At 63.1% G+C, this 170986-nt stretch carries 158 protein-coding genes and 4 pseudogenes (1 of these 162 only partly in view); 100 read left to right on the forward strand and 62 right to left on the reverse strand.

The features are described 5' to 3' along the window. The 3 genes from topA to dprA all read right to left on the reverse strand — a co-directional run. Positions 1-1055, reverse strand: the start of a protein-coding gene (gene topA / locus BXU06_RS16355; protein WP_077302090.1) for a type I DNA topoisomerase. 1246 nt of this gene lie to the left of the window's left edge; the window shows 1055 of its 2301 coding nt (coding positions 1-1055); the start codon lies at positions 1053-1055; its stop codon lies beyond the left edge, outside the window. A gap of 107 nt (positions 1056-1162) precedes the next feature. Continuing rightward, positions 1163-1618 (reverse strand): DUF494 family protein, encoded by a 456-nt coding sequence (locus tag BXU06_RS16360; RefSeq protein ID WP_171982254.1) that lies wholly within the window; start codon positions 1616-1618, stop codon positions 1163-1165. 215 nt (positions 1619-1833) lie between these two features. After that, the gene (gene dprA, locus BXU06_RS16365) at positions 1834-2937 is read right to left on the reverse strand and encodes a DNA-processing protein DprA (RefSeq protein ID WP_077302095.1); all 1104 of its coding nucleotides are present in this window, start codon (positions 2935-2937) and stop codon (positions 1834-1836) included. A gap of 265 nt (positions 2938-3202) precedes the next feature. On the opposite strand from dprA, the gene hemA reads away from it, so the two are divergent. The 8 genes from hemA (at position 3203) to BXU06_RS16405 (ending at position 10682) form a co-directional block, all read left to right on the forward strand. After that, the gene (hemA, locus tag BXU06_RS16370; RefSeq protein ID WP_077302098.1) at positions 3203-4453 is read left to right on the forward strand and encodes a glutamyl-tRNA reductase; all 1251 of its coding nucleotides are present in this window, start codon (positions 3203-3205) and stop codon (positions 4451-4453) included. A gap of 144 nt (positions 4454-4597) precedes the next feature. Continuing rightward, positions 4598-5674, forward strand: a complete 1077-nt coding sequence (gene prfA / locus BXU06_RS16375; protein ID WP_077302100.1) for a peptide chain release factor 1 — start codon at positions 4598-4600, stop codon at positions 5672-5674. 97 nt (positions 5675-5771) lie between these two features. Continuing rightward, a complete protein-coding gene (locus BXU06_RS16380) occupies positions 5772-5957 on the forward strand; it encodes a DUF2892 domain-containing protein (RefSeq protein ID WP_077302103.1) in 186 nt (61 codons plus the stop codon). Between the two features lie 153 nt (positions 5958-6110). Continuing rightward, the gene (locus BXU06_RS16385) at positions 6111-6674 is read left to right on the forward strand and encodes an alpha/beta hydrolase (protein ID WP_077302106.1); all 564 of its coding nucleotides are present in this window, start codon (positions 6111-6113) and stop codon (positions 6672-6674) included. A gap of 88 nt (positions 6675-6762) precedes the next feature. Next, the gene (locus tag BXU06_RS16390) at positions 6763-7485 is read left to right on the forward strand and encodes a pseudouridine synthase (protein ID WP_077302109.1); all 723 of its coding nucleotides are present in this window, start codon (positions 6763-6765) and stop codon (positions 7483-7485) included. Then, entirely contained in the window at positions 7482-8393 is a 912-nt protein-coding gene (locus tag BXU06_RS16395) for a bestrophin family protein (protein ID WP_077302112.1), read from the forward strand. The genes BXU06_RS16390 and BXU06_RS16395 overlap by 4 nt, the downstream gene beginning before the upstream one ends. Before the next feature lie 100 nt (positions 8394-8493). Next, positions 8494-9348: a DMT family transporter gene (locus BXU06_RS16400; protein WP_077302115.1), complete on the forward strand. Its 855-nt coding sequence runs from the start codon at positions 8494-8496 to the stop codon at positions 9346-9348. A gap of 236 nt (positions 9349-9584) precedes the next feature. Next, positions 9585-10682 (forward strand): ISAs1 family transposase, encoded by a 1098-nt coding sequence (locus tag BXU06_RS16405; RefSeq protein WP_077297751.1) that lies wholly within the window; start codon positions 9585-9587, stop codon positions 10680-10682. A gap of 5 nt (positions 10683-10687) precedes the next feature. Here the strand turns inward: BXU06_RS16405 and BXU06_RS17590 are convergent. Together BXU06_RS17590 and BXU06_RS16415 are read right to left on the reverse strand one after the other, a co-directional pair. Further along, a pseudogene (locus tag BXU06_RS17590) lies at positions 10688-10849 on the reverse strand (integrase core domain-containing protein); the annotation flags it as partial. Between the two features lie 446 nt (positions 10850-11295). Further along, positions 11296-12273, reverse strand: a pseudogene (locus BXU06_RS16415) (IS481 family transposase); the annotation flags it as partial. A gap of 83 nt (positions 12274-12356) precedes the next feature. Here BXU06_RS16415 and BXU06_RS17600 point away from each other — a divergent pair. Next, positions 12357-13145, forward strand: a complete 789-nt coding sequence (locus BXU06_RS17600; protein WP_150125249.1) for a hypothetical protein — start codon at positions 12357-12359, stop codon at positions 13143-13145. Between the two features lie 177 nt (positions 13146-13322). Here the strand turns inward: BXU06_RS17600 and BXU06_RS16420 are convergent, their stop codons facing one another. The 4 genes from BXU06_RS16420 to purE form a co-directional block, all read right to left on the reverse strand. Next, positions 13323-14201: a phosphoribosylaminoimidazolesuccinocarboxamide synthase gene (locus BXU06_RS16420; RefSeq protein WP_077302121.1), complete on the reverse strand. Its 879-nt coding sequence runs from the start codon at positions 14199-14201 to the stop codon at positions 13323-13325. After that, complete coding sequence (locus BXU06_RS16425; protein WP_077302124.1) at positions 14198-14866, reverse strand: NYN domain-containing protein; 669 nt, start codon at positions 14864-14866, stop codon at positions 14198-14200. The genes BXU06_RS16420 and BXU06_RS16425 overlap by 4 nt, the downstream gene beginning before the upstream one ends. Before the next feature lie 107 nt (positions 14867-14973). Then, positions 14974-16104 (reverse strand): 5-(carboxyamino)imidazole ribonucleotide synthase, encoded by a 1131-nt coding sequence (locus BXU06_RS16430; RefSeq protein WP_077302127.1) that lies wholly within the window; start codon positions 16102-16104, stop codon positions 14974-14976. Further along, positions 16104-16592 (reverse strand): 5-(carboxyamino)imidazole ribonucleotide mutase, encoded by a 489-nt coding sequence (purE, locus tag BXU06_RS16435; protein WP_077302130.1) that lies wholly within the window; start codon positions 16590-16592, stop codon positions 16104-16106. The genes BXU06_RS16430 and purE overlap by 1 nt, the downstream gene beginning before the upstream one ends. A gap of 145 nt (positions 16593-16737) precedes the next feature. Here purE and BXU06_RS16440 point away from each other — a divergent pair, with 145 nt between their 5' ends. Further along, the gene (locus BXU06_RS16440; protein ID WP_077302133.1) at positions 16738-17322 is read left to right on the forward strand and encodes a YqiA/YcfP family alpha/beta fold hydrolase; all 585 of its coding nucleotides are present in this window, start codon (positions 16738-16740) and stop codon (positions 17320-17322) included. A gap of 199 nt (positions 17323-17521) precedes the next feature. On the opposite strand, the gene BXU06_RS16445 is transcribed toward BXU06_RS16440, so the two are convergent. The 5 genes from BXU06_RS16445 to BXU06_RS16465 all read right to left on the reverse strand — a co-directional run bounded on the left by BXU06_RS16445 (position 17522) and on the right by BXU06_RS16465 (position 24146). Next, the gene (locus BXU06_RS16445; RefSeq protein WP_077302136.1) at positions 17522-18718 is read right to left on the reverse strand and encodes an amino acid aminotransferase; all 1197 of its coding nucleotides are present in this window, start codon (positions 18716-18718) and stop codon (positions 17522-17524) included. A gap of 260 nt (positions 18719-18978) precedes the next feature. Beyond that, the gene (locus tag BXU06_RS16450) at positions 18979-19665 is read right to left on the reverse strand and encodes a bifunctional 2-polyprenyl-6-hydroxyphenol methylase/3-demethylubiquinol 3-O-methyltransferase UbiG (RefSeq protein ID WP_077302139.1); all 687 of its coding nucleotides are present in this window, start codon (positions 19663-19665) and stop codon (positions 18979-18981) included. A gap of 447 nt (positions 19666-20112) precedes the next feature. Continuing rightward, the gene (ccsB, locus tag BXU06_RS16455; RefSeq protein ID WP_077302995.1) at positions 20113-21255 is read right to left on the reverse strand and encodes a c-type cytochrome biogenesis protein CcsB; all 1143 of its coding nucleotides are present in this window, start codon (positions 21253-21255) and stop codon (positions 20113-20115) included. Further along, positions 21255-23279, reverse strand: coding sequence for a cytochrome c biogenesis protein ResB (locus BXU06_RS16460; RefSeq protein ID WP_077302142.1), 2025 nt, complete (start codon positions 23277-23279; stop codon positions 21255-21257). The genes ccsB and BXU06_RS16460 overlap by 1 nt, the downstream gene beginning before the upstream one ends. Positions 23280-23522: 243 nt before the next feature. Beyond that, positions 23523-24146 carry a cytochrome c gene (locus tag BXU06_RS16465; RefSeq protein ID WP_077302145.1) on the reverse strand — a complete coding sequence of 208 codons (624 nt, stop codon included), beginning with the start codon at positions 24144-24146 and terminating at the stop codon, positions 23523-23525. Between the two features lie 311 nt (positions 24147-24457). Here BXU06_RS16465 and yihA point away from each other — a divergent pair, with 311 nt between their 5' ends. Both yihA and BXU06_RS16475 read left to right on the forward strand, forming a co-directional pair. Further along, positions 24458-25129 carry a ribosome biogenesis GTP-binding protein YihA/YsxC gene (yihA, locus tag BXU06_RS16470; protein WP_077302149.1) on the forward strand — a complete coding sequence of 224 codons (672 nt, stop codon included), beginning with the start codon at positions 24458-24460 and terminating at the stop codon, positions 25127-25129. A 155-nt stretch (positions 25130-25284) separates the two neighbouring features. Then, complete coding sequence (locus BXU06_RS16475) at positions 25285-30135, forward strand: hypothetical protein (protein ID WP_077302152.1); 4851 nt, start codon at positions 25285-25287, stop codon at positions 30133-30135. A gap of 87 nt (positions 30136-30222) precedes the next feature. On the opposite strand, the gene BXU06_RS18530 is transcribed toward BXU06_RS16475, so the two are convergent. The 3 genes from BXU06_RS18530 to BXU06_RS16490 all read right to left on the reverse strand — a co-directional run bounded on the left by BXU06_RS18530 (position 30223) and on the right by BXU06_RS16490 (position 32520). Continuing rightward, a complete protein-coding gene (locus tag BXU06_RS18530) occupies positions 30223-31191 on the reverse strand; it encodes a septal ring lytic transglycosylase RlpA family protein (protein ID WP_077302155.1) in 969 nt (322 codons plus the stop codon). A gap of 108 nt (positions 31192-31299) precedes the next feature. Continuing rightward, positions 31300-31764, reverse strand: coding sequence for a tRNA (cytidine(34)-2'-O)-methyltransferase (locus tag BXU06_RS16485; RefSeq protein ID WP_077302158.1), 465 nt, complete (start codon positions 31762-31764; stop codon positions 31300-31302). A gap of 51 nt (positions 31765-31815) precedes the next feature. After that, positions 31816-32520 carry a ComF family protein gene (locus BXU06_RS16490; protein WP_077302161.1) on the reverse strand — a complete coding sequence of 235 codons (705 nt, stop codon included), beginning with the start codon at positions 32518-32520 and terminating at the stop codon, positions 31816-31818. 51 nt (positions 32521-32571) lie between these two features. Here BXU06_RS16490 and bioB point away from each other — a divergent pair, with 51 nt between their 5' ends. From bioB to BXU06_RS16505, 3 genes are all read left to right on the forward strand, one after another. Beyond that, positions 32572-33558, forward strand: a complete 987-nt coding sequence (bioB, locus tag BXU06_RS16495; protein ID WP_077302164.1) for a biotin synthase BioB — start codon at positions 32572-32574, stop codon at positions 33556-33558. A 22-nt stretch (positions 33559-33580) separates the two neighbouring features. Beyond that, positions 33581-34750, forward strand: coding sequence for an 8-amino-7-oxononanoate synthase (bioF, locus tag BXU06_RS16500; protein WP_077302167.1), 1170 nt, complete (start codon positions 33581-33583; stop codon positions 34748-34750). Positions 34751-34833: 83 nt separating this feature from the next. Then, positions 34834-35022 (forward strand): Lar family restriction alleviation protein, encoded by a 189-nt coding sequence (locus tag BXU06_RS16505; RefSeq protein WP_077302997.1) that lies wholly within the window; start codon positions 34834-34836, stop codon positions 35020-35022. Between the two features lie 8 nt (positions 35023-35030). On the opposite strand, the gene BXU06_RS16510 is transcribed toward BXU06_RS16505, so the two are convergent. Beyond that, entirely contained in the window at positions 35031-36074 is a 1044-nt protein-coding gene (locus tag BXU06_RS16510; RefSeq protein WP_077302170.1) for a type IV pilus twitching motility protein PilT, read from the reverse strand. Positions 36075-36153: 79 nt separating this feature from the next. On the opposite strand from BXU06_RS16510, the gene BXU06_RS16515 reads away from it, so the two are divergent. From BXU06_RS16515 to BXU06_RS16545, 7 genes are all read left to right on the forward strand, one after another. Beyond that, entirely contained in the window at positions 36154-36858 is a 705-nt protein-coding gene (locus BXU06_RS16515; protein WP_077302173.1) for a YggS family pyridoxal phosphate-dependent enzyme, read from the forward strand. A gap of 22 nt (positions 36859-36880) precedes the next feature. Next, positions 36881-37687, forward strand: coding sequence for a pyrroline-5-carboxylate reductase (gene proC / locus BXU06_RS16520; RefSeq protein WP_077302999.1), 807 nt, complete (start codon positions 36881-36883; stop codon positions 37685-37687). Between the two features lie 5 nt (positions 37688-37692). After that, positions 37693-38274 carry a YggT family protein gene (locus tag BXU06_RS16525; protein WP_077302176.1) on the forward strand — a complete coding sequence of 194 codons (582 nt, stop codon included), beginning with the start codon at positions 37693-37695 and terminating at the stop codon, positions 38272-38274. A gap of 97 nt (positions 38275-38371) precedes the next feature. After that, complete coding sequence (locus tag BXU06_RS16530; RefSeq protein ID WP_077302179.1) at positions 38372-38677, forward strand: c-type cytochrome; 306 nt, start codon at positions 38372-38374, stop codon at positions 38675-38677. 315 nt (positions 38678-38992) lie between these two features. Next, positions 38993-39403 carry an RNA polymerase-binding protein DksA gene (gene dksA / locus BXU06_RS16535; RefSeq protein ID WP_077302182.1) on the forward strand — a complete coding sequence of 137 codons (411 nt, stop codon included), beginning with the start codon at positions 38993-38995 and terminating at the stop codon, positions 39401-39403. 213 nt (positions 39404-39616) lie between these two features. Then, entirely contained in the window at positions 39617-40705 is a 1089-nt protein-coding gene (gene aroG, locus BXU06_RS16540; protein ID WP_077302185.1) for a 3-deoxy-7-phosphoheptulonate synthase AroG, read from the forward strand. A 334-nt stretch (positions 40706-41039) separates the two neighbouring features. Further along, positions 41040-41762, forward strand: coding sequence for a HEPN domain-containing protein (locus BXU06_RS16545; RefSeq protein ID WP_077302216.1), 723 nt, complete (start codon positions 41040-41042; stop codon positions 41760-41762). Here BXU06_RS16545 and BXU06_RS16550 read toward each other — a convergent pair. The 8 genes from BXU06_RS16550 to BXU06_RS16580 form a co-directional block, all read right to left on the reverse strand. Beyond that, entirely contained in the window at positions 41747-42073 is a 327-nt protein-coding gene (locus BXU06_RS16550; protein WP_077302218.1) for a helix-turn-helix domain-containing protein, read from the reverse strand. The two genes, BXU06_RS16545 and BXU06_RS16550, sit on opposite strands and share 16 nt — an antisense overlap. 97 nt (positions 42074-42170) lie before the next feature. After that, positions 42171-42920 (reverse strand): TIGR00266 family protein, encoded by a 750-nt coding sequence (locus BXU06_RS16555; RefSeq protein WP_077302220.1) that lies wholly within the window; start codon positions 42918-42920, stop codon positions 42171-42173. A 57-nt stretch (positions 42921-42977) separates the two neighbouring features. After that, positions 42978-43568: a molybdenum cofactor guanylyltransferase MobA gene (mobA, locus tag BXU06_RS16560; protein ID WP_077302222.1), complete on the reverse strand. Its 591-nt coding sequence runs from the start codon at positions 43566-43568 to the stop codon at positions 42978-42980. Beyond that, on the reverse strand, positions 43559-44020 hold the full coding sequence (locus tag BXU06_RS16565) for a molybdenum cofactor biosynthesis protein MoaE (protein WP_077302224.1): 462 nt from the start codon (positions 44018-44020) through the stop codon (positions 43559-43561). Before BXU06_RS16565 ends, mobA begins: the two co-directional genes overlap by 10 nt. 5 nt (positions 44021-44025) lie before the next feature. Further along, positions 44026-44277 (reverse strand): molybdopterin converting factor subunit 1, encoded by a 252-nt coding sequence (moaD, locus tag BXU06_RS16570; protein ID WP_077302226.1) that lies wholly within the window; start codon positions 44275-44277, stop codon positions 44026-44028. Positions 44278-44280: 3 nt separating this feature from the next. Beyond that, positions 44281-44409 carry a hypothetical protein gene (locus BXU06_RS18425; protein ID WP_256364053.1) on the reverse strand — a complete coding sequence of 43 codons (129 nt, stop codon included), beginning with the start codon at positions 44407-44409 and terminating at the stop codon, positions 44281-44283. 409 nt (positions 44410-44818) lie between these two features. After that, a complete protein-coding gene (locus tag BXU06_RS16575; RefSeq protein ID WP_077302228.1) occupies positions 44819-45208 on the reverse strand; it encodes a hypothetical protein in 390 nt (129 codons plus the stop codon). A 105-nt stretch (positions 45209-45313) separates the two neighbouring features. After that, positions 45314-46114, reverse strand: a complete 801-nt coding sequence (locus BXU06_RS16580; protein WP_077302230.1) for a TetR/AcrR family transcriptional regulator — start codon at positions 46112-46114, stop codon at positions 45314-45316. Between the two features lie 115 nt (positions 46115-46229). Between BXU06_RS16580 and BXU06_RS16585 the strand changes: the two genes are divergently transcribed. From BXU06_RS16585 to BXU06_RS16605, 5 genes are all read left to right on the forward strand, one after another. Beyond that, positions 46230-47378, forward strand: a complete 1149-nt coding sequence (locus tag BXU06_RS16585) for an ABC transporter permease (protein ID WP_077302232.1) — start codon at positions 46230-46232, stop codon at positions 47376-47378. Between the two features lie 5 nt (positions 47379-47383). Beyond that, the gene (locus tag BXU06_RS16590; RefSeq protein WP_077302234.1) at positions 47384-48100 is read left to right on the forward strand and encodes an ABC transporter ATP-binding protein; all 717 of its coding nucleotides are present in this window, start codon (positions 47384-47386) and stop codon (positions 48098-48100) included. After that, on the forward strand, positions 48097-49065 hold the full coding sequence (locus tag BXU06_RS16595; protein ID WP_216352503.1) for an efflux RND transporter periplasmic adaptor subunit: 969 nt from the start codon (positions 48097-48099) through the stop codon (positions 49063-49065). The genes BXU06_RS16590 and BXU06_RS16595 overlap by 4 nt, the downstream gene beginning before the upstream one ends. Then, positions 49062-50495: an efflux transporter outer membrane subunit gene (locus tag BXU06_RS16600; protein ID WP_171982256.1), complete on the forward strand. Its 1434-nt coding sequence runs from the start codon at positions 49062-49064 to the stop codon at positions 50493-50495. Before BXU06_RS16595 ends, BXU06_RS16600 begins: the two co-directional genes overlap by 4 nt. Before the next feature lie 346 nt (positions 50496-50841). Further along, on the forward strand, positions 50842-52437 hold the full coding sequence (locus BXU06_RS16605) for a PAS domain-containing methyl-accepting chemotaxis protein (RefSeq protein WP_171982257.1): 1596 nt from the start codon (positions 50842-50844) through the stop codon (positions 52435-52437). 118 nt (positions 52438-52555) lie between these two features. Here BXU06_RS16605 and BXU06_RS16610 read toward each other — a convergent pair whose 3' ends face one another. Continuing rightward, a complete protein-coding gene (locus BXU06_RS16610) occupies positions 52556-54007 on the reverse strand; it encodes a PLP-dependent aminotransferase family protein (RefSeq protein WP_077302240.1) in 1452 nt (483 codons plus the stop codon). Positions 54008-54109: 102 nt separating this feature from the next. Here BXU06_RS16610 and BXU06_RS16615 point away from each other — a divergent pair, with 102 nt between their 5' ends. Continuing rightward, positions 54110-54772 carry a pyridoxamine 5'-phosphate oxidase family protein gene (locus BXU06_RS16615; protein ID WP_077302242.1) on the forward strand — a complete coding sequence of 221 codons (663 nt, stop codon included), beginning with the start codon at positions 54110-54112 and terminating at the stop codon, positions 54770-54772. Between the two features lie 383 nt (positions 54773-55155). Here the strand turns inward: BXU06_RS16615 and BXU06_RS16620 are convergent, their stop codons facing one another. After that, positions 55156-56313 (reverse strand): glycerophosphodiester phosphodiesterase, encoded by a 1158-nt coding sequence (locus tag BXU06_RS16620; protein ID WP_077302244.1) that lies wholly within the window; start codon positions 56311-56313, stop codon positions 55156-55158. A gap of 199 nt (positions 56314-56512) precedes the next feature. On the opposite strand from BXU06_RS16620, the gene BXU06_RS16625 reads away from it, so the two are divergent. From BXU06_RS16625 to pqqE, 7 genes are all read left to right on the forward strand, one after another. Further along, on the forward strand, positions 56513-57388 hold the full coding sequence (locus tag BXU06_RS16625) for a tRNA nucleotidyltransferase (protein ID WP_077302246.1): 876 nt from the start codon (positions 56513-56515) through the stop codon (positions 57386-57388). A 122-nt stretch (positions 57389-57510) separates the two neighbouring features. After that, positions 57511-58890 (forward strand): histidine kinase dimerization/phospho-acceptor domain-containing protein, encoded by a 1380-nt coding sequence (locus BXU06_RS16630; RefSeq protein ID WP_171982258.1) that lies wholly within the window; start codon positions 57511-57513, stop codon positions 58888-58890. A gap of 332 nt (positions 58891-59222) precedes the next feature. Then, complete coding sequence (pqqA, locus tag BXU06_RS18690) at positions 59223-59303, forward strand: pyrroloquinoline quinone precursor peptide PqqA (protein WP_077302250.1); 81 nt, start codon at positions 59223-59225, stop codon at positions 59301-59303. Positions 59304-59313: 10 nt separating this feature from the next. Further along, entirely contained in the window at positions 59314-60237 is a 924-nt protein-coding gene (pqqB, locus tag BXU06_RS16640; RefSeq protein WP_077303003.1) for a pyrroloquinoline quinone biosynthesis protein PqqB, read from the forward strand. Then, on the forward strand, positions 60237-60983 hold the full coding sequence (gene pqqC, locus BXU06_RS16645) for a pyrroloquinoline-quinone synthase PqqC (protein WP_077302252.1): 747 nt from the start codon (positions 60237-60239) through the stop codon (positions 60981-60983). The genes pqqB and pqqC overlap by 1 nt, the downstream gene beginning before the upstream one ends. Next, positions 60980-61252 carry a pyrroloquinoline quinone biosynthesis peptide chaperone PqqD gene (gene pqqD / locus BXU06_RS16650; protein WP_077302254.1) on the forward strand — a complete coding sequence of 91 codons (273 nt, stop codon included), beginning with the start codon at positions 60980-60982 and terminating at the stop codon, positions 61250-61252. Before pqqC ends, pqqD begins: the two co-directional genes overlap by 4 nt. Further along, positions 61245-62342: a pyrroloquinoline quinone biosynthesis protein PqqE gene (gene pqqE, locus BXU06_RS16655; RefSeq protein ID WP_077302256.1), complete on the forward strand. Its 1098-nt coding sequence runs from the start codon at positions 61245-61247 to the stop codon at positions 62340-62342. Before pqqD ends, pqqE begins: the two co-directional genes overlap by 8 nt. 5 nt (positions 62343-62347) lie before the next feature. Here pqqE and BXU06_RS17605 read toward each other — a convergent pair whose 3' ends face one another. Genes BXU06_RS17605 through BXU06_RS16665 form a run of 3 tightly spaced genes read right to left on the reverse strand, consistent with a single transcriptional unit; the run spans position 62348 to position 64590 of the window. Continuing rightward, entirely contained in the window at positions 62348-62608 is a 261-nt protein-coding gene (locus tag BXU06_RS17605; protein ID WP_150125251.1) for a hypothetical protein, read from the reverse strand. 55 nt (positions 62609-62663) lie between these two features. Beyond that, positions 62664-63296 (reverse strand): response regulator transcription factor, encoded by a 633-nt coding sequence (locus BXU06_RS16660; RefSeq protein WP_171982260.1) that lies wholly within the window; start codon positions 63294-63296, stop codon positions 62664-62666. Between the two features lie 28 nt (positions 63297-63324). Beyond that, entirely contained in the window at positions 63325-64590 is a 1266-nt protein-coding gene (locus tag BXU06_RS16665; RefSeq protein WP_077302258.1) for a sensor histidine kinase, read from the reverse strand. 201 nt (positions 64591-64791) lie between these two features. Here BXU06_RS16665 and BXU06_RS16670 point away from each other — a divergent pair, with 201 nt between their 5' ends. From BXU06_RS16670 to BXU06_RS16690, 5 genes are all read left to right on the forward strand, one after another. Then, entirely contained in the window at positions 64792-66666 is a 1875-nt protein-coding gene (locus BXU06_RS16670) for a methanol/ethanol family PQQ-dependent dehydrogenase (protein WP_077302262.1), read from the forward strand. A 77-nt stretch (positions 66667-66743) separates the two neighbouring features. Further along, positions 66744-67343 carry a pentapeptide repeat-containing protein gene (locus tag BXU06_RS16675; protein ID WP_077302265.1) on the forward strand — a complete coding sequence of 200 codons (600 nt, stop codon included), beginning with the start codon at positions 66744-66746 and terminating at the stop codon, positions 67341-67343. A 127-nt stretch (positions 67344-67470) separates the two neighbouring features. Next, complete coding sequence (locus tag BXU06_RS16680) at positions 67471-69246, forward strand: PQQ-dependent methanol/ethanol family dehydrogenase (protein ID WP_150125252.1); 1776 nt, start codon at positions 67471-67473, stop codon at positions 69244-69246. 218 nt (positions 69247-69464) lie between these two features. After that, positions 69465-69782, forward strand: coding sequence for a c-type cytochrome (locus BXU06_RS16685; protein ID WP_077302268.1), 318 nt, complete (start codon positions 69465-69467; stop codon positions 69780-69782). A 103-nt stretch (positions 69783-69885) separates the two neighbouring features. After that, on the forward strand, positions 69886-70539 hold the full coding sequence (locus tag BXU06_RS16690; RefSeq protein ID WP_077302271.1) for a response regulator transcription factor: 654 nt from the start codon (positions 69886-69888) through the stop codon (positions 70537-70539). A gap of 59 nt (positions 70540-70598) precedes the next feature. On the opposite strand, the gene BXU06_RS16695 is transcribed toward BXU06_RS16690, so the two are convergent. Then, positions 70599-70793, reverse strand: coding sequence for a DUF4351 domain-containing protein (locus BXU06_RS16695; protein ID WP_216352505.1), 195 nt, complete (start codon positions 70791-70793; stop codon positions 70599-70601). Between the two features lie 32 nt (positions 70794-70825). Between BXU06_RS16695 and BXU06_RS18310 the strand changes: the two are divergent. Next, positions 70826-70987: pseudogene (locus BXU06_RS18310) on the forward strand (IS481 family transposase); the annotation flags it as partial. Here the strand turns inward: BXU06_RS18310 and yjjJ are convergent. Continuing rightward, entirely contained in the window at positions 70965-72218 is a 1254-nt protein-coding gene (yjjJ, locus tag BXU06_RS16700; RefSeq protein WP_150125253.1) for a type II toxin-antitoxin system HipA family toxin YjjJ, read from the reverse strand. The pseudogene BXU06_RS18310 and the gene yjjJ overlap by 23 nt on opposite strands. 187 nt (positions 72219-72405) lie before the next feature. Further along, positions 72406-74085: a sigma-54-dependent Fis family transcriptional regulator gene (locus BXU06_RS16705; protein ID WP_077302277.1), complete on the reverse strand. Its 1680-nt coding sequence runs from the start codon at positions 74083-74085 to the stop codon at positions 72406-72408. Positions 74086-74351: 266 nt separating this feature from the next. Here BXU06_RS16705 and BXU06_RS16710 point away from each other — a divergent pair, with 266 nt between their 5' ends. The 6 genes from BXU06_RS16710 to BXU06_RS16735 all read left to right on the forward strand — a co-directional run bounded on the left by BXU06_RS16710 (position 74352) and on the right by BXU06_RS16735 (position 79050). Beyond that, positions 74352-74645, forward strand: a complete 294-nt coding sequence (locus BXU06_RS16710) for a phenol hydroxylase subunit (protein WP_216352506.1) — start codon at positions 74352-74354, stop codon at positions 74643-74645. 14 nt (positions 74646-74659) lie between these two features. Beyond that, the gene (locus tag BXU06_RS16715) at positions 74660-75655 is read left to right on the forward strand and encodes an aromatic/alkene monooxygenase hydroxylase subunit beta (RefSeq protein WP_077302282.1); all 996 of its coding nucleotides are present in this window, start codon (positions 74660-74662) and stop codon (positions 75653-75655) included. Positions 75656-75658: 3 nt separating this feature from the next. Further along, a complete protein-coding gene (locus tag BXU06_RS16720) occupies positions 75659-75928 on the forward strand; it encodes an MmoB/DmpM family protein (RefSeq protein ID WP_077302285.1) in 270 nt (89 codons plus the stop codon). Positions 75929-75942: 14 nt separating this feature from the next. Next, positions 75943-77490: an aromatic/alkene/methane monooxygenase hydroxylase/oxygenase subunit alpha gene (locus tag BXU06_RS16725; protein WP_077302288.1), complete on the forward strand. Its 1548-nt coding sequence runs from the start codon at positions 75943-75945 to the stop codon at positions 77488-77490. Between the two features lie 67 nt (positions 77491-77557). After that, a complete protein-coding gene (locus BXU06_RS16730) occupies positions 77558-77917 on the forward strand; it encodes a phenol hydroxylase subunit P4 (RefSeq protein ID WP_077302291.1) in 360 nt (119 codons plus the stop codon). Positions 77918-77991: 74 nt separating this feature from the next. Continuing rightward, positions 77992-79050: an NADH:ubiquinone reductase (Na(+)-transporting) subunit F gene (locus tag BXU06_RS16735; RefSeq protein ID WP_077302294.1), complete on the forward strand. Its 1059-nt coding sequence runs from the start codon at positions 77992-77994 to the stop codon at positions 79048-79050. 32 nt (positions 79051-79082) lie between these two features. Here BXU06_RS16735 and BXU06_RS16740 read toward each other — a convergent pair whose 3' ends face one another. After that, on the reverse strand, positions 79083-79799 hold the full coding sequence (locus tag BXU06_RS16740) for a GntR family transcriptional regulator (protein WP_077302297.1): 717 nt from the start codon (positions 79797-79799) through the stop codon (positions 79083-79085). Positions 79800-79940: 141 nt separating this feature from the next. Here BXU06_RS16740 and BXU06_RS16745 point away from each other — a divergent pair, with 141 nt between their 5' ends. The 12 genes from BXU06_RS16745 to BXU06_RS17950 all read left to right on the forward strand — a co-directional run bounded on the left by BXU06_RS16745 (position 79941) and on the right by BXU06_RS17950 (position 90538). Beyond that, positions 79941-80288, forward strand: a complete 348-nt coding sequence (locus tag BXU06_RS16745; protein WP_077302300.1) for a 2Fe-2S iron-sulfur cluster binding domain-containing protein — start codon at positions 79941-79943, stop codon at positions 80286-80288. A 56-nt stretch (positions 80289-80344) separates the two neighbouring features. After that, positions 80345-81265, forward strand: coding sequence for a catechol 2,3-dioxygenase (locus tag BXU06_RS16750; RefSeq protein ID WP_216352621.1), 921 nt, complete (start codon positions 80345-80347; stop codon positions 81263-81265). A gap of 2 nt (positions 81266-81267) precedes the next feature. Then, a complete protein-coding gene (locus BXU06_RS16755; RefSeq protein ID WP_077302307.1) occupies positions 81268-81711 on the forward strand; it encodes a heme-binding protein in 444 nt (147 codons plus the stop codon). Positions 81712-81788: 77 nt separating this feature from the next. Then, positions 81789-83243, forward strand: coding sequence for an aldehyde dehydrogenase (locus BXU06_RS16760; protein ID WP_077302310.1), 1455 nt, complete (start codon positions 81789-81791; stop codon positions 83241-83243). Positions 83244-83263: 20 nt separating this feature from the next. Continuing rightward, entirely contained in the window at positions 83264-84112 is an 849-nt protein-coding gene (locus tag BXU06_RS16765) for an alpha/beta fold hydrolase (protein ID WP_077302313.1), read from the forward strand. A gap of 24 nt (positions 84113-84136) precedes the next feature. Continuing rightward, positions 84137-84919, forward strand: coding sequence for a 2-oxopent-4-enoate hydratase (dmpE, locus tag BXU06_RS16770; RefSeq protein WP_077302316.1), 783 nt, complete (start codon positions 84137-84139; stop codon positions 84917-84919). Positions 84920-84940: 21 nt separating this feature from the next. Then, a complete protein-coding gene (locus BXU06_RS16775; protein ID WP_077302319.1) occupies positions 84941-85891 on the forward strand; it encodes an acetaldehyde dehydrogenase (acetylating) in 951 nt (316 codons plus the stop codon). Between the two features lie 20 nt (positions 85892-85911). Continuing rightward, positions 85912-86943, forward strand: a complete 1032-nt coding sequence (gene dmpG / locus BXU06_RS16780) for a 4-hydroxy-2-oxovalerate aldolase (protein WP_077302322.1) — start codon at positions 85912-85914, stop codon at positions 86941-86943. After that, on the forward strand, positions 86940-87728 hold the full coding sequence (gene dmpH, locus BXU06_RS16785) for a 2-oxo-3-hexenedioate decarboxylase (protein ID WP_077302325.1): 789 nt from the start codon (positions 86940-86942) through the stop codon (positions 87726-87728). The genes dmpG (BXU06_RS16780) and dmpH overlap by 4 nt, the downstream gene beginning before the upstream one ends. Before the next feature lie 47 nt (positions 87729-87775). Beyond that, entirely contained in the window at positions 87776-87967 is a 192-nt protein-coding gene (locus BXU06_RS16790) for a 2-hydroxymuconate tautomerase (protein WP_077302328.1), read from the forward strand. 79 nt (positions 87968-88046) lie between these two features. After that, positions 88047-88940 carry a transporter gene (locus tag BXU06_RS16795; protein WP_077302331.1) on the forward strand — a complete coding sequence of 298 codons (894 nt, stop codon included), beginning with the start codon at positions 88047-88049 and terminating at the stop codon, positions 88938-88940. 140 nt (positions 88941-89080) lie between these two features. Beyond that, complete coding sequence (locus tag BXU06_RS17950) at positions 89081-90538, forward strand: methyl-accepting chemotaxis protein (RefSeq protein ID WP_077302334.1); 1458 nt, start codon at positions 89081-89083, stop codon at positions 90536-90538. Positions 90539-90621: 83 nt separating this feature from the next. Here BXU06_RS17950 and BXU06_RS16805 read toward each other — a convergent pair whose 3' ends face one another. From BXU06_RS16805 to BXU06_RS16835, 7 genes are all read right to left on the reverse strand, one after another. Beyond that, the gene (locus BXU06_RS16805) at positions 90622-92148 is read right to left on the reverse strand and encodes a M48 family metalloprotease (protein ID WP_077303009.1); all 1527 of its coding nucleotides are present in this window, start codon (positions 92146-92148) and stop codon (positions 90622-90624) included. Positions 92149-92250: 102 nt separating this feature from the next. After that, positions 92251-94083 carry a phospholipase gene (locus BXU06_RS16810; protein WP_077302337.1) on the reverse strand — a complete coding sequence of 611 codons (1833 nt, stop codon included), beginning with the start codon at positions 94081-94083 and terminating at the stop codon, positions 92251-92253. A 78-nt stretch (positions 94084-94161) separates the two neighbouring features. Continuing rightward, the gene (locus tag BXU06_RS16815) at positions 94162-95382 is read right to left on the reverse strand and encodes a Tat pathway signal protein (RefSeq protein WP_077302340.1); all 1221 of its coding nucleotides are present in this window, start codon (positions 95380-95382) and stop codon (positions 94162-94164) included. Between the two features lie 88 nt (positions 95383-95470). Next, complete coding sequence (locus tag BXU06_RS16820; protein ID WP_077302343.1) at positions 95471-95896, reverse strand: DUF6691 family protein; 426 nt, start codon at positions 95894-95896, stop codon at positions 95471-95473. A 3-nt stretch (positions 95897-95899) separates the two neighbouring features. Then, positions 95900-96331 carry a YeeE/YedE family protein gene (locus BXU06_RS16825; protein WP_077302346.1) on the reverse strand — a complete coding sequence of 144 codons (432 nt, stop codon included), beginning with the start codon at positions 96329-96331 and terminating at the stop codon, positions 95900-95902. Between the two features lie 77 nt (positions 96332-96408). Further along, positions 96409-96702, reverse strand: a complete 294-nt coding sequence (locus tag BXU06_RS16830) for a metalloregulator ArsR/SmtB family transcription factor (RefSeq protein WP_077302348.1) — start codon at positions 96700-96702, stop codon at positions 96409-96411. A gap of 170 nt (positions 96703-96872) precedes the next feature. Beyond that, positions 96873-97412 carry a winged helix DNA-binding protein gene (locus BXU06_RS16835; protein ID WP_253189487.1) on the reverse strand — a complete coding sequence of 180 codons (540 nt, stop codon included), beginning with the start codon at positions 97410-97412 and terminating at the stop codon, positions 96873-96875. Positions 97413-97606: 194 nt separating this feature from the next. Here BXU06_RS16835 and pxpB point away from each other — a divergent pair, with 194 nt between their 5' ends. The 9 genes from pxpB to BXU06_RS16880 all read left to right on the forward strand — a co-directional run bounded on the left by pxpB (position 97607) and on the right by BXU06_RS16880 (position 106047). After that, a complete protein-coding gene (gene pxpB / locus BXU06_RS16840; protein ID WP_077302354.1) occupies positions 97607-98275 on the forward strand; it encodes a 5-oxoprolinase subunit PxpB in 669 nt (222 codons plus the stop codon). After that, on the forward strand, positions 98268-99194 hold the full coding sequence (locus BXU06_RS16845) for a biotin-dependent carboxyltransferase family protein (RefSeq protein ID WP_077302357.1): 927 nt from the start codon (positions 98268-98270) through the stop codon (positions 99192-99194). The genes pxpB and BXU06_RS16845 overlap by 8 nt, the downstream gene beginning before the upstream one ends. Positions 99195-99387: 193 nt before the next feature. Next, positions 99388-99954, forward strand: coding sequence for a carbonic anhydrase (locus BXU06_RS16850; protein ID WP_077302360.1), 567 nt, complete (start codon positions 99388-99390; stop codon positions 99952-99954). After that, positions 99951-100598: a nicotinate-nucleotide adenylyltransferase gene (gene nadD, locus BXU06_RS16855; protein ID WP_077302363.1), complete on the forward strand. Its 648-nt coding sequence runs from the start codon at positions 99951-99953 to the stop codon at positions 100596-100598. The genes BXU06_RS16850 and nadD overlap by 4 nt, the downstream gene beginning before the upstream one ends. An 84-nt stretch (positions 100599-100682) precedes the next feature. Next, the gene (rsfS, locus tag BXU06_RS16860; RefSeq protein WP_077302366.1) at positions 100683-101051 is read left to right on the forward strand and encodes a ribosome silencing factor; all 369 of its coding nucleotides are present in this window, start codon (positions 100683-100685) and stop codon (positions 101049-101051) included. Positions 101052-101079: 28 nt separating this feature from the next. Further along, a complete protein-coding gene (gene rlmH, locus BXU06_RS16865; RefSeq protein WP_077302369.1) occupies positions 101080-101550 on the forward strand; it encodes a 23S rRNA (pseudouridine(1915)-N(3))-methyltransferase RlmH in 471 nt (156 codons plus the stop codon). Between the two features lie 194 nt (positions 101551-101744). Continuing rightward, positions 101745-103193: an AAA family ATPase gene (locus tag BXU06_RS16870; protein ID WP_077302372.1), complete on the forward strand. Its 1449-nt coding sequence runs from the start codon at positions 101745-101747 to the stop codon at positions 103191-103193. Continuing rightward, positions 103190-103924, forward strand: a complete 735-nt coding sequence (locus tag BXU06_RS16875; protein WP_077302374.1) for a retron system putative HNH endonuclease — start codon at positions 103190-103192, stop codon at positions 103922-103924. Before BXU06_RS16870 ends, BXU06_RS16875 begins: the two co-directional genes overlap by 4 nt. 512 nt (positions 103925-104436) lie before the next feature. Continuing rightward, a complete protein-coding gene (locus tag BXU06_RS16880) occupies positions 104437-106047 on the forward strand; it encodes a methyl-accepting chemotaxis protein (protein ID WP_171982261.1) in 1611 nt (536 codons plus the stop codon). Between the two features lie 65 nt (positions 106048-106112). Here BXU06_RS16880 and BXU06_RS16885 read toward each other — a convergent pair whose 3' ends face one another. After that, on the reverse strand, positions 106113-108155 hold the full coding sequence (locus tag BXU06_RS16885; protein WP_077302380.1) for a M3 family metallopeptidase: 2043 nt from the start codon (positions 108153-108155) through the stop codon (positions 106113-106115). Positions 108156-108289: 134 nt separating this feature from the next. Between BXU06_RS16885 and BXU06_RS16890 the strand changes: the two genes are divergently transcribed. The 5 genes from BXU06_RS16890 (at position 108290) to BXU06_RS16910 (ending at position 113002) form a co-directional block, all read left to right on the forward strand. Continuing rightward, positions 108290-108829, forward strand: coding sequence for a gamma carbonic anhydrase family protein (locus tag BXU06_RS16890; RefSeq protein ID WP_077302383.1), 540 nt, complete (start codon positions 108290-108292; stop codon positions 108827-108829). Then, positions 108826-109353 carry a hypothetical protein gene (locus tag BXU06_RS16895; protein ID WP_077302386.1) on the forward strand — a complete coding sequence of 176 codons (528 nt, stop codon included), beginning with the start codon at positions 108826-108828 and terminating at the stop codon, positions 109351-109353. The genes BXU06_RS16890 and BXU06_RS16895 overlap by 4 nt, the downstream gene beginning before the upstream one ends. Before the next feature lie 276 nt (positions 109354-109629). Next, positions 109630-110919, forward strand: a complete 1290-nt coding sequence (locus BXU06_RS16900) for a nucleotide sugar dehydrogenase (protein WP_077302389.1) — start codon at positions 109630-109632, stop codon at positions 110917-110919. A gap of 8 nt (positions 110920-110927) precedes the next feature. Beyond that, positions 110928-111971: an NAD-dependent epimerase/dehydratase family protein gene (locus BXU06_RS16905; RefSeq protein ID WP_150125254.1), complete on the forward strand. Its 1044-nt coding sequence runs from the start codon at positions 110928-110930 to the stop codon at positions 111969-111971. After that, positions 111968-113002, forward strand: coding sequence for a glycosyltransferase family 9 protein (locus BXU06_RS16910; protein WP_077302395.1), 1035 nt, complete (start codon positions 111968-111970; stop codon positions 113000-113002). Before BXU06_RS16905 ends, BXU06_RS16910 begins: the two co-directional genes overlap by 4 nt. Before the next feature lie 19 nt (positions 113003-113021). On the opposite strand, the gene BXU06_RS16915 is transcribed toward BXU06_RS16910, so the two are convergent. Further along, entirely contained in the window at positions 113022-113621 is a 600-nt protein-coding gene (locus BXU06_RS16915) for a hypothetical protein (protein ID WP_077302398.1), read from the reverse strand. Positions 113622-113913: 292 nt separating this feature from the next. Between BXU06_RS16915 and BXU06_RS16920 the strand changes: the two genes are divergently transcribed. Beyond that, positions 113914-114570, forward strand: coding sequence for a response regulator (locus BXU06_RS16920; protein WP_077302401.1), 657 nt, complete (start codon positions 113914-113916; stop codon positions 114568-114570). Positions 114571-114689: 119 nt separating this feature from the next. On the opposite strand, the gene BXU06_RS16925 is transcribed toward BXU06_RS16920, so the two are convergent. After that, positions 114690-115505 (reverse strand): DNA-binding transcriptional regulator, encoded by an 816-nt coding sequence (locus BXU06_RS16925; protein WP_077302404.1) that lies wholly within the window; start codon positions 115503-115505, stop codon positions 114690-114692. Between the two features lie 271 nt (positions 115506-115776). Between BXU06_RS16925 and BXU06_RS16930 the strand changes: the two genes are divergently transcribed. The 16 genes and pseudogenes from BXU06_RS16930 to BXU06_RS17005 all read left to right on the forward strand — a co-directional run bounded on the left by BXU06_RS16930 (position 115777) and on the right by BXU06_RS17005 (position 137341). Beyond that, complete coding sequence (locus BXU06_RS16930; RefSeq protein WP_077302407.1) at positions 115777-116715, forward strand: 3-carboxyethylcatechol 2,3-dioxygenase; 939 nt, start codon at positions 115777-115779, stop codon at positions 116713-116715. Between the two features lie 77 nt (positions 116716-116792). Then, complete coding sequence (locus BXU06_RS16935) at positions 116793-118001, forward strand: acyl-CoA dehydrogenase family protein (RefSeq protein WP_077302410.1); 1209 nt, start codon at positions 116793-116795, stop codon at positions 117999-118001. A 13-nt stretch (positions 118002-118014) separates the two neighbouring features. Beyond that, positions 118015-118566, forward strand: coding sequence for a flavin reductase family protein (locus BXU06_RS16940; RefSeq protein ID WP_077302413.1), 552 nt, complete (start codon positions 118015-118017; stop codon positions 118564-118566). 130 nt (positions 118567-118696) lie between these two features. Next, entirely contained in the window at positions 118697-119839 is a 1143-nt protein-coding gene (locus tag BXU06_RS16945) for an ABC transporter substrate-binding protein (protein WP_077302416.1), read from the forward strand. After that, positions 119839-120630 (forward strand): 2-keto-4-pentenoate hydratase, encoded by a 792-nt coding sequence (gene mhpD, locus BXU06_RS16950; protein ID WP_077302418.1) that lies wholly within the window; start codon positions 119839-119841, stop codon positions 120628-120630. The genes BXU06_RS16945 and mhpD overlap by 1 nt, the downstream gene beginning before the upstream one ends. 27 nt (positions 120631-120657) lie before the next feature. Next, complete coding sequence (locus BXU06_RS16955) at positions 120658-121608, forward strand: acetaldehyde dehydrogenase (acetylating) (protein WP_077301984.1); 951 nt, start codon at positions 120658-120660, stop codon at positions 121606-121608. Positions 121609-121628: 20 nt separating this feature from the next. Further along, entirely contained in the window at positions 121629-122660 is a 1032-nt protein-coding gene (gene dmpG, locus BXU06_RS16960; RefSeq protein ID WP_077302420.1) for a 4-hydroxy-2-oxovalerate aldolase, read from the forward strand. A 184-nt stretch (positions 122661-122844) separates the two neighbouring features. Further along, positions 122845-125697 (forward strand): branched-chain amino acid ABC transporter permease/ATP-binding protein, encoded by a 2853-nt coding sequence (locus tag BXU06_RS16965; RefSeq protein ID WP_077302434.1) that lies wholly within the window; start codon positions 122845-122847, stop codon positions 125695-125697. A 1-nt stretch (position 125698) separates the two neighbouring features. Continuing rightward, a pseudogene (locus BXU06_RS16970) lies at positions 125699-126446 on the forward strand (ABC transporter ATP-binding protein). 56 nt (positions 126447-126502) lie between these two features. Further along, a complete protein-coding gene (locus BXU06_RS18535; RefSeq protein ID WP_077302436.1) occupies positions 126503-127954 on the forward strand; it encodes an alpha/beta fold hydrolase in 1452 nt (483 codons plus the stop codon). A 427-nt stretch (positions 127955-128381) separates the two neighbouring features. Then, a complete protein-coding gene (locus BXU06_RS16980; protein ID WP_077302438.1) occupies positions 128382-129533 on the forward strand; it encodes a porin in 1152 nt (383 codons plus the stop codon). A gap of 138 nt (positions 129534-129671) precedes the next feature. Then, positions 129672-131285, forward strand: coding sequence for a methyl-accepting chemotaxis protein (locus tag BXU06_RS16985; RefSeq protein ID WP_077302440.1), 1614 nt, complete (start codon positions 129672-129674; stop codon positions 131283-131285). Positions 131286-131418: 133 nt separating this feature from the next. Beyond that, the gene (locus tag BXU06_RS16990) at positions 131419-133050 is read left to right on the forward strand and encodes a methyl-accepting chemotaxis protein (protein ID WP_077302442.1); all 1632 of its coding nucleotides are present in this window, start codon (positions 131419-131421) and stop codon (positions 133048-133050) included. Positions 133051-133130: 80 nt separating this feature from the next. Beyond that, positions 133131-134165 carry an Rpn family recombination-promoting nuclease/putative transposase gene (locus BXU06_RS16995; RefSeq protein WP_077302444.1) on the forward strand — a complete coding sequence of 345 codons (1035 nt, stop codon included), beginning with the start codon at positions 133131-133133 and terminating at the stop codon, positions 134163-134165. Positions 134166-134357: 192 nt separating this feature from the next. Further along, positions 134358-135629 (forward strand): AmpG family muropeptide MFS transporter, encoded by a 1272-nt coding sequence (locus tag BXU06_RS17000; protein WP_077302446.1) that lies wholly within the window; start codon positions 134358-134360, stop codon positions 135627-135629. A gap of 83 nt (positions 135630-135712) precedes the next feature. After that, positions 135713-137341 carry a methyl-accepting chemotaxis protein gene (locus BXU06_RS17005; protein WP_077302448.1) on the forward strand — a complete coding sequence of 543 codons (1629 nt, stop codon included), beginning with the start codon at positions 135713-135715 and terminating at the stop codon, positions 137339-137341. Between the two features lie 79 nt (positions 137342-137420). On the opposite strand, the gene BXU06_RS17010 is transcribed toward BXU06_RS17005, so the two are convergent. From BXU06_RS17010 to BXU06_RS17025, 4 genes are all read right to left on the reverse strand, one after another. Next, positions 137421-138923 carry an aldehyde dehydrogenase gene (locus tag BXU06_RS17010; RefSeq protein ID WP_077302450.1) on the reverse strand — a complete coding sequence of 501 codons (1503 nt, stop codon included), beginning with the start codon at positions 138921-138923 and terminating at the stop codon, positions 137421-137423. A 39-nt stretch (positions 138924-138962) separates the two neighbouring features. Beyond that, positions 138963-140429, reverse strand: a complete 1467-nt coding sequence (locus BXU06_RS17015) for an APC family permease (RefSeq protein WP_077302458.1) — start codon at positions 140427-140429, stop codon at positions 138963-138965. A 63-nt stretch (positions 140430-140492) separates the two neighbouring features. Further along, the gene (locus BXU06_RS17020) at positions 140493-141824 is read right to left on the reverse strand and encodes an aspartate aminotransferase family protein (RefSeq protein WP_077302460.1); all 1332 of its coding nucleotides are present in this window, start codon (positions 141822-141824) and stop codon (positions 140493-140495) included. Positions 141825-142010: 186 nt separating this feature from the next. Continuing rightward, a complete protein-coding gene (locus tag BXU06_RS17025) occupies positions 142011-142652 on the reverse strand; it encodes a helix-turn-helix domain-containing protein (RefSeq protein WP_077302462.1) in 642 nt (213 codons plus the stop codon). A gap of 134 nt (positions 142653-142786) precedes the next feature. Here BXU06_RS17025 and BXU06_RS17030 point away from each other — a divergent pair, with 134 nt between their 5' ends. Then, positions 142787-144091, forward strand: a complete 1305-nt coding sequence (locus tag BXU06_RS17030; RefSeq protein WP_077302464.1) for an RNA-guided endonuclease TnpB family protein — start codon at positions 142787-142789, stop codon at positions 144089-144091. Here the strand turns inward: BXU06_RS17030 and BXU06_RS17035 are convergent. From BXU06_RS17035 to BXU06_RS17050, 4 genes are all read right to left on the reverse strand, one after another. After that, positions 144041-144436 carry a hypothetical protein gene (locus tag BXU06_RS17035; protein ID WP_077302466.1) on the reverse strand — a complete coding sequence of 132 codons (396 nt, stop codon included), beginning with the start codon at positions 144434-144436 and terminating at the stop codon, positions 144041-144043. The two genes, BXU06_RS17030 and BXU06_RS17035, sit on opposite strands and share 51 nt — an antisense overlap. Positions 144437-144582: 146 nt before the next feature. Beyond that, entirely contained in the window at positions 144583-145872 is a 1290-nt protein-coding gene (locus tag BXU06_RS17040; protein WP_077302468.1) for a hypothetical protein, read from the reverse strand. A gap of 128 nt (positions 145873-146000) precedes the next feature. Further along, positions 146001-146690, reverse strand: coding sequence for a YafY family protein (locus BXU06_RS17045; protein ID WP_077302470.1), 690 nt, complete (start codon positions 146688-146690; stop codon positions 146001-146003). 166 nt (positions 146691-146856) lie between these two features. Next, positions 146857-147195 carry a hypothetical protein gene (locus BXU06_RS17050; RefSeq protein ID WP_077302472.1) on the reverse strand — a complete coding sequence of 113 codons (339 nt, stop codon included), beginning with the start codon at positions 147193-147195 and terminating at the stop codon, positions 146857-146859. 111 nt (positions 147196-147306) lie between these two features. Here BXU06_RS17050 and recC point away from each other — a divergent pair, with 111 nt between their 5' ends. The 4 genes from recC (at position 147307) to BXU06_RS17070 (ending at position 157682) form a co-directional block, all read left to right on the forward strand. Continuing rightward, positions 147307-150819, forward strand: a complete 3513-nt coding sequence (gene recC / locus BXU06_RS17055; RefSeq protein WP_077302474.1) for an exodeoxyribonuclease V subunit gamma — start codon at positions 147307-147309, stop codon at positions 150817-150819. Continuing rightward, positions 150816-154526, forward strand: a complete 3711-nt coding sequence (recB, locus tag BXU06_RS17060) for an exodeoxyribonuclease V subunit beta (protein ID WP_077302476.1) — start codon at positions 150816-150818, stop codon at positions 154524-154526. The genes recC and recB overlap by 4 nt, the downstream gene beginning before the upstream one ends. Then, positions 154513-156474, forward strand: coding sequence for an exodeoxyribonuclease V subunit alpha (gene recD / locus BXU06_RS17065; protein ID WP_171982262.1), 1962 nt, complete (start codon positions 154513-154515; stop codon positions 156472-156474). The genes recB and recD overlap by 14 nt, the downstream gene beginning before the upstream one ends. Before the next feature lie 191 nt (positions 156475-156665). Beyond that, positions 156666-157682: an EAL domain-containing protein gene (locus tag BXU06_RS17070; protein ID WP_077302480.1), complete on the forward strand. Its 1017-nt coding sequence runs from the start codon at positions 156666-156668 to the stop codon at positions 157680-157682. A 24-nt stretch (positions 157683-157706) separates the two neighbouring features. Here the strand turns inward: BXU06_RS17070 and ubiD are convergent, their stop codons facing one another. Next, positions 157707-159230 (reverse strand): 4-hydroxy-3-polyprenylbenzoate decarboxylase, encoded by a 1524-nt coding sequence (gene ubiD, locus BXU06_RS17075; RefSeq protein ID WP_077302482.1) that lies wholly within the window; start codon positions 159228-159230, stop codon positions 157707-157709. Between the two features lie 297 nt (positions 159231-159527). On the opposite strand from ubiD, the gene BXU06_RS17080 reads away from it, so the two are divergent. From BXU06_RS17080 to BXU06_RS17100, 5 genes are all read left to right on the forward strand, one after another. Next, the gene (locus BXU06_RS17080; RefSeq protein ID WP_077302484.1) at positions 159528-160172 is read left to right on the forward strand and encodes an OmpW family protein; all 645 of its coding nucleotides are present in this window, start codon (positions 159528-159530) and stop codon (positions 160170-160172) included. Positions 160173-160337: 165 nt separating this feature from the next. Further along, on the forward strand, positions 160338-161552 hold the full coding sequence (locus BXU06_RS17085) for an MFS transporter (RefSeq protein WP_077303011.1): 1215 nt from the start codon (positions 160338-160340) through the stop codon (positions 161550-161552). 227 nt (positions 161553-161779) lie between these two features. Beyond that, positions 161780-162340 (forward strand): L-threonylcarbamoyladenylate synthase, encoded by a 561-nt coding sequence (locus BXU06_RS17090; RefSeq protein WP_077302486.1) that lies wholly within the window; start codon positions 161780-161782, stop codon positions 162338-162340. A gap of 50 nt (positions 162341-162390) precedes the next feature. Continuing rightward, entirely contained in the window at positions 162391-163062 is a 672-nt protein-coding gene (gene tolQ / locus BXU06_RS17095) for a protein TolQ (protein ID WP_374754337.1), read from the forward strand. 19 nt (positions 163063-163081) lie between these two features. Then, on the forward strand, positions 163082-163684 hold the full coding sequence (locus tag BXU06_RS17100) for a DJ-1/PfpI family protein (RefSeq protein ID WP_077302490.1): 603 nt from the start codon (positions 163082-163084) through the stop codon (positions 163682-163684). Positions 163685-163776: 92 nt separating this feature from the next. Here the strand turns inward: BXU06_RS17100 and BXU06_RS17105 are convergent, their stop codons facing one another. The 8 genes from BXU06_RS17105 to rpmH all read right to left on the reverse strand — a co-directional run bounded on the left by BXU06_RS17105 (position 163777) and on the right by rpmH (position 170747). Next, complete coding sequence (locus BXU06_RS17105) at positions 163777-164685, reverse strand: AIPR family protein (RefSeq protein WP_216352507.1); 909 nt, start codon at positions 164683-164685, stop codon at positions 163777-163779. 175 nt (positions 164686-164860) lie between these two features. After that, on the reverse strand, positions 164861-165850 hold the full coding sequence (locus tag BXU06_RS17110; RefSeq protein WP_077302494.1) for an IS5 family transposase: 990 nt from the start codon (positions 165848-165850) through the stop codon (positions 164861-164863). Positions 165851-165920: 70 nt separating this feature from the next. Continuing rightward, positions 165921-166664, reverse strand: a complete 744-nt coding sequence (locus BXU06_RS17115) for a hypothetical protein (protein WP_216352508.1) — start codon at positions 166662-166664, stop codon at positions 165921-165923. Between the two features lie 247 nt (positions 166665-166911). Continuing rightward, the gene (gene mnmE, locus BXU06_RS17120) at positions 166912-168270 is read right to left on the reverse strand and encodes a tRNA uridine-5-carboxymethylaminomethyl(34) synthesis GTPase MnmE (protein WP_077302496.1); all 1359 of its coding nucleotides are present in this window, start codon (positions 168268-168270) and stop codon (positions 166912-166914) included. 94 nt (positions 168271-168364) lie between these two features. After that, positions 168365-170035, reverse strand: coding sequence for a membrane protein insertase YidC (gene yidC / locus BXU06_RS17125; RefSeq protein ID WP_077302498.1), 1671 nt, complete (start codon positions 170033-170035; stop codon positions 168365-168367). Positions 170036-170059: 24 nt separating this feature from the next. After that, entirely contained in the window at positions 170060-170269 is a 210-nt protein-coding gene (gene yidD / locus BXU06_RS17130) for a membrane protein insertion efficiency factor YidD (protein ID WP_077302500.1), read from the reverse strand. Continuing rightward, complete coding sequence (gene rnpA / locus BXU06_RS17135) at positions 170227-170607, reverse strand: ribonuclease P protein component (RefSeq protein ID WP_077302502.1); 381 nt, start codon at positions 170605-170607, stop codon at positions 170227-170229. The genes yidD and rnpA overlap by 43 nt, the downstream gene beginning before the upstream one ends. 5 nt (positions 170608-170612) lie before the next feature. After that, positions 170613-170747, reverse strand: coding sequence for a 50S ribosomal protein L34 (gene rpmH / locus BXU06_RS17140; RefSeq protein ID WP_077302504.1), 135 nt, complete (start codon positions 170745-170747; stop codon positions 170613-170615). Positions 170748-170986: the final 239 nt, after the last annotated feature.

Below are 170986 nucleotides of genomic sequence, written 5' to 3' on the forward strand. Positions count from 1 at the left end.
TCGTGCGCTTCCTGGGCGTTTTTGGCCTTGTTCTTGAACACCACCGGCGCTTTGGGCAGGTAATCCGGGTCAAAATTCTTGTCGATGTAATGACGGATTTCGGTCAGTGCTTCGTTGGCCAGTGCCACCGAGTCGGTACGCATATAGGTGATCAGACCCACCGTGCCGCTGCCCACGTCCACGCCTTCGTACAGCTGCTGGGCGGTGCGCATGGTGCGGTCGGTGGTCATGCCCAGCTTGCGCACGGCTTCCTGCTGCAGGGTGGAGGTGGTGAACGGCGCGGCCGGGCTGCGCGATTTCTTTTTCTTTTCCACCGCGCTGACAGCCGCTGGCTGGCCAGCCAGCGCAGCCAGGATGGTGGCCTGGGTGGCTTCGTTGGGGATGTCGAACTGTTCGAGCTTGTTGCCCTGGTAGTGGGTCAGCCGGGCGGCAAACTTGGTGCGGCCCTTGTGGCTGTCCAGGTGAATCGACCAGTATTCCTGCGACACAAAAGCCCGAATTTCGGCCTCGCGTTCGCAAATCAGCCGCAGCGCCGGGCTTTGTACCCGGCCAGCGGACAGGCCACGGCGGATTTTTTTCCACAGCAGCGGCGACAGATTGAAGCCCACCAGATAATCCAGCGCGCGGCGCGCCTGCTGGGCGTTGACCAGGTCCTGGGCGATGTCGCGCGGGTTGGCCACGGCATCCAGCACCGCCTGGCGGGTGATTTCATGAAACACCACGCGCTGGGCGGTTTTGTCTTTCAGCAGCTTCTTGCTTTTCAGGATTTCCAGCAAATGCCAGGAAATCGCCTCACCTTCGCGGTCCGGGTCAGTGGCCAGGTAGATGTGCTGGGCTTCGCGCACGGCGGCGGCAATCGCGTCAACGTGCTTGCTGTTTTTGGCGATGATCTGGTATTTCATCGCAAAGTTTTTGTCCGGGTCCACCGCGCCGTTTTTCGGCACCAGGTCGCGGATGTGGCCATAGGAAGCGAGAATTTCAAAATCGCTGCCCAGATATTTTTTCAGGGTCTTCGCCTTCGAGGGCGATTCGACAATCAGCAGATTGGCAGGCATGGCAGATCCGTGGGCAATCCCAGGCCGCGCAACGGCAAGGCCGGCGGCCATTCCTAAACATGATAAGGCCGCGCTACTGGCGCGGCCCACGACGGCGGTCCGGCTTGCTATTGCAAGGTAGAGGACCAGCCGATTGCACTTAATAATTCGTCGGCCATCAAGGCATCCGGGGTAATGCACTGCCGCCACAGCACCATCAGCACCACCAGACGGGCGGTGTCCGGGTCGGCTTCGCCATCGGGCAGCTCCAGCAGGCGTTCAATCACCAGCTCGCGCTGGGTCATGTCCAGCACCTGATGGGTTTCCAGAAACTGCAAGAACCCTCGGGTTTCGGTGGAGAGCTGCTCGATTTCTTCATCATTGAAGCAACGCATGCCATCCACCGGCAAGGCCAGCACTTCTGGCGCGGCAGCGCTGTCCAGCGAGTCCAGCCAGCTTAGCGCGTCTTCGATGTCTTCATCTTCAAAGCCGGCGGCAAACAGGCGGCGGGCCAGTTGCTCGACGTCCGGACAGGCGCTGAAGTCCGGGTACTCCTGAACAAGATAGGCGAAAACGTCGAACATGAAAGACCTTAAACAATGGGCGGGCCGCCCTGGCGCAGGGTCACGCAGCGGGCAGAATAACAGGTAATACATCATCAACACGTTACCACGGCTGTCAAGACGGGTATATGCACAATCGTGTGGACGGGCGTTGGGCAGCGCGCAGCCAGGGCGGGGTGTGGTGTTCACACTGGCTTGGCGGCACGCGCACAGTGGTGGCGGGCAGGCCAGCGGCCCTACGCCATGCGCTGGTAGCGGCCACCGGGCAAAGTCTCCAGCCGGCCAGCCATTTCAAGGCGCAAAAGCATGGCGGAGAGTGCATCCGCCGTCAAGCCCAGCCGGCCACACAGGGTGTCGCTGTCCACCGGATCAAAACCCATGGCCGCCAGCAGCGCGGCGTCTTCGCCCTGCGCCGGCGCTGGCGGCGCAGAAGGCGCAATCGGCGTGCTGACGGGTGGCAGGCCGGCAGGCGCGCCCAACGGCTGCAGGATGTCGTCCAGACATTCCACCAGCGTGGCACCGTCACGAATCAGCCGGTGGCAGCCCTTGGCGTGGGTGGAATGAATCGACCCCGGCACGGCAAATACTTCGCGACCATAGTCGGCGGCCAGCCGGCCCGTAATCAGTGAACCGCTTTTCAGGCTGGCTTCCACCACCAGACACCCCAGGCTCAGGCCGGCAATGATCCGGTTGCGCCGGGGAAAATGCATCGCCAGCGGTTTGGCCTCCAGCGGAAACTCGGACACAATCAGGCCCTGCCCGGCCAGCTGGCGCGCCAGCGCCTGATTGCTGGCCGGATAAATCCGGTCGATGCCGGTGCCAATCACCGCCACGCTGGAGGCGGGTGTTTCCAGTGCGCCGGCATGCGCAGCGGCGTCAATGCCGGCAGCCATACCGCTGACCACGGTAAACCCGGCCTGCCCCAGTCCCTTGGCCCACGCCTGCGCGGTGGCTGCACCCTGAACGGTGGCATGCCGGCTGCCCACCACGGCAATCATGGGCCGGTTGAGCAGCTCGCGCCGGCCATGCAAAAACAGCAAGGGCGGCGGGGTAGGGCTATGCAGCAGGGGAACGGGGTAATCCCTGTCATCCAGCCGCAACAGCTGGCGGTGATCGCCCAGCGCCAGCCAGTCGTGCACCGCCTGCCGTCCGGCCTGGCTGTCGTGACTCAGCAAGCGCCGCGCCAGCGCGGCACCCAGCACGTCGCTTAGCGCAGCATGCGAGGCCGCCAGCGCATGTTCCGGCTCGCCCCAGCCTTGCAGCACACGCAACCAGTGCGCTGCCCCCAGGCCGGGCGTGAGCAGGCAGTGCAACCAGGCATCCAGTCCAGTCAGGTTCATTGGGGCAGTCTTTCGTGCAGGGCAGCATCAATCAGTTATTTGTCATTGGCTGATATAGCCCATGCCAGACGGGTTTGCCAAGGTAATCGCGGGGGCGTCTGGCGGTGAAGCACGCGCAAGAAGGCAAACAGCCAGGCCCCCTGTCTTGGCTGTGCATGGCTTCAGGCCGGTGAACGCCCCGTGGCCGGGGCCAATCCAATCATGGTCAGCGCGCCGTGTTCGGGTAAAATGGCCCCCTTCCTGACTGCTTTGTCTCTCCGCCCGCATGCAACTGGTCGCCCTCGGTCTCAATCACCACACCGCCCCGCTCGCCATCCGCGAACAGCTGGCCTTTCCGGCTGAGCAGTTGGCCGATGCCCTGCGCGATCTGACCGGCTCGCAAACCGCGCACGAGGCGGCAATTCTGTCTACCTGTAATCGCACCGAAATCTACGCCAGCGCCCGCGATATCGACAGCGTGCTGGCCTGGCTGGCGCGCAATCGCGGGCTGGACGTCGAGGCGCTGCGCCCTTATCTGTACGCGCTGGATGCCGAAGCCACCGCCCGCCATGCGTTTCGCGTGGCGTCCGGGCTGGATTCGATGGTGCTGGGCGAAACCCAGATTGTCGGCCAGATCAAGGACGCCGTGCGGGTGGCGGAAACCTGTGGCACGCTGGGCACCTTGCTCAATACCTTGTTCCAGAAAACGTTTTCTACTGCCAAGGCGGTGCGCAGCCAGACGGCCATCGGGGCCAATTCGGTATCGATGGCGGCGGCTGGGGTCAAGCTGGCGGAGCAGATTTTTCCCAGCATTCGTGAGCTGAATGTGCTGCTGATTGGCGCGGGCGAGATGATTGAACTGGTGGCCACCCACTTTGCCGCCCATCAACCCGCCGGCATCACCGTGGCCAACCGCACGCTGGAGCGCGGCGAGCGGCTGGCCAGCCAGTTTGGCGGTCGGGCGATTGTGCTGCAGGACCTGGCCAGCCAGCTGCCGCTGCACGATGTGGTGGTCACCTCCACCGCGTCGCCCGTGCCGATTCTGGGCAAGGGCACGGTGGAAAAAGCGCTGAAAATCCGCCGCCACAAGCCGATTTTCATGCTCGACCTGGCCGTGCCGCGCGATATCGAAGCCGAAGTGGCCGAACTGGCCGATGTGTTCTTGTATACGGTGGACGATATTGCCGCGATTGTGGACGCTGGCCGCGAAGAACGCCGCGCTGCTGCTGAAACCGCCGAAGGCATCATTCAGGAAAAAACCCGCGAATTTGTTCAGTGGCTGGCTGGCCGCGACACCGTGCCGGTGATCCGCGCGCTGCAAGTTGAAGCCGAACGGATTCGCCGCCACGCGCTGGAAGCCGCCGCCAAACGCCTGCAAAAAGGTGAATCGCCGCAGGATGTGCTGGAATTTTTGTCCCGCCAGCTGACCAACAAACTGCTGCACCCGCCGCTGCAGGCGCTGAACAGCCACCACGGCCAGGCCAAGGCCGAGCTGACCGACGCGCTGGCGCGGCTGTACAACCTGCATCCGGATTGAGGCGCGCTGGCCGACGCAGACGAAATCATCCCCGGTGCTTTTATAACGTATTAAAATTACCGGCTGACTTCCGCCCAGCGGAATCCGCCGCCTTGTGTTTGCCCGCGCGGGCTGCCTGCGCTACCGTGAAAGAATACCGCTACGATGAAAGCCTCGATTGCCAGCAAACTGGATCAGCTGGTTGACCGGCTCGACGAAGTGACGCGCCTGCTGTCCACCGAAGAAGCCACCCGCGACATGGAGTCGTTTCGCAAGCTCACCCGCGAACACGCCGAACTGACCCCGGTGGTGGAGGAATACCAGGCTTTCCGCCAGTGCGAGGCCGACATGCGCAGCGCCGAAGAACTGCTGGCCGACCCAGACATGCGCGAACTGGCGCAGGCCGAGCTGGAAGACGGCAAGCAGCGGCTGGTTGTGCTGGAGCTGGGGCTGCAAAAGCTCTTGCTGCCGCGCGACCCCAACGACGAGCGCAATATCTTTCTGGAAGTGCGTGCCGGTACGGGCGGCGACGAATCGGCATTGTTTGCCGCCGATTTGTTCCGCATGTACTCGCGCTTTGCTGAACGCAACCGCTGGCAGGTGGAAATTGTCTCGGCCAGCGAATCCGACCTGGGCGGCTATAAGGAAATCATCGCCCGGCTGGTGGGGTTTGGGGCCTATTCCAAACTGAAGTTTGAGTCCGGCGGCCACCGCGTGCAGCGGGTGCCAGCCACCGAAACCCAGGGCCGCATCCATACGTCAGCGTGTACCGTGGCGGTGATGCCGGAAGCCGACGAGGTGGAAGCGGTGAACATCAATCCGGCAGACTTGCGCATCGACACCTTCCGTGCCTCTGGCGCGGGCGGCCAGCACATCAATAAAACCGACAGCGCGGTGCGCATCACCCACCTGCCATCGGGCATTGTGGTGGAATGCCAGGATGACCGCAGCCAGCACAAGAACAAGGCGCGCGCGCTGGCGGTACTGGCGTCGCGGATCATGGACGTGCAGCTGCGCGAGCGCCAGGCCAAAGAGGCCGCCACCCGCAAAAGCCTGGTGGGCTCGGGCGACCGCTCCGAGCGCATTCGCACGTATAACTTTCCGCAAGGCCGGGTCACCGACCATCGCATCAACCTGACGCTCTACAAGCTGGATCAGGTGATGGACGGCGACCTGTTTGAGCTGACCGAGGCGCTAAGCGCCGAGCATCAGGCCGAGCTGCTGGCGGCGATGGGCGACTGAAGCGTCGGGCACGCATGGTCAGCGGGCTTCCCTTTTAGCACGATTTATTATATGTTTATATGAATTGTTAGCTGAACCCCGCCCAAGGAGCTTGACCATGACCTGCAATATTGGCAAAACCGAACGTATTCTGCGCATCATCGTTGGCCTGATCATCACCAGCCTGGCGTTTGTTGGCCCGGAAAGCCCATGGGCTTTCCTCGGCCTGGTGCCGCTGCTGACCGGCGTGATTGGCTGGTGCCCGCCGTATGCGATGCTGGGCATCAATACCTGCAAGAAATAAGCCACTGTACTGCCCCTCCCCCGCGCCGGCCAGGCTTGCCTGGCCGTTGTGCTGTCTGCGGCAAACACATTCAACTATGCATAGCGCCAACAGTTCCGCCGGCGCTGGCGCAGTTCTGGCATGCTGACGGCTTTGTTTGTCGGGAGATCCCTCATGCCCTCCACTGTGTTTGCTCCGTATACCGTCCTGGTGGTGCCGGGGTGGCAAAACTCTGGCCCTGAGCACTGGCAAAGCCAGTGGCAGGCGCAGCAGCCGGATTGGCAGCGGGTGATGCAGCGCGACTGGCTGACACCGCAACTGGCCGACTGGGTGGCCACCCTGGATGCGGCGATTGTGGCAGCCAAACAGCCGGTGCTGCTGGTAGCGCATAGCCTGGGCTGTGCCACTGTGGCGCACTGGGCACAAGCGCAGCCCGGCCACACCGGCAAGGTGGCGGCGGCCTGGCTGGTGGCCCCGGCAGATACCGAACGGGCCGATGCCCCGGATGCGGTGGCCAGCTTTGCGCCACTGCCACGCCAGCCGCTGCCGTTTGCCAGCCAGATCATCGCCAGCGACAACGACCCCTACTGCAGCGCAGCGCGGGCGCAACAGCTGGCGGCAGACTGGGGCAGTGCCTGCCGGGTGCTGCCGCAAGCCGGGCACATCAACACCGACGCCGGCTTTGGCCCATGGCCGGAAGGGCTCAGCGCCCTGGCCCACTGGCTGACACCGGCCTGAACTTCCCCGCCCGGCCCCCCGGTCACACACTGGCCGCGCGCAGCGCGCCCTGCTGACCCGCGCGCGCATCTGCGCTATCCTCCCGGCCATGGAACTGGAACGACTACTGCATAGCCAGGGGTTTGGCAGCCGCAAGGGCTGCCGGGCGCTGATTGAAGCCGGGCGGGTGGCACTGGCCGATGGGGTGTGCCTGAACCCGAAAACCCCGATTGCCCAGCCTGAAGGGCTGACGGTCTGGGTGGACGGCCAGGCCTGGCCGGTGTGCGCCCAGCTGTATCTGCTGCTGCACAAACCCGCCGGCTACGAATGCTCACGCGCCCCGCAACACCATGTGCCGGTGCTGAATCTGCTGCCCGCGCCCTACCGCGAACGCGGTGTGCAGCCAGTGGGCCGGCTGGACGCCGACACCACCGGCCTGCTGTTATTGTCTGACGATGGCCGCTTTATCCACCATTTCACTTCGCCACGCCGGCATGTGGCCAAAACCTACGCCGTGACTGTGCGTCACCCGCTGGACGACGCCCAGCTCACCGCCTTGTGCAACGGGGTGCAATTGCACGATGAACCCGCGCCGCTGGCGGCGCTGGCCTGCGCCCGGCGCGACGAGCACACCCTGCTGCTGACCATTGGCGAAGGCAAATACCACCAGGTGAAACGCATGGTGGCGGCAGCGGGCAACCGGGTGGAAGCGCTGCACCGTGAAGCCATGGCCGAACTGACCCTGGGCGAGCTGCCACCGGGCCAGTGGCGCACGCTAACCGCCGCCGACTTTGCCCTGCTCGGCTGGCCACCCGCTGGACATCCGGCATGATTGTGCGCCCTCGCCCGCATTGGCTGGGCATTCTGTTTGCCTGGCATGGCTCGGTGTTGCCGCGCATTGTGCCGCAGCTGGGGCTGATCACCCTGCTGGCGCTGGCAGTGACGCTCAGCCATGGCGTGCTGCTGGGCTGGAAAGTCACCCTGACGCCGATGCCGTTCACCCTGGTGGGCATTGCCCTGGCGATTTTCCTGGGGTTTCGCAATACCGCCAGTTACGACCGCTACTGGGAAGCGCGCAAGCTGTGGGGGCAGGGGCTGAACGATTGCCGCACGCTGGCGCGCCAGGCGCTGACCCTGCTGGACGCGCCCGCCAATCCGCAGCCATTTGTCTATGGTCTGATAGGCTTTATCCACGCCCTGCGCGGCCAGTTGCGCCAGCAGTCGGTGGACGACCCGCTACGCGCCTTGCTGCCGGCTGACCTGCTGGCGCGGCTGCAGCAGGCACACTATCCACCCGCGCTGATTCTGCTCTGGCTGGGGCAATGGCTGCAGCAGCAGCGCCAGCACGGCCATCTGCAGCCCATTCTGGCCGCCAAAATGGAAGACGCGCTGTCCGGGCTGACTCAGGTGCTGGGCGGCTGCGAGCGAATTGCCAGCACGCCGATTCCGTTTGCCTATTCGGTGATTCTGTATCGCACCGTGGCACTGTACTGCCTGCTGCTGCCCTTTGGCCTGGTGGATAGCCTGGGCTGGATGACCCCGCTGGTCACCGCGTTCTTGTCGTATACCTTTTTTGCCCAGGAAGCGCTGCTCAGCGACATCGAAGACCCATTTGGCCACGCCGCCAACGACCTGCCGCTGGATGCCATGTCACGGATGATCGAGCGCACCCTGCGCGAAATGCTGGGCGAAGCGACATTGCCGGACATGCCTGCGCCACGCCATTTTGTCCAGACTTGAAACCCTCGCCGAGTATGGTACGGTCATGACCTTTGGCAGCGCGCCCGACCAGACCGGGCGCGTTGTCTTGTCTGCGCGATTTGTTTCCGGATGGACACCCATGACCCGACACCCCCTGCTGTACGCCCTGGCCGCCATTGTGCTGTGGGCCTCGCTGGCCACGCTGGGCGCAGCCGTTGCCAGCCTGCCGCCCTTTTTTACCGTGGGCGTCAGCCTGATGATTGGCAGCCTGTGCGCGCTGAAACACTGGCGCGAATGGCGGGTGCCACCGGCCACCCTGCTGCTGGGGGTGACGGGCCTGTTTGGCTACCATTTCTTTCTGTTTCTGGCCTTTCGCCTGGCCCCCGCCGTGGAAGCCAATCTGCTCAACTACCTGTGGCCACTGCTGATTGTGCTGCTCTCGCCCGTGCTGTTGTCCGGCTATCACCTCAGCGCCCGGCATATTCTGGGCGCACTGGCGGGCTTTGTCGGCGCGGCACTGGTGGTCACTGGCGGCCAGCTCAGCATTAACCTGACCGCCCTGCCCGGCTACGGCAGCGCCGTGCTGGCTGCGCTGCTGTGGGCCAGCTATTCCCTGCTGACCAAGCGGGTACGCCCCTTCCCCACCGCCGCCATCGGTGGCTTCTGCCTGCTGTCTGGTGTGCTGTCGTTGCTGTGTCACACCCTGATGGAAGCACCTGTCAGCCCCAGCGCCAGCCAGTGGCTCACCCTGCTGCTGCTCGGTGCCGGGCCGATGGGGCTGGCGTTCTTTTTGTGGGACAAGGCGCTGAAACTGGGCGACCCCCGCCAGATTGGCGCGCTAAGCTACCTCACGCCGCTTTTGTCCACCTTGCTGCTGGTGGCCAGCGGACGCGGCCAGCTTGGCCCAGCCACGGGTGCCGCCATTGCGCTGATTGTTGGCGGCGCGCTGGCGGGCACGCTGGATTGGCAGGCATTGCGGCGCAAGCCGGCGTAAAGCGCGGGGGTATCCAGGTAAACATGCATACCCCCTGCTCAGTGCGCCTAGTTGTGTAAACTCTATGCGTTATTCAGAGCAGGAATATGAGACATAGGAGGCTGATAGCCAGGGCCTCCGCACTCGGAATGCATAGCTAACAAGCGCCATGAGCTGAGGTTTGCACCGGCTGCGAACTTGTTGTCCACTATCAGGCTTTGCCCAATCCCAACATGAGCACTGCCGGAGTCAGCCTGATGCAAGCCCTTGAACATATTGACGATCCACGCAGCCCCAGTAACGGAACGCGTCATGACTTCCGTGAACTCCTGGTGGTGGCCATCTGCGCGATGCTGTCGGACAACGACACCTTCGAAGAAATGGTGGCGTGGGCACGTTACAAGCAGGACTGGCTGCGAGGTTTCCTCAAACTGGCGAATGGCATCCCCTCAGAAGACACCTTCATCCGCGTATTCCGCATGCTCGACCCCAGGCAGTTCGAGCAGGCATTCCGTGACTGGGCCGGCGACATTCTGCCGGCACTGAGTCACGAAACGCTGGCCATTGATGGCAAAACCTTACGCGGCTCTGGCAGCGGTGGCGAACGCGCCATCCATATGGTGAGTGCCTTTGCCACCCAGGCCGGACTGGTGCTCGGGCAGGAGAAAGTACACGACAAAAGCAATGAGATCACGGCGATCCCCATCCTGCTGGAAAGCCTATACCTCAAGGGCTTGCTGGTCAGCATCGATGCCATGGGTTGCCAGCGCGACATTGCGGCACAAATTCACCGACAGGAAGGTGATTACCTGCTGGCGGTCAAAGGTAACCAACCCTCGCTGCAAAAGGCGGTTGAGGCGGCGGTGATCGAACTGGGTGAAGCCGCCGTGCCGTGGCCGATGGTCGAGGACCGCCATGGCCGGAAAGTGGTACAGACGGCGCGGGTGATTCCGGCTGCAGGGCATATCGACACGACGGCCTGGCCAGCTTGCAAAAGTATTGGCGTGATCGATTCGTGGCGGAAGGAGGGCGACAAGCCAGCACAATGGGAGCGGCGTTATTACATCAGTTCGCGCGATCTGGATGGTGAAGCGCTGGGGCGTGCGGTACGCGCACACTGGGGCATCGAAAACCGGCTGCACTGGGTGCTGGATGTGGGATTTGGCGAGGATGCCAGTACGGTGCGCAAGGATTACGCGCCGCAGAACCTGTCGTTATTGAAAAAGATGGTGCTGAATTTGGTGCGACCGGTCCCGATGGGAAAAAACGGCAAGATGAGCTTGCGCATGAAGCGCAAGGCCACCGCATGGTCGGACGAAGAACGCGTCCGGGTACTTGGGCTCGAACCAATATGATGTCCGAGTGCGGAGGCCCTGGGCTGATAGCCCAGGCTGGCATGGGGATGGCGATAGTTGTACTCATCCAGCCAAAGCAGTAAATATTGGCCACGGTGATCCGATGAATCATAACTGTGCGCATAGGCCAATTTTCGCAAGGCAGTCTGGATAAAGCGCTCTGCCTTTTGGCCAATGGTGGAACAAGATTGAGAGCATGATATGACTATGTGCCAGAAAGATCTCACATGCAAAGAGATAGTCAAGTTGCCTGATTATCCTGCGCTCGAAAAGCTTGCCTCGGCATTGTGGCAACAGGAAAACAATTATCATGGCGCAGCAATTATGGTCGGCGCAGGTTTTAGCCGCAGCGCCGCCTCAACTGGGGATGTTAGCCGTCAATTACCCCTTTGGAATGATCTGTCTGCCATGCTTGCAGCAAAGCTAAGCACGACCAGTAGTGACCCTTTGCGTCTGGCAGAAGAATACTCTGCTTATTTTGGCAAGCCAGCGCTACATGACTTGGTAAAAAATGCTATCAACGATTTGGCATGGGTACCAGGAAAACTGCATGTATCTTTGTTGAATCTGCCATGGAAAGAGGTGCTAACAACCAATTGGGATACACTGCTTTGTCAAGTCCCGCCTGGTTATAAATGCGCTTCTTGAACAATTCAGGTTTTTTCTTCTGCCATTCTTTCAGCGCCTGAATGGGCGAAAGATGGTTGAGCGCACGCTGCGGAATCTGCTGGTTGTAAGTGTTCACATAGCGCTTAAGCGTTGTCTCCAACTCAGCCGCTGAAGCAAATCGGGTCTGGTTCACCACCTCACTGATTCGGCCATTGAAGCGCTCAACCATCCCGTTTGTCTGCGGGTGGCGCGGCGGGCACAGGCGGTGCTCAATATTCAGCGTCATGCAACGGACATCAAAGGCGTGGCGTCCGGTTGGCTCACGCTTTTTGCTGGTGAAGCGGTCGGTGAACTGACTGCCGTTGTCAGTGAGCAATTTGACGATCTTCATCGGTGCCGCGCGTTCCAGCCGGTTTAAAAAGTCCACGCTGCTTTGCTCACTTTGGTCGGCATAGATATGCATGAACACCCAGCGTGTGGCGCGGTCGATGGCTACAAACAGGTAACGTCGCTCTTTCTCGTCAGGCATCCGCGGCAAGTACTTGATATCCATGTGCAGGAAGCCAGGTTCGTAATCCTTGAAGGTTTTGACCTGTGGCTCAACCTGGCCGGCATCAGCCAGCGCCTGGGCTTGCAGTTGACGCAAATTGGCCACGCCATGGCGGCGCAGACAGCGATCCAGCCCAGAGCGAGAGACGTCTGGATTGATGAATTCGCGCACCACAGCGACCAGGTCATCCAATCCCAGTAGCGTCAGGCTTCGCAAGGCCACGGCAATCGCCTCTTGTGCCGGAGTCAGCGTGGTGCAGAGCTTGTGCGGGCGATGGGATAAATCCTCCGGGCTGTCGCGCTGTTTCCACTTGCGTGCGGTTGCCACGCTGATGTTGTAGCGTTTTGCCAACTCAAGCAACGATGCGGCTGAATTCTTGATCTCCGCTCGCGTACGAGGGGTGGTTCGAGCCTGGGCGTGGACTTCACTCATGTTGATTGCTCTGCTTTCAAGGTCTCAATTAGACCACGCATCATGTCTCTTGCCCAGAAGAGTGGCCTGCTACGAATTGGAATATGATCACACGGGATGCAACAATTACAAAAGCAGCCAAAGATAACAATATTAGTGAATTTCCTTCCAACGAGCAGGCATTGGTTTACTTTGATAAGCTGACAGCCTGGCGGCCTAACGTGGACGAGCAAGATATATTTGGATATTCCAGGCATACAGAGCAAGAAATAGCTGAATTTATTGGAAAAGCTCTGTCATACTCGATTGTTCCTGCACTTTCTACCTCAGCATTAAATGAGGAGAACTTTCAGAAGCTTTATACTTTTTATACAGAAACACACGCTACCGAAGCTATAATCGCACTGCCGTATTTTGCAGCGAATGCCGACCAGTTTGTCCAATATGTAGAGACATCCATCAAGAAAGCTTTGCGAGGAAGAGGTGAGCTTGATATTGCTTATGCCGCTCATGCAATTTTACAGTGGCGGATAATGCAAGAATCTGCCAACACAAATGAGTTAATTTCGCGACTGGTATATCAGGTAACCGCTGGCCAGACAAATGGCATGGTTACTTTACTATGGGTCATGTGTCAGTTAAAAAAACATGGAGCCCTATCCGATAGTCATATCAACTCACTTTCCGATATGCTCCCCATGCTATTTGACAACCTACATTATGCTAAACACTCAAATCTTAGTCAGGAATCTATTGGTGCGTCTCTTATAAGAGCGGGATGCATTGAATTGGCAAGAGAAATCATTAACAATGGCACCTCAGAATATAATGGGTTAATCAGCATGATGGAAGAAGCCAAAACCGATGCTCTCCCAGAGGTTCGCTTTGCCTAGAACTACGCTGATTGACTCAGAAAAATCATTTTTGCCAAAAAAACCAAATCAACATACTGTATTCCTGCCTTCGCGGGAATGACGATTTTTTCAACGTTTCCCCTCGATGAAATGCCCCACAAAAAAGCCGCCCCGGTAACCCACCTGGGCGGCTTTTCTTCTGGCGACGTCTCAGGCTCAGGCCGTCAGCCGATCCAGCGCTTCGCGGTACTTGGCGGCGGTTTTTTCCCGCACGTCCAGCGGCACGGCGGGGGCCGGCGGAGTTTTGTTCCAGCCGGAGGCTTCCAGCCAATCGCGCACAAACTGCTTGTCAAACGACGGCGGGTTGCTGCCGGCCACGTAGCTGTCTGCCGGCCAGAAGCGGCTGGAGTCCGGGGTCAGCGCTTCGTCCATCAGCGTCAGCGTACCATCGGTGTCCAGGCCAAATTCAAACTTGGTATCGCAGATAATAATGCCACGGCTGGCGGCGTATTCCGCAGCGGCCTTGTACAAGGCAATGGCGGTATCGCGTACCTGGGCGGCCAATTCCTTGCCGACAATGGCTTCGCACTGGGCAAAGCTGATGTTTTCATCGTGGTCGCCCACCGCCGCCTTGGTGGACGGGGTGAAAATCGGCTCGGGCAGCTGGCTGGCTTCTTGCAGCCCGGCGGGCAGGGTAATGCCGCACACCGTGCCGGATTGCTGGTATTCCTTCCAGCCCGAACCGGCCAGGTAGCCGCGCACAATGGCTTCCACCGCCACCGGTTTCAGCCGCTTGGCCACCACACCACGGCCTGCCACTTGCGGCAAATCCGCTGCCGACACCAGATCTTCGGCGCGCTCGCCGGTCAGGTGGTTGGGCACCACGTCCTTGAGCTTGTCGAACCAGAAATTGGAAATGGCGGTGAGAATCTTGCCTTTTTCCGGGATGGGTTCGTCCAGAATCACGTCGAACGCCGATAGGCGGTCGGTGGCGATCATCAGCATGCGCTGGTCGTCAATTTCGTACAGGTCGCGCACTTTGCCCGAATAGATTTTTTTCAGGCTGGTCAGTTGGGTGGTGGTGATGCCGGTCATGAGGGCCTCGGTACACGTTTTGGGCAAGTGCTCCGCAGCCCGTCTATATGTTCGTGCAAGGCTGCGGGAATCGGTTGCCACATGGGGTCAAGAATAAAATCAATGCCTTCCCGCCGAGCAAGTTTGGCGGCGGGAACGAAGTCGGAATCGCCTGCAATCAAGATGATCTGGTCCGCCTGCTGCTTGTATGCCAAAGCGGCAATATCCAGGCCAATTCTCATATCCACACCTTTTTGCGTGACGTGATAGGAAAAGTGTTCATCAAGCAGTTGATCGCGGGAAATTTCTCCGTGCAAGAGCTGTTTTTGGATGTCCTGCTTGAGCATCCAGCCGCCATGGTCAGCCAGTTCACCCAGGCGGAGTGCCAATTTGCGCCGTTTGCGCAGTTCGTCAAACAGAGTAAGCCGGAACAGCGCTTCTGGCGTTTTGGAAAAATCCAGGCTTTTCTGTGAAATTGGCCGATGCACACGTTTTTGCAAGGGAGGCGCATCGTAAAAAAAGATGCGATACAGATTGCGCTTGTCGCCGTGGTAGTTCAGATGCGCCAGCGCCCAGCTCATCAGTTGCTCTGCCACGGTGGCCGGTGCATCCTGGCTACCAAGCTCCACCAGCCGGCGATAGCGTTTCAAGAAAAACGATCCATCAATCAGAATGGCTGTCGGCATGGCAACCCCGCGAGCAAAAAGCCCCTGGGGTCGGCGCTGCTTGGATAAGTTAAGCAGGCGTACTGCCAAGGGCTGGATACTGTAATTGTATAAGTGCTGCTCCGGGTTTACAACGTTTCCTTCAACGCCCGCGCCTGTTCCAGCGCAGCGTCCACCTCGCTGGCCAGCACGGTGTAATGCCCCATTTTGCGCCCGGTGCGCGCCTGTTTCTTGCCGTACAAGTGCAAGTGGGCGTTGGGGGCTTCCATCAGCACGTCCCAGTTGGGTTCGCCGCCGTTGGGCTGCCACACGTCGCCCAGCAGGTTGACCATCACCACCGGCGACAGCAGCTCGGTGCGCCCCGGCAGCAGGCCGCACATGGCGCGCACTTGCTGCTGGTACTGGTCGGTCACGCAGGCGTCGAGGGTGTAGTGGCCGGAGTTGTGCGGACGCGGGGCGATTTCGTTGATCACCAGGCTGTCGTCGCCCAGCACAAAGAATTCCACCGCCAGCACGCCCACATAGTTCAACGCCTCGGCCAGCTGGCAGGCCATCTGCTGCGCTTGCGCGGCCAGCGCCGGTGCGATGCGCGCCGGCACGATGGATTCGTCGAGAATGCCGTTTTTGTGGATGTTTTCCGCTACCGGGAACACGCTGATCTGCTCGGGCGATACCCGGGTGACAATGGCCGAGACTTCCAGTTTCAGGTCGAGCAGCTTTTCCAGCACGCAGGCCTGGCCACCCAGATTGGCGTAGGCGGCGCGGGCTTCGTCGGCGCTGTTCACCCGCACCTGGCCCTTGCCATCGTAGCCCAGCCGGGCGGTTTTCAGGATGCCGGGCAGGTAGGCTGCCAGTTCAACCTGAATGTCTTCCACGCTTTCGATCACCAGATACGGTGCCGTAGGCAGGCCGGCCTTGTTCACCCAGGCTTTTTCGGCAATGCGGTCTTGGGCAATCGCCACGCAATCGCCGGATGGCGACACGCGGGTGGTTTTAGCCAGGCTGCGCATGGCGTCAGCGTTGACGTTCTCGAATTCGGTGGTGATGGCGGCGCAACTGGCTGCCAGGGTGTGCAGCGCGTCGGCGTCGTTGTAGGCGGCGCACAGATGCACGTCGGCAAATTCTGCCGCCGGTGCCTGCGCGTCGGGGTCGAGCACGGTCACCCGGTAGCCCATGCGCTTGGCGGCGGTGACGAACATGCGGCCCAGCTGGCCGCCGCCGAGAATGCCGAGCATGGCTGGCGGCAGAATCGCCTTCATCATTCCACCTCCGGCAAGGTCATTGCCAGGACGGTATCGGCTTGTTTCTGGCGGAAAGCCTTCAGCGCAGCAACCAGCGCGGGCTGCTGGTTGGCCAGCATGGCCACGGCAAACAGCGCGGCGTTGGCCGCCCCGGCTTCGCCAATGGCAAAGGTGGCCACCGGAATGCCTTTGGGCATTTGCACGATGGACAGCAGCGAGTCTTCGCCACGCAGGTATTTGGACGGCACCGGCACGCCCAGCACCGGAATGTGCGTTTTGGCGGCCAGCATGCCCGGCAGGTGCGCCGCACCGCCAGCGCCGGCGATAATCGCCTGCAGCCCGCGCGCTTCGGCGGTTTCAGCGTATTCGAACAGCAAATCCGGGGTACGGTGGGCAGAAACAACGCGGGTTTCAAAAGCAACGCCGAAGTCTTTCAGCACGCGCGCGGCGTTCTGCATGACTTCCCAGTCGCTATTGCTCCCCATCACGATGCCAACTTGAATCATCGCAAGACTCGGGCAGAAATGGACAATCAGTCATTCTACCTGATTTGTGCGGACCTGCGACTTGGGTGGTGGCGGTTGTTTGAGGCAATCATGCTACGATGCGCTCACCGCTTGGTCTTCATCTTTACGGGAGCACGACGCAATCATGAACCTTCCCCACATTGTCTATCTCCATGGCTTTCTGTCCAGCCCGGCCACCACTAAGGCACAGGCGCTGGCCGATGCGTTAACCGCCCAGGGACAGCTTGGGCTGTTTCATGCGCCGCTGCTGCCGGTGGAACCCGATGCGGCCATCCATGCGGCAGAGTCGGCGTTGATGGAGTGCATCGACGAGCCGGTGCTGCTGATTGGCAGTTCGCTGGGCGGGTTTTACGCCACCTGGCTGGCAGAAAAATGGAACGCGCCCGCCGTGGTGATCAACCCGGCAGTGCGGCCCGATCAGTCCTTGCAACATTACGCGGGCTGGCAAACCCACTATGTGACCGGCGAGCGGGTGCTAGTGCGGCCGGAATATTTTCGCCAGTTGGAACGCTATCGGGTCAGCGCGCCTGATCCGGCGCGCTTCTGGCTGCTGGCGGCGCAGGACGACGAGGTGCTGGACTGCAACGAGATGGTGGCGCACTACGCCGGATGCCGGCAGACGGTCACGCCAACCGGCGGGCATACCTTTGCCGGATTTGCCGACTATGTGGCCGAGATTCTGGCATTTGGTGCTGCCAGGGCCAGCTAAAGACGCGCTGATTGATTCAGAAAAATCGTTTTTGCCAAAAGAAAAACCCAGTAAAATCAACATTCTGGATCCCCGCCTTCGCGGGAACGACGGTTTTTTCAGCGTTTCCCTAACGCCGCCAGCGCATTACCCCATCAAAAAAAAGCCCGCCAGGTTAAACCGGCGGGCTTTTGTGTTGCAGCGGGTAAGGCGAGAAAAATCAGCCCTTGAGCACCGCAGCCATGGCGTCGGCCACGTATTCCACGTTGCGGGTGTTCAGGCCGGCCACGCACATGCGGCCGGAGCGCACCAGATACACGGCAAACTCTTCACGCAGGCGGTCCACTTGTTCCGGGGACAGGCCGGTGTAGCTGAACATGCCACGTTGCTTGACGAAGTAGCTGAAGTCGCGGCCCGGCACCTTGGCGGTCAGCACTTCAAACAGCTTCTGGCGCATGGCCTTGATGCGCTCGCGCATTTCGGCCACTTCGCCTTCCCAGGTGGCGCGCAGTTCCGGCGTGTTCATCACCGCAGCGGTCACCTGGCCGCCATGGGTGGGCGGGCTGGAGTAGTTGCGGCGCACGGTGAACTTCATCTGGCCCAGCACGCGGCTGGCTTCTTCAGCGTTCTGGCAGATGATCGACAGGCCGCCACAGCGCTCGCCGTACAGCGACAGGTTCTTGGAGAACGAGTTGCTCAGCAGGAAGCTCACGCCGGCTTCGGTCATGGCGCGAATGGCAAATGCATCTTCGTTCAGGCCATCGCCAAAGCCCTGGTAGGCGATATCCATGAACGGAATCAGTTGCTTGGCCTTGGCCACGGCGATGACTTCCAGCCATTGTGCCTGGGTCAGGTCTACACCGGTGGGGTTGTGGCAGCACGGGTGCAGCAGCACGATGCTTTGCGCCGGCAGCGACTGCAGCGTGTCGAGCATGGCGGCAAAGTTCACGCCGCCGGTGCTGGCGTCGTAGTACGGGTAGTCATGCACCTTGAAGCCAGCGCCTTCGAACATCGAGCGGTGGTTATCCCAGGTGGGGCTGCTGACCCACACTTCGCTGGCCGGGAAGTAGCGCTTGAGCAGGTCGGCACCGATCTTGATCGCACCAGAGCCACCGATGGTCTGGATGGTGGCAATACGGCCTTCGGTCACTGCCGGATGTTCGGCACCAAACAGCAGGTGTTGCACGGCCTGACGATAGTTGGCGGCACCTTCCATCGGCTGGTACGGACGGGCGGTCGGCTGGGCGGCGCGGGCCGCTTCGGCCTGACGCACCGATTCCAGCAGCGGAATCCGGCCAGCTTCGTCGTAGTAGAGGCCGATGCCCAGGTTCACCTTGGTTTCACGGGCGTCTTTGTTGAAGGTTTCGACCAGGGTCAGAATCGGGTCGCCGGCGTAGGCATCTACATGTTCAAACATGGCAAAACAGCATCCTGTAGAGGGTGTAGGCGACGACACGGGTTGCCGCCGCCGGGGCATGGAACGCATTGCCGCACCATGACAGTGCAGTGAATCGACAATGAACAGTAATCATCCCCCAAACCGGGGCAACGGGCAATTGCTTATGCGCCGTGAGCGGGGGTTTTGGCGACAATAATGCCAGATCGTCCTGCCGGGGGCGGGCGGAATGCGCCAGAGGCGCGACCGCCCGGCGAAGACGCGCAGGGCCCGCTGGTGGCTCAGCGCCGTCCGAGCACATGCACACGCATGGGCTGCAAAAACGCCCGACCTTCGGCGCTGGCCTGGCCCGATTGGGCAAACAGGGCGCTCAGGGCGTCTTCATGGGCGGCAAAGCGGGTAGCGCGTTCCTGGTTGGCTGACACCAGCTTGGCGCGAAACGCGGCAAAGTCGGCCAGCAATACCGGGTGGCGGTAGTCAAAACTGCGCTGCAACACCAGGCCGGAATGGCCCAGCACGGCGGCCTGGGCAGCGGCGCGGACGTGGGTTTCGTCGTCCACCGCGCGGCACAAGGCAAAAAACTCGCCCTCGGCCAGCGGTTCGGCCACATAAACCTGCCCATCCGGACGCAACACCCGGCAGGCTTCATCCAGCGCGGCGTGCATCAGCTCGCCGGGAATATGGTGCAGGGAGTTGAAAAACACCACGATATCGGCGCTGGCGTCGTCTGCCGGCAGCGCCTGACCCACGCCTTCAACAATTTTTTCTGCTGCTACCGGGCTGGCGGCCCAGGCGCTGGCCAGTTGTTGCGGGCTGCACTCCACACCCAGCACCTGTGCGCCATGGCGGGCCAGGTGGCGCACCAGATGGCCATTGCCGCAGCCGACATCAATCACCTGCTTGCCGGCTACCGCCAGGGTGTCGGTCAGCACGTCGGGGTTGCGGCGAATGGGTCGAGGGTCGGTCATGGCGGGCTCCTGGAGAAAGGTTAGCCAAATTATAAACTGTTGGGTGCGCAGGAGAAGCCGGGAAAAGCCAGAAATGGAACGAGGCCGCACAGGGCGGCCTCGGGGCGGAGCATGACGTAAAAACAACTCGTGAACTTCAAGTGATACACAACTGAAGAAGTACCGTACACATACAGGCAGGTACCGGGTTGGCGACGCGCTGCACAATGACGCAGCTCCGGCCGGTATTCGGTCTACGCGCCTGGAGGGCGCAGGTGAGGCGGGGAGGGCAGTTGCCCGATTGAAACCCGCCGATCAGACCACCGGCAATACACACGCGAGGCAGGCGATTTCAGCACCTGAGTCGCAGGGCAGTGATTTGCTACCACCCTGTTACCAGTAAAGCGCTGTTTGCGCCAAAACACAAGAAATTTTTACAATTTTTTTTCACCAGCCTGATTCGTGTGCTTACAGCGTGCCGTAGGAGTGCAGCCCGGTGAGGAACATATTCACCCCGACAAAGGCAAAGGCGGTGACAAACAGGCCAATAATCGCCCACCAGGCCAGCACCGCACCGCGCCAACCCTTGACCAGGCGCACATGCAACCAGGCGGCGTAATTCAGCCAGACAATCAGCGCCCAGGTTTCTTTTGGATCCCAGCTCCAGTAGCCCCCCCAGGCATCTGCCGCCCACATCGCACCCAGTACGGTGGCGATGGTGAAAAACAGAAAGCCAATGGCAATGGCCTTGTACATCACTTCTTCAATCACTTCCGGCTTGGGCAGCTTGCTGGTAAGGATGCCACGCATCGACAGCAACTGAGCCACCCCCAGCATGGCCGACAGGGCAAAGGCACCATAGCCGACAAAGTTGGCCGGCACGTGGATTTTCATCCACCACGACTGCAGCGCCGGAATCAGCGGCTGGATTTCATGCGCCTGACGGTCGAAGGTGTACCACAGGATGAAAACCACCGCCGCCGAGATCACCAGCAGCACAAACGCGCCCATTTGCCGGGTGGCGTAGCGGCCTTCGTAGTACAGATACATCAGCGCGGTGATCAGACAGAACAGCACAAATACTTCGTACAGATTGGACACCGGAATATGGCCAACGTCCGGGCCAATCAGATAGCTTTCAAACCAGCGCACGCACAGCCCGGCCAGCCCCAAGAGCGCGGCAGCCCAGGTCAGGCCGCTGCCCACCCTGGTCAAAAAGCCGGAACGACGCAGCAGGCCCAGCCAGTACACCACCGTGGCCAGAAAAAACAGGAAGCACATCCACATGATGGCCGACTGGCTGCTGAGCAGAAACTTCAGGCCAAAGCTGGTCTGGCCGCGTGCCAGGTCGCCGTCGTACAGGTTGATGCCAGCCAGGGCCAGCAGGCCAGCGGCGGGGAAGTACCATTGCCAGCTTTTCCAGAACCAGCCCAGCGCGGTCAGGCCGACCACCGAGCCGGCCAGAATCGCCTGTTCGTAGCCATCCATGGCATGACCATAACGCGAGTAGGCCACCCCGGCAGCCACCAGAATCAGCAGCGCGTAGCCCCAATCCCGCCAGTCAAGCTGACGCAGGGAAAACCCCGGTGCCTGCATCTGAACCAGTTCCATCATTCACCTCTTGCCAGTTGTTGGAGCGCGTTGCGGTGGTGGGTAAAGTCCCGGTCCAGATCGCTGGTTTTGCGGTTGGACGCCATGGCCACCCGAACCTGATCGGGTTTGATCAGCACCCAGATTCGCAGCTCACGAATATAAAACATGCAGATGATACCCAGAACCAACAGCATTGAGCCAAGATAGACAATAGTCTTACCTGGCGAGCGGGTGATCTGCAGCCCGCTGGCTTTGACCTCGTCAAAACCGTCCAGTTGCAGGAACAGCGGCGAGCCATAGTCAAACGTGGCGCTGGTGGCCACCAGGCTATCCAGCAGAAAGCGGTAATGGCGTTCGGTCATGGCCTGGCGTGGCAAACCCGCTTTGGCGCGGGCCAGTGCGTCCACTTCCACCACGGCACCCTGGACAATTTTCACATAGGTTTGCGCCACTTCCTGACGCTTGTCCTTGGGTACCCGTTCGTCCATGAATTTTTCCAGCGCGGCAAAGCCCCCCTGGCCAAAGCGGTCGAGCACCCAGCGCACGCTCTGTTCAAACGGCTCGCGCATGTCGCGGCCAATGGCCTGGCCGGCCAGCGCCTGCTCGGCTACCCGCCGCGCCACTTCGCGCTGGATGCCACTGTCCAGCAGCGCGGTGCGCAAGCGCATGAAGCTGTGGATGCTGCCCTGTTCGTCCAGCGGCAGGCGCAGGTAGGCAAAGGGCTCGGCCACTTCACTGCGTACCCCGGTCACCAGATAGGACTGGCCATCCTGCAGCATGGGGGCCATGTACGAATGGAACTCACGCGCCTGGCCCTGGCTGTCGCGCAGCTTGTAGGTGATCGACGGGCCGAGGTTTTTCAGCTGTTTGTCGTGCTTCACCTGACTGGCGTTCTGCATCACTTCCTGGAAGGTCTGATTGACCCCCATTACCGCGTTCTTGCCCAGATTCTCGATATTGAACACGCGCAGTTCGCCAAACTCCAGCTGGTAGCGCTTGCCGTTGACCAGTAAGGGCTGGCTGCCCATGGATTTGCCGTCCAGCGGCAAGGGGTCGGCTTGCGGCTGCTCCCAGTTCCACGCCTTGAAGCGCAGCGGTGAGCCACCGTCGCCAAAGCTGGCCTGATAAATCGCCACGCCATCGACAATCAGCGGGTGATTCACCTTGACCGTGGCCACAGTTTCCTTGCCGGTCTGCTTGTCGGTCACCACCAGATCGCTGGCAAACAGCTTGGGCATGCCGGTACTGTAGTAATCAACGTGGAATTTTTTCAGGGTGACGGCAAACGGCAAATCCTGCACCAGATAGCCCTTGCCGGCGTTGAGGAACACCACATCGGCGCTGCTGTTTTCCGGAATGGTGACATTGCCGCGAAACGACAGGTTGTCGGTGGACAAACGGCTTTGCGGCGGAATCTGGCTTTGCGGGATATCCCGGGTTTCCGGCACCACCTTACCCAGCAGTTCCCCCACTTTCAGCGGCAGGTTGCCATCCAGCAGGCCACCCAGGCAGATCACCACCATGGCGATGTGCGCCAGAAAATAGCCCAGCTTGTTGGCCGCGCCTTTTTTGGCGGCCACCAGCACGCCATCTTCGCGCGGCACCTGACGCACCTGAAACCCCTGCTGGCGCAGATAGGCCCCGGCCTGTTCGGCAGGCAGCGTCGCCGCGTCCAGCAGCTCGCTGTGCGACATGGCCGCCAGCGAGCTGTCGCTGGCTTTTTCCCGAAAGCCTTTCATGTCCTTGATAAAGCCCGGCGTATTGCGCCAGATGCACAGGCTGGTGGACAGCACCAGAAAAGCCAGAATGGTCAGAAACCAGGCGGAATGGTACACATCAAACAGCCCCAGCCACTCAAACGCGGTAAACCAGAACTGGCCAAATTCGACCACATAATTGGGGTAGGGCTCGTTTTGCCGCAGCACCGTGCCCACCACTGAGGCAATCGACAGCAGGGTCAGCAGGCTGATGGCAAAACGCATCGAGCTGAACAGCTCGAACAGGCTGGCAGCCAGGCTGCCCTGGCGGGAAGGCGTGCGCATAAACAATTCAGATCACAGTAAGGTTCGCCACGGCGCGGCGAAAGGGTTTGGTGCGCCATCCGGCCAGCAAGGCCCGGTGGCAAGGGGCTGGCAGTATCGCACAGCCGCTGTCTGCCGGGGGGGCAGACAGTCAAACGGCCCGCCTGCACCAGAAGTGCCTGCGGGCCGTTGACGGGAAGCTTCCCGTGTCCCCGGCTCAGCCAGCGCGGCTATGACCAGAGCGGGGGACAGAAGTTGCGTCGATCAACGCAGACCGGAAATGTATTCCGACACGGCCTTGATCTGGGCGTCGTTCATTTTCAGGGCGATGTCGCGCATCACCGTGTTGTTGGCACGTTCGCCGCTGCGGAAAGCGTTCATCTGGGCGCTGATATAGCCCGCGTGCTGGCCACCCAGACGCGGATACTGCACCGGCAGGCCGGCACCGTTGGGGCCGTGGCAGGCCATACATGCCGGAATCTTGGTGTTGGCCACGCCACCCTTGTAGATTTTCTTGCCTTCAACCAGCAGGGTCTTGTCGGCGGCATCGCGCGGCTTGATCTTTTGCTCGGAGAAATACGCCCCGACGTTTTTCATGTCTTCCGGCGACAGCGGTGCGGCCATGCCCATCATGATCGGGTTTTTACGGGTGCCGGACTTGAATTCGGTCAGTTGCTTGACGATGTAGTCGGCGTGCTGGCCGGCCAGCGACGGATTGGCGGCGGCAACGCTGTTGCCATCCGCGCCGTGACAGGCGGCGCACACTTGCTCGGCCAGGGCCTTGCCTTTAACCGGGTCGGCCTTGGCAGTCGGAGCAGCCGGCGAATTGGCAAATGCAAACCCTGCCGTCGCGAGGCCGGCCACAGCCAGCAGCTTGGTAACCTTCATGAGAACTCCTTGAGATTTTGCTCAGCGCCACCAGCATGGCCCGCCGGAACCACGAAATGACGGACTGTGCCAGCAACCCTAAAATTGCGGTCAGATGAGTAGAATTTTTAACCTTACTATTCTATACCAAAGGGATTTGCTGTTACCACTGGCCCGAGCAGGGTTTTGCGGGGAAATACGCAGTCTGTCGCCCGCAGAAATCGTGCACTGCACCACGCCGGTGCAAAAAAACCGCTGGCTTCCCGCCCGGCGCACCCGGACAATAGCCTTTATTTGCCACTCGGCCCAGTGGGCCGGCACGGATCGCGCTTATGTCGTTGTTTCAGAATGCTGCTTTTTTCACCACCGTCAACCACCTGAAAGACCTCCCGGACACCCGTGCCGAGGTGGCCTTTGTGGGGCGTTCCAACGCAGGCAAGTCCAGCGCCATCAACACCCTGGCCAACCGCACCCGGCTGGCCTATGTGTCGAAAACCCCTGGCCGCACCCAGCACATCAACTTTTTTGACCTGGGCCAGGAACGTTTTCTGGTGGACTTGCCCGGTTATGGGTTTGCCAATGTGCCCGAAGCGGTGCGCGCCCATTGGGTGGAACTGCTGGGCCGCTACCTGGGCGAACGCCAGTCGCTGATTGGCCTGTTGTTGATCATGGATGCCCGCCATCCGCTGAAAGACCTCGACCTGCGCATGCTCAACTACATTGCGCCAACCGGTCGCCCGGTGCATATCCTGCTGTCCAAGGCCGACAAGCTGTCGCGCCAGGAGCAAACCCAGACCCTGCGCAACGTCAAGGCCGAGCTGGCCCAGTGGAGCAATGTCAGCGTCCAGCTGTTCTCCAGCCTGAAAAAACAAGGCATGGACACAGTGGAAGACATCGTCAAAACCTGGTTTGACGCCGAAGACGCCCATCTGGCCGCCCTGATGGCCGCCGCCGACGCGGATGCCGACGACGACGCCGACGGCAGCACATCCGCCCCAGCGTAAATTCCGCCATCCGGCCCTGCCAATGACGGGCAAACTGGCTCCGGTTTGCCCGCAGCGCAGCATGCGCCAAGCATTGCCGCTACCGTAACCGGGCGCAATTCAGTATCATGGCGCATCGGCTTTTGCCATGTCATCCCGAAGCGCCGCGCCCCGTCATGACGACCTCTTCCCTGCCTTCTGCTGCCCGCTCGCAACCAGTGACCCTGGATGTGGATATTGAACTGACCGAACTGACCCCGCCAGCGGGTTTGCCGGCCCACTCGCCGGTGAATCCGCCCGAGGTGGATCTTCTTGCGCTGCAGCAGCGCGAAGAGGACGCCTTTGCCCGGATTTTCCGCCGCAAGGGGGCCAAACCGCGCCCGACGGCCCCGCCCCCAGTGACGGAAACGCCGGTCACTGCTGCGCCCGCGCCTGCCGCGCCAGACACGCCGCCGATTCTGTCCGCCGCGCCCACCCCTGCCGAACAGCAGTGGGACAACGCCGCGCCGGAACCGGCGGTTGACGCCTTTGCGCCAGCCCTGGCCGAGCCGCCCGCCCTGCTGGAAACCGCCGCCATCCCACAGGCCGCCGCTGACACCAGCCTGCCCGAGGTGGCCCTGGAAAACGCCGACCTCGACGCCTTTGTCCACGCCCTGCTGGCCAGCGCCGAACGCGACCGCGCCATGCCGGTGGATACCGTGCCCATGCTGGAGCCGATGGCAGACGACCTTCCGCTGGATGCCGGGATCGAGAACAGCTTGCCTGCCGTGGATGGCGACGAACCGCTGGACTTTGCCTTTGACGACCTGCTGATTGCCGAACTGGACAACAACGCCAGTGCCCCCGCCAGCCTGCCGCCCACCCTGGCCCAGCCGCTGGACACAGATGACGCGGACAATCGCCAGCAGGAAAGCGCGCAGCCGGCCTTGGCACCGATGCTGGACGCCAGCGACGCTCCCGTGCTGACCGCCCTTCCCGATGCGCCGGCGCTGACCGCCGTGGCCGACGATGACGAACTGGCCCAGGCATTCAACGACATGCTGGCCGCTGCAGCGGAGCCCCCCACACCAGACAGCGCCCCAGCCGATGCTGAGGCTGCACTGGCATTTGACCTGGACGAGCTGTTGATGCTCGACCCGCCAGTTGCACTGGCCGATGAAGCCCCCGCCGCCACGCCAGTGGCACTGGCAGAGAGTGAACCCACCGCCGACCATGCCACGCCAATGCAGCGCCTGCTTGAGGACGTCCTGGCCCTGCCGCCCCTGCTGGAAGACGCCCCCGCGTCTGAACCGGCCAGCCCCACCGTCCCGCAGGCATTTGACCTTGACGATATGTTGATGCTGGATCAGCCAGCTGCGGCGTCCGAACAAGCCGACGCCGCCGACCGTGCTGAAGAACAGGAACCGGCACCAGAAGCATGGTTGAGCGCTGAATCGGCACCTGAATTGCCGGTGCTGGATGCCCCGCTGGTAGATGCCACGCCCAACGATCACGATCACGCGGACCACCCGGCAGCAGAAATGCAAGCGGCGCTGGAATTTGACCTTGACGAGATGCTGATGCTGGCTGAGCCAGCTGTCGCCCCGACGGAAACACCCGCACAAGCCAGCCAGCCAGCCCCAGCCACCAGCGTGCCCCCGCTTGCCGATGACAGCGCCCTGGCGCTGGATGATCTGCTGCCCTCGCTTACCGCTGAATTGCCGATGCGGGATGCGCCAGTGATCGACACGCTTGCGTCACCGGCTGACGCACCGGCAACACTGGCGTTTGACCTCGACGACATGCTGATGCTGGACGCGTCGGACACTGAGCGCCAAATGAGTGACGCCCTGGCGGCACCAGCCAGCGAATCCGCCGTGACGGCGGCTGACGATCATGCGCAGGCACTGACGCTGGATGAATGGCTGACGGTTGACCCCTCTGCGGCCAATGACGTACCGGCCAAGGCGGCAGATGACGCCCCGGCCACGCTGGCGTTTGACCTTGACGACATGCTGATGCTCGACCCGCCAAGCGCCGAGCCCGCCGCCCCGGTTGAACGGGAAGTGCTGACCCTCGACCACGACGACATTCTGGCCGAGGCACTGCAGGACATGGCCGCTGAGCCGCCACCGGTTGCCGAGGCGCTGGCCACTGACGCCAGTGCGGAGCCATCACAAGATTTGGACGACCCGCTGACGGAGACCGAATCCGCCCACGATCTGACCGTGACCGCACCAGAAAGCCTGGCTGACACACACGCCGTCGATTTTGACGACGCCCTGATGGCCGAATTGGCGCTGGACGCCGCAGACCAGACCGACGACGCACTGGACTTTGCCTTCAGCACCAGCGCCGCCGCACTGGCCGACGTCCCCTCAGCGCTGGATGAACACGACGCCGCAGCGGCTGGGCACGCCCAGGCTGACGATGACTTGCTCGACCCGCTGCCGGTGCTGGATGCGCTGGAAGAACCGTCCCTCCACGACAACGCGACAGAACAGCCCGCTCAGGCCGCTCAAGCCCAGGCCGACACCGGCGAGGAGCCGGTGGCGGCACCCGCCGCCGCCCTGCTGGATCTGGACCTGGATCTGGCCGCACCGCCGCTGCTGGACGCACTGCACGACGAGCCTCAGACCCCCACCACGATTGAGCCGGCGGCCAGCACCGAAAACGCCCCGCCAGCACAGACATCCCCCACGCAAGCCTTGCCCGCCGCCAGCCTCAGCGTGGCAGAACCGGCTGAGCTGCCCTTGCCGCTGCTGGAAGAAGAACACCGCGCGCCGATGGCTGCCGCATCGCCCCCGGCCAGCCACGACAGTGATATTCTGGCCATGCTGGCCCAGTCACTGGAAGGCAACTGGTGGTCGATGGTGCAAGGCAGCCCGGCGCACTACAGCATGTTCCGCCGTGGCCTGGGCCGTCTGGCCCAGCGTCTGGCCGACCTGCCGGCCACTGGCCTGCCCGCCCTGGTGGAGGCGCTGATTGCCCAGGCCGACAGCCTGCCAATTTCCGGGCCATCGGCCTGGGCGGCAGAGGCGGTCAGCCAGGCGCTGGAAACCCTGGGAGATGCGCTGCTCAGCCTGCCCACGCCCAGCACCACCCAGCGCGCCGCCGTGCAGGCCCGCACCCGTGAGCTACTGGCCGGCCCGCCCCCCGCGCCCATCAGCATGGAAGAGGCTGCGCCTGTCGACACCACGCAGGCCGATCAGCACGCGGATGCACCGCCGCTGATGCTGACCGAAGAAGCCGAAGCAGAAGACACCAACACGGTGGTGCAGGCAGACACCGTGCCTGAACTGAGCGAGCTCGAACAGGACACTGCGCCACAGGCCGAACCGGATGACACCGAGACGCTTGAAGCCCCTGAAATCGCTGACCCGGACGCCACTGACGTGGCGCTGACGCTGGAGCTGCCCACGCTGGCTGCCGATGCCGACGATCTGCCTGGCGAGCCCGCCAGCCTTGACCAGCCACAGGCCGAACTGATGCTGGAACTGGGCGTGGAGGCCGAAGTGGCTCCGCTGGATATCCCGGCACTGAGCCTGAGCGATGTGCTGGAAGATGCACCCGTCTGGCCGGAAGAAGACCTCCCGCCAGTAGAAGACACGCCGCCCGCCACCGAGCAGGTCAGCACACGGGATGAATCGCCCGTGCCAGAAGCCCTGGCGCTGGCCGATGGCAGCGTGCCGCTTGACCCGGCACTGCTGGACACCGCTGAAGCGCCGGTCGAAACCGATGTGCCCGCCCCCCTGGCCACCGATGCGGATGCGGAGGCAGAAGAAGACTCTCCCCTTCCCGCCGTACTCGACGCCAGCGACGATGCTGCCGCACTGGCCGAACTGGATTCGGTGCAGGTGATTGACCCGCCGTCGCCCGCTGTGGCGCAGACCGTGACCGAGGACGACGACGACTGGACCCAGCCGCCGCTGGCCGAGCTGTCGCGTCTGGCCAAGGAAGCGCCGCTGGCCAGCCCGACACCAGCAACCGACCTGGAAGCCGAACCGGAAGCGGCAGCCGAAGTGCTGACCCACTGGCCTGCCGATGAAGAAACAGCCGCGCTGCCCGGCTTTGCCGAACTGCCGGAACTGGGCTGCGCCCCCGAGCAGGAACCCGCGCCCGAGCCAGCCACGCAGGCTGCCGACGATGACGGGGCCGATGAGGCAACAGACAGCCAGGCCGACGTCCTGAGTGTGCCGCTGGAAACCGTGGCCGAAGCGCTGGCTGCCGAAGCAGCCGCCTCGGAAGCAGCCGCATCAGAAGCGACTTCCGAGGTGGCCGCTGATGCCATCCCGGCCAGCGAACGCACGCCATTGCGCAGCATTACCCTGGAAGACATTCCGCATCTGCGCCAGATGCTGGGCGGCAACAGCAGCAGTGGCAGCTTCCCCACCGTGGCCGAAGCCCTGGCCGAACCGGAAATGCCAGACACCGCGCCCGCTGCCCCGGCAGAAAGCCCTGCCGCCGCACCCGCGCCAACCTTCAGCAACAGCATTGCAGTCAGCGATATTCCGCTGCTGCGCGCCGGTACGCTGGAAGCCCTGCTGGAAAAGATTGAACCGGTAGAAGAAGTGCCGGCAGAAACCCCAGCGCCGCCCACGCCGGATGTGGTGCCGCTTGGCCCAACCCAACTGGCAGCGTTTTTTGCCTCGATGGAAGCCGACGCCCCGGCGGCACCGATTCCGGCGATTGACCTGGCCGCCTTCCTGGTGGTGGCGCAGGGGCTGGTGCAGCGCATGGTGCAGGAATGCCGCAACGCCCGCAGCCAGGGCATTGGCCCCGGTTTTGTGTCGGCGGCGGATGAGCTGGGCCGGAACGCCAGAGACGCCGGCGTGCCGGACATGGCCAATCTGGCCGCAGCACTGGCCTCGGCGCTGACCCGTCCGCTGTCGCCTCAGGCAGTGCTGGAGCTGGCCACCGATACGGTGGCGGTGCTGAGCATGATGGTCACCCAGGGCCAGCGTCATGAGCCGATTGAAGGCGCGCCAGACATGGTGGCGGCGCTGGAAGCGCTGATTGCCAAGCCACCGGTGCGCAAACTGCCGTAACACCCAGCAAGGCCCAGGCCCCCACAAAAAACCCCCGCCGGTGATCCGGACGGGGGTTTTTTGTGGGTGGGCCAGCGCCGGAGCAACTTAGCGCATCACCACCGTTTGCACGTTCAGGCGTTCTGCCACTTCACGCGCGCGGGACACGGTGACAAACGGGCCGATACGCACCTTGTACAGCCCGTCGCGGTTAACCAGCTCCAGCCGGCCTTCCACGTCGTTGCTGCTGGCCAGCGACTGCATGCGTTGGCGGAACGCCTCGGCATTGCCCGGTGTGCCAAACGCGCCCAGCTGCAGCCACACGCCGCTGCCGTCGGCACTGGCCGGTTGCGGCACGCGGGCCACATCGGCAATGCCGGACATCGGCGCGGTCAGGCTGGCGTTCATCACCCGCACGGCGTCATCGCGTGGGGTGATATTGGCCAGCCGCACCGGGCTGCTGTCTACATCCACATCGCCAGGGCGCACCCGCTCCACCACCACTTCGGCATGGCCGACATTGGCGTAACCGAGCTTGTAGGCAGCGGCATACGATAGATCAATCAGCCGGGTGCGCTGGAACGGGCCACGGTCGTTGATCCGCACCACCACCGACTTGCCATTGCTGACATTGGTCACCTTGGCATAGCTGGGGATGGGCAGGGTCGGGTGGGCGGCGGTCATTTCGTACATATCGTACGCTTCGCCCGACGCGGTGCGCCGACCATGGAACTTCTTGCCGTACCACGAGGCCTTGCCGCGTGCCTGATAGCGGGACTGATTGCTTTCTGGCACGTAGGTCTGGCCCTGAATGGTGTACGGGCGATTGGCTGAGGTGAGCAGGGGCTCATCCACCGGGACAGCATCCGGAATCGCATCCGGATCGGCAGGCAGACGGCGGTCGCCAGGACCGTCATCCTTGTAGTAGCCGCCGCCCTTGGTCACCGGGACCGTGGTGCGGGCAGATTTATACCCAGGGGTGGATTTGTGACTGGCCGTTGTCTGGTTCGGAGTGGAACAGGCAACAAGCAAGGCGCTCAAGGTCACGAGCCACAGCCAGCGGAGAACAGATTGCATTGCTACTCCCTTTTGCTGTTGTGTGCCAACACGTCTTAAGGGGTGCGAAACGGCAATCTTTTGGCAGATTCCTCTCCTCCGGGGAGTGGGCTGCCGGCCATTTCGCGCTCAGGCGCCGCCGGCGAAGCCATGCTGCCGCCACGCCTCGAAGACGGTAACGGCGACGGCGTTGGACAGATTCATACTGCGGTTGTCCGGTCGCATGGGCAGGCGCAGATAGCGTTCCGGTGGGATGCCCGCCAGCACGTCGGCGGGCAGGCCTCGGGTTTCCGGACCGAACAGCAAGACATCGTCCGGTTGGAACGCTACCTGATCGGGGCGGGTGGTGCCCCGGGTGGTGGCGGCGAAGATTCGCCTTCCGGCAAGCGCCGCCACACAATCCGCCCAGTTTTCATGCACCACCAAGGTGGCGAACTCGTGATAATCGAGCCCTGCGCGACGCATTCTGGCGTCGTCAAGCGGAAAACCAAGCGGCTTGACCAAGTGCAGCTCGCAGCCGGTGTTGGCACATAAACGAATCACATTACCCGTGTTGGGCGGAATCTCCGGCTGAAACAAAACGACTGTAAACATTGGTCAAATACTCAAACAGCGATGGATTATTTCGCGGGATCAACAAGTTAGTCAAGCCCTGTTGTCCGGCGTGCGTAGCAGCACCCAGCCCTCAACCCGCGCCGCGCCTTGCTGTTTAAGGGTTTGCGCGGCTTCGGCCAGTGTGGCGCCGGTGGTGCTGACATCATCAATCAGTGCAATAAATTGCCCCGTTACCGGACGATGAACGGTAAATGCCCCGCGTAAATTTTCCAGCCGGTCGGCCCGGTTCAGGCCGGCCTGCGCCGGGGTGTCGCGCACCCGCTGCAGCATGCCGCTGACACAGGGCAGCGCCAGATCATACGCCAGCCGACGCGCCAGTTCCTCACTTTGGTTAAAGCCGCGCGTCTGCCAGCGGGCAGTGGACAAGGGGATCGGCACCAGACAATCTGGCCGCGTCCGCCCGGCCACCGCCGCCTGCAACAAACCGGCCAGCGGACGGGCCAGCGTCAGCTGACGGCGGTACTTGAATGCATGCAACACCTCGTCCAGCGGCCAGGCATACGGATGCGCCGCCACCAGCGCATCCCAGGCCGGCGGCTGCTGGCGGCAGGCACCGCACACCAAACCCGCGCGACTGGGCCGACCACACTGTGGGCAGCGCTCGGCAGGCAAGCGCGGCAAGTCGGCCTGGCAGCCCGGACACAGCCAGCCCTGGCCGCCCACGCCGCACAACACGCAGCTTTGCGTCAGCCGGGCTGCGCTGTTCAAAAAACCACGCCATAAATTTGACAGCATCGTGCAAAGCTCCGACCATGTGCGCTGCCGTCATCTTGCCACGAGCCGCCCATGAATGCCTCTGCCCCGATTGCCTTTGCTGCCCGCCCCACTCCGCACGCGGAATCCGCCACCTGGAGCGTGGCTGAAATCGAAGCGCTGTACAGCCTGCCATTTCTCGACCTGGTATTTCGCGCCGCCGCACTGCACCGCGAACACTTCGACCCGCAACGCATCCAGCTGTCCACCCTGATTTCAATCAAGACCGGCGGCTGTCCGGAAGATTGCGGCTACTGCCCGCAGTCGGTGCATCACGATACCCCGGTGGAAAACCAGCCGATGATGACGGTGGACGAGGTGATTGCCGCCGCACGCAGCGCCAAGGAAAATGGCGCGGGTCGCTTCTGTATGGGGGCCGCCTGGCGCGGCCCGAAAAACGCCGACCTGAATGCCACGCTGGGCATGATCCGCGAGGTGAAAGCCCTGGGGCTGGAAACCTGTGCCACCTTTGGCCTGCTGCAAAACGGCCAGGCGGAAAAACTCAAGGATGCCGGGCTGGATTACTACAACCATAATCTGGACACTGCGCCAGACAAATACGCCGACATCATTTCCACCCGCGACTACGAAGACCGCCTGGACACCCTGGGCAAGGTGCGCGCCGCCGGGCTGAATGTGTGCTGTGGCGGGATTGTCGGCATGAACGAAACCCGCCATGACCGCGCCGGGCTGATTGCCCAGCTGGCCAATCTCAGCCCGCAGCCAGAATCCGTGCCGATGAACAGCCTGGTCAAGGTGGAAGGCACCCCGCTGGACCACGCCGACGCGCTGGACTGGACCGAATTTGTCCGCACCGTGGCCGTGGCGCGGCTGGTGCTGCCGCGCAGCTACATCCGCCTGTCGGCAGGCCGGCGCGAGATGCCGGAAGCCATGCAGGCGCTGTGCTTCATGGCCGGGGCCAACTCGATTTTTTATGGTGAGAAACTGCTGACCACCGGCAACCCCGACGTGGACCGCGACCGGGAACTGATGGCCAAATTGGACCTGCTGCCGCTGTAATGCTGCCCGTGAGGTTGTGGCCATGCGCCTGCTCGACACTCTGCAACACAAGCTCGACGCGCTATCCGCCCGGCACCAGCGGCGGCGCTGTCCGGTGCTGGACACCCCGCAAGGCCCACGCGTACGGATAGATGGCCGCGACTACCTGGCGTTTGCCAGCAACGACTACCTGGGCCTGGCCAATCACCCGGCGCTGATTGCCGCCGCCGGCGATGCCGCCGTGCGCTGGGGGGTGGGCGGTGGTGCATCGCATCTGGTGGCCGGGCACTTTGGTGCCCATGCCGAGCTGGAACAGCAACTGGCCGCCTGGCTGCAATTGCCGGCGGCACTGCTGTTTTCCAGCGGCTATCAGGCCAATCTGGCGGTGATGACCGCCCTGCTGGGCCGGGGCGATGCGGTATTTGCCGACCGGCTCAATCACGCCTCGCTCAACGATGCCTGCCTGCTGTCGCGCGCCGATTTCAAACGCTTTGCCCACCATGACCTGGCCCAGCTGGCGCGCCTGCTGGCCGCCAGCACCGCCCCCACCAAGCTGATTGCGGTGGATGCGGTCTATAGCATGGACGGCGACTGTGCGCCGCTGGCCGCGCTGCTGGCGCTGGCCGAGCAATTTGACGCCTGGCTGTATGTGGACGACGCCCATGGGTTTGGCGTGCTGGGCGATGGACGCGGCAGCCTGGCCGAGGCGGGCCTGCGCAGCGACCGGCTGATTTACATGGCCACCCTGGGCAAGGCCGCTGGCGTGGCCGGTGCGGCAGTGGCCGGACATGCCACGCTGATTGACTGGCTGATCAACTGCGCCCGGCCATTTATCTTCACCACCAGCACTTCGCCGCTGCTGGCGGCGGTGTTGTCCACCAGCCTGACGCTGATCGCCGGCGAACCGCAACGCCGCCAGGCGCTGCAGGCGCGGATTGCCCAGCTCAAGCATGGCCTGGCCGGCCTGCGCTGGCCCTTGCTGGCGTCGGAAACACCGATTCAGCCGCTGCAGGTGGGCAGCAATGCCGATACGCTGGCGCTGTCGGCGGCGCTGCGCGAGCGCGGCATCTGGGTGCCGGCGATCCGTCCGCCCACCGTGCCGGCAGGCAGCGCCCGTTTGCGCATTGCCTTGTCGGCGGCGCATCAGGAGGCCGACGTGGCAGAGCTGGTGACGGCGTTGCGCGAGCTGGCGCACACGCTGCCCGCCGCCTGAGGGATGGCACTGCGCGCATCCCCTCCCGCCCTCCGTCGCCCCACGGTATCATTCCCGGTTTATTGATTGTCAGCGAGATGCCCATGAGTGACGCCCCCGTCAGCCTGAAACCCTGCCCGCGCTGCGGCCAGCCTGCCGAACTGATCAAAGCCGGGTCACGGCGCTTTTGGGTGCAATGTTCGCGCTACCCCAAGCAAGGCACCTGCAGCACCCTCGCCGCGCAGGCCGACAATAAAAAAGAAGCCATCCACAACTGGAACACCCGGATGTAAGCCCGGCATCAGCCGGGAAACAGGGTTTTGTCCAGCGCATGCTGGCGGGCGCTGGCCGGGCTGATCTGCTGGCGCTGCACCAGCTGCTGCAGCGCCTGATCCAGCGTTTGCATGCCCAGCGCCTGGCTGGTTTGCAGGGTGGAGTACATCTGCGCCACCTTGTCGTCGCGAATCTGATGGCGAATGGCCGGGCTGGCCAGCATCACTTCAAACGCCGCCACCCGGCCATGCCCACTGGCGGTTTTCAGCAGGGTTTGCGCCACCACGGCCTGCAGGCTTTCTGCCAGCACACTGCGCACCATCGCCCGTTCGGCAGCCGGAAAACTGTCTACCACCCGGTCCACTGTTTGCACTGCCGACTGGGTGTGCAGGCTGGCCAGCACCAGATGGCCGGTTTCAGCGGCGGTCAGCGCCAGCCGCATGGTGTCCACATCGCGCATTTCGCCCACCAGAATCACATCGGGATCTTCGCGCAGCGCGCTGCGCAGCGCCTGGCTGAAACCCTGGGTGTGGGTGTGCACCTCGCGCTGGTGAATCAGGCTGCGGCCACTGGGGTGGATGAACTCGATCGGGTCTTCAATCGTCAGAATATGGGCGTGGCGTTCATGGTTGATCTGCTGCAGCATGGCCGCCAGCGTGGTGGATTTGCCCGACCCGGTAGGCCCGGTCACCAGAATCAGCCCGCGTGGCCGGCGCGCCAGCTCGGCCAGCACCGGCGGCCCACCCAGCTCGGCCAGGCTGGGCAGCTGGGTGGGAATCAGCCGGAACACCGCGCCAGCCCCCCGGCTGTGCACAAAGGCGTTGACCCGAAACCGGCCCAGCTCGGGCAGGGCAAAGGCAAAGTCGCAGTCCTGGGTGTCGGCATACTGGCGGCGCTGCGGATCGCTCATCACCGCATAGAGCATGGCGCGCACATCGGCGTGGGCCAGCGGGGCCACGGCTATTGGGCGGATATCGCCGTGAATGCGCAGCAAGGGCGGCAAATCGGCAGAAACATGCAGGTCGGACGCCTGCTGTTCCATGGCAAATGCGAGAAGGTCGGCAATTTCCATTTATACTGCTTCCCTGAATGGACTGGATTGGCCGCCGCTGCCAATGGGTGGATGACGGCGTGGCAAAGGGGACTGTATCATGACAATAGAATCAGCGCTGCGGGCAACCCGCCAGCGTTTGGCCCAGGCGGAGCACGCCGCTGGCCGTCCACCGGACACGGTGCAACTGCTGGCGGTCAGCAAGACCTTTCCGGCCAGCGCCATCCGCGAAGCGGCGGCGGCGGGTCAGCACTGCTTTGGCGAAAACTATGTGCAGGAACTGCACGGAAAAGCCGCCGAACTGGCGGATCTGGCGCTGGAATGGCACTTCATCGGCCCATTGCAGAGCAATAAAACCCGGCTGGTGGCCGAATGCGCGCACTGGGTACACTCAATCGACCGGCTGAAAATTGCCGAACGGCTGGCAGCGCAGCGCCCGGCACATTTGCCAGCGCTGAATGTGTGCCTGCAGGTGAATGTGTCGGGCGAGGCCAGCAAAAGCGGCGTGACGCCAGCCGAGCTGCCGGCGCTGGCGCAAGCGGTGGCGGCCTTGCCTGGCCTGCGCCTGCGCGGCCTGATGTGCATTCCCGAAGCCACCGACGACCTGCCGCGCCTGCGCGAACAGTTTGCCTGCCTGCCCACGCTGCAGGCGGCGCTGGCCGCTGACGGGCTGATGCTGGACACCCTGTCGATGGGCATGTCGGCTGACCTGGAGCTGGCCGTGGCCTGCGGCTCCACCCTGGTGCGGGTTGGCACCGCAATTTTTGGCGGACGCAGCGCGTCGGCCACCCCTGCAACTGCCTGAACTTTCGGAACCCAGACACATGATGCACATTACTTTTATTGGCGGCGGCAATATGGCCACCGCCATCATCGCCGGCCTGGTCAAGACCGGTCAGTGCCAGATCAGCGTGGTCGAGCCTGATGCCGACAAACGCGAGCAACTGGCCCAGCGTTTTCGGGTCACCGCGCTGGCCCAGCTGCCAGTGTATTTTGGCGGCGGCCAGGTGGTGGTGCTGGCGGTCAAGCCGCAGCAGCTGCGTGAAGTATGCGACAGCCTGGCGGGCCGGCTGGATGGCGCGCTGGTGCTGTCGATTGCCGCCGGGGTGGGCGTGCCGGCGCTATCGCGCTGGCTGGATGGTCACGACCGCATTGTGCGGGTGATGCCCAACACCCCGGCGATGATCGGCAAGGGTGTTTCTGGCCTGTTTGCCCGCCCGGTGGTGGACGCCCAGGACCGCGCCAGCGCCGAGCAGATCATGTCGGCAGCCGGCAGCACGGTGTGGCTGAGCGAGGAATCCGGCATTGACGACATCACCGCCATTTCCGGCAGCGGCCCGGCCTATGTGTTTTATTTTCTGGAAAGCCTGATTGAATCGGCCCGCCAGCTGGGCTTTGACCCGGCCACCGCCCGCGAACTGGCGCTGAGCACCTTTGAAGGCGCAGTGGCACTGGCCCGTCACAGCGGCGAGGACATTGCCACCCTGCGCGCCAATGTCACTTCCAAGGGCGGCACCACCGAGCAGGCGATTGCCAGCTTTGAAGCATCCGGGCTGAAATCCGCCATCCTGCGCGGGGCCAAAGCCTGCCGTGCCCGTTCGATCGAGCTGGGCGAACAACTGAGTCAGGACTGAACACCATGCTGCTGGACATGCTGCGTTTTCTGTTGGGCACCCTCAGCCATTTTTTTACGCTGATCCTGTTGCTGCGTTTTTACCTGCAACTGGCCCGTGCGCCATTCAAGCACCCGCTGGCGCAATTTACCGTGACGCTGACCAACTTCATCGTGCTGCCCACCCGCCGGCTGGTGCCCAGCGTGCGCAGCTATGACACCGCCACCCTGCTGCTGGCCTGGCTGGTGACGCTGGCCTCCACGCTGATCCTGCTGTGGCTGTCGCCGTTTCCGTACAACTTTGCCTCGCCGCAGGGCTGGGTGCTGCTGGTGGTGCTGGCCACACTGAAGGTGTTTGTGCTGTCGATCTACCTGCTGATGGGCGCGCTGGTGGTGCAGGCCATTCTAAGCTGGGTGAACCCGTACAACCCGCTGGCACCGATTCTGGACGCGCTGACCCGGCCCTATCTGCGTCCGTTTGAGCGCCTGCGCCTGGGCCAGGTGGATCTGGGCCCGCTGGTGCTGTTGCTGCTGCTGCAAATGCTGGTGACCATTCCGCTGGCGCAGCTGGAATGGTTTTTCCTCAGTCAGCTGCAAATGCTGGTGTAACTTTGACCTGAATGCGTGCCTTGTGGCAGCGAATTCGGTAAGCTGCCCGACGCACTCTGTTGTGTTGTTTCTGTTCATCTCTAGGAGTTTTACTATCATGAAAAAACTGCTCGTTTCTGCCGCTGCCCTCGCCGTGCTGGCCTCCGCTCCGGCCTTTGCCAACCAAGCCCTGGCCCAAAAGAACAACTGCCTGTCGTGTCATACCGTGGACAAAAAAGTGGTTGGCCCGGCTTACAAGGAAGTGGCCGCCAAGTACAAGGGCGACAAGACCGCTGAAGCCAAGCTGGTTGATAAGGTGAAAAAGGGCGGCGTAGGCGTGTGGGGCCAGATCCCGATGCCGGCTAACGCCCAAGTCAGCGATGCTGATGCCAAAACCCTGGTGAAGTGGATCCTGTCGCTGTAATCCGGCGCACAGTGTCGTGCCCTGCCAGACGCCAGCACCGTGCGCCTGGCAGGTGTCGGTTTTTTACGATGGTCCGCGACGCTAGCACGCGGCTGGCCGTTTCGGGCCGTTGCACTGGCGCATGCTGAATGCGCGCAGGCACTGGCAGCCAACATTGGCCACCGTGCGCCAGTCTGTTATTGCACCGCAGCAGGCGCGATTTGGCCATTCCGGCAAAAATGCCCTGCTCATGGCAGGGAAAATTTGCATTTCCCCGGCAAACTCCTTTAACCTTCCTGCCCGTTTGCCCACCCTCTTCTTTGCAGGAAAACCGCCATGGCCAAATTGACCGAACAGGACATCCTGAACTACGACGGCGACGATTACATGAACGCCGACCAGCTGGAGTTTTTCAAGGATCGTCTGCTGCAGATGCAGCAAGAATTGCTGAGCAACGCCGACGCCACCACCAACCACCTGCAAGAGCAGGAGGCCACCCCGGACCCGGCTGACCGCGCCACCCTGGAAGAAGAATACGCACTGGAGCTGCGCACCCGCGACCGTGAGCGCAAGCTGCTGCTGAAGATCCAGTCCACCCTGAAAAAAATCGAAGCAGGCGACTACGGTTACTGCGAAGACACCGGCGAGCCAATTGGCCTGCGCCGCCTGCTGGCCCGCCCGACCGCCTCGCTGTCGGTAGAAGCCCAGGAACGCCGCGAACGGATGAAAAAACAGTTCGCCGACTGATTCCGGCTGTCCTTGCCGGCTGTCTGAACGCCCGCCCTGCCCCCTGACGCAACTCAGAGGGGCCGGCGGGCGTTGTCGTCAGCGGCAGCACCTGAACCGCACAGCGGCCCCCTGGCCAGCGGTTTTTCTGGTGGAAGGCCTCGCCACGGGTTTGCACATCAGATAAAACCACGCTAGGCTTGGCGTTTTGCCATCGCTTTCTTCGAGTGCACCATGCAACGCCAAACTGACGACGTCCGTATCCGGGAAATCAAAGAGCTGCTTCCGCCGCTGGCTCACCTTTACGAACTGCCGAACACCGACAAGGCCTCCGAACTGATTTTTGCCACCCGCAGCGACATTGCCCGCCTGCTGCGCGGCGAAGACGACCGCCTGCTGGTGGTGATCGGCCCGTGTTCGATCCACGACACCCAGGCCGCCCTGGAATACGCCGCCAAGCTGCAGCCGCTGCGCGACGCGCTGGCGGGCGAACTGCTGGTGGTGATGCGCGTGTACTTTGAAAAACCGCGCACCACGGTGGGCTGGAAGGGCCTGATCAACGACCCTAAGCTGGATGGCAGCTACGACATCAACCGTGGCCTGCGCATTGCCCGCCAACTGCTGCTGGACCTGAATAACCAGGGCATGCCAGCCGCCACCGAATTCCTCGACATGATCACCCCGCAATACGTGGCCGACCTGATCAGCTGGGGTGCCATCGGCGCACGCACCACCGAAAGCCAGGTACACCGCGAGCTGGCCTCTGGCCTGTCCTGCCCGGTGGGCTTCAAGAACGGCACCGACGGCAACCTGAAAATCGCCGTGGACGCCATCCGCGCCGCCAGCCAGCCGCACCACTTCCTGTCGGTCACCAAAGCCGGCCACTCCGCCATTGTCAGCACCGGCGGCAACCCGGACTGTCATGTGATCCTGCGTGGCGGCAAAGAACCCAACTACGCCAGCGACCATGTGCGCGCCGCCGCCGCCGAACTGGCCGCCGTGGGCCTGCCGCAAAAGGTGATGGTGGACTTCAGCCACGCCAACAGCCGCAAGGACTACCGCCGGCAAATGGAAGTGGCCGCCGACGTGGCCGCTCAAATGGCCGCCGGCGACAGCCACATCTTTGGCGTGATGGTGGAAAGCCATCTGGTGGAAGGCCGTCAGGACCTGAAAGCCGGCTGCACCCCCACCTACGGCCAGAGCATCACCGACGCCTGCATCGGCTGGGCCGACACCGAAGCCCTGCTCACCACCCTGGCCGACGGCGTAAAAGCCCGCCGCGCCAAGCTGGGCGTGCCACAGGACGCCTCGGCAGACGAATAAACCCGTCCGCACCCCACTCGCACGCACGATGGCAAAACACGCGCGTTGACCGGCCTGGCCGACATGGCTGACCGAAGAGAAAACAACATGCCCGGTGATGATCTCACCGGGCATTGTTTTTTTTGGGGGGATACGTTAGAAATGTGCCGAAGAAATCGTTGCTCCATGTCAACCCGGACATAGGAACCCGATATCAACAAAAACTATCTTTGCAAAATATTTTCTTGAATAAACCTAAGGGGCTAGCCATTTAATAAACCACTAAAAATCCAATTAGCATTTATTTGTCGCGCAACGCATCTTGTTTTATTATAAATGAGGCCACCAAAACACCATGGAACTCCAAACCGCCCTAAATACAATTGCAACAGATATTTTCCGAAAGCAAGCAGACTATGACTACATTGCAGCCCGAGCGAGCTATCGTATGCGCCTCCGGCAACAATTTCTCTGGTCGGCACATCAGGCTGTAGAAAAGTACCTGAAGGCTATACTTCTCTTCAACAGCAAGAGCGCAAGGTTCTATACGCCAACTGGCAGAACAAAGCAGAAAGAGTTTAGCCATAATTTAGCGGCTCTTCTACTAGAGGTAAGAAGCATTCAACTTTTCGAAATCGAGCTTGGCCCTAAAGGCGAGGAATTTTTTTCCTACCTTTCTAGTCAGGGAGTTAACAGATACCTCAGCGCTTCTGCATACAGCATGGCTGATGCCATTCAGCAACTCGATCAACTAGTTTGGCATATTCGCCGCTACTGCCAGTACATTTCAAGTCATCACGAAGCCATACCAGGCATGCAAGAGGCAATTCTCCGATCCATTACCGCCCCATCTACGAAGAGAATGCCACAATTGCTTGGTGGTGAGCTAGAAGCCGTAGTTAGGCGAGATCCAAAGGATTCAGCCAGAAAAGCCCTTGTATGGGCAAATCTTTGGTATTGTAATAAGAGGCGGCATCGTGTTACTTACGATGCCTTCAGTTCTTTTGAAATTACGCCCAGTGAACGAGAATGGCAAGGCATCGACTGGGAGACTATTGAATACTATGTCAAACCGTGAGGAGACGACCTCCGGCGTGGTGCGCGTTGGCGCTGCTGGGCAGCTTCGGCTTGCGCCATCTGGGCGATGGATTGGCGTTTCAGCACAAACAGCTCATCCAGTTCTGTCGTCAAGCCCAGCGCTTGCACCGCCCGGATCAGCGTGTCCAGCGAGCATTGGCCGTCGGTTTCCAGCTTGCGCAGTGCGCCCAGCGAAAGTCCGGCCATGTGCGCCAGTTGGCGTTGTGACAGCGACTGGGCCAGGCGTTGCACCCGCAGGCGGGCACCCAGTTCGCGCAGGATTTCATTGGGGAGAGACAAGATAAAAGACATTTTGCTGTGACTTAAGCCCGGTTTTTCCGATTAATCACCATTATAATGTGTTTTATCTGGTGGGGCGGCGATGTTGGCCGCCGTCCCGCTAAAAGCCTTAATCCGACGACTTGCTCCCCACCGCCGCCGGGGCCTGGCTCAAAATCCGGTCTGCCAGCCGCGAGAACGGCAGCGATTGCAGCCAGACGTGGCCCGGCCCGGTCAGGGTGGCAAAAAACAGCCCTTCGCCGCCAAACAGCGCGCTTTTCAGTTTGCCGACGTATTCGATATCAAAGTCCACGCTGGGCTGAAACGCCACCACGCAGCCGGTGTCCACGCGCAGCACTTCGCCGGCTTTCAGCTGTTTTTCCACCAGCGTGCCGCCAGCGTGCAGGAATACATAGCCGTCGCCTTCCAGCTTTTGCAGGATAAAGCCTTCGCCGCCAAACAGGCCGGCACCCAGCCGGCGCTGAAAGGCGATGCCCAGCGACACGCCTTTGGCGGCGCACAGGAAGGCGTCTTTTTGCGCCAGCAGGGTGCCGCCGAGTTCGCGCAGGTGTATCGGAACGATCTTGCCCGGCGAGGCGGCGGCAAAGGCCACGCGCTTTTTGCCGTGGCCTTGGTTGACAAACACGGTGGTGAACAGCGATTCGCCGGTCAGCAGACGCTTGCCGGCACCAAACAGTTTGCCCATCAGCCCGCTTTGCTGCTCGGAGCCATCGCCAAACAGGGTGTCCATGCTGATGCCGTCTTCCATATACATCATGGCACCGGCTTCGCCGACGGCGGCTTCGCCGGGGTCGAGTTCGATTTCGACAAATTGCAGGTCGTCGCCGACGATCTGGTAATCGATTACGTGCATGCTCATGGCGGGGCTCCGGGTAATGGGGTTGTAGGTGGGCAAGTTGGGATGGAGAAAAACCGCTCAGGGCGCGGCCAGCCGGGCCAGGTCGGCCAGGGTGTTGGCGTTGGCAAACGGTTGATCAAAGTGGACTGGCTGGTGGTCCAGGTCGGCCAGCCAGCCGCGAATGCTGCGCCCGCCGCGTGCCAGATAGGCATCCAGGCTGGCGGCGCAGTTGCGGTGCAGTGCCAGCAGGGTGGGGTGCCAGTGCGCGGGGTCGGCGGCGCTGCTGGCCTGACGATCATGTGCGGCGTCGAGCAGACGCTGGGCAAAGTCATCGGGCAGTTGCACGGCATCGCAGGGCACCACCAGCAGCCAGGGATGCGGGCAGGCAGCCAGCCCGGCCTGAATGCCGGCCAGCGGGCCAGGGTAGCCGGCCTCGGCGTCGGGCAGTACCGGGTGGCCCCAGCGGGCGTAATGGTCAAGGTGGCGGTTGGCGCTGAGCAGATAGCCAGCCGGGGGCCGGGTTTGTTGGGCCAGGCTGCGCAGCACATGCTGGGTAAGCGCTTCGCCGTGCAGGGTTTGCAGGCCTTTGTCCACGCCCCCCATCCGGCTGGCCTGGCCGCCGGCCAGAATCAGCGCGGTGTAGGCAGGCAGTACCGGGTTCAGCCCCATCGCTGAACGGCCTGCTGGTCGCTGGATTTAGCTTCCACCCAATGGCTGCCGGCCTGGGTGTGTTCTTTTTTCCAGAACGGCGCATCGTGCTTGAGGTAGTCCATGATGAATTCGCAGGCGGCAAAGGCATCGCGGCGGTGAGCGCTGGCGGTGAGCACCAGCACAATCGGCTCGCCCAGTGGCAGATAGCCCACCCGGTGGACCACCCGCGCCGCACTGAGCGGCCAGCGCTGGCGGGCGGTGTCCAGAATCGCCAGCAGGGATTTTTCGGTCATGCCGGGATAGTGTTCCAGCTCCAGGGCCATCACCCCGGATTGGTCGCCAAAGTCGCGTACCTGACCAATAAAACACACTTGGGCACCCACGTCGGGCCGGCTGGCCAGCGCGGCCATTTCGCCGCCGGCGTCAAACCGCCCGGTTTGCACCTGCACGCTGAAAGCACAAGATTCCATGCGGGTCAGCCCCCGGTTACCGGCGGAAAAATCGCCACTTCGTCGCCATCGGCCAGTGGGTGCGGGCCATGCACCACACTGTGGTTAACCGCCACCCGGAATGGCTGTTCCACCGCCAGCGCATCGGCCCAGGCCGCGCCGCGCTGGCGCAGCAGCTCAAGCAGCTCGGCCACGCTGTGGCCGGTAAAGGTCAGGGTTTCCTGATCCTGGCCCAGTTGGTCGCGCAGGCGGGCAAAGTACAGCAGCGTCAGTTGCATGGCTTAGTCTTTCGCATCGGAAGGGGGTTGCTTGCCGTGGCCGAGAAACATCACCCACAGGTGAAAAATCGCCCCGCCAATCGGCACGGCGGCCATGATGCCGACAAAAATCCATTCTTCCCAGCTCAACATGATGCGGTCCAGACAGCGGGTAAAACAACCATAGTAGAGAATTCGTCGAGGCCCGGCTAGTAGCCAGTCACGATGATATGAACCAAATGACTGGCTGGCAGCTAGACCGCTTTCGGCATGCGTTTCACCTGACGTGTCGTTCCCGCGCAGGCGGGAACCCAGGCCGTGCCACAGCGTGCGCCGTGGGGGTTGAGCGTTGTCGGATAGTCCGCTCGCTGTGGATGCCTCTGGATTCCCGCCTGCGCGGGAATGACGCGGTGGGGTGCGGCGGATGGTTCGCCGTGTCAAGTTAAGATGTTGTGTTGAAAGAAATTAAGCAAGACATCCGACGTCGGCTTGCTCGCAGGCACCCTCGTGTTTCAACGTGACTGGCTACTAGTTGTCCGTCCGGACTAGCCGGCACGGCGGCTCAGTGGCTGACAATTCCGTCAGCGGTGATGCTCAGTTCGTTTACCCAGCTGTCGGTAAACTTGCCCACGCACACCGATGTCTGCCGGGTGGCGCTCCAGGGGATGGTGACGGTATAGCCCATGCCGGGCCGGTGATTGAGCGCCACCACCCGGGTTTCCCCGGCTTGCAGCTGGGTGAGGGTGATGCGTTCCTGGGTAAAGTCGTTGCCGTGTTCAAACACCACCAGCGGCACAATCTGCGGCAGCTGGTTGTGCAGTTTGACAAACAGCACCGGGCCGGGAGTGCTTAGTGTGTGCCAGAGCAGGGTGATGCCCACGCCCAGCAGGCAGCTGAGCAGGGCCAGCCGCCAGGGGCGGGCGGCCAGTGCGGTAAGGCGGGTGAGCGGCATGGGGCCATCAATCTATAAATGAATAGATTGTAGCGTGTCGGCAAGCCGGTGAATACCGGCGATGGCCAGGCCACGCTGGCACGCTGCGTTCTTCCCGTTGCCGGCTCATCCTTCCGGCAACTGCATCCCCATCGAATACAGCCGTGGGCAGCCCATCATCTGCCCGATATCCGGCACGGGCATCTCGCTTAGCCCGTTGATCCAGGGCCGCACAATCAGTGCCATCACCAGCTGGAAATCATCCTGCATCCACTCCGGCGGAATCATCCGCTCCAGCAGCAGCACGGCCAGGCCGTGCACCATCGACCAGATGGCGGCGGCGTAATGGCTGGCGGTCTGCTCGGTAATCCGGTCAGCCATTGGCGAGCCCTGGGCGGCCAGCAAAATGGCCTGGGCCAGGCCCTGAAACCCCAGCTGGCCAGCCTGCCAGCTGGCCAGGATGGCTTCTTCGGTTTGGTTTTGCGGGGCGGGCAGCTGCTTCAGGCCGTCCGGGCCGGCAGTGGAAGGATGTTTCAGCAAGCCGCCAAAGTGCTCGCCGGGGCAGTGGCTGAACATCACCGCCAGATACGCCGGGTGCTGGGTGGCAAAGTTCAGATAGGCGCGCGCCAGTTGCTCCAGTGTTTCCGGCAGCTGATTGGCCGCCACCGGAATGCTGTGCATGGCTGTGGTCAGCAGCTGGTAGCCTTCATTGGCTGCCACCGCCAGCACATGGTCCTTGCCTTCAAAGTGCCGATACGGCGCAGCCTGGCTGACGCCGGCAGCCCGGCAGATTTCCGCCAGGGTAAAGCCGGAAGGGCCGCGCTGGCGCACCAGTTCCAGCGAGGCGTCGATCAAGGTGCGGCGCAGATCGCCGTGGTGATAGCGGCCAGCAGGTTTGCGCGGAATGGATGAGCCAGTGGAAGACATGGTGTGCGCTCTGTAAAGGTGCGGAGTAATGGGGCATTTTAGTGTGAAGCCACTTGACACGGATAGTCCAGACCCCGTAAGTTAACGATCAATACATTAACGGCGAAAGCGGCGTATGCACTTCCTGGCACTGAAGATGCTGATGGGCGACCGGCTGAAGTATTTTGGCCTGATTGCCGGCATTGCCTTCGCCGCCATGCTGATTGCCCAGCAAGCGTCGATTCTGGTTGGGTTTACCCGGCAAACCGGTGCATTTATTCGCGATACCGCCCAGGCGGACTTGTGGGTCATGGATTCGCAAGTCCGCTTTTCGCAGGATCGGGTGCCGATTCGCGACACCATGGTGCAGTTGGCGCGCGGTACGCCAGGGGTGGATTGGGCCGTGCCGCTGTATCAGGGGTTTGTGCGCGGCAAGATGCCGGATGGCACCAGCTTTACCCTGATTATGGTGGGCCTGGACGATGCCAGCCTGACTGGCGCGCCCCCGCTGATGCTGTCCGGACAACTGTCAGACTTGCGCCGCGACCGGGGGGTGCTGATAGACGGGCGCACCGCCGCGAAAAAACTGCTGATGAAAAATGGCGGCGACCGGCCAATGCAGATCGACGACCGTTTTTCCATCATGGACCACGAAGCGCGGATTGTCGGCACTTACCAGGGGCGCGAAAGTTTCTTCTGGGAACCGGTCATCTACACCACATACACCCGCGCACTGGCGTTTTCGCCGCAGGAACGCAACGGCCTGTCGTTTGTTATGGTGAAGCTGGCACCTGGGGCCAATCTGGAAGCCACGCGCGCAGCCCTGCAGGCGCGCACCGGGCTGACCGTGCGCACCAATGAAGAATTCATTCAGCTCACCGCTGATTACATCCTCAATGAAACCGGGGTGCTGATCAACTTTGGCCTGGCCGTGTTGCTGGGCTTCATTATTGGCGCGCTGGTGGCCGGGCAAACCTTCTACAACTTTACTCTGGACAATCTGCGCCACTACGGCGCGCTCAAAGCCATGGGGGTGACCAACCTGCGCCTGGCCGGCATGGTGCTGCTACAGGCTGGGGTGGTGGCGATTCAGGGCTATGCCATCGGTGTGGGCATGGCAGCGGGCATGGGGCTGCTGGTGGCCAAATCCGGGCTGGCGTTCAGCATGCCCTGGTATATCCCGCTGTTTACCCTGGTGGCGATGCTGCTGGTGTGCGCGCTGGCAGCGTGGCTATCGCTGCGCCGGGTATTTGCCCTGGAGCCGGCAGTGGTGTTCAAAGGATGACAAGCATGCCCTCTGACCGTGTTGCCGTGCGCTGCCAGGCGCTGACCAAGGTGTATGGCGAAGGTGAAAACGCCGTGCATGCGCTACGTGGGATTGATCTGGAAATCGCCTATGGCGAGCTGATGATGCTGGTGGGGCCATCCGGCTGTGGCAAAACCACGCTGATTTCGGTGCTGGCCGGCATTCTGGACCGCAGCACAGGCCACTGCCAGGTGCTTGGGGAGGATCTGGACCGCCTGTCTGGCAATGCCCGCACCCGCTGGCGCGGCGAGCATATTGGCTTTGTGTTTCAGGGCTTCAACCTGATTCCGGCGCTCACCGCCACTGAAAATGTGGCGGTGCCACTGCTGATTCGCCGCATCCCGCGCCCCCAGGCGCTCGCCGCTGCCGCTGCCATGCTGGAACAGGTGGGGCTGGGCAACCGGCGCGACACCCTGCCGGCGCAACTGTCTGGTGGCCAGCAGCAGCGGGTGGCCATTGCCCGGGCGCTGATTCACCAGCCGCGCCTGCTGGTGTGTGACGAACCCACCTCGGCGCTGGATCACGACACTGGCCAGCAAATCATGCAGCTGCTGCGCAAGATGGCTACCGGTCCGGAACGGGCGCTGATTGTGGTGACCCACGACGCGCGGATTTTCCCGTTTGCCGACCGGATGGCGCAAATGGACGATGGCCAGGTGGTCAGCGTCACCCGCCCCCCTGCTGTGGAGATTGCCCAATGACCTTTCCCCGTCGTCCGCTTACCCGTTTGCTGGTGCCCGCCCTGGCGGTATTTGGCCTGGGCGTCATGGCCTATACCGTGATTGCCGGGGACAAAAACTACCCAGCCGCCCCACCGCTCAGCGCACCCGCGCGCAGCCCGTTTGTCCATACCGTGGCGGGGGCGGCGCTGGTGGAGGCCAGCACGGAAAACCTGGCCATTGGCAGCGCCGTGCCAGGCACCATTGCCATGGTGCATGTCAAGGTGGGCCAGCAGGTGGAAGCCGGCGCACCGCTGTTCACCCTGGACGAGCGCAGCATTCGCGCCGAACAGGCCAGCCGTGAAGCCGCGCTGGCCGTGGCCGAAAAACGTTTGCCAGAAGTGCGCGCCCAGGCCGAAGAAGCGGCCTTTCAGCGCAGCCTGGTGGACGGGCTGGACGACCACCGTGCGGTATCGCGGGAAGAAATCCACCGTCGCAGCACCGCGCTGGCCACCGCCCGAGCCAGGGTGGCCAGCAGCGAAGCCGCCGTGGTCCAGGCCCGCGCCGAGCTGGCCGCAGCCCGCACCGAACTGGACCGGCACACCGTGCGAGCCCCAGTGGCGGGCGAAGTGCTGCAAAGCAATGTCCGTCCGGGAGAATATCTGTCCACTGCGGGCAACCAGCGCCCGGCATTGGTGATGGGCGACACCCGGGTGCTGCATGTGCGGGTGGACGTGGACGAGAACGACGCCTGGCGCATTCGTCCTGGCGCGCGGGCAGTGGTCAGCCTGCGCGGCAACGCCAGCCTGAAAACCGAAGCGCGCTGGGTGCGCGCTGAACCGCTGGTGATTCCAAAAAAATCACTGACCGGCGACTCGGTGGAGCGGGTGGACACCCGGGTGCTGCAACTGCTGTTTGCCTTTGAACGCAAGCAGCTGCCTGTTTATGTTGGCCAGCAAGTCGATGTGTTTATCGACGCGGCACCACTGCCGGGAGCCGCATCGTGAGCCGCCGTGTGCTGGCGGTGGCGCTAAGCGCCAGCCTGGCGGCCTGCAGCGTGGTGGGCAGCAACTGGCAACGCCCTGAGGCCGAGCTGCCTCCCCGCTGGAGCCAGCCTGCGCTGAACCCGGATGGCCCCAGCCAGAGCGCAAGCGCAGACGCCGATTTCTGGGCGGCCTGGGACGACCCGCCGCTGCGCCAGCTGATAGACCAGGCGCTGCGCCACAACCGCGACCTGCGCCTGGCCGCCGCCAGAGTGGCCGAAGCGCGGGCGCTCAGCGGCGAAGCCCAGGCCACGGCGCTGCCACAACTGGACGCCACCGGCAGCGTGGTGCGCAACCGGGCATCCGGCAATGACCGGCTGCCACTGCAAGGCACCGCCAATCCGGTGCGCCAGTACCGCAGCGGTTTTGACGCCAGTTGGGAAATTGACCTGTTTGGCCGGCTGGCGCGTGAGCGCGAAGCCGCCAGCGCCACGCTGGATGCCGCCCAGTTGCACCACGACGCCATGGCCATCAGCCTGGCCGCCGAAGTGGCCAGCCAGTATTTCCAGCTGCGTGCGGCGCAAACCCAGGCAGGAATCATCGAGCAACAAATGGCGACCGCCAGCGAAGCCGTGGCGGTGGTGGGCAGCCGGGTGCGGGCTGGATTGAACCCGGAACTCGACCGCCTGCGTGCGCAGGATCAGCAGGCGCAAATCGACGCCACCCTGCCGCCCGCACGGGCCGAAGTGGGCCTGGCAGCCCGGCGGCTGGGTGTACTGGTCGGCGCGCAGGCAGACAGCCTGCTGGCAACACTGACAGCCCCACAGCCCCTGCCACGGCTGGCCCCCAGCCTGCCCCGACGCTTTCCTGCCGCCTGGCTTGACCGTCGCCCCGATGTGCGCGCCGCCGAAGCCCAGGCACATGCCGCCCAGGCACAGGTGGGCGTAGCCGAAGGCGACCGTCTGCCCCGGCTGACGCTGGGCGCGGCGTTTGGCTGGCTGTCGCTGTCCGCCGGAAAACTGGGCGATGGCGACAGCCGCACCTTCACGATCGGCCCGCAACTCACCCTGCCGCTGTTTCACGGCGGCGCACTGACCGCCCGGCTGGAAGCAGCCCGCGCCCGCCAGGATCAAGCCTGGCTGAACTGGGAAAAAACCGCCGCCGAAGCCTTGCTGGAAGTGGAAAGCGGCGCGCTGCGCCAGCACGAAGCCACGCAACTGCACGCTGCCCGCGCCCGCCTGCTGGCCACCCGCCAGCACCAGTTTGATCTGGCTCGCCTGCGCTACCAGCGCGGCCTGAGCGACTACACCGAACCGCTGGAGGCTTTGCGCCAACTGTTTGCCGCGCAAACCGACGAAGTGGCCGCCAGGGTGCAGGCGCTGAATCACAGTGTGGCCTTGTATAAAGCGCTGGGCGGCGGCTGGCAGCCTGCTGAGCCGATGCTCGACCGGTAAGCTAAGTATGGATTGCTTGTGATGTATTGTGGTTGCGTGTTGATGCCGCCGGTCCGCGCGGGTGGACTGGCGGTTTTTTTGTCCACGCAGCTGAACAACAGGGCTGCCCTGACCACTTCAGCCAATTAACCCTATCGGCATCATGCTGATTTAAAAGAAAAAATAAAATTAATTCAGCGCTTTACGTATTTCCACGGATTGAAACCTGAGTGTGCTCTTCTACAGTAAGACAGCACCTGGCACGCTTTGGTGGCGGGTGGTCACCGTGATGTCGGGATCTCTGGCATCGACACTTCGACAGGCGTATACCATGCGCCTGCCGGTTTTTTCAGCGGAAGGGTATCGCATGAAAATCAACTTGCCGGTCAACCAGACCGAATACCGGGTCGATCCCAAACAACCCATCGTCACCCGTACCGACCTCAAAGGGCGCATCACCTATGCCAACCCGGCGTTTATTGCCCTCAGTGGCTTTAGCGAAGCCGAGCTGATCGGGCAGAGCCACAATGTGGTACGCCACCCGGACATGCCGCCCGAAGCCTTTGATGACTTGTGGGCCACGCTCAAGGCCGGCTCGCCGTGGCAGGGCATTGTAAAAAACCGCGCCAAGGACGGCGGTTTTTACTGGGTGGATGCCTATGTCACCCCAGTCACCGAAAACGGCGAGCCGATTGGCTATATGTCGGTGCGCAATGCGCCGTCGCCGCAGCAGGTGGCTGAGGCCGAGCAGCTGTATGCCGCCATCCGCGCCAAGCGGGCACGCATGCCGTCCACCCTGGACCGGGCCAGGCGGCTGCCGTCGTTTTCCCGGCGGATGTGGGCGGCGGGTGCGCTGTGCGGTGTGCTGGCCGGTGGGGCCAATGTCTGGCTGGACCACATTGGCCTGTCGTGGCTGAGCTGGGTGGTGGGTGGCGTGCTGGGTGTGGTGCCGGTGGTCTGGCTGCTGCCGCAACTGACTCGCACCCTGTCGGATATTTCCCAGGGCTTTGTTCACCTGGCCGAAGGCCGGCTGAATGTGCCGGTGCGCCCACGCTGGCATTGCGCGCTGGGCGATGTGCAGGTGCGGCTGGAATCCATGCGCATTTACCAGAAGGCGGTGGTGGCCGACGTGATTACCGAGGCGCAGGCCAATAGCACGTCGGCCAGACTGCTGGACGCCAACCTGAGCCAGCTGGTGCAGTGCTTTACCACCCAGAACGTGATGCTGGCGGAAATGGCTGCCCAGCTTGATAGCGTCAGTGGTTCAGTCAAGGAAATCGTCGCCGTGTCCGACGCCATGTCGCACGACGCCCAATCCACCCGCGAACGGGTGGAAGAAGGCGGGGAAACCATGCAGGATATTTCCAGCTCGTCGCGCAACACCCTGGAAGCGATGACCTATTCCTGCTCGTCGATGGATGCGCTACGCCAGACGGTGGCCAAAATCCAGCAAATGTCGGCGCTGATTGACGACATTGCCGGCCAGACCAATCTGCTGGCGCTTAACGCCTCAATCGAAGCCGCCCGCGCTGGCGAACATGGCCGTGGCTTTGCCGTGGTGGCCGACGAAGTGCGCAAGCTGGCTGAGCGCACGGTGAACTCCAACCAGAGCATTCAGGATACGCTGCAGTCGATTCATCAGCATGTGTTCGAGGCATTTGGCCGAACCGAAACCGCCATGAGCACGGTGGAGCACAGCCAGGATGCCATCAGCCACTTTGCCCAGAGCTTGAACAATATCCGCAGCGCCGCCGAACACGCGCACCAGCAGGCGCGCGCGCTGCTGGGGTTTACCTCGCGCCAGTCGGCAGCCACCCAGGATGTGGTGCAGCACCTGGGCGAAGTGTTTGCCTCGCTGGAGCGCAACGCGCAGACCGCCGTCGATCTGCAAACCCAGGCGGGCCGGCTGTCGCAAAGCAGCCTGAGCCTGAACAAGCTGCTCGGGCATTTCCGGATTGCCTGATGGGCATGGAGAACAGGTGTTATCCGGCAACAATGGGAAGACATGGCAAGGTATCGCCCCTTAGGGTGAGATGCCAGACCGTGGAGAGGCCAGAGGGCGATACAGTACCGGGCGCAGCCTACTGGCCCAGCAACACCGCCATGGCGTCCACCGCCCGGGTGATTTCTGCCTCGGCCACCCCCGCGTAGCCCAGCAGCCAGCCGCGCGGCGGGAGGGCGGCCAGGCTGTGGGCCGACAGTGGACGCAGGATCAGCCGGTGGCGCTGCCAGCCCTGCTGCGCCAGCGCCTGATCGTCCACTTCGCTAGGCAGGTGGGCGAGCAGGTGCATGCCGGCTTCGCCGCCGGACAGCGGCAAGGTATCGCCCAGCCGTTGCTGCACCGCCTGGCGCAAGTGGTGTTGCCGGCTCAGGTACAGCTCGCGCATACGGCGGATATGCCGGGCCAACTGGCCGCTGGCGATAAAATCCGCCAGCGCGGCCTGCACCGGGTAATGCCCCTCGCGGGCCAGATGCCAGCTGGCGCGGCGAAAGGCGTCGATCAGCGCGTCAGGCACCACCAGATAGCCCAGGCGCAGGCCCGGAAACATCACCTTGGACAAGGTGCCGACATACATCACCCTGGCGCTGACGGCCAGCCCCTGCAAGGCGGCCACCGGCTGGCTGGCGTAGCGGAATTCACTGTCGTAATCGTCTTCGATGATCCATGCGCCACAGGCATCGGCGTGGGCCAGCAAGGCCTGGCGTCGCGCCAGCGGCATCACCGCGCCGCACGGGTATTGATGCGATGGCGTCACGTAAATCAGCCGTGGACTGGGGGCGTGCGCCGGCGCGGCAGCGGGGTTGAGCCCGGCGGCGTCCACCGGCAGCGGGCACAACTGGAGCCCGGCGGCGGTCAGCGCGGTGCGTGCGCCCAGATAACCGGGGTCTTCCACCCAGGCCACGTCGCCGGGGTCGGCCAGCAGCCGCGCCAGCCAGTCCAGCGCCTGCTGGGCACCACCGGTAATCAGCACCTGGTCGGCGCTGCAACGCACCCCGCGCGACTGGCCCAGATATGCCGCCAGCGCCTCGCGCAGCACGGGCAGGCCGCCCTGCGCCTGATAGCCCAGCCAGTGATCGGGCGCCTGGCGGCTGTGCCGGTTCAACGCCCGTTGCCAGGCCTGGCGCGGAAACGCCTCCAGCGCCGGCACGCCGGGTGCAAACGCGCCATGCAGTCCGGCGGGCGTCGGCCCGCAAGCCAGCACCGCCTGACCGCGTGCCGACAGCCCGAGCTGCGCCGGCAGCGGCTGATGCGCCAGGCTGGGGCGCAGACTTTCCAGCACAAAACTGCCGGCCCCGCGCCGGGTGTCGAGATAGCCTTCGGCCAGCAGTTGGTCATACACCTCCAGCACGGTATTGCGCGCCAGCTTAAGCTCCGCCGCCAGCCAGCGCGACGACGGCAGCCGGCTGCCGGCGGGAATGCGGCCATCCAGCATGGCACTGCGCAACAGCTGGCACAGCTGACGGCTCAGGCTCAGCGGATCGTCGCGGCGCAGTCGCCCGCTCAGCAGTTCGGCTACCCATTCTGCGGCCATCTTGGCTCCCTGTTTTGCTCAGAATTGGCCCTTATTGTGCTACCAATTTGCCGGCAAGATACAGGCTCCTTGTTTATTTCCTGTTCTTGATTGGAGCCCCGCATGTCCAGCCTGCCCGTCACCGACCTGACCCGTGTGCATCGCCACCCGGAACGCGCCCACTACGACGTCGATACCTTGCACGCGCTGCTCGACCAGGCGTTGATTTGCCATGTGGCGTTTGTGCTGGATGGCCAGGTGCAGCAGATTCCCACCGCCTGCTGGCGCGAAGGCAGCCACTTGTATATTCATGGCTCCAATGGCAGCCGGATGATCCGTGCGCTGCGCGCCGGTGCGCCGGTGTGCGTGGCAGTGACGCTGATGGATGGGCTGGTGCTGGCGCGTTCGGCGTTTTCCACGTCGGTGAACTACCGTTCGGCGCTGATTTACGGCCAGTTTGTCGCGCTGGAAGGGATGGACGCCAAGCGGCTGAGCTTGCAGCGGTTTTTTGACCACTACCTGCCGGGGCGTTGGGAGGAAGTGCGCCAGCCCGATGAAAACGAACTGGCGGCCACCAGTGTGCTGGCCCTGCCGCTGGAGCAGGCGGTGTGCAAGGTGCGCAACGGCCCGCCGGAAGACAAGGCCGACGACGAAGGCTTGCCGGTGTGGGCGGGCGTGCTGCCCTGCCTGCATGGGTGGGGCGCGGCCCAGCCGGTGGCCGGCTGTGCTGACGGGCCACTGCCGGCATCGCTGCAGGCGGTGGCCGCGCAGGGTGAGCGTCGCTAACAAACCCCTCCTGGCGTGGTTGCACGACTACCCGTACTGTCTGCGGTCGTGCGCCTGGTCGTCAGTCACCTTGAAACACAAGGGTTCATGCGAGCCAGCCTTGCCGGGAATATCGGTTTAATTTCTTTTAAAACAAAACCTTAGTTTGCCGCAGCGAACTGTCTTTCGTGCCTATCCCGTCATTCCCGCGCAGGCGGGAATCCAGGGGCATCCACAGCGTGCAGCGGGTTTGCGCGCTCACCACCGTCCCGCCTGCGCCACGCCCACGGCGCACGCGGTGGCGCGGTCTGGGTTCCCGCCTGCGCGGGAACGACACGTGAGGTGAGGTGTTCAACCCACTGGCGACTAGCCAGAACCGCTGCGCTGCGTGTGGTGAGCGACTCTTAACGCTGTTCCATCAGCGTGCGGGTAGCCCGGGCGGTGTCGGTATAGTCGGTGAAGACCCCGTCCACGCCTAGGGCAAAGAACAGCCGGTATTCTTCCGCCGGGTTATCCTGGAAGTTGGCTGCCAGCAGCTTGGCTTCGTTGCGGAAGGTAAACGGATGCACCACCAGGCCCAGCTGGTGGGCGCGCTTGACCACGTCGTTGGGCTCCAGCAGGGTCATGTCGCGCTGGTCGATGACGTTGTCGCCGTTGACGTCGATCGGCTTGCCGGTTTTCGGGTCAGTCATTGCCTGCCAGCTGACCAGATACGGCTTCCACGGGCCAATGCCGTCGGCAAAGGTTTTCACCTGCTTGAGGTTGGCCGGGCTGAGCATGTCGCCGTAGCTGCGCGTGTCACCGCTGACCACATGGTCGTAGGGCAGCTTGCGCTCAATCACGCCATCCGGGCGCACGGTATCGGCGTCCAGCAGGTACACCAGCTTGTTGGGCGTCAGCTTGCGCAGTTGCTTGAGGTTGGCCGCCTCGAACGACTGGATAAACACCGGCGCGTTCTTGCGGTTCAGCTGGTATTTGGCCAGCAGCGCCACCAGCGGTTTTTCCAGGCTCAGGCCCAGCTGCTGATGATAGATCGGATGTTTGGTTTCCGGGTAAACACCAATCTGGCGGCCGGTTTCTTGGGATTTTTGCGCACGCAGGGCGAGGATTTCTTCAAAGGTGGGAATCTGGAACTGCCCGTCAAACGCCTTGCTACGGTCGGCGCGCGGCTGGATGGCACGCAGGGTCTTGATTTCTGCCAGGGTGAAATCACTGGCGAACCAGCCTTCTTCTTCCACGCCGTCCACCGGCATCTTGCGCTTGCGGCTGGCAAATTCGGCGCGGCGGGCCACGTCGGTGGTGTCTTTCAGGTTGGGTTCGTGACGGGCAATCAGCACGCCGTCACGGGTCATCACCAGATCCGGTTCGATAAAGTCTGCGCCCAGCTCAATGGCCTTGGCGTAGCCTTCCAGCGTGTGGTCGGGCAGGTAGCCAGACGCACCGCGATGGGCGATCACCAGCGGCGGCTGGCCGTTCAGGGTGGGAAATACCGGTTTGTCAGCTGCGAGTGCCGGCAGCGCCAGCGCGGCCAGCACGCTGGCCAGCAGGATGGATGGGTGCATGTTTCGCCTCTTTAGTCATGGAATGTGCGCCAAAGCCGGCAGTCTGACAGGGTGATGTGAGGATTTTTTGACGGCGCAGGCGCTGGGCGACAATAGCCAACAATGGCCAATAAATTGCTTCCCCTTGCCGCATCCGCGCGCACCTTGGCCCGATGGGCCATGCCAGGCGCAGCGGCAATCCAGAAAAGGAAGCCTGGCCATGAGTTTTGATCTTTCCCCTGCCGGGCTGGCGCAGTTGCTGGCCAGCCCGGCCCTGACCCTGCTGACGCTGGCCGCTGGCGCGGCGCGAGTGGGCGGCGAACTGGATGCCGACACGCTGGCGCTGATGTCCAGCCAGGTTAGCGCTGGCGTGCTGGAGGATTTTTCCCCCACCGACAGCTGGCCGCTGATACGGCAAGGGCTGATGGGCGAGCACCCATCCGGCATGCTGACCGTGTTACGCGAGTGTGGTGCCCTGGCCCGGCTGTGGCCGGAGTTGGACGCCTTGTTTGGCCAGGGCCAGGCGTCGCCCGATGGTGAGAATATTGACATTGGCGAACACCAGTGTCGGGTGATCGACCTGCTGGCCGCCCAGCATGCGCCATTGCCGGTGCGCCTGGCCGGCCTGCTGTACAACCTGGGCAAGGCGGATTCGCCCCCGCAGCACCTGCCGGTGCATTACCAGCATATCGAGCGCGGCTTGCCGCGCATTGAGGCCATTGTTCGCCGTTTTGGTCTGTCCCCGGACGTGCAGACGCTGGCGGTACTCACCCTGCGGGAGCTGGAGCGCGTGCATCGCGCCGCGCCGATGCGCGCGGCGTCGATCACCGCCTTGCTCGAACGCGTGGATGCCTTTGGCCAGCTGGCGCGTTACCAGCAATTGCTGCTGATCTGCCGCTGCGATTACCACGCCTATCCGGGCAATGCCGAACGCGCCTACCCCAAAGCCCTCCTGCTCGAACGCGCCCGCCAGGCCTGCCTGAGCGTGGTGCGGTGCGACGGACAGCAGGACGACCCTATGGCACTGCACGAGGCCCGCGCCCTGGCGGTGGCCACCGCGCTGCGCTCCAGCCGCTGGGCCGACGCGGCGGAGTGAGCGGCGGGCCGGGCATCAGGTGAGCGGCATTGATCAAGTCTTTCATATTATGATCGTGCGTATATTTACGGATGCAAGCCGGTTTCTGCCAAGTGGCAGCCCTTATTTTGCGGAGCATGCTGATGCTGTCTCGTTTCTCTGCCTGGTTAAACCGGTCGATTCATCGTCGGCTGCTGGTGCTGTTGGTCATCGGCCTGCCGCTGCTGTGGCTGGGCAGCGCCGGCCTGTCGTTTTTTACCGCCCGCTACGAAGTGAACGAACTGTTCGACACCGAGCAGGTGCTGTTTGCCCAATTGCTGGCGTCGGTGGACTTGCGCGCCCGTCAGGCCGGGGCGGAAATTCATCCAAACCACAGTGACAATTTTAAAGAGCTGTTTGACGACGATGTCGCCGGTGGCGAGGTGGATGTGGACGATTTTGCCTTTCAGCTACGCGATGCCCACGGCGTGCTGCGTCTGGCCGACGTCAAGATGACGCCCTTGCCAGTGCGTACCGGTTACACCGGCTTTGCCGATGTGCAGATTGGCAAATATCTCTGGCGGGTGTACTACCTGAACGACCCGGCCCGCGACCTGTACGTGGCGGTCGGGCAAAAGGCCAAGGAGCGCACCAGCCTGGCCAGGGTGCTGATGCTGGCCCAGCTCACCCCCTGGCTGGTGTCACTGCCGCTGGTGCTGCTGTGGATCTGGTGGGGGATTCGCCAGGGGCTGCAACCGCTCAACCGCCTGACTCACGACATTGCCCGACAGGAGCCATCACGGCTCACCCCCTTGCACCATGCGCATTTGCCCCAGGAAATCGCCCCGCTGGTCACCGCGCTGAATACCCTGCTGGCCCGATTGGATCAGGCGCTGGACAGCGAGCGCCGGTTTACCGCCGACGCCGCCCACGAACTGCGCACGCCGCTGGCGGCGCTACGGGTGCAAGTCGAAGTCGCCCAACTGGCCGACGACCCGACCGCCCGGCGCAAGGCGCTGGGCCAGGTGGTGCAGGGCATCGACCGCGCCACCCGGCTGGTGGCGCAGCTGCTCACCCTGGCGCGGCTGGACCACAACCCGCGCGAGGCGCTGGCCGGCGATGCCGAACTGATTGAACAGGCGCGCCAGCATTTGCTGGACGCCAGCGACGCCGCCACGGCCCGCAATGTGCGCTGCGACTGGCCAGACAGCCTGCCGCGCTGGCCGCACCCGGTCGATCCAGCCCTGCTGGATATTCTGCTGCGCAATCTGGTGGACAACGCCGTGCGCTATACCCCCAGCGGTGGCCGGGTATGGCTGGAGGACGCAGGTGAAGGCTGGCTGATATTGGCCAACAACGCCCCGGATGGCCTGGACGCCGATGTGCTGGTCCGGCTGGGCGAACGCTTTTTCCGCCCCGCTGGCCAGCAGGCCAGCGGCAGCGGCCTGGGCCTGTCGATTGCCCGGCGCGCCGCCAGCCTGTGCGGCTTGCAGCTGACGCTGAGCCTGACAGATGGCGTGTTCCGCGCCAGATTAAGTGTTTGAACCTGCCGGGTGCGGCACAGGGGAAAGCCACACACCACAGAGTGCGGCCCATGTCCCACCAAAGTCGTATGTTGCAATGCAACCTGCTGACCTATAGTGAACTCACTTCCGGTTGCCGGAAGGCTTGTGTTTGTTCCTCCTCTTTTTGATCGATCCTGAAACGCCCGCTGCTGCGGGCGTTTTTTTGTCTGCGGCCCCCCACTAAAGTCGCATTCTCCTGGCTGGCGCGCCTCCTTATAGTGACTTCGCCGCCCCGTTGTTTTTGCTCTGGCGGGTGCGGTGCGCAGCCATCCTGGCCGGCGCTTCCTGTTCATGTTCTGGAGGACTTCACCATGCGTCAATGGCATACCCCGCAAGTGGTCGAAATTGCACTCGGCCTGGAAATCAACTGCTACATGTGCGCCGAACTGTAAGGTGCCCACCATGCTGCGCGCCATCGTTCTAGGTGCCGCTGCCGGCGGCGGCCTGCCCCAATGGAATTGCGCCTGCCCGGTGTGTGCGGCAGTGCGCAGTGGGCAGGCTGGCGCGCCGCAGACCCAGTCGTCGATTGTGGTCAGTGCCGACGGCGAGCGCTGGGTACTGATCAATGCCTCTCCGGATATTCGCCAGCAATTTGCCGCCACCCCGGCACTGCATCCGCGTGCGGTGCGTCACAGCCCGCTGTCAGCGGTGCTGGTCACCAATGCCGATGTAGACCACGTCGCCGGCCTGCTGTCACTGCGTGAAGTGCAGCCGTTTGCCCTGTACGCCACCCGCCGGGTACACAGCGTGCTGGACGCCAATGCCATCTTCAATGTGGTCAACCGCGAGCATGTGCCGCGCCGTCCGGTGCAACTGGACGAAAGCATGCCGATTCTGGACGCCGCTGGCGTGCCCACCGGCATCTGGATCGAAACCTTCACCGTGCCCGGCAAGGTGGCGCTGTGGCTGGAAGACCCGAATGCCGAGCGCTTTGGCAGCGTGGCCGAAGACACCATCGGCGTGGCCATCCGCGCCGAAGGCAGCGATGCCCGGCTGTTTTACCTGCCCGGCTGTGCTGACGTGCCCGACAGCCTGAAAGCGCGCTTTACCGCTGCCGATACCGTGCTGTTTGATGGCACCACCTACACCGAACACGAAATGGCCGAAGCTGGCGTTGGGCAAAAATCTGCCTCGCGCATGGGCCACCTGGTGATGAGCGGCCCACAGGGCACCATTGCCCGGCTGGCCGACGTGCCGCTGGCGCGCCGGCTGTTCATTCATATCAATAACACCAACCCGGTATGGCTGCCCGATAGCGATGCGCGTCGGGACATTGTCCGCCAGGGCTGGGATCTCGCCTTCGATGGCATGGAGTTGACCCTGTGATGACCCGACTCACTGCGCCGCTGTCTCCCCAGGAACTGGAAGACACCCTGCGTGCCATCGGCCGCGAGCGCTACCATAATCTGCACCCGTTTCATCACCTGCTGCACGGCGGCAAGCTGTCGCTGGATCAGGTGCGCGCCTGGGCGCTGAACCGCTACTGTTATCAGGCGGCCATTCCGCGCAAGGACGCCGCGCTGATTAGCAAAATCCACGACCGCGAACTGCGCCGGGTGTGGGCGCAGCGCATCATCGACCACGATGGCCGCGAGCAGGAAGAAGGCGGTATTGAGCGCTGGCTGGTGCTGACCGATGGCCTGGGCCTGCCGCGCGACTATGTGATTTCCCGCCAGGGCGCGCTGCCGGCCACGGTGTTTGCCGTGGAAGCCTATGTGCATTTTGTTGCCGAGCATTCGCCGGTGGTGGCGGTGTCGTCGTGCCTGACCGAGCTGTTTGCCCCGGCCATTCACAAAGAACGCATCGTCGGCATGCTGGAAAACTACGACTTTATCGACGACCGCGTGCTGGCCTACTTCCGCCGCCGGCTGGACCAGGCCCCGCGCGACGCCGAATTTGCCCTGGACTACGTCAAGCGCCACGCGCTGACCGTGGCCGACCAGCAAGGCGTGATCGACGCGCTGGTGTTCAAGTGCAATGTGCTGTGGGCACAGCTGGACGCGCTGTACGCCGCCTATGTGGCACCGGGGATGATTCCGCCCGGAGCCTTCCGGCCCGGAGAATGGGCATGATCAGCGCCGACAGCATCGTGCGTCTGGCACCGGGCACCCGCCTGCAGCAAGACACGGTGCGCGGCGGCTGGGTGCTGCTGGGCCCGGAGCGCATGCTGGTGCTGGACGACATTGCCCAGCTGGTGGTGTCGCGATTGGCCGGCCAGCCGGTGGGCGAGCTGATTGCCGCGCTGGCGGCCGAATTTGACGCGCCAGTGGATGTCATCGGCCAGGATGTGCTGGGCCTGCTGACCACGCTGGCGGATAAAGGATTTCTTCGTCATGGCTAGCCTGAAACCTGCCGCGCCACTGGCCATGCTGATGGAGCTGACCCATCGCTGCCCGTTGCGCTGCGCCTACTGTTCCAACCCGCTGGCGCTGACCCCGGCTAACGCCGAACTGCCCACTGCCGCGTGGAAAGCCGCACTGGACGAGGCCGCCCAGCTGGGCATGCTGCAAGTGCATTTCTCTGGCGGCGAGCCGATGGCGCGCGCCGATCTGATAGAACTGGTGCGCCACGCCACCGCACGCGGCCTGTACAGTAATCTGATTACATCTGGCCTGCTGCTGGATGCACACAAGCTGGCCGAGCTGGTGGACGCCGGGCTGTCGCATGTGCAGCTGAGTTTTCAGGATCTGGACGAAGATGGCGCGCAGTGGGTCAGCGGCTACGCCGGCGGTGTGGCAAAAAAACGCGAAGTGGCCGAGCGGGTGCTGGCCAGCGGCCTGGCGCTGACGCTGAACTTTGTCATGACCCGGCACAATGTCTCGCGGCTGGCCGAGATGCTGGACTACGCCGAAAGCCTGGGCGTGGGTCGGGTGGAGGTGGCCAACACCCAGTATTACGGCTGGGGCCTGAAAAACCGCGCCGCGCTGATTCCCACCTGCGAACAGCTGGACGACATGAACAGCCTGGTGGCCGAACGCCGCGCGCGCTGCAAGGGGCGCATGGTGATCGACTATGTGATTCCCGACTACTACGCCCGCCGGCCCAAGGCCTGTATGGGTGGCTGGGGACAGCGCTTCATCAATGTGATGCCGGATGGAAGCATCCTGCCCTGCCACGCCGCACAGACCATTGGCCATTTGCAGTTTCCACGCTTTCCGGACAGCAGCCTGAGCGCAGCCTGGTACGAGCACCCGGGCTTTGCCGCTTATCGCGGCACTGACTGGATGCCCGATCCGTGCGGCAGCTGTGACCACAAGGAACAGGATTGGGGCGGCTGTCGCTGCCAGGCGCTGGCGCTGGCCGGCGACGCCGGCACGCTGGACCCGGTGTGCGAGCTGTCGCCGCAGCATGTGCAGGTGGTGAATATGGCCATGCGTGAATCGCACCAGCCAACGGGCGAACTGATGCTGCGCCAGCGCCACGGCGGCTGAAGCAGTCAGACAGGGTTCTGGGTGTTGTCGAAGCTTTGCGAGGTTAACCCGGTGTAGCGGGAACTCGCGCCACGTGTGTCTCGTGGGTGTTTGGCCAGCCGGCGTCCCCGGCTGGCTTTTTTCTGGGTGAGCAACAGGGGTGATGGACGCAATGACAGAGGCAATGGGATAAGCAGAAGCGGGTAGCGGGCAAAAACAGCAAGGGCCGCGCTGATTGATTCAGCAAAACTGTTTTTGCCATAAGCAAAACACAGTAAAATCAACACCCTGCATGCCTGCCTTGGCGGGAGTGACGATTTGTTCAGCGTTTCCCCAGGGTGTTCAGCGCTGCAACACCAGCCCATGGCGAATGGCCAGCTGCATCAGGCCAATGTCGTTGTGAACTTCCAGCTTCTGGCGGATGGTGGACAGATAGTTCAGCACGGTCTTGGTGCTCAGGTGCAATTGGTCGGCAATTCGCGCCGGCGGGTCGCCGGCCACGGCCAGGCGCAGGATGTCGAATTCACGCGGGGTGAGGCGGCTGATGCTGCTGTCGGCTTCCAGGCTGTCGTTGGCCAGCAGTTCGGCCATGTCTGGCGACAGCACGCGTTTGCCCTGTGCCACCTTGCGCACCGCCGCCAGCATGTCGGTGGGGTCGGCGTGTTTGGTCAGGTAGCCCTGTGCGCCGGCGCGAAAGGCCTGGCGGGCGTAGCCGGCGTGCTGGTGCATGGTGAACACCAGAATGCCCAGGTCGGTTTGCCGGGCCAGCAGGCGGCTGATGGCTTCCATGCCGCTGCCTTGCTGCAGCGATAAATCCACCACCGCCACATCCACCCGGTTCAGGCGCAGTGCGGTGCAGGCTTCATCGGCACAGGCAGCCTCGGCCACCACGCGCATGTCGGCTTCGGCATCAATCAGTCGGCGGTAGCCGGTGCGCACCACGGCGTGGTCGTCCAGCAGCAGGATATCAATCATCTGTTCATCTCCGGCAGGCAGCGAGGGGCTAACTCAGCCCCAGCACCGGCACGCGCACCACCACCAGCAGGCCGCCGTCGGGATGGGGCCGGGCGGACATGTCTCCCCCGATGCTGGCCAGTCTCTCCTGCATGCCCAATAGTCCGCAACCGTACTTTGGTGGGGTATTGGCCACGCCATTGTCGCGCAGGGTCAGCACCGCCCAGTCGCCGTCCTGCTCGCCCAGCAGGCTGACCTGGCTGGCCCGGCTGTGACGGGCAATATTGGTCAGGCATTCCTGCACGGCGCGGTAGGCCGGCAGCGCGTGCGGGCCGGGCAGGGTGGGCAGCTGGCTCCAGTCGTAGCGCAGGTCGATGTGTGGCAGGCGCGCCTGCCACTGGCTGGCCAGTTCATCCAGCGCGTCTTTCAGCGCCAGGCCATCCAGTCCATGCGGGCGCAATTCGCCCAGCAGTGCGCGGATATGGGCATGAATGCGCCGGGTTTCGCCTTGAATGTCGCGGGCACACTGCTGCAGCGGGTGGCTGTCATCGGCTGGGCCGTGACGGACCAGGTAGGCGGCGCAAACGCCAATCGCCTCCAGCGATTGGCCCAGTTCGTCGTGCAGTTCGCGCGCCAGCTCGGCCTGCTCCTGTTCGCGCACCGCCAGCAGCCGGCGGCTGAGCTGGCGCTGGCGCTGGCGGGCGGTGTGCAGTTTGGCTGACAGCGCGTTCAGGGTGTGGGCGATGCGGTCAAATTCGCGCAGCGGAAAATGGGGCAGCTGAATCGGTGCGTCGTCTTCCAGCGCATGCAGCGCCGCTTCGATGCGCTGGGCCGGGGCCAGCGCCCGGCCAATGGTGATCCAGCAGGCCACAATGGAAATGGCGCTGATCAGCACGGTAAACAGGATCATCCCGCTGGCATCGCGGATTTTTTCTTCAATTTCGCTGTATGGCTCCAGCTGGATCGACACCCGCTGGCCTTCCAGCGTCAGCTGGGTGGACTGGCGATTGAAGTCGATCTGGTTGGCCAGCGGGCGTAGCCAGTGCTGTTCGCTCGTGGCTGGCGGTTCGCCCAGATGCAGCGACAGATGGCGAAAGCCACCTGCTTGCACCAGCGCCCGAATTTGCGCCGCCGACGTGGCCGGGCTGGCGTCTTGGCGGGCCAGGATGTCAATCAGCGCCAGCAATTGCTCCGAGGCGCGCAGCTCTTCGCGGGCGTCGTCACGGGCGGCATTCAGCCAGTAGGCGCTGACGCATATCAGCAATAAGACGGAAAACCCGGCAAGCCAGGCCGTGAGTCGTTTACGTAAATCCATTTAACCCCTACCTTGGTTGAATATCCGGCCAGCTGATTTTGTGCATGAGGTTTAGCCAAATACGCAAGGGATAAAATCCCGATTTCCACAGGAGAATACCCCGGGGTGGAAATATCTGCAGCCCATAAACTGTATCACAGGGTGACGTTGTGACTGCACGCAATGTCATACAGCGCAGATAGATAAACCAAGGGTGGAGATATGCAGCATACAATCAAGGCAACATCACGAGCCGGGCTGGGCAAAACTGTTCTGAGCCTGTCGGTGCTTCTGGCGCTGTCGGCTGGCGCGCAGGCGGGTAACGCCAAGGTCAGCTGGGAGGATATTGTCAACGACGACAAAACCCCCAAAGACGTGCTGATGTACGGCATGGGCCTGAAAGGCCAGCGCTTCAGCGCGCTCAAGCAGGTAAACACCCGCACGGTGGCCAATCTGGTGCCGGCCTGGAGTTTTTCGTTTGGTGGCGAAAAACAGCGTGGCCAGGAAACCCAGGCGATTGTTCACGATGGGGTGATTTATGTCACCGCCTCGTATTCACGGCTGTACGCCATCGATGCCAAAACCGGCAAGCAGCTGTGGGCGTATGAACATCGGCTGGCGGAAGATATTCGCCCCTGCTGCGATGTGGTGAATCGTGGTGCAGCGGTATACGGCGACAAGGTGTATTTCGGCACGCTGGATGCCAGCATCGTGGCACTGAATAAAGACACCGGCAAGGTGGTATGGAAAGAGAAATTCGGCGACCACAAGATTGGCTACACCATGACCGGTGCGCCAACCATCGTCAAGGACCAGAAAACCGGGCGCATGCTGCTGGTGCATGGTTCGTCCGGTGATGAGTTTGGCGTGGTGGGCTGGCTGTATGCCCGCGATCCGGATACCGGCAAGGAAATCTGGGCGCGCCCGATGGTGGAAGGCCATATGGGCCGGATGGATGGCAAGCCGTCCACCCCGACCGGCGACACCAGCGCACCATCGTGGCCTAACGACCCGAATTCGCCCACGGGCAAGGTGGAAGCCTGGAGCCATGGCGGCGGTGCCCCGTGGCAAAGCGCCACCTTCGACCTGGAAAACAACACCATCGTGATTGGTGCCGGCAACCCGGCCCCGTGGAACACCCACAAGCGCTCGCCGGGGGATTCGCTGTTCACCTCTGGCCAGGCTTATGTGGACGCCAGCACCGGCGAACTGAAGGGCTTTTACCAGCACACTCCGAACGATGCCTGGGACTTCTCCGGCAATAACGAAATCGTGCTGTTCGACTACAAAGACCCGAAAACCGGCAAGACCATCAAGGCCGGTGCCCACGCTGACCGCAATGGCTTTTTCTATGTGACCGACCGTACCCAGTTGGCCAACGGTGCCGGCTACCCGAACAAGCCCACCGCGCTGCTGAACGCTTTTCCGTTTGTGGAAAAAATCTCCTGGGCCACCCACATCGACCTGAAAACCGGTCGCCCGGTGGAGCCAACGCCGAGCAACCGTCCGCCGCTGCCAGAAGCCGGTGAAGCCCACGGCAAGAGCGTGTTCGTCTCGCCACCCTTCCTGGGCGGCAAAAACTGGAACCCGATGTCCTACAACCCGGACACCGGCCTGTTCTATGTGGCCGCCAACCACTGGGGCATGGACTACTGGACGGAAAACGTCACCTACAAGCCAGGATCGGCCTACCTGGGCCAGGGCTTCCGTATCAAGCGCCTGTTTGACGACCATGTTGGCACTCTGCGCGCCATCGACCCACGCACCGGCAAGATTGTCTGGGACCACAAAGAAGTCTTCCCGTTCTGGGCCGGCACCTTGTCCACTGCCGGCGGCCTGCTGTTCACCGGCACCTCGGATGGCTATGTGAAGGCCTTCGATGCCAAAAACGGCAAGGAACTGTGGAAATTCCAGACCGGCTCCGGGATTGTCTCCTCGCCAGTGACCTGGGAGCTGGACGGTGAGCAATACCTCGGCCTGGCCTCTGGCTACGGCGGTGCAGTGCCACTGTGGGGCGGCGATATGGCGCAACTGACCAAGCAGGTTAACCAGGGCGGCAGCTTCTGGGTATTCAAGCTGGCCAAGCCGGTACGTTAAAAGCCCTCTGAAACAGTCATCCCCCCCAACGCGGCAAGCCATGCCTTGTGGCTGCGCTTGCCGCATGGAGAATACCCATGTTGATCGCGTCTCTTGCCCGGGCCGTGTGCCTGACGCTGGGCCTGGTGCTGGCCTGGCCAACGCTGGCCGACGAACCGCCGGCGGGCAGCCTGGCCGCCGAAACCGTGATCAACGGCTGCCGGATTGCGCCTAAAACCCAATGTCCGGGGGCCAATTTACGCCATGCTGACCTGAAGGCAGCCAATCTGGCCGGGGCCAACCTGGCCGGGGCGGATTTGCGCCGTGCCGACTTGCGCATGGCCAACCTCACCGGGGCCAATCTGGACGGGGCCGATTTGACCGGAGCCCGACTGAACCGGGGGTATCTGGCTGGCGCTTCGCTGAAAAATGCCCGGCTGGTGGCCGCTGATTTTGAACTGGCGCGGCTGATGCGTGCCGATTTTTCCGGGGCGGACCTGACCGCCGCCAGCCTGGAAGCCGCCCGCGCCGCCTATGCGGTATTTCACAATACCCAACTGATTGCCGCCAATCTGCAGGAAACCAAATTTAACGGTGCCAACTTCTGGAATGCGCGGATGGAACACTGTGTGATCCGCTACGCGATTTTCCCGGAAGCGTTTTTTGAGGGCTGCCAAGGCTGTCCACATGACTGGTAAACCCTTGTTTTTAGCCGTCCCCCGACTTTGGTCGAATAGGCGGGGTGCGGCGCGCTCTCCACAATCAGAGGGCCGGGATTTTTTCCCGAGCCAATGAAGCCCTATTGACAAGTGGAGAACCGGAGAGATGAACACATTTTTTGCGCGTAACGGCTGGCGTGTCGCCACCTGCACCCTGATGGTTTCCGCCGCCCTGGCTGCCCCGCTGGCCGGCGCTGCCGTCAGCGACCAGGACATTCTGAACGATGCCAAAACCACAGGCGACGTGGTGTCGTATGGCATGGGCCCGCAAGGCCAGCGCTTCAGCACGCTGACCAAGCTCAATACCAATACGGTGAAAAAACTGGTACCGGCGTGGAGTTTTTCCTTTGGTGGCGAAAAACAGCGCGGCCAGGAAGCCCAGCCGATCATTCATGACGGTGTGATGTACGTCACCGCCTCGTATTCGCGCGCTTACGCCGTGGACGCACGCACCGGGCAAAAGCTGTGGGAATACAACGCCCGCCTGCCCGACGGCATCATGCCGTGCTGCGACGTGATCAACCGTGGCATGGCCATCTACGGTGACCTGGTGTACTTCGGCACCCTGGACGCCCGTCTGGTGGCGCTGGACCGCAAGACCGGCAAGGTGGTGTGGACCAAGACCCTGGGCGACTACAAGGCAGGTTACTCGTACACCGCTGCGCCGATGATCGTGAAGGGCAAGGTCATCACCGGCGTGTCCGGCGGTGAGTTCGGCATTGTTGGCAAGGTGGAAGCCCGCGACGCCAAGACGGGCGAGCTGGTGTGGTCGCGTCCGGTGATCGAAGGCCATATGGGCACGCTCAATGGCAAGGAAAGCACCATGACCGGCACACTGAACGCCACCTGGGAAGGCGACCAGTGGAAGCAGGGCGGCGGCGCAACCTGGCTGGGCGGCACCTACGATCCGGAAACCGACACCATCTTCATGGGCACCGGCAACCCGGCGCCGTGGAACTCGTGGACGCGCAAGGGCGACAACCTGTACACCGCCTCCACCCTGGCTATCAACCCGGACAACGGCGAAATCAAGTGGCACTTGCAAACCACGCCGCACGACGGCTGGGACTTTGACGGCGTGAACGAATTCATCCCGTTTGACCTGAAAAAAGACGGCAAGGTAGTCAAGGCCGGGGCCAAGGCTGACCGCAATGGCTTCTTCTTTGTGGCTGACCGCACCAATGGCGACCTGCTCGGCGCCTACCCGTTCGTGTCCAAGATCACCTGGGCCAAGGGTTTCGACCTGAAGACCAAGAAACCGATCGTCAACCCGGAAGGCCGTCCGGGCAATCCGTTTGACCCGGCCCAGCAAGCGGAAGGCGGCAAGGGCAAGTCGGTGTTCTCTGCCCCGTCCTTCCTGGGCGGCAAGAACTGGATGCCGATGGCCTACAGCCCGAAGACCGAGCTGTTCTATGTGCCCAGCAATGAATGGGGCATGGACATCTGGAACGAGCCGATCACCTACAAGAAGGGTGCCGCCTACCTGGGCGCGGGCTTCACCATCAAGCCACTGTACGAAGACCACATTGGCGTGCTGCGCGCGATGGATCCGAAAACCGGCAAGATCAAGTGGGAGTACAAGAACAAGGCCCCGCTGTGGGGCGGCGTGCTGAGCACCGCCGGCGATCTGGTATTCACCGGTACCCCGGAAGGTTTCCTCAAGGCGTTTGACGCCAAGACCGGCCAGGAACTGTGGAAATTCCAGACGGGCTCCGGCGTGGTCGGCAGCCCGGTGACCTGGGAAATGGACGGCGAGCAATACGTCTCGGTGGTGTCTGGCTGGGGCGGCGCGGTGCCGCTGTGGGGCGGCGAAGTGGCCAAGGTGGTGGCGCACCTGACCCAGGGTGCCAGCGTCTGGGTATTCAAGCTGCCGAAAAACTGATCACCCGGCGCGGCCCTCACGCCGCGCCAGGTTTGTCCCGACACGGCAGCCCCTCTGGCCGTGTCGGGCCATCCCGCAGAATTAACCCAAATGGCTGGCAGACCGGCCCTTTGGTTTAGTGCTGCATCCCATCTGCCAGTCCGGACAGATGGAACCGCCAGGCCCGGCCTGCGGTGCACACGGACATGATTCCCCCCTGACCCGAGAAGGAAAATACAATGAAACTGCGCTGGATGCTGTCTGCCGCCACCTTGCTGCTGCTGACTCAGGCTCAGGCCGCCGACCCAAAGGCGGTTGAGGCCATGATGCAAAAAAATGGCTGTTTTGCCTGCCATAGCGTCGAACAGAAAATCATTGGCCCCAGCTACCGCGATGTGGCCAAACGTTACGCCGGTCAGCCGGAAATGGTGGCCAAGCTGGTGACCAAGGTGAAGAACGGCGGCGGCGGGGTATGGGGCAATATGGGCATGCCCCCGCATCCCACCCTGAAAGATGACGACATCCACGCTATGATTGACTGGGTGCTCAAGCATTAACCCTGATTCTGCCGACGGTGGGCGCGTTTTTGCGCATTTTTCTGCCAATGCGCGCCCACTCGGCAATCAGACCCGTTAACCCCTTACCGTGGTAACCAAAGTGATGGAAACAACTGTTCTGATTGCCGATGATCATCCGCTGTTTCGTGAAGCCTTGCGTCTGGTGGTGGCCGAAGCCCTCGGCCCTGCCGCCATTACGCTGGAATGCGCCAGCCTGCACGAAGCCCGAGAACAAGTCGATCTGCATCCCGGCATCGAACTGGCACTGATGGATTTGAACATGCCCGGCATGGACGGGCTGGCCGGGCTGGCCAGCCTGCGTGCACGCATGCCCACCCTGCCCATCATCGTGGTGTCTGCCGATGAGCGCCACGCCACCGTGGATGCCGCGCTGCGCGCCGGGGTGTCCGGCTTCATTCCGAAGTCATTTTCCCGCGCCGACATGGCCGCTGCGGTGAATGCCGTGCTGGAAGGCGACATCTTCTTTCCGGCCACCAGCGACCGCAACACCGACGCTCCGCCTGCCTACGACCCCGGCATGACCGACATGGCGGCACGCATTGCCACGTTGACCAAGCAGGAACGCTGTATTCTGGAATACCTGATTCGCGGCAAATCCAACAAGTTTGTGGCAATTGAGCTGGATATTGCCGAAAGCACAGTCAAGGCGCATGTGTCGTCGATTTTGCGCAAACTCAAGGTACACAGCCGCACCCTGGCGGTGATCAAGGCCGGGCCGTTATTGCAGCTGGGGTGAGCGCGCACTGCACGCATGCGTTTCAGCTGATGATTTTTGCTGTGTTGTCGCCCGCCTGATCAGGCTTGCTCAAACACCTCGGCCAGTGTCCTGGCGTCCAGTACCCGATCACTCCACTGCTCCAGTTGCCCGGAACTTGCGGTGCGGATTCGGGCGACGCAGTCAGCAGACAGTGCGCCAAAGCGGCGGGTGAGCAAGCGTTGCAGCAGCAGGGCTTCGCCTTCTTGCCGACCTTGCTGCTGACCTTTCTGCAAGCCCTCCTGCCACCCCGCCTGCTTGCCACGCTGCTCATCAGGAAGATTTATCCCATCGCCCACACACACGCTGCACCACGCTGACGCCGGCACAGGAGGCGATTGTCATGGCCTTGCGAAGCCTGACGCTACTGGCACTGGATGACCTGGTCGCGGTGGTGCGCGAATTCATCAATCCGGAAGTCTCGCGCTCCGGCCCCACCCCACCCGCGCCCAATACCCCTCCGCCACCGCCTCCATCTCCGCCCAAACCGCCGGCGTCACCCAACTGTTCAGCACGGGGGGCGGGATGCTGTCGCGCATATCGCCCTGGCGATTGGGGGCCAGGGCCATGGGCAGCATGTCGTAGGCGAGGGCGAGTTCCAGCGGATATGGGCCGTTGTGCAGAAACGACAGGTTGCCGGTGTGCATGTCGGTGTTGCCAATCAGCACGCCAAAGGCGTACAGCCGGCAGGCGTCGTGGTGGGCGCGAGGGGTGATGCGTTGTTGCGTCAGCAGGGCGGCGGTGTATTGCGGCCAGACGGTTGCACCCAGGCCAAGAAATTCGGCGTCCAGCGCCGCTAGCGAGGTCAGCGCCAGGCGGCCGCCGGCTGGGGTGCGGTCAAAGCGGGTGAGCTGCAAAAAGCACTGGCCGTCGTGCTCGAAAATTTCGCTGTCGGCGGCAGCCAGGCCGTGTTCCGCCAGTGAGCACAAAGCCAGATGTTCGGCACGCAGCAGGTCGCGCCAGCGCCGGCTGACGGCGTTGTCATTGGCGGCGCTGAATTTCACCAGCACATCCTGGCCGTCCACCCGTACGGCGAATTTGGGCTGTTCGCCGCCAGCGCTGGAGCCAATCGGCTCGCCCGCCATCACCTGCGCCGCCAGGCGCGGATAGTGCTCGGCGCGCTGCTCGCGGTGCAGTGACAGCGGCGCATGGTCGCGCCAGGCGGCCAGACTGGCTTGGCCAATCAAAAGATTGCCTGGTGCGTCGGCTTCGCCAGCGGCCAGGGCAATCAGCACATGCTCGTCACTCCAGTCCTGCGCGTCGTCGGGCAAGGCTAGCGCGCTGGCGCGCGCACGGCCCCAGGCGCGGCCCAGAAAACCTTGCGGGCGCATGTCCTGCAGCCACCATGGCAACCCTTCACTCCAGCTGCTGACGCCGTTGTTGGCGCGCCAGACAAAGCCCGGATGCACCGGGATCAACTCGCCCCACGGCGTCGCCTGCCCGCTGGCGTCTACCTGATACAGCACAAAGCTGTGTTGCCCGCGCACGGCGCGGCGCGCCAGATACCGGGTAGCGCGCGCCCGGCCGATGCGCACAATGGCGTCGCCAGCCTGAGCAATGCGCCGCGACAGGGTGGGCTGGCTGATGGCCAGGCGCTGGCACAGGTTGGGCGCGTCCAGCGGGCCATGGCGCAACAGGGCAAACAGATCAGTGTCAGGCATGAGCGTGAATAGATTTTTTTGGTAAGGCTTGATTGTATATCAATGGCTTGGCGGGATTTTGTCTGATGATATGAATAGATACTTCAGCATCGTGCCCACCTCCACACGCCCCTTCCCCCTATTCAGTTTGTTTGCGTGTCATCACCAGATCAACACATATTCGCGTGACTGTCACGGTTTTGGTGGCTCAGCTCACGACGCTGGCCTGGCTGAGGGTCTTTTTCAGCCGATAGGCCAGTTGGGGCCGGGTCATGCCCAGCATTCTGGCCGCCCGCGACAGGTTGCCGTCGGCCTTGCGCACCGCGTGATCCAGAAAACCGCGCTCGATATCATCAAAATTCAGCCCGCTGGCCAGCATCTGCTCGTAGAGCGCGGCGCGGCTGGTGTGGCTGTCGGCCTGCAAATTGCCCTGGCGGTCCAGGCCGGTGTGGTCTGGCTCGCTGTGCAGCGGAAACAGGTGGTTCAGCTCAATCGCCCCGCCGGGGTCAGCCAGGATCAGCCCCAGTTCCAGGGTGTTTTCCAGCTCGCGCACATTGCCTGGCCAGGCTTGCGCCTGCAGCGCGCGCAACGCTTTGTCGGTGATGCCGCACACCGGTTTTTCGTGCAGCGCGGTCAGCCGTTCGATAATCGCTTCGGCCAGCAGCGGAATATCACTGCGCCGCTCGCGTAGCGGCGGAATCACCACCGGATAGACATGAATCCGGTAGTACAGGTCGGCGCGAAAGCGCCCATCGGCCACCGCCTGTTTCAGGTCAACGTGTGACGCGGCCACCAGCCGCACATTGATCTTGCGCACTTTCTGGTCGCCCAGCCGTTCAATCTCGCCCTCTTGCAGCACCCGCAACAGCTTGGCCTGCGCCGCCAGCGGCAGTTCGCCAATTTCATCCAGAAACAGCGTGCCGCCATCCGCACGTTCAAAGCGGCCCATCCGGGTGTGCTGCGCGCCGGTATACGCGCCTTTTTCTACGCCAAACAGCTCGGATTCGATCAGGTTTTCCGGAATCGCCGCACAGTTCACTGCAATGAACGGTTGTTCGCGCCGGGGGCTCTGCTTGTGCAGCAGCCGGGCAAAGCGCTCCTTGCCCACCCCGGTTTCGCCTTGCAGCAGCACGGTCACTGCGCTGGCAGCGGCGCGGTGGATCAGATGGCAGGCGTGGCGGAAATTGGTTGCCGAGCCAATCATACCGTCGCAGGGTGGGTGCTGGGCCGAGCGGCGCAGCACCTCCACCTGATGCTGCAAGGCCTGCAACTGGGTCTGGATCGAGTCCTGGGCAAAAAAATGCCGGTAGTCTTCGGCGTCTTCCCATTCGGCCAGCGGCTTGCCGACTATCCGGCAGTGGCTGCGCCCGGCGGCGGCGCATTCCACCTCCTTGAACAGGATGAACTGGCCCATGAACGCCGAGGTATAGCCCGAGGCGTAGCCAATCTGCATCCAGCACATCGGGTCGTCGGTATGGCCAAAGTCGCGCACATGCGCGTCGGCTTCCCACGAGCCCTCCCACAAAAACTCGCCGTCAAACTGTCCGGCGGCCTGGTCAAACGCCATGCGTACCGGAATCACCTTCACGCTGCCTTCCAGCATGTGCAATTGCGGGCCCACCACAAACGCATCCTGCGGGTTGGCGCTGCCGCGAATCTTGCGGGCAATTTCCGCATCGTTCATCCCGGACTGATAGCCCACCCGGGTGAGCAGATTGCGCGCCAGCTCCGGGCCGACCTGCTGAATCAGCTCGCGGCGCAGCAGTGCCATGGCGCTGGCGTGCAGCATCAGCATCCGGCTTTCCGCCAGCCAGATATGCCCGGTTTCACAGGAAAAGCGCACCAGTTCGCGCAAATCCTGGTTTTTGGGGTACTTGATGGCCGTCATCTCAATCTCCTCCTCGTGAGTGTGGCGTTCCGCTCTTGCAGGCGGAATCGTGGGGCTGCCAGCCAGCAAGCGTAACCAGCCGGCGCAGATTGAGCAATTTACCATTTGAGCAGCCAGAAAAATCGAAATTTGCTTAAAACATCAATATTTTCAACGTGTTGCGTCGCAGCAAATTCAGGCTTTTCTGTAAAAACAAGCAGTTATCACACTGGCACGCGTCTTGAAACAGGCAGTGGGCCAGATGTCTGGTTGTGATGGAGTGGATGATGTGCCCCGCTGATTTTGACCCCACGGCCCGCTTTGTCCGGGTAACCGGCCAGCAACACCCGCCGTTTGTCGAGTTTGCCTTTGCCATCGGCGACCCAACGCTGTCCGTCGAGCTGGTGTTGCCGGAAGCCGCGTTTCAGGCGTTTTGTCAGGCCAATCAGGCCACCCTGCTGGCCCCGCTGGACGCCGAGGCTGGCGACTGGGCGGCGCGGCTGCGCGCCAGTCAGGCAGACGAAGAAGGGCATGAGCAGCAGGCGCACCACTGTCTGACCCGACCCTGGCCATCAGAATAAAAGAGGAGACAAGCATGCAAATCGACCTGCGCACGGTCACCATCAAGCCGCTGCGACACACCTTCGACCATATTGCCCGCCGCTTTGGCGACAAGCCGGCCAGCCGCTATCAGGAAGGCACCTACGACCTTCAGCAGACCGATATCTTTCATTACCGACCAATGTGGGAGCCCGACAAGCGGCTGTTCGACCCAACCCGCACCCGGATCCACATGAAAGACTGGTACGCGCTGAAAGACCCGCGCCAGTTTTACTACGGCGCGTACACCATCGCCCGGGCACGCCAGCAGGAAGCCGCCGAATCCAGCTTTGACATGATCGAAGCGCGCGGCCTGGCCGATCTGATGCCGGAAGGGTTGCGCCAGCTGGCGCTGGAACTGCTCACCCCGCTGCGCCACATGGAATGGGCGGGAAACATGGGCAACGCCTACATCACCGCCTACGGCTATGGCACGGCAATGACCCAGCCCTGCCTGTATCACGCCATGGACCACCTGGGCGTGGCCCAGTACCTGACGCGCATCGGCCTGACACTGGGCGGCCCTGAGGCGCTGGACGCCGCCAAGGATGCCTGGATGCATCACCCCAGCTGGCAGCCGATGCGCCGCCAGGTGGAAAACCTGCTGGTGCTGGACGACTGGTTCGAAATTTTTGTTGCCCAGAACTTTGTCCTCGAAGGCCTGTGCTATCCGCTGATTTACGACCAGCTGGACGCCAAGTTCTCTGCCGGCGGTGCCACCGCCGTGTCGATGATGACGCGCTTCATGGCCGAATGGGCCAGCGAAACCGCCAGATGGATCGACGCCCAGATCAAGGTGGCAGCAGCAGAGTCGCCGGAAAACCAGGCACAACTGAGCGCGTGGGTGACCCAGTACCGCGCTGCCGCGCTGGACGCGCTCCAGCCGCTGGCGGTGCGCGCGTTTGCCGGCGATGCCGACCTGGTGCTGGCCGAGGTGCTGGCTGAATTCACCGCCCGCTGCCGCAAGGCCGGGCTAACCGTGCAGGAATAAGCCATGTCCAAGGTATTCATCGCATTCCAGACCAACGAAGACACCCGCCCGATCATCGAGGCCATCCTGGCCGACAACCCGCACGCTGTGCTCGAACAGCAACCGGCCATGGTCAAGATCAACGCCGAAGGCAGCCTGACCGTCAAGCGCGCCTCGATTGAAGCGCTGATTGGCCGTGACTTTGATCTGCGGGAACTGCAGGTCAACCTGATTACCCTGTCTGGCCATCTGGACGAAGACGACGACGCGTTCACGCTCGCCTGGAAGAACTGAGGAAGGAACAGAACATGGATATGCACGTCAAGAAACTGGGCCTGAAAGAAAAGTACGCGCACATGACCCGTGGCCTGGACTGGGAAACCACCTACCAGCCGATGGACAAGGTGTTTCCGCAGGCCACCTTCGAAGGCATCAAGATTCACGACTGGGACAAATGGGAAGACCCGTTCCGCCTGACCATGGACGCCTACTGGAAGTACCAGGCGGAAAAAGAGCGCAAGCTGTACGCGGTGCTGGATGCCTTTGCCCAGAACAACGGCCACCTGGGCATCACCGATGCGCGTTATCTGAATGCGGTTAAGCTGTTTCTGACTGGTGTTTCGCCACTTGAGTACATGGCGCATCGCGGCTTTGCTGCCGCCGGGCGTAATTTCCCCGGCGTGGGCCCGCGTGTGGCCTGCCTGATGCAGGCGGTCGATGAAATGCGTCACGCCCAGACCCAGATTCATGCCCTGTCGAACTACAACAAGTATTACGACGGCTTCCACGATTTCAAGCACATGCATGAGCGGGTCTGGTATCTCTCGGTGCCCAAGTCCTTCTTCGACGATGCCTTCAGTGCCGGTCCTTTCGAATTTATGATCGCCATTGGTTTCAGCTTCGAATACGTGCTGACCAATCTGCTGTTCGTACCGTTTATGTCTGGTGCCGCCTACAACGGCGACATGGCCACCGTCACCTTTGGCTTCTCGGCGCAGTCCGACGAAGCCCGCCACATGACGCTGGGCCTGGAGTGCATCAAGTTCATGCTGGAGCAGGACCCGGACAACCTGCCCATCGTGCAGAAGTGGATCGACAAGTGGGCCTGGCGCGGCATCCGTGTGCTGACCCTGGTCGGCATGATGATGGATTACATGCTGCCCAAGCGGGTGATGAGCTGGAAGGAAGCCTGGGAAATCTACTTCGAACAGAACGGCGGCGCGCTGTTCAACGACCTGGCCAAGTACGGCATCAAGGTACCGGAATGTCTGACCCAGTGCAGCGAAGACAAGGAGCACGTGTCGCATCAGGCCTGGGCGACTTTCTACCAGTACGGCGGTGCCGCCGCCTTCCACACCTGGATGCCGAACGACGAGGAAATGGACTGGCTGTCGGCCAAGTACCCGAACACCTTCGACAAGTACTACCGCGCCCGCTTCACCCACTGGCGCGACGAGGCCGAGAAGGGCAACCGTTTCTACAGCAACACCCTGCCGATGCTGTGTCAGGTGTGCCAGATCCCGATGCTGTTCACCGAGCCGGGCGACCCGACCCAGATCTGCTACCGCGAATCCGAATACCAGGGCGAGAAGTACCACACCTGCTCGGATGGCTGTCAGCACATCTTCGACAACGAGCCGGAGAAGTACATTCAGGCCTGGCTGCCGGTACACCAGATTTATCAGGGCAACTGCTTCCCCGAGGGCACCGACCCGACAGCGGCAGGCTTTGACCCGCTGTCTGCCGTGCTGGATTTCTATCACTTCGACCAGGGCCACGACAACCTCGACTACGAGGGCTCGCGCGACCAGCAAAACTTCAACACCTGGCGTGGCCTGGCCACCCAAAACACCTGAACCCGGCAATGCCGCTGGCTGGCGGGAAGGCGCTGCCCTTCCCGCGCCACCCGACAAGGAGATACCCATGGCTGTTCAAGCCCTCAAGGATTATGCCTTTCCCCCTGCCGATGCGCAGGACGCCTTCCACGGCGGTCAGCTGCTGTACGTTGGCTGGGATAACCACCTGATGTTTTGTGCGCCGTTTGCATACTGTCTGCCGCCCAGCACCCGCTTTGCCGAGCTGTGCCAGACATTTCTGGCCCATTCCTTCGGCTACCACCCGGACTGGGCCAAGGTGGATTTCAGCCAGGCCACCTGGCTGAAATCTGGCCAGCCGTTTGTGCCCGATATGGATAAAACCCTGGCCGAGCAGGGCCTGCGCCACAAGGACATCCTGCGCCTGCAAACCCCCGGTCTGACCGGCATTGCCGGCAGTGGCTCCTGAACCCGAGCGCTGCCCTTTACCCCGGCGGCGGCATGGCCGCCGCCCCTGGCTGATGACCGACCCTAGAGCCCCTTATGAGTTACCAACTGACCATTGAGCCGCTTGGCCACACCCTCGACATTGAGGACGGCCAGACCATTCTGGATGCCGCGCTGCGCGCCGGCATTTATCTGCCGCACGCCTGCTGCCACGGCCTGTGTGCCACCTGCAAGGTGCAGGTGCTCGACGGCGAGATTGACCATGGCGAAGCCTCAACTTTTGCGCTGATGGACTTTGAACGCGAAGAAGGCAAGGCGCTGGCGTGCTGTTGCCGGCTGGAATCCGACGTGGTGATCGAAGCCGAAATCGACCAGGACCCCGACGCCCGCAACCTGCCGGTGGCGGATTTTGTGGGTCATGTGATCCGTGTGGAACGCCTGACGCCCAGCATTCGCGGCATCTGGCTGCAGCTGGATCGGCCCATGGCGTTTCAGGCGGGCCAGTACGTCAATCTCGAGATTGAAGCCCTGGGCCAGACACGGGCATTCTCGATTGCCAGCGCGCCGCAAACCCCGGAGGTGATTGAGCTCAATGTCCGCATCGTGCCCGGCGGACAGGTCACCGGCTGGTTGCATCAGCATCTGCAGGTGGGCGACACACTCAGGCTGACTGGCCCCTACGGGCGCTTCTTCGTGAAGAAATCCGCCGGCAAGCCGCTGATTTTCATGGCCGGTGGCTCCGGGCTGTCCAGCCCTAAGTCGATGATTGCCGACCTGCTGGCCGAAGGCTGCACGCTGCCGATCACACTGATTAATGGCCAACGCAATGGCGAAGAGCTGTATGACCACGCCGATTTGCAGGCGCTGGCGGAACAGCATGCCAATTTCACCTACCTCCCGGCGCTCTCGCATGAGCCAGCCGATTCCAGCTGGTCAGGCGCGCGCGGCCTGGTGCATGACGTGGCCAAGGTGCATTTCAGCAATGATTTCCGGGGGCACAAGGCTTATCTGTGCGGCCCGCCAGCGATGATTGAGGCGTGCATCAGCACGCTGATGCAGGGGCGGCTGTTTGAACGCGACATTTACATGGAGAAGTTTTTCTCGGCAGCCGACGCCGCGCAGCAGCTGAAAAGCCCACTGTTCCGGAGTATTTAGGCAGGCGCGGGCCGCATGGCGGGCCTGCCCGCTTACTCACCAAACCGCGAGGCAGGCAGCTGGCGTATCACCTCCAGCGTGGTGCGGATATGGCGGTCCAGAATCTGGCAGGCGGCCTGGCGGTTGCGCTGGATGCAGGCCTCAAGCAAGGCAGCATGTTCGGCGTGGACATCGCGCGGCACCGTGGTGTCCAGCAGCACCAGCCGACGGTAACGCTCGGACTGCTGATACAGGATGGACAGGAAGTGCAGGGTCCAGCGCGACGGACAGGCCGCCAGCAGGCTGGTGTGAAAGGCGCGGTTGCGGGCTTCCCATTCGTCAAAGCCAACATCGCCCTGGTGCAGACGTTCTTCCACCCGGCTCAGCCGGTGGAAGGCGGCCACGGCGTTGGCTTCCCAGGCTTCGTCGCCGTGCTCGATCGACAGGCCCAGCGCCTCGGTTTCCAGCACCACCCGCACGCGGGTGATGTCTTCGAAATCGTCGAGCGAAATCGGTGCCACGCGAAAACCGCGCTGGCCCTGCACGGTGACCAGCGCGTCGGTAACCAGCAACAGCAAGGCCTCGCGCAGGGTACCGGCGCCCACCTGGTATTCGTCGCGCAGATGCTCCACCCGCAGCTTGCTGCCGGGCGGATGCCGGCCCGTCACGATGTCGTGGCGCAAGCGCAGGTAGGCATGTTCGGCCAGGGTTTTGGGCATGCCGGGCGTCGGGGCGGCACTGGCGGCGGGCAGCGCAAAGTCTTGAGACATACGGGTTCCGGATAGTGATGCTGCAAGAAAAGGATAGCGTGGATTTTACCCGCAAGCTTCCTGCTTGCCGAACAAAAAAATCTCGAGATAAACTATTTACTTCGATAAAAATTATCTGTATCGTTTTTTGGAGACGCTGACATGCCCACCACCCAGCATGAAATTTCCCTAGTCGATACCGGCGAGCGCTATCGCTGTCGCAGCGACCAGACCGTCCTCGCCGGCATGGAAACCCTGGGCCGGCGCGGCATTCCGGTGGGCTGCCGGCAAGGCGGCTGCGGGGTGTGCAAGGTGGAGGTGCTGTCGGGCCAGTTCACCGCCCGGCCCATGAGCCAGGACCACGTCAGCCGCGAAGACGCCCAGGCCGGGCGGGTGCTGGCCTGCCGGATCTACCCGGCATCGGATCTCAGCGTGAAAGTGCTGGGCAAAATGAAAAAAACAGTCTGCGCGCCGCCTGCCATCCCCCGGCAGGCTGCCGAGCAGACGTAATACCCGCCGCCACGGCGGCAGACAAAGCAATCACAAGAGGAGACAACATCATGGCAATGACAGGCGTATTGCGTCCGGGCCACGCCCAACTGCGTGTGCTGGATTTGGAAGAAGCCGTGCACTTTTACACCGAAGTGATCGGCCTGAAGGAAACCGGGCGCGACGCCCAGGGCCGGGTGTATTTCAAGGCCTGGGACGAGCACGACCACAACAGCGTGGTGCTGCGCCAGGCTGAGCGCGCCGGGCTGGATTTTTTTGGCTTCAAGGTGCTCGATCAGGCCACGCTGGATCTGCTGGAGCAGGGCCTGCAACGCCAGGGCATCGCCACCGAGCGCATTCCGGCTGGCGAGATGCTGGGCACAGGTGAGCGGGTGCGCTTTGCCGTGCCCACCGGCCACACCCTGGAGCTGTACGCCGACAAGGACCGGGTGGGCAATGGCCTGGGCCTGGTCAACCCGGATGCCTGGCCGGACGGCCTGAAAGGCATGGCACCCACCCGGATGGATCACTGTCTGCTGTACGGCCCGGACATCGACACCACCCGCAGCATCATGGAAAAAGCCCTCGACTTTGCCCTGGTGGAGCGGGTGAAGCTGGAAGACGGCGAAACCGACCTGGCCATCTGGCTGACCAGCTCAACCAAGGCCCACGACATTGCCTTTGTCCGCCATGAAGAACCGGGCAAGCTGCACCATGTGGCGTTCAAGCTCGATACCTGGGAACAGGTGCTGCGCGCTGCCGACATCATGTCGAAAAACAAGGTGTCGATCGACATCGGCCCCACCCGCCATGGCGTCACCCGTGGCCTGACCATCTACTTCTTCGACCCGTCGGGCAACCGGCTGGAAACCTTTTGCGGCGGCTACGACTGGTACCCGGACATGGACACCATCAAGTGGACCTGGGAAGAAGTCGGCAAGGGCATCTTCTATCACGCCCGCCAGCTGAACGACCGCTTCCTGTCGGTGGTGAGCTGAGCATGCAGGCCGCCACCTTGCTCCCCGGCATCAACTGGGAGGCGGCGGTCATCGCCGCCCGCGCCGCCGTGCTCCATGCCGAGGCCAACGGCTGGCGCATCAATGTTGCCGTGGTGGACCGCAGCGGCAACCTGATGAGCTTTCTGCGCATGCCCGGTGCCTTTCTGCACTCGATCGACATTGCCATCGACAAGGCCTACACCGCCGCCAGTTTCGGTTTTTCCACCAAAGACTGGATGTCGCACATCGGCCACGACGACGGGATGAAATTCGGGTTTTCCGCCCGGCCCCGCCTGGTGGTGTTTGGCGGTGGCCTGCCGATTCCGGCAGGGGGCGACTGGATTGGCGGCATCGGCGTATCCGGTGCCTCGGAAGCCGAGGACGAGGCCTGCGCCCGCGCCGGCCTGGCCGCCATTCAGTGCGAACCACGCGAGCGCCCGGACTGACCCCGCAGGCGGCGGGCCGCCGGCATTGTCCCGACCCGCCTCTCCCCAACCCGACCCCATTTCCATAAGGATTCAGCATGAAAGAGGTGCTTCACTTCATCAACGGCGAATACACCGCCTCGCACAGCGGCAAAACCTTCGACAAGGTGGACCCCGCCACCGGCCAGGTGATTGCCCGCGTGGCCAGCGGTGAGGTGGGCGAAGTCAACGCCGCCGTGGCCGCCGCCCAACACGCCTTCGACAGCTGGGGCAAGCTGCCGCAACAGGAACGCAGCCGGCTGCTGATGAACCTGGCCGCTGCCATTGACCGCCGCGCCGACGATTTTATCGCCGCCGAAGTGGCCGACACCGGCAAGCCGTGGTCGCTGGCCAGCCACCTGGACATCCCGCGCGGTGCGGCCAACTTTGTCCAGTTTGCCGAACACTTCAAGTACATCGCCACCGAATGCTGGGAAAACCTCGGTCAGAATGCGCTCAACTACGCCATCCGCCGCCCGACTGGCGTGGTGGCGGTGATTTCGCCGTGGAACCTGCCGCTGTTGCTGATGACCTGGAAAGTGGCCCCGGCGCTGGCCGCCGGCAACTGCGTGGTGGTCAAGCCCTCGCGGGAAACCCCGTCCACCGCCTCGCTGCTGGGCGAAGTGATGAATGAAGTGGGCATTCCCAAGGGGGTGTACAACGTGGTGCAAGGCCCCGGCACCCTGATTGGTGCGGCGCTGTCGCGCCATCCGGATGTGCACGCGCTGACCTTCACCGGTGAAACCACCACCGGCCAGACCATCATGGGCGACTGCGCACAGACGCTGAAAAAACTGTCGTTCGAGCTGGGTGGCAAAAACCCCAACATCATCTTTGCCGATGCGCCGCTGGAAGAATGCCTGGACGTGACCCTGCGTTCATCGTTTGCCAACCAGGGTCAGGTGTGCCTGGCCGGCTCGCGCATTTATGTGGAGCGCCCGCTGTACGCCACCTTTGTGGAAAAACTGGTCGAGCGCGCCAAGGGGCTGAAGATCGGCGACCCGATGGACCCCGCCACCACCATGGGTTCGCTGGTGTCGCATGGCCATCGCGAACGGGTGATGGCGTTTGTCGATGCCGCCCGTGCCGAAGGTGCCACCATCGCCTATGGCGGCGAGCGGGTGGACCCGGCCAGCCTGCCGGAACGGGTGAAGGGCGGCGCGTTCATGCAGCCGACCATCATCACCGACGTGCAGGAACACTACAGCTGCCAGGCGCAGGAAATCTTTGGCCCGGTGGTCACCATCACCCCGTTTGACCGCGAAGAAGACGTGATTGCCCGCGCCAATGCCACCGAATATGGCCTGTCGGCCACCGTATGGACCAGCGACTTGCGCCGTGGCCATCGGGTGGCGGCGGCAATTGATGCCGGCCTGGTGTGGATCAATTCGTGGTTCCTGCGCGATTTGCGCACGCCGTTTGGCGGGGTGAAAGGGTCGGGCATTGGTCGTGAAGGCGGCATTTACTCGCTGGACTTCTACACCGAGCTGAAAAACGTCTGCGTCCAGCTGTAACCCAACTTCACGAGGCCACCATGACTGACCCCACGCCCCCCCGTCCCGACACCGGCCAGCGCATTCTGGCCGCCGGCATCGACACCCATTACCACGATCAGGGCAGCGGGTTTCCGCTGCTGATGCTGCACGGCTCCGGTCCAGGGGTCAGCGCCTGGGCCAACTGGCGGCTGGTGCTGCCCGCGCTGGCCACACAGCGCCGGGTGCTGGCCCCCGATCTGGTGGGATTTGGCTGGACCGAACGGCCAGCCAATCCGGATTACTCGCTGGACGGCTGGGTGGCGCACGTGCTGGGCCTGCTCGACGCACTGGGCATTGCACAGACCGATCTGGTGGGCAATTCATTTGGCAGCGCAGTGGCCATTGCCCTGGCGGTGCGTCATCCACAGCGGGTGCGCCGGCTGGTGCTGATGGGCAGCGTCGGCGTGCCGTTTCCCCTCAGCGCCGGGCTGGACGCGGTGTGGGGATACACCCCGTCGGTAGCCGCCATGCGCCAGCTGCTCGACCTGTTTGCCTACGACCGCACGCTGGTGAACGACGAACTGGCGATGCAGCGCTACCAGGCCAGCATTCAGCCGGGGTTTCAGGCCTCGTTTGCCGCCATGTTCCCCGCCCCGCGCCAGCGCTGGGTGGACGCGCTGGCCAGCGCCGAAGCGGATATCCGCGCGTTGCCGCATCACACCTTGATCCTGCATGGCCGCGAAGACCAGGTGATTCCGCTGGATACCTCGCTGACCCTGGCGCGCTGGATTGATCGCGCCCAGCTGCATGTGTTTGGCCGTTGCGGCCACTGGACCCAAATTGAACACGCCGACCGTTTTGTGCGCCTGGTGGCGGATTTTCTGGCCGAAGCCGACGCCAGTGCCTGACTGGGTTTTTCCTGAAAGGTTGTTATGAGTCAGCCCTCGCTCACCCAACTGGGTGATGAACTGTACCAGGCGCTGCAATCGCGCAGCGCCATTGCCCCACTCACCTCGCGCGGCTTTGAGCTAAGCCTGGACGATGCCTATCGCATCCAGCAGCGCTTTCTCGAACGCCGGCTGGCGGCGGGCGACCAGGTGATTGGCAAAAAAATCGGCCTGACCAGCGCCGCCGTGATGACCATGCTGGGCGTCAACCAGCCCGACTTCGGCCAACTGCTGGCCAGCATGCTCTACCACGATGGCGCGCAGGTGGACACCGCCAGTCTGATTGCCCCGCGCGCCGAGGGCGAAATTGCCTTTGTGCTCAAACGCGAGCTGTGCGGCCCCGGCCTGACCGCCGCCGACGTGCTGGCCGCCACCGAAGGGGTGATGGCCTGCTTCGAGATTGTCGACAGCCGGATTGCCAACTGGCAGATCAAGATTCAGGACACCGTGGCCGACAACGCCAGCTGCGGCGTGTTCGTGCTCGGCGACACCCTGGTAGACCCGCGCCGGCTGGATTTGTCCACCGTGGGCATGGCGCTGGAAAAAAACGGTGAACTGGTCGCCACGGGTGCCGGTGCAGCCTCGCTGGGCCATCCGCTTAACGCCATGGTCTGGCTGGCCAATACCCTGGGCCGCCTGGGCATCCCGCTCAAGGCCGGCGAGGTGATTCTGTCCGGCTCGCTGGCGGCGCTGATTCCGGTGCAGGCCGGTGATGTGCTGCGCATGAGCCTGGGCGGCATTGGCAGCTGCGGCGTGCGCTTTGGCTGATTCCCCACTGAGAGATATTCCATGACCGCTAAAATCCAATGCGCGCTGATCGGCCCCGGCAACATCGGCACCGACCTGCTCTACAAACTCCGCCGCAGCCCCGTCCTTGACCCGGTCTGGATGGTCGGCATCGACCCGGAATCCGAAGGCCTCAAACGCGCCGCCGAACTGGGGTTGAAGACCACCGCTGACGGCGTCGATGGTCTGCTCCCCCATGTGCTGGCCGATGGCGTACAAATCGCCTTTGACGCCACCTCGGCTTATGTCCACGCCGAGAACACCCGCAAGCTCAATGCACTGGGGGTGTTGATGATTGATCTGACCCCAGCCGCCATTGGCCCGTACTGTGTCCCGCCAGTGAATCTGGCCCAGCATGTTGGCCGCGGTGAGATGAATGTGAATATGGTCACCTGCGGTGGCCAGGCCACCATCCCGATGGTCGCCGCCATCAGCCGGGTCCAGCCCGTGGCGTATGGCGAGATTGTCGCCACCGTCTCCAGCAAGAGCGCCGGGCCGGGCACACGCAAGAACATCGACGAGTTCACCCGCACCACTGCTGGCGCAGTGGAGAAAGTTGGCGGCGCCAAGAAGGGCAAGGCGATCATCATCATCAACCCGGCAGAACCGCCGCTGATCATGCGCGATACCGTGCATTGCCTGACCGAAACCACACCCGACCAGGCCGCCATCACCGCATCCATCCACGCCATGATCCACGAGGTGCAGAAGTATGTGCCCGGCTATCGTCTGGTCAATGGCCCGGTATTTGACGGCAATCGGGTATCGGTGTTTCTGGAAGTACAAGGCCTGGGCGACTTCCTGCCCACCTACGCCGGCAACCTGGACATCATGACCGCCGCCGGTGCGCGCACCGCCGAAATGTTTGCCGAACAGATCCTCGCCGGTCGGCTGACACTGACCCCGACCGACACCGTGGGCATCGCCCGCACCGCCGGTTGCGGCGCGCACTGAGTCCCCCTGGAGAATTTGTGATGACCTTGAACGGCAAAAAGATCACCGTCCACGACATGACCCTGCGTGACGGCATGCACCCCAAGCGCCATTTGATGACGCTGGAACAAATGGTCAGCATCGCCACCGGCCTGGACCAAGCCGGTGTACCACTGATTGAAGTCACCCATGGCGATGGCCTGGGCGGCTCCTCAGTGAATTACGGCTTCCCGGCGCATACCGACGAAGAATACCTCGGTGCGGTGATCCCGAAGATGACCCAGGCCAAAGTCTCCGCCCTGCTATTGCCCGGCATCGGCACCGTCGATCACCTGAAAATGGCACGTGACCTGGGCGTACACACCATCCGCGTCGCCACCCACTGCACCGAAGCGGATGTGTCGGAACAGCACATCACCCTGGCGCGCAAACTGGACATGGACACCGTTGGCTTTTTGATGATGAGCCATATGAACAGCCCGGAGGGCTTGGTCAAACAAGCCAGGCTGATGGAAAGCTATGGGGCCAACTGTATCTACATCACCGACTCCGCCGGCCATCTGTTGCCCGATGGCGTCAAAGCCCGCCTCGGCGCAGTACGTGACGCCCTCAAACCAGACACCGAACTCGGCTTCCACGGCCATCACAACCTGGCCATGGGCGTGGCCAACAGCATTGCCGCCATTGAAGTCGGCGCCACACGGATTGACGCCGCTGCCGCTGGCTTGGGAGCTGGAGCCGGCAACACCCCCATGGAAGTGCTGATTGCCGTGTGCAGCCTGATGGGCATCGACACCGGGGTGGATGTGGCGAAGATCACCGACGTGGCCGAGGACCTGGTAGTGCCGATGATGGACTTCCCGATCCGCATTGACCGCGATGCGCTGACCCTGGGCTATGCCGGGGTGTATGGGTCGTTCCTGCTGTTTGCCAAACGGGCCAGCCAGAAGTATGGGGTGCCGGCGCGGGAGATTCTGGTGGAGCTGGGCCGGCGTGGGATGGTGGGGGGGCAGGAGGATATGATTGAGGATACGGCGATGACCATGGCCAAACAACGAGGACTGTACGCATGACACTGGATCACCCAACGCTGGCCCAACTGGCCGAGCATGTTGAAAACGCCGAGCTGAACGCACACGACATCAGCAAGATCACCGACGATCACCCGGAGATGGATTGGGATGACGCCTACGCGATTCAGGATCTGATTCGCCAGCGCAAGATCGCCCGTGGCGCGCGGATTGTCGGCTTCAAGGCCGGGCTGACCTCCTACGCCAAGATGAAGCAGATGGGCGTGGACACCCCGGTATTCGGTTTTCTGGCCGATTATTTCTCGCTGCCAGACGGCGGCGAAGCGCGCTGCGCCGAGCTGATTCATCCCAAGGTGGAGCCGGAAATTGCCTTTGTGCTCAAGCACCCGCTCAGCGGCCCCGGCTGCCATATCGGCAGCGTGCTGGCTGCCACCGATTTTATCGTGCCAGCGATTGAAATCATCGACAGCCGTTACCGCGACTTCAAGTTCGATCTGACCAGCGTGATTGCCGACAATTGTTCCTCCAGCCGTTTTGTGGTCGGCGGCAGCATGACCCCGGTGGCCGGGCTGGACCTGCGCACACTGGGCGTGGTGCTGGAAAAGAATGGCCAGGTGGCGGCGCTGGGTGCGGGGGCAGCGGTGCTTAACCACCCGGCCACCGCCGTGGCCATGCTGGCCAACCACCTGGGCGCACGCGGCGAATCGCTGCCGGCTGGCGCGCTGATCCTGTCTGGCGGCATCACCGAAGCGGTGGCAGTCAGCCCCGGCGACCATATCAGCCTGCGCATTCAGGGGCTGGGCGGCGTCAGCATCCGCTTTGCCTGAACCGTAAGATTTTTTCCCTCAATATCCCTCAGTATAAGGATCGCACCATGCCCATTGCCGTATTGCACATCATCGAAGGCCGCACGGTTGAACAAAAAAGCCGGCTGATTGCCTCGGTCACCCAGGCAATTGCCGAGTCGCTGGACGCCAAGCAGGAAACCGTGCGCGTGCTGATTCAGGAAATGCCCAAGGAACACTTTGGCATTGGTGGGGTATCCGCCAAGGAATTGGGCCGGTAACCCCCTGGCCTTGCCCTGCAAGTCCCGACCCCCGGCACAAACGGGGGCGGCAAAAACACAATAAAAGAGGAGAAACACCATGCAAACTCACCCGATTCGTGTGCTGCTGGCCGCCGCCCTGTTGTCGGCCAGTGTTGGCGCACTGGCCAAGGAAGGCGGCGACCAGTCCGCCAATGGGCCGGAAAGTTTTCTGGCTGGCGCGCTGCCGCCGCCAGGCACCTATTTGCTGAATTATCTGGGCCACTACGGCGGCAAGCTGAAAGACGCCAACGGCGATACGGTGAACATGGCCGGCAAGGACATCAAGGTCAGCGCCACCTTTGACGTCCTGCGGCTGGTGCGGGTCACTGACATCAAACTGTTTGGTGCCGACTATGCCTTCCAGGCCATCCTGCCGGTGGTGCATCAGAATGTGGACGTGTTTGGCAACCGCGCCTCGCGCAGCGGCATTGGCGACTTGACCCTGAGCCCGGTGGTGCTGGGCTGGCATCTGTCGAAAAACCTGCATGTGATTGGCGCGCTGGATGTGTTCCTGCCCACGGGGGCCTGGGACAAGACTCACCCTGGCCGCCAGATTGGAGCCAATTACACCAGCGTCGAACCGGTGCTGGCGGTGACCTATCTGGCTGACAACGGCTTTGAGGCGTCGGCCAAGCTGATGTACAACATCAAGGGCAAGAACAGCGACACCGACTACCGCTCCGGCCAGGAATTTCACATGGATTACCTGCTGGGCTACCGCAGCGGCGAATGGGCGTATGGCCTCAGCGGCTATTATCTGAAGCAGACCACCGACGACCGGCTGAATGGCCGCAATATCGGCAACCGTGGCCAGGTGCTGGCCGTCGGTCCGGCGCTGCAATACAGCAGCAAGTCTGGCGACCAGTTCATCCTGAAATGGGACCACGAAACCCAGGTGAAAAACCGCTTTGCCGGTGACAAGGTGTGGTTCAAGTACGTCCACCGTTTCTGACCCTGAATATGTCGAACCTTCCGGCACCCGCTTCCCCAGGGGCGGGTGCTGTCTGGGCGCTTTCCTCAGCGCGTTGAGACCCGAGTTGCTCGGGTCTTTTTTTCGCAGTTTCAGAATCGATTGTCCAGAGGACGCTGACCATGTCCCATATGTCCCGATTTTACTGGCCGCTGGCCAGCAGCGCACTGCTGCTGGTGCAACTGGGCTGGCCGTTTCCGTTTTTCACCCAGCTGCTGTTGCTGCTGGTGCCGTGGGGGCTGTTCTGGTGGGCGCAACGTCCGCTGGCCGCCCAGGCCGAACACCTGCTGGAACAGGCCCGCCAGCAGCGCCTGCACGCGCTGGCATTGCCTGCCCACCATCCGCTGGCCGGTGCCATTGATGTCGTGCGCCAGTGGCTGACCCGCGTGCTTAGCCAGTTTGCCGGCCAGGCCGATCAGGCGTTTGATGTCAGCGCCCGGCTGGCGTCGCAAACCGCCGAAATGGCCCGGTTGTCGGCCCGGCAGGCACAGGCCGCCAGCGCGGCAGCGGCCTCGGGTGGCGCGCTGGCGCGCAGCGTGGCCGAGATTGCCGGGCAAAGCGCCCAGGCCAGCCAGCATGTGGATCGCGCCAAGACACTGGCCGACGCCGGACTGAGCCATATCCAGCAGATGACCGAAGATTTGCAGGCGCTGGCCGGCAGTGTGGAACAGTCCGCCAGCAGCATCGCCGGGCTGGCCCGGCAAGGCGAACAGATTGGCCAGGTGATGACGGTGATCCGCGACATTGCCGAGCAAACCAATCTGCTGGCACTGAATGCCGCCATTGAAGCAGCCCGCGCCGGCGAAGCCGGGCGCGGCTTTGCCGTGGTGGCCGACGAGGTGCGCAAGCTGGCAGAACGCACTGCCCGCGCGACCGGCGAAATTCAGCATACGGTGGACACCATGCAGCACAACACCCAGCAAACCGTCAGCGCCGCCACGGCGGAAGCGCAGCGCGTCAGCGCCTGTGTGGCCGACGCCCGGCACGCCCAGACAGCGTTAACGGCGATTGCCGACGCCAGCCAGTCCGCCGCGCTGGCGGTGCGGGCCATTGCCCAGTCGGCGGATGCCCAGCAACACGCCAGCCAGGCGCTGGATGACCATTTGCAGGCCATCGCCACCACCACCGGGCAGTTTGCCGGAACAGCAGAAACCTGCCGCGCCGCCAGTTGCACCCTGCTGCAGGCGCTCTATCAGAGCAAGCAGGACCTGGAATCCGGCGGGCTGAGCGCGCCAGGCAGCATGGCCCGGCTGCACCGCCTGATCGACCATCTGCGGGTGAATGTCCTGCTGGCAATCAACAGCCCCGACGCAGCTGCCGTGCGGCCATTACGGGATGCGGTGGCCCGCTACGATGTTGAACTGGACCAATTGCTGGCCAGCCTGCCGACCAACCCGGTGGTAGGCGCATTGCGTGAGCAGTTGGGGGTGTACCGGCGCGAGCGGGATGCTGCGCTGGCGCTGGCGGCCCGTGGCGAGTTTGAAGCCGCTGTATTGCAGGTGGCCCAGCACGTGCGCCCGGCGTTTCGTGAGTTGGTGGCACGCCAGCATGGGCTGGAAGCGCGGCAGACGCCCGCTTGAAACCTCACCCCGCCAAGTAACAAGACGCAGGCGACCGTCAGCAGCCGTTCAGTTGCGGGGTGACGAGGGTTTCCGCATTGCCTTCAATGCCGATGCGCCGCCAGTGGCCCCGACTGCTGCGCCCCGCTCTGCCAGCGTTCACGCGGCAGTGGCTTGCCGCCGTTTTCCTTGCGTGCCTCGTCCAGCTGGGTTTGCAGCTCGCGGATGCGCGCCTCGACAGCGGAGCGCAGATAGAAATCCTCGCCGGGGGCCTGGCTGGCCAGCTGGTATTGCTCCAGCGCGGCGGATGGTTTGTTTTGCAGATAATAGGCATTACCCAGCGCCTGGTGGTAGCGCAAGCGGTCGTGGTCGGCGTATTGCCGCGCCACCCGTTGCCACAGCGCCGGGTCGTTGGCGTAGCGCACACTCAGCAGTTTGAGCAGCGCGGCCACGCCGGTCTGATCGCCCTGCGCCAGCGCGGCGTCCACTTCGCCGTAGGCCAGGTAGCGGGCGTCCGGATAGCGGCGCGCGGCTTCATGAAACAGCGCGCGCGCGCCGGCGTAGTCGCGCAGGCGCAGGCGGATGTCGCCGCCCAGGCTCAGCAGCATCGGGTGGCCGGCCATGCGCTGGCTGGCTTCGTTCAGGGCGGTTTGCGCGCCGGCAGTGTCGCCCAGTTTCAGCCGGGCCACGGCCAGGCCGTACCAGATGGCCCCTTCGTGGTTGAACTGGCGATTGTCCAGCGCGTGCTGATAAAACTTCACCGCTTCCATCGGCCCCAGCTGCCATACCCGGCATTTTTCCCGCACCAGCAAAAACGCCGGGCTGTCGGCCACCAGCTTGACCGGCAGCTGGGCGGCACGGTCCTGGCCGGCGCTGATGCGCTCGCCAGTTACCGGGTGAGTGCGCAAAAAGGCCAGCGCCTGGTTGTCGTTGGCACGATTCACCCGTTGCATGCGCTCAAAAAAGGTGGGCATGGCGCGGGCGTCAAATCCGGCGCGCGACAGGATTTGCATGCCGATATTGTCGGCCTCACGCTCGAAGTCGCGGCTGAAGGTCAGCTGATTCTGGATGGCCATGCCAGTGCCGGCGTTCATGGCCGCCGCGCTGACCTGGGTGTTCTTGCTGACGCTGGCGGCCAGAATCGCCACCAGAATGCCGGCAATGGCCAGCAGCTGGTTATTGCCTTGCTGAGCGATGGAGCGGGCAATATGGCGCTGGGTGACGTGGGCCATTTCATGCGCCAGCACCGAAGCCAGCTCGGATTCGCCCTGCGCGGTGTAAATCAGCCCGGTGTGCACGCCGATAAACCCACCGGGCAGGGCAAAGGCGTTGATCTGCGGGTCGAGCAGGGGGAAAAACTCGAAACTGGGCCCGAGTTCCGGCGAAGCGCTGGCCAGCCGGCGGCCCAACTGATTGATGTACAGCTCCACTTCGGCGTCGTCGAGCATCTCGCCGGATTCGCGGATCATGCCCATGATCTGCCGGCCCAGCTTCTGCTCGGCCTGTGGTGACAGCGCTGCTTGTGAGGCGTCGCCCAGATCGGGCAGTTGCAGCGCATCGGCCTGGGTGGCCACTGGCGACGACAGCAGGGACAGAGACAGCAGCAGGCAGAGCAGGGCGTGTGGTTTCATGGCGATGATCATACCGCGCAGATGGGCGGGGTCGTCAATGCTGCCAGCGGCGCAGGCCTGCCCTACTGCACCGACGCCGTGCGTCACGCCCCGCGTGTCATGCTATCCATGCTGGCTGTACGGGCCAGAATAGTGCCACAGCGGCTGCCAGTAGGATGCCAGCATCGCCCTGACAGCGGGCTCGCCTTCCACCAGAAAATTGAATTCGGATAGCGTGCCTGGATACAGATTATCGGAACCCACCACGTACAAGGCGTCGTCGACAATCATGATTTTTGCGTGGTTGCCTGGCGCGGACCATACCTTGTCATAGTAATTGCCACTGGCCTTGATTACCGATTGCACGGCGCTGCCAATCACCCCGGCCCGTGGTGGCAAATCGCTGATCGGCGCTTGTTTCAGGGTGGCGGTGTAACCCTCAGGGGGAAGGTCGGGCCACTTGTAGGTCAGCCCCTCACGCGTCTGCTCGACGGGCACATCGGTATAAAACAGGGGCGCAACAAACAGGCGGCGCAACGCGGCAGCGCGGATGTCACGGTCCGCCAGTTCGGTGTCGGTAAGTACATCATGCGTCATGTAATATTCAATCAGTTCGAACGTGCGCCGAGCACCTGAGCCAAATGAATACTGATCGCCCTCTGCCCCTGCGCCCCCATCCAGCGGGGACACCACCACCTCGACAACTAAATCCGGATTGCCTAGCAGGGCGTCCATCAGCCAATGGCACACCACATGATCTGACCAGTTTTTTTTCCAGGCACTGATCAGGTCCATCTGGGACAAACAGAGGCGCCGACGGGCGGTTTTGATCAATTCTTCCTTCATCAACTCGGAGCCCTGCTGATAATCCGTGCTGCGATCGGGCCCGGTCCAGTATTTGCCCACTGCCAGAATGCGGGTGGCCAGTTTGTAGTCGGCCAGCCGGGCGTACCGGCGCGGGTCAATCAGTGGCGGAAATACCGGCTGAGCCAGATCGGCCAGCGCCTGTCTATCCTCCTGGCCACGCGCAGGTTTTGGCGGCTCGGCGGCTGGCTGGCTGGCATCACTGTCCATGACCGCCGACTCATGCAGGGCCTGCAGTTGCATCCAGCGCAATTGCAGATAGTTGCGCACTTCCGGCAGGGGGTCTGTCAACTGAGCCTGTTTGCCATCGCCTTTTTGCCAGGCCAGCTTGTTTACATCGAAGTATTCCGTGCTCAGCAAATCGGTGCCACATGCCCACATCTGATTTAAAAACAGCTGGGCACCATAGGCAGCCTCGCCATGCACCACGACCGAAACATCGTGTACCGGCGGATAGCTCCTGAACAGATCCATATTCAGGTTATGCCCGCCCACCAGCGCTTCTGCCCCGTCTGCCGCGACAATTTTGGCGTGATTCCAGGTCATCTTGCAGTCATCGCTGTCAATCACCCCCTCGCCAAACACCCGGGTTTTTAGCGATGACAAGACCCCTGCCTGCAGGCGGAAGAAACGGCCCAGCCAGATATCCGGCAAACGCGGCCAGTTCTGGCAGCGGGCTCTCACCAGCCGGAGCAGCGCAGCCTTGAAATCTGTGTAATTGGGCGGCTCGCTGGCGGGGTAAAGCGGCGTTTGCCCGAATAAGAACCGGAACTGGATTGGCCGGTTGATGTCCGCCGGATCCATGGGTGCCGACAAGGCAAGGTCCATGGCGGCCAGAATCACCCGGGTCCAATCCGGGTCAGGGCTGTTCAGTGAAGCCAGGTCACAGCGATAGCGGGATTGATGCACAATTTCCACCACCGCCCGTTCAAACTCGGCCTGCCGCGCCAGCGCGGCAGGCATGATGCCAGGACCAAATGGCTGTCCCCAGGCGTGCGGTGTATCCAGAATCCGCACATGATTCTTGCCGCTCAAATGACTGAAATAGTGCTTTTCTTGCAGCCTGGCCTGCACATCATCAATTTTGCTCATCCGCATTCTCTTCCCAAAACCCGTTTAGCGATGACCTCGCCTCTGCCTGGCTTTCCACTGGACAGGGCGTGAAGCCGCTCAGAGAAACATCCACTTCACCCAGCCGGCACCCTCACGCAGGCTGCTGACTGGATAGGACAATTCATAAGGCGGATCGCCGACCACATCTTCGAGGTAATAGGCATTGAGTGGATTGATGCCAGCGATGGATGAAATCCGGCGTACATCAGGGCGCACATAGCCGCCCATGCTCAAAAAGCTTTTCTCCACGATACGGGTTCGGGAGCTGCCGCCGCCCATGGCATCGAAGAGCGCATGGTCGGTGTGGATGCGGCGCCGGAGGGCAATCACGCTGTCTTCCACGCCGCTGTCAGCCTGAAATGGTGTGCCCCAGTCGGCCAGGTAGGCGCGAGCAAGCTGATACACCAGCTGTGGTACCGGTGCCACACGGGCGCTGGCCAGCGCCGGGTCATACCGGCCATCGCGAGTGGTGATGCCTGCCAGCGTGCCATGCCGGCCCCGGCAAGCATACAGTTGGTAGTTTTTTGGCTGGGGAGCTGAATTGGGCGCGAGCGGGTCAGCCAGCTGGCAATGGTCGGCCAGGGTTTTCCAGCTGGTGCCAAGTTTGATGGCGTCAGCTTGCCCGGTCATCCTGCCGTTGGGTCGAGGGGCCAGTGCCATAAAGCCGTTGTCCAGATGATCCCAGGCGTACACCCCCACATAGCGAACCACATTGGGCGGCAATTGGGTAAGGATTCCGTGCCAGTTGCCTGGGCCGGGTACCGGATCAATGGCAAAAATGCTGATGGGAATGTCGCGTGGGCCATAGGCGTACAAAAACCAGGCCGCCATGATAGAAGCCACCGCACCACGGCTGTGGCCAACAAAATGATAGCGCTGCGCGCCACTGGCGGCAGCAAGATTGGCGGCGTGCAAGGCCAGGGCGGCGGCGCTCCAGCCGTGCAGCTGGTCAATCTGGCTGTGCTGATTGCGCGCAGAAGCATCATCGCGCACATACGCCAGCAAGTCGGCTGGCGCGTTCAGCGGGCCCTGGATGGTCAGTGGCTCGCTGTAATGCCTGAGCTGGCCCCAGTCGTTTTCCCCCACGCCGCGGATGACCACGCTGGGCGCGGTATGGAACAACGAGCCGGAAATCTCCCGATGCAGGCGAACCGGCACATAGCCGGTGTTCGGGCAATAAATGCGTTTATCGCTATTGCTCCGGGTTTCCTCCCCTTCGTCACGGGTGCAGGCCGTGCCGCTGAAACACACGGTGTAAACATTGCTTGAAGCGCACATTGTCGCCAGCCCTCATGGTTGCTTGCTGGAGGGAACGTGGCCAACACACGCTTGTGAAGCGTGATGAGGGGGAAAAAACGCCGTGCAGCTAACGCGCCGGCCAGAGTTTGCCCGCCAGCCCGATGCCGACCAGCATGGCCGCCACAAAGCCAAACGCTTCTGGCACACCAGCCCCCAGCAGCACCAGCGCCGGCCCAGGGCAAATGCCGGCCATGCCCCAGCCCACGCCAAACAGCGCGCTGCCCATCAGCAGGCGGCGGTCAATCTGGCTGGCACGCGGCCAGTCAAAGCGCGCCCCCAGCCAGCCACGATCGCGGTGGCGCGACAGGGCAAATGCCGGCAGCGCCACGCCAATTGCGCCCCCCATCACCAGCGCCAGGCTGGGATCCCACGCGCCGGCCAGGTCAAGAAACGCCAATACCTTGGCCGGATTGGCCATGCCGGCCACGATCAAGCCCACCCCAAACAGCAGCCCCACCAGCCCAGCCGCCACGGTTCTTGCCGATTGATGCATGGTTCAGCCTCCCAGCACGTGGCGCAACAGCCACACGGTGATAAATCCGGTTGCCATAAAACTCAGGGTGGCGGCCAGCGAGCGTGGCGACAACCGTGCCAGCCCGCAGACGCCATGGCCGCTGGTGCAGCCGGAGCCCAGCTTGACGCCCACGCCCACCACCAGGCCGGCGGCCAGCATCCAGGCAAACGAGGCAGAAAGTTCCATGGTGGGCAGTGGCGCAAACTGCTGCCAGAGCAGTGGCGCAGCAATCAGGCCGGCGGTGAAAGCCAGGCGCAGCGGCCAGTCACCCGGCAGGGTGAGCAGGCCGCCCACCAGGCCACTGATGCCGGCAATGCGGCCGGTCAGCCACCATAACAGGGCGGCAGCCAGACCAATGAGGGCACCGCCAGCAAGGGCGGTCCAGGGGGTGAAGTGTAGCCAGTCTATTGTCATCGTGGGTGTCCTGTTCAAAACGGTTCCCCCCGCATGAACAGGCACCATGCCATGGCCGGGCACGCCCGGCCATGGGCTTAGGGCGTCTCGCAAAAAATCTGGTGCAAGGCCCCCAGGATGGTCATCGCTTCCGGGCTGGCAATGCGGTAGTACACCCATTTGCCGTCACGCCGGGTGGTGACCAGTCCTTCATTGCGTAACACGCCCAGCTGTTGCGACAGAGTGGGCTGGCGGATGCCGGTCAGGCTTTCCAGTTCAGTCACGCTGCGCTCCATTTCGACCAGCTGGCAAAGCAGCAGCAAGCGGTCGGGGTTGGCCAGGCTTTTAAGTAAACCGGCTGCGCGTTGGGTGTTGTCACGGAGGACGTCCATAGCCACGCCGGGAAGTTCAGCAGGGAGTTCATGCGGGGTATTCACACTATATACTTTTATATAATGATTGGCAAAAGGCAAATCGGTTGACTTGCCATCCTGATCCTGCTCGCCGCCACGGTGTAGCCGTATTGGCGTGAGCGAGGGGGTGATACAGCCGGGTAACCCCATTACAGCGAGGCCCCCGCACGGGCAGCTTGATCATACAGACCCGACAACACCCGCAACAGTTGCGCGGTATCACCAATATCGGCATTGGCCGTGCCACTTTCCACCAACGCGCCGATCAAACAGCGTTCGCGCACTTCCCGGTAGCGCTCGCACAGCATCATCCCGGCGGGGGTGGTAAAAAACAGCACTTCCTTGCCCACTTTCTCGTTGGCCACATAACCGGCACGTAGCAGTTTTTTCAGGGCGTAGGACACCACATGTGTATCTTCGATATTGAGCACAAAGCAGATGTCCGCCAGTTTTTTTTTGCGGCCACGGTGATTGACATGATGCAGCAGTGACACATCCATTGCCGTCATGTCTTTTTCGCCAGCGGCAGCCATGCAGCGCACCATCCAGCGGTTGAACGCATTATTGACCACCATCAGGCCAAACTCGAATTCGGACAACTCGGCGCTGTGTTCTGACACCAGATGCGACGACGAAACGATATTCAGCGAGGGAGTCATGACCGACAACGGGTAAACGAGAATGCGCAAGTATAGCAATCCCATTGACGCATGATCTTGCCTTTCTGTGTATTTTTACGGCAATATGCCAATATCAATCACCATGGCAAGGCCTTATGAATAAGGGGTTACTCTTGGCATATCGCCGGGGTATGCCATGCCGGCCCGGCAACCTTCTGTACGGTCAGGCCATCTGTTTTCCAACCCCACCAAGGAGCGCCGTGATGCCGGACGCTGTTCCCCGCTTTTATTTTCTGGGCGAAACCGCCGTGGCACTGGCGCTGCCCGCCCCGGCCTGCCTGCGCCAGCAACGACGCATCTGGCAACTGGCAGCCCAGTTGCGCCACTATCCCACCGTTTGTGATGTGGTTCCTGGCATGAACAACCTCACCCTCTCGCTCGACCCGGCACACGGCGACCCCGAGCAAGGTATGGCCTGGCTGCGTGAAGGCTGGCAGGCCCTTTCGGCAGACGTCAGCGCGCCGTCGGGCAGGTGGGTGGAAATACCTGTATGGTATGGCGGTGACGCCGGGCCGGATCTGGCCGAGGTGGCCCGGCATACCGGGCTTTCCTGCGCCGAGGTGATTGCCTGCCACAGCGCGGCGGATTATCGGGTGTATTTTTTGGGCTTCCAGCCCGGCTTTGCCTATCTGGGCGGCTTGCCCGACTGCCTGGCCGCCCCGCGCCGTGGGCAGCCGCGCACCCTGGTGCCTGCCGGCTCGGTCGGCATAGGCGGCAGGCAGACTGGCATTTACCCGGCCAACAGCCCCGGCGGCTGGCAATTGATCGGCCACACCCCGCTGCGCCTGTTCGACCCCCAGGGCGAACCGCCATCGCTGCTGCTGCCCGGCGACCGCATCCGTTTTGTACCACAGGAGCCTGACCATGCTTGAAATACTCCGCCCCGGTGTGCAAACCAGCGTGCAGGACCGGGGCCGTCAGGGCCTGCGTCATCTGGGCATTGCCCGCAGCGGCGCGCTGGACATGCCCGCGCTGTACCGGGCCAATTGCCTGGTGGGCAATTCGCCAGAAGCCGCCGGGCTGGAAATCGTGCTTGGCCCGGTCAGCCTGCGCCTGGGCCGCGATGCCTGGCTGGCCTTGTCCGGGGCGGATTTCCATCCGGAACTGGACGGCCAGCCCATTGGCACCGGCTGGCGCACCCCGGCCAAAGCCGGGCAAATCCTCACCCTCACCGGCTGCGAGTACGGCATGCGCACCTATCTGGCCATCGACGGCGGCATTGTCGTGCCCGAAGCACTGGGTGCCTGCGCCACCGACCTGCAAGCCGGGTTTGGCGGTTTTCAGGGGCGGGCGCTGCAAGCCGGGGATTGCCTGCCGCTGGGCGCGCCACACACCCTGTCGGGCCAGCCGGGCTGCCGCAGCCCGGACTGGACGCCGCTGTTGCGCGCACTGCCCGGCCCGGACTACACCAGCTTCAGCCCCAGCGCCCAGGCGGCCTTCTGGCAGCGGCAATGGACTGTCACCCCCCAGGGCAACCGCATGGGCATGCGCCTGCGCGGCACGCCGCTCTTGCGTCACCAGCCGATTGAGCTGCTGTCGCATGCCGTGCTGCCCGGTGTGGTACAAGTGCCGCCGGATGGCCAGCCCATCATCCTGATGGCCGATGCGCAAACCACCGGGGGGTACCCATGCATCGCCAGCGTCATCCAGGCCGACCAGTGGAAACTGGCGCAAGCCCGCCCCGGTGCCCGGCTGCGCTTTGTGCCCTGCACCACCAGCGAAGCCCGTCGGGCATTGCAGCAGCAGGTACAGGCCGGCCTGCGCTTGCAGCGGATGCTGGCGCAGGGGTAAACCGCCCGTTCGGGCCGCGTCGCCCCTGCGCAGCCCACCACTTCCCGTGGTAGCATCGTCGCCCGGTGACCAAGCCCGCCCCGTCACGCGTGCGGCCTGTTGCCAGCCCGCGCCAGGCAGCGCTTGGCGGCCCCCTCCGTGCCTGCGCCTACCCGGCGGCGGCACGTCACAGCCTTCGATCGGAGACCATTCAATGAGCCTGCTGGGCGATCTGCTCGTGCATAACCGCACCTTCGTGGACAACCGCGAATACGAAAAATTTGAAACCGACAAGTTTCCCGACAAGAATCTGGCCGTGCTGGCCTGCATGGACGCCCGGCTGGTCGAGCTGCTGCCGCAGGCCATGGGCCTGAAAAACGGCGACGCCAAACTGATCAAGAATGCTGGCGCGCTGGTCACCCACCCCTGGGGCTCGGTGATGCGCAGCCTGCTGGTGGCGGTGTATGAGCTGCGTGCCGAAGAAATCTGCGTGGTGGCACACCACGATTGCGGCATGCGCGCCATCGACCCGGCGCGGATTCTGGAAAACGCCCGCGAACGCGGCGTCAGCGAAGACACCATTGTCACCCTGCGTGCCGCCGGGATTGACCTGGACAGCTGGCTGAAGGGGTTTGACAATGTGCAGGACAGCGTGCGCCACACCGTGGCCACCATTCGCAGCCACCCGCTGATGCCCAAGGATATTCCGGTGCATGGCCTGGTGATCCACCCGACCACCGGTCAACTGGATGTGCTGGTGGACGGTTACCAGCGGGCATGAGCGTGCGCGTTGGCCTGTTTGGCGGCACCTTCGACCCGATGCACCTGGCGCATCTGCGCATGGCGTGCGCGCTGCGCGACGAGCTATCGCTGGACCGGGTGCATGTGGTGCCGGCTGGCGTACCCTACCACCGCGCCCGCGCGCCGCTGGCCAGCCCGGCGCAGCGGCTGGAGATGGTCCGCCTGACCCTGGCAGGCCAGCCTGGCCTGCTGGCCGACGACCGGGAAATCCGCCGCCAGCGCCCGGCGTATACGGTGGAAACCCTGGAAAGCCTGCGCGCCGACCTGGGTGCCGACGCCGAACTGTGGCTGCTGATTGGCGGCGACTCACTGGCCGCCTTGCACACCTGGCGGCGCTGGCCCCAGCTCTTGCAACTGGCCAATCTGGCCGTGCTGCAGCGCCCCGACCTGCCTTGCCCGGCGCTGGACCCCGCCGTGGCCGTGCTGTGGCAGGCGCGCCAAGTGGCTGATTTTTCAAAACGAACGCATTACGGTACAATCCGCGCCCTGACCTTGCCCGCGCTGGCAGTATCGGCCACTGCCATCCGCCAGGCCCTGGCGGATGGTCAGCCCTGCGATGGGCTGCTGGCCCCGGCGGTACTGGACTATATTCATCAACAGCAGCTGTACTGCGGTCAGCCGTAGCGCCTGCCTGTTCCGGTTGACCCGGCCTGCGCCGGCATTCCACTGCACTGAACCTGCTCTAGCCAAAAATCAATGAAAGACATCATGGACGCACAAGCGATTGCCGCACTGGCGGTAGAAGCCCTCGAAGACATCAAGGGTAAAGACATCATCAACCTCGACACCCAGAAGCTGACCGACCTGTTTCAGCGCATGGTGGTGTGCACCGGCGACTCCAACCGCCAGGTCAAGGCGCTGGCCAACAGCGTACACGTCAAGCTGAAGGAAAACGGCGTGGACATCGTTGGCACCGAAGGCGAAGCCTCGGGTGAATGGGTGCTGGTGGATGCCGGCGACGTGGTGGTGCATGTGATGCTGCCCGCCGTGCGCGACTACTACGACCTCGAAGCGCTGTGGGGCGGTGAAAAGCCGTCGTTCAACCCGAACGCGGCCCGCCCGTGGAACGCCCTGTAACCCTGACCGTGTCTGGCGGACTGCTTCGATGAAAATGACCTTGCTGGCCGTCGGCAGCAAAATGCCGCGCTGGGTGGACGAGGCGTTTACCGAATACGCCCGCCGCCTGCCGCGTGAAGCCTCGCTGCATCTGGTGGAAATCAAGCCGGAAAAACGCGGCGGCGGCGTCACCGCCGAAAAAGGCATGGCCGCCGAATGCGCGCGCATCGAAGCGGCCATTCCGCCACGCAGCAAGCTGATCGTGCTGGACGAACGCGGCCAGGACTGGACCAGTGTGCGCCTGGCCAGCGAAATGAAAACCTGGCTGGCCGGCGGCGACGACATCTGTCTGGTGATTGGCGGTGCCGACGGCCTGTCACCCGCCATCAAGCAGCGCGCTGACGTGCTGCTGCGCCTGTCGGCGCTGACCCTGCCGCATGGCATGGTGCGCGTGCTGCTGGCCGAACAGCTTTACCGCGCGGTGTCGATCCTGAACAACCATCCGTACCATCGGGAGTGAGAAGTGCGCATACACTTCAGTTTCTCCCCCTACCTCTTGGCCTGCTAGCATCGCTTTGCCCGCGATGGCGGCATTGCGGTTCTTAAAGCTGCTCACCACACACAGCGCAGCGTACGCAGACAGTGCGAGTCATACGGCAAGGTCGTGCAACAACGCCAGGGGTTTTGTGGGCGGCTTTTAACCAAGGACGCAAAATGCGCATTGACCGCCTTGATCTGAAAAACTATCGCTGTTTTGACGATTTGCATGTGGAGTTTGACCCACATATGACTGTGCTGGTGGCACCAAATGGCTCCGGGAAAACCGCAATTCTGGATGCGGTCAAAGTCGCGTTATGGCCCTATGTGGCAGGCTTTGCGCTGGGCAGCACCACCAATGACGTCACCAGCATTCAAATCGACGATGTGCGACAAGCACGGGTGCGCGCCCATGAAATGGACTGGCGTTTGCCAGCTGAAATCTACGCCAGCGGCGCGCTATATGTTCGCGCCCTGATGGAGGATGGCGCGCTGAAACGCCCCGCCTCTGCCAACCACGCCTCTGATGCAACGTCAGAGGCGCAGCCTTGGGCGTGTGTGCGGTATAGGGAAAGCATCAAGAAAAACACCAAAACCAAGAGCCGCGCCTCCAAACACGCGTTGGATCTGGAAAACGTGGCGCAAGCACTGCAAAAACGCATTTTTTCAGATGCTCAATCCCTGCCAGACGACTTGCCGATGCTGGGCTATTACGGCACGGGCCGCTTATGGGCGCACAAAAAGCTCACTGCCGCCTATGACAAGGCCGATGGCGAAGCGGCGTCCCGCACGTTTGCTTACCGGGATTGCCTGGACCCAGCCTCCAGCTATAAACATTTTTCGGCGTGGTATTCACGCATTTTCAAGTCATTTCGCGCCGCTCAGATTCGCCATCTTGAAAAGCGCGCATCAGCTGACACGCTGAACGAACTGAGTGCGCCCATCCGGGCCATTCAACTGGCGACAGACGCCATGCTGGCGCGGCATACCGGCTGGCGAGAGCTGGAATACAGCGAAGAATATGCCGATTTAGTGCTCAATCATCAGGCGCATGGGCAACTCAAAGCCAGCCAGCTCAGCGACGGCATACGCAATATGCTGGCCTTGGTGGGCGATATTGCCTACCGTTGCTACAAGCTGAATGCCCACCTGGGCGAGGCAGCGCCCAGACGTACCCGGGGGATTGTGCTGATCGACGAAGTGGACATGCATTTGCATCCAGGCTGGCAACAAACCGTGGTGGCCGACTTGATGGAAATTTTTCCGCGCATTCAGTTCATCATCACCACGCATAGCCCACAAGTATTAAGCACCGTCAGACGAGAAAACATCCGCCTCCTTGGCCTGGATGTCAGCGGTCAGATGATCGCCACGCCCCCTTTGGCGATGACCTATGGCGAACCCAGTGGCGATGTGCTGCGCAGTGTGATGCAGGTGGATCCACAGCCACCAGTCAAAGAAAAAGCCGACCTGAAACGCCTGACCGAGTGGGTGGATCAAGGGCTTTATGATCAACCGGAGGCCGTGGCCTTGTATCAACAACTGGCCGCCAGCCTGGGTGAACAACACCCGCAGTTGCAACGTTTGCAGCGCAGCAGGCTACGCCAGGAGGCGCTCAAGCCATGAGGGCCATCAGCAAGCAGGGCGGCGGCGGTTATCACCTCAATAAAGCCCACGCCACGCCGCCGACCACCGTAGAACAAGCCACCCGTGGCTGGCGTAACTTGGCGCATAAAGAGGACATCCTGCAAAGCTTGCTCGCCGAGCAGTATCACCTGTGCTGCTACAGCGAGCTGCGCGCAGATGAATTGGATCTTGGCTACCACATCGAGCATGTAGAAAACAAAAAACAAAACCCCGCCCGCACATTTGATTACAGCAACCTGGCGGCCAGCGCACTACATTCGTCTGACTTACAGACCTTCAAGGTACAACAAGATGAAGTCTTTGGCGGCCATGCGCCAGGCAAGCAAGGCGATGTGGATGGGTCGCGTTTTGTCTCCTGCCATCAAGCGGATTGCTCGCGATATTTTGCCTACCTGTCGGATGGCCGCGTGACGCCCGCCGTTCATCTGACGCCAGCGGAACAAGCGCGCGCTCGTTACACCATTGAGTTGCTTAATCTCAACAGCGGCTATCTGGTCACGCTCCGGCAGCAATGGTGGGATGAGCTGGATCAATTGTTCGAGACGCACCAGAAGCAGGATTGGAGCCTGGCTGACTTGGCCAGCGTGGATTTGCTGCCCGTTAACCAGCGTCTGAGCCGATTTTTTAGCCTGACACGCCAGTTTTTTGGCCAGATTGCCGAAGATGTCTTGCAGCGGCATGCACCGCAACAGATGTCATGTCTTTCATAAGCTGAGTTCTGTACTGTCTGTCGCACCTGACCAGAATAGGCAGCAGCGACTGGCTGACTGGCATCACGTCGCATGGCATCGAGATCTGCCGAACACCCTCGCCCTTCCAAAAGCTGACACGCGCCTCACCTCACCACCAACATACCCGACGTTACCGCAGAAGCGCCCGGCTTTGTCGCCATCTCTGGCCGGATCGTGCTCACAACAGGCCACCGTGAGGCCAGGCATTTCGCACAAACGCCCTGTCAGTGACGTATGCATGCTGGCCATCGAGTCCATTACCGAAAAAACAATAGCCTCAAGGCATAATTCACTTGCATTAAGCTAAGTCATCACACTATCATCGTTGTGCAAACAAACCGCGTAGAAAACAAAAACAAATAATAATCAACCACTTGAATAAATGTCTATCCTGACGGTACTGATGTGCCTCATGATAAAAACCACGTCGACACGCATGACTTTTTTATTTAGGTGTTTTTACTTAGTATTTTTAACCGTGGATGTGTCTTATGAAAATATCCCATCGTCTGGCCTTGATCGTGCTGTTTGCCGCCATTGGCTTCATCCTTCTCTCTGCCTACTCGCTGTATGTGGTACGCGATGCCATGCTGTCCGAGCGCAAGGCCGGCATCGAAACGCATGTGCGCATGGCTGGCAACCTGATTGCCCAATTCCAGGCGGCAGAAAAATCCGGCAAGCTCAGTCGGGAAGACGCGCAACGTCTGGCAGCGCAGGCCATTCGCGGCATGCGCCACAAGGGCGACTACATGGTGCTGCGTGATTTTTCCGGGCTGTTCATCGCCCATCCGGACAAGCGCAAGGAAGGCAAGATTGATCCCGGCGGCAAATTGCCGGATGGCCGTACCACCATCGAAGGCTATCGGGAAGTGCTGGAAAAAAGCGACTTTGGCTATGTGTTGTTTTACACCCGCCGACCGAATGGCGATGTGCAATATCCCCGCCTGAATGGTGTGCTGAAAATCCCTGAATGGAACTGGATTCTGGGTACCGGGGTGTTTCTGGATGACATCGACGCCGTCTTCTGGCAGCGCGTCTGGCAGTTTCTGGGCATTGGTGCCGCCGTGTTTGCCTGTATGGTCGGGATAGCCATCTGGATTTCGCACGCCATCTACCGGGCGCTGGGCGGCGAACCCTCGCATGCCACCCGCGTGGCGCAGGCCATTGCCAGTGGCCAGTTGAACCAGCGCATTGATGACCGCGTGAATGACGCCAGCCTGCTGGGGGCGATGGCACGCATGCAGGAACATCTGCGCGGCATGGTCCGGCAAATCCAGCAGAACGCCAATCAGCTCAACCAGTCCGCTCATGGCATCAATCAGCAAATGATGGACATGGCCAGCATGGCCAGCCACGCCACCGACGCCGCCACCTCCAGCACGGCGGCCATTCAGCAGTTATCCCACAGTGTGCAGAACATTTCCGGCAATGCCCAGCGCACCCAGACGCAATCCGCGCGCGCTGCCACGCTGGCCGAAGATGGCGGCGTGCTGGTCAGCGATGCCGCCAGCCATATTCAGCAGGTGTCCGAGCAACTGGCGCATGCCTCTGAGCAGATTGCCGCGCTCGACCAGCGCGCGGCGGACATTGGCGGCATTGCCGGGGTGATCAAGGACATTGCCGACCAGACCAACCTGCTGGCGCTGAACGCGGCGATTGAAGCCGCCCGCGCCGGCGAGCAGGGCCGGGGCTTTGCCGTGGTGGCCGACGAGGTGCGCAAGCTGGCTGAGCGCACCACCCAGGCCACGGCACAGATTGCCAGCATGATCGGCGCGGTGCAGCGCGATACCCGCGATGTGGTGGGCAGCATGAATGCTGCAGCCCCCCAAGTGGAAAGCAGTGTGGAAAAGGCGCAGTCGGCGGCGCGGGCGCTGGGAGAAATCCGCGCGGGTGCGGCACTGGCGCTGGACAATATTCGTGATGTGGCCAGTGCCACCCTGGAGCAAAGCGTGGCCAACCAGAGCGTGGCCGAGCATATCGAGCGTATCGCCAGCATGGTGGCGCAATCGGCGAGCACCGCCGAGCAGGCGCGACACAGTGCCCAACAGCTGGAAGTGCTGGCCGACCAGCTCAATGCCGCCGTGGCCAAGTTTCAGGTGTAACGCGGTGTGACCCGGTGCGGCCCCAGCCCCGTCGTGCAGACCGGGGCGGAGGCCTGCCGCCTTCCTTATGTGGTGGCGTCCTCGCTGGCCACCAGGCCGGTGTGGCGCAGCAGGGCATCGATTTGCGGGTCGCGGCCACGGAAGGCGCGGAACGATTCAATCGCCGGGCGCGAGCCACCTACCGCCAGCACTTCGCGGCGGAATGCCTCACCCACTGCCGGGTTGGCGTGGCCGGTTTCTTCAAATGCAGCGTAAGCATCGGCGGACAGCACTTCCGCCCACTTGTAGCTGTAGTAGCCTGCGGCATAGCCGCCGGCAAAGATATGGCTGAAGCTGTGCGGCAGACGGTTGTAGGCCGGGGTGGGGTTGACCGCCACCTCGGCGCGCACCGCATCAAGCAGGGCCATGAATTCGCCCTTGGCGTCCAGTTCGGCGTGCAGCAGCATGTCAAACAATGCCAGCTCCACCTGACGCACCGCCATCATGCCGGACTGGAAGTTCTTGGCCGCCAGCATCTTGTCGAATAGCGCGCGCGGCAGCGGCTCGCCGCTGTCCACATGGGCGGTCATGTGGCTGAGCACGTCCCATTCCCAGCAGAAATTCTCCATGAACTGGCTGGGCAGCTCCACCGCATCCCATTCCACGCCATTGATGCCGGAGACGCCCAGCTCGTCCACTTCGGTGAGCATATGGTGCAGGCCGTGACCAAACTCATGGAACAGGGTAATCACTTCGTCGTGGGTGAACAGCGCCGGCTTGTCGCCCACCGGGGCGGTGAAGTTGCAGGTGAGCAGCGCCACCGGAATCTGCAGGCGGCCATCGGCCAGCAGACGGCGGGCGCGGATGTCGGCCATCCAGGCACCGCCGCGCTTGCCTTCACGCGCGTACAGGTCGGTATAGAACTGCGCCACCACCTGGCCATTGCGCCGCACTTCCCAGAAGCGGGCGTCCGGGTGCCACAAGGTGGCGGCCAGCGGATGGATATCCACGTCGAACAGCTTGCTGATGATGGCAAACAGGCCGTCCAGCACGCGCTGTTCGGCAAAGTAGGCTTTGACTTCCTGTTCAGAAAAATCATAGCGCGCCACGCGCAGTTTTTCGCTGACCCAGGCCAGGTCCCACGCCTGCAGGTCGTTCAGCCCCAGCTCATTGCGGGCAAAGGCTTCCAGCTCGGCGCGGTCGCGCTGGGCAAATGGCTTGGCGCGGGCGGCCATGTCACGCAGGAAGGCAATCACCTGGCTTGGGTTATCGGCCATCTTGGGGGCCAGCGATACTTCGGCATAGTTGGCAAAGCCCAGCAGGCGGGCTTCTTCGTCGCGCAGCGACAGGGTTTCGCCAATCAGCAGGGTGTTGTCCAGCTCGGCTGGGCCAAACTCAGCCGCACGGGTGGCGTTGGCGTGGTACATCGATTCGCGCAGCGCACGGTGATTGGCGTATTGCATCACCGGAAAGTAAAACGGGAAGTGCAGCTTCAGCTTGTAGCCCGGCTTGCCGTCGGCCTCGGCGGCAGCGCGCATCATTTCCAGCACGTCGTCGGGCAGGCCGTCCAGCTCGGCGGCGTCGTCGATGTAGCGGGCAAAGCCATCGGTGGCGTCCAGCACATTCTGGCTAAAGCGCGCCGACAGCTCGGACAGCCGGGCCTGGATGTCGGCAAAGCGGGCTTTTTCGGCGTCGGGCAGTTCGGCACCAGACAGGCGGAAGTCGCGCAACTGATGGTCGATGATCTGGCGGCGCGCCGGGCTCAGGCTGGCGTAGTCGGCGCTGGCGGCCAGCGCCTTGACCTTGGCGAACAGCGCCAGGTTTTGCCCCAGCTCGGTATAGAACTCGGAAATTTTGGCCAGATTGCTGTTGTAGGCTTCGCGCAGCGCCGGGGTGTTGACCACCGCGTTCAGGTGCGACACCGGGTCCCACACCCAGCTGATTTTCTCGGTGACGTCAGCCAGCGGAGCCAGCACCGCGTCCCAGGTAGCGGGCACGTTGTCGGCGGTAATGGCCTGCACCGTGGCGCGCGCGGTGGCCAGCACCTGATCCACCGCCGGGGTGATATGGTCAGGGCGCACCTCGGCAAAGCGGGGCAGTTCGGCAAAATCAAGCAGCGGGTTATCCATGCATCAATCCTCAGTATTCGGGGGTGGGCCAACGCCTCCGGCGCAGAAAACCCGGTGGGGGCGGTTGGCGAAATGCGCTTCGGGGTATCATAACGGCTGTTTTCCCGCCACGCAGAGATATGGGGTCTTTTTCGATGAAACGCAACCTTCGCCCGTTTGACGGCATTTACCCACAGGTGCCCGACACCTGTTTTGTTGACGACACCGCGCTGATTATCGGCGATGCCGTGCTTGGCGAGGACAGCTCGGTCTGGCCGATGGCGGTGATTCGTGCCGATGTGAACTCGGTGCGCATTGGCGCGCGCAGCAATGTGCAGGATTTTTGCATGCTGCACGAATCGCACAAAAGCGAAAAAGATCCCAATGGCGCACCGCTGACCATTGGCGACGATGTGACGATTGGCCATCACGTCAATCTGCACGGCTGCACCATTGGCGACCGCGTGCTGGTGGGCATGGGGTCGATTGTGCTGGATAAAACCGTGATTGAATCCGACGTGATCATCGGCGCCGGCAGCCTGGTGCCGCCGGGCAAGCGTCTGGTGTCAGGATTTTTGTACGTGGGCAGCCCGGTGAAGCAGGCGCGGGCGCTCACCGAAGAAGAACTGGGCTTTTTGCGTTACTCGGCGGCGCATTATGTGCGTCTGGCCAACAAGCACAAGGCCGGCCAATGAAGCGGGTCTGGCGCAGTGTGGCGGCGCTGGCATTTTGCCTGCCGCCGCTGGCTTCGGCCAGCGAACTCGATGGCCTGCTCGACAGCCTGGCCGACAGTTGCCAGGCCAGCCCGGCGCTGGTCAGCCTGCTGAAGTCGCTGGGGCATGCCGAAGGCGAGCCGCGACAGGTGGTGCAGCCCGCCCGGCTGAGCGTGCCGCCGGCGCTGGCCGCCTCGTTTGGCGCACCGGAGCGGGTGGCAGTGAATGACGACATCTGGCTGCTGGGCGTGCCGGCGCAGGCCAGCTGGCATGGTGTGCCGGTCACCGCGCTGACCCGCCTGCTCAGTCTGCACGAGCCTGGTGGCGAATTTGCCATTGAACTGAATGGCCGCCCGGCTGACGTGGAAGCCGGCCTGCGCAAGGCGTTGTCGTTCCGGCACAGTAAGGTGGCGGTGGGCGACAGCTGGCAAACGCGCGGTGCCAGTTTTGTGGTGGGGGTCAACGGTGAAACCAGCACCGCCGTGGTGTGCCCGCTGCCGTTTTGACGGGCGTTGAGGGCACATGCCCATTTGCGCCCGCATGGACAGGAAAATGGCGCTGGCGCGTGCCGGAAAATTTACCAGTGAGCATGATGCTGCACGCAACTGGCATCCCCGGCCAATTCACGCCACAATAGCAGACATCGTGTTGCTGGCGGACCTGTCCCGCCTGGCCCCACCCCGGCCATGCTGCCGGGCACCGAATTTTTGACTCGACTTTAATCAAGTTGTTGGCTCGTGTCCGCCGGCCCTGGCTGGCGGCAGGATGCCGGGATATCCACCATGACACACACTCGCACCATCTCTGTTGTTGGCCTGGGCTATGTGGGCCTGCCAGTTGCCGTTGCCTTTGGCAAGCATGTGCACACCATCGGCTTTGACATCAACGCCACCCGTATCGCCGAGCTGAAAGCCGGTCACGACCGTACCGGGGAAGTGGACAACGCCGAACTGGCCGCCACGCACATCACCTACACCGACCAGATCGACGTGCTGCGCGAAGCGGATTTTCATATCGTCGCCGTGCCCACCCCGGTGGACGACGCCCACCAGCCCGACCTTACCCCAGTGGAAAAGGCCAGCGAAACCGTGGCGCGCGCGCTGAAAAAGGGCGACATCGTGGTGTACGAATCCACCGTGTATCCGGGCGTGACCGAAGACATCTGCGTGCCGATTCTGGAAAAACTCTCCGGCCTGCGCTGCGGTGAGGATTTCACCGTGGGCTACAGCCCCGAGCGCATCAATCCGGGTGACAAGGAACACACTTTCACCAAGATCAAAAAAGTGGTGTCAGGCCAGGATGCCGCCACGCTGGACATCGTCGCCGCCGTGTACGCCTCGGTGGTGACCGCCGGCGTGCACAAGGCTGCGTCGATCAAGGTGGCCGAAGCCGCCAAGGTGATCGAGAACACCCAGCGCGACCTCAATATCGCCCTGATGAACGAGCTGGCCATCCTGTTCGAAAAAATGGGCATCGACACTCTGGACGTGCTGGAAGCCGCCGGCACCAAGTGGAACTTCCTCAAGTTCAAGCCGGGCTTGGTGGGCGGCCATTGCATTGGCGTGGACCCGTACTACCTCACCCACAAAGCGGAAAAACTGGGTTACATCCCGCAGGTGATCCTGGCTGGCCGGCGCATCAACGACAGCATGGGCAAGTTTGTTGCCCAGCGCACCATCAAAGAGATGATCCACGGCGGCAGCCTGGTGGCCGGCAGCGTGGTGACCGTGCTGGGGCTGACCTTCAAGGAAAACTGCCCTGACCTGCGCAATTCGCGGGTGATCGACGTAATTCAGGAACTGCGCGAATTTGGCGTGCAAGTGCAGGTGTGCGACCCGCAGGCCGACCGCGAAGAAGCCGAACACGAATACGGCGTGACGCCAGTGCCGTTTGCCGAGCTGGCGCTGGCCGATGCGGTGATTGTCTGCGTGGCGCACAGCGAATTTGCCGCGCTGGACATCGCCGGCTACCAAAAGCTACTCAAGCCCGACGCCCGCGTGCTGATCGACGTCAAGGGCGTGGTGGACAAAGCCGCTGCCCAGGCCGCCGGCCTGCGCTTCTGGCGTCTGTGAGGATGACCATGACCGCTTATGACACCCTGCGTGACCAGCTTGTCGCCCAGCCGCGCACCTGGCTGGTGACCGGCTGCGCCGGCTTTATCGGCAGCAACCTGCTGGAAGCCTTGCTGCGACTGGGCCAGACCGTGGTAGGCCTAGACAATTTTTCTACCGGCCATCAGCGTAATCTGGACGAAGTGCGCGAGTTGGTGGACGCTGAGGCGTGGCAGCGCTTTCGCTTCATTGAAGGCGATATCCGCCAGCCGGACGACTGCGCCCAGGCCGTGGCCGGCGTGGACTATGTGCTGCATCAGGCGGCGCTGGGCAGTGTGCCGCGTTCGCTGGACGACCCGTGGAACACCCATGACAACAATATCAACGGCTTTTTGCGCCTGCTGATTGCCAGCCGCGACGCCGGGGTAAAACGCTTTGTCTACGCCGCGTCCAGCTCCACGTACGGCGACCATCCTGGCCTGCCCAAGGTGGAAGACGTGATCGGCAATCCGCTGTCGCCGTATGCGGTGACCAAATACGTGGATGAACTGTACGGCGACGTGTTTGCCCGCGCCTACGGTGTATCGGCAGTGGGCCTGCGCTACTTCAATGTATTCGGCCCGCGCCAGGACCCCAACGGCGCTTACGCCGCAGTGATGCCGATGTGGTTTGCCGCGTTGCTCAAGCAGGAGGCGGTGTACATCAACGGCGACGGTGAAACCAGCCGCGACTTCTGCTTTGTCGGCAACGCCGTGCAGGCCAATCTGCTGGCCGCTACCGCGCCGGCACTGCCCAAGGGCCACGAAGTGTTCAATGTGGCGGTGGGCGACCGCACCACGCTCAACCAGCTGTACGCGGCCATTCGTGAGCAAGTGGCGCGCTGGCAGCCTGCTGCTGCTGCCATGCAGCCGGTGTACCGCGACTTCCGCGCCGGCGATGTGCGCCATTCGCAGGCCGATATCGGCAAGGCCACCAGCTTGCTGGGCTATACGCCCACCCATCGGGTGGCCGAAGGGCTGGACATTGCCGCGCCCTGGTATGCCCAGCTGTTTGGTGCCGGGGCACCCGCGTGAAGAAAGTGCTGATTATCCGCCGCGACAATATCGGTGATCTGGTGTGTACCACGCCCTTGTTTTCTGCCCTGCGTGAAGCCCTGCCCAACGCCTATCTGGCCGCGCTGGTAAACAGCTACAACGCCGAGGCGCTGCACGACAACCCGGTACTGGACGATGTGTTTGTCTACACCAAGGCCAAACACAGCGAACGCTCGAAACTGCGGGTATGGTGGGACACCTGGCGCTTGATGCGCAGCCTGCGCGCCAAACAGTTTGATCTGGTGCTGCTGCCCTCGGGCGGCGACCAGACCCACGCGCTGAAGCTGGCGCGGATGATCAAGCCGGGCAAGGTAGCCGGCTTTGCCCCGACCAAGGGCCTGGACGTGACCGTGCCGGCGGACAACAAGCCACAGCTGGAGGCCGAGCGGGTGTTGCGCCTGTTGCCGGCGCTGAATCTGCGCCGGGGCAAGCTGTCGCCAGTCAGCACTTTTGCCCGCAACGAAGAACGCCTGGCCGCGCGCATGGCCCTGGCCGAGGTGAACATCATTCCCGGCCCCGGCAAACCGCTGATCGGCCTGCACATCAGCGCGCGCAAGCCACGCCAGCGCTGGCCCGCCGAGCGCTTTGTCGAACTGGCCGCCCGGCTGAACAAGGCCACCGGCGCGGCGTTCATGCTGTTCTGGTCGCCTGGCGAGGAAGACCATCCGCAACACCCCGGCGACGATCGCAAAGCCCAGCAGATTATTGACGCCTGCCGGGAGCGCAACCTGCCGCTGCTGCCCTATCCCACCGAGCGTCTGGAGCAACTGATTGGCGGCCTGTCGGTCTGTCAGTCAGTCATCTGCAGCGATGGTGGTGCCATGCATCTGGCCGCCGGGCTGGGCAAGCCAATGGTCTGCCTGTTTGGCAACAGCGACCCGCGCGTCTGGGCACCGGGTGGCAGCGCGCCATTCAAGGTACTGCAGGCCAACAGCCAGACCGTGGCCGACATCAGCGTGGATGAGGTAGCCGCCACCTGGCGGCGACTGCATATCGGGCAGATTCGGTAGCGGTCTGACGCTTCCGCGTTCAGCCTGGCCAGCCGGTGTCGTCGTTGACGCCACTCAGACGGATGGCGCCATCGTCTGAGCCATTGCGCACCGCCTGGTAAATGCCGTCACCATCGCTGTCGGTGTATACCGTGGTGTGGGTGGCGCCATGCTCCTGCTCGATCTTGCTCACCTGACCATTGCTGACCACCCAGATTTCATCCGCGTCGATACGCTTGAGCTGGCTGCGACCATGTTCGATTTCATACACTGCCAGCACGCTGCCGTTGCTGATGTCAAAGCGGTAGCCTTCCTGGCTGGTGCTGACGGTCAGGCTGCTGCCATCGTGGCTGCTGGTGCTGCTCTGGCTTTGCCGGGTGTAAATGCCGTTGCCATCGCTGTCGGTGTATACCGTGGTTTGCGTGACGCCGTGCTCCTGCTCGGTCTTGACCAACTGATTGCCATTGAGCGCCCAGCTTTCGTCGCTGTCTGCGCGCTTGAGCGTGCTGCGACCGTGTTCAACCTTGTAGATGGCGCTCAGGCTGCCATTGCTCAGTGCAATCCGATAGCCATTTTCCTGGCCAGATGTGCTGCTGCTCAGCGAAGAGGTGGACGCGTAGGTGTTCGATTTGTGTCCCATGGGGTGGCTCCAGATCTCAAGGTGGGTGAAAACTGCTTGCTACAGTAAAGCCCCTGTCTGAAGTGTGGCTTAACGCCATATGCTGAATAACTGGTCAGTTTCTGACCGCTGACCGTCTGGGCCTTGCCTGACGCAGCTCATGGCAAATGGATACAAAAACCTTGCTCAGGCTCAAGCCATGACGCTTGCGCTTCACGTACAGTGCGCGGATGAACGCTTTTGTTGAAAATCTGTATTGCTGTGCTGACCGTGGGCATGCCCTGGCTGGCCAGTCTGGGTGTTGGAGAGAGCCATGCGTATCCTGCTGGTAGAAGATGATCTGTTGCTGGGGGACGGCGTGGAAGCCGGCTTGCGGCAAACCGGGTTTACCGTGGACTGGATCAAGGACGGCGTCTCGGCACGCTCGGCGCTGGAAGTGGTGGACTACGACGGCATGGTGCTGGACATCAACCTGCCGCGCCTGTCCGGTCTGGACCTGCTGCGCGACATGCGCCGGCACAGCAACCCGCTGCCGGTGCTGCTGCTCACCGCCCGTGACACGGTCGAAGACCGCATCCTGGGGCTGGACGCCGGGGCGGACGATTATCTGGTCAAGCCGTTTGCCCTGGGTGAGCTGGTGGCCCGGCTGCGCGCCGTGGTGCGCCGCGCCCATGGCCGCGCCAGCCCGATGCTGGAACACGCCGGGCTGAGCCTGGACCCCGGCGCGCACCGCGCCTGTTATCAGGGTCAGGACATCGAACTGACCGGCAAGGAGTTTCAACTGCTGGAACTGTTTCTGGACAACCGCAACAAGGTGTTGTCACGTCAGCAGATTGAAGAAAAACTGTACGGCTGGAACCAGGAAGTGGCCAGCAATGCGGTGGAAGTGCATATCCACCATCTGCGCAAAAAGCTCGGGGCCAATTTCATCCGTACCCACCGTGGCGTGGGCTATCAGCTCGGCGGGTAAAGGCGCTGATTGCGTCAGGGTAGGGGGCGCTGCTGTGCTGGCATGACGGCCCCGCTGGGGTCACGCACCCTGCCCTCGCCGCCTGATGCAGGCCGGGCGTCTCACTCACGCCGCGCCATTCAACTGATGGTTTCCCCATTCCGGCTGGCGTCCAGCCGGCTTTCAATCTTGGCAATCGCCGCCCGCAACGCCGGCAAGTAGCGCTCGGCAGCCTCGCCCACACTCATCGCCTTTTTCAGAAACACCACATTCAGACAGCCCAGAATCCCGCCCTGATGCCGGATCGGCAGGGCAATCGCGGCAATTTTCTGTTGCGCCTGCCATTCCCCCTCATTGGTGGCATAGCCCTGACGACGCACCTTGTCGAGCATTTGCGTCACCAGCGCCGGCTGGCGGGCAAAACTGGCCTGTTCGTCGTGGCCGGCGGCCAGCAGTTGCAGGATTTGCAGGCGTTCTTCTTCACTGCACCAGGCCAGATAGGCGCGCCCGGCTGAGGTAAACAGCAGCGGCATGCGCTGGCGAATCATCGCCCGGTGAAACGACAGCGGGCTGAAGCGGTGGGTGGTTTCCCGCACCAGCATGCTGTCGCCATCAATCGTGCTCAGGTCCGAGGGCCACACCAGGGTTTGCAGCAATTCGCCCAGCACCGGATTGGCCACTTCAGAAATCCATTCATCGTCGGTAAAGCCATCGCTGAGCTGGCGCACTTTCAGATTGAGCCGGTAGCTGTCATCCGACGCGCTGCGGCGCACATAGCCTTCACTTTGCAGGGTTTCCAGCAGGCGGCGCACGGTGGTGCGGTGCAGGCCGGTGCTGGCGCTCAGGTCGGCGATGCTGGCCCAGCCATTGGCTGAGCGGTTGATGGCGTGCAGCAGGGCCAGGCCCCGGCTCAGGCTTTGCACATGCGGGTACGGGGTATGGCGGGAAGATGGCATACGCGCTCCAGAAGCAACAAAAATAGTCTTGTAAAACAGTATTGTGCACAGTGTGCCTATCCGGCAAATAAATTATGGCGACGACGGCGCGCTGCCTAGAATCGCCCTACCCACAACAACAAGATGGGTATGGTGCCAGGTGGCGGCTGCATGCCCCTGCGCCACGGTGGATGGCACAGGCCATCGCCTGACCCGAATGCACCCCCTGGAAGGGGCTGACCTGACGCTGGCGCCGGCGTGGGGTGGCCCATCGGATCGAGGAGTTTTTTTCATGAGCATCACCCTGAAATGCCTGTCGCACACGCCGTTGCGCGGCCTCAATGACCCCGGCGCCGAGGTAGTGGCCGAAGTGGACGCGGTGCTGGCCCAGGCCAGGGCCGAGGTGGAGGCGTTTGATCCCGAACTGATCGTGATCTTTGCCCCAGACCACTACAACGGCCTGTTTTACGACCTGATGCCGCCGTTTGTGATTGCCACCGCCGCCGACTCGGTGGGCGATTACCAAACCCCACTGGGGTCGCTGTCGGTTCCCCAGGATCTGGCGCTGGATCTGGCCAAACATATCCTGAACAGCGACATCGACATTGCCCTGTCGCACCGCCTGCAGGTGGACCACGGTTGCACCCAGACGCTGGAAGAGCTGACCGGCAGCCTGACCCGCTACCCGGTGATTCCGATCATCATCAATTCAGTGGCACCGCCGTTTGGCCCCTACCGCCGGGTACGCAAGCTGGGGGAAGCGGTGGGGACGTTTCTGGCCACGCTGAACAAGCGCGTGCTGATTCTGGGCACCGGCGGGCTGTCGCATGAGCCGCCCGTGCCGCTGCTGGCCGGTGCGCCAGATGAAATTGCCGAATTCCTGATTGCCGGGCGCAATCCGACGCCAGAATTCCGCGCCGCCCGCCAGGCACGCACCCTGGCCACCGGCATGGTGTTTGGCACGCCGGAATGTCCGCTGACTCCGCTGAATGTGGACTGGGATCTGGCTTTCATCCAGCAGATGTGCCAGGGCCGGCTGGCCGAGGTGGACGACTTTGATATTGAGGCCATTTCCCGTGCAGCGGGGCGTTCCACCCACGAAATCCGCACTTGGGTGGCGGCATTTGCCGCGCTGGCGGCCACTGGCCCCTACCAGGCGCGCCAGGATTACTACCGCCCGATCAACGAATGGATTGCCGGCTACGGCGTGGTGAGCGCTCAGGCGCAATAAGCGCTGGCCTACCCGTCATCAGCGGGCAGGCGAGATGCGCCGCCCGCCATGAATCACACTATTCAGGAGTTTTACCGATGAGCCAGATTGATACCGCCGTGTCGCAGCCGAGCGAAGAACAGATTGTCCAGCGCGCCCGCGAGCTGATTCCGCTGCTGCGCGAACGCGCCGAAGCCTGCGAGCAGGCACGCATGGTGCCAAAGGAAACCATTCAGGCGTTTCAGGACGCCGGGTTTTTCAAGATTTTGCAGCCCAAGCGCTGGGGCGGCTATCAGATGCACCCGAATGTGCTGAACCGGGTGCTGATGGAGCTGGCGCGCGGCTGTCCGTCCAGCGCCTGGAATGTGATGGTGCTGGGCGTGCATCCGTTTGAAGTGGGTCTGCTCGATCCGCGTTGCGGCGACGAGCTGTGGGGCAGTGACAACACCACACTGGTGTCGTCGTCCTACGCGCCGTTTGGCACAGTGAGCAAGACCGAAGGCGGCTATGTACTCAACGGCGAATGGCTGACTTCCAGCGGCTGCGACCACGCGGCTGGCGGTGCCTTTGTTGGCGGTCGGGTGGCGGAAAACGGCGAAACCGTATTCCGTTCGTTCTGGATTCAGCGCAAGGACTTCGACATTGTTGACGACTGGCATGTGGTGGGTCTGGCCGGCACCGGCAGCAAGAAGCTGATCATCAAGGATGTATTCATCCCGGATTACCGCAGCCATGTGATTGGCGCGTATGACCAGCAGTCGCACGGCCAGGTGGAAAACCTGTACAAGATGCCGTTTTTCTATGTGTTCTATGCGGCAGTATCGTCGGTGATCATCGGCATGGCAGGCGGCATGGTGGATTTGTACGTCGACCATATGGTACCGCGTCAGAACATCAACCAGGCGGTGGGGGCGGCGGTCAACGATCCGTTCATCAAGAGCCGGCTGGGTGAGGCCTACGCCAAGATTCTGGGTGCCACCACCCGTGTGCTGCACAACACCGACGAAGCCTGGGGCTATGCCTCGCGTGGCGAACTGGTGCCGCTGGATATCCGCATCCGCCACTTTGCCAGCAACCAGTTTACCGGCGGTGAGTGCTTTGACGCGGCGCACATGATCTTCAAGAAAACCTCCACCCGTGGCATCTGGATGAGCAGCCCGATGCAGCGGCAGATGCGCGACATTCTGGTTGGGGCCAACCATATCACCCAGAACCAGGACAATATCGGCGACCTGCTGGGTGGCCATCTGCTGGGCAACCCGCTGCCGGCGGCCAACCCGTTTGGCGCCAAGCCTGGCCAGGTTTGAGAGGACGCACACGATGAATCCGCAAATCAACCAAGTGCTGGACTGGACCCCGAACGCCACCCTGGCGGCCATGCCCACGGTCAGCGCCGAAGACCATCGCTACGGCATGCGCCACTTTGCCGTGGGCGTGTCGATCATTACCGCACGCGACGGCGAACAGCGCGCCGGGCTGACTGCCACGGCGGTGTGCTCGGTGACCGCTGACCCGCCCCGGCTGGTGGTGTTCGTCAATAAAAACGTGGTGGCCAACCAGGTGATCCTGAACAGCGGCGCGCTGTGCGTGAATGTACTGGCCGGCGAGCAGGAAGACGTGGCCAAGGCATTTGCCGGCATGGTGGAAGGCGTGCATGGCGACGCCCGCTTTGACTACGGCCAGTGGCGCGAACTGAGCACCGGCGCGCCCACGCTGGACGACACCCTGGCCAATTTTGATTGCCGGGTGATCAAGGTGTTTGACGAAAGCACCCACCACGCCTTTTTGTGCGAAGTGCTCGCCACCCGCGAGCGCAACGACGGCGAGGCGCTGATTTACCTGAACGGTGGTTTCCGCCGGATTGCCCAATAAAAAACGCTTGCCCCCGAGCCCCTGGCCGGCGTGTGGAATCTTCCATGCCCCGCACCGGGGGCGCGGTGCTGGCCAGTGATGCCAAAACCCGGCGCGCCGCCTGGCGTGACCGATACAGAGGAGACAAAAAATGAAACCGACCCTGACCCCGCGCATTGTCCTGCCCGTCGTGGCGCTGATGGCCGCCACCCCGGCGCTGGCCGATATCACTGTCGGCGTGATTGCCTCGCTGACCGGCCCCGCCGCTGCCCTGGGCGCGGAAACCAAAAAGGCCGTGGCGCTGTTTCCCACCAGCGTGGGCGGCGAAAAGGTCAATTTTATTGTGCTGGACGATGCCACCGACCCGACCAGCGCGGTGAAAAACGTGCGCAAGCTGATTTCCGAAGACAAGGTGGACGCCATTCTTGGCCCCAACCTGATCAGCACCGCCACCGCCATGGCCGACGTGGCCAATGCCGAAAAAACCCCGATGGTGTCCGTCGCGCCGCTGGAAGTCAGCGGCGACAAGCGCGGCTTTGTGTTCCGCAGCGAGCCGTCGGCTGACCTGATGGTCAACCGCGTGGTGGCCGACATGGTGGCCGGCGGGGCAAAGACCGTTGGCTTTATCGGCTTTTCCGATTCATGGGGCGAACTGCTGCTGAAAGCGCTGACCAAGGCCAGCGAAGGCAAGCTGACCATTGTCGCCAGCGAACGCTACGGTCGGGCTGACCCCAGCGTGCAGGCGCAGGTGCTCAAGGTGATGGCGGCCAAGCCGGATGTGGTGTTTGTCGGCGCGTCGGGTACCCCGGCGGCCATGCCGCAAATCACCCTGCGTGAGCGCGGCTACAAGGGCAAGGTGTATCAGTCGCACGGCGTGACCAGCAAGGAATTCCTGCGCGTGGGCGGCAAGGCGATTGAAGGTGCGCTGATTCCGGTTGGCCCGGTGCTGGTGGCCGAACAACTGCCAGATAGCCACCCGACCAAAAAAGCCAGCGTGGCATTTGTGAAAGAACTGGAAACCAAGCACGGGCCGGATTCGCGCTCCACCTTTGCCGGCGCGTCGTGGGATGCCTGGCTGCTGTTGCAAAATGCCATTGTCAGCGCCCAGAAAGCCAAGGTGAAGTCTGGCACGCCGGAGTTTCGCGCTGCCCTGCGCAACGGGCTGGAGAAAAATGGCCGGCTGGTGGGCGTCAATGGCGTGTACACCATGAGCGCCGCTGACCACGCCGGCTACGACGCCAGCGCCATTGTGCTGATCAAGGTGGAAAACAACCGCTGGAAGCTGGTGAAGTGATGTCTGATACCACCTTGTTGAATGCCGCCGCCGCCGCCGCCCTGCTGCACCATGCCGCCACCAGCGGCCAGCCCATTGCCCCACTGCGCGATCGCCTGGCCACCCCGGATGCAGACAGCGCCTACGCCATCCAGAACCACAACACCGAACGCGCACTGGCCGCAGGCCGGCGTCTGGTCGGTCGCAAGATCGGCCTCACCTCGCTGGCCGTCCAGGCCCAGCTCGGCGTTGATCAACCCGACTTCGGCATGCTGTTTGCCGACATGGCCGTCGGCGATGGCGAAGCCATTGCCACAGGCCGGCTGATCCAGCCCAAGGTCGAAGCCGAAATCGCCCTGGTGCTGGGGCGAGATCTCACCCACGAGCGTCACACCTACGCCGACCTGATCCGCGCCACTGACTACGCGCTGCCCGCCATTGAGGTGGTGGACAGCCGTATTGCCCACTGGAACATCCGCTTTGTCGATACCGTGGCCGACAACGCCTCCAGCGGCCTGTTTGTGCTCGGCAGCCAGCCGCGCCGGCTGGGAGAATTCGACCTGGCCGCCTGCGCCATGGAAATGCGACAGGGCGACGAGGTGGTGTCGCGCGGCAACGGTCGCGCCTGCCTGGGCAACCCGCTGAACGCCGCCGTCTGGCTGGCCGACGTGATGGTGCGCTATGGCCGTCCGCTGCAGGCCGGCGACATGGTGCTGACCGGGGCCTTGGGCCCCATGGTGAATGCCGGGCCAGGCCAGACCTTTGTCGCCGAGATTGCCGGTCTGGGTTCAGTCACTGCCGTGTTCGCTTGAGTCGCCTCCCCCCACGAGAGAATTGCAATGAGCCAAAAAATCAAATGCGCGCTGATCGGCCCCGGCAACATCGGCACCGACCTGCTCTACAAACTCCGCCGCAGCCCCGTCCTTGACCCGGTCTGGATGGTCGGCATCGACCCGGAATCCGAAGGCCTCAAACGCGCCGCCGAACTGGGGTTGAAGACCACCGCTGACGGCGTCGATGGTCTGCTCCCCCATGTGCTGGCCGATGGCGTACAAATCGCCTTTGACGCCACCTCGGCTTATGTCCACGCCGAGAACACCCGCAAGCTCAATGCACTGGGGGTGTTGATGATTGATCTGACCCCAGCCGCCATTGGCCCGTACTGTGTCCCGCCAGTGAATCTGGCCCAGCATGTTGGCCGCGGTGAGATGAATGTGAATATGGTCACCTGCGGTGGCCAGGCCACCATCCCGATGGTCGCCGCCATCAGCCGGGTCCAGCCCGTGGCGTATGGCGAGATTGTCGCCACCGTCTCCAGCAAGAGCGCCGGGCCGGGCACACGCAAGAACATCGACGAGTTCACCCGCACCACTGCTGGCGCAGTGGAGAAAGTTGGCGGCGCCAAGAAGGGCAAGGCGATCATCATCATCAACCCGGCAGAACCGCCGCTGATCATGCGCGATACCGTGCATTGCCTGACCGAAACCACACCCGACCAGGCCGCCATCACCGCATCCATCCACGCCATGATCCACGAGGTGCAGAAGTATGTGCCCGGCTATCGTCTGGTCAATGGCCCGGTATTTGACGGCAATCGGGTATCGGTGTTTCTGGAAGTACAAGGCCTGGGCGACTTCCTGCCCACCTACGCCGGCAACCTGGACATCATGACCGCCGCCGGTGCGCGCACCGCCGAAATGTTTGCCGAACAGATCCTCGCCGGTCGGCTGACACTGACCCCGACCGACACCGTGGGCATCGCCCGCACCGCCGGTTGCGGCGCGCACTGAGTCCCCCTGGAGAATTTGTGATGACCTTGAACGGCAAAAAGATCACCGTCCACGACATGACCCTGCGTGACGGCATGCACCCCAAGCGCCATTTGATGACGCTGGAACAAATGGTCAGCATCGCCACCGGCCTGGACCAAGCCGGTGTACCACTGATTGAAGTCACCCATGGCGATGGCCTGGGCGGCTCCTCAGTGAATTACGGCTTCCCGGCGCATACCGACGAAGAATACCTCGGTGCGGTGATCCCGAAGATGACCCAGGCCAAAGTCTCCGCCCTGCTATTGCCCGGCATCGGCACCGTCGATCACCTGAAAATGGCACGTGACCTGGGCGTACACACCATCCGCGTCGCCACCCACTGCACCGAAGCGGATGTGTCGGAACAGCACATCACCCTGGCGCGCAAACTGGACATGGACACCGTTGGCTTTTTGATGATGAGCCATATGAACAGCCCGGAGGGCTTGGTCAAACAAGCCAGGCTGATGGAAAGCTATGGGGCCAACTGTATCTACATCACCGACTCCGCCGGCCATCTGTTGCCCGATGGCGTCAAAGCCCGCCTCGGCGCAGTACGTGACGCCCTCAAACCAGACACCGAACTCGGCTTCCACGGCCATCACAACCTGGCCATGGGCGTGGCCAACAGCATTGCCGCCATTGAAGTCGGCGCCACACGGATTGACGCCGCTGCCGCTGGCTTGGGAGCTGGAGCCGGCAACACCCCCATGGAAGTGCTGATTGCCGTGTGCAGCCTGATGGGCATCGACACCGGGGTGGATGTGGCCAAGATCACCGACGTGGCCGAGGACCTGGTAGTGCCGATGATGGACTTCCCGATCCGCATTGACCGCGATGCGCTGACCCTGGGCTATGCCGGGGTGTATGGGTCGTTCCTGCTGTTTGCCAAACGGGCCAGCCAGAAGTATGGGGTACCGGCGCGGGAGATCCTGGTGGAGCTGGGCCGGCGCGGGATGGTGGGCGGGCAGGAGGATATGATTGAGGATACGGCGATGACGATGGCGCGGGCGCGCGGTTTGTTTGCCTGATCTCAACCTTGTGCCGGTTTTCCCGGTTTACGCCGCGCCTCTGGCCGGCGGCTGGAACCGTGTTCCCGTTTTATCGCTCGACCGCCGCTGCGGCGTCAGGCGGCTGACCTCTGTGCGGCGCGTGCGCCGGCCAGGGGACAGCCGCATTGGCGTTGGTGCGGCTGCTGGACACAGGAGTCCTTGAATGGATGCCCAGATTTTTGCCCTGCTCGGGCAGGACGGTATCACCAATGGTGCCATCTACGCCCTGCTGGCGTTGGCGCTGGTGCTGGTGTTTGCCGTCACCCGGATTATTTTCATTCCCCAGGGCGAGTTTCTTGCCTGGGGCGCGTTGACCATGGCCGCGCTGGAAGCCGGCCAGTACCCTGGCACGGTGTGGCTGCTGCTGGCGGCGGGCGGGCTGACCCTGCTGGCCGACCTGGCCAGCGCACGCGGCCAGTCTCGCCGGCTGCTGCATTCGGCGCTGTGGAACCTGGCCTATCCGCTGGCACTGGCCGGGACGTTGGCCCAGCTGCCGCTGGCCGACCTGCCTGCACTGGTCAAGGTGGCGCTGACCCTGGCGATTGTGGTGCCGATGGGGCCGATGTTGTATCGGCTGGTGTTCCAGCCGGTGGCGGAAGCGCCGGTGCTGATCCTGCTGATCATTTCTGTGGCGCTGCATCTGGTGATGGTGGGCCTGGGCCTGCTGATCTTTGGCCCGGAAGGCTCGCGCACCACGCCGTTCAGCGATGCCCAGATTGAACTGGGCAGCCTGATGATTGGCGGACACACCCTGGTGGTGGTGGGCGCTTCGCTGGCGCTGATTATTGGTTTGTACCTGTTTTTTGACCGCACCCTGGCCGGCAAGGCGCTGCGCGCCACGGCGATCAACCGCAACGGCGCACGGCTGATGGGGATTTCCCCGGCACTGGCCGGGCGGCAAACCTTTCTGGTGGCGGCGCTGATTGGCGCGCTGTCGGGTCTGCTGGTGGCACCGATTACCACCATCTATTACGACAGCGGTTTCCTGATTGGCCTGAAAGGGTTTGTTGCCGCCATCATTGGCGGGCTGGCCAGTTATCCGCTGGCGGCGGCGGGCGCGCTGGTGGTGGGCCTGCTGGAGTCGTTTTCGTCGTTCTGGGCCAGTGCCTTCAAGGATGTACTGGTGTTCACCCTGATTATTCCGGTGCTGATCTGGCTGTCGTGGTCCACCCACCATGTCGAGGAAGAAACCCTGCTGCCAAGCAGCACCCCGGCGCGCTCCGGCTGGATTGACCCGCGCTGGGTGCTGGGCGCTTTTCTGCTGTGCCTGCTGCTGGCACCGCTGCTGCTGCCGGAGTTTTACGTCACCCTGCTCAATTATGTTGGCCTGTCGGCACTGGTGGCGCTGGGCCTGGTGCTGCTCACCGGGGTGGGCGGGCTGACCAGTTTTGGTCAGGCGGCGTTTGTCGGCCTGGGCGCGTATACCACCGCCTGGCTGACCACCGCCAGCGAACTGCCGGCCTGGCTGGCGTTTGCCGGCGGGTCGCCGTGGCTGGCGCTGCTGCTCGGGCTGGCGCTGACAGCCACCGTGGCGATGGTGCTGGGTTCGCTCAGCCTGAAACTGTCGGGCCACTATTTGCCGCTGGGCACCATGGCCTGGGGCATTTCGCTGTACTTCCTGTTTGGCAATATGGAATTCCTGGGCGGCCATTCCGGCCTATCTAACCTGCCGCCGATTGCCCTGTTCGGGGTCGATCTGGTGGACAGCCGACATTACTACTATCTGGTGTGGGCGTTTGTGCTGGTGGCGCTGTTCACCACCAAAAACCTGCTGGATTCCCGCGAGGGCCGGGCAATTCGCGCACTCAAGGGCGGCATGGTGATGGCCGAGGCGATGGGGGTGAACACCTCGCGGGCGCGGATGGTGATTTTTGTGCTGGCCGCGCTGCACGCCTGCGCCGCCGGCTGGCTGTATGCCCACCTGCAACGCTTTGTGAATCCCACTCCGTTTGGCCTGCATATCGGCATCGAATACCTGTTCATGGCTGTGGTGGGCGGGGCGGGGCAGGTGTGGGGCGCGCTGGTGGGGGCCGGGGTGATCACTGTGCTCAAGCAGTGGCTGCAGGACATTCTGCCCAAGCTGTTTGGCTCGGCGGGCCATTTTGAGGTGATTGTGTTTGGCCTGATGATGATTGTGGTGCTGCACCGCGCCCGCGATGGCCTGTGGCCGCTGCTGGCGCGGCTGTTGCCGGTGCGCCAGACGCCCAAAGTCATCGATACCCACGCCGCACCGCTGGCGAAAAAACCGCAGCCGCCGCACGGCGAGGTGATTCTGGAGGCCCGCGCGGTGACCCGCAAGTTTGGCGGTCTGGTGGCCAACAACAATATGAGTTTGAGCGTGCAGGCGGGCGAAATCCTGGCGCTGATCGGCCCCAATGGTGCCGGTAAAAGCACCATGTTCAACCAGCTGTCTGGCGTGGATACCCCCACCTCGGGCGAGGTGCTGTTCCGGGGCCAGCCGGTGACCGGACGCCAGTCGCGCGATATCGCCGCGCTGGGCATGAGCCGCACTTTTCAGCATGTGAAGCTGCTGCCCACGATGAGCGTGCTGGAAAACGTGGCCATTGGCGCGCATCGGCGCGGCCAGCAGGGGGTGCTGTCGGCAGCCTGGCGGCTGGACCGGCGAGAAGAAGCCCGCCTGCTGCGCGAAGCGGCCATTCAGGTGGAGCGTGTTGGCCTGGGTGAATTCATGCACGCCGAAGCCGGCAGCCTGGCGCTGGGCCAGCAGCGGATTCTGGAAATTGCCCGCGCACTGTGTGCCGACCCGTGCCTGCTGCTGCTGGACGAACCCGCTGCCGGTCTGCGGCTGAAAGAAAAACAGGCGCTGGCCGAATTGCTCAAGCGCCTGCGCGCCGAAGGCATGGCGGTGCTGATTGTGGAGCACGACATGGACTTTGTGATGAACCTGGTTGACCGGGTGGTGGTGATGGAGTTTGGCGAAAAAATTGCCGAAGGCCTGCCAGAAGCGGTGCAGCAAGACCCCGCCGTGCTCGAAGCCTATCTGGGAGGGGTGTGACATGGCCAATGTTCTGCAAGTCAGCCAGTTGTCGGTGGCCTACGGCAAGGTGGAGGCGGTCAGCCAGGTGAGCCTGAACGTGGGCGAGGGGCAAATTGTCACCGTGATCGGCCCCAACGGTGCCGGCAAGACCACCACGTTGTCGGCCATCATGGGCCTGTTGCCCTCGCGCGGCCAGGTGAGCTTTGATGGCCAGGTGGAAGGCGTGCCGGAAGTGGAGCGCATGGTGGTGCGCGGCATGAATCTGGTGCCGGAAAAACGCGAGCTGTTTGGCAGCATGACCATTGAGGACAACCTGCTGCTGGGCGCGTTTCAGCGCCACCGCCATGGCCACCGCGACCACGCCGACACCATGGAAGAAGTGTACAGCCTGTTTCCCCGGCTGAAAGAACGCCGCCTCCAGCAGGCTGGCACCATGTCGGGCGGCGAGCGGCAGATGCTGGCAGTGGGCCGTGCGCTGATGGCCAAGCCCAAGCTGCTGATGCTGGACGAACCCAGCCTGGGCCTGGCCCCGCTGATTGTGCGCGAAATCTTTCGCATCATCGCCGAGCTGCGCCGGCGTGGGGTGTCGATCCTGCTGGTGGAGCAAAACGCCCGCGCCGCGCTGCAAGTGGCCGACATATGCCTATGTGCTGGAAAACGGCAGCGTGAAAATGGAAGGCGACGCCACCGCGCTGCGCAACGACCCCCGGGTGATCGAAAGCTATCTGGGCCTGGCCAGCAAGCATCAGGACATGCTGGCCAGCTAGGGAAACACTGAAAAAAACTGCCATCCCGCCCATTCCCTGCCAAGGAGCGTTACACCATGCATGCCCTTCAAGTGCTTGCCGACGAACACCAGTCTCTGGCCGCCATCCTGCATGCCCTGCATTTCATGCTCAAGGAAATTGCCGCTGGCCGGCTGCAGCCCGACATGGCCCTGCTGCGTGCCATGGTCCACTACCTGGACGCTTACCCAACCGAATGCCACCACCCGCGCGAAGAGCGCCTGCTGTTTGCCCGGCTGCGCGCACGCACCCAGGCTGGCGACGCCCTGCTGGCCGAGCTGGCCGCCCGCCATGGCGAAACCAGCGTGCGCGCCCAGGCCCTGCGTGCTGCGCTGGACGCCTATTGCGCCCAGCCGCACGAGGTTGGCCCGCTCAGCGTTGCCTTTGACGCCTACGCCACCTTTTACCGCAGCCTGATGCTGCAGGAAGAGCAACAGCTGCTGCCCTTGCTGCGCCAGCATCTGCTGGCCGACGACTGGGCAGCGATGGACGTGGCACTGGCTGAAGCGCCGGCGGAATTCACCGCGCTGTTTTCCCGCCTGGTGGCTGCTGCACCGCCGCCGGTGGGGCTGGGCATTGGCCCCTACCCTGATGACTTTCCCCCTGTCCGACCAAGGAATGCCCCGATGAGCGAATCTGTCCTGACCGAAGCCGCCACCAGCCGTTTTGTCCGCATCCGCGAAGGTGAGCTGGACCTGCAACTGCACTACAACGATGCCGGCAGCGGCAGCGAAACCGTGGTGATGCTGCACGGCTCCGGCCCCGGTGCCAGTGGCTGGGCCAACTTCAACCGCAATGTCGAACCGCTGGTGGCCGCTGGCTACCGGGTGATTCTGATGGATTGCCCCGGCTGGAGCAAAAGCGACCCGATTATCTGCACTGGCTCGCGCTCGGAACTCAATGCCCGCGCGCTCAAGGGCCTGCTCGACGCCATTGGTCTGGCGCGGGTGCATATCATCGGCAATTCCATGGGCGGCCACAGCGCAGTGGCGTTTGCCCTGGCTTACCCCGAGCGGGTGGGCAAGCTGGTGTTGATGGGCGGCGGCACTGGCGGCCCCAGCCAGAGCGTGCCGATGCCCACAGAAGGCATCAAGCTGCTGCAGGCGCTGTACCGCGAACCCAGTATTGAAAACCTGAAAAAAATGATGGCGGTCTTCGTGTTTGACAGCAGCAGCCTGACCGAAGCGTTATTCCAGGCCCGGCTGGACAATATGCTCGCCCGCCGCGATCACCTGGAAAACTTTGTCAAAAGCCTGGCCGCCAATCCCAAACAATTTACCGACTACGGCCCACGCCTGGGCGAAATTGCCGCGCCCACGCTGATTATCTGGGGGCGTGACGACCGCTTTGTGCCGATGGACATTGGCCTGCGCCTGCTGTGGGGCCTGCCTAACGCCCAATTGCACATCTTCAACCGCTGCGGCCACTGGGCACAGTGGGAACACGCCGATGCCTTTAACCGCATGGTGGCGGATTTCCTGATGCACTAAGCGCTGTTAACCCCCTGGCGTTGTGGCGTGGCCTTGGCCGTACTCCCCGTACTGTCTGCGGCCACATGCCTGGCCAGGATGGCAACGCCGCTCTGGCCACCGCTGTGTTGTCACGGCGGGGCGGGCTGCGTGCGGCCATCGCGTGCCACCAATCCGCACTTTGGCTGTTCTGCTGCGGGCGCGTCAGCGTGATCCCCTGATGGCGCCCGCGCATGCATCGTTTTTTTCTCTGAACGGGCAGGAAATAACTATTGGAAAAATCGGCCCATTCTTTTCATCCTGATGGACTGGCTGCGACTGCGGTCAGCCCGCGCCGGGGCTCCTTGGCCCCCCGGCGCAGCGGAATGTGCCCGTCACTGACGGGCCAGGCAAGGCACCGCCAGTGCAACTGGCGTGCATAACGAGACTCACCACTGGAGGAAACACCATGAAACACGCACACACCCTGCTGGCCGCTACCCTGGCCGGCCTGAGCGCCACCGCTCTGGCCGATGTCACCCTGTATGGTGCCATCGACGAAACCCTGGAAAGCGTCAGCGCCCGAGGCGCTGCCAACAGCAGCAAGAACATTGGCCAGACCACCCGCATCAACTCCAATAGCTCGCTGATTGGCTTTAAGGGCAGCGAAGACCTCGGCAATGGCCTGAAAGCCATCTGGCAAGTGGAAAGCGGCATCGCCATTGACACCGGCGGTGGCAACTTTGCCACCCGCGACAGCTTTGTCGGCCTGACCAGCCCGAGCGCCGGCACCCTGCAGTTGGGCCTGCTCACCTCATCGGCGCGCGCCATGGGCGGCATTTTCGACATCAACAAGGCCTCCACCGGCATTGGCATGTCTGCTGCCCTGCTGGGCAAGCTGGGCAACTTTGCCATTACCGACCCGGCGCTGAAAACCCAGGCCACCGGCACCATTGGCCTGTTTGACAGCCGCCTGCGCAACTCGGTGCAGTATGTCACCCCCAGCTTTGCCGGCTTCTCCGCCAGCGCGCTGTACGGCAGCGGCGAAAACGGCAGCGGCCCGCGTGCCTACAACGCCAATATCGGCGTGAAATACGAAGACAGCGCGCTCTACGCTGGCTTGTCTTATACCCGCTCCACCACCGGTGCCGACGACAGCAGCGCCACCTCGGTCAGCGCCTTTCGCAAACTGTCCGACCTGCGCGCTGCTGCCATCTACCGCTTTTCGGCCAATACCCGGATTGGCCTGATTTACGACCGCACCGAAGGCGACCTGACCCAGGCCGCCAGCCTGGTATATGGCACCCGTGAGCTGAAGCAGTCGGTCTGGTATGTGAACGGTGCGCTGGGCGTGGGCAACCATGGCCGGGTGATTGCCCAGTATGGCCAGTCGGGCAAGCTTAGCGGCGGCAATAGCAGCCTGGCCGACAGCGGCAAGGCGCAGCACTACGCGCTGGGCTACGAGTACGACCTGTCCAAACGCACCCTGCTCAAGGCCATGTACAGCGAAATCCGCAACAACAGCGCCGCCAACTATGACTTTGGTATCGGCGCGGTGGGCAATGTGGCGGCTGGTGCCGATCCGAAGGGCTTTGCCGTTGGCCTGCGCCACACCTTCTGATTTTCTTCCTGTTTGCTAGCACGCTTCAGCACCCCAGCTTGGACCTCCTCTGCCCCAGATGGAGGTCTTTTTTTCTGGTGCTGACAAACGAGCCCAGCCCGTCAATGACCCCGACAACCCAAAAATGGAGCGTGTGGCATGACGCTTTTTCCTGTTGAAACCCCTTTCCCGCGCGGCAAGGTGGTGGTGTGTCAGTACGATCTTGACTTCAACCTGACCTACGTCAACCCGGCCTTTGCCGAGATGGCCGGTTACGCGCGTGAGGAACTGCTCGGGCTGGCGGTGGGGCGGATTGTTCACCCCGATGTGCCGCCCGAATTGATTGCCGATATCCGCCAGACCACCGCCCAGGGCCGGCCCTGGCGTGGCATGGCCAAAACCCTGCGTCGCGATGGCGGCTATGTGTGGTCAGACTCGCTGATTATTCCGGTACTGCGCCAGGGGAAAATCACCGGCTATATGGCCATTCGCAGCGAAGCCAGCCCGCAGCGGATTGCCGCCGAAGAACAGCGCTACCGCGACATCCGCAGCGGTGCCTGCCGTTATCGGTCGGCCATGCGCCAGCGCTGGAGCGGAGTCACGGCATTTCATCTGCTGGCCGCGCTGGGGGTGTCGGCCAGTGTGCTGGCGGCGGATGTGCTGGCGCTGGTGCTGGCCCCGCAGGCGGTGGCACCTTACCAGCCGCTGTGCCTGGCGCTGGCGGCGCTGGCCTGGGGAGCCACCGTGGGGTCGGCCCGCTGGCTGGGGCAGCGCACCCTGCGCGGCCTGCACGACATTGTGCAGTGCTTCCGGCGCATGGCCGAAGGCGACCTGAGCCGGGAGATTCCGGTGGGCGGTGAGGATGAAGTGGGCCATGTGCAGGAGTCATTGGGGGTGATGCAAGGGCATTTGCAGGTGTTGCTGGATGAAATCCGTACGGCGGCGATGCTGACCGAGCAGGAAAACGGCCAACTGCGCCAGCGGATTGCGCAACTGAGCCAGTCGGCAGCCAGCCAGCAGGCCGGCATGCTGACCGTCCACGCCGCCACCGCCGACAATGCCGAAGTGGTGGCTGGCGTGGCCAGCGCCGCCCACACCGCCGCCGAGGCGGCGGAAGGTTCGTTAAGCCTGATCCAGCAGGGTTGCCAGCAGCTGGATACTGCCGCCGCTGCCGCCCGCCAGGCCGCCCTGGCGGTGGACGACGGCACCCAGGCGCTGGAGCAGCTGACGCAGTCGATTGGCGAGGTGGACAGCATGGCCCAGCTGATTCGCGACATTGCCGACCAGACCAATCTGCTGGCACTCAACGCCGCGATTGAAGCCGCCCGCGCCGGCGAGCAGGGGCGGGGCTTTGCCGTGGTGGCCGACGAGGTACGCCGGCTGGCGGAAAGCACCACCGGCAGCACCCAGGGCATTGGCCAGCGCCTGCAGGAGATTCGCCAGGTGACCCAGCGCACCCGCCAGGCGATGCAGGCCGCCGCCCGCCACGCCCATCTGGCCCACACCACGGTGCAGCCGGGGCGCGACATCATGCAGGCGATTGCCGGGCGCAGCCAGCAGGTGGCCGACCAGGCCCAGCATATTGCCCAGGCCTGCCAGGCGCAGGTGCAATCAGCGGCGGCAGTCACCGGGGAGGTAACCGGCCTGAGCCAGCAGGCGGCAGGCAATCAGGCGTGTTTGCACGCGGTGGAGCACGGCGTAGCGGCGGTGCAGGCACAGGTAACCGGGCTGGCGGAGCGGGTGGGCCGTTTTCGCGTGGTGGTGTTGCGGTAAGGTGTACCGAAGGGGGCGCGGTGGCGCGCCCCTGGTGCAACAGCTTGCGCTTTAGCTTAGTTTTTGCGAGCAAACTTGCACAAGATCAAGTTATGCTCAAATAGCTATTGAACTAACCTATTGATCTTTAAAAATGATGTCCACCCAAACTTCCCACCGCCTGAAACCCATCCTGTTCAGTTTTATTGGCATCATGGCCCTGCTGCAGGTCATCGTCGCCGTGATCGCCACCTTCAGCCTGCAACGCGTGCTGGATAACGACGAAAAAGAACACACCATCATCCACACGCTGAAACATAATATGGTTGACGCCCGCTTCCATATTGTTCAGGTGCAGCAGTTTCTCACCGACGCCAGCGCCACGGGCGAACGTGATCCCTTGCAGGAGGCTGCCGCACACTACCAGGCCTTGCAGGGCAATCTGCAAGCCATTGCCAGGTTTGACGCCAGCCTGAGCGGTGAAATCAGCCAGATTACCCGCCTGACCGAGCAGTTTCACCAGGTGGGGCTGCGCATGGCCGAAGCGTATATCACTCAGGGCCGCGACGCCGGCAATGTGCTGATGAAAGCGCCGCAAGAGGGTTTTGACGACCGCGCCAGCGCGCTGACCCAACAGATAGAGGCGATGGCCGCCAAGGTAGACGCCATGGTGCGCGCCTCGGAACAAACCACCCAAGATACGGTGAACACCCTGCGTCTGGTGGTGGTGGGCCTGAGTTCAGCACTGGCGGTGCTGATAGTGCTGGGCGGGGGCTGGCTGTACCGCAAGGTGTTTGGCATGCTGGGCGGCGAGCCAGGGTTGGCGGTTAGCCTGGCCCAGCATATTGCCCAGGGCGACCTGACCCGGCGCATTGCGCTGGATACGCTGCCGGATGACAGCCTGCTGGCGGCGCTGGGCGACATGCGCACCCATCTGCACGGGGTGACCCACACCATCCATGGCTTGTCCCGGCAACTGGACGGCGATGCTCACGCGCTGGCCGCCACTTCCAGCCAGATGGAAGCCGGCGCCCACGAACAGAGCGACGCCACCCGTGCCATGGCTGCCGCCATGGAGCAGATTCAGCACAGCATTGCCCAACTGAGCCAGCAAAGCGGCGAAGTGGGCCACGAAGCCAGCGAAGCCAGCCAGATGGTAGATGCCTGCGCCGAGTTGATTCACCAAAGCGAAGACGGCGTGCGCGATATTGCCAGCCAGTTTCAGCAGGCTGCCGGGGCGATTGGCGCGCTGCACCAGCAAACCGACGCCATTGCCAGCATTACCCAAACCATTCATGACATTGCCGACCAGACCAATCTGCTGGCGCTGAACGCGGCAATTGAGGCGGCCCGCGCCGGCGAAACCGGACGTGGCTTTGCTGTGGTGGCCGACGAAGTGCGCAAGCTGGCTGAACGCACCGGCAGCGCCACCCTGGAAATTTCCGGGCAGATTGCCACGCTCAGCACGCATATGCGCCATGTGGTGACGGTGATGGAACAGGGCGTGGACGCCAGCCAGCAAGGCGTGGCGCATACCCGGCAAGTCAGCCAGGCCATGGGCGGCATCCGCGCCAATACCGAACGCATCAACGAGCATATTCACGGCGTGGCACTGGCACTGAGCGAACAGCAACAAGCCATGGGCGAGCTTGGTCAGCGGCTGGAAGTGGTGGTCGGCATGAGCGACACCCATCACCACACCATCGAAACCACCGCCCACGCCGCCAGCCAGCTGACCGCCAACGCGCATGCGCTGGCCGAGGCGGTGGCGCATTTCAAAACCTGAGGGGGGGCGGGTGTCTGGCTGGGCAATTGCACAAATTACGATGCCTTGAGCTCGCTCACCCGCCACGCTACACTTGGGCGATGGTACACCTCCACGACAGCGGTTATAAATACCTGTTTTCCCACGCCGAACTGGTGCAGGAACTGCTGGAAGCTTTTGCCCCGCCGGGCGTCTCAGCGCTGCTCGACTACACCACCCTGCGCCTGGAAAACGGCAACTACGTCACCCCGGCGATGAAGCCGCGCGCGGATGATCTTGTCTGGTCGGTCGAACTGCACGGGCAGCGCATTTACCTCTATCTGCTGCTGGAATTCCAATCCACCCCGGACGACACCATGCCGGCTCGCATGCTGCAATATGTGGCCGCACTTTACGACCACCTGCTGCGCAGCAAGGCAGTCAATACCACCGAAGGGCTGCCGCCGGTGCTGCCCATCGTGCTGTATAACGGCGACGCCCGCTGGCGGCAAAGCAGCGAACTCTACGATCTGATTCGCGTCCATCCGCAGGTGCTCAAGGCTTTTCAGCCCCGGCTGAAATTCTGGCTGCTGGACGAAGGGGCATTCCCCGCTGCCGAGCTGGAAGACATGCAGCGCGTGGTAGCAGCTATCTTTCGCTTTGAGCACACGCCAGATAGCGCAGCGGCCAAGCAAGCCATCCGTTGTCTTGCCCAAGCGATTGCCCAATCGCCATTCAAGCAGCGCATCGACCGGGTGGTGACGCGCTGGATAAAACACCGGCTGCAGAGCAAAATGCCCGGACTGGCCGTGCCCGATGCCGAAGAATTGACGAAAGGGATGGAAATGCTGGAAACCAATATTGACCGCTGGGAAGCGCAGGCGATTGCCAGGGGGATGGAGCAGGGCATGCTTCAGGGGGTGCAGCAGGGCATTCAGCAGGGAATGCAACAGGGTATTCAGAAAGGCATGCAGCAAGGCATTCAGCAGGGTGAAGCCTTGTTGCTGCAACGCCAGCTGACCCGCCGTTTTGGCGCGCTGTCGGCCACACAGCTGGCCAGCATTGCCGCCGCCACGCCGGCTCAGTTGGAAACCTGGGGCGACCGGGTGCTGGATGCCAAGTCACTGGACGAAGTATTTGGTGAAACACGGCACTGACCGTGGATTCCCGTGGTGATTGAGGGCGGAATGAACTACCCCGCACAGCGGGAAGCGATACACCTGCGGTGGTGAACCGCTCAGGCCGTGGCGGCTGACGAGCCGTTAGGATGATGGCGTGGGTACGATTGCCCTGTTCTTCTGGCAATTTCAGGTAGAGTAACGCCTTCGCCGATTCCGCCTGCCCCGTCCATGACCGTCTCTCCCGTTCCCGATGCTTCTCCAACGCTGTTTTCTCGGCAGATGCTGATTTGCGTGTTTACCGGCTTTGCCTCCGGCCTGCCGCTGTATGTGCTGATCAACCTGCTGCCGGCCTGGTTGCGCAGCGAAGGGGTGGACTTGAAGGCCATTGGCCTGTTTGCCCTGATTCAGCTGCCCTACACCTGGAAATTTGTCTGGTCACCGCTGATGGACCGTTTTGTGCCGCCCTTTCTGGGCCGGCGGCGTGGCTGGATGCTGATGAGCCAGCTGGCGCTGGTGCTGGGCATGGCCGGTTTCGGGCTGTTTGTGCCGCAGCAGGATATCTGGAATATTGCCGCGCTGGCGGTGGGGGTGGCGTTTTTCTCCGCTAGTCAGGATATTGTGCTGGATGCCTACCGGCGCGAGCTGCTGCGCGATGCCGAGCTGGGGCTGGGCAATACCGTGCATATCAACGCCTACCGGCTGGCGAGTTTAGTGCCCGGCTCGCTGTCGCTGATTCTGGCCGACCGCCTGCCATGGCCATGGGTATTTGCCATCACCGCGCTGTTCATGCTGCCGGGCGTGGCGCTCACGCTGGCGGTGAGCGAGCCAGCCTTGCGCGCGGCGGTGCCAAAAACCCTGCGCGATGCCGTGGTGCTGCCGTTCAAGGAGTTCATCAGTCGCCAGGGCTGGCGTGGTGCCGCCTGGGTGCTGGGCTTTATCTTTTTGTACAAGCTGGGCGACAGCATGGCCACTGCGCTGGCCACGCCGTTTTATCTGGATACCGGCTTTAGCAAAACCGAAATTGGCCTGGTGGCCAAGCACGCCGGGCTATGGCCAGCGGTGATTGGCGGCCTGCTGGGGGGGGCGTGGATGCTCAAGCTGGGCATCAACCGCGCGCTGTGGGTATTTGGCGTGGTGCAGTGCGTGTCGATTCTGGGCTTTGTGCTGCTCGACCAGATGGGCCCGGACCTGCGCGTGCTGGCGCTGGCCATCGGTTTCGAGGCGCTGGGGGTGGGGCTGGGTACGGCGGCGTTTATTGCCTTTATTGCCCGCAGCACCCATCCCGCTTACACCGCCACCCAGTTTGCCCTGTTCACCAGCCTGGCCGCCGTGCCGCGCACGGTGGCCAATGCCGCCACTGGTTATCTGGTGGAATCACTGGGCTGGACGCCGTTCTTTCTGCTGTGTACGCTGCTGGCACTTCCGGGCATGCTGTTACTCTATAAAGTGGCCCCTTGGGGAGACGATCCGCCCGCCGAGGCCGCCAGCCACCCGTCCTGATTCTGGGTCAATGCGTCAGTCTCCCTGCCCATACCAAGCGCGCCGGCCCATGTCGCCAGCGCCGATGCGGAGACTGCACCACCATGTTCAACCGACTCAGCGTAGGCAACAAACTCAATACCCTGTTACTGGCGGCACTGGCCGGCGTGCTCCTCATCAGTGCGCTGGCCTTGTATTCCAAATACCAGCGCATGCTCGACGACCGCCGCACCTCGCTGCAAAACATGGTGCAGGTGGCGGTGGGGGTGCTGGAGTTCTACGAGCGCCAGGTCAAGGCCGGCAGCCTGCCGCTGGCCAGCGCGCAAGAGCAGGCCAAGCACGCGGTGGGCAATCTGCGCTACGCCAACAAAGAATACTACTACCTGTTTGACATGCATCCGCGCATGCTCTGGCATCCGATCAAACCCGAACTCAACGGCCAGGACCTGACCCGCTCACTGGACCCGGACGGCAAGCCGCTGTTTGTCGCCATGCGCGATGTGGTGGCCAGCCAGGGCGGCGGTTTTGTCGAGTATTTATGGCCGCAGCCGGGCAAAACCGAGCCAGTGGCCAAGCTGGCGTATGTGCAGGGTTTTGCGCCATGGGGCTGGATGGTGGGCACCGGCTTGTATCTGGACGACCTGAATGCCCAGTTTGAACGCGACGCACTGTGGTTCTTTGGCCAGATCGTGCTGCTCAGCGCGGTGCTGGGCGGGCTGGTGCTGCTGATCAAGCGCGCGCTGACCCGGCCCGTGCATGCGCTGGTAAAAACCATGCGCCAGGTGGATGAGCAGCGCGACCTGACCTGTCGCACCGAGCTGGGGGCCGAAGACGAGCTGGACACGGTGGGCCGGGCGTTCAACCACCTGCTTGGCAGCATCCAGCATACTTTTTCTGAAGTGTGGGGCGGCAGTGAACGGCTGGCCAGCCGCGCCAGCTCGCTGTCGGGCCACGCCCGCCAGCTGGCCGGCGTGTCGGCCCAGCAAAATCAGGCGGTGGCGTCGTCGGCTGCCGCGCTGGAAGAAATCAGCGCCAGCATCGAAGAAGTCAGTGGCATGGCCGAGCGGCTGGGCCATCAGGCCGAACAGACCCACGCGCAAACCGGCCACGGCGAAGCCGCCGTGGCGGTGCTGACCACCACCCTGCACCAGGCAGAACACAGCCTGCGCGACGACGTGGGCGGCAGCGCCCGGCAGATGGCCGACAGCATGGACGACATCACCCGGATGACTTGCCAGGTGCGCGACATTGCCGAGCAGACCAATCTGCTGGCGCTCAACGCCGCCATCGAGGCCGCCCGCGCCGGTCAGGCCGGGCGCGGCTTTGCCGTGGTGGCCGACGAAGTACGCAAACTGGCAGAAAAATCCGCCGCTTCTGCCGGGCAGATCGACCAACTCACCGAACGGCTGCAACACAGCAGCGCCGCCATGCACCAGGCCATCCAGCGCAACGAACAGGTGATGGAAACCGGCGTGCGCCAGGCGGCACAAGTCAGTCAGGTGCTGGTCAGCGCCAGCCAGGCCGCCCAGGAAACCCGTCAGCGCATCGGCGACATCAACGCGGCGCTGGTGGCACAAAACCACGCCGTCCAGCAAATCGCCAGCGATATGCAGCACATTGCCGGGCAGAGCGACACCCAGCATGCGGTGGTGCACGACAGCGCTGGTGCGGCGCATGAACTGGAAGCGCTGGCGGTGGAACTGCGCGGCGCGGTGGCGCGATTCAAGACTTGACACAGGAAGCGCCCCAACGGTACGGCAGATGGGCGCGGGCGCAACCGCCCGTGCCACAAGACATGGCGGGCCACATCGCTCAAAACACCGGAATGCACACCGACTTGCTCTCGGTGTAGGCGTCAATCGCGGCGCTGCCGTGCTCGCGGCCATAACCGGAGTGCTTGAAACCGCCAAACGGCAGGCTCGGGTCCACCGGGATATGGCTGTTCACCCACACCGTGCCGGCCTTGATGCGCCGCACGGCGGACAGCGCGGCGTTCAGGTCGCGCGTCCACACGCTGGCGGCCAGGCCGTAGCGGGTGTCGTTGGCGCAGGCGATGGCGTGGTCCAGATCGCGCACCGGGGTGGCGGTGATCACCGGGCCAAAGATTTCCTCGCGCATGGCGGCGTTGTCGTCGGCGGCGTTGACCAGCAGGGTCGGCTCAAAGTAATAGCCCGGTCGGGTGGGCGCCTGGCCGCCGGTGACCACTTCCACGCCTTGTTCGCGCGCGCGGCTTACCAGTTCCGCCACCCGGTTGCGGTGGCGAGCGGTGACCAGCGGCTGCAAGGTGGCGCTAGGGTCCAGCCCTGAGCCCAGGGTCAGCGCCTGCATGGCGTTTTGTAATTCGCCCACCACCCGGTCGAACGCCGATTGCTGGATGTACAGCCGCGAGGCGGCGGCGCACACCTGGCCCTGATTGAAAAAGCAGCCAGCCATCAGGCCGGGCAGGATGGCCGGCACGTCCAGATCATCCATGATGATCATCGGATTCTTGCCGCCCAGCTCCAGGGTGAAGCGGGTCATATTGTCGATGGCCTGGTGGCCGATCTGCTTGCCCACCGGGGTGGAGCCGGTAAAGGTGAGCTTGTCGATGCCCGGATGGCAGGTCAGCGCCGCGCCGGTACTGTGGCCATGGCCGGTGACCACATTGACCACGCCCGGCGGAATGCCGGCCTCGGCGGTCAGCTCAGCCAGGCGCAGGACGGTCAGCGGGGTGTCTTCCGAGGGCTTGAGCACGATGGTGCAGCCGCAGGCCAGCGCCGGTGCCAGCTTCCACAGGGCGATCATCAGCGGAAAATTCCACGGCACAATGGCACCGACCACGCCCACCGGCTCGCGCAGGGTCATGCCCAGATTGCGCGCACCAGCTGGCACCGGGATGGACAAATCCAGCGTCGAGCCTTCGATCTTGGTGGCCCAGCCGGCCATGTAGCGCACGTATTCCACCGACGCGCCCACTTCGATGGCGCGGGCGATGTGAATGGACTTGCCCTGGTTCAGCGTTTCCAGCTGGGCCAGCGCTTCGCCGTGGGTTTCCAGCAGTTCGGACAGGCGCACCAGGCATTTTTCCCGGTCGGCCGGGCGCATGGCACGCCACGGGCCGTCAAACGCTGCGCGGGCGGCGCACACCGCGCGGTCCACGTCGTCGGCGCTGGCGTCGCTGACAAAGCTGATGATGTCGCCCGTGGCCGGGTTGCGTACCGGCGTGTCGGCTGGGGCGCTGGCCGGCTGCCAGCCGCCGTCAATCCACAGGCCGTGGCGGCGTTGCAAAAAGGCGCTGACTTCAGGCAGCAGCGCGATCAGATGGGGAGAGGTCATGGGGAGTCTTTCTGTCATCAACACAAGATGGGCCAAGGGTCAGTGCGCACGGGCATCCGCTGCGCCAAATTCTTCTTCCAGAATTTCTTCCACCGAAGCCGGAGCAAACAGCGGGCGGCGCTGCACCCAGGCGGTCCACACCAGCGCATACAGGGTGACCAGGCCAAACATCACCCCAAACGGGCGATACACGTCCATGCGTTCGATGCCGGGTGGGGCGATATGCCACAGCGCCAGCAGCACGCCAGCTGACGACACGATTTGCGGCAGCGGAAACCACGGCGAGCGATAAGCGCGCGGCAGGTCCGGGCGGCGGATGCGCAGCATCACCACCGACAGCGTCACCAGCAAATACGCCACGCCCCAGGCGCACACCGCCGCCAGCACCAGCAGCAGAATCTTGTCCAGATTGCCCTGGATCAGCCAGATATGGACACACGGAATCAGCATGGCCACCACAATGCCCACCACCGGGGTGTTAAAGCGCGGATGCCGGTAGGCAAACACCTTGGGCAGCGCGCCATCCAGCGCCATGCCGTAAAAAATGCGCGGCAGGCCGGCCATCAGCGTATTGATGGTGGCGGCACCGGCAAACAGAAAGGCAATGCCCAGCCAGATACGCCCCGCCGGGCCCATGATCTGCTCGGCAAACAGCGGAATGGCGTTCGGGGTTTCCAGCAGATGCACCGTGCCTTCCGGGTTCACGGCCTTGTTTTCCACCTGACGGGCAATGGCCGCGCCGTAACACAGCATGCACACGGTAACCATCACCAGGCCCAGCTGCATGGCGCGCGGGATATTGCGCGAGGCGTGCTTGAGCTCGGGTGCCAGCGGGGTGACAAACTCCAGCCCGAGAAACATGAAAATCGCCATGCCCACCAGCGATAGCACCGCGCCCCAGTCGGTGCCGATTTGCGAGGCACCAAAAAAGCCGTCCAGCGATACTGCCGGAGCCTGAATCAGGCCAATCACGCCAAACAGGGTGAGGGTGATCCACATGCCGCTGGTCAGCACCACCTCGGCCTTGCTGAAAAACTGCACGCCAAAAATGTTCAGCACGCCAAAACACAGCACAAAGCCCACGCCAACGGCCCAGGTCAGGTTGTGGTCTTCCAGCATGGAATGAAATTCCGGGAAGTTCACCGTGGCCATCACCCCGCTGAGAATCACCTCGGCGGTGCCGGCAAACACATGCACCAGCGCATAGGCCGACAAAGTCCCGGCAATCGCCAGCACGCGGCCCGGCCCGCAGGAAATATAGTCATACACCGAACCCGAGGTGGGCAGCACCGACGCCGCTTCGGCAAAGGTGCTGGCCTGAGCCAGGATGATCACAAAGGCAATCAGCATGGCCAGCACAAAGGTGCCGCCGCCCACGCCAAAGCCGGTGGTGACGGTCAAAATCACCGGGCTGGCCATCACCAGGCCGACCGCCGTGGCCAGCGCTGTCGGAAACCCCACCACACCGTTGGCCAGGTGGGTATCAAGCTTGTCTTGCAGGGACATTGCACGCTCCTTGTCTGGCCGGGCGTGTCGCCCGGCCAGCAAAAACAACCGCTAACCGGGAAGTCAGGCCTGGCTGAAGCCGGCCTTCAGCGCCGAAACCATCACATCGGCGTGGTGAGGCTCCAGCACCAGTGGCGGCGACAGGATGATCTTGGTCCCCACCGGACGCACAATGGCACCGTGCTCACGGGCGATTTCCGCCACGCGGTTGGCGTAGCCATGGGTCGGGTCGATCGGTGTGCGGGTGGTTTTGTCTTCCACCAGATCCAGCGCAATCATCAGCCCCTTGCCGCGCACCTCGCCCACGGCGGCGAATTGCTCGACAAACGGCTGCAACTGGGCCATCAGATAATCACCCATGCGCGCAGCGTTGGCCGGCAGATTTTCTTCCTGAACAATCTTCAGGTTGGCCAGCGCGGCGGCGCAGGCCACCGGGTGGCCGGAGTAGGTGTAGCCGTGAAAAATCGCCCCGGAAAAATCCTGGTTGGCGTCAAACGCCTGAAAAATCCGGTCGTTGAACACCGTGGCCCCCAGCGGCACATAGCCGGAGGAAATCCCCTTGGCCAGACACATGATGTCCGGCTTCACCCCCCACAGCCGGCTGCCGAACATGCAGCCCGAGCGGCCAAAGCCGGTAACGATTTCGTCGGCAATCAGCAGCACGCCGTACTTGTCGCACACCTGGCGGATCAGCGGCCAGTAGCTGGCTGGCGGCACAATCACCCCGCCGGCACCCTGAATCGGCTCGGCGATGAAAGCAGCAACCGTGTCCGGGCCCTGGAACAGGATTTCCCGCTCCAGCAGATTGGCGCAGATCTGTGCCAGTTCTTCCGGGTCTTCGGTAAACGGATTGCGGTAGGTCCACGGCGTTTCCACGTGGTAGCAGCCCGGCAGCAGGGGCTCGTAGCTGCGGCGGAACACCGTGTTGCCATTCACCGACGCGCCGCCAAAGTGGGTGCCGTGATAGCCCTGCTTGAGCGAAATGAACTTGGTGCGATCCGCCTGGCCGACCACTTTCCAGTATTGGCGGGCGATGCGCAGTGCGGTTTCCACCGCATCCGAACCGCCCGAGCTGTAAAACACCCGGCGCATGTCTTCCGGTGCCAGAAAATCCATCAGCACATTGGACAGCTCTTCGGCGCGCGGGTGGGTCAGGCCGTCAAACAGCTGGAAATACTCCAGCTCGTCCAGCTGCTTGACGATGGCAGCCTTCACCTCGGGGCGGTTGTGGCCCACGTTGACGTTCCACAGCCCGGCCACGCCATCCACCAGCTGGCGGCCCTGGTCGTCGAACACATAACATCCGTCGCCCCGGACAATCCGGATGGGCTCGCGCACCTTCATTTCATTCGGGTGCAGCATCGGGTGCCAGAATTGATAAGCCTGTTCGCGCATCTACGCTCTCCTTCGGGTCGGCATTCCACACAAGCCGGGCCGTCATGACCCGGTAACGCACACAGTGTAGGAAGGCACCCAAAGACGGCGTTATCGAAAACTGGCAAGAATGGCAGGGTTCCACCTCCAGCGCCCGTGGGGCGGACACCGCACAACCCGCAGGCCGGATGGGGCGTGGTGGTGCGCTTAATTCACCCGCCGCAAGGTGCGCGATGGCAGCTCGCCAAACAGTTTTTTATAGTCGAGGGAAAACTGTGACAAATGCCAGAACCCCCAGCGCGCGGCGGCATCGCCAATGGTCAGCCGGCCATCGGTGCTGGTCAGCGTCTGGCGCACGCCGTTTAAGCGCACTACTTTCAGGTAGGCCGCCGGGCTCATGCCCACCACGTGTTCAAAACAGTCGTGCAGGGTGCGCCGCGAGGTGTGGGTTTGTGCACATAAATCGAGCACGGTCAGCGGCGTGTCCGGATGGGCGAGCATATAGTCACGCGCCAGGCGAACCACCCGCCGTGCCTTGGCGGGCGAGACAATGGTTTCTGCCGTCAGCGCGGCGTGGATGAACGCATCAACCAGTCCCAGCAGCTCGCAGCCCAATTGCTGGCGGGCGGCGTCCAGCGCCAGCTGAGGGGGTTGCTGCATCAGCGTGAAAAGCGCCGTGCCCAGCTGCTGGCGCAGCCGGGCGGCCAGCACCGGGTGATGAATCAGCGGCGTGGCCAGCCGTTCCAGTGCGTCCACCGGGTCGTGGTCAAACTCGCCATCGTGCAGCGCCGGGCACTGCGCCAGCGGAATGCTCAGGCCCAGCAGGGTGCTGTGGCGCGGCGTGCGCATCTCCAGGGTGTGGCGGCGGGTCAGGCAGCTGACCCGGTGCGCGGCAAGCCCCGCCGTTCAGGGCGAGGAAGGACGGCAAGGACGGCGTAGCCGTCCTTGCCGTCGATGGGGGTGGGTTGTATAAAATACCCAGTATGCAACGCCTTCAAGCCTACAAATACGAACTGATGCCGACCGGCGAACAGCAGCGCGACATGCGCCGCTTTGCTGGCTCGTGCCGTTTCGTGTTCAACAAGGCGCTGGCGTTGCAGAAGGCGCGCTACGAGCGTGCAGAGAAGAAACTGGGCTATGCGGGCCTGTGCAAGCTGCTCACCGAGTGGCGCAACAGCGCGGAGACAGCATGGCTGGCGGATGCGCCGGTTCATCCGCTGCAACAAACGCTCAAGGACCTGGAGCGCGCTTACGCCAACTTCTTCGCCAGGCGGGCCGACTTCCCGCGTTTCAAGAAAAAGGGCCAGTCCGACAGCTTCCGTTATCCAGACCCGAAACAGATCAAGCTCGACCAGGCCAATGCCCGAATCTTCCTGCCCAAGCTCGGCTGGCTGCGCTACCGCAACAGCCGGGAAGTGTTGGGTGCGGTGAAGAACGTCACCGTGAGCCAGTCTTGCGGCAAATGGTTCGTGTCGATCCAGACCGAACGCGAGGTCGAGCAGCCAATTCCAAAGGGCGGTACAGTCGGCATCGACATGGGTATTGCACGGTTCGCCACGCTCTCGGATGGCACGTTCCATGCCCCGCTCAACAGCTTCAAGCGACACGAAGCCCGCTTGCGCAAAGCGCAGCAGGCCATGAGCCGCAAGACCAAATTCAGCAGCAACTGGAAAAAGGCGAAAGCCCGCGTCCAGCGCATCCATTCCCGCATCGGCAACGCCCGCCGCGATTATCTGCACAAAGCCACAACCACGATCAGCCAAAACCACGCGATGGTGTGTCTTGAGGACTTGCAGGTGAGGAACATGTCCAAATCGTCGGCAGGCAGCCCCGAAACACCGGGCAAGAACGTTCGGGCCAAGTCCGGCCTGAACAAGTCCATCCTCGATCAAGGCTGGTTCGAATTCCGTCGCCAACTGGACTACAAGCTGGCGTGGAACGGTGGGCATCTCATCGCCGTGCCGGCGCAGAACACCAGCCGCACCTGTCCGTGCTGCGGCCATGTGTCGGCGGACAACCGCCAGACGCAAGCCCGGTTCCAGTGTGTTGAGTGCGGTTTTAAGGAAAACGCCGATGTGGTCGGCGCGATCAACATCCTGTCTTGCGGGATGCAACGATTGCGAGACGAAGGGCAGGACACGGCGGACGCTTCCGCCGGGCGGGAAACCGTAGCCCGGATCGCCTGTGAAGTGAGCGGTGCAGTCATGCCGCCAGCAGCAGGAACCCACCGAAGCGACTTATGCCGGCTCGATGCCGGGATGAGCGCTGTAGGAATCCCCCGACTTTAGGCCGGGGGAGGATGTCAAATGCTCAAACCCGGCTGCCACCCCCTGCCAGCGTGCGGCATCGGACAGTGCGGCAAACACCCCCACCGACAGCGTGCCAGGCCGGCCAGCCCCATGCTGGAACACCGCCTGTGACAGGCTTTCTTCAAAAATCTGGATATCGCCAATCCAGGCTTCGCTGATTGCCCCATGAAAACAGCCAGGGGAAAGTTGATCATAGCTTTGCTCCCAGGCCGTCAGCAGGCGCATATGCTGGTGCAGATCGTCAGAATGGGTGGCGGTTTTGACCCGCCACGGCAGTGGCGCGGGCGCAGCGGGGCCGAACGGGGCGGCAGGCAATCCTTGCATGATGGTTTCCTCGAGATGACACAGCGGTCGATGGGCTCTCGTCAAGCCATCTGGCGATGGTGCGCCGCCCTCACAAGAGAAAAGCCCACTCTCGAAAAAAACAAGCAAACCCTGGGCCTGGCCCGTCCATCTGGCCAACCGCCGTTCTAGCGCACAAACAGGAAAGCACTGTCAGGCACGGTCAAATCACGCACCGGCTCCGAGTAAATGAATGGCCCTTTGGGCTCATGCGGCGCGGCGGGTGGGCGCAAGCGGGCGATGCTGGCCTGTTGCGTCGGGCTCAGGCTGGCGCGCAGCCGGGCAAAGGCCATGGCGTAGCGGTAGGACAGGCGGCCATCCAGCTCGCCATAGCGTTTCGACGCCGCTTGCACCTTGGCCGGGTCGGCGGCCTCGCCGCGCAGCAGCTGGCGCAGTTCGCCGGCAATGCTGCGGCGCAGCTGCACGATCTCGGCCAGATCGGCGCGCTGGGCGGCCAGCACGTCGGTGAACAGCTGGCGCTGGCCGGGGTCGAGCAGCGCCAGCAGCGCCGCGCCGCTGTCGCCGGTCAGCGCGGTGCTGATGGCGTAGTCGGGCCGACCCATGGCCGGTGCGGTTTTCATGCCGAAGCCGCCAAAATACATGCCGTGGCGTTCCGGGCAAAAATACACGTCAGCCTCCAGCGAGCCGCCTTGCCAGGAAAACATCTCGCTGGCCAGGGTCATCACCACCACATGCACGCCGTGCGGCATCTGGCGTTTGTCGATCGGCTCGGGTCCGTTGGGCCAGCTGCGCGAATCGGCAAATTTCAGCTGCGCCAGCGCCTGGCGCTGGGCCGGGCTCAGGCTGCGCAACACATGGGCCATCACCTTGGCGCGCTGATAGGCCAGCTGGCCGTCCAGCGCGTACAGGCGGGCGGAATGCTGCATCACCGCCGACTGCGACAAGGTTTTGCGCCCTTCCAGTTGCTGGCGGAACGCCTGAATCAGCGGCAGGCGCAGTTCGGCAAACCGGCGGATATCGGCTTGCTGCAGGCGGGCCAGGTCGATCAGCAGTCCGCGTTGTTCCGGGGTGAGAATGGCCAGCATGGCGTGGGCAATCCGGGTGAGAAACGCCCCCTGATGGCCGCCGCCCGCGCTGTCGGTGTCGCGCATGAACTGAAAGCCAAAATAATCCGACACCTTGCCCGGCGGCAAAAAGGTGTCGGTGGCAAAGTCTCCGGTCAGAAACGCCAGCCCGCTGAAGGCAATGGTGTGCAGTTGCGCCTGGTCGGACAGCGCCTGCTCCAGCGAGTAGCGCTGACCCGCCGGCCCCGGCCCGGGTGGTGGCGGGCGTTGTCCGCCATCACGCGGCGGCGGCGGGGGAAAGGGCGGGTTTTGCGCCAGGCTGGGAGAGATGGCCAGCAGGGTGGCAAGCAGCAGGGGGAGCGTCAGGAAGCGGCGGGTTGGGAAGCAGCGCATGGCGCGGGCCTTTTCAGCGTGTTGGCAAATGACTCAGCCCTTGTTGCCGGCGAGTGGACTGGCGGAAGGTGACTGGACTTATCGACGCAATGGCATGGCGGTTGATGGGCTCGGCATGGGGCGCTGTGCTACCCGCCTGGCGGCCACGTCCGCGCGCCCACGCTGCGAAAAAAATCCTCCAGCGTGCGCCCGGCTTGCGGGGTGAAGGTGTCGGCCAGCGGTGTGCAGGCCAGGATGCGGTCGATGCGGAAATGGCGAAATTCGTCGCGCGCCTCGCACCAGGCCGCCAGTGTCCAGCTCACCCCCCAGAAAAACAGCCCCAGCGGATGCACCCGCCGCCGGCTGAGTTCGCCATCGGCGCGGCAATAATCCAGCTCGATACATTGGCGGGCGGCAATGGCTTGGCGCAGCGGCGTCAGACGCGCTACCGGGTAGTCATGCAAATCAGGCACAAACAGCCGCGCCGCCGGCGCGCGCGCGGCACTGGGCGGCAACACCGCGTCGATCTTGGCCAGGGCATTGCTTGCCAGCTGGCCCAGGGCAGGGTCGCCCCAACTGCCCACCATGGCGGCACCCAGGCGCAATGCCGCCAGTTCGTCGGCGTTGAACATCAGCGGTGGCAGATGGTAATGCCGCGCCAGCCGATAGCCGACGCCGGCCTCACCTTCAATGGGCACGCCGCTGGCCATCAGGTCGCGCACATCGCGGTACACCGTGCGTTCGGACACTTCCAGCCACTGCGCCAGCTGGGCGGCGGTCACGCAGCGTCGTCCACGCAGCGATTCAATCAGCCGGTACAGCCGGTCAGCGCGGCGCATGGGTATCTTCCTGTGCCAGCCATCCTGGTTGGATATCGTGATTGTTGTTCATCGACAAGAGTATGGCAGAACACCCGCCACGCGGGCTTATGCTGCTGCCCTGTCCTGGCGGACAAGCCTCAGGCGATTTGGGAATGGCCCAATGTCACAAGACCACATGCCGCTGTTACGGCTGCGTGCTGCGCTGCTGCTTGATGCCCCAGGCATTGTCCAGCCGCTGGCGGGCTGCGCCGAGTTCGGCCAGGGCGTCGCGCTCGCTGGCTTCGGCGCTGGCTTGTTCGGCCTGGGCACGCTCCATCAGGATTTGCGCGTCGCGCAGGCGCATGTCGGCCTGCTCGCGCGCCTGGCGGGCCAGTTGGGCGCTCTGGGTGGCTTTGTCGGCAAAGCCGCTGGCGCGGTGGTAGTTCATCTGGGCGGCAAGCAGGTCGTCGTCGATGGTCTGGGCACTGGCGGCACCAGCCAGCAGGGTGGCGCTGAGCAGCAGCATACGCAGGGAAGCGGACATTGGGTCATCCTTGGCGGGGTGGCAATCGGGCGATGATAGCGCAAGCGGCACCCCATTGCCGGGGCCAAGCGTTTATCATCACAGAATTGTATCCAGCAGGCAGGGCGCGCAATGGCGGACAAGACAGAACTGGGCTGCGGCCTGATGGTGTGGCAGGGCAACCGGCTGGAAGACCTGCGCGACCTGCTGCTGGGCTGGCTGGCGCGCCAGCCGCTGGCCCCGCTGGAAAACGATGTGTTTCTGGTACAAAGCCAGGGCATGGGCCAGTGGCTGAAGCTGGCGCTGGCCGGAGAATCCGGGGTCAGCGCAGCGGTGAGCATGCAGCTGCCAGCGCAGTTTCTCTGGCGCGCCTACCGCCGGGTGCTGGGCGAGGCCGCCGTGCCGGAGCGCTCGGCGCTGGACCGGGAGGCATTGATCTGGCGCATCTTGCGGCTGCTGCCCACCCTGCAGGATCAGCCGGTATTTGCCCCGTTGCAGCATTTTTTGCGCGACGATGGCGACGGGCGCAAGCGCTACCAGCTGGCGGGCAAGCTGGCCGAGCTGTTCGACCAATACCAGGTGTACCGCGCCGACTGGCTGCTGGACTGGCAGGCCGGCGCAGACCAGCTGCGCCTGGCCCCGGATACCGCGACCAGCCGGGCGATTCCCACCGATCAGCATTGGCAGCCAGCCTTGTGGCGCGCCGTGCTGGCGGATATTGCCGCACAGGGCGGCAACCCGGCAGGCCGCGCCAGCATTCACCGCCAGTTTATCGATGCCCTGGCGGGCCTGACCGCCAGGCCCGCCGGCCTGCCGCGCCGGGTGGTGGTATTTGGTATTTCGTCGCTGCCGCAGCAGGTGATTGAAGCGCTGGCGGCGCTGGGTCAGCATAGTCAGGTGGTGCTGGTGGCGCATAATCCCTGCCAGCATTACTGGGGCGACCTGGCCGACCGCCAGGCGGTGGCGCGCCGGCTGGCGCGACGCAGCCCACAGGCGCGCTTGCCAGCGCTGGACAGCCTGCACGCCGACAATCAGCCGCTGCTGGCGGCCTGGGGCCGGCATGGGCGGGATTTTTTGGGTTTGCTGGATCGCTACGACCAGCCGGAGGACGAGCAGGCCGCGCTGGCCGGCGTGGCCGAGCGGATCGACCTGTTCATCCCGCCCAGCGCCGACACCCTGCTGGGCCAGCTGCAGCATGGCATGTTCGACCTCACCCCGCCGCCGGCCACCCCGGCAGAGCGCCAGCCGGTGGCGGCAGAGGATCTGTCGGTGCGTTTTCATCTGGCGCACAGCCGCCAGCGCGAAGTGGAAATCCTCCACGACCAGCTTCTGGCCTACTGCGAAGCCGCCCAGGCTGCCGGCACGCCGCTGGCCCCGCGTGACATGGTGGTGATGGTGCCCGATGTAGCAGCGTATGCGCCGCATGTGCGCGCGGTGTTTGGCCGGATTCCGCCCGGCGACCCGCGCCATCTGCCGTTTACCCTGGCCGACCGCAGCGCGCGCGACAGCGCGCCGCTGCTGCGCGCGCTGGACACGCTGCTGGCCAGCCCGCACACCCGGTTTACCGTCAGCGAGGTATTCGACCTGCTCGACGCGCCCGCCCTGGCACGGCGCTTTGACCTGCCGGCAGAGACGCTGCCGCGTTTGCGCCAGTGGGCGGAACAGTCGGGCATTCGCTGGGGGCTGGACGCCGGGCAGCGCGCCCGGCTGGCCCTGCCCGACGGCTTGCAGCAAAACAGCTGGCAATTTGGCCTGGAGCGCCTGCTGCTGGGCTACGCGGTGGGCGATGGCGACGCCTGGCAGCAGCGCATTCAGCCCTGCGACGAGGCCGCCGGCCTGGAAGTGGCCGCGCTGGGGCCATTGGCCCAGCTGATTGACCGCCTGCGCCACTGGGCCGGGGTATTGACCGAACCGGCCAGCCCGCGCCACTGGGGCGAGCGGCTGCGCCAGCTGCTGGCCGATTTTTTACTGCCGGTGGACGATCAGGAGCGGCGGATTCTGCTGCGGCTGGACAGCGCGCTGGCCAGCTGGCTGGAAGCCTGCGCCGACGCCGGGCTGGACGATGCGCTGCCACTGGCGGTGGTGCGTGAAGCCTGGCTGGGTGGGCTGGACGACGCCGCGCCATCGCAGCATTTTCTGGCGGGCGCGGTGAATGTGTGTACGCTGATGCCGATGCGGGCGATTCCGTTTCGGGTGGTGTGCCTGCTGGGCATGAACGACGGCGACTATCCACGCCGCCAGCCGCCCAGCGACTTTGACCTGATGGCCCAGCCCGGCCATGCCCGCCCCGGCGACCGCGCCCGCCGCGACGACGACCGCTATCTGCTGCTGGAGGCCCTGCTGTCGGCCCGCGAACGGCTGTATGTCAGCTGGGTGGGGCGCAACGCCCGCGACAACAGCCCGCAACCCCCATCGGTGCTGATTGGCCAGTTGCGCGATGTGCTGGCCGCCGGCTGGCGGCTGGCCGGAGACGACCCACAGCAGGCCGACAGCGGCACGCGGCTGCTGGCGGCGCTGACCTGCGAACACCCGCTGCAACCGTTCAGCCCGCGCTACTTTGCCGCGCCGCCTGCCGCCGGGCTGTTTACCTACGCCCACGAATGGCGCGCCGCCCACCACGCGCCCGCTCCGGCTGAAGCGACACTGCCCGCCCTGCTGTCCCCCAGCCCCGCCACCCTGAGCCTGGCTGACCTGACCCGCTTTTTGCGCCGGCCTGTGGCGCACTTTTTTGCCCGCCGGCTGCGTGTGCAGTTTGATGCCGGCGACGACAGCCTGCTCGAACACGAACCCTTTACCCTGAACGGTCTGGACAGCTATGCGCTGCGTGAGCGTTTGCTGCACGCCTTGCGCCGGGGCACGCGCGACGGGCAGGACCTGGCCGGGACGCTGGCGGCAGAGGCCGGGCGCTGGCAGCGCGAAGGGCTGATGCCCTTGCAGGCCGGGGCCACGCTGTTTGACGGGCTGGCCGCGCAGGTGGCGCCGCTGTGGCTGCGCTGGCAAGCCTTGCGCGCGCGCTGGCCGCAGGCCCTGCCGCCCGCAGAAGTGACGCTGCCGCTGGCGGGCAGTGTGCAACTGGAAGACTGGGTAGGCGAACGCTACGCCACGCCGTCTGGCGAACACACCATCCGCCTGCTGGCGCTGCCGCATCCCTTGCACCACAGCCAGGGCTGGCGGCTGGAGCGCTTGCTCGCCCCGTGGCTGACCCATCTGGCCCTGAACGCCAGCGGCCAGCCAACCGCCAGCTGGATTCTGGCCAGCGATGACGACGGCGACGGGCTGCACTGGCCCGCCTGGCCGGTGGCCGAGGCCCAGGCGCGGCTGGATCACATCAGCCTGGCGTGGCAGGCCGGGCTGGCCGGGCCGCTGCCGCTGGCGTGCAAAACCCTGCTGGCTTATCTGCAACATCTGGCGCGCCAGACCGACCGCGACGGCGAAGTGAACGACGATGCCGCCTGGCAGCACGCCAGCCAGGTGTTTGCCGGCAGCTGGCAACTGCCCGGCGAAGTGGACGGCGACCCGTGCCTGGCGCGGGCGTTTCCGGACTGGCCGGCCTTCAGCCAGGCCCGCACCGACGCCGGCACCTGGGCCGAACAGCTTTACCTCCCGCTGTTGCGGGCCACCCTGTTGCCGCCGGAGGCCGCATGAGCCAGCCACTTGACCCGTTGACCCTGCCGCTGACCGGCAGCTGGCTGATTGAAGCCAGCGCCGGCACCGGCAAAACCTATACCCTGGCGGCGCTGTACGTGCGCCTGGTGCTGGGCCACGACCCCGACGCCAACCCGGCGCAACGCCTGCCACCGTTGTCGCCCGGCCAGATTCTGGTGATGACCTTCACCGAGGCCGCCGCCAGCGAGCTGCGCGAACGCATCCGCCTGCGCCTGACCGGGCTGGCCGACTGGCTGCGCCGCGACGCACCGGTGGACGAGGCCGATGTATTCAGCCAGGGCCTGCTGGCCAGCCTGGATGCCGATGGCGGCCTGGGCCGCGAGCAGGCGGCCATCCGCCTGGCGCTGGCGGCGGATTTGCTCGACGACGCGGCGATTTCCACCATCCACAGCTGGTGCCTGCGTATGCTGCGCGAACACGCGCTGTACAGCGGCAATCTGTTTGACGAAACCCTGGACCAGGACGACGGCCAGCGCTACCACGAAGCAGTGCGCGACTACTGGCGCACCTTTGTGTATCCCTTGTCCGATGCCCAGTTTGCCCTGCTGGCCAGCCACTGGCCGACGCCGGACGCCTTGGCCAACACCCTGCGCCCGCTGCTGGGTGCGCTGCCGCCGTCCGACTGGCGCGGCCCGCAGGCGCTGGGCCAGGCGCTGACCCGCATTGCCCGCCAACTGGCCGAACTGAAGCAGTCCTGGCCGCGCCAGCGGGTGGACGAGCTGCGCCAGCTGCTTGCCGGCTGGCAGGCAGACAAACGCTATAACGGCACCCGCCTGCGCAGCGGTACGGTAAGCAAGCTGCTCGACGCGCTGGAGGCCTGGGCCAGCACGCCGACACAACACGATCTGGACGCCAGCCTGGATTGGAGCCGGCTGTCGCCCGCCTTTCTGGCCGAAATCTGGAAAAAAACTGAGCTGCCGCCTGTGGTGCCGGCACTGGAGGCGCTGGCGGCCCTGCCCGCCCAGCTGGAGGCCATCGTGCCGTTTGCCCATGGCGTGCTGGTCCATGCCGGCCAGTGGGTAGGCGACAACCTGGCCCGGCACAAGCGCCGTGAAGCGGTGATGGACTTTGACGACCTGCTCACCCGGCTGGATGCCGCCCTGCACGGCCCGGATGGCGAGCGGCTGGCCAGTGCCATCCGCCGGCAGTTTCCGGCGGCGCTGGTGGACGAATTCCAGGACACCGACCCGCTGCAATACCGCATGCTCAACACCCTGTACCCGGTGGCCCAGCCGCTGCCTGGCACCCTGCTGGCGATGATCGGCGACCCGAAACAGGCGATTTACGCCTTTCGCGGTGGCGATATCTTTACCTACCTGAACGCCCGCCGCGCCACGGCGGGCCGCCATGTCAGCCTGGGCAGCAATTTCCGTTCGACCACAGCCATGGTGGCGCAGGTCAACCAGCTGTTTGCCTTTGCCGAACAGCAGCATGCCGCCGGGGCGTTTGCCTTTGCCGATGAAACTGGCGAGCGCCTGCTGCCCTTCGAGCCGGTGCGCGCCGCAGGCCGCAGCGAGGTGTTGCTGCATCGCGGCCAGCCGCTGGCGGCGCTGAATGTCTGGCTGGATACCACCGCACAGGGGGTGGGCAGCTACCGCGAGCACATGGCCGAGCGCTGCGCCGACAGTCTGGTGGCGCTGCTGGCCGGTGGCCAGGCCGGCGACACCGGCTTTGCCCACGCCGATGGCCGTTTTGCCGCGCTGTGTCCGGCGGATATCGCCATTCTGGTACGCGATGGCAGCGAGGCGCGCAGCGTGCGTCAGGCGCTGGCCCGGCGCGGCGTGCGCACGGTGTATTTGTCCGACCGCGATTCGGTGTACGCCAGCCGCGAAGCCCAGGACCTGCTGCACTGGCTGCGCGCCTGCGCTGAACCCACCCAGGAGCGCCTGCTGCGCACGGCGCTGGCCACCGCCACGCTGGATTTGCCCTACGCCCGGCTGGATGCGCTCAACGACGCGCACACCCGCGACTGGGATGCCGAAGTGGAGCGCTTTGTCCGGCTGCATGGCTGCTGGCAGCGCGAAGGCATCCTGCCCATGCTGCGCCAGCTGTTGCAGCTGTTTGACCTGCCGGCCCGCTGCCTGACGCGCGAAGGCGGCGAACGCACGCTGACCAACCTGCTGCACCTGGCCGAGCTGCTGCATGCCGCCGCCGAGCAGCTGGACGGCGAACAGGCGTTGATTCGGCATCTGGCCGAGCAGATGGCCCAGCCCGAGCGTGGCGGCGACGAGCGCATGGTGCGGCTGGAAAGCGACGCTGGTCTGGTGCGGGTGGTGACCATCCACAAATCCAAGGGGCTGGAATACCCGCTGGTGTGCCTGCCGTTTGCCGCCAGCTACAAGCCGGTGGATGGCAGCCGGCTGACCGCCTACCGCTACCACGACCCACAACCGCCGTATGCCGCCCGGCTGTCGCTGTTCAAACGCGACGACGAGCGCACCGCGCAAGACCGCGAACGCCTGCAGGAAGACCTGCGCCTGTTTTATGTGGCGGTCACCCGCGCCCGCCACGCGCTGTGGCTGGGCATTGCGCCGCTGCGTCGGGGCAATCATAAAAACAACACCCTGCATGAAAGCGCGCTGGGCTATCTGCTGACCGGCGGTGCCACGCTGGCCGACGCCGACCTGACTGACGCCTGCCTGCGCTGGCTGGATGCTGAACACGCCGGCCCGGCCCGGCTGGCGATCAACCCCGACCTGGGCCACAGCCCGGCGCGGCTGCCTGCCGACACCGACGCCACCGCCCTGGGCGAGGCCCGGACCTGCCAGCTGACCCCCACGCCGCCCTGGCGGATGAGCAGCTATAGCGCGCTGATTCTGCGTCTGGAGGGCAGCAGCGCGCCGCTGGCGGAATCCGGCCTGGATGAAGCCGCGCAGGAAATTGCCGAAGATATCCGGCCCAATCTGGCCACGCCGGCCAGTGCGGTGGGCGCGGCAAGGTTGGGCGATCTGCCCACCGGGCCGGCCAGCGGGGTATTTGTGCATGGCCTGCTGGAATGGATGGCGCAGGAAGGCTTTGCCACGCTGGCCGCCCAGCCGGCCCGCCTGCGCGACCGGGTGGCACGCGGCTGCGCCTTGCGCCAGTGGGAATCGCTGATCGAGCCTCTCTCCCGCCAGCTGGAAGCCTGGCTGCACACCCCGCTGGGCCTGCCCGGCCCAGCGGTGACCCTGGCGCAGCTTGAATGCTATCAACCCGAACTGGAGTTCTGGTTTGCCGCCCACCAGTTACCCCTGGCCCGGCTCGACCAGCAGGTGCAGCGCATGCTGCTGCCCGGACAGCCACGCCCCCAGCTGCGCACCGACCGGCTGAACGGCATGCTCAAGGGCTTTGTCGATCTGGTGCTGTGCCACGAAGGCCGCTATTACGTGGTGGACTATAAAACCAACTTTCTTGGGCCGCGCCTGGGCGACTATGGTGCTGACGCGCTCACTGCCCCGCTGGCCGAAGCGCGCTACGACCTGCAGGCAGCGCTTTACCTGCTGGCGCTGCATCGGCATTTGCGCGAACGCCTGCCCGATTACGACTGCGCCCGCCATCTGGGCGGCGCGGTGTATCTGTTCTTGCGCGGCTGGGATGGCGCAGGCCATGGCGTATGGCACGCCTGCCCCGACGCCGCACAGATTCACGCGCTGGATGCGCTGTTTGCCGGCCAGCCCCTGCCAGGAGCCAACCATGCTGACCTTTGACGCACTGTGGACTCTGCTCGACACTTGGGAAACCCACCGCTGGCTGCGCCCGCTGGATGGCCGCTTTGCCCGCTTTCTGGCCGAGCTCGATCCGCAGGCGGCACCGGAGCTGTTGCTGGCTGCCGCACTGGCCAGCCACCAGCTGGGCCGGGGCCATCCCTGTCTGGACCTGAGCACCCTGGCTGCCGGTGCAGCATTGGACCATGTGCTGGGCCTGCCGCCCGAGGGCGACAGCAGCCCGGCCCCCAGCCTGCCGCCGCTGTGGCCCTGGCCGGCGGCAGAGTCGCCGCTGCTGGCCGTGGTGGGGCGCGATGACGCCACCCGGCGCGAATCGCCGCTGGTGCGCGACGGCGAGCGGCTGTATCTGCGCCGCTATTGGCAATACGAGCAGGACGTGGCGCTGGCGCTGCACCAGCGTGCCCAGCCTGAACATGCCACGCTGCCGGTGTTGCCGGTGTTGCCGGACTGGTTGCAGCAGGGCCAGGCCGACGGCCAGTCTGCCGACTGGCAGCAACTGGCCTGCGCGCTGGCATTGCGCGGACGGCTGACGCTGATTACCGGCGGGCCAGGCACCGGCAAAACCACCACCGTGGTGCGCCTGCTGGCGCTGTTGCAAAGCCAGGCGCTGGCGGCGGGCCAACCTGCCCTGCGCATCCGTCTGGCCGCCCCCACCGGCAAGGCGGCGGCGCGGCTGAGTGAATCACTGGGGGGGGCCTGCCAGCGTCTGGCCGGTGTGGTCAGCCCCGAGGTGCTGGCCAGCATTCCGCCCAGCGTCAGCACCGTGCACCGCCTGCTGGGCAGCCGCCCGGACAGCCGGCGCTTTCGTCATCACCGCGATGCGCCGCTGCACGCCGACGTGGTGGTGATTGACGAAGCCTCGATGATTGATCTGGAAATGATGGCCGCCGTGCTCGACGCCCTGCCCGAGCCCGCCCGGCTGATTCTGCTGGGCGACAAGGACCAACTGGCATCGGTGGAAGCCGGTGCCGTGCTGGGCCAGCTGTGCGCCAACGCCGAGCAAGGCGGCTATTCCCCCGCCGCACTGGCCTGGCTCAATGCCGCCGACCGCCAGCAACACGACCTCAGCCGCTTTGCCGCCGATCCCGCCCGCCCGGCCCCGCCGCTGGCCGACTGCACGGTGATGCTGCGCCATTCCCACCGGTTTGATCAGCACAGCGGCATTGGCCAGCTGGCCCAGGCGGTGCGCGACAATCAGCCTGACCAGTTGAAACAGGTGTGGCAACGCCATCAGGATATCGAGCGCCTGGCGCTGTCTGGCGAGCATGATGCGCAGCTGGCCAGTTTTGTGCTGGCCGGCTACCGCCCGGTGCTCAGCGCCGTGCAACACGCGCTAGCGGCCAGCGCCAGCGACGACGACTGGCACAGCTGGGCCGCCGGCTGCCTGCAACGGTTTGCCCGGTTTCAGCTGCTCACCGCGCTGCGCCGTGGCCCATGGGGCGTGGAAGGGCTGAATCAACGGGTCAGCACCGTGCTGGCCGACGCCGGCTTGATCGACCCGCGCCGCGACTGGTACGTTGGCCGCCCGGTGATCCTCACCCGCAATGACCACGCGCTGGGGCTGATGAACGGCGACATCGGCCTGACCGTGGCCGACCGCCAGGGCCAGCTGCAGGTGATTTTTGCCCAGGCCGGCCAGGTACGCTGGATCTCGCCGCTGCGCCTGCCCGACGTGGACACGGTGTTTGCCATGACCGTGCATAAATCCCAGGGCTCGGAATTCGACCACGCCGCGCTGATCCTGCCCGACCACCCCGGCCCGCTGCTCACCCGCGAACTGGTGTACACCGCCATCACCCGCGCCAAAACCCGCTTCACCCTGCTGGAAGCCCAGGTGGGCCTGCTGGAGCTGGCAGCACAAACCGTCACCCGGCGCGAAAGCGGGCTGGGGGCGAGTTTGCTGGCGCTGGCCAACCGTGTGCCCGGATGACGAGTCAGCCTCACCTGGCCTAAACCAATGCCGGATGGCGCTGTTCGGCTGCCTGGCATATCCGGTGTACCCATCTGGCTTTTTTATTAGATCATCTGGTTATCTGGTTTGTTGAATCAATTCTTAAAAGGACTAAGGCGAGGCGCTTATAGTGGGGCTTCCTGCTTTCTGGATGCCTTGCGGCGCTTGCCATGTCCTTGCCTGTTTCCTCTGAAATTCCGCTGCCAGACGGCTCGGCGGAGGCTGCCTCAGCAGCGGGTCGGCCTGTGCGCATGCCTTTGCTGGCGGTGCTCGATCCGGCCTTGATGGCGCACTATGTGCCACGGGTGGCCGCCCCTATTCCGCCGGTGCCCACGCCACCCGCCTCCCCGGCGCGGCCTGGCCGGGCGCGGCGGGTGGTGGAAGAAGATCCATTGCTGCAGCGTTTCAACCAGCGCTTTATTGCCGCCGGGCACCCGGCCAACAGTTTGCAGCTCAATCGCAAGCAGCAGGTGGTGGCTACGTTTGACGAATGGCAACTCAGCAGCGTGTTTCAGCCGATTGTCGCGGCGCAGTCGCAGCAAGTGATTGGCCACAAGGCGCTGCTGCGGATCACCGGCCCGGCCGGGCACGCGGTGGCGGCACCGCTGCTGTTTGCGGTGGAGCGCGCGCCGACGCGCACCGTGCTGCTCGACCGTCTGTGCCGGGTGGTGCATAGCCTGAACTTTGTCCGGCGTGGGTTGGTGGGGGGGCCGCTGCATCTGAATGTGCATGCGCTGCATCTGCTCAATCTACCGGAGGGGCACGGTGAGTTTTTTGCCGAGGCCATTGCCGAGTTAGGCTTGTTGCCATCGCAGGTGACGCTGGAAATTGTCGATGAGGAAGAATGCGACCTGCTGCGTTTGCAGCGCTGCATCCAGAGCTACCGGCGCTTTGGCTTTCGCATTGCGCTGGACGATTTTGGCGTGTCCGAGCTGAGCCTGCCCCGGGTATGGCTGCTGGAGCCTGATGCGGTGAAGCTGCACGAGCGGCTGTTGCACCGGGCCCTGTCGATTCCGTGCGCGCGCGCCGCGCTGCCCCAGGCGGTGACCGTGCTGCATCAGGCGGGCTGTCAGGTGGTGGCCGAGGGGGTGGATTCTGCCCGCCACGCCGAGCTGGCCCGCGAAGCGGGTTGCGATGGCTTGCAGGGCAGTTGGGTGAGCAAGCTGCTGCCCGCTGCTTGCCGCTAACCGGCACAATGTCATCCTGCGTCCTCACAGCCCCAGCGACTGCCACATGGCGTCCACCCTGGTCTTCACTGCTGCGTCCATCACAATCGGTGTGCCCCATTCACGCTGGGTTTCCCCTGGCAGCTTGTTGGTGGCATCCAGCCCCATCTTGCCGCCCAGCCCGGATACCGGGCTGGCAAAGTCCAGATAATCAATCGGGGTGTTTTCCACCAGCATCGTGTCGCGCACCGGGTCCATGCGTGTGGTGATGGCCCAGATCACTTCGTTCCAGTCACGGGTGTTCACGTCGTCGTCTACCACCACAATAAACTTGGTGTACATGAACTGGCGCAAGAAGCTCCACACCCCCATCATCACCCGCTTGGCGTGGCCGGGGTATTGCTTTTTGATGCTGACCACTGCCATCCGATAGCTGCAACCCTCTGGTGGCAGGTAGAAATCGACGATTTCGGGAAACTGCTTTTGCAGGATGGGCACGAACACCTCGTTCAGCGCCACGCCCAGCACCGCCGGTTCGTCAATCGGCTTGCCGGTGTAGGTGCTGTGGTAAATCGCGTCGCGGCGGCGGGTGATGCGGTCGATGGTGAACACCGGAAACCAGTCCTGCTCGTTGTAATAGCCGGTGTGGTCGCCATACGGGCCTTCCAGCGCGGCCAGAAAGCCTTCCTGCTCTTTCAACGGCACGCCGTGTTCGCTGACTCCGGTAAAGCCTGGCTCGACCGGGGTGAGCCGGCCTTCCAGCACCAGCTCGGCGTAGGCCGGCACAGTCAGGTCGTTGCCAATGCAGTGGGCCAGCTCGGTGCGGCTGCCGCGCAGCAGGCCGGCAAACTGGTATTCCGACAGGGTGTCGGGCACTGGTGTGACCGCGCCCAGAATGGTGGCCGGGTCGCAGCCCAGTACCACCGAGACAGGAAACGGCTGGCCCGGATGGGCGCGCTTGTGCTCGCGAAAATCCAGCGCGCCGCCGCGATGCGCCAACCAGCGCATGATCACCTGATTGCGGCCAATCACCTGCTGGCGATAAATGCCCAGGTTCTGGCGCTTTTTGTGCGGGCCACGGGTGACGGTCAGCCCCCAGGTAATCAGCGGCGCCACATCGCCCGGCCAGCAGTGCTGCACCGGCAGCTGGCCCAGATCAACTTCGGTGCCTTCCAGTACCTGCTCCTGGCACGGTGCCTGGCGGATGGATTTGGGTGCCATGTTCAGCACATTCTTGAACACGGGCCATTTGTCCCACAGGTCACGCAGCCCCTTGGGTGGCTCCGGCTCCTTCAGATAGGACAATAACTGGCCAATTTCGCGCAGCGCCGATACCTCGCTGGCCCCCATGCCCAGTGCCACCCGGCGCGGCGTGCCAAACAGGTTGCCCAGCACGGGCATGTGGTGGCCTTGTGGTTGCTCAAACAGCAGCGCCGGCCCGCCAGCGCGCAGCACGCGGTCGCAGATTTCGGTCATTTCCAGTCGGGTGGACACCGGCACGCGGATGCGGCGCAGTTCGTGCTGGCTTTCCAGCTGGGCAATAAAGTCGCGCAGGTCGCGGTATTTCATGGGAGGGCTCGGCAAAAACGGCATCGGCGCAGTCTACCAGCCCCAACCCGGCCAAGACAGCGGGCCGAAATACCCCTGATTGGCGTGTGGATGCCACACTTGGGGCGAATTCTGACGCTTCGCCGGGTTTGTTTGAGTCAGATCAATAACCTGATGTGCGGTTTTCCGGTAGCATCCATGACCTAAGCATGGGGGTTGTTGACATGTTGCGGAAAAACACGCAACGGCATCTGCCAAGCCATGACAGGTTAACCCCAAACACATCGTTTGATATCGGGAACATCAGGAGAGAAAACCATGAAAAAAATCGCATTGGCACTGTGCGCAGGCGCTGCCCTCGCTTCTTCCGCCGCCATGGCCGCCCAGGGCGACATCCTTGCTCGCTTCCGCGTGATCAATGTCAATCCGGACGTCAAGACCACCGGCCTGCTGAATGCACCGCTGAGCGCCAGTGTTGACGACGACACCATCCCGGAACTCGACTTCACCTACATGATCACCAACAACATTGGTGCCGAACTGATTCTGGGCACCTCGCGTCACACCGTGACCGCCAATCGCGCTGCACTGGGTGGTGGCAATGGTTCCATCGGCAAGGTTAGCGTTCTGCCGCCGACCCTGACCCTGCAATACCACTTCAACCCGGAAGGCTCCGTCCGTCCGTACGTTGGCGCTGGCCTGAACTACACCCGCTTCTACCGCGCTGGCGGCCTGAGCACTGAAGTGGGCAGCGTGTCCATCAAGAAAAACAGCTTTGGTCCGGCCCTGCAAGTTGGCGTGGACATCCCGGTGACCAAGAGCGTGTTCCTGAACGTTGACCTGAAGAAAATCTGGATCGACACCAAGGCCACCGGCAGCAGCGGTGCCATCAACGGCGTGAGCCTGGGCAAGCTGGAAATCAACCCGCTGGTGTTCGGTGTTGGCGTTGGCATGAAGTTCTAAGAACCCCTGACGGGTTTGAGCGCTGCCCGCCAAGCGGGCAGCCAGCGAGTTTTTCTCGTGTAGCACCCTCGTTTGGGCGGCGTATCATGATTGATACGCCGTTTTTTTCGTTTGAGCCACCGGCAAAAGTGTCAGAATATCCGCTTTGCCCGGCTGCGTTCGCCCATGTCCCCGTCTGTTTCTTCCCCGCTTCCACTGTCGCGCATCGTGCTGTTTGGTGGCTTGATTGTCACCCTGGCGATGGGCGTGCGACATACCTTTGGCCTGTTTCTCTCGCCCGTATCCCAAGATCTGGGCTGGGGCCGGGAAGTGTTTGCCCTGGCAATTGCCGTGCAAAACCTGCTGTGGGGTGCATTTCAGCCGATTACCGGCATGCTGGCCGACCGCTGGGGCGGGCGGCGGGCGCTGCTGGGCGGTGCGCTGTGTTATGTGCTTGGCCTGGCCTTGATGGCGCTGTCCACCACGCCGGGGGCGATGCTGGGTTCTGCCGGGCTGCTGATTGGTCTGGCGCTGTCTGGCACTACATATAGCGTGGTGTACGGCGAAATTGGCCGCCATGTGGCGGCAGCGGATCGCAGCCGGGCCATGGGCATGGTGGGTGCTGCCGGCTCGCTGGGGCAGTTTCTGATGCTGCCGATTGGCCAAGGGCTGATAGATGGGCTGGGCTGGTCGCTAACCTTATTGGTATTTGCCGTGCTGGTGGCCGGCATTGTGCCCGCTGGCCTGGCGCTGACCCCGGCCTCGGCGCAGGCGGGTCACCAGCCCCCCCGCCAGTCGGCCCGCGCCGCGCTGCTGGAAGCCTTGAACGAACGCGGCTATCTGCTGCTGTGTTTCAGCTATCTGGTGTGTGGCTTTCAGGTGGTGTTCATCGGCATGCACCTGCCGTCGTATCTGGTGGATCAGGGGCTGGACGCCAAGGTGGGCACCACCTGTCTGGCCTTGATCGGGCTGTTCAATGTGTTTGGCACCTATCTGTTTGGCCAGTGGGGTGGGCGCTGGAGCAAGGCGCGGCTGCTGGCTGGCATTTATGTGTCGCGCAGCATCACCATCGTGGTGTTTTTACTGCTGCCGCTGTCGCCGGCCAGTGCGATGGTGTTTGCCTCAGTGATGGGCTTTTTATGGCTGTCCACCGTGCCGCTGACCAATGGCCTGGTGGCGCAGGTGTTTGGCGTGCACTACCTGGCCATGCTGGGTGGCTTTGCCTTTTTTGCCCACCAGATTGGCAGTTTTTTGGGGGTATGGCTGGGCGGGCGGATGTTTGACCTGACCGGCAGTTATCAGTTGATCTGGCTGGCCAGCATTGCCCTGGGGGTGCTGGCCGGGCTGGCGGCCTGGCCGATTCGGGAAACGCCGTTGGCCCGGCTGGCGACGCAGCCATGATGCCGCGCTGGGGCTGGGTCTTGCTGCTGCTGGTGCTGGCACTGGGCTTTGCCGGCTATTTGCGCCCAGGCATGGTGCTGCAGTTTGCCAGTCAGATCGGCCTGTGCTGAGCACGCGAGGGCGGCCAAACCGGCCCATTGGCGCGAACTTTCCCGGCCTGGCCGGGTCTGTTGCCCGCGATGGCGGGGTTTTCTGCCACAATACCGTTTTTGTCTGTTGTTGCCCGAATGTTGCGTGAACCTGGTTTTTCCCTGCGTCGGCGCGCCCAGGCCAGCCTGGCGGCTGGCGGCGTACTGGCCTATCCCACCGAATCCTGCTTTGGCCTGGGTTGCCATCCCGCTTCGGCGCATGGCCTGCGCCGGATTCTGGCGCTCAAGCGCCGGCCCATGCACAAGGGGATGATTGTGGTGGGGGCCAGCTGGGCACAACTGGCCCCCTATGTGGCCCCGCTGTCGCTGGCCGAACAGGCCCGGCTGGCCGACTACTGGCCCGGCCCGGTAACGCTGCTGCTGCCGGCATCGCGCCGGGTGCTGCCGTTATTACGCGGACGGCACCGCAAGCTGGCGGTGCGCATCAGCGCCCACCCGGACACCGTGCGGCTGTGCCAGCGGCTGGGCAGCGCGCTGGTGTCCACGTCGGCCAATCGCGCTGGCGCGCGCGCGCTGAAAAGCGCCCGCGCCTGCCAGCGCCAGTTTGGTGCCCGCGCGCTGACCGTGCCTGGCCGCATCGGCCAGCGCCGGCAGCCGTCAACCATTATCGATTTTGAAACCGGACGGGTGCTGCGCTAGGCTCCCGCCCGTTCTGCAAGGATTGTTACATCGTGGAAAACGGATCTTCCCTGTCTATGGTTTCGCTGATCATGCACGCCAGCTTGCCGGTGCAATTGATCATGGCCTTGCTGGTGGGCCTGTCGGTGGTGTCGTGGAGCTATATCGTCAGCAAAGTCCTCACCCTGCGCGCCGTCGGGCGCAGCACCGACGAATTTGAACGCACCTTCTGGAGCGGTGCCGACCTGAACAGCATGTATCAGCGGGTGTCGGCCAGTCAGACCAGCATGGGCATGGAAAAAATCTTTCAGGCGGGCTTTGGCGAGTTTCTCAAGTTGCGCCGCCAGTCCGGGGTGGAGTTGTCCGACTTGATGGACGGCACCCGCCGGGCGATGAAGGCCGCCGCCCAGCGCGAACTGGACGAACTGGACCGCCACACCGCATTTCTGGCCACGGTCGGCTCGGTCAGCCCGTATATCGGCCTGTTTGGCACGGTGTGGGGCATCATGCATGCCTTTATCGGCCTGGGCAACGCCGGCAGCGCCACGCTGTCCACCGTGGCACCGGGGATTGCCGAAGCGCTGATTGCCACCGCCATCGGCCTGTTTGCCGCCATTCCAGCTGTGGTGGCGTACAACCGCTTTGCCCACGACACCGACCGCTTTGCCACCCGCTTTGACACCTTTGGCGAAGAATTTTCCAATATCCTGCAACGCCAGGCGGCGCGCAGCAGCAACGGCTAAGCGCGAACGGGCTCCCCACATGCACATCGCCATCCTCACCTTCGACGGCTTCAACGAGCTGGATTCGTTCATTGCCCTGGGTATTCTCAACCGGGTGAAAAAACCCGGCTGGCGGGTGTCGATTGCCAGCCCGCAGGCGCAGGTGGAATCCATGAACGGGGTGACGGTCAGCGCGCAATGCTCGCTGGCCCAGGCGGCGCAGGCCGATGCGGTGCTGGTGGGCAGCGGCATGCTCACCCGTCAGGTGGTCAACGACGCCGCGCTGATGGCCAGCCTGACGCTGGATCCCACCCGCCAGCTGATTGGCGCGCAATGCTCCGGCACGCTGGTATTGGCCCGACTGGGCTTGCTGGCAGACGTGCCAGCGTGTACCGACCTGATTACCCAGCCCTGGGTGGAAGAAGCCGGCGTCAGCGTGTTGAACCAGGCTTTCTTTGCCCGGCAAAACCTGGCCACGGCTGGCGGCTGCCTGGCCTCCCCTTATCTGGCGGCCTGGGTGATTGCCCGGCTGGAAGGCCAGGCCGCCGCCGAAGCAGCGCTGCACTATGTGGCCCCGGTGGGAGAAAAAGACCGCTACGTGGCTGGGGTGATGGCGCAGATCGGGCCGTATCTGGTGGGGTGAATGCGCGCCGTGTCAGTGTATTTTAAAAAAAACCTGACCAGCACACTCGTTCAAGGTGGCAAGTGATTGTGTTGCCCGACCCCGCATGTGCTTCAATCCAATACCGCCAGTAGATCTCCCCGTCGGAATGTGGCCGACAGCTGTTGCAGGGAAATGGCCCGGTCACCGTAATTTTTCTTCAAGGCATCTGAAATTGCGTCAATGGCCTGCTGGTAGTACGCCTCTCGCAGGGCTTGGTAGCGTGCCAGCACATCAACAAAATTACGGTGCGTCAATTCATCCAGGGCGATACCAGACTCCTGTAATACATGTCTGCCAATGAGCATTGACAGATAGTGTGATGCATAAGGAATAAATTCAGCTGGATTGGGCCGCGATGGCCGTTTTCGCTCGTTTTCCACGTCACGAAAAATCAACACGGCCAGGACTGCCTGGGCACTATTGAGGCCGGTAAAAATATCGTTGTAGAGCTTGCCAAAATGCTCCCGGCGCAGGAACTTAGCCTGGTGAGGACGCTGACGCCAGATGGTCAACACGGCCTCAGCGACGATGGAGCTGGTAATGACATTGGACCCGCCTCCGCCCTCTTCACGTTGGCGTTTGTAGCTGTAGCCCAATTCCTGAATGCCAAGTTCCAGTGCCTTCTGGATTTCGTCATTGGAATGCAGGTCGCGCAAATCCACTGGATTTTGGCTATTGGTGGCGTAGGTGATATCGTTGACAAAGTCTTTATGGTTTTCGGCCAGTTGGTAGATGCGGATCATGACATAGGCCGACTCGCCCGCCCTGTCATCGCGCTGGCCGCTCAGGGTTTCCTGGATAGTCTTGCAAGTTTGCCCGCCATTGATGACCTGCATATTCTTCAATTGCACCTTGTAATCCGATTTCTGGAAGGCGTTATAGTCGAACTTATCGCAAACCACAGTAATGCCGTTATTGTAAAAATAGAAGTTTTCCGACTTTGCCGGATCAAGCAGTGTCGCGTGGATCGCCGTGTTCACCCGGTTGGTATGCAGGCCTAGGGACGCGCTGAAAAAATCAGCATTTCACCGAAGAAGACCGAAGCGGGCCGCATCGATTCGGCATGAGCGCTTTGGCGAGTAAAAAATGCCTGCTCACCGTCATTTTCGGTCAGTCTTCACCCTGTTGGGCGGCAAATTTCCTCATTTCCCCCTTTCAGGACGCACCTTGGGTGTTCAGCGCAAACAGTCGCCGCTTGACCGTCAACAGATTCGCCAACCCAAAAAGGGTGTGCAGCCGCGCCGTGTTCTTCGCCAGCCCACGGTAGGACACCTTCTTCATGCCGAAGAGGTTCTTGATGATCTTGAATGGATGTTCAACCTTGGCCCGGATCCTGGCCCTGGCCTGTTCGATCCGCTCCTGCAGTCGTCCGACCGGCGTATCCGGCAACGCCTTGCGCTTGCCCGCACGCATGGCAATTTCCCATTCAACCCGCCTGCCCCGGTTCTCTTCCCGCTTCTCAACCCCCTGGTAGCCTGCATCGCCAAAGGCAAGCCGCTCTTCGCCATGCAGCAAGGCATGCGCCTGGGTGACATCGTTGATGTTGGCTGACGTGGTGACCAGGGTATGCACGATGCCCGTTTCAGCATCCACCCCAATGTGCGCTTTCATGCCGAAGTACCACTGGTTGCCCTTTTTGGTCTGATGCATTTCAGGATCACGCTCACCGCTTCGATTTTTGGTCGAGGACGGCGCAGCAATGATGGTGGCGTCAACAACCGTGCCTTCCTTGAGGATCAGGCCCTTCGCGGCCAGTAGGGCGTTGATGGTCTCGAAGATGCGCTCGGTCAGCTGGTGCGTTTCCAGCAGGCGGCGGAACTTGAGCAGGGTGGTGGCGTCTGGTGCAGACTCCCGCGACAGGTCTATGCCAACAAATCCCCGGATGGCCTGGCTGTCATAGATGGCGTCTTCGATGCCTTCGTCTGAGAGTCCAAAGCATTGTTGGGCGATGTACATTCGCAGCATCCGCGCTACGCCAATCGGCGGTCGGCCCCGGCCTGTTCCTTTCGGGTAGAACGGCTCAATCTGCGCGACCAAGGCGGCCCATGGCGTGACTTTGTTGATTTCGTCAAGAAACCGGTCGCGCCGCGTGACCTTCTTCTTGGTTGTGTATTCCAGTTCGGAAAAGCTGGCTTGCTTTGTCATGTGACCATCCACGTTCAATGTACTGATGTTCGCAGATCAGGAGGCTTCGGGCCAGCTGTCGGGGAATAAATCAGTGCGTCCCTAGATAACGACGGATATTCCGCTCCAGCAACCGGTCGCCATGCTCATCGAACAGTCGCTGGATTTCATGGACAGACACGCGGCCTACCAGTACCCGCATGTAGTTCATATCTTCCACGATGGCCTGTCCGCTCAGCACCAGCGCCGCATCCACCTTTTTGCTGCGCTGGAGAATACCGACCAGTGCATCGTGGTTGAAGTGCACGAATTCCACCTTGTCGCCCCAATCCTTGTGGGCAGCATCGACCCAGCTCTGGGCAATATCATTCCAGCGCTGACCGTTGTTGCACAAGACCACCCGGACGCGTGGGATATAAGCATCGCGGATCAGCGAGCGGATTTCCTCGACGCGGGGAGCAATGCGCTCATTCAAGGTGAGTTTGCGCGACGGGTCAAACAGCACTTCTACCGTTTGCAGCGCTTTCTGGATACCGTTTTCCGGGAAATGGGCATTGCCCTCCAGGCTAGCCTTGTATTTGCCCTGAAAAATTGTCACGGTGAACTCACCATCATCAACATCACCAATGTGCAATCCATCCACACCAGCATCGTTACCCCCATCGGTCACCAGATCTGCCGCATCTTCCAGTGGAAGGTCCAGGCAGGTGGCCATGCACAACAGCACAAACGCGGCAGATTTTTGCTTGGGCTGGTCACCTGTCGGCAGCCAGTCAGGATGCTCGACCACAATGGCACCGATGCGCTGGTCAACAATGCTGGCGTTGATGTTCATGACCTTCTCCATATTCAATGATTGACGTGGCGCTATGTACTTTTTTTTCCGGTAATGGTGAGATTGATAGCGTTACGCATAGGTTGCCCCCCACTTTCCTTGGTAGCCAGGGAAGCACTGAAAAAATCGTCATTCCCGCGAAGGTGGGAATCCAGGGCGTTGATTTTGCTGGGTTTTGCTTTTGGCAAACACGATTTTTCTGAATCAATCAGCGTGCCCTTAGACATAGACGCCCATGGACCATACCTTACTTCCCAATACAAAACCGCCCAAAAATCTCGCCCAGCAAATCATCCGCTGTAAATTCCCCGGTAATGTCGCTCAGCGCCAGTTGCGCCAGGCGCAGGTGTTCGGCAAACAGCTCGCTGTGGGCGTAGTCCAGTTCGGCGGCGTCGAGCAGCGCGCGGGCGCGGCGCAGTGCATCCAGATGGCGTTCGCGGGCCAGAAACACGCCTTCGCCGTGGCCTTGCCAGCCCACTTGGGCCAGCAGCGCAGCGCGCAGGGCGTCAACGCCGGCCCCATGACGGGCGCTCAGGCGCAGTTCGGGGTCAGCTTGGGCGCTGACGGCCAGCGGGCCAGCGGGCTGGCCGCTCAGGTCAATCTTGTTGCGCACCACCAGCCGGGGCAAGCGCGCGGGCAGGCGGTCAAGAATGGCCTGGTCGGCGGCGGTCAAGCCGTGGCGATCATCCAGCAGCAACAAGGCCAGGTCGGCGCGTTCCACGGCTGCCCAGGTGCGGGCGATGCCGTGCTGCTCGACCACGTCGTCGGTGTCGCGCAGGCCGGCAGTGTCGATGAGGTGCAGCGGAATGCCGTCAATCAGGATTTGCTCGCGCACGGTGTCGCGGGTGGTGCCGGCAATGTCGGTGACGATGGCAATATCGTCGCCGGCCAGCGCGTTCATCAGGCTGGATTTGCCCACATTGGGCTGGCCGACCAGCACCACATGCATGCCCTCGCGCAGCAGTGCGCCCTGGCGGGCGCTGGCCAGCACGCCGTCCAGCGTGGCCTGAATGCCGTGCAACTGGCCTTGTGCATCGGCAGCGGCCAGGTAGTCCACGTCGTCTTCTTCGGGAAAATCCAGCGTGGCTTCGGTCAGCATGCGCAGGTGAATCAGTTGGTCTACCAGTGCGTGGATGCGCCGGGAGAATTCCCCTTTCAGCGACTTCAGCGCGCTGGCAGCGGCGGTTTCGCTGGCGGCGTCGATCAGATCAGCCACACTTTCTGCCTGGGCCAAATCCAGCTTGTGATTCAGAAACGCCCGGCGGGTAAACTCGCCCGGCTCGGCCAGGCGTGCGCCCAGGCTCAGGCAGTGGCGCAGCAGGCGCTGCATTACCACCGGGCCGCCGTGGCCTTGCAGTTCGATCACGTCTTCGCCGGTAAACGAGTGGGGTGCCGGAAAATACAGCAACAGGCCGTTGTCCAGCGGTTCGCCGTCAGCATCGGGAAAGTCGGTAAACAGCGCCAGACGCGGGGTGGGCGTCTTGCCGCCACTGAGCGTGCGCGCCATGGCCAGCAGATCGTGACCGGACAGGCGGATGATGCCAATGCCGCCGCGTCCGGGGGCGGTGGCGATGGCGGCGATGGTGGGCAAGCGAGGGGTGGACATGGCGGTTTCCTGAAAGCGTGGGGATGAATGCAGGCAAGCCCGTTTCCGGAGAAACGGGCTTGCCGGTGCAGCAAACGTGGGCAACGCCAGAGGATCAGCCCACTTTCTTGGCCGCCTCAGCCTGTTCGATGCTGCGGTTGATATACCACTGCTGGGCAATCGACAGGATGTTGTTCACCAGCCAGTACAGCACCAGACCCGCCGGGAAGAAGAAGAACATCACCGAGAAAGCCACCGGCATGATCTTCATCATCTTGGCCTGTACCGGGTCGGAAGGCGGCGGGTTGAGGAAGGTCTGGCCGATCATGGTGATGGCCATCAGCGCCGGCAGCACATAGTACGGGTCAGGGCGGGTCAGGTCATGAATCCAGCCCAGCCACGGTGCCTGACGCAGCTCGACCGATGCCAGCAGCGCCCAGTACAGGCCGATGAACACCGGAATCTGCACCACGATGGGCAGGCAGCCGCCCAGCGGGTTGACCTTTTCGGTCTTGTACATGTCCATCATCGCCTGCTGGAACTTCATGCGGTCGTCGCCGTATTGCTCCTTCAGCCGTTCCAGACGCGGGGCCAAGGCCTTCATCTTGGCCATCGAACGATAGCTGGCCGCCGACAGCGGGAAGAACACGCCCTTGATGATGATGGTCAGCAGCACGATTGCCCAGCCCCAGTTACTGACCATGGTGTGCAGTTTTTCCAGCAACCAGTACAGCGGGGTGGCGATGATGGTGACCCAGCCATAGTCCTTGGTCAGCTCCAGGCCTGGTGCGGTGGCTTGCAGCTGGCGGGTAATCTGCGGGCCAGCGTACAGCGGCATGTCGATGGTGTGGGTGGCCCCTGCGGCAATGCTGGGCAGATCGACCACCACGCCGGCAGAATACAAGCCGCCCGACGCCGGCTTCAGCTCAAAGCGGCAGCCTTGTGCCGACTGGCATACGCCCTTGCCATCGCTGGTTTTCAGAATCCATGCCGACACAAAATAATGCTGCAGCATCGACACCCAGCCATTGTCGGCAGAACGGGCGTATTCGGCCTTGTTCTTGTCGATGTCCTCGAATTTCACCTTCTGGAACTTGTCGGCATCGGTGTAGACCGCCGGGCCGGTAAAGGTGTAGGCCATGCGGTTTTCGCCTTCTGGTGCCTTGCCGTCACGCAGCAGGCGATAGTAGGCAGAGGCCGCCAGCGGCGTGGTGCCGGTGTTGCGGATTTCGTAACGCACGCGAATCAGGTAGCTGCCACGGGTAAAGGTGTAGATCTTGCTCACCTGCGCGCCCTGGGCTTCCGGCGCGGTCAGGCGCACGTCCAGGCTGTTTTGCCCGTCGGTCAGCACATAGGCCGGCTGGCTGCTGGTAAACAGGGTGCGATGGGTGGGCAGCGCTGGGTTGCCGGTGCTGATCAGGCCGGTTTGTGCCACATAGGTGCGGCCTTCGTCGGTTTGCAGCAGCTTGAGTGGCTTGCTTTCGTCTTCGTTGGCGGTGTAGGCCGACAGAATCAGGCCACGCAGATCGCCGCCAGCGGTGTTCAGCTCGGCGTTGAACAGGTCGGTGGTGACTTTGATCGTCTGGCCAGCCGGCAGACTGGTGTTGTCAGCGGCGGTGCTGGTCACGGCACTGGGCAGCGCGGCACCGGTGGCGGATGTGGCTGGCGCGGCCTGACCTTGAACAGCGGCAGCCACCGGCTTGGGCGGTGGGGCAAAAAATTCCTGCCACAGCAGCAAAATGCCGAACGACAGCGCGATAAACAGGATTAAACGTTTGGAATCCATCTGAGGGGCAACCGTTGCGAGGGGTTAGGGAACCGGATCGTAGCCGCTTTTACCCCAGGGGTGACAGCGGCCAATGCGGCGCAGTGCCAGCCAGCCGCCCTTGACCGCGCCGTGGCGCTGGATGGCTTCCACGGCATAGGCCGAACAGCTGGGATGAAAGCGGCAGCTGGGCGGTCGCCATGAACTGATGGCTAACTGGTAGAAACGGACGAGGGCGATGAGGATGCGCGACATCGCGCCAGTTTAGCAAATAATCCGGCCAATGCCTTGCGTGCTTCGTGACCTTCCTTGCGGCCGAAGCATTCGCGCGCGCGCACGACAAAGTCCACGCCGTCCAGCGCCGGCTGTTGCAGGCGAAAGACTTCACGGACGGTGCGTTTGATGTAATTGCGCGCCACGGCGCGTTTGGCCGTGCGTTTGCCTACTACCAGACCCAGCCGGGCCGGCAGTCCGCCATTCGGGCGGGCGTACACCTGAAACCAGCGTTGGGTGCGGGATTGGCGCAAACGAAAAACGGATGAAAAATCATCCGTTTTTAGCAGTCGCTGGGTCCGGCAAAAGCGGAACGCCAAGACGATTACACGCCGATGCGAGCACGACCCTTGGCGCGGCGGGCGCGAATCACGCTACGGCCGCCACGGGTTTTCATGCGAACGAGGAAGCCGTGCGTACGCTTGCGACGCACGACGGAAGGCTGGTAAGTGCGCTTCATGAGCTTGATCCCTATGGAAAATCAGGAGAATAAACGCGAGATTAGACCGTCTCGACGCCGGTTTGTCAACTGGATGTTGCAATCCGGGCCGGTCAGGCTGTGGATAACTGCGCGCTAAACGAGTAGAATGGACGATAGTCCTGATTTTGCTGCGCTTTGCCTGCCCACCTGAATGCCAGGCCGGGAGCCGGGGGCCGCAGGGTTGGGGGCGGGTGGCGCGCTGCCCGCCGTAGCATGTT

The sequence above is a fragment of the Aquaspirillum sp. LM1 genome (assembly GCF_002002905.1).
Lineage (GTDB): Bacteria > Pseudomonadota > Gammaproteobacteria > Burkholderiales > Aquaspirillaceae > Rivihabitans.

What these genes read in the sequence shown, in the direction of transcription:
- dprA (WP_077302095.1), bottom strand. Translation starts at nt 2,937, where the DNA reads ATGAACCTGACTGGACTGGATGCCTGGTTGCACTGCCTGCTCACGCCC.
- BXU06_RS16690 (WP_077302271.1), top strand. Translation starts at nt 69,886, where the DNA reads ATGGAAACAACTGTTCTGATTGCCGATGATCATCCGCTGTTTCGTGAA.
- BXU06_RS17015 (WP_077302458.1), bottom strand. Translation starts at nt 140,429, where the DNA reads ATGTCCCTGCAAGACAAGCTTGATACCCACCTGGCCAACGGTGTGGTG.
- proC (WP_077302999.1), top strand. Translation starts at nt 36,881, where the DNA reads ATGCACATTACTTTTATTGGCGGCGGCAATATGGCCACCGCCATCATC.
- BXU06_RS16875 (WP_077302374.1), top strand. Translation starts at nt 103,190, where the DNA reads ATGAGGGCCATCAGCAAGCAGGGCGGCGGCGGTTATCACCTCAATAAA.
- BXU06_RS16710 (WP_216352506.1), top strand. Translation starts at nt 74,352, where the DNA reads ATGTGCCCCGCTGATTTTGACCCCACGGCCCGCTTTGTCCGGGTAACC.
- BXU06_RS16870 (WP_077302372.1), top strand. Translation starts at nt 101,745, where the DNA reads ATGCGCATTGACCGCCTTGATCTGAAAAACTATCGCTGTTTTGACGAT.
- BXU06_RS17110 (WP_077302494.1), bottom strand. Translation starts at nt 165,850, where the DNA reads ATGACAAAGCAAGCCAGCTTTTCCGAACTGGAATACACAACCAAGAAG.
- BXU06_RS17950 (WP_077302334.1), top strand. Translation starts at nt 89,081, where the DNA reads ATGTCCCATATGTCCCGATTTTACTGGCCGCTGGCCAGCAGCGCACTG.
- BXU06_RS16380 (WP_077302103.1), top strand. Translation starts at nt 5,772, where the DNA reads ATGACCTGCAATATTGGCAAAACCGAACGTATTCTGCGCATCATCGTT.
- BXU06_RS16915 (WP_077302398.1), bottom strand. Translation starts at nt 113,621, where the DNA reads ATGGGACACAAATCGAACACCTACGCGTCCACCTCTTCGCTGAGCAGC.
- BXU06_RS17070 (WP_077302480.1), top strand. Translation starts at nt 156,666, where the DNA reads ATGTCCTTGCCTGTTTCCTCTGAAATTCCGCTGCCAGACGGCTCGGCG.
- BXU06_RS16765 (WP_077302313.1), top strand. Translation starts at nt 83,264, where the DNA reads ATGACTGACCCCACGCCCCCCCGTCCCGACACCGGCCAGCGCATTCTG.
- BXU06_RS16790 (WP_077302328.1), top strand. Translation starts at nt 87,776, where the DNA reads ATGCCCATTGCCGTATTGCACATCATCGAAGGCCGCACGGTTGAACAA.
- BXU06_RS16440 (WP_077302133.1), top strand. Translation starts at nt 16,738, where the DNA reads ATGAACCTTCCCCACATTGTCTATCTCCATGGCTTTCTGTCCAGCCCG.
- BXU06_RS16610 (WP_077302240.1), bottom strand. Translation starts at nt 54,007, where the DNA reads ATGGCCGCAGAATGGGTAGCCGAACTGCTGAGCGGGCGACTGCGCCGC.
- BXU06_RS16945 (WP_077302416.1), top strand. Translation starts at nt 118,697, where the DNA reads ATGAAACCGACCCTGACCCCGCGCATTGTCCTGCCCGTCGTGGCGCTG.
- aroG (WP_077302185.1), top strand. Translation starts at nt 39,617, where the DNA reads ATGCAACGCCAAACTGACGACGTCCGTATCCGGGAAATCAAAGAGCTG.
- BXU06_RS16905 (WP_150125254.1), top strand. Translation starts at nt 110,928, where the DNA reads ATGACCGCTTATGACACCCTGCGTGACCAGCTTGTCGCCCAGCCGCGC.
- BXU06_RS17080 (WP_077302484.1), top strand. Translation starts at nt 159,528, where the DNA reads ATGAAAAAAATCGCATTGGCACTGTGCGCAGGCGCTGCCCTCGCTTCT.
- BXU06_RS16955 (WP_077301984.1), top strand. Translation starts at nt 120,658, where the DNA reads ATGAGCCAAAAAATCAAATGCGCGCTGATCGGCCCCGGCAACATCGGC.
- pqqB (WP_077303003.1), top strand. Translation starts at nt 59,314, where the DNA reads ATGCTGCGCGCCATCGTTCTAGGTGCCGCTGCCGGCGGCGGCCTGCCC.
- rpmH (WP_077302504.1), bottom strand. Translation starts at nt 170,747, where the DNA reads ATGAAGCGCACTTACCAGCCTTCCGTCGTGCGTCGCAAGCGTACGCAC.
- pqqA (WP_077302250.1), top strand. Translation starts at nt 59,223, where the DNA reads ATGCGTCAATGGCATACCCCGCAAGTGGTCGAAATTGCACTCGGCCTG.
- BXU06_RS16405 (WP_077297751.1), top strand. Translation starts at nt 9,585, where the DNA reads ATGCAAGCCCTTGAACATATTGACGATCCACGCAGCCCCAGTAACGGA.
- BXU06_RS16995 (WP_077302444.1), top strand. Translation starts at nt 133,131, where the DNA reads ATGGTACACCTCCACGACAGCGGTTATAAATACCTGTTTTCCCACGCC.
- dmpH (WP_077302325.1), top strand. Translation starts at nt 86,940, where the DNA reads ATGACACTGGATCACCCAACGCTGGCCCAACTGGCCGAGCATGTTGAA.
- BXU06_RS16360 (WP_171982254.1), bottom strand. Translation starts at nt 1,618, where the DNA reads ATGTTCGACGTTTTCGCCTATCTTGTTCAGGAGTACCCGGACTTCAGC.
- BXU06_RS17085 (WP_077303011.1), top strand. Translation starts at nt 160,338, where the DNA reads ATGTCCCCGTCTGTTTCTTCCCCGCTTCCACTGTCGCGCATCGTGCTG.
- mobA (WP_077302222.1), bottom strand. Translation starts at nt 43,568, where the DNA reads ATGGGGCTGAACCCGGTACTGCCTGCCTACACCGCGCTGATTCTGGCC.
- BXU06_RS16590 (WP_077302234.1), top strand. Translation starts at nt 47,384, where the DNA reads ATGCCCTCTGACCGTGTTGCCGTGCGCTGCCAGGCGCTGACCAAGGTG.
- BXU06_RS16625 (WP_077302246.1), top strand. Translation starts at nt 56,513, where the DNA reads ATGAGTTTTGATCTTTCCCCTGCCGGGCTGGCGCAGTTGCTGGCCAGC.
- BXU06_RS16845 (WP_077302357.1), top strand. Translation starts at nt 98,268, where the DNA reads ATGCTTGAAATACTCCGCCCCGGTGTGCAAACCAGCGTGCAGGACCGG.
- BXU06_RS16565 (WP_077302224.1), bottom strand. Translation starts at nt 44,020, where the DNA reads ATGGAATCTTGTGCTTTCAGCGTGCAGGTGCAAACCGGGCGGTTTGAC.
- BXU06_RS16400 (WP_077302115.1), top strand. Translation starts at nt 8,494, where the DNA reads ATGACCCGACACCCCCTGCTGTACGCCCTGGCCGCCATTGTGCTGTGG.
- BXU06_RS16580 (WP_077302230.1), bottom strand. Translation starts at nt 46,114, where the DNA reads ATGTCTTCCACTGGCTCATCCATTCCGCGCAAACCTGCTGGCCGCTAT.
- rlmH (WP_077302369.1), top strand. Translation starts at nt 101,080, where the DNA reads ATGAAAATGACCTTGCTGGCCGTCGGCAGCAAAATGCCGCGCTGGGTG.
- BXU06_RS16760 (WP_077302310.1), top strand. Translation starts at nt 81,789, where the DNA reads ATGAAAGAGGTGCTTCACTTCATCAACGGCGAATACACCGCCTCGCAC.
- BXU06_RS16745 (WP_077302300.1), top strand. Translation starts at nt 79,941, where the DNA reads ATGCCCACCACCCAGCATGAAATTTCCCTAGTCGATACCGGCGAGCGC.
- BXU06_RS16430 (WP_077302127.1), bottom strand. Translation starts at nt 16,104, where the DNA reads ATGAAGGCGATTCTGCCGCCAGCCATGCTCGGCATTCTCGGCGGCGGC.
- mhpD (WP_077302418.1), top strand. Translation starts at nt 119,839, where the DNA reads ATGTCTGATACCACCTTGTTGAATGCCGCCGCCGCCGCCGCCCTGCTG.
- BXU06_RS17115 (WP_216352508.1), bottom strand. Translation starts at nt 166,664, where the DNA reads ATGAACATCAACGCCAGCATTGTTGACCAGCGCATCGGTGCCATTGTG.
- BXU06_RS16395 (WP_077302112.1), top strand. Translation starts at nt 7,482, where the DNA reads ATGATTGTGCGCCCTCGCCCGCATTGGCTGGGCATTCTGTTTGCCTGG.
- BXU06_RS16490 (WP_077302161.1), bottom strand. Translation starts at nt 32,520, where the DNA reads ATGCTGTCAAATTTATGGCGTGGTTTTTTGAACAGCGCAGCCCGGCTG.
- BXU06_RS17090 (WP_077302486.1), top strand. Translation starts at nt 161,780, where the DNA reads ATGTTGCGTGAACCTGGTTTTTCCCTGCGTCGGCGCGCCCAGGCCAGC.
- BXU06_RS16450 (WP_077302139.1), bottom strand. Translation starts at nt 19,665, where the DNA reads ATGACCGACCCTCGACCCATTCGCCGCAACCCCGACGTGCTGACCGAC.
- nadD (WP_077302363.1), top strand. Translation starts at nt 99,951, where the DNA reads ATGAGCGTGCGCGTTGGCCTGTTTGGCGGCACCTTCGACCCGATGCAC.
- BXU06_RS16530 (WP_077302179.1), top strand. Translation starts at nt 38,372, where the DNA reads ATGAAAAAACTGCTCGTTTCTGCCGCTGCCCTCGCCGTGCTGGCCTCC.
- pqqE (WP_077302256.1), top strand. Translation starts at nt 61,245, where the DNA reads ATGGCTAGCCTGAAACCTGCCGCGCCACTGGCCATGCTGATGGAGCTG.
- BXU06_RS17035 (WP_077302466.1), bottom strand. Translation starts at nt 144,436, where the DNA reads ATGCAAGGATTGCCTGCCGCCCCGTTCGGCCCCGCTGCGCCCGCGCCA.
- mnmE (WP_077302496.1), bottom strand. Translation starts at nt 168,270, where the DNA reads ATGTCCACCCCTCGCTTGCCCACCATCGCCGCCATCGCCACCGCCCCC.
- BXU06_RS17010 (WP_077302450.1), bottom strand. Translation starts at nt 138,923, where the DNA reads ATGACCTCTCCCCATCTGATCGCGCTGCTGCCTGAAGTCAGCGCCTTT.
- BXU06_RS16900 (WP_077302389.1), top strand. Translation starts at nt 109,630, where the DNA reads ATGACACACACTCGCACCATCTCTGTTGTTGGCCTGGGCTATGTGGGC.
- BXU06_RS17045 (WP_077302470.1), bottom strand. Translation starts at nt 146,690, where the DNA reads ATGCGCCGCGCTGACCGGCTGTACCGGCTGATTGAATCGCTGCGTGGA.
- dmpG (WP_077302322.1), top strand. Translation starts at nt 85,912, where the DNA reads ATGACCTTGAACGGCAAAAAGATCACCGTCCACGACATGACCCTGCGT.
- BXU06_RS17100 (WP_077302490.1), top strand. Translation starts at nt 163,082, where the DNA reads ATGCACATCGCCATCCTCACCTTCGACGGCTTCAACGAGCTGGATTCG.
- BXU06_RS16725 (WP_077302288.1), top strand. Translation starts at nt 75,943, where the DNA reads ATGGATATGCACGTCAAGAAACTGGGCCTGAAAGAAAAGTACGCGCAC.
- yjjJ (WP_150125253.1), bottom strand. Translation starts at nt 72,218, where the DNA reads ATGCCTGACACTGATCTGTTTGCCCTGTTGCGCCATGGCCCGCTGGAC.
- rsfS (WP_077302366.1), top strand. Translation starts at nt 100,683, where the DNA reads ATGGACGCACAAGCGATTGCCGCACTGGCGGTAGAAGCCCTCGAAGAC.
- BXU06_RS16460 (WP_077302142.1), bottom strand. Translation starts at nt 23,279, where the DNA reads ATGCGCACGCCTTCCCGCCAGGGCAGCCTGGCTGCCAGCCTGTTCGAG.
- BXU06_RS16820 (WP_077302343.1), bottom strand. Translation starts at nt 95,896, where the DNA reads ATGCATCAATCGGCAAGAACCGTGGCGGCTGGGCTGGTGGGGCTGCTG.
- BXU06_RS16485 (WP_077302158.1), bottom strand. Translation starts at nt 31,764, where the DNA reads ATGTTTACAGTCGTTTTGTTTCAGCCGGAGATTCCGCCCAACACGGGT.
- BXU06_RS17040 (WP_077302468.1), bottom strand. Translation starts at nt 145,872, where the DNA reads ATGCGCTGCTTCCCAACCCGCCGCTTCCTGACGCTCCCCCTGCTGCTT.
- BXU06_RS16670 (WP_077302262.1), top strand. Translation starts at nt 64,792, where the DNA reads ATGCAGCATACAATCAAGGCAACATCACGAGCCGGGCTGGGCAAAACT.
- BXU06_RS16585 (WP_077302232.1), top strand. Translation starts at nt 46,230, where the DNA reads ATGCACTTCCTGGCACTGAAGATGCTGATGGGCGACCGGCTGAAGTAT.
- BXU06_RS16630 (WP_171982258.1), top strand. Translation starts at nt 57,511, where the DNA reads ATGCTGTCTCGTTTCTCTGCCTGGTTAAACCGGTCGATTCATCGTCGG.
- recD (WP_171982262.1), top strand. Translation starts at nt 154,513, where the DNA reads ATGCTGACCTTTGACGCACTGTGGACTCTGCTCGACACTTGGGAAACC.
- BXU06_RS17020 (WP_077302460.1), bottom strand. Translation starts at nt 141,824, where the DNA reads ATGCGCGAACAGGCTTATCAATTCTGGCACCCGATGCTGCACCCGAAT.
- BXU06_RS16425 (WP_077302124.1), bottom strand. Translation starts at nt 14,866, where the DNA reads ATGCCGACAGCCATTCTGATTGATGGATCGTTTTTCTTGAAACGCTAT.
- BXU06_RS16720 (WP_077302285.1), top strand. Translation starts at nt 75,659, where the DNA reads ATGTCCAAGGTATTCATCGCATTCCAGACCAACGAAGACACCCGCCCG.
- BXU06_RS16810 (WP_077302337.1), bottom strand. Translation starts at nt 94,083, where the DNA reads ATGAGCAAAATTGATGATGTGCAGGCCAGGCTGCAAGAAAAGCACTAT.
- BXU06_RS16555 (WP_077302220.1), bottom strand. Translation starts at nt 42,920, where the DNA reads ATGAGCATGCACGTAATCGATTACCAGATCGTCGGCGACGACCTGCAA.
- BXU06_RS16805 (WP_077303009.1), bottom strand. Translation starts at nt 92,148, where the DNA reads ATGAAACCACACGCCCTGCTCTGCCTGCTGCTGTCTCTGTCCCTGCTG.
- BXU06_RS16505 (WP_077302997.1), top strand. Translation starts at nt 34,834, where the DNA reads ATGAGTGACGCCCCCGTCAGCCTGAAACCCTGCCCGCGCTGCGGCCAG.
- BXU06_RS16715 (WP_077302282.1), top strand. Translation starts at nt 74,660, where the DNA reads ATGCAAATCGACCTGCGCACGGTCACCATCAAGCCGCTGCGACACACC.
- BXU06_RS16595 (WP_216352503.1), top strand. Translation starts at nt 48,097, where the DNA reads ATGACCTTTCCCCGTCGTCCGCTTACCCGTTTGCTGGTGCCCGCCCTG.
- BXU06_RS16980 (WP_077302438.1), top strand. Translation starts at nt 128,382, where the DNA reads ATGAAACACGCACACACCCTGCTGGCCGCTACCCTGGCCGGCCTGAGC.
- bioF (WP_077302167.1), top strand. Translation starts at nt 33,581, where the DNA reads ATGCGCCTGCTCGACACTCTGCAACACAAGCTCGACGCGCTATCCGCC.
- BXU06_RS17005 (WP_077302448.1), top strand. Translation starts at nt 135,713, where the DNA reads ATGTTCAACCGACTCAGCGTAGGCAACAAACTCAATACCCTGTTACTG.
- BXU06_RS16675 (WP_077302265.1), top strand. Translation starts at nt 66,744, where the DNA reads ATGTTGATCGCGTCTCTTGCCCGGGCCGTGTGCCTGACGCTGGGCCTG.
- BXU06_RS16825 (WP_077302346.1), bottom strand. Translation starts at nt 96,331, where the DNA reads ATGACAATAGACTGGCTACACTTCACCCCCTGGACCGCCCTTGCTGGC.
- BXU06_RS16685 (WP_077302268.1), top strand. Translation starts at nt 69,465, where the DNA reads ATGAAACTGCGCTGGATGCTGTCTGCCGCCACCTTGCTGCTGCTGACT.
- BXU06_RS16850 (WP_077302360.1), top strand. Translation starts at nt 99,388, where the DNA reads ATGAGCCTGCTGGGCGATCTGCTCGTGCATAACCGCACCTTCGTGGAC.
- ccsB (WP_077302995.1), bottom strand. Translation starts at nt 21,255, where the DNA reads ATGGAACTGGTTCAGATGCAGGCACCGGGGTTTTCCCTGCGTCAGCTT.
- BXU06_RS16605 (WP_171982257.1), top strand. Translation starts at nt 50,842, where the DNA reads ATGAAAATCAACTTGCCGGTCAACCAGACCGAATACCGGGTCGATCCC.
- BXU06_RS16665 (WP_077302258.1), bottom strand. Translation starts at nt 64,590, where the DNA reads ATGGATTTACGTAAACGACTCACGGCCTGGCTTGCCGGGTTTTCCGTC.
- yidD (WP_077302500.1), bottom strand. Translation starts at nt 170,269, where the DNA reads ATGTCGCGCATCCTCATCGCCCTCGTCCGTTTCTACCAGTTAGCCATC.
- BXU06_RS16545 (WP_077302216.1), top strand. Translation starts at nt 41,040, where the DNA reads ATGGAACTCCAAACCGCCCTAAATACAATTGCAACAGATATTTTCCGA.
- BXU06_RS16730 (WP_077302291.1), top strand. Translation starts at nt 77,558, where the DNA reads ATGGCTGTTCAAGCCCTCAAGGATTATGCCTTTCCCCCTGCCGATGCG.
- BXU06_RS16740 (WP_077302297.1), bottom strand. Translation starts at nt 79,799, where the DNA reads ATGTCTCAAGACTTTGCGCTGCCCGCCGCCAGTGCCGCCCCGACGCCC.
- hemA (WP_077302098.1), top strand. Translation starts at nt 3,203, where the DNA reads ATGCAACTGGTCGCCCTCGGTCTCAATCACCACACCGCCCCGCTCGCC.
- BXU06_RS16965 (WP_077302434.1), top strand. Translation starts at nt 122,845, where the DNA reads ATGGATGCCCAGATTTTTGCCCTGCTCGGGCAGGACGGTATCACCAAT.
- BXU06_RS16930 (WP_077302407.1), top strand. Translation starts at nt 115,777, where the DNA reads ATGAGCATCACCCTGAAATGCCTGTCGCACACGCCGTTGCGCGGCCTC.
- bioB (WP_077302164.1), top strand. Translation starts at nt 32,572, where the DNA reads ATGAATGCCTCTGCCCCGATTGCCTTTGCTGCCCGCCCCACTCCGCAC.
- dksA (WP_077302182.1), top strand. Translation starts at nt 38,993, where the DNA reads ATGGCCAAATTGACCGAACAGGACATCCTGAACTACGACGGCGACGAT.
- BXU06_RS17030 (WP_077302464.1), top strand. Translation starts at nt 142,787, where the DNA reads ATGCAACGCCTTCAAGCCTACAAATACGAACTGATGCCGACCGGCGAA.
- recB (WP_077302476.1), top strand. Translation starts at nt 150,816, where the DNA reads ATGAGCCAGCCACTTGACCCGTTGACCCTGCCGCTGACCGGCAGCTGG.
- BXU06_RS16940 (WP_077302413.1), top strand. Translation starts at nt 118,015, where the DNA reads ATGAATCCGCAAATCAACCAAGTGCTGGACTGGACCCCGAACGCCACC.
- BXU06_RS16680 (WP_150125252.1), top strand. Translation starts at nt 67,471, where the DNA reads ATGAACACATTTTTTGCGCGTAACGGCTGGCGTGTCGCCACCTGCACC.
- BXU06_RS16795 (WP_077302331.1), top strand. Translation starts at nt 88,047, where the DNA reads ATGCAAACTCACCCGATTCGTGTGCTGCTGGCCGCCGCCCTGTTGTCG.
- BXU06_RS16815 (WP_077302340.1), bottom strand. Translation starts at nt 95,382, where the DNA reads ATGTGCGCTTCAAGCAATGTTTACACCGTGTGTTTCAGCGGCACGGCC.
- purE (WP_077302130.1), bottom strand. Translation starts at nt 16,592, where the DNA reads ATGATTCAAGTTGGCATCGTGATGGGGAGCAATAGCGACTGGGAAGTC.
- BXU06_RS16830 (WP_077302348.1), bottom strand. Translation starts at nt 96,702, where the DNA reads ATGGACGTCCTCCGTGACAACACCCAACGCGCAGCCGGTTTACTTAAA.
- BXU06_RS16550 (WP_077302218.1), bottom strand. Translation starts at nt 42,073, where the DNA reads ATGTCTTTTATCTTGTCTCTCCCCAATGAAATCCTGCGCGAACTGGGT.
- BXU06_RS16515 (WP_077302173.1), top strand. Translation starts at nt 36,154, where the DNA reads ATGACAATAGAATCAGCGCTGCGGGCAACCCGCCAGCGTTTGGCCCAG.
- BXU06_RS16575 (WP_077302228.1), bottom strand. Translation starts at nt 45,208, where the DNA reads ATGCCGCTCACCCGCCTTACCGCACTGGCCGCCCGCCCCTGGCGGCTG.
- pxpB (WP_077302354.1), top strand. Translation starts at nt 97,607, where the DNA reads ATGCCGGACGCTGTTCCCCGCTTTTATTTTCTGGGCGAAACCGCCGTG.
- BXU06_RS18530 (WP_077302155.1), bottom strand. Translation starts at nt 31,191, where the DNA reads ATGCAATCTGTTCTCCGCTGGCTGTGGCTCGTGACCTTGAGCGCCTTG.
- BXU06_RS16510 (WP_077302170.1), bottom strand. Translation starts at nt 36,074, where the DNA reads ATGGAAATTGCCGACCTTCTCGCATTTGCCATGGAACAGCAGGCGTCC.
- BXU06_RS16895 (WP_077302386.1), top strand. Translation starts at nt 108,826, where the DNA reads ATGAAGCGGGTCTGGCGCAGTGTGGCGGCGCTGGCATTTTGCCTGCCG.
- BXU06_RS16885 (WP_077302380.1), bottom strand. Translation starts at nt 108,155, where the DNA reads ATGGATAACCCGCTGCTTGATTTTGCCGAACTGCCCCGCTTTGCCGAG.
- dmpE (WP_077302316.1), top strand. Translation starts at nt 84,137, where the DNA reads ATGAGTCAGCCCTCGCTCACCCAACTGGGTGATGAACTGTACCAGGCG.
- dmpG (WP_077302420.1), top strand. Translation starts at nt 121,629, where the DNA reads ATGACCTTGAACGGCAAAAAGATCACCGTCCACGACATGACCCTGCGT.
- BXU06_RS17000 (WP_077302446.1), top strand. Translation starts at nt 134,358, where the DNA reads ATGACCGTCTCTCCCGTTCCCGATGCTTCTCCAACGCTGTTTTCTCGG.
- ubiD (WP_077302482.1), bottom strand. Translation starts at nt 159,230, where the DNA reads ATGAAATACCGCGACCTGCGCGACTTTATTGCCCAGCTGGAAAGCCAG.
- BXU06_RS16445 (WP_077302136.1), bottom strand. Translation starts at nt 18,718, where the DNA reads ATGTTTGAACATGTAGATGCCTACGCCGGCGACCCGATTCTGACCCTG.
- BXU06_RS18535 (WP_077302436.1), top strand. Translation starts at nt 126,503, where the DNA reads ATGCATGCCCTTCAAGTGCTTGCCGACGAACACCAGTCTCTGGCCGCC.
- BXU06_RS17050 (WP_077302472.1), bottom strand. Translation starts at nt 147,195, where the DNA reads ATGTCCGCTTCCCTGCGTATGCTGCTGCTCAGCGCCACCCTGCTGGCT.
- pqqD (WP_077302254.1), top strand. Translation starts at nt 60,980, where the DNA reads ATGATCAGCGCCGACAGCATCGTGCGTCTGGCACCGGGCACCCGCCTG.
- BXU06_RS16525 (WP_077302176.1), top strand. Translation starts at nt 37,693, where the DNA reads ATGCTGCTGGACATGCTGCGTTTTCTGTTGGGCACCCTCAGCCATTTT.
- BXU06_RS16880 (WP_171982261.1), top strand. Translation starts at nt 104,437, where the DNA reads ATGAAAATATCCCATCGTCTGGCCTTGATCGTGCTGTTTGCCGCCATT.
- BXU06_RS16750 (WP_216352621.1), top strand. Translation starts at nt 80,345, where the DNA reads ATGACAGGCGTATTGCGTCCGGGCCACGCCCAACTGCGTGTGCTGGAT.
- BXU06_RS16475 (WP_077302152.1), top strand. Translation starts at nt 25,285, where the DNA reads ATGACGACCTCTTCCCTGCCTTCTGCTGCCCGCTCGCAACCAGTGACC.
- BXU06_RS18425 (WP_256364053.1), bottom strand. Translation starts at nt 44,409, where the DNA reads ATGTTGAGCTGGGAAGAATGGATTTTTGTCGGCATCATGGCCGCCGTG.
- BXU06_RS16735 (WP_077302294.1), top strand. Translation starts at nt 77,992, where the DNA reads ATGAGTTACCAACTGACCATTGAGCCGCTTGGCCACACCCTCGACATT.
- BXU06_RS16705 (WP_077302277.1), bottom strand. Translation starts at nt 74,085, where the DNA reads ATGACGGCCATCAAGTACCCCAAAAACCAGGATTTGCGCGAACTGGTG.
- BXU06_RS16465 (WP_077302145.1), bottom strand. Translation starts at nt 24,146, where the DNA reads ATGAAGGTTACCAAGCTGCTGGCTGTGGCCGGCCTCGCGACGGCAGGG.
- yidC (WP_077302498.1), bottom strand. Translation starts at nt 170,035, where the DNA reads ATGGATTCCAAACGTTTAATCCTGTTTATCGCGCTGTCGTTCGGCATT.
- prfA (WP_077302100.1), top strand. Translation starts at nt 4,598, where the DNA reads ATGAAAGCCTCGATTGCCAGCAAACTGGATCAGCTGGTTGACCGGCTC.
- BXU06_RS16925 (WP_077302404.1), bottom strand. Translation starts at nt 115,505, where the DNA reads ATGCCATCTTCCCGCCATACCCCGTACCCGCATGTGCAAAGCCTGAGC.
- pqqC (WP_077302252.1), top strand. Translation starts at nt 60,237, where the DNA reads ATGACCCGACTCACTGCGCCGCTGTCTCCCCAGGAACTGGAAGACACC.
- BXU06_RS16890 (WP_077302383.1), top strand. Translation starts at nt 108,290, where the DNA reads ATGAAACGCAACCTTCGCCCGTTTGACGGCATTTACCCACAGGTGCCC.
- BXU06_RS16985 (WP_077302440.1), top strand. Translation starts at nt 129,672, where the DNA reads ATGACGCTTTTTCCTGTTGAAACCCCTTTCCCGCGCGGCAAGGTGGTG.
- BXU06_RS16935 (WP_077302410.1), top strand. Translation starts at nt 116,793, where the DNA reads ATGAGCCAGATTGATACCGCCGTGTCGCAGCCGAGCGAAGAACAGATT.
- BXU06_RS16385 (WP_077302106.1), top strand. Translation starts at nt 6,111, where the DNA reads ATGCCCTCCACTGTGTTTGCTCCGTATACCGTCCTGGTGGTGCCGGGG.
- BXU06_RS16620 (WP_077302244.1), bottom strand. Translation starts at nt 56,313, where the DNA reads ATGCACCCATCCATCCTGCTGGCCAGCGTGCTGGCCGCGCTGGCGCTG.
- yihA (WP_077302149.1), top strand. Translation starts at nt 24,458, where the DNA reads ATGTCGTTGTTTCAGAATGCTGCTTTTTTCACCACCGTCAACCACCTG.
- BXU06_RS16390 (WP_077302109.1), top strand. Translation starts at nt 6,763, where the DNA reads ATGGAACTGGAACGACTACTGCATAGCCAGGGGTTTGGCAGCCGCAAG.
- BXU06_RS17600 (WP_150125249.1), top strand. Translation starts at nt 12,357, where the DNA reads ATGATCACACGGGATGCAACAATTACAAAAGCAGCCAAAGATAACAAT.
- BXU06_RS16755 (WP_077302307.1), top strand. Translation starts at nt 81,268, where the DNA reads ATGCAGGCCGCCACCTTGCTCCCCGGCATCAACTGGGAGGCGGCGGTC.
- recC (WP_077302474.1), top strand. Translation starts at nt 147,307, where the DNA reads ATGGCGGACAAGACAGAACTGGGCTGCGGCCTGATGGTGTGGCAGGGC.
- BXU06_RS16615 (WP_077302242.1), top strand. Translation starts at nt 54,110, where the DNA reads ATGTCCAGCCTGCCCGTCACCGACCTGACCCGTGTGCATCGCCACCCG.
- BXU06_RS16920 (WP_077302401.1), top strand. Translation starts at nt 113,914, where the DNA reads ATGCGTATCCTGCTGGTAGAAGATGATCTGTTGCTGGGGGACGGCGTG.
- BXU06_RS16660 (WP_171982260.1), bottom strand. Translation starts at nt 63,296, where the DNA reads ATGATTGATATCCTGCTGCTGGACGACCACGCCGTGGTGCGCACCGGC.
- moaD (WP_077302226.1), bottom strand. Translation starts at nt 44,277, where the DNA reads ATGCAACTGACGCTGCTGTACTTTGCCCGCCTGCGCGACCAACTGGGC.
- BXU06_RS16775 (WP_077302319.1), top strand. Translation starts at nt 84,941, where the DNA reads ATGACCGCTAAAATCCAATGCGCGCTGATCGGCCCCGGCAACATCGGC.
- BXU06_RS16420 (WP_077302121.1), bottom strand. Translation starts at nt 14,201, where the DNA reads ATGACCGGCATCACCACCACCCAACTGACCAGCCTGAAAAAAATCTAT.
- BXU06_RS17025 (WP_077302462.1), bottom strand. Translation starts at nt 142,652, where the DNA reads ATGCGCACGCCGCGCCACAGCACCCTGCTGGGCCTGAGCATTCCGCTG.
- BXU06_RS16990 (WP_077302442.1), top strand. Translation starts at nt 131,419, where the DNA reads ATGATGTCCACCCAAACTTCCCACCGCCTGAAACCCATCCTGTTCAGT.